Origin of the sequence: Gardnerella sp. DNF01144 (genome assembly GCF_049244245.1) — a bacterium.
Classification (GTDB): domain Bacteria; phylum Actinomycetota; class Actinomycetes; order Actinomycetales; family Bifidobacteriaceae; genus Bifidobacterium; species Bifidobacterium piotii.
The window spans coordinates 519,042-749,727 of the sequence record NZ_CP058390.1 but is presented as its reverse complement, the minus strand read 5'-3'; the positions used below and the strand labels follow the sequence as shown (position 1 = coordinate 749,727).

At 39.9% G+C, this 230,686-nt stretch carries 181 protein-coding genes, 3 tRNA genes, 1 other RNA gene, 6 pseudogenes and 2 riboswitches (2 of these 193 only partly in view); of the genes and pseudogenes, 138 read left to right on the top strand and 53 right to left on the bottom strand.

Translation table 11 applies throughout. The features are described 5' to 3' along the window. A protein-coding gene (locus HXT36_RS02970; RefSeq protein ID WP_115757655.1) for a helix-turn-helix domain-containing protein crosses the window boundary here: on the top strand, nt 1–629 show its 3' portion. The gene continues 4 nt to the left of window position 1, outside the view; 629 of the gene's 633 nt are visible here — the last part of the coding sequence; the start codon falls outside the window, past its left edge; the stop codon is at nt 627–629. A 307-nt stretch (nt 630–936) separates the two neighbouring features. On the opposite strand, the pseudogene HXT36_RS02965 reads toward HXT36_RS02970, so the two are convergent. Further along, a pseudogene (locus HXT36_RS02965) lies at nt 937–1,140 on the bottom strand (type II toxin-antitoxin system RelE/ParE family toxin); the annotation flags it as partial. 329 nt (nt 1,141–1,469) lie between these two features. Here HXT36_RS02965 and HXT36_RS02960 point away from each other — a divergent pair. The 4 genes and pseudogenes from HXT36_RS02960 to HXT36_RS02945 form a co-directional block, all read left to right on the top strand. After that, nucleotides 1,470–2,045 (top strand): hypothetical protein, encoded by a 576-nt coding sequence (locus tag HXT36_RS02960; RefSeq protein WP_020757867.1) that lies wholly within the window; start codon nt 1,470–1,472, stop codon nt 2,043–2,045. Nucleotides 2,046–2,220: 175 nt separating this feature from the next. Then, on the top strand, nt 2,221–2,412 hold the full coding sequence (locus HXT36_RS02955) for a hypothetical protein (protein WP_253254065.1): 192 nt from the start codon (nt 2,221–2,223) through the stop codon (nt 2,410–2,412). 124 nt (nt 2,413–2,536) lie between these two features. Continuing rightward, on the top strand, nt 2,537–3,523 hold the full coding sequence (locus tag HXT36_RS02950) for a helix-turn-helix domain-containing protein (RefSeq protein WP_421779206.1): 987 nt from the start codon (nt 2,537–2,539) through the stop codon (nt 3,521–3,523). A 24-nt stretch (nt 3,524–3,547) separates the two neighbouring features. After that, nucleotides 3,548–3,781: pseudogene (locus HXT36_RS02945) on the top strand (hypothetical protein); the annotation flags it as partial. Between the two features lie 247 nt (nt 3,782–4,028). Here HXT36_RS02945 and HXT36_RS02940 read toward each other — a convergent pair. Next, entirely contained in the window at nt 4,029–4,430 is a 402-nt protein-coding gene (locus tag HXT36_RS02940; RefSeq protein ID WP_115757652.1) for a DUF2178 domain-containing protein, read from the bottom strand. Next, a pseudogene (locus HXT36_RS02935) lies at nt 4,427–4,630 on the bottom strand (helix-turn-helix transcriptional regulator). The gene HXT36_RS02940 and the pseudogene HXT36_RS02935 overlap by 4 nt, the downstream one beginning before the upstream one ends. A 312-nt stretch (nt 4,631–4,942) precedes the next feature. On the opposite strand from HXT36_RS02935, the gene HXT36_RS02930 reads away from it, so the two are divergent. The 3 genes from HXT36_RS02930 (at nt 4,943) to HXT36_RS02920 (ending at nt 7,315) form a co-directional block, all read left to right on the top strand. Next, nucleotides 4,943–5,449, top strand: a complete 507-nt coding sequence (locus HXT36_RS02930; RefSeq protein ID WP_119529255.1) for a GNAT family N-acetyltransferase — start codon at nt 4,943–4,945, stop codon at nt 5,447–5,449. Nucleotides 5,450–5,460: 11 nt separating this feature from the next. Continuing rightward, complete coding sequence (locus HXT36_RS02925) at nt 5,461–6,420, top strand: hypothetical protein (protein WP_421779205.1); 960 nt, start codon at nt 5,461–5,463, stop codon at nt 6,418–6,420. A gap of 187 nt (nt 6,421–6,607) precedes the next feature. After that, a complete protein-coding gene (locus tag HXT36_RS02920; protein ID WP_032815751.1) occupies nt 6,608–7,315 on the top strand; it encodes a hypothetical protein in 708 nt (235 codons plus the stop codon). Between the two features lie 96 nt (nt 7,316–7,411). On the opposite strand, the gene HXT36_RS02915 is transcribed toward HXT36_RS02920, so the two are convergent. Next, complete coding sequence (locus tag HXT36_RS02915) at nt 7,412–7,711, bottom strand: hypothetical protein (protein ID WP_016842135.1); 300 nt, start codon at nt 7,709–7,711, stop codon at nt 7,412–7,414. A 244-nt stretch (nt 7,712–7,955) separates the two neighbouring features. On the opposite strand from HXT36_RS02915, the gene HXT36_RS02910 reads away from it, so the two are divergent. The 3 genes from HXT36_RS02910 (at nt 7,956) to HXT36_RS02900 (ending at nt 10,641) form a co-directional block, all read left to right on the top strand. Continuing rightward, nucleotides 7,956–8,090, top strand: coding sequence for a hypothetical protein (locus tag HXT36_RS02910; RefSeq protein WP_275895744.1), 135 nt, complete (start codon nt 7,956–7,958; stop codon nt 8,088–8,090). A gap of 256 nt (nt 8,091–8,346) precedes the next feature. Continuing rightward, nucleotides 8,347–9,648 carry a YcxB family protein gene (locus HXT36_RS02905; RefSeq protein ID WP_421779204.1) on the top strand — a complete coding sequence of 434 codons (1,302 nt, stop codon included), beginning with the start codon at nt 8,347–8,349 and terminating at the stop codon, nt 9,646–9,648. A 348-nt stretch (nt 9,649–9,996) separates the two neighbouring features. Beyond that, the gene (locus HXT36_RS02900; RefSeq protein ID WP_421779203.1) at nt 9,997–10,641 is read left to right on the top strand and encodes a helix-turn-helix domain-containing protein; all 645 of its coding nucleotides are present in this window, start codon (nt 9,997–9,999) and stop codon (nt 10,639–10,641) included. 23 nt (nt 10,642–10,664) lie between these two features. Here HXT36_RS02900 and HXT36_RS02895 read toward each other — a convergent pair whose 3' ends face one another. Both HXT36_RS02895 and HXT36_RS02890 read right to left on the bottom strand, forming a co-directional pair. After that, complete coding sequence (locus HXT36_RS02895) at nt 10,665–11,066, bottom strand: DUF2178 domain-containing protein (RefSeq protein ID WP_421779202.1); 402 nt, start codon at nt 11,064–11,066, stop codon at nt 10,665–10,667. Further along, nucleotides 11,063–11,266: a helix-turn-helix transcriptional regulator gene (locus tag HXT36_RS02890; RefSeq protein WP_020757285.1), complete on the bottom strand. Its 204-nt coding sequence runs from the start codon at nt 11,264–11,266 to the stop codon at nt 11,063–11,065. Before HXT36_RS02890 ends, HXT36_RS02895 begins: the two co-directional genes overlap by 4 nt. A 703-nt stretch (nt 11,267–11,969) precedes the next feature. Here HXT36_RS02890 and HXT36_RS02885 point away from each other — a divergent pair. Beyond that, nucleotides 11,970–13,106 carry a hypothetical protein gene (locus HXT36_RS02885; protein ID WP_421779201.1) on the top strand — a complete coding sequence of 379 codons (1,137 nt, stop codon included), beginning with the start codon at nt 11,970–11,972 and terminating at the stop codon, nt 13,104–13,106. A gap of 76 nt (nt 13,107–13,182) precedes the next feature. Next, the gene (locus HXT36_RS02880) at nt 13,183–13,935 is read left to right on the top strand and encodes a permease (RefSeq protein ID WP_421779200.1); all 753 of its coding nucleotides are present in this window, start codon (nt 13,183–13,185) and stop codon (nt 13,933–13,935) included. A gap of 436 nt (nt 13,936–14,371) precedes the next feature. On the opposite strand, the gene HXT36_RS02875 is transcribed toward HXT36_RS02880, so the two are convergent. Genes HXT36_RS02875 through HXT36_RS02865 form a run of 3 tightly spaced genes read right to left on the bottom strand, consistent with a single transcriptional unit; the run spans nt 14,372 to nt 16,682 of the window. After that, nucleotides 14,372–15,136 carry an ABC transporter permease gene (locus HXT36_RS02875; protein ID WP_032816711.1) on the bottom strand — a complete coding sequence of 255 codons (765 nt, stop codon included), beginning with the start codon at nt 15,134–15,136 and terminating at the stop codon, nt 14,372–14,374. Nucleotides 15,137–15,195: 59 nt separating this feature from the next. Beyond that, the gene (locus HXT36_RS02870; protein WP_004132069.1) at nt 15,196–15,921 is read right to left on the bottom strand and encodes an ABC transporter permease; all 726 of its coding nucleotides are present in this window, start codon (nt 15,919–15,921) and stop codon (nt 15,196–15,198) included. Further along, nucleotides 15,918–16,682, bottom strand: coding sequence for an ABC transporter ATP-binding protein (locus HXT36_RS02865; protein ID WP_004129738.1), 765 nt, complete (start codon nt 16,680–16,682; stop codon nt 15,918–15,920). Before HXT36_RS02865 ends, HXT36_RS02870 begins: the two co-directional genes overlap by 4 nt. A 139-nt stretch (nt 16,683–16,821) precedes the next feature. On the opposite strand from HXT36_RS02865, the gene HXT36_RS02860 reads away from it, so the two are divergent. The 11 genes from HXT36_RS02860 to HXT36_RS02810 all read left to right on the top strand — a co-directional run bounded on the left by HXT36_RS02860 (nt 16,822) and on the right by HXT36_RS02810 (nt 30,657). Then, a complete protein-coding gene (locus HXT36_RS02860) occupies nt 16,822–17,523 on the top strand; it encodes a response regulator transcription factor (RefSeq protein WP_421779199.1) in 702 nt (233 codons plus the stop codon). A gap of 6 nt (nt 17,524–17,529) precedes the next feature. After that, on the top strand, nt 17,530–18,936 hold the full coding sequence (locus HXT36_RS02855; RefSeq protein WP_421779198.1) for a sensor histidine kinase: 1,407 nt from the start codon (nt 17,530–17,532) through the stop codon (nt 18,934–18,936). A gap of 251 nt (nt 18,937–19,187) precedes the next feature. Then, nucleotides 19,188–20,402, top strand: a complete 1,215-nt coding sequence (locus tag HXT36_RS02850) for an argininosuccinate synthase (RefSeq protein WP_248899075.1) — start codon at nt 19,188–19,190, stop codon at nt 20,400–20,402. A 37-nt stretch (nt 20,403–20,439) separates the two neighbouring features. Continuing rightward, entirely contained in the window at nt 20,440–21,957 is a 1,518-nt protein-coding gene (argH, locus tag HXT36_RS02845; protein WP_421779196.1) for an argininosuccinate lyase, read from the top strand. Nucleotides 21,958–22,022: 65 nt separating this feature from the next. Then, nucleotides 22,023–23,342 carry a tyrosine--tRNA ligase gene (gene tyrS / locus HXT36_RS02840; RefSeq protein WP_020973689.1) on the top strand — a complete coding sequence of 440 codons (1,320 nt, stop codon included), beginning with the start codon at nt 22,023–22,025 and terminating at the stop codon, nt 23,340–23,342. Nucleotides 23,343–23,423: 81 nt separating this feature from the next. Beyond that, nucleotides 23,424–24,959: a hypothetical protein gene (locus HXT36_RS02835; RefSeq protein ID WP_421779195.1), complete on the top strand. Its 1,536-nt coding sequence runs from the start codon at nt 23,424–23,426 to the stop codon at nt 24,957–24,959. 99 nt (nt 24,960–25,058) lie between these two features. Then, nucleotides 25,059–26,156 carry an HAD-IIA family hydrolase gene (locus HXT36_RS02830; RefSeq protein ID WP_032816718.1) on the top strand — a complete coding sequence of 366 codons (1,098 nt, stop codon included), beginning with the start codon at nt 25,059–25,061 and terminating at the stop codon, nt 26,154–26,156. A 77-nt stretch (nt 26,157–26,233) separates the two neighbouring features. Then, nucleotides 26,234–27,025, top strand: a complete 792-nt coding sequence (locus HXT36_RS02825; RefSeq protein ID WP_421779194.1) for a TlyA family RNA methyltransferase — start codon at nt 26,234–26,236, stop codon at nt 27,023–27,025. A gap of 88 nt (nt 27,026–27,113) precedes the next feature. Next, nucleotides 27,114–28,166 carry an NAD kinase gene (locus HXT36_RS02820; RefSeq protein WP_119529267.1) on the top strand — a complete coding sequence of 351 codons (1,053 nt, stop codon included), beginning with the start codon at nt 27,114–27,116 and terminating at the stop codon, nt 28,164–28,166. A gap of 9 nt (nt 28,167–28,175) precedes the next feature. Further along, nucleotides 28,176–29,960 carry a DNA repair protein RecN gene (gene recN, locus HXT36_RS02815; RefSeq protein WP_421779193.1) on the top strand — a complete coding sequence of 595 codons (1,785 nt, stop codon included), beginning with the start codon at nt 28,176–28,178 and terminating at the stop codon, nt 29,958–29,960. Nucleotides 29,961–30,024: 64 nt separating this feature from the next. Further along, on the top strand, nt 30,025–30,657 hold the full coding sequence (locus HXT36_RS02810; protein WP_421779192.1) for an HAD family hydrolase: 633 nt from the start codon (nt 30,025–30,027) through the stop codon (nt 30,655–30,657). Nucleotides 30,658–30,684: 27 nt separating this feature from the next. Here HXT36_RS02810 and rnpB read toward each other — a convergent pair. Continuing rightward, an RNA gene (rnpB, locus tag HXT36_RS02805) (RNase P RNA component class A) lies at nt 30,685–31,056 on the bottom strand. A 156-nt stretch (nt 31,057–31,212) separates the two neighbouring features. On the opposite strand from rnpB, the gene hpf reads away from it, so the two are divergent. Further along, nucleotides 31,213–31,887: a ribosome hibernation-promoting factor, HPF/YfiA family gene (hpf, locus tag HXT36_RS02800; RefSeq protein ID WP_016635580.1), complete on the top strand. Its 675-nt coding sequence runs from the start codon at nt 31,213–31,215 to the stop codon at nt 31,885–31,887. A gap of 217 nt (nt 31,888–32,104) precedes the next feature. Continuing rightward, nucleotides 32,105–34,876: a preprotein translocase subunit SecA gene (secA, locus tag HXT36_RS02795; RefSeq protein WP_421779191.1), complete on the top strand. Its 2,772-nt coding sequence runs from the start codon at nt 32,105–32,107 to the stop codon at nt 34,874–34,876. 97 nt (nt 34,877–34,973) lie between these two features. Here the strand turns inward: secA and HXT36_RS02790 are convergent, their stop codons facing one another. After that, on the bottom strand, nt 34,974–35,513 hold the full coding sequence (locus tag HXT36_RS02790) for a hypothetical protein (protein ID WP_248899084.1): 540 nt from the start codon (nt 35,511–35,513) through the stop codon (nt 34,974–34,976). A 72-nt stretch (nt 35,514–35,585) separates the two neighbouring features. On the opposite strand from HXT36_RS02790, the gene HXT36_RS02785 reads away from it, so the two are divergent. Continuing rightward, nucleotides 35,586–36,290, top strand: coding sequence for a lysophospholipid acyltransferase family protein (locus HXT36_RS02785; RefSeq protein ID WP_004574600.1), 705 nt, complete (start codon nt 35,586–35,588; stop codon nt 36,288–36,290). Between the two features lie 9 nt (nt 36,291–36,299). Here HXT36_RS02785 and HXT36_RS02780 read toward each other — a convergent pair whose 3' ends face one another. Together HXT36_RS02780 and HXT36_RS02775 are read right to left on the bottom strand one after the other, a co-directional pair. Beyond that, nucleotides 36,300–38,597, bottom strand: a complete 2,298-nt coding sequence (locus HXT36_RS02780; RefSeq protein ID WP_421779190.1) for a protein kinase domain-containing protein — start codon at nt 38,595–38,597, stop codon at nt 36,300–36,302. 83 nt (nt 38,598–38,680) lie between these two features. Beyond that, nucleotides 38,681–39,784, bottom strand: coding sequence for a polyprenyl synthetase family protein (locus tag HXT36_RS02775; protein WP_421779189.1), 1,104 nt, complete (start codon nt 39,782–39,784; stop codon nt 38,681–38,683). Nucleotides 39,785–40,047: 263 nt separating this feature from the next. On the opposite strand from HXT36_RS02775, the gene HXT36_RS02770 reads away from it, so the two are divergent. The 5 genes from HXT36_RS02770 (at nt 40,048) to HXT36_RS02750 (ending at nt 48,287) form a co-directional block, all read left to right on the top strand. Beyond that, complete coding sequence (locus HXT36_RS02770; protein WP_020758553.1) at nt 40,048–40,998, top strand: hypothetical protein; 951 nt, start codon at nt 40,048–40,050, stop codon at nt 40,996–40,998. A 135-nt stretch (nt 40,999–41,133) separates the two neighbouring features. After that, nucleotides 41,134–42,438, top strand: a complete 1,305-nt coding sequence (locus HXT36_RS02765; RefSeq protein ID WP_016635588.1) for an RNA polymerase sigma factor — start codon at nt 41,134–41,136, stop codon at nt 42,436–42,438. 54 nt (nt 42,439–42,492) lie between these two features. Beyond that, nucleotides 42,493–44,910: a DNA topoisomerase IV subunit B gene (locus HXT36_RS02760; RefSeq protein WP_346284401.1), complete on the top strand. Its 2,418-nt coding sequence runs from the start codon at nt 42,493–42,495 to the stop codon at nt 44,908–44,910. A 69-nt stretch (nt 44,911–44,979) separates the two neighbouring features. Further along, nucleotides 44,980–46,164 (top strand): MFS transporter, encoded by a 1,185-nt coding sequence (locus tag HXT36_RS02755; protein ID WP_016784777.1) that lies wholly within the window; start codon nt 44,980–44,982, stop codon nt 46,162–46,164. Between the two features lie 197 nt (nt 46,165–46,361). After that, nucleotides 46,362–48,287 carry an InlB B-repeat-containing protein gene (locus HXT36_RS02750; protein WP_421779188.1) on the top strand — a complete coding sequence of 642 codons (1,926 nt, stop codon included), beginning with the start codon at nt 46,362–46,364 and terminating at the stop codon, nt 48,285–48,287. 79 nt (nt 48,288–48,366) lie between these two features. Here HXT36_RS02750 and HXT36_RS02745 read toward each other — a convergent pair whose 3' ends face one another. Then, nucleotides 48,367–51,051: a DNA gyrase/topoisomerase IV subunit A gene (locus tag HXT36_RS02745; RefSeq protein ID WP_421779187.1), complete on the bottom strand. Its 2,685-nt coding sequence runs from the start codon at nt 51,049–51,051 to the stop codon at nt 48,367–48,369. 238 nt (nt 51,052–51,289) lie between these two features. Here HXT36_RS02745 and HXT36_RS02740 point away from each other — a divergent pair, with 238 nt between their 5' ends. Then, the gene (locus HXT36_RS02740) at nt 51,290–52,507 is read left to right on the top strand and encodes an alkaline phosphatase family protein (protein WP_421779186.1); all 1,218 of its coding nucleotides are present in this window, start codon (nt 51,290–51,292) and stop codon (nt 52,505–52,507) included. 11 nt (nt 52,508–52,518) lie between these two features. On the opposite strand, the gene sepH is transcribed toward HXT36_RS02740, so the two are convergent. After that, nucleotides 52,519–53,847, bottom strand: coding sequence for a septation protein SepH (sepH, locus tag HXT36_RS02735; RefSeq protein WP_421779185.1), 1,329 nt, complete (start codon nt 53,845–53,847; stop codon nt 52,519–52,521). A 233-nt stretch (nt 53,848–54,080) separates the two neighbouring features. Here sepH and HXT36_RS02730 point away from each other — a divergent pair, with 233 nt between their 5' ends. Genes HXT36_RS02730 through HXT36_RS02720 form a run of 3 tightly spaced genes read left to right on the top strand, consistent with a single transcriptional unit; the run spans nt 54,081 to nt 57,213 of the window. Next, nucleotides 54,081–54,374 (top strand): DUF4193 domain-containing protein, encoded by a 294-nt coding sequence (locus HXT36_RS02730; protein ID WP_004574584.1) that lies wholly within the window; start codon nt 54,081–54,083, stop codon nt 54,372–54,374. After that, on the top strand, nt 54,374–54,862 hold the full coding sequence (dut, locus tag HXT36_RS02725) for a dUTP diphosphatase (RefSeq protein ID WP_016635596.1): 489 nt from the start codon (nt 54,374–54,376) through the stop codon (nt 54,860–54,862). The genes HXT36_RS02730 and dut overlap by 1 nt, the downstream gene beginning before the upstream one ends. Before the next feature lie 11 nt (nt 54,863–54,873). Continuing rightward, on the top strand, nt 54,874–57,213 hold the full coding sequence (locus HXT36_RS02720; protein ID WP_421779184.1) for a RelA/SpoT family protein: 2,340 nt from the start codon (nt 54,874–54,876) through the stop codon (nt 57,211–57,213). Between the two features lie 134 nt (nt 57,214–57,347). On the opposite strand, the gene HXT36_RS02715 is transcribed toward HXT36_RS02720, so the two are convergent. The 4 genes from HXT36_RS02715 to HXT36_RS02700 form a co-directional block, all read right to left on the bottom strand. Further along, complete coding sequence (locus HXT36_RS02715) at nt 57,348–57,887, bottom strand: peptidylprolyl isomerase (protein ID WP_421779183.1); 540 nt, start codon at nt 57,885–57,887, stop codon at nt 57,348–57,350. A gap of 52 nt (nt 57,888–57,939) precedes the next feature. After that, nucleotides 57,940–58,620: a methionine ABC transporter permease gene (locus HXT36_RS02710; protein ID WP_421779182.1), complete on the bottom strand. Its 681-nt coding sequence runs from the start codon at nt 58,618–58,620 to the stop codon at nt 57,940–57,942. A gap of 1 nt (nt 58,621) precedes the next feature. Further along, nucleotides 58,622–59,431, bottom strand: a complete 810-nt coding sequence (locus HXT36_RS02705; protein WP_116286136.1) for a methionine ABC transporter ATP-binding protein — start codon at nt 59,429–59,431, stop codon at nt 58,622–58,624. Nucleotides 59,432–59,553: 122 nt separating this feature from the next. Beyond that, nucleotides 59,554–60,402, bottom strand: coding sequence for a MetQ/NlpA family ABC transporter substrate-binding protein (locus HXT36_RS02700; RefSeq protein ID WP_115757638.1), 849 nt, complete (start codon nt 60,400–60,402; stop codon nt 59,554–59,556). A 326-nt stretch (nt 60,403–60,728) separates the two neighbouring features. Between HXT36_RS02700 and HXT36_RS02695 the strand changes: the two genes are divergently transcribed. From HXT36_RS02695 to HXT36_RS02615, 17 genes and pseudogenes are all read left to right on the top strand, one after another. After that, nucleotides 60,729–62,441 carry an NAD+ synthase gene (locus tag HXT36_RS02695; RefSeq protein WP_421779181.1) on the top strand — a complete coding sequence of 571 codons (1,713 nt, stop codon included), beginning with the start codon at nt 60,729–60,731 and terminating at the stop codon, nt 62,439–62,441. Nucleotides 62,442–62,690: 249 nt separating this feature from the next. Next, on the top strand, nt 62,691–65,066 hold the full coding sequence (pflB, locus tag HXT36_RS02690; RefSeq protein WP_421779180.1) for a formate C-acetyltransferase: 2,376 nt from the start codon (nt 62,691–62,693) through the stop codon (nt 65,064–65,066). A 109-nt stretch (nt 65,067–65,175) separates the two neighbouring features. Continuing rightward, nucleotides 65,176–66,057, top strand: a complete 882-nt coding sequence (gene pflA, locus HXT36_RS02685; protein ID WP_016831444.1) for a pyruvate formate-lyase-activating protein — start codon at nt 65,176–65,178, stop codon at nt 66,055–66,057. A 123-nt stretch (nt 66,058–66,180) separates the two neighbouring features. Beyond that, nucleotides 66,181–66,552: a hypothetical protein gene (locus HXT36_RS02680; protein WP_248899094.1), complete on the top strand. Its 372-nt coding sequence runs from the start codon at nt 66,181–66,183 to the stop codon at nt 66,550–66,552. A gap of 216 nt (nt 66,553–66,768) precedes the next feature. After that, nucleotides 66,769–68,133, top strand: coding sequence for an HRDC domain-containing protein (locus HXT36_RS02675; protein ID WP_421779179.1), 1,365 nt, complete (start codon nt 66,769–66,771; stop codon nt 68,131–68,133). Nucleotides 68,134–68,184: 51 nt separating this feature from the next. Continuing rightward, entirely contained in the window at nt 68,185–69,543 is a 1,359-nt protein-coding gene (gene tig, locus HXT36_RS02670) for a trigger factor (protein ID WP_016831440.1), read from the top strand. Between the two features lie 149 nt (nt 69,544–69,692). Continuing rightward, nucleotides 69,693–71,183, top strand: coding sequence for a chloride channel protein (locus HXT36_RS02665; protein ID WP_016831439.1), 1,491 nt, complete (start codon nt 69,693–69,695; stop codon nt 71,181–71,183). 35 nt (nt 71,184–71,218) lie between these two features. Further along, nucleotides 71,219–71,830, top strand: a complete 612-nt coding sequence (locus tag HXT36_RS02660; RefSeq protein WP_032813113.1) for an ATP-dependent Clp protease proteolytic subunit — start codon at nt 71,219–71,221, stop codon at nt 71,828–71,830. 5 nt (nt 71,831–71,835) lie between these two features. Continuing rightward, the gene (locus HXT36_RS02655; RefSeq protein ID WP_016635611.1) at nt 71,836–72,504 is read left to right on the top strand and encodes an ATP-dependent Clp protease proteolytic subunit; all 669 of its coding nucleotides are present in this window, start codon (nt 71,836–71,838) and stop codon (nt 72,502–72,504) included. Between the two features lie 162 nt (nt 72,505–72,666). After that, nucleotides 72,667–72,740, top strand: a tRNA-Arg gene (locus HXT36_RS02650). A 160-nt stretch (nt 72,741–72,900) separates the two neighbouring features. Further along, nucleotides 72,901–73,113, top strand: a complete 213-nt coding sequence (locus tag HXT36_RS02645; protein ID WP_421779178.1) for a helix-turn-helix domain-containing protein — start codon at nt 72,901–72,903, stop codon at nt 73,111–73,113. Next, the gene (locus HXT36_RS02640; protein ID WP_421779177.1) at nt 73,113–74,681 is read left to right on the top strand and encodes a type I restriction-modification system subunit M; all 1,569 of its coding nucleotides are present in this window, start codon (nt 73,113–73,115) and stop codon (nt 74,679–74,681) included. Before HXT36_RS02645 ends, HXT36_RS02640 begins: the two co-directional genes overlap by 1 nt. Beyond that, nucleotides 74,681–75,703 carry a virulence RhuM family protein gene (locus tag HXT36_RS02635; protein ID WP_421779176.1) on the top strand — a complete coding sequence of 341 codons (1,023 nt, stop codon included), beginning with the start codon at nt 74,681–74,683 and terminating at the stop codon, nt 75,701–75,703. Before HXT36_RS02640 ends, HXT36_RS02635 begins: the two co-directional genes overlap by 1 nt. Next, the gene (locus HXT36_RS02630; RefSeq protein ID WP_421779175.1) at nt 75,696–76,838 is read left to right on the top strand and encodes a restriction endonuclease subunit S; all 1,143 of its coding nucleotides are present in this window, start codon (nt 75,696–75,698) and stop codon (nt 76,836–76,838) included. The genes HXT36_RS02635 and HXT36_RS02630 overlap by 8 nt, the downstream gene beginning before the upstream one ends. A gap of 20 nt (nt 76,839–76,858) precedes the next feature. Further along, a complete protein-coding gene (locus tag HXT36_RS02625) occupies nt 76,859–80,020 on the top strand; it encodes a type I restriction endonuclease subunit R (RefSeq protein ID WP_421779174.1) in 3,162 nt (1,053 codons plus the stop codon). 70 nt (nt 80,021–80,090) lie between these two features. After that, nucleotides 80,091–80,999 (top strand): ABC transporter substrate-binding protein, encoded by a 909-nt coding sequence (locus HXT36_RS02620; protein WP_240320593.1) that lies wholly within the window; start codon nt 80,091–80,093, stop codon nt 80,997–80,999. Between the two features lie 309 nt (nt 81,000–81,308). Further along, a pseudogene (locus HXT36_RS02615) lies at nt 81,309–81,713 on the top strand (P-loop NTPase fold protein); the annotation flags it as partial. A 154-nt stretch (nt 81,714–81,867) separates the two neighbouring features. On the opposite strand, the gene HXT36_RS02610 reads toward HXT36_RS02615, so the two are convergent. Continuing rightward, a complete protein-coding gene (locus HXT36_RS02610) occupies nt 81,868–82,977 on the bottom strand; it encodes an exonuclease domain-containing protein (RefSeq protein ID WP_421779173.1) in 1,110 nt (369 codons plus the stop codon). A 19-nt stretch (nt 82,978–82,996) separates the two neighbouring features. On the opposite strand from HXT36_RS02610, the gene HXT36_RS02605 reads away from it, so the two are divergent. Then, nucleotides 82,997–83,605: a hypothetical protein gene (locus tag HXT36_RS02605; protein ID WP_421779172.1), complete on the top strand. Its 609-nt coding sequence runs from the start codon at nt 82,997–82,999 to the stop codon at nt 83,603–83,605. 66 nt (nt 83,606–83,671) lie between these two features. Here HXT36_RS02605 and HXT36_RS02600 read toward each other — a convergent pair whose 3' ends face one another. The 4 genes from HXT36_RS02600 to HXT36_RS02585 form a co-directional block, all read right to left on the bottom strand. Further along, on the bottom strand, nt 83,672–84,718 hold the full coding sequence (locus tag HXT36_RS02600; protein WP_421779171.1) for a hypothetical protein: 1,047 nt from the start codon (nt 84,716–84,718) through the stop codon (nt 83,672–83,674). Nucleotides 84,719–85,041: 323 nt separating this feature from the next. Continuing rightward, nucleotides 85,042–85,974: a LysR family transcriptional regulator gene (locus HXT36_RS02595; protein WP_018617525.1), complete on the bottom strand. Its 933-nt coding sequence runs from the start codon at nt 85,972–85,974 to the stop codon at nt 85,042–85,044. 203 nt (nt 85,975–86,177) lie between these two features. Then, nucleotides 86,178–86,852, bottom strand: coding sequence for an HAD family hydrolase (locus tag HXT36_RS02590; RefSeq protein ID WP_421779170.1), 675 nt, complete (start codon nt 86,850–86,852; stop codon nt 86,178–86,180). Between the two features lie 24 nt (nt 86,853–86,876). Beyond that, nucleotides 86,877–87,875, bottom strand: coding sequence for an ADP-dependent NAD(P)H-hydrate dehydratase (locus tag HXT36_RS02585; protein ID WP_421779169.1), 999 nt, complete (start codon nt 87,873–87,875; stop codon nt 86,877–86,879). 386 nt (nt 87,876–88,261) lie between these two features. On the opposite strand from HXT36_RS02585, the gene HXT36_RS02580 reads away from it, so the two are divergent. The 5 genes from HXT36_RS02580 to thrS all read left to right on the top strand — a co-directional run bounded on the left by HXT36_RS02580 (nt 88,262) and on the right by thrS (nt 94,367). Further along, nucleotides 88,262–89,446 carry a metal ABC transporter solute-binding protein, Zn/Mn family gene (locus HXT36_RS02580; RefSeq protein WP_421779168.1) on the top strand — a complete coding sequence of 395 codons (1,185 nt, stop codon included), beginning with the start codon at nt 88,262–88,264 and terminating at the stop codon, nt 89,444–89,446. 94 nt (nt 89,447–89,540) lie between these two features. Then, nucleotides 89,541–90,368, top strand: coding sequence for a metal ABC transporter ATP-binding protein (locus tag HXT36_RS02575; RefSeq protein WP_115757618.1), 828 nt, complete (start codon nt 89,541–89,543; stop codon nt 90,366–90,368). Next, nucleotides 90,358–91,290, top strand: coding sequence for a metal ABC transporter permease (locus tag HXT36_RS02570; RefSeq protein WP_016635372.1), 933 nt, complete (start codon nt 90,358–90,360; stop codon nt 91,288–91,290). The genes HXT36_RS02575 and HXT36_RS02570 overlap by 11 nt, the downstream gene beginning before the upstream one ends. A 2-nt stretch (nt 91,291–91,292) precedes the next feature. Then, entirely contained in the window at nt 91,293–92,192 is a 900-nt protein-coding gene (locus HXT36_RS02565; protein ID WP_016635373.1) for a metal ABC transporter permease, read from the top strand. A gap of 144 nt (nt 92,193–92,336) precedes the next feature. Continuing rightward, nucleotides 92,337–94,367, top strand: coding sequence for a threonine--tRNA ligase (gene thrS, locus HXT36_RS02560; RefSeq protein WP_016635374.1), 2,031 nt, complete (start codon nt 92,337–92,339; stop codon nt 94,365–94,367). A gap of 118 nt (nt 94,368–94,485) precedes the next feature. Here thrS and HXT36_RS02555 read toward each other — a convergent pair whose 3' ends face one another. The 5 genes from HXT36_RS02555 to HXT36_RS02535 all read right to left on the bottom strand — a co-directional run bounded on the left by HXT36_RS02555 (nt 94,486) and on the right by HXT36_RS02535 (nt 100,027). Next, nucleotides 94,486–95,400 (bottom strand): dihydrodipicolinate synthase family protein, encoded by a 915-nt coding sequence (locus HXT36_RS02555; protein WP_421779167.1) that lies wholly within the window; start codon nt 95,398–95,400, stop codon nt 94,486–94,488. 154 nt (nt 95,401–95,554) lie between these two features. Beyond that, a complete protein-coding gene (locus tag HXT36_RS02550; protein ID WP_016800650.1) occupies nt 95,555–96,328 on the bottom strand; it encodes an amidohydrolase family protein in 774 nt (257 codons plus the stop codon). A gap of 66 nt (nt 96,329–96,394) precedes the next feature. Next, nucleotides 96,395–97,681, bottom strand: coding sequence for an MFS transporter (locus HXT36_RS02545; protein WP_016635377.1), 1,287 nt, complete (start codon nt 97,679–97,681; stop codon nt 96,395–96,397). Nucleotides 97,682–97,825: 144 nt separating this feature from the next. Further along, nucleotides 97,826–98,617 carry an SDR family oxidoreductase gene (locus HXT36_RS02540; RefSeq protein WP_016635378.1) on the bottom strand — a complete coding sequence of 264 codons (792 nt, stop codon included), beginning with the start codon at nt 98,615–98,617 and terminating at the stop codon, nt 97,826–97,828. Between the two features lie 126 nt (nt 98,618–98,743). Further along, on the bottom strand, nt 98,744–100,027 hold the full coding sequence (locus HXT36_RS02535; RefSeq protein WP_421779166.1) for an enolase C-terminal domain-like protein: 1,284 nt from the start codon (nt 100,025–100,027) through the stop codon (nt 98,744–98,746). 499 nt (nt 100,028–100,526) lie between these two features. Between HXT36_RS02535 and HXT36_RS02530 the strand changes: the two genes are divergently transcribed. Next, nucleotides 100,527–101,570 (top strand): LacI family DNA-binding transcriptional regulator, encoded by a 1,044-nt coding sequence (locus tag HXT36_RS02530; RefSeq protein WP_421779165.1) that lies wholly within the window; start codon nt 100,527–100,529, stop codon nt 101,568–101,570. Nucleotides 101,571–101,747: 177 nt separating this feature from the next. Here HXT36_RS02530 and fucO read toward each other — a convergent pair whose 3' ends face one another. After that, complete coding sequence (gene fucO, locus HXT36_RS02525) at nt 101,748–102,899, bottom strand: lactaldehyde reductase (RefSeq protein WP_016784865.1); 1,152 nt, start codon at nt 102,897–102,899, stop codon at nt 101,748–101,750. Between the two features lie 564 nt (nt 102,900–103,463). Between fucO and HXT36_RS02520 the strand changes: the two genes are divergently transcribed. Continuing rightward, a complete protein-coding gene (locus HXT36_RS02520) occupies nt 103,464–104,291 on the top strand; it encodes an ABC transporter ATP-binding protein (protein ID WP_415688307.1) in 828 nt (275 codons plus the stop codon). A gap of 16 nt (nt 104,292–104,307) precedes the next feature. Next, complete coding sequence (locus HXT36_RS02515) at nt 104,308–107,001, top strand: ABC transporter permease (protein WP_421779164.1); 2,694 nt, start codon at nt 104,308–104,310, stop codon at nt 106,999–107,001. 141 nt (nt 107,002–107,142) lie between these two features. Here HXT36_RS02515 and HXT36_RS02510 read toward each other — a convergent pair whose 3' ends face one another. Continuing rightward, nucleotides 107,143–107,862, bottom strand: coding sequence for a response regulator (locus HXT36_RS02510; RefSeq protein WP_116285777.1), 720 nt, complete (start codon nt 107,860–107,862; stop codon nt 107,143–107,145). Nucleotides 107,863–107,880: 18 nt separating this feature from the next. Then, the gene (locus HXT36_RS02505) at nt 107,881–110,415 is read right to left on the bottom strand and encodes a DUF7134 domain-containing protein (protein WP_116285778.1); all 2,535 of its coding nucleotides are present in this window, start codon (nt 110,413–110,415) and stop codon (nt 107,881–107,883) included. Nucleotides 110,416–110,544: 129 nt separating this feature from the next. Here HXT36_RS02505 and HXT36_RS02500 point away from each other — a divergent pair, with 129 nt between their 5' ends. The 4 genes from HXT36_RS02500 (at nt 110,545) to HXT36_RS02485 (ending at nt 114,964) form a co-directional block, all read left to right on the top strand. Beyond that, nucleotides 110,545–111,924 (top strand): alpha/beta fold hydrolase, encoded by a 1,380-nt coding sequence (locus HXT36_RS02500; protein ID WP_162861511.1) that lies wholly within the window; start codon nt 110,545–110,547, stop codon nt 111,922–111,924. Nucleotides 111,925–112,083: 159 nt separating this feature from the next. After that, nucleotides 112,084–112,887 carry a pyrroline-5-carboxylate reductase gene (gene proC / locus HXT36_RS02495; protein WP_415702242.1) on the top strand — a complete coding sequence of 268 codons (804 nt, stop codon included), beginning with the start codon at nt 112,084–112,086 and terminating at the stop codon, nt 112,885–112,887. Between the two features lie 56 nt (nt 112,888–112,943). Then, nucleotides 112,944–114,032 carry a redox-regulated ATPase YchF gene (gene ychF, locus HXT36_RS02490; protein ID WP_004132823.1) on the top strand — a complete coding sequence of 363 codons (1,089 nt, stop codon included), beginning with the start codon at nt 112,944–112,946 and terminating at the stop codon, nt 114,030–114,032. A gap of 101 nt (nt 114,033–114,133) precedes the next feature. Continuing rightward, nucleotides 114,134–114,964: a L,D-transpeptidase gene (locus tag HXT36_RS02485; RefSeq protein WP_421779163.1), complete on the top strand. Its 831-nt coding sequence runs from the start codon at nt 114,134–114,136 to the stop codon at nt 114,962–114,964. A 141-nt stretch (nt 114,965–115,105) separates the two neighbouring features. Here HXT36_RS02485 and HXT36_RS02480 read toward each other — a convergent pair whose 3' ends face one another. After that, nucleotides 115,106–116,167 (bottom strand): YeiH family protein, encoded by a 1,062-nt coding sequence (locus HXT36_RS02480; protein WP_020757141.1) that lies wholly within the window; start codon nt 116,165–116,167, stop codon nt 115,106–115,108. A gap of 239 nt (nt 116,168–116,406) precedes the next feature. Here HXT36_RS02480 and HXT36_RS02475 point away from each other — a divergent pair, with 239 nt between their 5' ends. From HXT36_RS02475 to HXT36_RS02465, 3 genes are all read left to right on the top strand, one after another. Continuing rightward, on the top strand, nt 116,407–116,775 hold the full coding sequence (locus HXT36_RS02475; RefSeq protein ID WP_020757142.1) for a DUF488 domain-containing protein: 369 nt from the start codon (nt 116,407–116,409) through the stop codon (nt 116,773–116,775). A 344-nt stretch (nt 116,776–117,119) separates the two neighbouring features. Then, complete coding sequence (locus HXT36_RS02470; protein WP_116285783.1) at nt 117,120–118,409, top strand: uracil-xanthine permease family protein; 1,290 nt, start codon at nt 117,120–117,122, stop codon at nt 118,407–118,409. A gap of 142 nt (nt 118,410–118,551) precedes the next feature. After that, nucleotides 118,552–122,139 (top strand): UPF0182 family protein, encoded by a 3,588-nt coding sequence (locus HXT36_RS02465; protein WP_421779162.1) that lies wholly within the window; start codon nt 118,552–118,554, stop codon nt 122,137–122,139. Between the two features lie 108 nt (nt 122,140–122,247). On the opposite strand, the gene HXT36_RS02460 is transcribed toward HXT36_RS02465, so the two are convergent. Next, nucleotides 122,248–123,039, bottom strand: coding sequence for an ABC transporter permease (locus HXT36_RS02460; RefSeq protein WP_020757144.1), 792 nt, complete (start codon nt 123,037–123,039; stop codon nt 122,248–122,250). 386 nt (nt 123,040–123,425) lie between these two features. On the opposite strand from HXT36_RS02460, the gene HXT36_RS02455 reads away from it, so the two are divergent. The 3 genes from HXT36_RS02455 to mfd all read left to right on the top strand — a co-directional run bounded on the left by HXT36_RS02455 (nt 123,426) and on the right by mfd (nt 128,809). Beyond that, complete coding sequence (locus HXT36_RS02455) at nt 123,426–124,466, top strand: ABC transporter substrate-binding protein (RefSeq protein WP_230479362.1); 1,041 nt, start codon at nt 123,426–123,428, stop codon at nt 124,464–124,466. A 127-nt stretch (nt 124,467–124,593) separates the two neighbouring features. Continuing rightward, complete coding sequence (pth, locus tag HXT36_RS02450; protein WP_421779161.1) at nt 124,594–125,193, top strand: aminoacyl-tRNA hydrolase; 600 nt, start codon at nt 124,594–124,596, stop codon at nt 125,191–125,193. Further along, nucleotides 125,183–128,809, top strand: coding sequence for a transcription-repair coupling factor (gene mfd, locus HXT36_RS02445; protein ID WP_421779160.1), 3,627 nt, complete (start codon nt 125,183–125,185; stop codon nt 128,807–128,809). Before pth ends, mfd begins: the two co-directional genes overlap by 11 nt. A 79-nt stretch (nt 128,810–128,888) precedes the next feature. On the opposite strand, the gene HXT36_RS02440 is transcribed toward mfd, so the two are convergent. From HXT36_RS02440 to HXT36_RS02430, 3 genes are read right to left on the bottom strand one after another with little or no spacing between them, the layout of a single operon-like run. Continuing rightward, complete coding sequence (locus HXT36_RS02440) at nt 128,889–129,704, bottom strand: ABC transporter ATP-binding protein (protein ID WP_119529301.1); 816 nt, start codon at nt 129,702–129,704, stop codon at nt 128,889–128,891. Nucleotides 129,705–129,747: 43 nt separating this feature from the next. Beyond that, on the bottom strand, nt 129,748–130,779 hold the full coding sequence (locus HXT36_RS02435) for an ABC transporter substrate-binding protein (RefSeq protein WP_032839224.1): 1,032 nt from the start codon (nt 130,777–130,779) through the stop codon (nt 129,748–129,750). A gap of 30 nt (nt 130,780–130,809) precedes the next feature. Continuing rightward, a complete protein-coding gene (locus HXT36_RS02430; RefSeq protein WP_016800667.1) occupies nt 130,810–131,598 on the bottom strand; it encodes an ABC transporter permease in 789 nt (262 codons plus the stop codon). A gap of 10 nt (nt 131,599–131,608) precedes the next feature. Continuing rightward, nucleotides 131,609–131,715: riboswitch (TPP riboswitch) on the bottom strand. 147 nt (nt 131,716–131,862) lie between these two features. Here HXT36_RS02430 and eno point away from each other — a divergent pair. The 8 genes and pseudogenes from eno (at nt 131,863) to HXT36_RS02390 (ending at nt 141,007) form a co-directional block, all read left to right on the top strand. After that, nucleotides 131,863–133,158: a phosphopyruvate hydratase gene (eno, locus tag HXT36_RS02425; protein ID WP_004111823.1), complete on the top strand. Its 1,296-nt coding sequence runs from the start codon at nt 131,863–131,865 to the stop codon at nt 133,156–133,158. A gap of 211 nt (nt 133,159–133,369) precedes the next feature. Beyond that, nucleotides 133,370–134,284, top strand: a complete 915-nt coding sequence (locus HXT36_RS02420) for an L-lactate dehydrogenase (RefSeq protein WP_032815159.1) — start codon at nt 133,370–133,372, stop codon at nt 134,282–134,284. 146 nt (nt 134,285–134,430) lie between these two features. Further along, nucleotides 134,431–135,071 (top strand): annotated as a pseudogene (locus HXT36_RS02415) (FtsB family cell division protein). Between the two features lie 74 nt (nt 135,072–135,145). Continuing rightward, nucleotides 135,146–136,777, top strand: coding sequence for a DUF501 domain-containing protein (locus tag HXT36_RS02410; protein ID WP_421779159.1), 1,632 nt, complete (start codon nt 135,146–135,148; stop codon nt 136,775–136,777). Between the two features lie 41 nt (nt 136,778–136,818). After that, nucleotides 136,819–136,902 (top strand) — tRNA-Leu (locus HXT36_RS02405). Nucleotides 136,903–137,132: 230 nt separating this feature from the next. Further along, nucleotides 137,133–138,302 (top strand): branched-chain amino acid aminotransferase, encoded by a 1,170-nt coding sequence (locus HXT36_RS02400; RefSeq protein ID WP_016829565.1) that lies wholly within the window; start codon nt 137,133–137,135, stop codon nt 138,300–138,302. Between the two features lie 186 nt (nt 138,303–138,488). After that, on the top strand, nt 138,489–139,244 hold the full coding sequence (locus HXT36_RS02395; protein ID WP_421779158.1) for a trimeric intracellular cation channel family protein: 756 nt from the start codon (nt 138,489–138,491) through the stop codon (nt 139,242–139,244). Nucleotides 139,245–139,315: 71 nt separating this feature from the next. Next, nucleotides 139,316–139,507: riboswitch (Lysine riboswitch) on the top strand. A gap of 51 nt (nt 139,508–139,558) precedes the next feature. Then, nucleotides 139,559–141,007: an amino acid permease gene (locus HXT36_RS02390; protein WP_032812801.1), complete on the top strand. Its 1,449-nt coding sequence runs from the start codon at nt 139,559–139,561 to the stop codon at nt 141,005–141,007. A gap of 63 nt (nt 141,008–141,070) precedes the next feature. Here HXT36_RS02390 and HXT36_RS02385 read toward each other — a convergent pair whose 3' ends face one another. Further along, entirely contained in the window at nt 141,071–142,114 is a 1,044-nt protein-coding gene (locus HXT36_RS02385) for a hypothetical protein (RefSeq protein ID WP_116438382.1), read from the bottom strand. Nucleotides 142,115–142,310: 196 nt separating this feature from the next. Further along, nucleotides 142,311–142,383: transfer RNA gene (locus HXT36_RS02380), tRNA-Asn, on the bottom strand. 260 nt (nt 142,384–142,643) lie between these two features. On the opposite strand from HXT36_RS02380, the gene HXT36_RS02375 reads away from it, so the two are divergent. Together HXT36_RS02375 and HXT36_RS02370 are read left to right on the top strand one after the other, a co-directional pair. Then, a complete protein-coding gene (locus HXT36_RS02375; RefSeq protein ID WP_421779157.1) occupies nt 142,644–143,384 on the top strand; it encodes a M23 family metallopeptidase in 741 nt (246 codons plus the stop codon). A gap of 89 nt (nt 143,385–143,473) precedes the next feature. Then, nucleotides 143,474–145,297 carry an AMP-dependent synthetase/ligase gene (locus tag HXT36_RS02370; RefSeq protein WP_421779156.1) on the top strand — a complete coding sequence of 608 codons (1,824 nt, stop codon included), beginning with the start codon at nt 143,474–143,476 and terminating at the stop codon, nt 145,295–145,297. Between the two features lie 106 nt (nt 145,298–145,403). Here the strand turns inward: HXT36_RS02370 and HXT36_RS02365 are convergent, their stop codons facing one another. The 4 genes from HXT36_RS02365 to HXT36_RS02350 all read right to left on the bottom strand — a co-directional run bounded on the left by HXT36_RS02365 (nt 145,404) and on the right by HXT36_RS02350 (nt 149,070). After that, nucleotides 145,404–147,125 carry a hypothetical protein gene (locus HXT36_RS02365; protein ID WP_421779155.1) on the bottom strand — a complete coding sequence of 574 codons (1,722 nt, stop codon included), beginning with the start codon at nt 147,123–147,125 and terminating at the stop codon, nt 145,404–145,406. A 90-nt stretch (nt 147,126–147,215) separates the two neighbouring features. Continuing rightward, nucleotides 147,216–148,022, bottom strand: coding sequence for a fructosamine kinase family protein (locus tag HXT36_RS02360; RefSeq protein ID WP_421779154.1), 807 nt, complete (start codon nt 148,020–148,022; stop codon nt 147,216–147,218). 89 nt (nt 148,023–148,111) lie between these two features. Then, nucleotides 148,112–148,555, bottom strand: coding sequence for a DUF2871 domain-containing protein (locus HXT36_RS02355; protein ID WP_248899128.1), 444 nt, complete (start codon nt 148,553–148,555; stop codon nt 148,112–148,114). 74 nt (nt 148,556–148,629) lie between these two features. Continuing rightward, entirely contained in the window at nt 148,630–149,070 is a 441-nt protein-coding gene (locus HXT36_RS02350) for a hypothetical protein (RefSeq protein WP_421779153.1), read from the bottom strand. Between the two features lie 205 nt (nt 149,071–149,275). Here HXT36_RS02350 and leuS point away from each other — a divergent pair, with 205 nt between their 5' ends. The 21 genes from leuS to pyrE all read left to right on the top strand — a co-directional run bounded on the left by leuS (nt 149,276) and on the right by pyrE (nt 175,387). After that, complete coding sequence (gene leuS, locus HXT36_RS02345) at nt 149,276–152,260, top strand: leucine--tRNA ligase (RefSeq protein WP_421779152.1); 2,985 nt, start codon at nt 149,276–149,278, stop codon at nt 152,258–152,260. 139 nt (nt 152,261–152,399) lie between these two features. Then, entirely contained in the window at nt 152,400–153,254 is an 855-nt protein-coding gene (locus tag HXT36_RS02340; protein ID WP_421779151.1) for a ComEA family DNA-binding protein, read from the top strand. 51 nt (nt 153,255–153,305) lie between these two features. Then, nucleotides 153,306–155,123 (top strand): ComEC/Rec2 family competence protein, encoded by a 1,818-nt coding sequence (locus tag HXT36_RS02335; RefSeq protein WP_421779150.1) that lies wholly within the window; start codon nt 153,306–153,308, stop codon nt 155,121–155,123. A 170-nt stretch (nt 155,124–155,293) separates the two neighbouring features. Then, nucleotides 155,294–156,271: a DNA polymerase III subunit delta gene (gene holA / locus HXT36_RS02330; protein WP_421779149.1), complete on the top strand. Its 978-nt coding sequence runs from the start codon at nt 155,294–155,296 to the stop codon at nt 156,269–156,271. A 27-nt stretch (nt 156,272–156,298) separates the two neighbouring features. Beyond that, nucleotides 156,299–156,862 (top strand): tRNA (adenosine(37)-N6)-threonylcarbamoyltransferase complex ATPase subunit type 1 TsaE, encoded by a 564-nt coding sequence (gene tsaE, locus HXT36_RS02325; RefSeq protein ID WP_032815161.1) that lies wholly within the window; start codon nt 156,299–156,301, stop codon nt 156,860–156,862. 38 nt (nt 156,863–156,900) lie between these two features. Next, complete coding sequence (gene tsaB, locus HXT36_RS02320; RefSeq protein WP_421779147.1) at nt 156,901–157,704, top strand: tRNA (adenosine(37)-N6)-threonylcarbamoyltransferase complex dimerization subunit type 1 TsaB; 804 nt, start codon at nt 156,901–156,903, stop codon at nt 157,702–157,704. A 20-nt stretch (nt 157,705–157,724) separates the two neighbouring features. Beyond that, a complete protein-coding gene (gene rimI, locus HXT36_RS02315; protein WP_421779146.1) occupies nt 157,725–158,342 on the top strand; it encodes a ribosomal protein S18-alanine N-acetyltransferase in 618 nt (205 codons plus the stop codon). Next, on the top strand, nt 158,335–159,399 hold the full coding sequence (gene tsaD / locus HXT36_RS02310) for a tRNA (adenosine(37)-N6)-threonylcarbamoyltransferase complex transferase subunit TsaD (protein WP_013399577.1): 1,065 nt from the start codon (nt 158,335–158,337) through the stop codon (nt 159,397–159,399). Before rimI ends, tsaD begins: the two co-directional genes overlap by 8 nt. 36 nt (nt 159,400–159,435) lie before the next feature. Further along, nucleotides 159,436–160,536 (top strand): tRNA (adenine-N1)-methyltransferase, encoded by a 1,101-nt coding sequence (locus HXT36_RS02305; protein WP_421779145.1) that lies wholly within the window; start codon nt 159,436–159,438, stop codon nt 160,534–160,536. A gap of 21 nt (nt 160,537–160,557) precedes the next feature. Further along, the gene (locus tag HXT36_RS02300) at nt 160,558–161,115 is read left to right on the top strand and encodes a SixA phosphatase family protein (protein ID WP_415701291.1); all 558 of its coding nucleotides are present in this window, start codon (nt 160,558–160,560) and stop codon (nt 161,113–161,115) included. 197 nt (nt 161,116–161,312) lie between these two features. Beyond that, on the top strand, nt 161,313–163,649 hold the full coding sequence (gene metE / locus HXT36_RS02295; RefSeq protein ID WP_421779144.1) for a 5-methyltetrahydropteroyltriglutamate--homocysteine S-methyltransferase: 2,337 nt from the start codon (nt 161,313–161,315) through the stop codon (nt 163,647–163,649). After that, nucleotides 163,646–164,500 carry a methylenetetrahydrofolate reductase [NAD(P)H] gene (gene metF / locus HXT36_RS02290; protein ID WP_004133041.1) on the top strand — a complete coding sequence of 285 codons (855 nt, stop codon included), beginning with the start codon at nt 163,646–163,648 and terminating at the stop codon, nt 164,498–164,500. The genes metE and metF overlap by 4 nt, the downstream gene beginning before the upstream one ends. A 54-nt stretch (nt 164,501–164,554) precedes the next feature. Then, entirely contained in the window at nt 164,555–167,851 is a 3,297-nt protein-coding gene (locus HXT36_RS02285; RefSeq protein ID WP_421779143.1) for a bifunctional [glutamine synthetase] adenylyltransferase/[glutamine synthetase]-adenylyl-L-tyrosine phosphorylase, read from the top strand. Nucleotides 167,852–167,946: 95 nt separating this feature from the next. Then, a complete protein-coding gene (locus HXT36_RS02280) occupies nt 167,947–168,180 on the top strand; it encodes a hypothetical protein (RefSeq protein ID WP_004131017.1) in 234 nt (77 codons plus the stop codon). Further along, a complete protein-coding gene (locus tag HXT36_RS02275; RefSeq protein ID WP_004131015.1) occupies nt 168,180–168,512 on the top strand; it encodes a type II toxin-antitoxin system RelE/ParE family toxin in 333 nt (110 codons plus the stop codon). Before HXT36_RS02280 ends, HXT36_RS02275 begins: the two co-directional genes overlap by 1 nt. Before the next feature lie 140 nt (nt 168,513–168,652). Beyond that, nucleotides 168,653–169,879: an aspartate carbamoyltransferase gene (gene pyrB / locus HXT36_RS02270; protein ID WP_421779142.1), complete on the top strand. Its 1,227-nt coding sequence runs from the start codon at nt 168,653–168,655 to the stop codon at nt 169,877–169,879. Nucleotides 169,880–169,989: 110 nt separating this feature from the next. Continuing rightward, the gene (locus HXT36_RS02265) at nt 169,990–171,402 is read left to right on the top strand and encodes a dihydroorotase (protein WP_421779141.1); all 1,413 of its coding nucleotides are present in this window, start codon (nt 169,990–169,992) and stop codon (nt 171,400–171,402) included. A gap of 84 nt (nt 171,403–171,486) precedes the next feature. Next, nucleotides 171,487–172,521, top strand: coding sequence for an orotidine-5'-phosphate decarboxylase (gene pyrF / locus HXT36_RS02260; RefSeq protein WP_421779140.1), 1,035 nt, complete (start codon nt 171,487–171,489; stop codon nt 172,519–172,521). 168 nt (nt 172,522–172,689) lie between these two features. Continuing rightward, nucleotides 172,690–173,574, top strand: a complete 885-nt coding sequence (locus HXT36_RS02255; protein WP_016784979.1) for a dihydroorotate dehydrogenase electron transfer subunit — start codon at nt 172,690–172,692, stop codon at nt 173,572–173,574. A gap of 55 nt (nt 173,575–173,629) precedes the next feature. After that, the gene (locus HXT36_RS02250) at nt 173,630–174,625 is read left to right on the top strand and encodes a dihydroorotate dehydrogenase (RefSeq protein ID WP_421779139.1); all 996 of its coding nucleotides are present in this window, start codon (nt 173,630–173,632) and stop codon (nt 174,623–174,625) included. 69 nt (nt 174,626–174,694) lie between these two features. Then, entirely contained in the window at nt 174,695–175,387 is a 693-nt protein-coding gene (gene pyrE, locus HXT36_RS02245; protein WP_016635433.1) for an orotate phosphoribosyltransferase, read from the top strand. Between the two features lie 97 nt (nt 175,388–175,484). Here pyrE and HXT36_RS02240 read toward each other — a convergent pair whose 3' ends face one another. Further along, the gene (locus HXT36_RS02240) at nt 175,485–177,950 is read right to left on the bottom strand and encodes a BspA family leucine-rich repeat surface protein (RefSeq protein ID WP_421779138.1); all 2,466 of its coding nucleotides are present in this window, start codon (nt 177,948–177,950) and stop codon (nt 175,485–175,487) included. 196 nt (nt 177,951–178,146) lie between these two features. Between HXT36_RS02240 and HXT36_RS02235 the strand changes: the two genes are divergently transcribed. The 17 genes from HXT36_RS02235 (at nt 178,147) to HXT36_RS02155 (ending at nt 198,126) form a co-directional block, all read left to right on the top strand. Further along, complete coding sequence (locus HXT36_RS02235) at nt 178,147–179,106, top strand: hypothetical protein (protein ID WP_421779137.1); 960 nt, start codon at nt 178,147–178,149, stop codon at nt 179,104–179,106. 126 nt (nt 179,107–179,232) lie between these two features. Beyond that, a complete protein-coding gene (efp, locus tag HXT36_RS02230; RefSeq protein WP_004130995.1) occupies nt 179,233–179,796 on the top strand; it encodes an elongation factor P in 564 nt (187 codons plus the stop codon). A 26-nt stretch (nt 179,797–179,822) separates the two neighbouring features. Next, nucleotides 179,823–180,293, top strand: a complete 471-nt coding sequence (nusB, locus tag HXT36_RS02225; RefSeq protein ID WP_004133060.1) for a transcription antitermination factor NusB — start codon at nt 179,823–179,825, stop codon at nt 180,291–180,293. Between the two features lie 318 nt (nt 180,294–180,611). Further along, nucleotides 180,612–181,826 carry a glutamine-hydrolyzing carbamoyl-phosphate synthase small subunit gene (gene carA / locus HXT36_RS02220; protein WP_421779136.1) on the top strand — a complete coding sequence of 405 codons (1,215 nt, stop codon included), beginning with the start codon at nt 180,612–180,614 and terminating at the stop codon, nt 181,824–181,826. A gap of 29 nt (nt 181,827–181,855) precedes the next feature. Then, nucleotides 181,856–185,251, top strand: coding sequence for a carbamoyl-phosphate synthase large subunit (gene carB, locus HXT36_RS02215; RefSeq protein WP_415702485.1), 3,396 nt, complete (start codon nt 181,856–181,858; stop codon nt 185,249–185,251). A gap of 3 nt (nt 185,252–185,254) precedes the next feature. Beyond that, a complete protein-coding gene (gene pyrF / locus HXT36_RS02210) occupies nt 185,255–186,154 on the top strand; it encodes an orotidine-5'-phosphate decarboxylase (protein WP_004130989.1) in 900 nt (299 codons plus the stop codon). Nucleotides 186,155–186,176: 22 nt separating this feature from the next. After that, complete coding sequence (gmk, locus tag HXT36_RS02205; RefSeq protein ID WP_016635440.1) at nt 186,177–186,791, top strand: guanylate kinase; 615 nt, start codon at nt 186,177–186,179, stop codon at nt 186,789–186,791. Nucleotides 186,792–186,928: 137 nt separating this feature from the next. Beyond that, a complete protein-coding gene (rpoZ, locus tag HXT36_RS02200; protein ID WP_004130985.1) occupies nt 186,929–187,213 on the top strand; it encodes a DNA-directed RNA polymerase subunit omega in 285 nt (94 codons plus the stop codon). 155 nt (nt 187,214–187,368) lie between these two features. Further along, nucleotides 187,369–188,595: a methionine adenosyltransferase gene (gene metK / locus HXT36_RS02195; protein WP_004133072.1), complete on the top strand. Its 1,227-nt coding sequence runs from the start codon at nt 187,369–187,371 to the stop codon at nt 188,593–188,595. 52 nt (nt 188,596–188,647) lie between these two features. After that, nucleotides 188,648–191,131 carry a primosomal protein N' gene (locus tag HXT36_RS02190; protein WP_421779133.1) on the top strand — a complete coding sequence of 828 codons (2,484 nt, stop codon included), beginning with the start codon at nt 188,648–188,650 and terminating at the stop codon, nt 191,129–191,131. 74 nt (nt 191,132–191,205) lie between these two features. Beyond that, nucleotides 191,206–192,342 carry a shikimate dehydrogenase family protein gene (locus tag HXT36_RS02185; protein WP_116438407.1) on the top strand — a complete coding sequence of 379 codons (1,137 nt, stop codon included), beginning with the start codon at nt 191,206–191,208 and terminating at the stop codon, nt 192,340–192,342. A 110-nt stretch (nt 192,343–192,452) separates the two neighbouring features. Further along, nucleotides 192,453–193,301 carry an RNase adapter RapZ gene (gene rapZ / locus HXT36_RS02180; RefSeq protein WP_080649803.1) on the top strand — a complete coding sequence of 283 codons (849 nt, stop codon included), beginning with the start codon at nt 192,453–192,455 and terminating at the stop codon, nt 193,299–193,301. Nucleotides 193,302–193,485: 184 nt separating this feature from the next. After that, a complete protein-coding gene (whiA, locus tag HXT36_RS02175) occupies nt 193,486–194,424 on the top strand; it encodes a DNA-binding protein WhiA (protein WP_004130980.1) in 939 nt (312 codons plus the stop codon). A 256-nt stretch (nt 194,425–194,680) separates the two neighbouring features. Then, complete coding sequence (locus HXT36_RS02170) at nt 194,681–195,886, top strand: phosphoglycerate kinase (RefSeq protein WP_004133082.1); 1,206 nt, start codon at nt 194,681–194,683, stop codon at nt 195,884–195,886. Nucleotides 195,887–195,990: 104 nt separating this feature from the next. Continuing rightward, nucleotides 195,991–196,788 carry a triose-phosphate isomerase gene (gene tpiA, locus HXT36_RS02165; protein ID WP_116285816.1) on the top strand — a complete coding sequence of 266 codons (798 nt, stop codon included), beginning with the start codon at nt 195,991–195,993 and terminating at the stop codon, nt 196,786–196,788. Between the two features lie 120 nt (nt 196,789–196,908). Continuing rightward, nucleotides 196,909–197,157: a preprotein translocase subunit SecG gene (secG, locus tag HXT36_RS02160; RefSeq protein WP_004115170.1), complete on the top strand. Its 249-nt coding sequence runs from the start codon at nt 196,909–196,911 to the stop codon at nt 197,155–197,157. Between the two features lie 129 nt (nt 197,158–197,286). Further along, nucleotides 197,287–198,126: an HAD hydrolase family protein gene (locus tag HXT36_RS02155; RefSeq protein ID WP_116285817.1), complete on the top strand. Its 840-nt coding sequence runs from the start codon at nt 197,287–197,289 to the stop codon at nt 198,124–198,126. A gap of 586 nt (nt 198,127–198,712) precedes the next feature. Here the strand turns inward: HXT36_RS02155 and HXT36_RS02150 are convergent. Both HXT36_RS02150 and HXT36_RS02145 read right to left on the bottom strand, forming a co-directional pair. Beyond that, nucleotides 198,713–199,162 (bottom strand): hypothetical protein, encoded by a 450-nt coding sequence (locus HXT36_RS02150; RefSeq protein ID WP_116285818.1) that lies wholly within the window; start codon nt 199,160–199,162, stop codon nt 198,713–198,715. A 1-nt stretch (nt 199,163) separates the two neighbouring features. Next, nucleotides 199,164–199,364, bottom strand: coding sequence for a helix-turn-helix transcriptional regulator (locus HXT36_RS02145; RefSeq protein ID WP_018615718.1), 201 nt, complete (start codon nt 199,362–199,364; stop codon nt 199,164–199,166). A 241-nt stretch (nt 199,365–199,605) separates the two neighbouring features. Between HXT36_RS02145 and HXT36_RS02140 the strand changes: the two genes are divergently transcribed. After that, the gene (locus HXT36_RS02140; protein ID WP_116285819.1) at nt 199,606–200,253 is read left to right on the top strand and encodes a zinc ribbon domain-containing protein; all 648 of its coding nucleotides are present in this window, start codon (nt 199,606–199,608) and stop codon (nt 200,251–200,253) included. A gap of 111 nt (nt 200,254–200,364) precedes the next feature. On the opposite strand, the gene HXT36_RS02135 is transcribed toward HXT36_RS02140, so the two are convergent. After that, a complete protein-coding gene (locus HXT36_RS02135; protein WP_081090887.1) occupies nt 200,365–201,168 on the bottom strand; it encodes a sulfite exporter TauE/SafE family protein in 804 nt (267 codons plus the stop codon). Nucleotides 201,169–201,297: 129 nt separating this feature from the next. Between HXT36_RS02135 and HXT36_RS02130 the strand changes: the two are divergent. The 5 genes and pseudogenes from HXT36_RS02130 to HXT36_RS02110 all read left to right on the top strand — a co-directional run. Further along, nucleotides 201,298–201,616 (top strand): annotated as a pseudogene (locus HXT36_RS02130) (hypothetical protein); the annotation flags it as partial. A gap of 64 nt (nt 201,617–201,680) precedes the next feature. Continuing rightward, nucleotides 201,681–202,172 carry an NUDIX hydrolase gene (locus HXT36_RS02125; protein ID WP_032812826.1) on the top strand — a complete coding sequence of 164 codons (492 nt, stop codon included), beginning with the start codon at nt 201,681–201,683 and terminating at the stop codon, nt 202,170–202,172. A gap of 663 nt (nt 202,173–202,835) precedes the next feature. Further along, complete coding sequence (locus tag HXT36_RS02120) at nt 202,836–203,228, top strand: hypothetical protein (RefSeq protein WP_004121577.1); 393 nt, start codon at nt 202,836–202,838, stop codon at nt 203,226–203,228. A gap of 4 nt (nt 203,229–203,232) precedes the next feature. Beyond that, nucleotides 203,233–204,105: an ABC transporter ATP-binding protein gene (locus tag HXT36_RS02115; RefSeq protein ID WP_016635349.1), complete on the top strand. Its 873-nt coding sequence runs from the start codon at nt 203,233–203,235 to the stop codon at nt 204,103–204,105. Then, nucleotides 204,074–204,724 (top strand): hypothetical protein, encoded by a 651-nt coding sequence (locus tag HXT36_RS02110; protein ID WP_032816830.1) that lies wholly within the window; start codon nt 204,074–204,076, stop codon nt 204,722–204,724. Before HXT36_RS02115 ends, HXT36_RS02110 begins: the two co-directional genes overlap by 32 nt. A gap of 362 nt (nt 204,725–205,086) precedes the next feature. On the opposite strand, the gene HXT36_RS02105 is transcribed toward HXT36_RS02110, so the two are convergent. From HXT36_RS02105 to tkt, 3 genes are all read right to left on the bottom strand, one after another. Continuing rightward, on the bottom strand, nt 205,087–205,308 hold the full coding sequence (locus HXT36_RS02105; RefSeq protein WP_016635346.1) for a hypothetical protein: 222 nt from the start codon (nt 205,306–205,308) through the stop codon (nt 205,087–205,089). A 294-nt stretch (nt 205,309–205,602) separates the two neighbouring features. After that, nucleotides 205,603–206,706, bottom strand: coding sequence for a transaldolase (gene tal / locus HXT36_RS02100; protein WP_016635345.1), 1,104 nt, complete (start codon nt 206,704–206,706; stop codon nt 205,603–205,605). A 210-nt stretch (nt 206,707–206,916) separates the two neighbouring features. After that, nucleotides 206,917–209,016 carry a transketolase gene (gene tkt, locus HXT36_RS02095; protein WP_115757568.1) on the bottom strand — a complete coding sequence of 700 codons (2,100 nt, stop codon included), beginning with the start codon at nt 209,014–209,016 and terminating at the stop codon, nt 206,917–206,919. 343 nt (nt 209,017–209,359) lie between these two features. Here tkt and hrcA point away from each other — a divergent pair, with 343 nt between their 5' ends. The 3 genes from hrcA (at nt 209,360) to fmt (ending at nt 212,630) form a co-directional block, all read left to right on the top strand. Then, nucleotides 209,360–210,376, top strand: a complete 1,017-nt coding sequence (hrcA, locus tag HXT36_RS02090) for a heat-inducible transcriptional repressor HrcA (RefSeq protein ID WP_016801376.1) — start codon at nt 209,360–209,362, stop codon at nt 210,374–210,376. Nucleotides 210,377–210,447: 71 nt separating this feature from the next. Next, nucleotides 210,448–211,605, top strand: a complete 1,158-nt coding sequence (locus HXT36_RS02085; protein ID WP_421779125.1) for a DnaJ C-terminal domain-containing protein — start codon at nt 210,448–210,450, stop codon at nt 211,603–211,605. A gap of 44 nt (nt 211,606–211,649) precedes the next feature. Then, entirely contained in the window at nt 211,650–212,630 is a 981-nt protein-coding gene (gene fmt / locus HXT36_RS02080) for a methionyl-tRNA formyltransferase (protein WP_115757564.1), read from the top strand. Nucleotides 212,631–212,647: 17 nt separating this feature from the next. Here fmt and serB read toward each other — a convergent pair whose 3' ends face one another. Then, nucleotides 212,648–213,331, bottom strand: coding sequence for a phosphoserine phosphatase SerB (gene serB, locus HXT36_RS02075; protein WP_421779123.1), 684 nt, complete (start codon nt 213,329–213,331; stop codon nt 212,648–212,650). Between the two features lie 282 nt (nt 213,332–213,613). Here serB and HXT36_RS02070 point away from each other — a divergent pair, with 282 nt between their 5' ends. From HXT36_RS02070 to HXT36_RS02060, 3 genes are all read left to right on the top strand, one after another. Then, on the top strand, nt 213,614–214,456 hold the full coding sequence (locus HXT36_RS02070) for an inositol monophosphatase family protein (RefSeq protein ID WP_016635339.1): 843 nt from the start codon (nt 213,614–213,616) through the stop codon (nt 214,454–214,456). 179 nt (nt 214,457–214,635) lie between these two features. Next, nucleotides 214,636–215,406 carry a polyphosphate--glucose phosphotransferase gene (gene ppgK, locus HXT36_RS02065; protein ID WP_004130916.1) on the top strand — a complete coding sequence of 257 codons (771 nt, stop codon included), beginning with the start codon at nt 214,636–214,638 and terminating at the stop codon, nt 215,404–215,406. A gap of 102 nt (nt 215,407–215,508) precedes the next feature. Beyond that, a complete protein-coding gene (locus tag HXT36_RS02060) occupies nt 215,509–216,735 on the top strand; it encodes a pyridoxal phosphate-dependent aminotransferase (protein ID WP_421779120.1) in 1,227 nt (408 codons plus the stop codon). A 75-nt stretch (nt 216,736–216,810) separates the two neighbouring features. On the opposite strand, the gene HXT36_RS02055 is transcribed toward HXT36_RS02060, so the two are convergent. Together HXT36_RS02055 and HXT36_RS02050 are read right to left on the bottom strand one after the other, a co-directional pair. Then, complete coding sequence (locus tag HXT36_RS02055; protein WP_421779118.1) at nt 216,811–219,027, bottom strand: beta-carotene 15,15'-monooxygenase; 2,217 nt, start codon at nt 219,025–219,027, stop codon at nt 216,811–216,813. A gap of 14 nt (nt 219,028–219,041) precedes the next feature. After that, complete coding sequence (locus HXT36_RS02050; RefSeq protein ID WP_016840128.1) at nt 219,042–220,643, bottom strand: ABC-F family ATP-binding cassette domain-containing protein; 1,602 nt, start codon at nt 220,641–220,643, stop codon at nt 219,042–219,044. Nucleotides 220,644–220,938: 295 nt separating this feature from the next. Here HXT36_RS02050 and uvrA point away from each other — a divergent pair, with 295 nt between their 5' ends. The 6 genes from uvrA to HXT36_RS02020 all read left to right on the top strand — a co-directional run. Next, entirely contained in the window at nt 220,939–223,914 is a 2,976-nt protein-coding gene (gene uvrA, locus HXT36_RS02045; RefSeq protein ID WP_421779230.1) for an excinuclease ABC subunit UvrA, read from the top strand. 123 nt (nt 223,915–224,037) lie between these two features. Next, nucleotides 224,038–226,260, top strand: a complete 2,223-nt coding sequence (gene uvrC / locus HXT36_RS02040; RefSeq protein ID WP_421779229.1) for an excinuclease ABC subunit UvrC — start codon at nt 224,038–224,040, stop codon at nt 226,258–226,260. 57 nt (nt 226,261–226,317) lie between these two features. Beyond that, nucleotides 226,318–227,448, top strand: coding sequence for a GuaB3 family IMP dehydrogenase-related protein (locus tag HXT36_RS02035; protein WP_016635332.1), 1,131 nt, complete (start codon nt 226,318–226,320; stop codon nt 227,446–227,448). A gap of 421 nt (nt 227,449–227,869) precedes the next feature. Continuing rightward, a complete protein-coding gene (gene ahpC / locus HXT36_RS02030; RefSeq protein WP_032816827.1) occupies nt 227,870–228,433 on the top strand; it encodes an alkyl hydroperoxide reductase subunit C in 564 nt (187 codons plus the stop codon). Between the two features lie 75 nt (nt 228,434–228,508). Next, on the top strand, nt 228,509–230,137 hold the full coding sequence (gene ahpF, locus HXT36_RS02025; RefSeq protein WP_421779114.1) for an alkyl hydroperoxide reductase subunit F: 1,629 nt from the start codon (nt 228,509–228,511) through the stop codon (nt 230,135–230,137). A 68-nt stretch (nt 230,138–230,205) separates the two neighbouring features. Beyond that, nucleotides 230,206–230,686: the 5' portion of a LysR substrate-binding domain-containing protein gene (locus HXT36_RS02020; protein WP_016635329.1), read on the top strand. Its footprint extends 422 nt past the window's final position; the window shows 481 of its 903 coding nt (coding positions 1–481); it begins with the start codon at nt 230,206–230,208; its stop codon lies off the right edge, out of view.

Genomic DNA, 230,686 nt, shown 5'->3' with positions numbered 1-230,686 from the left:
TGTTAGGAGAAAAAATCAGAAATGCGCGCGTGGAAGCGGGTTTAACTCAGGAAGAACTTGCTGAAATGATTATGGTTTCGCGTGCTGCGGTAGCGAAGTGGGAAGGTGGTCGCGGTCTGCCGGATGTTGCAAATTTGAAGGTGATTGCGGATGCGCTGGGTGTTACTGTCGACCATTTGTTGGATAAAGACAATGCTATTGATTTGTCAATCATTAAGAAGCCTATTGATTTAGCGAAGTATGGTCTTAATGAAAAATTGAGTGTTCGTAAGAAAATCAAGATGAAGGAACAAATTATTCGCGATGAATATGCAGATGCTGAAATTATTATGCTCACGGTGACGAAGTTTATTCCAAATTCGTCTGAAAAGTTTATGGATAATTTTATCGGGTGTATTACTACTTTGTTCAGTGATATTCCTTTGTTCGATACGTTTGCATTCGGTAAAGCGGTAGAGACTATTGGCAGTGAACAGTATTACTTGGTGAATAAAAAAGAAAAGCAATTTTTTGTGCTGATAACGGATGAGTATATTATTAGCAGAATGATGCGAGTAAAGTTCACTGATAAGAAGATGTGTGTTGGGGATAAGGAATTTACGCAAGTTGGTAAGTTGCGTGATAAGTAAGAACTGGTAGTTGGTTGGGAATTTGTCAGAAGAATGTGGTTTTCAGTTTTGATTTCCGCATTCTTCTGATTTTTATTTTCCGGCTTTTGTACATGCTTTTAGTGTTTTTACATGACAGTTAATCATAAGAAATGGAATTCGATTTTTGCACACGTATAAAAATGCATATTCTTTGCATCTAGCTAGTCTATTGAAATTATTTGAGCTATGCGTCAAAAAAGTTCATTGGCACCAAGTCATGATTTTGACTATATAAAACGTTACATTGGGCTTTTAGAAAGATATGTCACATATTGTCGAATTTCCATTATTTGTTGTTGATAATATTTTCGATGTTTCTGCCTGCATAAAAGATACGAACAACCGTCACGCTAAATTTATCTTCATCTACGAGGTAAAAAGCTGTGTAGTTATCTATGGGAATTCTGCGTATTCCTTTAGAACACCACGGCTCCCATCCAACAATCTAATATTGCATGGGCATGGTGTTAGTAGAATGGATATCATGCCTGAAATCAGGCTATAAAGTCAATTTTAAACCTTTAACGATAGCTCGCTTCTATTTCTAAAAGGTGCATTCACTTTTCCTACGCATCTGTTTATGTATGGAAATAAAATCCCGTAGATTATCGGATGATTTTTAGTTACAATTATTTTATAGGCTGCAGATTTGCATTCTTTGTCCATAATTTACATCCCGTCAGTTTTATTAGACTCAAAGATGATTTGTACTACGAGATGAATGAATATTGGGCAGGTGATAGTGAATAACAGAGTGAAGATTGAACATGAGAATCGTAGCTGCAATTAGGTAAAGATTAAGTTGTGGAGGAGGCATAAATGAAGCATATCAAGCATTATGCTTTTTTGACTATGGTAGTTTGTCTTATATCACTTATTTCAGGTTGTAAGAATCAGAATAGTTTTAGCAATAATAATAGAGAACTAAAAACAGAAAATCAAAAGTCTGCAAGGAATGAAAGACACTCAGAAAATAATGAAGATGTTGACTGGAAAGAGGTAAGTAAAAATGGTGTTGATGAAACTTTGCTCGTAAAAAACATAGATGAAAAGGTTCTCACGTATGTGGCTAAACAATTACAAAATCTATGCGATGAGATTGGTGAAAAGGGGCGCAAAGATAAATTCTATTGGCTGACAGGACAATGGTATAACGATGTAATGTATTCTAAACAATATATTAGTGTTTTGTTGTTGGGTAAAAAAGCAATGAAACCATTGTTCCTAATAATATATAAAAGCAAAGAGGCTGGAATGTATGAATGGGTTTGTAGTAAAGCTTTAGATGAAATATCTGGGTTTGATTTCTCGGGATTAAACAATGGTGCAGGCTGGAGCAATTCTAAAGAATTTTTAAAGGCATTTACCGATAAAATTATTGAACAAAAAAATTAACAACTCTCTGTTTGCAATTGTCTTGGATGTTTACACTCCTACAATATTTCCAATATTAACTTTCATTCTGCAATGAGCATTAAGGCTATTTTGCTGTCGAGTGATTATTAATTTAGTTGTTTATGTTTTGGGGAACAAAATGGTATAAAAATTGTAAAAAAGTTCCCTACACTATTTGATTTCTCATGGTAATGGCTTGTTGGTTATTCCAGAAAATAAGGTTACTGAGTTTAAGAAGTTGCTTGTTGCGTATTATGAAGGCGAAGATCTGCAGTCTGTAACGGATGCGCTTGCTTGCGCTTGCGAAGATGATTGGGAAGCGCGGTGCAAAAATGAAAGAAAACGAATTGGCGGTCGGTTGCGCTAATTTGTCGGCAGAAATTGCGCTTTTAACGGCAATTGCCAACTGAACTTGCTACTACGCAACTGCTGTTTTAGCTATAATTTCACCATGATCATGATGAATTCTAGTTTGAAATGGAGATGTTTTTATGATTTTAGCAGATAAAATATTGGAACTGCGTAAACAAAACGGTTGGTCGCAGGAAGAATTGGCGGACAAATTGGGTGTCAGTCGCCAAGCTGTTTCCAAATGGGAAGGTGCGCAAAGTATCCCGGATATGGAACGGATAATTGCATTGAGCCGTTTGTTTGGTGTTAGTACAGATCTTCTGGTAAAAGATGAAATTGATGTTATGGGGAAGAACGTCAACGCAGATGAAAATGCCTGCCAGGAAGAATCCGGCGTTCGTATGCGGGTAATTGAGATGGAAGAAGCCTCCGCTTATATTGCTCACAGAATATCATTTGCCGCCTATGTTGCTCTAGGCGTTCTTCTTTGTATTCTGGCGGCAATCCCGTTGGTTGGCAGTGATCTTTTGCTTTCTCACACAGTAAATGCACAAGTCGGTAAAACTTTGGGCTTAGCATTCAGTGTTGCGATTATTACCGTTGCTGTAGCTATTTTTATTATTCAGAGTTTCCACGGAAAGCGTTATCAATATTTGGAAAAAGAGGACTTTGAAACGGCTTACGGCGTTGACAGTGTGCTCAAAGAACGCTTGGAACGTTTCATGCCGTCGTATGTGCTGCGGACGGTCATCGGTGTCGTTTTATGTATGGTTGCCTTTATTTTTCTTATAATTTCGGATATAGCACCGAAATTTTATCAACTTTCATCCGGCTTTTTTGTAGTTATCGCTATTGCCCTGGTGGCAGCAGCTGTCTATTTATTCGTACAGGCGAATATCGTCCGCTCGTCCTATTGCCGTTTGCTGCAACCGAAGAAAAAAACTGTCTATCCTGCAAAGATTAGCTTATTCCTCCAAGCTTACTGGCTTATAATTATCTGCATTTATTTAGCCTACAGTTTCATCACGTCCGATTGGGGAAAAAGTTGGATTGTTTGGCCGTTGGCCGCATTGACTTACGGAGTAATAGAAGTAGTGCTCAAAGCGTGGAGGCTAGGAAAGAAATAAGTGACTTTCGGAGCCGATTTTGCGGCGAATAATGTTAAGGCTGTTGCTTCTTGCATGTTGGATACGTTAAATGGTACGAGTGTTTTAGAGGGAGAAATTACCAAGGGTGCATGTCTTGAAGTAGTTTGTGAGAATGGCGTGGCTGAAGTTTGTGATAAGCATAAAGCTAATCTTAGTTGTAATAATTTTGGGCGCAAAACAGGTGGATGTGCTCACTATGTTGTGCATTGCTTGAATGGAAAAGCTGTAGTGAAGTAATACTGTTGTGGTGTTTTATGTCCGTCACTGTGACTAGTCGCACGAAATAGAGTTTGGCATATTCTAAAAATGCTTCGGAATGTTGAGCATTAAGCTTGGTGATTTTTGATCCAAGTGTAAAGGTCATTTTCATTTGCTTCGCCTGATGCAACTTTGAGAATAAAAAAGTTCCGTATTGGAGATTAAGGAATTTATGAAGGTTGGTCAGCTTCGTAATAAGTAGTAAATGGGCAGGTTAGGTCTGATTTTAATATTTTTTCTCATAATATTTGTTGATAAAAAACATGATTAATGGAGAAAGGGCGACTGAAATAGCTAAAAGAGCAGCTGGCAAATATGCTTTTGTGATAAATGCAATTATGGCAATTATTCCCATTAGGTGCATTAGTATGAATGCCATTGTTGCATTTACTTTATCTTTGATTTTCTCGTTTCTTTCATCGTTCACATTTATTTTGTAGTTGTGGTCTTTTTCCATCATCTTATAGTGCATGATTTTTACGTGTGAAAGTGAGATAATTGCAACAAAAACAACTGACAGTACAATTTCTACGGATTCGTTCAGTTTAAGAGTCAGTGCAAGAATTAGTCCGCAAATTCCTATTACATATCCTATGTACCAAAAATTCTGGGTTTTCTGTTTTTTCATTTTTTATCTTCCTCGTATATAAATATTTCTTCGATTGTTAAATCAAAGTACTTGGCAATTTTGTATGCCAATATGATTGATGGATTGTATCTTCCATTTTCCAAAGAGCCGATTGTCTGTCTTTATACTTCGAGTGCGTCGGCAAGTTCTTCTTGGGTTATGCCTTTTTCTTTTCTAATTTGTTCAAGTCTATTTTTCAAATTACATTCTCCTTCCTAATGGAAAGCTAGCTTTACATATAAGATAATTGTTTCGAGAGTAAATGTCAAGTTTGCTTTCCGTTGTATTTAATAAAGATGTGGTGTAGTACCTGCCGTGAGTTTTGCTTTGCTAATGCTGATGTAAATGTAGTGCTAATGTGTTGAAAAAATTGAATTTTTTCTTTAATAAAGCTTGTGTGTGGTTTTTTTTTAAAATAGTAATACTATTAAAGCTAAACAGACTATTATGGATTCTAATTTTAATAGGATTGTATTCTTATTAGAATTGCATATTAAGAATAAGAGGAACTTATGAAATTAATTAGACCAGATAGTAAATATATCCAAGGTTATATAGAAGCAAATGAAGAAGATGAAATTTTTAGGCCGAATGCAGAAAGACGTTTTATAAACCCCGAGACAATTATAGAGAGTTCTTATAATATTGAACATGGTATAAATTTGCCTGAAAATTATGTTAAAGCTACTACGTTTTGGCTGATAGATAATGAAAAATTTATTGGTGAAATTAATATTAGGCATGAATTAAATTCTTTTTTAATTAACTATGGTGGTCACATAGGGTACGAAATTAGACAGTCTGAATGTATGAAGGGCTATGGAACAAAAATGCTTTCTATGGCACTTGCATATTGTAAAGAGACTTTGAATCTACATAAGGTTTTGATTACGTGTGATGATGACAATATCGGCTCGATACGAGTCATAGAAAATAATGGTGGAATTTTAGAAAACAAAGTGAAAAATAGCTTATCAAGAGGAAACGTTACAACAAGAAGGTATTGGATTAATATATAGAGGAGAAGATGATGAGTGAGACGAATGTAAGGCCAGTGCTTTTCAAGCATGCTTTTTGGGGTCATGTGATTACAGAAACTGTTGCTGGCGTTTGCACGCTTATTATTGCGCTGCTTGTACAGCAGTTCGTAGGGCACCGCGTACTAGGTTGGGAAACTGTGGTCATACTCGTGCTGAGTGTTGTGGTGTTTTCCCTGTTAAGCACAGCGTATCTGCAGTGGGATAGGCATCGTAGACCAGATGACGGGTCTGGTGATTTGCTTATTGGAATCATCGATTTTGTGCTCAGGCTGCTGGTGACTTCTGGTATTGCTTCATTGCTTGTTTCCAATACTACGCTGCTAAGCATTATTATTGGTGCAGCGATTACTAGTGTGTTGCTGTTTGTTTTAGAAAAGCCTTGGCAGCCAGGTATGACGGATGCGCAATTACATGAAGCTTCAAAGAAATCGGTTGAGCTTGGCGTTCAAATGCTTGAAGAAGAGCGCGTAAAGCGCGCCGAGGCGAGAAACATAATTGCATTACAGCATGCGAGCGCAGGTAAAACAGACACTCCTAGAGGTACGTCTCTAACATTCTCCTCGTTAATCGTTGCGAATATGCTGATGGAAGCAGTATGCGATGTTGCAACATTTTTGCTTGCACTGATACTGCAATGGTGGATGCTGGGTAGTATCGTTGGCTGGCGCACGCTACTCGTCATATTCTTGGGCAATATGCTATTTTCTTGCGCGGCTGCTGCGGTTATGGTTCTGATGGGCGCATTGAAGGCTGATCAACAGAAATGCCTAACAAAAAGTTGGCCTTTCTTAGTTATTGTTGTACTGCTTCGACTGCTGATCTTCGGTGTTCTCGCTTGGCTGCTTACACCTAGCTTAGTATGGGTAAGCGTAGTCGTTGGCGTTGTGCTTACAGATATTGTTATCGTTATAAAGCATCATCCATGGAGAAGAACCGCAGTAGCAGCATAAGGTTTTGTAAGACTGTTTTCTTCTTCTTTGAGCAAAAGGTTCTACGTACGTTGAGAGTGTTGTGTAGTATTGATGTCAAAGGCTAGTATCGAAACGAGCTGAGTGTACAAGATTGATGTAAAAAAATGCACATCATTTGCACCTGGCTTTGTATGTGTATTTTACGCAGAAGGAGAGAGAGTTTATTATGGGTAACAATAGTTCGAAAGAAGAGTTAAATACTGAAATAAAAAATGCTGGAAAAGCATATTCTGAGATAGAAACATTGAATAAGGATTTAAGTAAATTTAAAACAAATCAAAATCAAATTAACATGCCTACTAGAGGTAGAGGTAAATTCAAAAATTTATATTGGTGGGTAATAGATCTAGAAAATGAAGTGGATATTTACAGGATTAAATATAACAAAATTTTTTTAATGCCATATACTTTTGGACTTACAGAAGATGATTTAAATACAAATACAAGTACGGATATAATAGATTTGAAAAATTATGAAGAAAATGATGAGTTATCTGATGAAGAAGGTAATAATTTATTTTATCGCATAAGTAAACAAAAAAATTATAAAAAAGCTAAAATACATTCTAACAATTATAACGTAGATATAACTACAGGTAATTTTCACCCACATGATGCTTTGAAGGGAGTAATAAAAGGGGAAAAAATTAAACAAATCATGCTAGTAAGAAATACCTTAAGTAAAAATCAATCTCACTACGGAGTTTTATACCCCAAGAATTGCCCTGAAGGCGAAGAAAAAAATTTCATAGTTTTAAGAGATGAAGCCAATAAATTCTACTACATTCCTAAAAAATGCATAAAACTAGTAAAAGAAAACGAAGAACTTGGAAAAACACTTATTGATTTTTTAAATTCCATAGGAGTTGAATAAATAATATTATTTAGAACTAAGAAATAGTTATCAGATGTAAATGTGATGTGCCCCCCAAAAAAAAGTTAGACTTTTGTGTTTGAAAAAATAGGGGGGTTATTTTTCATATTCGTGTATAACACGTTTTATAAGAGCTTCTTTACCAGGGCCTGGTTCAATCATTGATAAGAAATGACGGGATGAAATTGTGGTCATCAGATCAATTAGATATCTCACGCTTTCATCAGATCCAAGAATAGTATCTTCTTTACCAATATGTTTAAGGATGTAATGCTTGTAGTATTTAGCCGTACTATTAGGTTTCCAACCATTTTCTTTTAGTTCATTGTATAATTTGTCAAGATCTAAAGTAATGGTGACCTTCGTAGGTAAATTAATGTTTTCATTTTTATCCATGAATTTGTACCTCCTATTGCTGATAACATACTTCAATGTAGAAACAAAGACAACAAGTAGGTATGTAGCAGGCGCGAGTGTATGGGAAAATGATTGAGGGGTTGCTAAAATGTTGGAAGTATTAAAGCTGTAGATTTAATTTGCAATTGTATTGAAGATCGTAACAAGAATCTATCTAATTAGAAAAGTTCATAGAAACGGTTTTTGAGGTTTATTTTCTTAAGGCAGATTGTTTTATAAGACCTTGAGTGATGTGAACTCAGGTGATTTGAATGATGAATTAGAAAATGGTATTACCGAGGTTTCTGATAAGAATAGAGTAAATCTTGGGTGCATAATCTTGGGTGCAAAACAGATGGATGTGCTAACTGCGTTGTGAGCTGTTCAATGCGTATAATTATGTGATAAAAAACACTAAAATATGTATAATTATGTGATTAAATGCACCAAAGCATATGATACGCGATAAAAGATAACGCAAAATATAACAGAACAGCAGTTAAACTAAGCGTAGAAACAGCCAAGCGTTAATACGGCTGCAATATCTAATAGCGTAATACAAGATGAAAGGTGAGTAATCGTGAAAAGACTGATTATACAGATAAACTTATAGAACTTGCGCTGAAGGAGAATAATTGAGAAAGAAAGATAATCTACAAGGGAGAAGAGAGAAAGAGAAAGAAAAGCAGGAACATACTCCCACAGATGAGAAAAATCCTCTATGTTGTGAATCACATGAGCAAATATGTGAAAACCTTAACAGTGCAAATAAGGAATTGCCCAAGTATAAGGTTTTGCGGCTGAGTGCGGAAATCTTTTCCATCTTAATGATTATTGGAACTGCTTTTATGGCATCCAATAAGCTACAGCTTTTTGGATGGATCACTTATTGTTTTGCAATTCTACTTCTTGTTGGAGTTTCTCTTATTTGGGTTATTTGTGTTATTTGGCAACGCAATCTACACAGTCGTTTTCGTAGTGAAAATGTAGATTGTAACAAATCTTTTCTTAGCTATGGCAAGCAACGGTGGAAGGGTAGAATCTCGCTGATTCTTTGTTGCTTTTTTGTGTTAAGTGGTATTCTAACTGCATTCTTTGGAATAACTGCAGTACGTCTTCCAAATCAGTGGCTTTTGCAGACTTGGGCGTATGTTATATGCGCGGCAATGCCAGTTGTTTGGATGATTACGATTTCTCTTGTATGTGTCTTCTATAATCTCTATCTTATCTCACTCGTACGGAAGACAGGTATAAGAATTGTACTTCGTTGTCTACATGTTCTGCTTTGTGTGCTGGTTATCTTAGGTCTTGGATTTTTTGACGTTTTGTTTATTGTTGGCAGATATTCTGTGAAACAAAATGATAATGGTACATACACAGAGCACGTGGATGATATGTATGCTCCTTTTGAGTATTATCTTTATAAGTCTGAAGGCCCATTTTTCCTTAAGTATCTTCGACCAATGAAAGATTCAAGTGATACTGATCCAAAAATAAGTGAATCTGAGTGGTATAGCAGAATTAATCGCAATAACAGGAAAGATACAAGATTAAAAGATACAAGATTAAAGGCTGAAGAGCCAGAGAAAAATTCCGATTTGCATGATGACACTGAGCGTGATTTAGAATCAAAGAGGGAAAGAAATGCAGCGCTTAAGATATTTGATAAGTATTTTGCGGCGAAAGGCTTTGCGTTCAAGGAGAGTTATACTTCCAAGGGGGATATGTATTTTGTTCTGAGTGAAAGCCGTTCGGACATTACTTATCTGCAGTATAACAGGGACTCTCAGGATGGAAAATGTGGTCTTTATATTCTGTTTAAGGCTTCAAAATCTTCAGATGGAAGCTGGTCGCCGAGTGATGCTTGCATGCAGAACACCTATACTTATGAATATAGCACTGGGCTAATTGCAAAGAGCAGTAGGGCATATTGGTAGTAGGGTTGATTGGTAGTAGGGCAGAATTGTTGGATGCCAAAATCGAAGAGTATCTGAAGATTGTCAGATAGTGATTGTCAGATAGTAGAATCCATATTTGCGTGCTCTAGTTGCTTGTGTTTTTGGGGAACAAATCGGTTAAATAATCGTAGAAAAGTTCCCTACATTATTTGATTTCTTATGCTGTTACAGTTGGTAACTATAGTGTTTTACCTTGTTTCTTTTTCCGCTGTAAATTATTTGTTAGTTTGTAATTAGGCGGTATATAAATCAAATGTTTCAATACTAATTTGGTTTCCGTCAAGTAATTTCATAATGTGTAATAAGTAATTTGAAAGGAGTTGTGTCATGAGTAGTGTTATACCTTTGGGAGAAAAAATTAGAAAGGCTCGTCTGGAAGCTGGGTTGACGCAGGAGGAGCTTTCGGAATTATTGATGGTATCTCGTGCTGCTGTAGCAAAATGGGAAACGAATCGGGGTTTGCCGGATATCGAGAATCTGAAATTTATTGCATCTGCTCTAAGCGTGAGTGTTGATTATCTTTTGGATGAGAACAATAGCGTTGATTTTTCTATTACTAAGAAGCCTATTAATCTCAATAAATATGGTTTCGACGGTAGGTTGAGCAGTTTTAAGAAGCTGAAAATTAAAGAGCAGATTGTCTTAGATGAATATCCTGACTCAGAAATCAATATGCTAACTGTTGTTAAGACTTATAACAGTTCATCTGAGAAAATGGTTGATAATTTTGTTGGATGGTTTTCTACTCTCCTTGGAGGATTGCCATTGTTTGGCATATATGATTTCAGTAAAGCTGTTTCCACTCTTGGGGCTGATCAGTATTATTTGGTGGATAAAAAAGATAAGCAGTATTTCGTGCTTATAACCGATGAGTATATTATTAGCAGAATTATGGGAGTGGCGTTTAATAGTAAAAAATTCCGTATTGGAGATAAAGAATTTATGAAAGTTGGTAAGCTTCGTAATAAGTAGTAAATGGGTGGGTGGGTCTGGTTTTAATATTTTTTCTCATAATATTTGTTGATAAAAAACATGATTAATGGAGAAAAGGCGATCGAAATAGCTAAAAGAGTAGCTGGTAAATATGCTTTTGTGATAAATGCAATTATGGCAATTATTCCCATTAGGTGCATTAGTATGAATGCCATTGTTGCATTTACTTTATCTTTGATTTTCTCGTTTCTTTCATCGTTCACATTTATTTTGTAGTTGTGGTCTTTTTCCATCATCTTATAGTGCATGATTTTTACGTGTGAAAGTGAGATAATCGCAACAAAAACAACCGACAATGCAATTTCTACGGATTCGTTCAGTTTAAGAGTGAGTGTAAGAATTAATCCGCAAATTCCTATTACATATCCTATGTACCAAAAATTCTGGGTTTTCTGTTTTTTCATTTTTTATCTTCCTCGTAGATAAATATTTCTTCGATTGTTAAATTAAAGTACTTAGCAATTTTGTATGCCAATATGATTGATGGGTTGTATCTTCCATTTTCCAAAGAACCGACTGTTTGTCTTGATACTTCGAGTGCGTCAGCAAGTTCTTCTTGGGTTATGCCTTTTTCTTTTCTAATTCGTTCAAGTCTATTTTTCACATTACATTCTCCTTCCTAACGGAAAGCTAGCTTTACATATAGGATAATCTTTTCGAGAGTAAATGTCAAGTTTGCTTTCCATTGTTGGTTTAGGTATTTTTGTGGGATGTGAATTATACGTATTGGTAAACCTGAAGGAGTGTGAAAAGTATAGTTTGCTAGTAAATGAAGAGATTGGCATTGATAAACCTGTAGTGTGCTTGCGCTTTGACTGAGCTTGAAATTGCATAACGCATTTCAAGCTCCCTCAAAGCGTGATTTGGCTTAAGGCATAAAGTCCAGTGGACTTTATGCGCCAAATCAGCCGAACGGCTACTAATAGCCGTTCGGAATAGCACGGCTAATCCGTGCGAACGATATTCCTGATTTTTCCCATTATTTGTTTCGCGACACACCCGAAAAGCTTACCTTAAAAAAACCTGGGAAAATTCTTCAAAAACCTTGAAATGCGTATTTTTACGGTTTGATAACGATTTATATGTAAAATTTACGACAAATAGTATTAATTTAGTAAAATCACAATAAAATATTTAGAATAAACCTTAACATTGGCTGAATGTTTTAGTTGATTTTAGGCAGAGCATGTTGTATCTTTTAAGTCAGTTACCGATGAATCCCTAGTTCTCGGTTACTACGCGGGAAACCGCAAAGGCAAATTTTTCTATGCGCCCCTAACGCATAGGAGAAGAAGAAAGGAAATAAAATGATGAATAAGAAGGCTATCGCCGCTTTCGCTGCTGGCGCAACTTTGCTTGCCGGCTTCGCAATGGCAACCCCAGCATTCGCTAAGGTTCCACGTCCTGTCAGCACTGATGAAGCTAAGGATGATTCGTTTGCTCTTAAGACTTTGAAGGCAGCTTTGAAGAAGGCTTATGATGATGCTGATACTGCAGAAACTGAAAAGACGAACGCTAAGGCTGATGCAACTATTGTAGATGAAAATGGTGAGCTTTTGAACAAAGCTGATTACAAGCTTAATGATAAGGGTGAAGTTGTAAAGAAGGCTGATGATTCTAAAGATGATGCAGCTACTAAGGCAAATACCTATCGTGAAAAGCTTGCAGCATACAAGGCTGCACTTGAGGCTGTAAAGACTGCTGAGGAGGCTGTAAACGCTGCAACTCCAAAAGTTGAGCCTTCTAAGGATGCAAAGCGTGTTGCTCTTGCTAAGTTGGATGAAGCTAAGGAGAAGTTGGGTAAGGCTCAGGAAGCCAAGGATAAGGCTTTTGCTGAGGCTGATGCTGCTTACAACGCTAAGCATGAGGCTGAGAATAACTTAAAGGCGGCTCAGCGTGCTCTTAAGGATTACCAGGATGAGAATGCTAAGGATAAGGGTTCTCGTGCTTACAATGCTGAAGTTGAGAGCTTGAAGAAGGTAATCAATGAGGCTAAGGAAGCTTTGGCTGCTGCAAAGACCAAGTTTGCTGATGCAGATAAGGCTTTCAATGAGGCTGCTACTAAGTTCAATAAGGCTTTGAGCGAATATGCTGGCGCTTACAAGAATGCTCAGGATTCTAAGGCTGATGTTTCTACATACGCAACTCCAGCTTCTTTGGCTCCTCTTTCTACTGACTACAAGTATGGCACCAACTTTGTTCCATCTGCAACAGTTCAGCCAGGTAAGCCAGGTGCTGCAAAGCCAGGCAAGCCAGGTCAGGCTGCTGGCCAGGCTGGTGCCAATGGCGCTGCTGCTGGTGCTAAGACTGAGGTTGAGAACAAGAAGGACAAGGACAAGCGCGGTAACACCCACACTGGTACTGGTGTTGGCGTAACTTTGACCGCTTTGGCTGCCACCATGCTTGCTGGCATGGGTGCTGCTGTTCGCAAGGCTCGTCACTAAGCAATGCGCGCATTAGCTAATGCATAGCTGCCAGCGCTTGTAGTGTAGTAGCTTTGTAAACGCTAATGTTATACTTATGGTGGTTGTGGGTTCTCCTGCAACCACCATTTTTATAACTAATTGCAATAAATTAATCACAATTATTAGAATCGAGGCGACGCGGCCTATGTGTTTTAAAAATCGTAATTTGCAAGCTGATTCTAAAGTTAAAACTTGTAAAGATTGCATAGATGAAAAAACTTTGAACAGTATTAGTTGTTGGATAGTATCCTTTTACTTATTTTTAGTTGCTATACCAGTATCAGCGGTATTTATATTTAATGCATTTTATAAAATTAACATTTGTGGAAAAATTCCTGTTGGCTGTCTTATTAGTCGCGATTTATTTATAGCGTTCATTATCTTTTTTGTAGTGTTTTACTTTAAAACGAAAAATATTAAGTGTAAAGAAATTTATGATGATTTAAAGGTCAATAGCAATGTTATGGCGTGGAGTGCAGTATGTGTAGTTGCGTGCTTGCTTATATCTGCTTTCATTTCTTCAGATTATGTTACTAAAATTACTGTATATCTTGCCCTTCTATTAGTTACTTGTTTTATTGGTTTTCGAGCGAAATATTACAATAAAAAATATGCTTTAACTAAGATTAATATGGACTATACGAATACAATGAATAACTATTCGAAGACTAGAGAATATGAAACAGAGATAGAATTTCTTACTAAAATGACGTCTTATCTAAAGTATTATAAGGAAATGGAAACGAATTATCTTATGATGTCAGCATTCTTTGTATTTGTAACATCTGTATTGGGCAAGTTCTATTAACTCATTACAGAGTGAGTCAGCGTCGTCTGCTGTTTTATCGATGGCTATGTAGTTCTTTTATTCCCGTGTATGCATAACGTGTTGCTATGCATACACGGGAACACGTTTTACTGGCTTCAATTCTGTCTATTTAGTCTTTACTGTTATTATCTGTGCTATTCTTATCCATTCGTCGCTAGAGCCTTGTTAAGAGATTAGAGCTTTGAGTGTGTTGCTTTCGGTTTTGTTTGCTACTAGGGGCATTCAAAACCGAAAGCTTTTTGTTTGTTTTTGTTCTATTTGTTTCCATACTGCGTTTTGAGCGTTTTGAGCGTTTTGAGCGTTTTACGCGTTTTTGCGTATAGCTAAAACCTTATACGCGATTTTGCAATTCACATACGCATTTGTTATTTCGCTGCATTTGTTATTTCGCTGCATTGTTATTTAATATCCCTTGTTATCTCATTTCTTTTTTACCAAATTGTGTTATTGCAATCAAAAATACAAACACAGATATTGCAATTGCACATGGCAAAAATGGTATAAGATTAAATCCGTTTCCTAATCCTGTTGATGTAACTGCATGTAGAGAGCGGGAAACCATATATCCGCTGTAACAATAAGGATAAACTATCCAAAGTGGAGTATTTGCTATTAATACGCCAGGAATCACAAGAAGTATATTTAATCCAACGGATAACATTGACTTTTCAAAAAGCACAGTAATCGCCCACATGACTATTACGCTTGGAATCATAGTCAAAAACAGATCTAAACACCATTTTAGTAGATACATAATTGGTAGCGTTTCTGTAACTCCCGTGCTACTGGTTGCAAACAATCCTGCTATAACGAATACAGCAAAAAATACGACCATTTCCATAAGCAAATAAAATAGCAGTACGCAAAATTTTGCAGCAGAAATCGCGTATCTGCTAACAGGCAGTGCCAGCATTTTTAGTATTCCATTATTGCTTGTTTCTCGTCCTGCAATCATCACGCAAACAACAATCATACTAAGCGGAAGCAGATAATATGAGTAGACTAATGCGCTTTGAATAAACATAGCAGCCCATGCGTGTGTATATTCTGGAGTGAAGTAGCTATGAAGGCTTGCTACACCAGATCCAACCACAAGTAATGGCGCAATAAAAATCAAAGGAATAATTTTACTACGCTTTACTTTCTTAAATTCGATTCTAAGAAGTTCAAAAAATCTCATTTTCATAATCTCCTTATTCATAGTTATATAGTGCAAGTTTTTACTTATAGTGCGTGTTTTTATTCATAGTGCAGGTTCTTAGCCGCCCACAATCCAGAACATAAAAACAGAAGTGTTTCAACTATGGATACGATTACGACCGTAGTATTAGGTTGCGCGCTCATGGCAACTGCTGGTTTTAGCATAACTATAAAAGGTGATGCCATAAAAAGCACAATGTCTGACGAAGCCAATGCCATGCCGCTTAAAAATCCTGCTACACCAATTCCAAGCGTTACCCACATGTTTTCAAATCGTGATGATACAAAAATCATAAAGGACAATACAGGCATTGACGTAATAAATGAATATGCAGCAAAAGATATAAGAGTACTTACATTAAACGTACCTTGTGGCAAATCTGTTACACCGATTTTTGCAAGTGCTAAATTTTGTATGCAAATAGCGATTAGTAATAGAACAGTCAGCAGTATAAATTTGCATAGGTACATAGCAGGAACGCTCATAGGCAGCATATGCATCTTTTTTACTGCATTTCCCTTAAATTCCATGTTGTAGATAATGCATGCTGCGACTATTATGCCGAACATGTTTAACACCATAATCATGCCGTAAAGCTGTGTAAGAAGAATATCCATAGGAGCTAAAGGCAGGTTTAATAATGTATTTTTTCGTACAATAAAATTCACAAAAGCGTACGCTGCTCCCATAACGCCAATAGCAATCATAAGAGCTATAAAGCCAGTTCTCTTGCATTTTTTTAGTTCGATTACAAGCGTTTTCATAGTCTTGCACTCTGCTTCCTGATCTTATTGTCTTCATCAATCATGGATAGGAACATATCTTCCAAATTGTCGGAAGCAAAACCAGATTGTAATGCATGCTGTCGTAGTTCATCTAAACTACCTTCAAATAACAAGTGTCCGTGATTAAGTATTCCAATATCATCTGCAATAAGCTCAATTTCGGATAGCATATGAGAAGAAATAAGAATCGTGCAATCGTAAAGATCTGGCAGCGACTTAATCAGATTTCTGATTTCGTGTATGCCAGATGGATCGAGTCCATTTGTTGGCTCATCTAAAATCAAAATAGGTGGTCTACCAAGCAATGCTCCAGCAAGACCAAGCCTTTGCTTCATGCCAAGCGAATATTTTTTTGCAAGACGGTCTGCAAACTCAGAAAGACCTACTAATTCTAATGCGTCATCAACTGCACTCTTAGGTAGTTCTAAAATGCGACGTATAATGTCAAGATTTTCTCTACCTGTTAGATTTGCATAGAAAGATGGTGATTCAATAAATGAGCCTATTTCTTTCAAAATAGGTATGCGGTCGGCAGGAAACTGCTTTCCGTCGATTGTAAATACACCTTTTGTTGGAGCCGTAAGCCCTAGGAGCATTTTCATTGTTGTAGATTTTCCAGCTCCATTTGGCCCAAGAAAGCCGTAAATGCTACCTTTGCGAATATGAAGTGAAACATCATTAACAGCAATAAATGACTTATATTTTTTTGTTAAATGTTCTGTTGTAACAATATTGTTCATGGCAATATCTCCTTTCGGGATTTATGATATTGCGTCAACCTTTCTACAACATTCTCTTCACCTTACATTTACCTTACATTTTTATGCGAGGTCAAAAAATGAATATTCACATGGCATAATATATGTTAGGGGGTTCTCCATGAATCGGAATGATTATTTATTGAACAAGCATCTGCTACTTGTTGATGATGAGCAGGAACTTCTAGATATGGTTGTATCCATATTAAACGAATACGGTTTTTATAATATAACGACTGCAAAAAATATAAAAGATGCAGTAGAGGCAACACAAAAATTACGTCCAGAATTAGCAATCCTTGATGTTATGCTCCCCGACGGTAATGGGTTTGAGTTAATGAAGCAGATAAAACAATATAGTGATTGTCCTATTTTATTCCTTACTGCTTGCGGTGAAGATGAAGATAAGTTTAAGGGATTTGACTTAGGAGCAGACGATTATATTGTAAAGCCGTTTCTCCCAAAAGAGCTAACGTTTCGCATTATGGCAATTTTAAGACGAAGCTACAAGAGCGAAAATCCCATTGTTAAACTGAAAAATAGTCAGATTGATTTTTCTTCTGCCCAAGTAATAAAAAATAACGAACATATTCCACTTACAGCCAAAGAATATGATTTACTTTCTGCACTTTATAGAAATGCTGGATGCATTGTAACAATTGACGCGTTATGTGAAGCTGCATGGGGAGCTAATCCTTTTGGATATGAAAATTCTTTAATGGCACATATACGTCGTATCAGAGAAAAAATAGAACTCAATCCATCGCAACCTGTTTCTTTAATAACAGTTAAAGGCTTAGGATATAAGCTGATTGTGGAGTAAAGCAGAATGAAAAGCATACCAAAACTAATACAACGATTTATAAGTATTTTTCTACTAAGCTCTGTGCTTATAGTATTAATGAATATTATTGCGTTTATTGTACTTATAGGAAATTACGCTCCCGATAAAGAGATGTCTCCTTATAGCATAGCCAAAGAGACGGGAGAAGCATTACAATTATCCGCAAGTGGAGATTATGCATTATCAAAAAATATGTCTTCCAAATTGACAAATTCTGGCGCATGGGCAATTCTGATTGATAATAATACGTTGAAAGTCGTGTGGAAAACAGAAAATGTTCCTGCGGGTATTCCAAACGACTATACTTTGTCTGATATAGCTAATTTGAGCGTTGGTTACATTAATGGTTATCCAACTTACACTGGCAAAAATAAGGATGGAGTTGTAGTAGTCGGATTTCCGCACAACAGCTTTTGGAAACATACGCGACCAAGTTGGAACTACAGTTTAATCTCAAATTTTCCGCAGATTGTTTTAAGCGTATTATTTATCAACATTTTGCTGATTCTTGGAATTTATTTAATAGCTAATATAAAACTACTAAAATCAATTAATCCGATTACAAAAGGGATACAACGTTTATCTAGTGGAGAAAGCGTGCATATTCCAGAAACAGGAGCACTTTCAGAAATTTCATCTAACATAAATTCTGCTTCCGATATTTTGCAAATACAAAAAGAACAATTGAGAAAAAGAGAGACTGCAAGAGCAAATTGGATAGCTGGGGTTTCGCATGATATTCGTACGCCGTTATCTATGGTTATGGGATATGCGGGACAGTTAGAAAATTCTCTACATATTTCGCAAGAAGATCGTAAAAAAGCGACGATGATTATTAAACAAAGTGCCAGAATGAAGAATTTGATTAATGACCTTAATCTGGCTTCAAAACTTGAATACAATATGCAACCAATTATGAAAAAAGAAGAAAATGTTGTTGCTGTTGTTAGGCAAGTTGTTGTGGATTTTATGAATATGGGTATGCAAGATGAGTTTTCGATTAAATGGGAAACGGACGCAGAATTGACTGTTTGCAATATTAATGTAGATAAAGATTTATTAAAACGAGCAATATCTAATCTTATTCAGAACAGCATATCTCATAATGAAAATGGGTGTACGATTTATGTATCCGTTGCTGCAAATAATAATAATTGTATTATTTGTGTTGAAGATAACGGTATAGGTGTTTCAGATGAAAAAATCGAAAAGCTTAATCATGCACCGCACTATATGATTTGCGATACAAGTACTGCAGAGCAACGGCATGGTTTGGGTTTGCTGATTGTTCAGCAGATTATTGGCGCTCATAATGGAACAGTTGATATAAGTAGAAGCAAATACGGTGGGTTTAAGGTTGAGTTAACAGTTCCGAATAAAAAATATTTATAACGCATTTGCGATGATGTTTATAAAATTGTGCTTATAAAATTATTCCTTAAAAATGATGCCTAATAATCATATCCGTTAACTGTATAAGTATTATCTTTGTTTTGGCTTTTGATTAAATACTTCTAAGCGCAAATCTTAAAAAATGGCGTATTTCTGCGCGTGTTGAGAATGTATCTATAGTTGTATAATATACTATGTATTGTTTATTTATTCAATATTATTTATTCAATATATGACCGTGGGAGGTCGCTATGACTAATAAGAAGCGTATTGTATTGGCGTATTCGGGTGGCCTCGATACATCTGTAGCAATTCCGTACCTTAAAGAGCAAACAGGCCAAGACGTTGTAGCTGTTTCGCTAAACGTTGGTCAAGGTGGAGAAGCGCTAGAAGTGATTAAAAACCGCGCTTTAGCATGCGGTGCTGTTGAATCGTATGTAGTTGATGCTCGCGAAGAATTTGCAGATAACTATTGCATGCTCGCATTAAAAGCAAACGCACTTTACGAAGACGTGTATCCTTTAGTTTCCGCGCTTTCTAGGCCGCTTATTACTCGTCACTTGGTTCACGCAGCGCACGAATTTGACGCCGATACAATCGCCCACGGTTGCACGGGTAAAGGAAACGATCAAGTTCGTTTTGAAGTTGCAATTCAATCTTTGGACCCAGATTTAAAGGCAATTAGCCCAATTCGTGATTTGTCGCTTACTAGAGATGTGGAAATCGCTTTTGCAAACGAGCACAAGCTTCCGATTACTCAAAGCAAGAAAAGCCCGTATTCCATAGACCAAAACGTTTGGGGAAGGGCTATTGAAACAGGCTTTTTGGAAGATCCGTGGAACGCTCCAACCGAAGAATGCTACTCTTACACAAAGAATCCTTTGGAAGCCACAACTCCAGACGAAGTTACAATCACGTTTGAAAAAGGCGTGCCAGTTGCAATTGACGGCCACAGCGTAACTGCGCTTCAAGCAATCGAAGAGATGAACAAGAGGGCAGGCGCTCAAGGAATCGGCAGAATCGACATTATTGAGGATCGTTTAGTTGGCATTAAATCTCGCGAATTGTACGAAGTTCCAGGCGCGCAAGCTTTGATTACGGCTCATCAAGAGCTTGAAAATTGCTGCTTGGAGCGAGAACAGCACAGGCTTAAGCGTGATCTCGATAAAAAGTGGGCGGAATTTGTGTACGACGGCCAGTGGTTCTCGCCAGTTGTGCGTTCTTTGAACGCGTTTATAAACGAAACGCAAGAGCATGTTTCTGGCGATATTCGCATGACTTTGTACGCAGGAAAGGCTGTTGTAACAGGCAGAAAGTCGAATGAGTCTTTGTACGACTTTAACTTAGCTACTTACGATTCTTCCGATACCTTCGACCAGCGCGCTTCCAACGGATTTATTGAAATCTACGGATTGTCTAGCAAGGTTGCAGCAGCTAGAGATATGCGCGTTGCAAAGAACAACTAAGAACAACTAAAAAGAGGAAAGCGAAAGAAGAATAACTATGCACGATGCGAATACCGATGCAAATGCCGATGCAAATTCCAACACAAATCATCCAATAGCCTTGTGGGGCGGCCGCTTTAGCTCGGGGCCTTCTGCAGAACTCGCAAAGCTTAGCAAGTCAACGCAATTTGATTGGCGGTTAGCGGATGACGATATTGCAGGCTCTCGCGCGCACGCACACGCATTGCATCGTGCAAGTTTATTAACAAATCAAGAATATGCAGATCTTTGCAAAGCGCTAGACGAGTTGCAAAAACGCGTAGATAATGGCACTTTTGTGCCGATTGAAGAAGACGAGGACGAAGCAACAGCATTAGAGCGCGGTCTGCTTGAGATTGCAGGAAGCGAACTAGGCGGAAAACTTAGGGCTGGCCGCTCTAGAAACGACCAAATCGCAGCTTTAATACGCATGTTTTTGCGTGAGTCAGCTCGCGCGTTAGCTGCACTCGTGCTAGATGTTTGCAATGCTTTAGTCGCTCAATCTTTAGAAGCAAAAGACGCTGTAATGCCTGGGCGAACTCATATGCAACACGCTCAGCCTATTTTGCTTGCACACCAGCTAATGGCCCATGTTTGGCCGCTTTTGCGAGACGTAAATCGCCTTGTGGACTGGGATTTGCGCGCAAACGAAAGTCCATACGGAGCAGGCGCTTTGGCTGGCAACACTCTTGGCTTAGACCCCGAAGAAGTTGCTAAAGAACTTGGTTTTTCCGCTGTTTGTGCAAACTCGATTGATGCTACAGCAAGCCGAGATGTTGTTGCGGAGTTTGCGTTTATTGCATCTATGATTGGCGTTGATATTTCTCGCTTAAGCGAAGAGATTATTATATGGAATACTCAAGAGTTTGCGTTTGTGACTTTAGACGATGCTTACTCAACGGGCTCTTCGATTATGCCTCAAAAGAAGAATCCAGATATTGCGGAGCTTGCTAGAGGTAAAGCTGGACGATTAATCGGAGATTTAACTGGATTAATGGCCACTCTTAAAGGTCTTCCAACCGCTTATGCGCGCGATTTGCAAGAAGATAAAGAAGCAGTTTTTGACCAAATAGACACTCTAGAAGTTTTGCTTCCAGCGTTTGCAGGAATGGTTAGAACAATGCGATTTAACACGCCTCGCTTGCTTGAGCAGTCTGCAACTGGTTTTGCTCTTGCTACCGACATTGCAGAATGGCTTGTAAAACAAGGCGTTCCTTTCCGCAATGCGCATACGTTATCGGGATTATGCGTAAAACGTGCCGAAAGTCTTAAATGCGATTTAAGCGATTTGAGTAATGACGATTATGCAACGATTTTAGACGGCATTATTGATGCAAATAAAATACCAGATCTTAGACTTGTTCTTTCTAGCTATGGCTCTGTTTCTTCTAGATGCGGCAAAGGCGGAACAGCTTTTGTGCGCGTAAAAGAGCAAATTAATCAAGCTCAGCTTGCGATTAGCGAGTACAAGAAATTCGCTGAATCTGTAAGCGACGGAACAGCTTATAAGAGTGTCTCCATGTGCTGCCAAAATTGAAAGGCTTGTAGCGCGCAAATGCGCCCGATATTTTCGGTAATTTTTGCAATAATAAGGAGATATAAATGGCTCAGGTGAGGAATTACAAAGAGGCTGGATTTGCTTCTTTGTTTGAAGAGCTAAAGTGGCGTGGATTGATTTCTCAATCTACAGACGAACAGCAACTTGCTCAAGCACTTGACGGAGAACCATTAACTTATTATTGCGGCTACGATCCTACTGCTGCATCGCTTCATATTGGCAATCTTGTTCAGCTTATTAACATGCGTCATTTGCAAGCTGCAGGCCATCATCCTATTGCTTTGGTTGGCGGTGCTACGGGCTTGATTGGAGATCCGCGTCAAAGCGGAGAGCGCACGCTTAATTCCAAAGATATTGTTGCTGGCTGGGCGGAGCGTTTGCGCAAGCAAATTGGCCGCATCTTGCCTCTTGATGGAGAGAATCCTGTTCGTTTTGTAAGCAACTACGACTGGGTTTCTAAAATGTCTGCTATCGACTTTTTGCGCGATGTTGGCAAGAACTTTAGAGTTGGCACAATGCTTTCTAAAGATATTGTTGCTCGCCGCTTAAACTCCGACGAAGGTATTTCGTTTGCAGAGTTTAGCTACCAAGTTTTGCAAGGAAACGACTTCTTGTATTTGTTTGATAATTACAACGTTACTTTGCAACTTGGTGGATCTGACCAGTGGGGCAATTTGACTTCTGGCATGGATTTGATTCGTAAGGTTCGCGGAGCTTCTGTGCATGTGTTTACAAGCCCGATTATTACGGATAATCAAGGTCGTAAGTTTGGCAAGTCGGAGGGTAACGCAATGTGGCTCGATCCTACAATGCTTAGCCCTTATCGCTTCTATCAATTCTGGTTTAATCAGCCAGACGATGAAGTTGTTAAGCTTCTTAAAGCTTTTACGTTCTTGCCTAAGAGCGAGATTGAGCGTTTGGAAAAGCAAATTCAAGAAGACCCAGGAAGTCGTGAAGCTCAGCGTGTGCTTGCTTGGGAAGTTACAAGCTTTGTTCACGGAGAAGACGTTACGAATCAGGCGATTGCTGCTTCTGGAGCGCTTTTTGGTAAGGGTGATTTAGACGCTATTGACGAGCAAACTCTTGAAGCTGCTTTGGATGGTGTTAAAGTTAAAGCACAAGATGGCACTTTGGAATTTGCTAAAGCGCATGTTGCAGATCGTGTTGTTGAAGCCGCTGTTGCTGCTGGATTGTTCCGAACTATTTCCGAGGCTCGTAGAGCTATTGAAGCTGGAGGATTGTACGTTAACAATAATCGCGTAGAAAGCGTTGATGACGTTTTGAGCGATAGCTCATTCTTGCACGGTCGTTTTGCTTTGATTCGTAGAGGCAAGAAGGCTATTGGTGCAGTTGAGCGCGCGTAGTTTTTAAGTGCGCTTGATTTGTTTTTAGCATTAGATTTTAGTATAATTTTATATTTTTAGACTTTGAAAGGTATGCCAATAATGGGCGAAGAACGCGGATCGCGTAGTGGTAAGTCGTTTGGTAATCGTGGCCATTTTAGCCGTCAAAATGGCGGTAAGAACGGGGAACATCGCGGAGGATTCCACAAAGGTGGGTTCCATAAAGGTGAGGAAAATCACGGCGGTTTCCACAAGGACGGTTTCCACAAGGATGGATTCCACAAGAGTGGCTTTAAGAAGAACGGTTTTAAGAAGAACGCGGATCGCAAGTTTGATGGCGATAGTGAGCGCAGGTTTGAGCGCGATAATCGCAAGTTTGACAGAAAAGATAATCGCGAAGATAGGTATAATCGCGAAGATAAGCGCAATCGCGATAATCGATACAATCATAGCGATTACAATAAGCGCGCGAATCGTGGTTTTGAGTCTGATTCAAAAGAATCAGGAAATCCGAGATACAAGAAGTTTGATCGCGATAATCGCACAGAACGTGGCGAGCGCAGGTTTGATCGCGATGGTGAGCGCAGGTTTAACCGCGATAATAATGACAATCGCGGCGGATTACACAAGAGTGGATTTAAGAAGAACGATTCTAGAAAGCGCGATTCGAAGTCGTCTTTCCGCTTTGAAAATGGCCCTCGTAGAAACTCGGATGGAACTGTTTCTTACCCATCTCAAAACCCGTATACAGATAGGCGCCCGGGCGAGCCAAAAATGCCTAAGGGCTTAGAATATTCAATGCTTTCTAAGGAGTCTCGCGAGCGTTTGCGCGGTCTTTCTAAGGAGCATTCCGAAAACATTGGCTTGCATATTCTCGCTGCATACGCTTTGCAAGACGAAGATCCAGAGCTTGCTTTAGAACACGCAAAGTGGGCCGCAAAGCAGGCATCTCGCATTGATTTTTCGCGCGAAACGCTAGGATTTATTGCATACCGCCAAGGCGATTATAAGCTTGCTGCGCGCGAGTTTAGAACGGCTATGCGAATGAATGGTTACACGGATTACCTTCCATTTATTGCAGATTGCGAGCGCGGTATGGGCAACCTCGATAAAGCGCTGGAAATTTGCATGTCGGACGAAGCTAAAAGCGTTAGCGGCGAAGTTAAGGCAGAAATGTTCCTTGTGTATGCAGGCGTTTTGGCGGATACAAACCATGCAGATAAGGCGATTGAGCTTGTTCACGCAATGGGCAGGTCTAAGGGCTTGCCTGGCGAGTATAGAATGCGCGCTGTGCAAGCGGAGCAGTACTTCCTTGAGGAGGCTGGGCGAAGCGATGAGGCGATTGAGCTTGATTCTTTGCTGGATCGCTTAGAAGAGCAATATGCAGATATTGAAGACGAAGAAAATCCAGAAGATGTTGTGATTGACTACGATTTGGAACATCTTAATGATGCGATTATGGACGAAGTTGGCATTAGTGAAGATGATGCGCAATTTGCTCCAGATGATGATTCGGATGACTCGGACGATTCGGACGATGATTCAGATGATTATTCAGACAATTCAGACGAAGATTCACAAATCGCAGATAATACTGAAACTGTAGAGATGAATGCAGTTAAGCCTAAAGAGGAATAGTACAAGTCATATTCTCTAAGCCCAGCTTCTGTATTGTAAAAGTATAGTAAGCTGGGCATTTTCTACTTTGGTATTTTTAAAATCATGTGGGGATATTCTATGCAACTTGATGAACGAGCGAATTTTTCAAATAGTAAATCTGCGTTAAGCAAGGATTTTCGCTTAGCTTTGCTTGACTTAGATGGCGTAGTGTATAGAGGCGGAAAATCCGTTGAATACGCTGCTGAATCAATTGAAAATGCTCAAAAAAATGGCATGTTTATTGAATACACAACTAATAATTCTTCTCGTTTTCAAGAAGTTGTAGCAAGTCAGCTAGAAAGTTTTGGCTTAAAAGTAGAGCCGTGGCAAATAATAACGTCTTCGCTTGTAGCTGCTCGAATGGTTGCTAGATATGTTCCAAGCGGTTCAAACGTTTTAGTTCTAGGCGCAGATCACCTTGTGCAAGAGGTTAAGCGTGCTGGTCTTAATCCTGTAAAGTCTTGTAAAGACAATCCGCAAGCTGTAATTCAAGGCTGGTATCCGCAAATGACTTGGCAAGAAATGGCACAAGTCGCTTTTGCTGTAGAGCGCGGAGCTAAGTATTTTGTTACTAATCGCGATTTAACAATTCCGCGTGAGTTTGGTATAGCTCCTGGATGCGGTTCCATGATTCAAGCTGTAGTAAATGCCACTGGAGTAGAGCCTATTGCGTCTGCAGGAAAGCCTGAGTGCGCAATGTATGACGAAGCGCGATTGCTGGTTGCTGCAAACGCAAAGCACAATGATGAAGATGTTAAAGAATATTCACAAAAAGACGAATTTGGAAATCCGCTAATAAGCATTGAGCGCTCGCTGGCTGTAGGAGACAGATTAGATACAGACATTGAAGCAGGTACCAGAGGAGGGTATAAGTCGCTTCTTGTTCTTACGGGCGTTACAAATCCGCGCATGTTGCTTGAAGCTCCAAAACACTTGCGACCAAGCTTTGTTTCTAAAGATTTAAGAGGACTAAACGAGGTGCATGTTGCTCCAAAGCGCGTTGACGATTCTACGTTTGTATGCGGCGATTCTAGAGCGCAAATCGTTAGTAACTCTATTGAAGTAAATAATCCTAATGATTGCAACGCTTTGCGAGCTGCTTGTGCGCTTGCTTGGAGCTTAATAGACAGTGGAAAATCGCTTGAAGATTACATTCTTCCAGAGTTTTCTTTGTGATTCTATGACTTTGCGATTTGTAACTTGTGACTTTGTTGCTTGCGACTTACGACTTTAGACTTTAAGCGAGGTTTTTAATGCTAGACGAAGATGATTTAGCTCAGCGCTTAGACTGCGCGCTTGTAAATCGTAGTTTAGTAAAAAGTAGAACTACATCTCAACGCTTAATCAAGTCTGGAGTAGTAAAAGTAGATAATCGCATTGTTAAAAAATCGTCATTTTTAGTAAAAGAATCGCAAAAAATAAGCCTTGACGAATCAAAGGAAGAAAATTCTTGCGTTAAATACGTTTCTAGGGGAGCGCTAAAACTCGAAGGCGCATTCCGCTTATTTGAGAATTTGGGCTTAAAAGTTGATTCAAATACTAAAGCATTAGATATTGGCGCTTCCACTGGCGGTTTTTGCGATTATTTGTTGCAAAATGGCGTCAATAGCGTTATAGCTTTAGACGTTGGGCACGGTCAATTGCACCCAAAAATCGCAAGCAATCCGCGCGTTATTGAAATGAGTGGCGTAAATATTAGAGATGTTTACGCTCAAGATTTGCCATACAAGCCGAATCTTATAGTCTCCGACGTCTCTTTTATATCTCTTAGCTTTGTTATTCCAGTAATTGCACGTATTGCGCAAAATAACGCGAATATTGTTCTTCTTGTAAAACCGCAATTTGAAGTTGGCAAGGGAAATCTTGGCAAGCGCGGAATTGTAACAGATAAAAATCTAAGACTTAAAGCCTTAGAAAATATTAAAGAATGCGCTAAAAACAATTGTTTAAGCGTTATTGCAACTCATGAATCTCCTATAGAGGGAACTCACGGAAACGTTGAATATCTTCTTTATGCGCAATATGTAGTGCAACAATTACAATAACTATTAATGTTTGTAAAGCTGCGATTAGGCTACGATTAATCTGTAAATAAGCTACGATTAATCTACAAATAGCTACAAAGGGGGCGCTATGCAAGAACGTTTAGAAGGGAATTGTACTTCTCGCAATGCTCTTGTGGTTACGCATGCGCGTCTTGATAGCAACAGTGCTGTTGTAAATCAAGTTACTACTCAACTTAAAAATGCTGGTTTTAATGTTAGCGTGTTTCATAGTGCTGCAGTGTCGGATTTTGCTCAAAAAATCGCTCAAGTGGTAGATAAAAATACAGAAATTGTTGTTGTGCTAGGTGGGGATGGCACAATGCTTCAGGCTGCAGAATTGGTGCATTGCACTCCTGTTCCAATAATTGGAATAAACCTTGGGCATGTTGGTTTTTTGGCGGAATTTGAGAGCTTCCAGATAGATGAAGCTGTGCGCAGAATTGCGCAAAAAGACTATTTCTTAGAGCATAGAATGGAAGCTCATGTAGACGTTTGGCTTCCTGGAGCCAGCGAGCCTTTAAGTGATTGGGCGCTTAACGATATTACTTTAGATAGGGCAGATCGCGGGCGAATGGTGGAGCTTTCGATTCGCGTTGACAATGTTGAAATGTCGTCTTTTGGATGCGATGGCGTGATTGTTTCTACGCCTACTGGTTCTACTGCGTACGCGTTTTCGGCAGGCGGCCCGATTATGTGGCCAAACGTTGAGGCTTTGCAACTGGTTCCTTTGGCTGCGCACGCACTATTTTCTAGGCCGCTAATAATTGGAGCAGGATCTACTTTTACGATTGATATTTTGCAAGAATCATCTTCTGGTGGGTGGATTTGCTGCGATGGAAGGCGTCAAAGAGCTTTGCCGCAAGGTTCTAGGATTCAAATTAGGCAATCTAAAGATGAGTTGCTTTTAGCGCGACTTTCTGGAGTTCCGTTTACACAAAGATTAGTCACAAAGTTTGATTTGCCAGTTGTTGGATGGCGTGAAAATCGCCGAAAAGTGGACGCTAGACCTAAGATTTATGAAGCAAATCTTCATAATGAAACCGATAGAAATTATGAAGATGGTGTAGGCGTAAAAAACGCGGACTGTAACGCGGATTGTAACGCGGATTATCCAATCGTCCCTAATAATCTAAACCTATAGGGGGTATTTGTGCTTGAAGAACTTGAGATTCGTAATTTAGGCCCAATTTCTAACGCTGTTATTACGCCTTCTAAAGGAATGACTGCAATAACTGGCGAAACGGGTGCTGGAAAGTCCATGCTTTTAAGCGCTATAAAGCTTATATCTGGAGGAAAAGCAGATTTGGCAAAAGTATCATCTTTTGCAAATGAGTCTTGGGCTCAAGGCGTGTTTTCTGTGCCAAAATCTAGCGATGTTGCGCAAATATTGCAAGAATCTGGGATTAATGCCGAAGAATGTGAAGATGACGATTCTAAAGAAGAAGTTTACGTATCTAGGTCTGTTCCAAAAAATGGTAGATCAAGAGCTGTAATCTCTGGTTATTCTGTTCCAAAATCCTTGCTAGAAAGCGTTTGCTCGCACACAATAACAATTCATGGTCAAAGCGATCAGCTTCGCATAGCAACAGCTTCAAAACAGCGTGAATTCTTGGATTCAATCTCGTGCAATTCTAAAGAACTACAAGACTATGAATCAGAGTTTAATAAGTGGCAAAATGCTGTTGAATCCTATAATCGCCTTATAAATCAGCAATCGTCTTCTAGACAGCGCGCCGACTATTTGCGCGAATCGTTAGAAAAAATTCAACAAATTGATCCAAAACCAAATGAGGATGAAAATCTTAAAGCTAAAAGAGATCGCATAGAAAACGCTGCTCAAATCGTTGGAGCTATTAGCGAAGCAATTTCTTCGTTAGACGCAAGTCAAATTGACTACGGCGCAATAGATTCAGTTGACGCATTGCATTTGGTTGATAATGCTGCTAGGGCAATTCGTTCGATTCGAGTTGACGGAGATTATAGCGCGATTGCAAATCAACTTGACGATATTTCTTCCCAAATTTCCGACATTGTTATGCAACTTGCTCAACAATTAGATGTTGATGAAAGTCAAGAAGATTTAGACGCTATTAATAATCGTATTCACGATTTAAGCGATTTAACACGAAGATGGGGTCCGCAAATTGACGATGTTTTAGAGTGGGCTAAAAAAGCGCAATTTGAGCTTGAAGATTTGGATGATTCACCAGAAGCTATTTCGCGCGCTAAAGACTTGTGCGAGAAGACTTATAAAGATGCTGAAAACCTTGCCGAAGTTCTTTATAACACGCGAAAAGTTGTTGCAGAAAAGTTTAGCGACGAGGTTAGCAAAGAGCTTGATTCCTTATCTATGCCAGATGCGCAACTTTTGATTAATGTTTCTAAGAGTGCTAAAAACAAGGATGGAAAATTTGATTTAAACGTGCACGGCTTAGATAGTGTTGAGTTTCTTTTTAAGCCTTTCCCTGCATCTAACTATTTGCCAATGGGCAGTAGTGCTTCTGGCGGTGAGCTCAGTAGGCTTATGCTTGCAATGGAGCTTGTTGCTGCAAAGTTTAACCACAGCAATAATCAATCAATGACGTTTATCTTCGACGAAGTTGACGCTGGCGTTGGCGGAGTGGCAGCCGTAGAGTTAGGCAAGCGCTTGGCTTTGCTTGCTAAAAGTTCACAAGTGATTGTTGTAACGCATTTGGCTCAAGTGGCAGCTTTTGCAAACGTTCAATTTGTTGTTAGAAAAAAGATTAAAAGCGCGGCGGATTCTGGAGCTGATTCTAGTGCGGATTCTGGCGAGAATTCTAGCTTTGCAGATACAACTGTTAGCAAATTAGATGAAATTAGTCGCCAAAGCGAAATCGCAAGAATGCTTTCGGGAAGCCAATCGCAAGCATCTTTGGATCATGCAAAAGAATTGCTTGAAAATAGTAAAGTTTAATGAAAAATCTTAAGCTAATTAAAAGTAATTTCTATAAAACAGGATTAATATCAGGATTAATAATATGAGCGAAAAAGCATTAGTTGACAATTCAAATTGTGCTGCGATTTTTGATTTTGACGGAACTTTGCTTGATTCTTTGGATGTTTGGGACAAGATAGACGAAGAGAGTTTTGCTAAACGCGGCATTAAAGTGCCTGCAGATTTTGCTGATTCCACTGCCACAATGACACCTCGCCAAGTTGCGGATTACGTTATTGAGCGTTTTGGTTTTACGGATTCTCCCGAATATTTAATGAAAGAGTGGCAAGACATGGCTTTTAACGCATATGCAAAGCATTTGCCACTTAGAAAAGGCGCTAAAAATTACGTTGATTATTTGCATAAAACGGGTGCGAAATTAGTTCTTATAACTACTCTTTCTAAGTCTTTATGCGTTGCTGCATTAAAGCGTACGGACTTGTATGATTACTTTGATTTGATGATTTTTGGAGAAGACTTAGAAAGTAATGCAAAAAATAGCTATAAAACTTACGTTGACTTATCGGATCGAATCGGCGTAAAAGCAAGCGATTGCACTGTTTTTGAGGATTCTGATTCAGCACTAAAGTCAGCTTGTTTAGCTGGAATGAAAACTTGTGGGGTAGCAGATTTAATAAATGGCGATTTTGACTTTGCGCCAAAAAGTCTTAAATAAATTGCAAAGTCTTAAATAAAAAAAGTTGAGGTGAGGTTTCACATACCCCGGGTTTTGTCGCGTGCAAAATGCACACGGATGACCATCCATCTCGATTTGACGTTACCGCCAAACTCTAGCAGTCTACCCGAAGACTTAGGCGAGCAGCCCTTAAACACCTTCTGCTTGACCTTGCTCCCAATGAGGCTTGCCATGCGGCTAACTGTTACCAGAAGCCCGGTGGTCTCTTACACCGCCGTTTCACCCTTACCTAAACAAAAGTTTAGGCGGTCTATTCTCTGTTGCGCTATCTCTCAGGTTGCCCTGGGCGGACGTTATCCGCCATTGTGCTCTACGGAGCCCGGAAGTTCCTCAGCTACTCCGAATGAACATTGCAGCCGCGGTCATCGTGAAACCTCAACCTTCCCAATTATAGCAGACGTCTTAATTTTGCGCATATTTTGCGACTCGCTAGAAAATGGCGGCTTTTAGCGGATATAATAGATGTATCAGCGGCGCTGGTGCCGTTGACGTGTACACAAACCGATTTATATCGGATTACTTAAGGAGGTTCGCATGGAAATCGTCATCACTGGACGTCATACGCAAATTAAGCAAAGATTCCGTGACGTTGTAGAAAGCAAGATGAATCGTGTGACCGCCATTGCTCCAGATGCTCAGCGCATTCAGATTGTGCTTAACACTGAGGGCAATCCAAGGCAGGCAGATACTGCAAAAAGAGTTGAAATTACTGTAGTTGCAGGAAGTACGGTTATTCGCGCAGAGGCGTCTAGCACAGATCAATACAGTGCATTAGATATGGCGTTAGATAAGTTGACGCTTCGCTTGCGCAGAACTCGAGATCGCCGCAAGGATCATCGTCGTGGCTACGAGCAGATGGTTCCAGTTGATTTGGGTGTTGTAGAGCCAGAAGTTGAAACAACTGTTGAAGAAGTTGTTCAAGAAGATGGAACAAATAGCGCAGATGCTGCGGTTGCTTCCGACTTAGGTCCTGGCGAATCTGTAGAGGTGAGTGTTGGAGATACTCCTATTGTGATTCGTCGTAAGCTCCACATTGCCGAGCCAATGAGCATTGATGAAGCATTGTACGAGATGGAACTTATTGGTCATGATTTCTTCCTGTTTGTGAATAAAGAAACCATGCGTCCATCGGTTGTATACCGTAGGCATGGATGGAGTTATGGTGTGTTTGAGATTGATACTCCAGAAAATGTTGCTAAAAAGAAGTAACAAAACAGTAAAGAAATAATAAAAGAATAAAAGCAAATAAAGATAAATAGAATAACTAATATGAGTTCAATGCCCGTCTAGTAATAAGCTAGGCGGGCATTTTATACGCTGTTTTGGACTCGCGAGCTTATAAAAATCGTAGCCGTCGCGTAATATAGGCACAGTTTACGTCTATATTGGCTAGCCGAATAATAGACACGACCTAAGGGAGCTAAACGTGGTAGATATCGTTGATAAAGCCTTGCGCATGGGTGAAGGCCGTCAATTGAAGCGCCTTGAGAACGTTGCGAAGGCTGTGAATGCGCTTGAAGATCAGATTTCTGCGCTTTCGGACGAGGAACTTAAAGGACAAACGGCAAAATTCAAGCAAAAGTTAGACAATGGTGCGAAGCTTGATGACTTAATGCCAGAAGCCTTTGCTACAGTGCGAGAAGTTTCAAAGCGTACTCTTGGTCAGCGTCACTTTGACGTTCAGCTTATGGGCGGTGCAGCATTGCATTGGGGCAATATTGCAGAAATGAAGACTGGTGAAGGTAAAACACTCGTTGCAACACTGCCTAGCTATTTGAACGCTTTGGAAAGTAAGGGCGTTCATGTTGTTACTGTTAACGACTATCTTGCTAGCTACCAGAGTGAGCTTATGGGTCGTATTTACAGGTTCCTTGGCATGAGCGTTGGATGCATTATTACAGATCAGCAGCCACCAGAGCGCAGGAAGCAATATAACGCAGATATTACTTACGGCACAAACAACGAGTTTGGCTTTGATTATTTGCGAGATAACATGGCTTGGGAAAAGGGCGATCTTGTTCAGCGTGGTCATCACTATGCAATCGTCGATGAGGTTGATTCCATTCTTATTGATGAGGCTCGTACGCCACTTATTATCTCGGGTCCTGCCGAAGGAGATGTTACGCGTTGGTATCGCGAGTTTGCAAAGCTTGTTCTAAAGCTTGATCGCGATGTTGATTACAAGATTGACGAAAAGCGCAAGACTGCTGGTATTTTGGATCCAGGCATTGCAAAGATTGAAGATTATTTAGGTATTGATAATCTTTACGAGCCAAGCAACACTGCTTTGATTGGCTACTTGAACAATGCTTTGAAAGCTAAGGAATTGTTCCTTCTTGATCGCGATTACGTTGTTACTAATGGCGAAGTTTTGATTGTTGACGAGCACACTGGTCGTGTTCTTCCAGGTCGTCGTTATAGCGAAGGCTTGCATCAGGCGATTGAAGCTAAAGAGAATGTTGAAGTAAAAGCAGAAAATCAGACTTTTGCAACTATTACTTTGCAAAACTACTTCCGCATGTACGACAAGCTTGCTGGCATGACTGGTACTGCAGAAACGGAAGCTGCCGAGTTTATGGGAACATACAAGCTTGGTGTTCTTCCAATTCCTTCTAACCGTCCAGTTATTCGTATGGATAAGGATGATTTGATCTTCCGCACTAAGAAGGAAAAGCTTGCTGCGATTGTTCGAGACGTAGCTCAGCGTCATGCAAAGGGTCAGCCTGTTTTGCTTGGTACTGCATCGGTTGAATCTTCCGAAATCGTTTCTTCGCTTTTGGATGTTGCTCGTATTCCTCATCAAGTGTTGAATGCTAAGCAAAACGCTAAGGAAGCAGCTGTTGTTGCTGTTGCGGGTCGTAAGGGTGCTGTGACTGTTGCTACAAACATGGCAGGTCGTGGTACAGATATTATGCTTGGCGGAAACGTTGAGTTCTTGGCAGATGCAAAGCTTAAAGCAGAAGGCTATTCTCCAGACGATACTCCAGAAGAGTACGAGAAGCGTTGGCCAGGCGTTTTGGCAGAAGTTAAGGAACAAGTTAAAGACGAGCACGAAGAAGTTAAGAAGCTTGGTGGCTTGTATGTTCTTGGTACTGAGCGCCACGAATCTCGTCGTATTGATAATCAGCTTAGAGGCCGTTCTGGCCGTCAGGGTGATCCTGGCGAATCGCGCTTCTACTTAAGCTTGGAAGATGACTTAATGCGTTTGTTCAACACTCAGCTTGTTGCGCGTGTTATGGCTAAGGGCTTGCCAGAAGGCGAACCAATCGAATCTAAGTATGTTTCTAATGGCGTGCGCACGGCTCAAAAGACTGTTGAAGCGCGTAACTTTGAAATGCGTAAGAACGTTTTGAAGTATGACGACGTTATGAACAAGCAGCGTACTGTTATCTATTCTGAGCGTCAAGCTGTTCTTAAGGGCGAAGATATTCACGAAGATATCTTAAAGTTTATTAAAGATACTGCAGATAGCTACGTTCGCGGAGCAATGAACGGTTCCGATAAGCCTAAGGATTGGGATTGGGAAGGCCTTAAAGATGCTGTGAACGCAGTTATGCCAATTATTGTTGATTGGGATCAGCTTCGCTTGCAAATTGAGCCTCTTAAGGGTCAAAAAGCTGTTGATACTTTAAGAGACACGATTGTAGATGGTGTAACAACTATTTATGCAGTGTTTGAAGAGCGAATGGGCTCCGATAGCTTGCGTCAATTTGAGCGCAGAGTTGTTTTGGCTGTTCTTGATAGAAAGTGGCGTGAACATCTTTACGAGATGGACTACTTAAAGGATGGCATTGGCTTGCGCGGTATGGGTCAGCGAGATCCTTTGGTTGAGTACCAGCGCGAAGGCTTCCAAATGTACAACTCCATGATTGAGGCCATTAAGGAAGAGTCTATTCAGCTTCTGTTCCGTATGAATCTTGAGCAGATTGTTGCAGAAACAGAAAATCAAGATGATTCTTACATTGACGAAAGCATTGAGCAAGAAGAGCAAGAAGAAGACGAGCATTCTGGAATCGTCGGCCCTGCTCCTATGAGCCATGCAGAAGGCGAAGTTCCATTAAGCAAGCGTCCAAAGGCGGAGGAGTGGAAGACTCCTTGGGCCGATGGTCGTACCTTCCCTGGAACAAATAAGAACGACGAATGCCCATGCGGATCTGGCAGAAAGTACAAGCTTTGCCACGGTCAAAATGAGGATTAAAGTCAAAGTCTTATAAAAGTAACGTTTTATAAAAATGAGGCTGGTGTTAATGCATCAGCCTCATTTTTTTGCGCGAATACACTTAAACTCGCTAGTTCTAAACTCGCGCGCCTTTTCCAAACTCGTTATAGTCTTCGCTAGAAGTATTGTCCTTTTTTCTGCTCATAAGTAGGCCTGCGCCACCAATCAAAAATAGGAAAGCGCTAACAGAGCCAGTGTAAATCGCAAAATATGGCACTAGAACGCTCAAAATCATGCCTAGAACGCCCAAAACAAACACGCTCCATAAAACTACAAGGGTAATGGAAACGTTCTTAAAATGGGGGTTTGGAGCAACAAAGTCGTCTCCGTAGTCGTCCATTGTTTTATCAACATCGAGCCAGCTTGATGTTGTGTTATCTCTTGGACCAGGTTTAGTGGTAAATGCTATGTTTCTTAATGGTTCTGCAGCTTGATTAATGCGTTTTCTAAAGATTTTTGCGCTTTTGGACTTTTCTAAATCATTAAAATCTTTTTTGTGCTCGCTAACGAATTGAGACCAGTCGTCGTTAAAGTTTTGACTAAACGAATCGTCACCATTGCTGTTTTCGTTATTATACAAACGGTTATGGGAGTTGGTATTCTTAGAAGAAGTCATGAATTATACTGTAGCAAGTCTGCTTGATAGTTTGAATGCTATTTTGTGAATCTTGCTAGAATGGGGATTAGCATGTTGTATTGGTTCTTTGTAAAGGGGTTTGGATTCATTGCTCGCTTAAGGATTCATCCTACTGCTCAAGGAGTCAACAATATTCCTAAAACAGGCGGAGCGATTATTGCAGCAAATCATCTTGCTGTTATTGACGATGCGCTTTTGCCTCTTACATGCCCGCGCATGATTCATTTTATGGGAAAAGCTGAGTATTTTGAAGGCAAAGGATTAAAGGGGCGATTCAAAAAGTGGTGGTTTACGTCTGTTGGCGTGTTTCCAGTGGATCGTTCTGGCGGATCAAAATCGCTTGGCGCGTTGAATCACGCTAAAGAAATCCTAGAAAAAGGTCAGCTTTTTGGAATTCACATTGAAGGAACAAGAAGCCCAGATGGAAAGCTATATAAGGGTCATTCAGGCGCTGCAAGATTAGCTCTAGAAACAGGATGTCCGATTGTTCCAGTTGCGATTGTTGGCACTCGCGAACTTCAAAAACATGGCCAGATTATGCCTGCAAAGGGCAATACTAAGGCGATTTACGGAAAGCCAATCGAAGTTAGCAAGATGAGTCCAGAAGAAATTACGCACGATATTCTTCGAGATCTTACTAATAAAGTAACAAAAGCAATCCAACAAATGAGCGGTCAAGAGTACGTTGACGAATATGCGCAAACTGTTAAAAAGCGCATGCTAGAAGAGTCGCAAGCAAAAACAGATAATCGTTAAGTTAAATAGTTAAATAATCGTTAACGTTACTGTTGTTGGATTTCCGCTTTCGTCTAGAACTCTAACTTGAGACCCTGGAGCCGCGGATTGGAATCTAACAGTGTGCATAAGATCGCCCAAAGGCGCAGAAATATTAACTTTTAATCCAAGCGATTCAAGTATTCTTCTAGCTTCATTAGCGTTCTTATTGCGCACATCTGGCATTGTTATAGTCTTCGGTCCCTTAGAAACAACAACATCGAGTTTATCTCCCCAATGCATTTGCGTTCCCTTTTGCACAGACGCGCTAATAATCTTGCCTTTTCCTACTTTGTCATTAAACTCTTCGCTGTAGTTTGGAACTAATTTTGCTTCGTTAAATGCCTTATCTGCTTCTTCTTTTGTAAGATTAACAACGTCTGGCATAGAAACAGACATTGGCCCTTTAGAAAGAATCACAGTAATATTTTTATTGTGATTCATTTGCATTCCAGGAGTTGGCGAAATCTCAACAACGCATCCTTTAGGAATTTCCAAAGAATAAATATCTTCGCTTGATTTATGCGTAATAGAAGTAAATCCTGCCTTTTTTAATGCTTTTATAGGATCTTTTCCAGCATTGGAAGTTGGATCTATAATGTCTTCTGGAATAGTTGACTTGCGTACGCCTTTTGAAACAACAATTTTAACGCGGCCATTATTTCGCTTAGAGATTTTGCTGCCACTAAAATCTGGATTAGTGAAAATAATGTTTCCTTCGGGTATGTTGTCGCTAAAGTCTTTAGAAACCGAATAAGGAATATTAGATATTTTAAGAGTGCGCTCGTAGTCTGCCCACGGAACGTTTGTTATTTTACATGCACTTTGTGATGCGCATTCTTGCGTGTTTGGTTTTGGTAAAGACCAATAGCTTCCAGGGCCTAAATAGTACCAGTACGCGCCAAATGCTACTGCGGCTGCTGCGATTGCTGCGCAACTTGCAGATATAATAATAATGTTTTTGCGCGTTTTTTTGCCATTGTCGTTTGCATTATTAGACTTATTTCTTTTAGCTTTTAATCGTTCACTAATAAATTGCGGTGCGCGCATTGTAACAGTGAGCATATTATTATCGTTAAAGTCTTCTAGAGGATTGCTACTTGTTGAAGACGAATAGTTTGAAGAACCTTCATTAAAATCGGAGTTTTTTGTAGATAATGCTTGAGTTGCGTCAATATCAGCTGTTTTATCTATGTCTGTAGTTTTATCCATATCTACAGTTTTATTTAGCTCTTTTGTGTTAGATATAGTATCATTCGACGAATCAGAATTACCCAAAGTATTGCTATTAAAAGTATTGCTATTAATGCTAGGCGGAAGCGGTATTTGGGATTTTAGATTAGAGTTTTTATCTTCAAGTTTGTTTGTTATTATCGAGCCTTCAAAAGATTGATTTTCTGCGTCTAAATCTACTTCAAACTTATATTGCCACTCTTCTTCGCTTAAGCCAGAGCACACTCTTCTTAAAATATTAAGCGCTTTAGAAGCATCACTTGGTCTTTTTTCCATTTCTCGAGCAGTAATCGAACTAAGAAAATCAGCAACCGAAGAATTGATATCTTTGCAAACAGTTTTTATAGAAGGGGTGTCTTCGTGAACATGCTTAAAAACAAGAGTTACTGAATTATCCGCGTTAAAAGGAACTCTGCCAGCTAACATCTCCCAAGCCATCATTCCTGCGGAATATAAATCTCCTTGAGGAGTTGCAAGATTCTTCTCAATCATTTCTGGAGCAAGGTATGCAGCCGTTCCAAGAAGAAGACCCGTAGAAGAAAGAGTTGCTTGAGAAATTGCACGCGCAAGTCCAAAATCGGTGATTTGCACGTTTCCGCGGTCGTTAATCAAAATATTTTCTGGCTTAATATCTCTGTGTACAACGCCAGCAAGGTGTGCGGATGCAAGACCATCTAAAGTCTGAGCCAGCACGCGCAAAGTATCTTTTACACTAAAAGTGCCGTATTTGTTCATCTCGTATCTAAGATTTACGCCATGAACATATTCCATAACTAAGTAGTCAAGTCCTTCAAATTCGCCAGTATCGTAAACTTGAACAATATGCGGATTTGCGATTGATGCTGCAGAAGTTGCTTCTCGGCGGAACCTTGCAATAAATTGTTCTCGGTGAAGACCTTGAGCAAGCTGAGTATGCATGATTTTAAGCGCAACAGGGCGATTAAGACGCTCATCTTGCGCTTTATAAACAGTAGCCATGCCACCTTCCGCTATCTTTTTAACTATGCGATAGCGATTTTCAATACACATTCCCAGTTGCGCTTGAACTTCACTCATATAGTAAATCCCTTATACGCGTATTAAAACACACTATTTAAAAGTGTACAGGTAATACAGTAAAGAATAGTCGCAATTTGCGCTTATTGCCATTCTTTAGGAATAAACATGCTAGAAATATTGTGCAAAATGACTTTACTATGATTGCTTAGTGAACTAATGTCTATTTTTTCTTGCGATTCAACCCAAAGATTGTGAATGCGCTTTTTAGACTTACTTATAGCGCCACTTTTATTGTAAATATCAATGATTTTTTTAACGTCGTATTCGCTTCGACTTTTAGAAGTGTATGCGTTTATTAAGAAGAGCTTATCTTCGTGCGAGCAAAGTTCTAAAGCGTCTGCTAAAAGAACAGCGCGTTTTCCTTCTCGAGTATCTCCTCCGATTGGCTTACCCGTGTGAGCAGAATCCGAAACAATATCTAAAAGATCGTCTGCAAGTTGGAATGCTATTCCTAAAGGATCTCCAATTTGATTTGCTAAGTTGATTGCGTAGTCTTTTTGCATTCCAGCAGCCAAAAATCCTAGAGCAAGAGGTGCAATAGTTGTGTAGCTTGCAGTTTTCCACCTAAAAACGTTTATAGAAGATTCGGCAAGTTTTTGTGGATTATCTAGGCTCATCATTTCGATTGAAAGGTCTAGAATTTGGCCAATTCCAACGTTTTTTTGCATGTTTGTAAACTCGCATAAAACCTCATTAGGATTTTGCAAATTTTCGCACGCCTTTCTAGCTATATCGAAGCTTTGAGACGCTAGAATATCTCCGAGCATTAATCCAAGCCCAGTTCCAATATGATTGCTGTTTGTGGCTTTAGATAGAGCGCAATATGCGCTTGGTTTTCCTCGTCTTAAAGCGGATTCGTCGATTATATCGTCGTGAACAAGTGCTGCTGTTTGAAATACTTCTAGAGCGCAAGCAATGTCTAGCATTGCGTTTTTTGAGTTTTTGTAAGAATCGTCACTTTGTGTAGCTGAGTTGCTCTCTTTTGATGCGTCAAAAGCATACAGTGCTAATAAAGCTCTAAGTCGTTTTCCGCCTTCGCTAGACAAAATTGCTTGGGAAACAACGTTTTTAAGTGTTTTATTGCAATTAGAAATAAGATTTATGCAAGCTAAAGAATCAAATTGACTATAAATTAATTCGCCTATACGCGTATCGATGCATGACTTTTGCGAATCTAAACTCATATCTACGAGTTATCCACATGCCTTAGACATTGCAGAAGTGAGTATTTCCTAAGACTTTTCTAGGATTTTTCTAGGATTTATAGCCTTTAACCACATTGCTTAGTTTTTATTGCGTTATCGCTTTTGTAATGCAAAACTCTTATTTACAAAGTTAAAAGAAACAGCGAAATCAATACAGCAAGTATCGAGTAATGAATAACGAATATCGAATAACAAATAACAAATAAAAAATAAAAAATAACAAACATAATAAGGGAGGAATTATGAAAACATTAAAAAACGAATCTAAAGGTTGCGAAATCAACGAAACGCAATTTTTTGAAGACAAAGATCATGAATATTCAACTTTTAAGGAGATGACAAATCTTTATGCTGCAAGTATGATTTGTAACAACTCCGAAGAGTATTTTGCTATGAGCTGTGTTGCTGGAAAAACAATAGAAAAGGTGGATTTTAATAATATTCCAAAAGAGTGCATAGCAGTTTTAGACATTACTAAAGATTATGTTAACAATCATCATGATTACAGCGATAATTGGATTGAAAATCTTAGATCTTTAGCTCCAGAATTTTTTGAAAAGTATATTGATTACATAAACAGAGATTTAGATGTTAAATGTAAGCAGGAAGCATTCTCGGCTTTTGATATTTTTGCAAATCAATCAATACGCAACTGGCATAATATGATTTTCAAAAAAGAAGGAAACATTGTGGGCTACGACCTTATAATGCTGCCGATTGCAATGTTTGACAATATTAACGTTCGAGACACTTTGCTTGTAGATTTATTGGATTCTAAAGGGGAGTACTACAATATTGATTCGTTGCTTACTCTAGCTTTAGAGCCTAGAACAAAAGAAATATCTAAAGATTTAAGACGTTTTCTAGAAGAAAAATTTAACGAAGATCACGAGCTTCCAGATATTTGTAAAGCGTTAGACGTTGTAAATCTACTAAAAGCTATGGCTTGTGTTGTAGATGGAATACCAGAATTAAAAGTGCAAGTTTACGCTTTAATGTGCTATATAAGTTGGTGGTTTAGGCTAGGTGATGTTGAAAAATATGTTGAAATGGCGTTAGATATAGATCCTGATTGCTCAATGGTTAGAATAGTAGATAACGCATATAGGAATCATGTAGAGCCAGCGTGGTGTAGAAAATTCGCCACGCCGCAAGAAGAAAGTAATAATGAATCGTCCTTAGAAGATGATTAACTTCTTAATGAAAAGTTGCCCTTGCCATAACTATGCCTTTATGGTATAGTAGAGTGCCTTTAGGGTATAGCAAAATTAAATACCCTATTTTGGCGGATTACTTTGTGTTAGCGGGGAATCTACAGGAGGAAAAGTTTGGCGAGCGAAAATAAAGCAAGTGTCGATTCCAAGACGAGCAAAGAAGAACAACAAGACTTTAAGATTGATGAAGACGTTGATGCTCAAGACGTTGATGCTAATGTTGATGCGCCAATGGATCCAGACGAAGATCACATGGATTTAGAAGATTTTGATGACATTCACGATGATCTTGATGTAGACGACGTGGACAACTTGGACGATGTCGACGACATTAATAATCTAGACGATATCTCTGAAGACGAAGACGGCGAAGAAACGGACGAAAACAAGCCAGAAGCTCCGCAAGTTCCTCAAGCAAAAGGCGCTTTTATTGTTCGAGATGACGACGATGACGATAATCTTACGCCTTCTGGCAACCCAAAGCGTCGAGTAATCGCTACTGGAGCTACGGCAGATCCTGTTAAAGACTACTTAAAGCAGATTGGTCGCGTTAGCCTTCTTAACGCGGAGCAGGAAGTTGATTTGTCGGAGAGAATCGAAGCTGGCTTATATGCTCAGCATTTGCTCGATACGCAAATCGACCAAATGGAGTTTAAGCGCAAGCGCGAGCTTAAGTGGGCTGCAGCAGATGGTAAGAAAGCTAAAGATCATCTTCTAGAAGCAAACTTACGACTTGTTGTTTCTCTTGCTAAAAGGTATACGGGCAGGGGCATGCTTTTCCTTGATTTAATTCAGGAAGGTAACCTTGGTTTAATTCGTGCAGTAGAAAAGTTCGATTGGAAGAAGGGCTTTAAGTTCTCAACCTACGCAACTTGGTGGATTCGCCAGGCGATTACGCGTGCTATGGCAGATCAGGCTCGTACAATTCGAGTTCCAGTGCATATGGTGGAAGTTATTAATAAGCTTTCTAGAGTTCAGCGTCAAATGCTTCAAGACTTGGGTCGCGAGCCTACGCCAGATGAGCTTGCACGCGAGCTTGATATGCCTGTAGAAAAGGTGCAAGAAGTGCAAAAGTATGGTCGTGAGCCTATTTCTTTGCACACTCCTTTGGGTGAAGACGGCGATTCTGAGTTTGGTGATTTGATTGAAGATACCGATGCAATCGCACCTTCGGATGCAGTAGCATTCTCGCTTCTTCAAGAGCAGTTTAGGCAAGTTTTGGAAACTCTGGCTCCTAGAGAAGCTGGTGTTATTAAAATGCGCTACGGTTTGGAAGATGGACAGCCTAAGACTTTGGACGATATTGGTCGCGTGTATGGCGTTACTCGCGAACGCATTCGTCAAATCGAGTCTAAGACTATGTCTAAGTTGCGTCATCCTTCTAGGTCGCAAACCTTGCGTGACTTCTTAGATCAGTGATTTGTTATTAGATACGCTCTAGTAGCTTTAATTGTTGTTGTATAAGGAGTAAAAGTGGCTTCTCTTAAAGAAGAGCAAGAGCAATATGATGCCGATAGTTTGACCGTGCTTGAAGGCTTGGATGCTGTTCGTAAGCGCCCAGGTATGTATATTGGCACTACAGACAGTCAAGGCTTAATGCATTGCCTTTGGGAGATTATTGATAATGCGGTTGATGAGGCTTTAGCTGGTGCTTGCAATCATATTATTGTTACTCTTCACAACGATGGTTCTATTGAAGTTGCGGATAATGGTCGCGGTATTCCAGTAGACGTGGAGCCAAAAACAAAGCTTACTGGCGTTGAAGTTGTTCTAACTAAGCTTCACGCTGGAGCAAAGTTTGGTAACGCTTCGTACAATGCTGCAGGCGGATTGCATGGTGTTGGCTCTTCTGTTGTAAATGCGTTGAGCTTGCGATTAGACGTAGAAGTAGATAGAGACGGAAAAACGCATCATATGGCTTTCCATCAGGGGCATCCTGGTGTTTATAGCGATGCAGATCCAGCAAATCCGTCTCCTGCTTCTCCTTTTAAGCGCACGCGCAAGAACAAGCCTACTGAGCTTGAGATTATTGGTACGGTTTCGCCAAAAACTACTGGTACTCGAGTTCGTTATTGGGCGGATCCTGAGATTTTTAATTCAACAGCTCGCTTTAGTTACGAACAGTTGATTGACAGAGTTCGTCAAACCAGTTTTTTGGTTCCAGGATTGCGCATTACTGTTATTGATGAGCATGTTCCAGAAGGCGAATTTAGCGATATTCAAGAGATTGATGTTAGCGCTAGTGATGATGCGAATGCTAATACTAGTGATTTAACAGATGATTTGGCTTTTAAGGATGAATCGCAAGCAACCGTAGATAATGAATCTAATGAGCTAAATCAATCTGAATATGAATCAGAAGAATCTGAATCTGATGGCGAATCGGAAGTTGAATCCGATGGCGAAATTGATAGCGAATCCGAAGAATCCGAAGAATCAGAAGAATCCACCGAACAATCTGTTGCAAATAGTGAGTCTGCTAGAGAATTGCAAAATAATCATCATCCTAGAGTTGTTGAATTTTTGCATAATGGCGGAGTAAAAGATTTTGTTGACTTTCTTTCAAAAGGTCAAGCAATCTCCGATATTTGGCGTATTTCTGGCGAAGATACGTATGTAGAAGAAACGCAAGCTGTTGATTCTGCAGGGGATTTACATGCTCAACAAGTAACACGTAAATGCGGTGTTGACATTGCAATGCGATGGGTGAATGGCTACGATTCAACGATTATTAGCTTTGTGAACGTTGTTGAAACTCCTGGCGGAGGCATGCACGTAGACGGATTCTTGCAAGGATTGACTAAGCAAATTCGCAAGGCTGTTGAAGACAATGCTAGAAAACTTAAAGTCAATCTTAAAGATTCAAACACTAAGATTGAGCGAGACGATATTCTAGCTGGAATGGTTGCTGTTGTAACGGTTCGTATAGCAGAGCCTCAATTCCAGGGTCAAACTAAAGATGTTCTTGGGACTGCTCAAGTTAAGCCAATCGTTACAAAAATGACGGATGCTCAATTTGGGGAAATGATTAGCGGATCCAAGCGAGGATTTAAAGAGCAGTCTGCTAGAGTTTTAGAGAAAATCGTTTCCGAGATGCATGCGCGTATTCAAGCGCGTAAAACTAAGGAAGTTACTCGCAGAAAGAATGCGCTTGAGTCTGCTTCTATGCCGCCAAAACTTTCTGATTGTCAGCCTGGAAACGACGATGTTGCAGAACTTTTCATCGTAGAGGGCGATTCTGCACTTGGTACTGCAAAAGCTGCTCGAAATTCCGCTTTCCAAGCGCTTTTGCCAATACGCGGTAAGATTTTGAACGTTCAAAAAGCAAGTCTTGCTCAAATGCTCTCTAACAAAGAGTGCGCTGCAATCATTCAAGTTGTTGGAGCAGGATCGGGCGCAAGTTTTGATATTTCGCAAGCGCGTTATAACAAGATTGTTATGATGACCGATGCTGATGTTGATGGCGCGCACATTCGTATTTTGCTTCTTACGCTGTTTTATCGCTATATGCGTCCGCTTATTGAGAACGGTCATGTTTATGCTGCAGTGCCGCCGCTTCACAGAATTGCTCTCGCTGGAAAGCACAAAGGCGAGTATATTTACACGTATTCCGACGACGAATTGGCTGGAAAGCTTGATGACTTGCAAGCTAAGGGCATTGATTTTAACAGCGATATTCAGCGCTACAAGGGCTTGGGTGAGATGGATGCAGATCAGCTTGCAGACACAACTATGGACCCTAGAACTCGCATGTTAAGAAGGATTCGTATGGAAGATGCTCAACAAGCAAGCGAAGTATTCGATTTGCTAATGGGCGATGACGTTCCTCCACGCAAGCAGTTTATTGTTGATAACGCAGACGACTTTGATCGCTCCAAAATAGATACCTGATTTTGTTATGTATTATTTTATGAAGGGGCGTTCGCATTGCAAATATGAAGAACTAGGTTGGGGAATTTTATGATTAACCTTCTTCTTGCAATTATCTATTTAGCATTTATTAGCTTGGGTTTGCCAGATGCTCTTTTAGGATCTGCTTGGCCGACTATGAGCCACGATATTGGCGCGCAAATTTCTTGGGCTGGCGGAATATCAATGGTTATTTCTGCAGGAACTATTGTGTCTGCTCTATTGAGTGACAGAATAACTAAGCGATTTGGCGTAGGAAAAGTTACTTCTGTATCTGTTGCTTTAACTGCGTTGTCATTATTGGGTTTTTCTTTTGCGCCGAATTATCTTGTGCTTATTTTTCTGGCAATTCCGTACGGACTTGGTGCTGGAGGAGTAGACGCTGCTCTTAACAACTATGTTGCTTTGCACTACGAAAGCCGTCATATGAGCTGGCTTCACTGCATGTGGGGTATTGGAGCTTCAGCTGGGCCTTACGTTATGGGTTTTGCGCTTTCTGGCGGATTTGGATGGTCTGCAGGGTATCAATATATTGCTATTGTTCAAGTTATATTAACTGTAATATTGTTTGCAAGTTTGCCATTGTGGAATAATCGTAAATCGCATAAATTACTAAATCCTATTAAGATATCTAAAGAATATTCTAAAACGCTATCTCTTGCAGAAGTTTTGCGCATTCCTGGAGCTAAAAATATTTTTATAATGTTTTTCTGCTACTGCGCTATTGAACAGACTGCAGGATTATGGGCTAGTAGTTACATGGTTTTGCATGGGTCCGTTAACCACGTTGTTGCAGCGGGTTGGGCAAGTTTATTTTATGTTGGTATTACAGCAGGACGATTTATAAGCGGATTTTTGACAATGCGTTTTAATGACGAAACCATGATTCGTCTTGGGCAACTAGTGATGATTTTAGGCATTATTGTATTGTTATTGCCATTGCCAAATCATATAGCATTGGTTGCAGGATTTGTGATTATTGGTTTAGGTTGTGCACCTATTTATCCATGCATTATTCATTCCACACCGCATTATTTTGGAGCTGATAAATCGCAAGCGATTGTTGGCGTGCAAATGGCTAGCGCATATATTGGATCAATGCTAATGCCTGCAATCTTTGGGTTTATTGGTCAAAACGTGTCTATGTCTTTGCTGCCAGCATATTTGATTATTTTGCTATCTATAATGGCGTTTATGCATATGAAATTGATTCGGACTTGCAAAAGTTTAGTATGAAAATATTTTTGTGTGATTGTTTGCTGGTTTTGGTTTAAGATTTATTAAGATTATTGTGAGTTTAGTTACATTTTATTGCTATTGAAAGTATAAGTTGTAGAATATGTGAAGATTCAAACTAATACTGTTAAGCACATGTATTATATTTGTTTTAATCGCTAATAATTTTAGAAGAGTTGGTTTTGCACGAGGAAAAAATGAGTAAGAGAACTAATATAATTTTGACTAGCGCTATGATGGGTATTGCTACTGCTGCGTGTGCTTTTTGCGTAGCGCAAAGTGCGAATGCTGCTGAAACTTCAACTGCTTCTGGTGTTACTACGACTGTAAATTCTTCTGCGGTAGATTCTAAAACATCCATTGGGGGGGGGGCTTTAGATAGCACTTCCGTAAAACCTTCTGAAAGTATTAACTCTTCAAATTCTAACGAAACTGAAAAAACTAACGAAACTACAAAATATGCTAAATCTGCTAAAACTTCTGAATCTGTAACTGATACTGAAAATTTTGAAACTAATAAGATTACGCAAACTCTTATAGATGTAAGCAATACTAATCTTCCAACAAGTAATCGTGGAAGTATAAATGTACATGAATCTGCAGAATCTAGGGAAGCTTCAAATGATTCAAGTAGCACAAATGATGCATCTTTAACTTGGACGCGTGACGACTTTAATATTTCTGCCGATGGTAAAACTGTTGGTGGCAGGAAAGATGTTTATCATCCTGAAACGAATGAAACAGTAAATGAATATGTGGATGGACTTAGCGCCAAAGGCAAGGAAAAGCTTAAGAAAAATCATCACATAGTTATTCCTGAAGGTATTGAAGTTATTCATGAATGTGCTTTTACTGGAAGTGCAAAGCAGGTTGGGAATAAGCATGAACACATTGATGGCGAAACTTATATTGAGGGTGTAACTCTTCCGCAGTCTCTTAAGATTATAGAATATGGCGCTTTCGGTTGGAATAAAATTAAGGGAACTGTTGTTATTCCAAAAAATGTTATTTCAGTAAGCAATGCAGCCTTTGTTGCTAATGAAATTGAAAAAGTTGTGTTTGAAGGTGTAATTGATGGAACTGGCAAAGAGCATGATACGGATGCTGACCCGTATTATCTTGCTGGAGTTGGTAGTGTTGCTTTCCAAGGTAATAAAATTTCTGAAATTGTTGTAAAAGGTAATTTAGGACAATATAAGTTTCGCTCAGGGGAAAATGATTCACCGTTTGACAATCAAAATCCTGGACCTTTTACTATTGAGGTAGGAGAGGAATATAAGCGCCCTATTACAATTACTCAAGAAAGCTCTGGTCATACAATCAGTGTTATGGAGGGTTTTGAGGAGAATGGGAATCCCGTAACGATTGACCGCTCGCCATATTTTAAGAAAAACTCTGATGGCAAATATGTAGCAGTGAAGACTGGCACCCTTGAAGGTCAGTGTATATTTTATGATTTTGTTAATAATATGCCTAGGATGATTGGTAGATCGCACTTTACCTACAACATTATTCCTAAGGCTAAGATCTACACTGTTACTTTTGTAAATGGCAATAATTCTAATTATGCTTCTGTGCAAGTTAAGGAAGGCAAAAGCATAAGTGAAAACAGTGTTGCAGGTCAGATGATGCCATCGGCACCATCTAAAGAAGGTTATACTTTTGTAGAGTGGAATGCCGACTCTACAGGTAAGGATAAAAGCAAAATATTTACTGATCAAACTCCAGTAAAAAGTGATATGACGGTTTATGCTATTTATACACCTAAGCCAGCTCCTGCTCCGATTCCAACGCCTGTGCCAAAGCCAACGCCAGATCCTGCGCCAGATACGGATGAAGAGCAAACTCCAGCTCCAGATTCTACGCCTATTACAGATTTTGTTCCTTCGCATGTGCAAGAATATACAAAGAATCAAGATTATTCGTTTGATGTAAAGAAACAAGATGAAGCGCCATTGAAAATGCAGATTCAAGCTAATTCTGCTAAGCATTTGCCTGAAACTGGCTCTTCAGTGACTATGGCCATGAATTCTTTGTTTGCATCTGTGTTTGCAGGAATTTTCGTACTTGTAGGAGCTAGAAAATCACTTCGTAGCTATTCCAAGCATGCTCGCAAAAACTAGTTACGAAAATTGCAACTTTAGCGTACATAGAAACAATTGTATAAATGGCGTAACTGCCCAACGTAATTACACAACGTAACTACCCAATATGCGCAATTGGGGAAACAAGCTCAGTTCCCGAAGCGTCTCTTCGCATATCTGGCTTAGGTAGCTCCACATTTGCTCCACGTTGTGTAGTCGCGTAAAGCGGATAATTCCCAATGTATGCTGCCAAAAGCGTGTTTTGACCTTTAAGGAATCGCTGCGATCGCACGCCTCCCGTGCCTCTGCCCTTTGTAGGATACATTTCTAGCGGCGTAATCTTTGCAGCTCCGTTTTCTGTTCCAGCAAGCGCGTCGCTGTCTCCAGCAAGAGTGAAAACTACGCTTCCAGAAGCAGAAAATAGTCCGTTTTCGCCCTCTTCGTAGTTCCATCCAACATCATTTTTAGCAACTACAGCAAAAGCAGAAACAACGCATCCTTCGTTAAGCCTAATTCCTGCCATTCCAGCAGAGCTTCGCCCCTGCGCTCGCACTTGTTTTGCGTCGAAAGTAAGTAGGGAAGAGTCGCTGCTTATAAACACAAGCCTGTCTTCGTCTTTTGCAAGAGCTGCTCCGATTACTGAATCATTATCTTTTAAGTCAATAATGCTCCAGGAATCCATTGTTGTTGGCGATTCAAAATTCCATCGTTTTACAACGCCATTCTTTGTTCCGATTGCAAGAGGAGTTTTAGAAGATGTAGGAGTTTTAGAATCATCGCTTAGTGCAATAGCAGCTACGACTTTTTCTCCTCTAATCGGGTCTGTGCTCTGAGTGGAAGTTAGCAATTCGCTTGCGTTAACTCCATTAGAAAGCGATTCTAAAACGTTTTCGTTTCCTTGATTTAAGTGTGGCAAATCTGCAACATGCGCTATTACTAATCGCCCTGCGGATGTTATTAAAGCGTAGTTTGCGCGCGTTGTTGTTTCAAACACGCTTAAGCATGGAGTATCAAAAACATTTGAAGAATGTGATTGCCATCTATTAAACGTTTCAACGCTTGTTCTTGCTATAAGCCCAGACGTGCTCAAAGCTACAGCGCACGGATCGTCGCTTAATTGCAAAGCTATTGCAGACGCATCGCTGCTTCCAGACTTTTTGGCAGCCAGAGCAGCTGCTGCAACGTCTGCTTGAGTGCTTGTAATCTTATTCGCTGCAATAACTGCGTCCATTGCTAAATCATTGTTTGCAACTTTAGTGTTTTTAGTGCAAACAGGCGTAAAGCTGCCGTCTTCTTGCTCGTCTAAAAGAATTGTTCTGCGAGGAGTATCCCACTGTTTTACAGCATAATCCATCTCTGCAATCACAACTTTGTCTAGCTGATTTGCAGAGCTTAGAATCTCGTTAAGCTCATCTATTTTTTGCAATAAGTCGTTTTTTTCGCCTTCTAGCTCGATTCGACTCATTTTTGTAAGTCTTCTAAGCCTTAAGTCAAGAATGTATTGCGCTTGAATCTCGTCTAAATCAAATACGCTAATAAGCTTTGATTTTGCGGTTTCTGCGTCTTCGGAAGACCTAATTACTTGAATTACTTCGTCAATGTCTAGCATTGCAAGAAGCAAGCCTTCTACAAGATGCAATCTCTCTTTGGCTTTGTTTAGTCTAAATTCGCTGCGCCTTCTAATAACGGTTCTTCTGTGCGCAATCCACACGTCTAGAAGCTCGCGAAGACCCATTGTGTGCGGCCTGCCGTCTACTAGCGCAACATTGTTAATCGTAAAGCTTTCTTGCAGTGGAGTGTGCTTAAAAAGTTGCGCAAGAACAGCGTTTGGGTCGAATCCTGTTTTTATTTCGATTACGATTCGCGTTCCGTTATGTCTATCTGTTAAGTCGATTGCTCCAGATATTCCGTCTAGTTTGCGCGCTTTTATACCTTGAGATATGCGTTCGAGCACGCGCTCTGGGCCAACCATAAATGGCAATTCTGTAACAATAATCGCCTTTTTGCGTGCTGTAACGTTTTCAATATGCGTTTTTGATCTTGTTGTAAAAGCGCCTCTTCCAGTTTCGTACGCTTCGCGGATTCCGCTGCGTCCAATAATTATGCCGCCGCCTGGCCAGTCTGGGCCTGGAACTATTTGCATTAAATCGTCTAGAGTAGCATTTGGGTGCTTCATAACGTATTTTGCTGCAGCTACAACTTCTCCAAGATTGTGAGTAGCCATGTTTGTAGCCATTCCAACTGCGATTCCAGAAGCTCCGTTTACAAGCAAGTTTGGTATGGCAGAAGGCAAAACTGTTGGCTCTTTTAGCTTATTGTCGTAGTTTGGCGCAAAGTCAACAGTATCTTCGTTTATGTCTGCATTCATTCCAAGCGCTGCTGGAGCTAGTCGCGCTTCTGTGTACCTGGATGCTGCAGGACCGTCATCTAAAGAACCAAAGTTTCCATGACCGTCAACCAAAGGGAGTCTAAGAGAAAACGGCTGAGCCAAGCGCACCATTGCTTCGTAAATCGCGGAATCTCCGTGCGGATGCAGCTTTCCCATAACTTCGCCTACAACGCGAGCAGACTTCATATAAGCGTGCTCTGGCGTAAGATTCATGTTTCCCATTTGGTACACGATTCTTCGCTGTACAGGCTTCATTCCGTCTCTTGCATCTGGCAATGCGCGCGCGTAAATCACGGAGTATGCGTATTCCAGGAAAGATTTGCTCATCTCTTCGTTAAGCGGCGTTTCAACAATATTCTCTTTAACCTTTCTAGGGTCGAAGGCTGGTTTTGTTGACTTGCTGCGTGAAGGCATGATTTTGAACTCCTTGAAGTGACTTACAAGCCTTTATAATACCAATTTATATGCACAAATGTTTGTTAAATGCTTATTTTCTTGCCATTTTAGTGGTGATTTTAGTTGCGTTTTTCCTTGCGATTTTAGCTTGACTTTCTTGCGTTTTTTCTTGTGATTTTTCCTGCGATTTGAATCTAACTTTAGCGCTAACTCGAATTTAACTTTAATGTAGTCTTTTTTAACTACAATGTAGCTTATGACTATTGAGATTCCACAATTGGATGACTTGTTGAAGTTTGTTGAAAATAGCAAAATTAGTGACGCATACAATAATCCTAAATTTGCTCTTCATCTATCTTCGATTCTTCCAGCTCTTAGTGCTTCTATAGGATCGCCAATTTGCACACAAATCCATAAAAACCCTGATTCTTTGCGAGATTTATTTGGGTTTCCTAAAGTAAAAAGTGCTGTTGTTGTGCTTGTGGATGGTCTTGGATATTGGAATCTTGCTATTAGAAAAGGTCATGCTCCATATTTGCGTGCTCTTCTTAACAACACTGCAAATCAGCGCCCTATAACAACTTGCGTTCCTAGTACTACAGTTGCAGCAATGGCCACTTTTGGCACTGGAACTTGCCCTGGTCTTACTGCAATGACAGGATACACTCAAAAAAATCCTAAAACTGGCGAATTATCTCAATTAATCCAATTTAGGGATGCTCCAAATCCATTAGATTTGCAGCGCCAGCCTACAATATTCGAGTCGCTTTCTAGATTGGGTGTTAGAGCGAATCATGTAAGTCTTTCAAAATTTGAGGATTCTCCTTTAACTCAAGCAGCTTTTAGAGGAGCTAAATTTATAAGCGGAACAACTGCTAGAGCGAGAATTATGAACGCTGCAAACAGCACTAAAACGCCTGGTCTAACGTATTTGTATCTTAGGGATATAGACAAAATCGGTCACAATTATGGTTGGGAATCCGAGAATTGGGTTTCTATTTTTGAGCAGATTGATTCGCAGCTAAATCTTTTAAGAAAAAATTGCCAAAAAGGCACTTTGATTGTTATTACTGCAGACCATGGAATGATTGAGTCAAATCCAGATTTGAAAATAGATATTGCAAAAGATAGTCGTCTTACTAAAGGAGTTAAGCTTGTTGGGGGAGAGCCGCGTTCTGTTATGCTATACGCGGAAGATGGTGAAAATCCAGAAGACATTGCGCTAAGGTGGACTAATGCTTTGCAAGATAAAGCGTGTGTTAGAACTAAAGAGCAAGCTGTTAAAGATGGCGTTTTTGGAGAAGTCAGTTCGCTTGCGCTAAGTGTTATTGGAGATGTTCTTGTTCAAGCAAAGTCATCTGTTACAATCGTTGATTCTAGAATCGAAACAGAAAAAGCCATGAACTTGCCGAGTGTTCATGGCTCTATGAGCGCAATGGAAATGGATATTCCGTGCTTAGTTGATATAGCTTAATTTACGCCAAATCATCCTTCGCCAAAAAGAATCTCATCCCAGCTAGGAACAGCTGCGCGGCTGCTCTTTTTGGCTTTAGAATGCTCATTTGCGCGCGCTTTAGTAGACTTTTGCGTTTGCGTAGACTTTGGTGTTTCTATCGAAACAGTTTTGTCTGCTTGAACATGATTGTCTTTTTGATCTTTTTGTTCTTCTTTTGCTTCTTCGTTGCGCGATTCACTATTAGAGCTATAGCTAGAGTTATTGCTAAAAAGCGTATTTGAATTGTTGCTATCTTTGCTCAAATCGGAATTGGATGAGTTTGCTATATTCGATGCGATTTGTACGGCATTTATACTGTTAGATACAGCATTTGCATCCAATTGGTTCTCGCTATTTGCAACTAGAGTACTTAGATTATTGTTTTGCTCGTAGCTTTGCAAAGAATCTAAAGAATTTGCGTTATTTTGGTCTAGTGATTTATTCGCATTGTATTGTTCTTGTGTGTTTTGTGCGTTTTGTTCTTGCTCGTTATTTGCATTTTGCGCTTGCATTGTAACATTTGCAACATTTGCAAGGTTCTCACTATTCCTTGATTCCCATTGAGAAACAGCGCGCTCTATTCTTGCAGAACGAATTGAGTTTCCTGGAAGATCTTCGTTTGCAAACGGGAAGCTAATGCTTACAGTGTCTCTATAAGTTCCGCCAAATTGTGACTTTTTAGAAGAATCATTATTCATGACTTCTTCGCCAAGCAATAACCTTGCAGAAGGATTTGCGCAAGCAACGGAGTTATCGTGCATGTTCCAAGTCCACTCGGCTTTTATTGTGCGAGTAGCGGTGTTGAATTCTGCTGTTATAAGCCATGGTTCAAGTCCGCGTCTTGTAGCACGCCACTTTACTGTTTCCATTCCAATATGCGCTTTTGCAAGAGTGCGTTCAATCAAATCCGAAAGAGTTCGCATATTGCTTTGCTTAGGCGCTGGAACAGTCAAGAATTGTTCAATAGCATATTGCTTTTCGGTTTCTACTCCGCTTGAGAATCGTCTAACTTGAGATTCGCTTACGTTGTATCGCTTTGCAACATGTTCTGGTTCTAATCCAGCGCGTATTAAAGCTTGAATTTGAGATATAGGCAGTGTTGCTGTAGTTGCGCTTGGCGAATCGTCCGACTTGCCAGTCGAATTAACTGTATTTTGATTACGTTCATCAACATTTGTTAGTTTTTTCGACTCGGCGATTGCGCGCTCCAGCGTGTCGTCAACATGAATTTTTAACGGCGTGTTTTCAAAAATAAAAATTAAATCGCCATTATTATCCACATGATCGAAACTCGCCTCTTTTGGCGGATTTTCAAGCATTGCGCACCACTTTCCTCGCTTTTAACGATACTTATAACATACTTTAGTCCATAGTATGCCTTCTTTGCCATTTTCTATTAATAAAAAAGCGAGTATTCTATGCGGGGTAGCTTTCATGTATGCTATGCGCGTAGGTAGATTTAGACTAATTGCTATAAATAGTGCTAATCGCTATAAGTAAAGTAGAAAAGTAGTTTTAAGCAATAAGTAATCTTAAAAACGAAAGGACCATAATGGCACAGGATTATGATTCTCCTCGTAGTAAAGACGAAGACGAGGAGTCGTTGGAAGCATTGAGCAAAGGCTCTCAAAGTTCCGCAAACGATATAGACGATGACGAAAACGCTATTGCAGAAGATTACGAGTTGCCAGGCGCAGATCTTAGCAACGAAGATGCATCTGTTACAGTAATACCAATGCAAGGTGATGAGTTCATTTGCTCCGAGTGCTTCCTTGTAAAGCACAGAAGTCAGCTCGCTCAAATGTCTCAAGACGGTCAACCGATTTGTAAGGAGTGCGCAGCTTAATGGCTTACGATGATACCTATACGGGCCCAGAGCAGGTGGAAGTTCTTATTAAATATTTGAACGATGGAACAGATAGCCAGGCTGCAATGGAGCATCTTTCTTACGCTCATGCGGGAGATGCTGGAGCGGATTTGCGAACTACGCAAGACGTTACCTTGCGTCCTTTTGAGCGTGCTCTAGTGCCGACTGGCGTTGCAATCGCCTTGCCTGCTGGATATGTGGCTTTGGTTCATCCGCGTTCCGGTTTAGCTGTAAAACAGGGTGTTACTGTTCTTAATGCTCCAGGAACGATTGATGCTGGGTATCGTGGAGAGATTAAGGTTCCATTAATCAATATGGATCCAGAAAATACTGTGCAATTTAATCGTGGAGATCGCATAGCTCAGCTTGTTATTCAACGCTATGTTGAAGCTAGATTTGTTGAAGCAAGTCAGCTTCCAGGCTCCGATAGATCCACTAAAGGATTTGGCTCTACTGGCGTGCAATGAGGTGACATTCAATGGGAGAATCTCAAGAAGATATTAAAGGCGCTAATATGCTCGGGTGTGAAATTAGCGAAGATATGCGAGACCCATTGCGTCCTATATTGCAAATGTGTAAGTGGCATCATCCCGATGAAAACATGGATATTTTGCATAAGGCGTATAAAAGAGCCGTAAAGCAGCATGCTGGTCAAAGGCGTAAATCGGGAGAGCCGTACATTATTCACCCTCTTGCTGTAGCTCAAATTTTAGCTGATCTTGGAATGGGACCTATTGTTGTTGCTGCAGGATTATTGCACGACACTGTAGAAGACACGGATTACACGCTAGAAGAATGCAGGGCAGATTTTGGAGACACGGTTGCTGGCCTTGTAGATGGCGTTACAAAAATATCCAATATGGAGTACGGCGAAAGCGCGCAAGCAGAAACAATCCGCAAAATGGTTGTTGCAATGAGCCGAGATGTGCGAGTGTTAGTAGTAAAACTTGCAGATCGATTACATAATGCGCGTACGTGGAGGTACGTTAAGGCGTCTAGCTCGCATAAAAAAGCTCGAGAAACTCTAGATGTTTACGCTCCTCTTGCAAATCGACTCGGCATGAATGCCATTAAAACGGAGCTTGAAGAGCTAAGCTTTAAGGTTTTATACCCTAAGATTTACAACGAAATCGTAGTGTTAGTTGCTAGAAGAGCTGGCCAGCGAGAAGTCTACTTGCGTCAAATCCTAGAAGAAATCAACGAAGATTTAAATCAGCAGCGAGTAAAAGCTTCTGTTAAGGGGCGACCAAAAGATTACTTCTCAATTTACCAAAAGATGATTGTTCGCGGTCACGATTTTGAAAATATCTACGACCTTGTAGGCGTTAGAATAATCGTTGATTCTATTCGAGACTGTTATGCGGCTCTTGGCGCAGTTCACGCGCGTTGGAGCCCTGTTCCAGGCCGATTTAAGGACTACATTGCTACTCCTAAGCTAAATATGTATCAAAGCTTGCACACTACTGTTGTAGGCCCTGGCGGAAAGCCTGTTGAGATTCAAATTCGCACATGGGATATGCATAGGCGTGCTGAGTTTGGTATTGCTGCACACTGGAAGTACAAGGCAAACGGCCAAGCTGGTCGAGCTTTAAGTAAGCCAGATAAGGGTGATGTTAAGCGCGAGCAAGAAGAGAACAAAGAGCTTAGCGAATTAGATAACTTAAAGTGGATTCAGCAACTTGCAGATTGGACTAGCGAAACGCCAGATTCCGACGAATTCTTAGGTTCCTTAAAGCAAGATCTTGGAGCTTCGGAAGTTTACGTGTTTACTCCAAAGGGGAGCATTGTTGCTCTTCCGCAAGATGCAACGCCAGTTGACTTTGCGTATTCTGTGCATACAGAAGTTGGACACAGAATGATGGGCGCTCGCGTAAATGGAAAGCTTGTTCCGCTAGATACAAAGCTTAACAACGGAGACACTGTAGAAGTTCTTACGTCTAAGTCCGATACGGCTGGCCCTTCTAGAGATTGGCTTAGTTTTGTAAAAAGCCCTAGAGCTAGAAATAAGATTAGGCAATGGTTTAGCAAGGAACGCCGTTCGGAGGCTATTGAAGAGGGTAAAGACGAGCTTACGCGCGCTATGCGTAAACGTAACTTGCCTTTGTCTACTTTGCTTACTCCGCAAGCGTTAATAGGTGTTGCAGAAGAGCTTAATATTACTGCTAATGTAGAAGCCGTTTATGCTGCGATTGGCGAAGGTCAGGTTTCTACACAAAATGTTATTTCTCGTCTTGTTAAAGATGCGGGAAGCGAAGAAGTAGCAGAAGAAGCGCAAGAAGAGGCGCTTCCGCTTAGAAGAGCAGAGCGTAATCGCAAGTCTAACGGCGTTCTTGGCGTTTCTGTAAAGGGTGTTGGAGACGTTTGGGTTAAGCTTGCGCGCTGTTGCATGCCTGTTCCAGGAGACAATATTGTTGGCTTTATAACAAGAAATCAGGGTGTTTCTGTTCATAGAACAGATTGCCAAAATATGATTGATTTGCAAAAGTCGCAATCGGAACGTGTTATTCCTGTTCAATGGACAAGTGACAAAGGCTTGTTCCTTGTTAAAGTTCAAGTAGAAGCTTTGGATCGTCAGCATTTGCTTTCGGATGTTACTAGAGTTCTTTCGGATCATGGCGTAAATATTCTTTCGGGAACGATTGCTACTGGAGACGATCGCGTTGCTACAAGCCAATTTACGTTTGAAATGGCGGATCCTCAGCATTTGAATACTCTTCTTGCTGCGATTCGTAAGATTGATGGCGTTTTTGACGTTTATAGAATTACGGGTGCAAAAGATAGTGCGGAACCGCGACTTAGAAAAATGGAACGCGATTAAGCTGCGACTAAACAGTAACTAAATCGTAGCTAAAGCGCAACTAAACAATAAAACTTCCAGTCAAATAATCCTTTGGCTGGAAGTTTTATTATTGCAATTTTTATACTATTTTTGCTTTATTTTAACTAATGTTTTTACTTAATAACATCAATAGATATAATTCCAACTGGCTCTAGTGGAGCATCGGACCTATCTGTTGGAACAGATTCAAGCTTATCTACAACAGCTTTAGACTCATCGTCCACAACTTCTCCAAAAATCGTGTGATGACCATCAAGCCAAGAAGTTGGAACAGTTGTTATAAAGAATTGAGATCCATTAGTGCCATGCAAGCGGCCGTCGCGTCCGCGTTGCTTTCCAGCATTCGCCATTGCGAGCAAATATGGCTTATCGAACTTTAGAGATGGGTCAATCTCGTCGTCAAATTCGTAGCCAGGACCGCCCATTCCGTTTCCAAGAGGGCATCCGCCTTGAATCATAAAATCTTTAATAATACGGTGGAAAGTTAAGCCATTGTAGAAAGGCTCATTAGACTTTTCGCCGCTAAAAGGATCAGTCCACTCTTTTTCGCCAGTTGCCAAGTCAACGAAATTTTTTACTGTAATAGGCGCTTTATCGTCAAAAAGATTAATCTTTATATCGCCTTCAGACGTATGCATATTAATAAGTGTCATATTGCGATTCTCCCATACATTAAAGACTGTTCACTGTTTATTTTGATTAATATTAGCGCTCATGATGGTTGATTTTGTTGGATATTAAATCTCCAAGGCTTTGCACTAATTGCACAAGCAAAATGCACAAAATTACTGCTGCGCTCATAACGTCGTATTGGTAGCGTTGGTACCCGTAGCGAATCGCAATATCTCCAAGTCCTCCTGCGCCAACTGTTCCAGCCATTGCGGAGAATCCAAAAAGCGTAATAAACGTTAATGCTGCTCCGCGAATTAGCGAAGGTAAACTTTCAAAAAGCAATACTTTGAACACGATTTGTGTGTTGCTTGCTCCAAAACTTTGAGCAGCTTCTATAAGACTTCCGTCAACTTCTGCCAAAGATTGCTCAACAATTCGCGCTACGAATGGCGCAGCTGTTATAACAAGCGGAACAATTGCTCCTGGAACACCTAAAGATGTTCCAACAATAAGCCTTGTAAGTGGTATTATAGCAACAAGCAAAATTATAAACGGAATAGATCGCACAAAGTTTACAATGCTTCCTAAAACAGTGTTAAGCAGCGCGTTTTTGCAAATTCCTTGCTTTGCGCTTGTTATAAGAAGAACTCCTATTGGAAGTCCTATTATGTATGCAAATAATGTAGATATTGAAGTCATAACAATTGTGTCTTTTGTGCCTTCAATAATTAGTTCTCCATATTCGTCTATAAATTGTGAAATATTTTCTGGCATTTTATTTCACCTCGCTGTTTTCGCTGTTTTCGTTGCTGTTGCTGATGTTTTTGCTGTTATTTCTATGATTTTCAACATTTTCGTTTGCAATAAGTGTTTTTAGAATATTGCTTTGCGGATTCTTGAAAAGCGTTGAAGTATCGCCGATTTCTACGATTTTTCCGCCGTCAATCATTGCAACTCTATCGCAAATATTGCGCGCAACTGCAAGAGAGTGAGTAATAATAACCAATGTAACGTTAAGATCTCGGTTAATTCTTCTAAGCAAATCAAGTATTTGCGCAGTAGTTGTTGAATCCAATGCGCTTGTAGCTTCGTCACAAAGCATAATCGAAGGATTGTTAGCAAGCGCTCGCGCAATAGCAACACGTTGCTGCTGGCCGCCAGAAAGCTGAATAGGGTAGCGGTTTGCTAAATCTTTTAAGCCAACTAAGTCAAGCAAATATTTTGCTCGTTCTTCTCGTTCATTTTTATTCGTGTGGTTTAGTTCCAAAGGAAAAGTCACATTTTGCAATACAGTTCGCTGCTGAAAAAGACTAAAGTTTTGGAAAATCATGCCAATATTTGACCTGATATTAGATAAATCGCGATTTTTAGCGTATGTAATATCTTTTCCGTCTATTACAACTTTTCCGCTCGTAGGTCTTTCTAGAAGGTTTATGCATCGAACTAGCGAAGACTTTCCAGCTCCCGAAGAACCTAAAATTCCAAAGACTTCTCCCGATTCAATAGTCAAATTAATGTCTTTAAGCGCTTCGTGCTTAGTTTTGCCGCTTGAATAAGTCTTATAAAGATGTTCAATCTGAATCATTTTTCCACCGATTGTAGAACGAATTGTAAAACGAATTATAAAACAAATATGAGGCACGTGCCTCTAGTTTCTTTTAGAGGCACATGTCTCTTTTTTATTTGCGATTAAACGCTGTAATCACGTTAAAACACTGGAAGAACAGCGCCGTTGTAGTTTTTATTTATAAAATCACGAACTTCATCTGTTTTTAACGCTTTTACAAGAGCCTTGATTTTAGCAAGTTTTTCGGAGCCCTTCTTAACAGCAATAATGTTTTCGTATGTCTTAGCGGCTACGCCTCCAACTTTTTCGCTTGTAAGAGGATCTTTAGTTGGGTTAAATCCAGCTTGAATAGCGTAGTTTCCGTTTAGAGCAGCTAAATCAACGTCTTTAACGACTGTTGGAACCAAAGAGGCGTCTATTTCCTTAAACTTTAGATTCTTTGGATTAGAAACAATATCCTTCTTGGTTGAGTTAACATCCTTTGGATTCTTTAGCTTAAGAAGACCTGCGTCTTGCAAAAGAAGAAGTGCGCGAGCTTCGTTGGTTGGATCGCTAGGAACAGCAACTGTTGCGCCATCTTTTAAGTCCTTAATTGTTTTAGTCTTTCCTGGATAAAGTCCAAATGGCTCAAAGTGGATTCCAGCAATAGAAATAATATGCGTTCCTCTTTCTTTATTAAAGTTATCTAAGTATGGCAAATGCTGATGGTAGTTTGCGTCTGCTTCGCCTTCTTCTACAGCAGTATTTGGTTGAACGTAATCAGTAAATTCCTTAACAACCAACTTATAGCCTTGCTTTTGCAAAATCGGCTTAACTACTTTATTCAAAATATCGCTGTGAGGAGTTGGGGAAGCTGCAACCTTAATCACCTTATCGTCTTTAGTTGCGCCATTTGCAGAAGATCCGCATGCGCTTAGCGAAAGACCCAAAATCGCAGTTAGTGCTGTAAAAGCTGCAATAATCTTTGTGTTCTTTTTTGTGATTTTCATGTTTTTCCCCTTGTCCTTTAATGTTTTTTGCTAGTTGATTATTTTGTTTCTTAGCAACGGAATATCAATATATGCGATTTTGCAGCCTCTTCGCTACCTATTTTCTATTTGTATAATTTATGACGAGTTAGTAAAGCTAATAAAATCAATAAGATAATCAACAATTATTTTTTGCATTTAGGGCTTGATTTTTTGTTTTTTGCTATTTTTTACGATTGGCGTTTTGCGATTTTTTTATTTGCAAAGCTAAAACGTTTTTATTGCAATATGGATTATGCACATGGATTATGCAATGCGGCTTATGCAACATGGCTTATAATAAAAACATGACTTCTTTGCGTTTAGCTTTAGCTCAAATTGACACTTGCGTTGGAAATATAAGCAAAAATACGGATGAAATATTGCGATTTTGCAAAGACGCAAGCAGTGGTAACGCCGATATTGTTGTGTTTCCAGAGATGACACTAACAGGGTATCCAATCGAAGACCTTGCTTTGCGAGCGACTTTTAGAAAAGCAGCTAATGATGCCGCTTATAGTCTTGCAAAAAGCTTAAAAGATAGCGGATTAGGCGACTTATACGTTGTTGTTGGAACGGTTGGTGTAGACGATGAGTTGGGTAAGCCAAGAAATCGCTTGCTTGTTATTAACAATGGAAAAGTGGCGCTTGTTTATGATAAGCATTTCTTGCCAAATTATGGCGTTTTTGACGAATTTAGAATTTTCTCGTCTGGAAATGATTGCGGAATTCTAAACGTTAAAGGTGCAAAATTAGGATTTGCGATTTGCGAAGATATTTGGCAAGATGGCGGCCCAGTTGCGCGTCTTTCTAAGGAGGGGATTGATGTTCTAGTAACAATCAACGGTTCTCCGTACGAAGAAGGCAAAACAGATATTCGCTTAAAGCTGGCTCAAAAGCGCGCAAAAGAGCTTAATGCGCCTCTTGTTTACGTAAATCAAGTTGGTGCTCAAGACGATCTTGTTTTTGATGGCGGCAGCTTTGTAGTAAACGCAGACGGGTCTTTGATTGAGCGTTCTAAGATGTTTGATCAAGACTTAAGTTTTGTTGATTTTAATACAGATTTAGATGTGCAAAAGTGCTCGACTATTGCTCAAAAATTAGACCCAGACGAAGAAGTTTATTGCGCATGCGTTTTAGGACTTAGAGATTACATGCGTAAAAATGGCTTTAAGGGTGTTTGCTTAGGACTTTCTGGCGGAATCGACTCTGCGCTAGTTGCAACTATGGCGGCGGATGCTTGCGGAGGGCAAAACGTTTGGGGAATTTCAATGCCAAGCATGTATTCTTCGCTTGGTTCTAAAGACGATGCTTGCGATTTAGCTAAGCGCCTTGGAGCACATTACGATATTCAGCCTATTGAGCCGCTTTTTAAGTCATTCCAAAATCAGCTTGATTTACAAGGCGTTGCTGCAGAAAATTTGCAAGCGCGAGTTAGAGGCGTGATTGTTATGGCGTATTCTAATTCAAAAGGTTTGCTGGCTTTAGCTACTGGCAATAAGTCGGAGCTTGCATGCGGTTATTCTACGATTTATGGAGATGCGGTAGGTGGGTATGCTCCTATTAAAGATTTGTTTAAGACTCGCGTTTGGGCGCTTTCTAGATGGCGTAATCGCGCTGCTAAAAATGGCGTAGGTCTTGGAATGTTGCCTATTGCTGGTAGTGAAGATTTTCCTAAAGACAATAATCCTAAAGAAAAGGCTCCAAAAGATGGCATTCTTATACCTGTAAACTCTATTGTTAAGCCTCCAAGTGCCGAGCTTAGGCCAGGGCAAAAGGACTCGGATTCTTTGCCAGAATACGATTTGCTAGACAAAGTGTTAGAGGCTCATATTGAGTTTGCTCACGGCAGGGCGGATTTGCTTGCAGACGGTTTTGATGAGCGCACAGTTGATACAGTTATTCGGCTTGTAGACCGCGCAGAATGGAAGCGTAGGCAGTATCCGTTAGGTCCAAAAGTTAGTGCGATTGCGTTTGGTAGAGATAGGCGAATTCCAGTAACAACGGCGTTTAGAGAATAGACGAAGGCTGGGAACGGATTGGTGAAGCTTGGAAAAAGTCGCAAGCAACCGCCTGTTCTCTACGCGTTGTATATGTGCTAGTTTGAGGATTCAAACTAGCATTTTTATTAAAAATAAGCTAAAAAACAGTAAAATGTGAGGTAACTCACGTTAAAAATGCCAAAAATCGACGTGTACTGTTTAAACATTGCTCTAACATAGTAGAGAAGGCGACGTGAAGAAGCGTCGTGGATACGAAAGGAGTCAAATATGGCATCAGTGGATGCATCCGTTCTCACCGAAGAGGATCTTCGTGCAAAAGCGTGGGATGGATTTACAAGCGGCAATTGGGAAAAAGATATTGACGTTCGTGACTTTATCCTAAAGAATTACACTCCATACGAGGGTGATGAGACTTTCTTGGCAGACGCCACCGAAAAAACGAAGCATATGTGGAAGTACCTCGACGACAACTACTTGGCTGTCGAGCGTGAGCGCCGCGTATACGACGTTGAAACACATATTCCAGCAGGTATTGACGCAATGCCAGCAGGCTACATTGAAAGCCCAGAAGTAGATAACGTAATCGTAGGTCTTCAAACCGACGAACCTTGCAAGCGCGCTATGATGCCAAACGGCGGTTGGCGAATGGTTGAGCAGGCCATTAAGGAAGCTGGCAAGGAAGTAGATCCAGAAATCAAGAAGATTTTCACCGTTTATCGCAAGACTCATAACGATGGCGTGTTTGGTGTTTACACCAAGAATATTAAGATTGCTCGCCACAACAAGATTTTGACTGGTTTGCCAGACGCTTATGGCCGTGGTCGTATTATTGGTGATTATCGTCGTGTGGCTCTTTACGGCGTAAACATGCTTATTGAGTTCAAGAAGCGCGATAAGGACTCGATTCCATACCGCAACGACTTTACTGAGACCGAGATTGAGCATTGGATTCGCTTCCGCGAAGAGCACGATGAGCAAATCAAGGCTTTGAAGCAGCTTATTAACTTGGGCAACGAGTATGGCTTGGATTTGAGCCGCCCAGCTCAAACCGCTAAGGAAGCTGTTCAGTGGACTTACATGGGCTATCTTGCTTCTGTTAAGAGCCAGGATGGCGCTGCAATGAGCTTCGGCCGTGTTTCCGCATTCTTCGATTGCTACTTTGAGCGCGATTTGAAGGCTGGATTAATCAACGAAACCGACGCTCAGGAAATCATTGATGCATTGGTTATGAAGCTTCGTATTGTGCGCTTCTTGCGTACTAAGGATTACGACGCAATCTTCTCTGGAGATCCATACTGGGCAACTTGGTCCGATGCAGGCTTCAGCGATGATGGCCGTACCTTTGTTACTAAGACTTCGTTCCGTTTGCTCAACACTTTGACTCTTGAGCATCTAGGTCCTGGTCCAGAGCCAAACATCACTATTTTCTGGGATCCAAAGCTTCCAGAAGCCTACAAGCGTTTCTGCGCACGAATCTCTATCGACACTTCTGCAATTCAGTACGAGTCCGATAAAGATATTCGTGAGCACTGGGGCGACGACGCTGCTATTGCTTGCTGCGTTTCCCCAATGCGCGTTGGTAAGCAAATGCAGTTCTTCGCTGCACGCGTTAACTCCGCAAAGGCTTTGCTCTACGCGATTAACGGTGGCCGCGATGAGATGACTGGCATGCAGGTTATTGATAAGGGCGTTATTGACCCAATCAAGCCAGAAGCTGATGGAACTCTTGACTACGAGAAGGTTAAGGCCAACTACGAGAAGGCTTTGGAATGGCTTTCCGAAACCTACATTGAGGCTTTGAACATAATCCACTACATGCACGATAAGTACGCGTACGAGTCCATTGAGATGGCTTTGCATGATAGGGAAGTCTATCGTACACTCGGCTGCGGTATGTCTGGCTTGTCTATTGCTGCAGATTCCTTGGCTGCTATAAAGTATGCGAAGGTTTACCCAATCTACAACAAGGATGCTAAGACTGCAGAAGGCCACGAGTACGAGTACATTGAAGGCGCAGACGACGACTTAATCGTTGGCTACAAGACGGTTGGCGAGTTCCCAATCTACGGTAACGATGACGATCGTGCTGATGACTTGGCAAAGTGGGTTGTAAGCACTGTTATGGGTCAAGTAAAGCGTTTGCCTGTATACCGTAATGCTGTTCCAACTCAGTCCATCTTGACTATTACTTCTAACGTTGAGTACGGCAAGAACACTGGTTCCTTCCCATCTGGCCACAAGAAGGGCACTCCTTACGCTCCAGGTGCAAACCCAGAAAATGGTATGGATTCTCACAGCATGCTTCCATCCATGTTCTCTGTTGGCAAGATTGACTATGACGATGCTCTCGATGGTATCTCGTTGACTAACACCATTACTCCAGATGGTTTGGGTAGAGACGAAGACGAGCGTATTAACAACCTTGTTGGTATTTTGGACGCTGGCAACGGCCACGGCTTGTACCACGCAAACATCAATGTTTTGCGTAAGGAACAGCTTGAAGACGCTGTTGAGCATCCAGAAAAGTACCCACATCTTACGGTTCGTGTTTCTGGCTACGCAGTGAACTTTGTAAAGCTCACTAAGGAGCAGCAGCTCGACGTTATTTCTCGTACATTCCACCAGGGTTCAGTTACTGACTGATTCTGATTGATTGCGAATGCCGCCGGGGGTGAGCAGGTTTTGCTCCTGGCGGCTTTTCAAATAAAATAGACTTAAAAGGTATACCAAAGACGGTTATAGGGGGCATATGATGGCTGAAAACACAGCATTTCGCACTACGACTCAGCACATGTTAAAGGAGTCAAAAGAGTATGCCCGACAAACTTTAATGGGTGGTCTTTCTGGTTTTGAATCTCCAATTGGATTAGACAGAAAAGACCGCTTAGTTGCTCTTAAAACTGGCGATATTGGGTTTGTGCATTCTTGGGATATCAATACTTCTGTTGATGGCCCTGGCACTCGCATGACAGTGTTTATGAGTGGCTGCCCGCTTCGTTGTCAATATTGCCAAAATCCTGATACTTGGAAAATGCGCGACGGCAAGCCAGTCTACTTAGATGCAATGATTAAAAAAGTAGACCGTTATCAAAGTCTTTTTAAGGCAACAGGCGGCGGAATCACATTTTCTGGCGGCGAGTCCATGATGCAACCAGCTTTTGTATCTAGGGTTTTTCGTGCAGCAAAAGAGATGGGCGTGCATACTTGCTTAGATACTTCGGGCTTTTTGAATCGCAATTATACGGACGAAATGATTGACGACATTGATCTTTGCTTGCTAGATGTTAAATCTGGTATTGAAGAAACGTATAAAAAAGTAACTGGCGGCTTGCTTCAGCCAACTATTGACTTTGGTCAGCGATTGGCGAAGGCTGGTAAGAAGATTTGGGTGCGTTTTGTGCTCGTTCCAGGTCTTACAGACAGCGAAGAAAATGTTGAAAAAGTTGCTGAGATTTGCGATTCATTTGGTGATGCTGTTGAGCATATTGACGTGCTTGGATTCCATCAACTAGGCCGCCCAAAGTGGCATGAGCTTAGGATTCCATACCCTCTTGAGAATCAAAAAGGACCTTCTAGGGCGCTTAAAGAGCGAGTTGTAAACCAGTTCAAAGACCACGGTTTTGTTGTGTACTAGACTGCGTTTAGATTGCATCAAAAATGTAACTGTAATTTAGACAATTTTTGCGTATTGTATTGTTTTTTTTTAAAGGATTTTGTATAATTATACAAATAACCTTTTTTAGAGAAAGGATACGCAATGAAGCGCAGAATAGGTTGTTGGATTGCATTAGCTTTCGCATTAGCGTTAGCTATTTTTGCACGGTGTAACGATCAGTTTGGCTTTGGCACAGCAATTATTATTTTAATTGTTTTGCCGATAATCTTGCTGCCGGTAAATATCGTTGCAGCTTTCGATGAGAAACTTCTTATCGAAGTGCCGATAATATCTATTGCTATAACTATTGCTACAGAACTTGCCACTTTCCCAATAAGAGATTTAGGTTTACATGCTCTCTACGTTATCCCAACAGTTTTAGTTTCGGCAGTCGCATTTACTCTTACTAGATTCCTTAAAACTAGGCTTGTTAAGCACATAAATGGAGAAATAGTAAACAATAAAGCAGATTGATTATTTGATTGATTGCTTATTTTTGATTAGTCGTAGTTGTGTGCGAAAGTTGAAGCCGTGTTAAAAGATGCATAATCTATAACACGGCTTAAATATATCTTGCGCAATGTTCTATAGAATGTTTTACGGATATTTTGCAAAATAATATTCAAGCATTACAAAGTAAGATGCAAAAAGCGTAAGACTTTGACTAAAGCGTACAATCGGGAGGCGTTCTTGAATAAGGAACCAAAGCTTTTAAAAGAGCCTAGAGAAGGAGTTCCAGAAGTTATTGATACGCTTGAATCATATAAAGAATATTGTAATTTGTTGGCAGCAGGGTCGGGGCCTTTGGCTGCAGACGCAGAGCGCGCATCTGGTTTTAGATATGGTCACGAAGATTGGCTGATTCAGTTCAAACGCAAAGGTGCAGGAATTGGATTGCTGGACCCAATAGCTTTAGGAAAACTTGGCGTTGATTGGCATGAATTTAATGAGGCAGTAGGGGATGCGCCTTGGATTATTCACGATTCTATGCAAGATTTGCCAGGATTTTTCGATATTGGTTTGCGCCCGCGTGCTTTATTTGATACAGAAATCGCAGCTAAATTGCTTGGTAGAAAGCGCTTTGGATTAAGCTCTGTAACTGAATATTATTTGGGATTGACTCTTGCAAAAGAACATTCTGCAGCGGATTGGTCATATAGACCTCTTCCTAGAGATTGGCGAAATTATGCTGCTTTAGACGTTGAATTGCTAATCGAATTAGAAGAAGTAATGAGCGGCGAGTTAAAAAAGCAAGGCAAGCTTTTATGGGCAAATCAAGAGTTTGCACACTTATTAAGTAAAGGTGCTCAAAAGAAGGCTCCTCACCCAAATCCTTGGCTTAGAATATCTCATATAAGCGTTCTTATGCACGATAAAATCGGCTTAATGATTGCAAAAGAGCTTTGGCAAAAGCGAGATGAGCTTGCTTGTCAATACGATATTGCGCCAACTCTATTGCTTTCGGATGCTGCGATTATTGAAGCAGGAAAGCGAAAACCAAGTAATTCTAGGGAGTTTCGCTCAATTCGCATTCTTAATGAACGCGTTAGGATTCACACGGGCAGCGAGCAAGACAAGATGTTTGAACGTTATGCTCCGATTCAGCGCAAAATCAAGCCAAATGTGTGGAAAGTTGTTATAGAAGACGCGATTAGTCGCGCTAAAAGTGGGGAAGTTGCTATTGTTTCTAAGCTTGATGATTCAAGTAGTAAATATGGCAATTACTGCGATTCTAGCGATTCTGCGGATGCTGGCGATTCTGCTGATTCTAGCGACGCACAAGAATCGCAAGCAGCTCCACGATCTATGAAGTATTGGCGTGATCATCATCCCAAAAGATATGAGCGCTTACAAAATGTAAAGCAGTCTTTAATCAAGATTGCAGAAGATACGCATACGCCTACGGAAATCATTATTAAACCGCAAATTATTCGCAATCTTTGTTGGCAAGATAATATTGAGCATATTGATGTTAAGGAGTTTCTTGTAGAGCAGGGTGCAAGAACGTGGCAAAGCGATTTAATTGCTGAGTCCGTAACTCGCGCTATTATGTAACGGTTGTGCCATATGGCAGAAGCTAGAAAACGTAATTTCAGGAGCGCAAGCGTGAAAATCAGCGTCAGGAATCTTGAGCCAACTAAGGTTAAGCTCACCATTACCGCAGATCTCGAAGATTTTGAGCCATTTATGGATCAGGCTCGTAAAGAGATCGCAAAGCAAATCAACGTGCCAGGTTTCCGTAAGGGACACGTACCAGGCAAGATTGTAGATCAGCGAGTTGGCTTCGGAGCTGTTGCCGGTGAAGCTGTAAATTCTGCTGTTCCAGAGCTTTATTCTAAGGCTTTGGAAGAAAAGAAGATTCGCCCAATGGATCAGCCAGAATTTGATGTTCAGGAAGTCCCAGAATCTGCTAAAGATGAACTTAAGCTTAAGTTTGTTGCAACTGTTGAGCGTCGCCCAGAGTTCAAGCTTAACAAGTTTAAGGGTGTAGAAATCGAAGTAGAGAAGCCAGAAGTTAAAGATAGCGATGTTAAGGCTCGTCTTGAGGCTTTGCGCGCACGTTTTGGCACTCTTGTTGGTGTTGATCGCCCAGCTAAGAAGGGTGATTTTGCAAACATCGATTTGGAAGCTAAGATTAACGACGAAGTTGCCGATTCTCAAAATGGCGTAAGCTACGAGCTTGGTTCCAACACTATGCTTGATGGTTTGGATGAGGCTTTGGAAGGTCTTTCCGCTGGAGAAGAAACCACTTTTGAAGGTACTCTCGAAGCTGGAAAGAACCAGGGCAAGAAAGCTCAGGTTAAGGTAAAGGTTAACTCCGTTAAGGCTCAAGAATTGCCAAAGCTTGACGATGAGTTTGCTAAGGAAGCATCTGAGTTCGACACTTTGAAGGAGCTTAAGGAAGACGTTCGTAAGTCTTTGGAGCAGGCAAATGAAGGCCGTCAGGCAACTCTTGCTCGCGATGCTTTTATTGCTAAGATTCAAGAAGAAGTTGAAATTCCTGTGCCAAAGGGTGTTAAAGATAAGGCTGTTGCCGAGCACCTTAAGGGTATGACTCCAGACCCAGAAAAGGCCACTAAGAAGCAAAAGGAAGAGGCTGAAAAGGCTGCAGAAAAGGAGCTTCGTGACCAAATGGTTCTCGACGCTTTGGCAGAAAGCCTCGATGTTTCTGTTTCTCAAGCAGACGTTACCAACTTCTTGGTTTCTGTTGCTCAGCAGTACGGAATGGATCCAAGCCAGTTTATTAACGCTATTGTTCGCAATGGTCAGCTTGGTTCTGCTGTTCAAGAAGTTGCTCGCTCTAAGGGCTTGCTTGCTGGCATGCGTGCTGTAAAGTTCGTTGCTGGCGGAGAAGCTCTTGATTTGAGTGCTTTCTTGTCGGAAGATGAAGAGCCAGAAGATGAAAGTGTTAAGGCTGCTTCTGCTGCTGCAGCTGTTGCCGATGAGCTTTCTGCTGAAAAGTAGTTAGAGTCTTCTAAATTAGAATCTTCTAATAATCTTGTTATTTAAGGCCTAGTGGAGTATAGCTCTGCTGGGTCTTACTTATATTAATTAAATAATTACTATATAGAATTACGATTATTATAGTAAAATATTAAGAATTGCGAGACATTATGGATAATAGTGCTAAAACTAAGCATGAATCTTGTTGCAGATTTGGCAAATTAGGCAAATCTTGCAAGTTATTTAGTTTTGCAATTCGAGTAGCGCGTTTTATTGTAGTCTCTGTTGCTCTTGGCGTTCTTGTTGGCTTAGGAGCAACAGTTCTTACGCTTATTTTTTACGCTGTACAATACCTTGCTTTTGGCTCAATTGAATCTGCTAAAAATACTGTATTTTTAGGGCTTCCTTGGTATCGATACGTGCTACCTGGCACAATTGCTATGACTATTGCTGCACTGGCTTGGTATTTTTTGCGAAAGAAGGAGAATCCTCCTCGAATCGTTACTATTCCACAGGCCGTTAGTGGCAGTAGAATGCCAATTTTTTCTACTATTGCACATGTTTTATTACAAATCGGCATTGTTGGTTCTGGAATTTCAATCGGAAGGGAAGTAGCTCCTAGAGAATTAGCTGCAATGATTGCTCAGCGTTGCAGCAGTATTTTTAATGTGTCTGTTAAAACTCAGCGTATACTAGTTGCGTCTGCTGCAGGTGCTGGCTTGGCTGCAGTGTACCACGCGCCTTTAGCTGGCACCGTGCTTTCTTTAGGTTTGCTTAGTAAAACTCAAAGTTTTGGTTTTTATGCGTGGCTAAATCGCGAAAATGGCTCTGTAATAGTTAATGCACTTAAAAATATTGCGCGCTCGGAGCGTTTGCATTGCTTGCCTTTTGCTCTTGTTATGAATTATGTTGCTGCGTTTGTTGTTGAATTTTTATTGCATCATTCTAGATATTACAATATTTCGCAATTTTCTTGCGTGATTTCTTGGCAAATTTGCGTTTTAACTGTTGTTGTTGGTGCAGTGTGCGGCTTAGTTGGTTACGTTTTTCGCTTGGGTATTATTTGGTGTAGAACTCATGCTTTGCGCGGCATGCAAATGCTGTGTTTTATGCCTGTAGCTGGCTTAGTTATTGGTGTTGCGGCTTGTTGGTTTCCGCATATTATGGGGAATGGTAGGTCGCTTTCTCAACTTGCGTTTTCTGTATCTAGCTTCCCGTATATGGCAGAAAACTCGCATATTGTTACTATTTTGTTGCTTCTTGCGCTAATGAAAATGCTTATGACTGTGCTTGTTTTGCGCTACGGTGCTTCTGGAGGAGTGTTGCAGCCAAGCATTTCAACGGGTGCTTGCTTTGGTGTGATTTTATACGCTATTTTTTCAACGTCTGGTTTTTTGCAAGTTTTTGACATTTCGCAAGTTTCCGCAATTTCTGTATCTATTATTGGCGCTGCTTCTTTACTTGCGTCTTCTAGAAAAGCTCCGATTATGGCGTGGCTTTTAGTTGCGGAATTAGTAAACGCACCGTTTACATTACTTTGTCTTATGCTATTTGCGGTGATTGTGTCTAGTTGCGTATCTAATTGTGTATCTAATTGCGTGTCTAATTGCGTTAAGCGTTTTACTTCGCATTCTTGTTTTGCGGTCACGCGCACACGATAGTCTAGATATATTCAAAATGTTTGTAAGGAGATAAGGTGACTGATCTGTTTACGGCTTCTCCCGTTATGCAAGAAGGGGAGCCACAAAATCCAACGGATTCGATTTTTAATCAACTCTTAAAAGATCGTATTATTTGGCTTGGCTCTGAAGTCAAGGATGAAAATGCCAATATTATTTGCGCTCAGATGCTTATGCTAGCTGCGCAAGATCCTAAGAAAGATATTTGGCTTTATATTAATTCGCCAGGTGGTTCTATTACCGCTGGAATGGCTATTTACGACACTATGCAACTTATTGAGCCAGATGTTGCTACGATTGCCGTTGGCATGGCTGCTTCTATGGGTCAGTTCTTGCTGAGTTCTGGCACGCCTGGTAAGCGTTTTATTACGTCTCACGCTCGCGTGCTAATGCACCAGCCTTCTGGCGGTGTTGGTGGCACTGCTACAGACGTGCGTATTAATGCTGAACTTATTATGGATATGAAGAAAACTCTCGCTGAGCTAACGGCTCAGCAGACTGGTCATACCGTTGAAGAGATTTACCGAGACAACGAGTATGATCATTGGTTTACTGCTCAGCAGGCTTTGGAGTATGGCTTTGTAGATAAGATTGTTACCACTCCAGCTTCTATGCGTGGGGAGGAGTGATTTTAATGGCAAGTGAAGAAGCAAAGTTTGTTGCTCGCGCTAAGCGTTTGGGCGGATTTGGTCAGACCAGTGGTGTGTTTACGAATCGTTATGTTTTGCCGCAATTTGGTGAGCAGACTCCTTATGGTATGAAAACTCAAGATCCATACACTAAGCTTTTTGAAGACCGCATTATTTTTATGGGTGTTCAGGTAGACGACACTTCTGCAGACGACATTATGGCTCAGCTTTTGGTTCTAGAAAGCATGGATCCAAGCAGAGATGTAATGATGTACATTAACTCTCCTGGTGGCTCTATGACGGCTATGACGGCTATTTACGATACCATGCAATACATTAAGCCAGATGTTCAAACGGTGTGCTTGGGTCAAGCTGCTTCGGCTGCTGCGATTTTGCTTGCTGCTGGTGCTGCTGGTAAGCGCATGATTTTGCCAAATGCTCGCGTGCTTATTCATCAACCTGCAATGGGTCAAGATTTTGGCAAGGCTACAGAGATAGAGCTTCAAGCTAAGGAGATGTTGCGTTTGCGCGAATGGTTAGAGGCCACTCTTGCAAAGCACACTGGCCAAAGTGTTGAGCGAATTCGTAAAGATATTGAGGTAGACACTATTCTTACCGCTCCTCAAGCTAAAGAATACGGAATGGTAGACGAGGTTCTTGAACATAGATCTTAAGGATTTTATGTTTTAGATTCTTATGTTTTAGATTCTTATGTTTTAACTGCAGACCCTGGCGATGGCGACACGCCAGGGTTTGTATTTTTGTAAAGATGGTTGTATATTAGTCAAGTTGCCAAAAACAACGGAAAGTTAAAGTTCCAAGTTTTTGGAGAACATGCGCCAGTAGCCCAACGGATTAGAGCATCTGACTACGGATCAGAAGGTTGCAGGTTCGAATCCTGTCTGGCGCACAATACACGCGGTTTTTGCCGCGTTTTTTTTTACTGCTTAATCCATTGTTGGTTTTGGTTTATAGGCCTAACACCATATTCCGGTGCTATCGGTTCTTTATATCGTTGATATACTCACAGAATCGTGATAATATTTAATTATTAAAATAAGGAGGGAATTATGGCTGTTAGTTATAAAAAACTATTACATCGCATGATTGAAGAAGATATTTCCAATCAGGACTTAATGAGAATGAGCAATATTTCCGCCAACATTATTACGAAACTACGTACCGGGCAATATATATCACTAGAGAAAGTGGAAGATATCTGCGCGGCTTTACACTGCACGCCCAACGATATTTTAGAATTTATAGTGGAGGGAAAAAGATAATGACTATCGATAATAAAAAAGAACAGGAACGTGACGAACTTCACCGTGCTATATGGGCAATCGCAGATGAACTTCGTGGTGCTGTAGATGGTTGGGACTTTAAGAACTATGTGCTTGGCACTATGTTCTATAGATATATTTCTGAAAACATTACTAACTATATTAACGCAGGTGAAATTGAAGCAGGTAATACTGATTTCGATTTTGCGCAGATGTCTGATGGTGATGCGGAGGAAGCAAGAGAAGGACTTGTTGAAGAAAAAGGATTCTTTATCCTTCCCTCAGAACTTTTCTGCAATGTTAGAGCAAAAGCTAAAGATGATGAGAACCTTAATGAAACACTTGAAAAGGTATTCCGTCACATTGAAGAGTCTGCAAAAGGCAGCGAATCAGAATCCGACTTTGCGGGTCTTTTTGATGACTTTGATGTAAACAGTAATAAGCTTGGCTCCACAGTTGCAAAGAGAAATGAAAAGCTTTGTAAACTTCTTGATGGTGTTGCTGATATGAATCTTGGTGATGTTAAGGATCACGATATTGATGCATTCGGTGATGCTTATGAATACCTTATGACTATGTATGCATCAAATGCAGGTAAATCGGGTGGTGAGTTCTTTACTCCTGCTGATGTATCAGAGCTTCTTACAAGACTTGGTACAGTTGGAAAAACAGAAATCAATAAGGTGTATGATCCAGCCTGTGGAAGTGGTTCTCTGCTTTTAAAGGCAGAAAAAGTACTTGGTAGAGATAAGGTTCGTAATGGTTTCTATGGGCAGGAAATCAATATTACAACCTATAATCTTTGTCGTATCAATATGTTCTTACATGATATTGACTTTGATAAATTCAATATTGCTTGTGAAGATACCCTTATAGCTCCGGCACACTGGGATGATGAACCTTTTGAACTGATTGTTTCAAATCCTCCATATTCTATTAAATGGGCTGGTGATGATAATCCATTACTTATCAACGACCCTCGTTTTGCGCCTGCAGGTGTTCTTGCTCCTAAGAGCAAGGCTGACCTTGCCTTTATCATGCATTCACTTTCATGGCTTGCATCAAATGGAACGGCTGCGATTGTATGTTTTCCAGGCATTATGTATCGTGGTGGTGCTGAAAAGAAAATACGAAAATATCTTATTGATAACAACTTTGTTGATTGTGTAATTCAGTTACCTTCTAACCTTTTCTTTGGAACTTCAATTGCCACCTGCATTATGGTAATGAAAAAGAACAAGGCAGATAATAAAACGCTGTTTATTGATGCAACAAACGAATGTATCAAGGTTACGAACAATAATAAACTTACTCAAGACAATATGGATAAGATTGTGAACTGCTTTGCAAGTCGCAGTGAAATTGAGCATTTCTCACATCTTGCAACATACGATGAGATATCTGAAAATGACTACAACCTTTCTGTATCAACTTATGTTGAAGCAGAGGATACAAGAGAGAAAATCGATATTGTAAAGCTGAATGCAGAGATCAAAGAAATCGTTGCTCGTGAAGATACCTTAAGAAAAGCAATCGATGAGATAATTGCAGAAATCGAGGTGCAGTGATGGAAAATGATTTTAACTTTTTAGTATATCAAACCGCTGAAGAAAATGTTTCAGTCAATGCGTTTGTGAAAGACGAAACAATTTGGCTTACGCAAAAAGCAATGGCTGAATTGTTTGATGTCGATAAATCTTCCATAAGCAGGCACTTGAAAAATATTTTCAATGAGGGTGAGCTTGACGAAAAAGTGGTTGTTGCAAAAATTGCAACAACCACTCAACACGGAGCTATCGAGGGAAAAACGCAAAACAAAGAAACACAATTTTATAACCTCGATGCAATCATATCTGTTGGTTACAGAGTAAATTCCAAACGGGCAACAAGTTTCAGAATCTGGGCTACCGGCGTTTTGAAAGAATTTATGATAAAAGGCTTTGCTATGGATGATGAACGCTTGAAGCAGGGCAAAACAGCCTTTGGGAAAGACTACTTCCGTGAACTTTTGGAAAGAGTTCGTTCAATCCGTGCGAGCGAAAGACGAATCTGGCAGCAAATCACAGACATCTTTGCGGAATGTAGCATTGACTATGATAAAAATGCACCGATTACCCATGATTTTTATGCTATGGTGCAAAACAAGTTCCATTTTGCAATTACCGGGCAGACTGCGGCAGAAATTGTCTATACTTCTGCTGACAGAACCAAAGAAAATATGGGGCTTACTACTTGGAAAAATGCTCCGGACGGACGCATTTTAAAATCAGATGTGGTCGTTGCAAAAAACTATCTGAAAGAAAAACAAATTCGTCAACTGGAGCGTGCCGTAACAGGCTATTTCGACTATATTGAAGATTTGATTGAGCGAGAAAATACCTTTACTATGGAGGAGTTTGCCGCCAGCGTGAACGAATTTCTGGCATTTCGCCGATATGATATTCTGCGGGATAAGGGGAAAATCTCCGGTAGAATGGCAAAAGAAAAAGCGTCGGCTGAATATGAAGAATTTAACAAGACACAGAAAATCACCTCTGATTTTGACAAGGCGGTCAATCGAATGTTGAAAGCAGGTGAGCAAAATGAGTAAATTAAATGAGCTGATTCAAGAACTTTGCCCAAATGGGGTGGAGTATAGAAAAATATCAAGTTTCACAAAAGTATTAAGAGGGAAACGACTAACAAAAGATAAATTATCTGAAGAGAATAGTATTCCTGTATATCATGGTGGAATAGAGCCGCTCGGGTATTATGGTAAAGCTAATAGACCTGCAAACATGGTAATGATAATCAATGTCGGGGCATCTGCTGGAACAGTTGCGTATTCAGATAAAGAGTTCTGGTCTTCGGATGGATGTTTTTGTATAGACAAGAATGAGGAGATGGATGACCGTTACTTATATCACTATTTGAAAAATAATGAATATTATTTCATGTCAAAGGTTAGAAAGGCTGGAATTCCAACTCTCGACAATTTCATTGTTGAAGAGTTTAAAATCCCCGTACCTCCGTTGGAGGTACAACGTGAAATAGTCCATATATTGGACTCTTTCACGTTACTTACAGCGGAGCTTACAGCGGAGCTTACAGCTCGTAAAAAACAGTATGAGTACTATCGAGATACACTGCTCACTTTTAACGATAATAATCCTCTACACTCGCTTATCTCACGCTACTGCCCAAACGGTGTGGAGTATAAGAAGATTGGCGATATTGCTTTTATTTCAACTGGAAGTAAATTAAGGGATATTCAAGAATCACATTCTTTATATGAATATATTAATGCTGGAACTACTAATTCTGGATATTCATTAGATTGGAATTGTGATGGAGACGTGGTGACAACGCCTTCTAGAGGTCAAGGTGGTATTGGTTATGTGGGGTATCAAAAAAACAAGTTTTGGCTTGGGCCTCTATGCTATAAAATCGTTGGAAATGCTGATTTTGTATTAAATAAATATTTGTATTATTACTTGTCAAATAATTCATATGAAATATTGTCTCTTAAGAAAGATGGTGGAGTTCCTGCAATTAACAAGTCTGACTTAGAGGAGTTAATTCTCTCAGTTCCGCCTCTTGAAGTGCAGCGTCAAATCGTACAAATTCTGGATCGCTTTGACACTATCTGCTCTGACCTCAACATCGGTCTTCCGGCTGAAATAGAAGCAAGACAAAAGCAATATGAATTTTATAGAGATAAGTTGCTTTCTTTCAAACAGTTGTAATCGCTTAAGGAGGTGCCTGTATGGCATATTTCAATATCGTGGCAGCTACAAGTGAAAATACAGTTGTTACTGAATACGAGCCTGTGAATGCACGTTCTAACAGCTATCAGTCAGAAGCTGAACTGGAAAAAGAGTTTATTCGTATGCTCACGGAACAGGGATGCGAATATCTTCAGATACACACAGAAAAAGATTTGCTTGCCAACCTTCGTACTCAGCTTGAAAAACTGAATAGTTACCATTTCTCTGAAACGGAATGGGATAGATTTTTCAAAGATTCTATCGCCAATCAGAATGAGGGAATTATTGAAAAAACTAGAAAAATTCAAGAGGATAATGTTCAAGTATTAAAAAGAGATGATGGCAGTACCAAAAACATCACACTTATTGATAAGAAAAATATTCACAACAACTTCCTGCAGGTTATCAATCAGTATGTTATTGGAGAGTCTGACGGTGCAAAGCACGACAACAGGTATGATGTGACGATCTTGGTGAATGGTTTGCCACTTGTTCATGTTGAATTAAAACGCAGAGGCGTGGCTATTCGTGAGGCATTTAATCAGATTAATCGTTATCAGCGTGATTCATTCTGGGCAGGAAGTGGTCTGTTTGAATATGTGCAGATTTTTGTTATCTCAAATGGAGCTAACACAAAGTACTATTCAAATTCCACTCGTTTCAATGCTATAAAGGATGTTAATGCTGCACAGGGTACAAAGAAAGGCAAAACAAGCAATAGCTTTGAATTTACATCATTCTGGGCGGATGCAAACAATCGTGTTATCTCGGATTTGATTGACTTTACAAGAACATTCTTTGCAAAACATACGATTCTTAATATAATCACCAAGTATTGCATTTTCACTTCTGAAAATATGCTTATGGTAATGCGTCCGTATCAGATTACGGCAACGGAGCGTATTCTGAATCGTATTGAAATAGCTAATAACTATAAAAAATATGGTGATATTGCAGGTGGTGGTTACATCTGGCATACAACAGGTTCAGGTAAGACCCTTACATCATTTAAAACTGCAAGAGAGGCGTCACTTCTTCCTTACATAGATAAGGTTCTCTTTGTAGTTGACCGTAAGGATTTGGACTACCAGACTATGAAGGAATATGATCGTTTTGAAAAGGGTGCAGCTAATAGTAATACTTCTACTTCTATTCTTAAAAAGCAGTTGGAAGACACCAATGCTCACATTATAATCACGACTATTCAGAAACTTGCAACATTTATCAAGAAAAATAAAGAACATGAAGTATACAACAAGCACGTTGTAATCATTTTTGATGAATGTCATAGAAGTCAGTTCGGTGATATGCACGCAGCTATTGTAAAAAGCTTTAAGAAATATCACTTATTCGGTTTCACAGGAACACCAATCTTTCCTGCAAATACAGCAAGCTCACGTAATACGCAGTTCTTTACTACAGAGCAGACTTTTGGCGACCAGCTTCATACATATACTATTGTTGACGCTATTAACGATAAGAATGTACTTCCGTTCAGAGTCGACTATGTTAAGACAATGGATATGGATGAAGATATCGATGACGAACAGGTATGGGATATTGCTCGCGAAAAGGCAATGATGGCTCCTGAGCGTATCAAGCTTGTAACGGAATATATTCTTAACAACTTTGATAGAAAAACATATCGTGGTGATAAAACATATATTTACAACACCCTTACCAATATTTCAGAAGTTGCATCCGGCAAGAATGGTGCTGTAGAAGAAATCAAGCAGAAACAACGAGTAAGTGGATTTAACTCCATCTTTGCTGTTGCATCTGTTCCAATGGCAAAATTATATTATCAGGAATTCAAAAAACAGATGGAGGCTGATCCTACAAAGAAACTTCGTATTGCAACCATCTATAGTTATGGTGCAAATGAGGCAGAACTTGATGAAGGTGCAAGCGGTATTCTTGATGAAGAAAATTCAGAAGATACATCAGCACTTGATCAGTCATCAAGGGATTTCCTTGAGGATGCTATCAAAGATTATAACGAGATGTTCCATACGAACTACTCTACAGATAGCGATAAGTTCCAAAATTATTATAAAGACGTTTCTCTTCGCATGAAGAACAAGGAACTTGATTTGCTTATTGTTGTAAATATGTTCTTAACAGGTTTTGATGCTACTACATTAAATACACTGTGGGTAGATAAGAATTTGAAGATGCACGGACTCATTCAGGCATTTTCAAGAACGAACCGAATTCTTAACTCAATTAAGACTTTCGGTAATATTGTATGCTTTAGAAACCTTCAGAAACGAGTAGACGCTGCTATTTCACTTTTCGGTGATAAGAATGCAGGTGGTATTGTTCTGATGAAAGGTTTCAAAGATTACTACTATGGTTATGAAGGCATTGATGGAAAGCAGTATCCAGGATATATGGGTATGATGGATGACTTAACATCAAAATTCCCACTTTCAGAGCCACAGATTATAGGCGAGCAGAATCAGAAGGACTTTATCTCCCTATTTGGTGCGATTCTACGCATGAGAAACCTTTTATCTGCATTTGATGAATTCGCTGGCAAAGAAATGATAACTGAGCGTGATTTGCAGGATTATCTTGGTAGATATCAGGACTTGCGTGATGAATGGAATGAAAAACGCAAGCGTGGTGAAAGCACCGATATTATTGATGATATTGTCTTTGAGGTTGAACTTATTAAGCAGATTGAAATCAATATCGATTATATCCTTATGCTTGTTAAGAAATATCACGATAGTCACTGTGAAGATAAGGAAGTGCTTGTAATAATCAAGAAAGCTATTGATGCCAGCCCTGAACTTCGTAGCAAGAAGGCTCTTATTGAAACCTTTATTGCAGGAATTAATGATGTTGAAGACGTTATGACAGAATGGCATGACTATGTAGCTGAAAAGCGTGAAGAAGAACTTATTCAAATTATTAAAGACGAAAAGCTAAAAGAACCTGAAACAAGAAAATTCATCGAGAACGCATTCCGTGATGGTGAAATCAAAACAATAGGTACGTATATAGATAGACTTATGCCTCCTATATCTCGTTTTGGAGGTGGCAACAGAACTACTAAGAAGCAAGGTGTAATTGATAAGCTGAAATCATTCTTTGAGAAGTTCTTTGGTGTTGGTGGCTCATTTACCACTAATGAACCGAATACTGTGAATTAAGCTGATGTTGTTTCAAATAAGTCATTGCTGATGGTAGCTGAAGATGCAGCAACTTATGGAACGAAGAAGGATGGTGAATAATATGGGAAGTATTGTTTTAGAATTGCAAAATGAAATCGTTTCATCGAATTGTGATGTTGTTAATGTGTTACGCAGAGCACATCTAATAGCATCAAAACTAAGACTTACTGATTTCGATAAGTGGATTCAATATGAATTAAACGGTTATCCTGACTCAGAATCGTGTCCAGAGTATAGAAAAGTTCGAGGTATTTTAAAGGCATTCAATCCATATCGTGGATGGATACCCACTTTAATACAAGATAACAAAGTCGAAAAAATGATTTGCGAAAGGAAATTGGTAAACTCTATTTCTGAAATCATATCCTTGTGTGAATCATCGAAAAATGTTTTGACATTAGAATTTTCTGGAGAACAACTTGCATTGCTTGATAAAATGTTTGATTCTCCACTGCCAATGAGATATGCACTTCACGTCACAACAACTGCTGTAAAAGATATTGAAGAAAAAGTTAAAAATACTATCTTGGAATGGACACTAAAGCTAGAAGCAGAAGAAATTGTCGGAGAAAATATGACATTCTCTAAGAAAGAAAAAGATCGTGCAATCAATATTCCTCAAACGGTTAATAACTATTACGGAAATACAAGTGTTATTAATTCACCATCTGACAATGTTCAAATCGTATCTGGTAGCGAAAACACAGTTTCATTTTCATATAGTAAAGTTAAAGATATAATCACTGAAGTTGAAAAAAGTATTAGTGGGTCAGATTTATCAAAAGATGACATGGAAACGGCAGTTGAATTATTAGATGATATTAAGTCAAAAATCGAAGAAGAAAAGAAGCCGCATATTCTAAAATCTACATTAGTCGGATTGAAAGATTTTTTGATTAATGCAGGTGCTAATGTTGCGGCTGAACTTATTCAAGCCAAAATGCAAGGTTTGTTCTAATTAATCTTACATACCATTTTGGCCTATAACCCATAAATCCTATGCTAAAAAATATACTTATAGAATGAAAATTGCGAGGGATCCCCTCGACTAACAATCGGACGTAAACGGCAGCTGCGAGGCCCTCGCGTTGCATTCATTATAGCGTTATTTTTTATAATATAAAATTTTGTGTTTATAAATTTATAACCCAATTTATGAAATATTTAATATTGTAAGAAAACTAAATAAAGGATAATTTTGCATAAATTATTAGAATATAAATTAGTATGCGAAATACTGTAATTAAGTAAGTATAGGAGAAAGTATATGAGCTACGTTGCAGATAAACCTATTGAAAAAGCTGATGAAGATTTGTTGGGAAGATCTGATTTTGCGAAACAATTTGGAAAATCGATTTGCGAGTATGATAGCAAAGATGGTCTTGTAATCGGATTGTATGGAAAATGGGGAAGCGGCAAGACATCTATTATTAACATGGCAATATCCGAAATTCCAGTAGATAAATCAGAGAAGAAAAAATGGTATTCAAAAGTATACAAAAGAATCAAAAAAATTTTTACTTCACAAAAAGCTGAAGAAGAAGATCAATGTCATTATCCAATAATTATAAGATTTTCGCCATGGAATTATTCAGATAAAAACAATTTGATTAGTTTATTTTTCTATGAATTGAAGAATAAACTAGGTGTGACTAAAAAAGAGAAACGTAAACTATGTATTTCAATACATTCAATAAGATAGACAGTAAAAGAGAAATGAAAAAACTATTATACATGCAGAAAATTTATTATTATGTGTAAGAGAAACTTCGACCTTATAACAATAAATACATGGATAAAACTATAAAACGAGACAACTACTCTAATTAGCTCGCAGGATAAACATTACTATTAGTTTGTATGGCATCTGAATAATAATCTTTATTATGATAGTCATTGCACGAATTGAATAGAAAGAAAAGACACAGCACAATAAGTAAAAAAGTTAACATGAAATGACTATATGATAGTGAATTTGTTTCATCAAATTTCTTCTTATTATTAGGAGGTAACCTATGAATCTTAAATGGCATATATCCTGTTAAACATTTTTCTGAATCAATTTTTTTGTTTATCAATACATTGCGCTTACGTTTTTTATCAACTTTATTTTGAACATGTAACGTAGCTTTACAATCCTCTAACGCATCATGCGCGTTATAAGAATATTTACAATCTTCAGCAGCACATTCTAATGTAATTTTTTTTGAACCATAGAAAGTTTCAGCATATTCACGCATAGTATCAGTAACTTTGTTTCTGTTAAGGCGTATACCAATCTCAGCGAGAAAAGCCAAATCAAACTTAGCATTGAATGTACATATTTCTCTAGCTCTATTAATGATATTTTGTATAGCTTCCACATCTTTAGTAATACATTCACATTTTCTAACATCAAAAGGATTTATATGATTTATTGCTTCAGCATCAGGCCAATGAGTAACATATTCTGGTTTATATAGCTTATTCCATAAGACATTGCCATTCCCATCAATTATAGCCAACTGCAATATTTCATCAGCTTCAGGATCTAAACCAGTAGTTTCTGTATCCAAAACAATTCTTGGAATTATATCTTCACATGGAATGCTCACAGTATTCATCTCAACCTTTAAACTAAATTGAAGCAAACTGGAACTGCTATTAGAAGACGCTTTGGGCTTATAAGAAAAATATTCTAGTCTATTACCTACTAATGGCATTAATACATTGTTAGCTTCTGTTAATACATTTTTTGTTTCAAAAATTATATTTCCATAACTAGTTTTTACAATTACATGTTTTTCTTCACCGTTACATTTTGTGTCAACCATGCAATTCTTAAAGGTACGAGACTTCGAAGCGTAAACATAATCTGCAATGAAACGCGAATCAGCGCAAAAAGAATACTTGCCAGATATTTTCATGACACTTCGCATAAAATGATTTTTTACCAAAACTTTCATCTCCTCGAATATGCATGCTGCGCAACCATCGGTTCTCGATATAAGTCTAATAAAAACCAAAGATTTAAGTTTAAGTATGGGTCATTATGCTTACCCATACTTTTTGTCTTTTACAACAAGACATTTGATTAATAAACACAATTTTTTGTCTATAACACAATTAATTAGTCTTAAACATTTAGAAGATATTGAAAAAATTTATGCGGCAAAAATTAAATCCATTTCAAAATCCGAAGATATATTAAGTTCTTACCAATTCCGTATAGCATTTTACGTATGGAAATATGTTGATAAAGAAAATGCCATCGAATATGTTAAAAATCTGTTTAAAGATGATGTAAATAAGCTTAAATTCTTATGCTTAACAACGTATAATAGTTTAACGGGCTGGAAATTTTATTCAGAGAATTGCTTTAATCTAGTTTCTGAAGAAGAATTTTATGATTCTATAAAAAATTTTGATAAAAGCAGATTAGATGAATTTACTAAAGAAGAGCAAATAATATTAGCGTCGTTTGTACTAAATTATGAAAATAATAATAACGAATTTAATCATGTATCTGAGAATGAAGCGCTGCAGCTCATAGAAAAGTGGAAATCTGAAAGCAAGAGTAATTAAGAGTGGGTATAGTTCTGTCTGAAGTTCCATTACAGCGTTGTAAGGAATTTCAGACAGAACTACAAACTACCGCACTTTGCGCCAGTGCAATCTTCCGTCGTTTGCTCCTTCTTTACACATCATAAGAGTTCCTCGTATAGTTACTCCTTGTTGTCCAGAAGTAGAGCAGAAGCTTCCAGGATGTACTAGAGGAAGTTGCTGTTGTTGAGGCTGCTGCTGAGGTTGTTGTTGAGGAACGGGAGCTTGTTGTGGGGTAGGTGCTGGCGCCTGCTGCTGAACTTGTGCTTGGGCAGATTGTTGATTCTCTTGCTGTTCTTCTGAGTTACCATTTTCAGATTGCGTAGAATTTGAATTGGAACTATCTACAGATGATTTGTTTGTTGAATTCTTTTTGGTGTTTGTTTTGTTAGCGTTAGTTTGATTGTTATTGTCAGAATCCCCATTTGAAGACGACTTTGGTTTATTTTCATTATTGTCTTTGGAATCCTTGGACTTGTCATCTTTATCTTTTTGTGCAAAAATTGAATCCTTTTCAATTTCGCAAGACAAGTTGTTCTTTTTTACGGAACAGATTTCGTCAGAGTAATGATTTATGGCAAATTCTATTTCTGTTTCATCAAACTTAAGGTCTTCAAGTTTTGATTTTGCGTCTTCTTTAGTTAAGTTATTATCATCTTCTACTAGTAGCCTTAATTTTCTTACTGCCACATTGTTGAAATCGTAAGTGTCATCTAAATAATTTATAGCAGATTCGGAATCTTTCGCAGAGCATCCGGAAGTTGTCATCTTTTTCTTAATAGCGTTCAAGGACAAAAAGTCGTCAACTACATAATTTTTTGCTATATTTTTACATTCCAATGCGCTTAGATTGGTTTTAGTGTTGTTTGGTTTATTTTGCTGAATCGAACCTATGACCCCAGCTGCTAAAAAGATTATCAATACAGTTAGGAGTACGTGTTTAAGCTTTTTAGATTTTGTATTTTTTGTATTTTTTGCATTATTTAGTTTGTGAGACATGTTATTCGGGTTCTTATCATATGATGTTGTGCTGTTATTTATAATCTGAGTTTTTTGTATATCGCTGTTTTTGGCAGAAACATCATTGTTGTTCATAGAATATCTTTCTCTACTATAAATATTTGATATATTTTTCTACTGTTTTTATTATTACTTTCACAGTTTAGTAGTATTTTGTTTATTTTGTGAATAGATGTATATTAAATATTTTTTTAGTCTTCTGATTAGAAAAATTTATAAGCTTATTAAGATTGGTTTGTATCAAATCCATCAAGCACATACACCTTCACTTTCGCGTATATGCTAGCAGTTACATATGCGTGTTGATTCTTGAAATTGCATAGTTTTGTAGCGTAGTTTTGTAGCGTAGTTTTATATCGTAGTTATCTACTTACGTACTTAAGCTACTTCGTGCTTTGCTACTTAGCTCTACTTATTACCTGATACCCGTGTTTAATTAGCACAGATTCGAGTTGAGAAAGATACGCAAGCGCTGCAGGAGAAAGATTCGTGCGCTCATTCTTAATCCACCCAACAAGCATGGTTTCTTCGCAATCCAGCGGAATGGTCACGATTTTCTCGTTATTCAAGTCGCCATTGTCGATTCCAGTGCAAATTGTAAAACCATTAAGACCAATAATAAAGTTCAAAATGGTTGCGCGGTCTGTAACATTAATCTTTTTAGGCGGATGTTGAGGCCATACCGCTTCCTCTGTAAAGAAGAAGCTACCATCCTCACCCTGCTCATACTGAATAAATGGATATGGTCGCAAATCCTCCAAAGTAAGCTTCTTGCGATTTGCGAGCGGATTATTCCTAGAAATAAAAACGTGCAAATTAGCGCGGAAAAGAGGATGGAACTCAAGATGCTTTTCTCGAAGCATCTTTCCAATAACGTCTTTGTTGTAGTCAGAAAGATAAAGCAAACCAAGGTCTGCGCGCATTGAAGTCACTTGATTAATAATGTTCTTTGTGCGAGTCTCCCTTAGCGAAAACTCGTACTCGTTAGAATCTATGCTGCGAATCATGTCTACAAAAGCCTCAACAGCAAACATGTAATGCTGAGTTGCAACGCTGCAAAGTTGCTTTCTAGGCTTAGTGCTGTTGTAGCGCTCTTCAAGCAAATCTGCCTGATCTAAAACTTGGCGCGCGTATGTTAAAAACTCAGCTCCGTCAACCGTTAACGCAATTCCTTGAGAAGACCTTGTAAAAATCTCAATGCCAAGCTCTCGCTCTAGCTCTTTTACGGAAGAGCTTAACGCTGGTTGTGAAACATAAAGTTCGTGCGAAGCTTCGTTCATAGATCCGCACTCTACGATTTTCACAATGTACTTTAATTGCAGCAGCGTCATTATTAAGAGCCTTCCGATTTTTGGGATTTATACTTGACTATTTCCAACTATTACAACTATAACAACTATAATCTAACGCCTATAATCTTGCGACTAACGCCTATTTTAATGCATACAAACTAGCGACTAATGCGTACAAACTTGCGACTTTGGCTTAGTGCTTACAAACTAGTACTTACAATCTAACGCCTACAATCTAGTGCCTATAATCTAACTCCCAGCGATGCCAAATCCTCTCTAGCTTTTTGCGCTGTAGTAAAAACAAACCCATGCATTCCAACGTTATGCGCGCCATCGATATTTACTGGCTTATCGTCGAAGAAAACAGTTGTTTGCGGTTTTAACCCAAATCTGCTCATAGCAAGCTCAAAAATCTCGGGCTGTGGCTTATGCAATTTTTCAACGCCAGAAATAACCGTACCCTGCAAAAGTATGTTCAATTCTGGGAATTTACGCAATGCTAGTGGGAAAGTTTCTTTAGACCAGTTAGTCAATCCCCAAACGCCGTAGCCAGCTTTGCGCAAATCGTGCAATAAATCAACCATTCCAGGCATCATGCGTGTAAGAACTTGATCGTAGTGTGCGCAATACCATTGAAAAGCGTTGCTAAGATCCTTGCCAAATCGCCTCTCGTATTCTGGCAAAAGGTCTTTTAATAGTTCGCCGCCGTCCATACGATCTTCAAACTCATAGAATCCAGCCAAATCGTCTTTTCCAAAAGTGCCATTAGGGCAAATCGTGTCTACTAAATCTGGGAACTGTTTTTGCAAGCAATTCCTGCAATTCCACTCGAGCAAAACTTTGCAATAATCGAACATTACGTCGTGAATTTCAACAGATTCTGTGTTTATATTTGTATTTGTATTTGTGTTTGTCATTTTTCTTCTTTCGCTTTTCTTCTTTTAATCAAGATTAATTAAAGATCCAAGAACATAGGGCAATGCATCAATAATATTACTTGCGACTATTGGATGCTCAATATTTTCGCGCTTTTCGTAATTTTCGCGATTGTAAACACTTTTTGCATACGACTTTGCGTCTAACTTTGCATACGACTTTGCAGCCAACTTTGCGGCCAATCCATGAATTACAGCCGCGCTAGCTGCGATTAATGCGTAGTTTGCATTTTGATTTAGTTCGCAATTATTCTGCGCAAGAAGTGCGCCTAAAATACCCGCAAGAACATCTCCAGACCCAGCGGTCGCAAGCCAAGATGGGCCATATGTGCAAGTAAATATTGGCAAATTCAAACTTTCTGCAGATGCAACAACAGCTGTAGATCCTTTAAGAAGAACAGTTGCTCCAGTAAGATTTGCCGCTTTTTGAGCGAATTCTACAGGATTTTTTGCAATATTTTCCGCGCTAAAATCAAGGTTATAACGTTTTAATAGCTTGCTTAATTCTAAAGCATGAGGAGTTAAAACAACTTTTTCACAAACTTTTTCAGGCAATAAATCAAGCGCTCCAGCGTCTACGCATACGGGTGATAGGTTTGTGTTTTCTTGATTTTCTGCACTATGTGCGCTATATGGTTTAAGCAAGTTTAAAATATAGTCTCTTTGCGATTTTGTTGAATCATCATTGCAATGCTCATAATCTGGGATTCCAGATCCAACAGTTATAGCATTGACTTTTCCTTGCAAGCAGTCTGAAACAACGGCTTCTGGAACTGCTTGTAAAACAAGATTTTGCGCTCTAAATGGTCCCGCGTAGCGAACCATGCCAATATTGCTGTATGCTGCTGATTTTGTGCTTAAAACGGCCGCTCCTGGGTATGCGTTTGATCCTGTTACTAATCCAAGAACGCCTCTAGAGTACTTATTGCTTGATTCGTTTGGCTTTTTTAAGCATTTGCTAGCATCTTTTACATCTATACTGGCTGTGTTTAGAAGTGGAGTCATATTTACGATTCTAGTGAATATATGCGATTGTTGATTGTGTGCGATTGTTGATTATGCGTGATTATTGCTTGATAGTAGTGACAATTTTGCGTTCCTATACATCATTTATTGGCAAATCGCAAGAAAGGTCGCAAGAAAAATCGCAATTATATCAAACAAAAAAATTGCGACACGCTGTTTTATAAAAAATTCCGATAATTTTTTGTGATTTTATTGACCAAGCTTTTTATTTTCTCTATGCTTAAAGCGTTATTGCTAACGATAATCTTTCCTAATTACAAGATTAAAAAAGATAGCACAAGTTAAAGTGCATAGGAAAACACAAGAAAAATTGCAATAATGTGAATTTCAATAATGTGAATTCATAGATTCCGGAAAGGAAAATAGTGAAAACTGCACGAATTTTTGCCACCGCAGCCACCGCCGCTTTGCTAACTGTTGGCTTGTGCGCATGTGGATCAACAGCTAAGACAGCAGATCAAAAGACTAACGGCAATCAAGTAAACGTAGTTGCAACAACCACGCAAATCTGCGATTACGTAACTCAAATCGCATCCACTGCAGATGCAAAATCTGGATTAAGCCTTAATAAAACCGATTCTCAAGGCAAAAAGTCTGTGATTGGCGCGCCAGCAAACAAAGCAAAGTCAACAATCAACCTTACATGCTTGCTTGCTCCAAACGCATCTGCTCACGAGCACGAGATGACTCCAGCCCAATCCAAAGCGCTTTCTAAAGCAGATTTAATGCTTGTTTCTGGAGTAGATCTTGAGCACTTCTTAGATCAGGCTGTAAAAGCAACTGGATTTAAGGGCACAATGGGTGTAACTTCGGGCATTCTTACTGCCGACGAAATCAAGGATTCAAAGGCGCAAGCTGCTAAAGAAAAGAATCTTCCTTACAAGATTGACCGCGGTGTTGAAAAGGTTCATGCCGAAAAGTGGCCATTCCCACCAGAAGAAGGCGAGAAGGAGCCAGAATTCCAGTATGATCCACATATTTGGACCAGCACAAAGAACACTATGATCCAAGTCAAGAATATTGGTAACTTCCTTGGAAAGGCTCTTCCAGAAAGCAAGTCAATCTTCGACGAGCATGTTGAAAAGTTCGTTAAGTCGCTTACCGATTTAGACTCTTGGGCAACTAGTGCTTTGAACAGTGTGCCGCAGGAGCATCGCGTTCTATTTACTTCGCACGACGCATTTGGATACTTCTCGCGCGATTACAACGTTAAGTTTATTGGCGCAGCGCTTTCCGATTTTAACAGCCAGCAAGACGCAACAGCAGATCACATTAAGGAGGCTGCAGAAGCTGTTAAAAAGTCTGGTGCCGTAGCAATCTTTGCCGAAAATTCCAACAATTCCAAGTCGATTAAGGCCGTTGCTGCTGCTGCAGGCGTAAAGGCGATTATTGGAGACGATGCGCTTTACGGCGATTCTCTTGGCCCTGTTGGCTCGGCTGGCGAGACATATATTGGTTCTATTGTTCACAACGTTCAGACTCTTGTTAAGGCTTGGGATGGCAAAATTCCAGACCTTCCAGAATCTGTAAAAGATGCGCTAAAAAAGTAGTTAATAGGTAGCTACAGAAGTGGCGGAAAATCATAAATCACTACAAAAGTAGTTACAAGAAGGTTAATTTATAGTGAATAAGAGCGTTCTCGCAATGAAAGATTGCGACTTAGCGTACGGTTATAAAACTGTTGTTACTGGTCTTAACGGAAGTGTAGAAGCTGGGCAAGCTTTAGCTTTGATTGGTCCTAACGGTTCTGGAAAAACAACGTTTTTGCAGGCGATTATTGGTATTGTGCGAGTGAGTAATGGAAGCTTAACAATGCCAAAAACGGTTTCAATAGGCTATGTTCCTCAACAAGTTGATTTGGATTTGACTTTTCCAATCACCGCTCGTCAAGTTGTAGCAATGGGCTTAAGTAGGCAAACTGGATTTTTTGGTTTGCTTAAAAAAAGCCAGAAAGAAGCTGTTGAGAGCGCTCTTAATCATGTTGGTTTGCTAGACAGAGCAGATGTTAGATTTGGCGATCTTTCTGGAGGCCAGCGCCAGCGTATATTGCTTGCACGCGCTATTGTTGCGCGACCTACGTTGATTCTTTTAGACGAGCCTTTTAACGGATTAGACGAGCCGAATCGAAAAGAATTGCTCAATATTATGAAGTCCGCTAAAGAAGAGGGGATTTCGTTTATTGTGTCTACTCACGACTTGGTAATCGCGGATGCGATTTGCGAAAAAGCCTTGCTTTTGGCTGGTCATCAAGTGGCTTTTGGACCTCTTAGAAAAGTCATGACTAAAGAAAACATATCTTTGGCTTATGGCGGAAGTATGCCAGCTGCAAGTGCGGGTCTTACTTTGAATCAATTAGCAAACAAAGATGATTCGTTGAATGATTCGTTGAATGATTCGTTAAATGCTTCGTTAAATGCTTCGTTAAATGCTTCGTTAGATTCTGCTTTAGGAGACGAATCCAATGCTAGCTGAATTGGTTGAGTCTTTGCGCAAAATCCTCGAGCCTATACCAGGATTTGACTTTATTGCGTCCGCTCCCTACATTTTTAGGCCTTTCTGCCTTCTTATTGTTCTTGCGGTTGCTAGTGGAATAGTTGGCGTGTTTGTTAACTTAAGATGCGCCGAGTTTAATGCGGAGGCTTTGGTTCACGGGATTTTTCCTGGAATCGTAGTCGGAGCATTGTATGGAGGAATTGGGCAAATCATTCCAGGAGCTTCGATTTGTGCAATTTTTCTGGTCGCAGCTCTTGTGTGGGCATCTAGGTCTCAAAAAATCAATGAGTCAATAATCGCAACAGTTTTAACAACATTTTTTGCGCTTGGAATCGTAATATCTCTTAAAAAGGGAGATATGTCTGGCCAGCTTGAAGCACTTATGTTTGGACGTTTACTAGATGTTACAGACGATAGAATGACTCAAGCCATGCTTATTTGTTTATTTGCAATCGCATTGCTTGCGCTAACTTGGAAGAAGCAGATTGTTGTTGCGTTTGACCGCGCTAGTGCTCCTTTAATGGGTGTTAATACTTTAGTTGTAGATATTGTGCTAAACGTTGCAATTGCGTCTGTTGTAGTTTCTGCATCTTCGGCTGTTGGCGTGCTTCTTGTTATTGGATACCTTGTTATTCCTGGAGCTAGCGCAAGATTGGTTGCGCGCACTGTTGGGCGTATGGTGGCTGTTGGCGTTGCTGTTGGTATTGCTGGCGTTTTATTAGGCATGTACGCTATGAACTTGGAGCTTGATCACCCAGTTTCTCCACAAGCTGCAGTGGCGCTAAGTATTTGCGCAATGTTTGTAATCGTTTTGATTTTAAGATTCTTATACAGAGTTACATACGCACTAGTGTTTTCTAAAAAGAAAAAGTCTAGCGCAATAGAGGCTGGTGGAAAGTAATAATGGTAAGTATTTGGCAAATTATCGCTCTTCCTATTGTAGAGGCAATCGCTGTTGGAGCATTATGCGGTTTTGTTGGATCCTTGGCTTTGCTTAATCAGCGTATTTTCTTCACTGAGTCTATAACCCACGCTGCTTTCCCAGGAGCTGTAATCGGAGTTGTAGTCACATCTGTTTATACGATTGACCAGAACGTTTTGTCTATTGGTCTTTTTATCGGCGCTGCTTTGGCTTGTATTGTTTTGTCTTTTATGATGCATGTTCTTTCTAAACTAAAGGGTATATCTTCTCAAGCTTCTGCTGGAATAACTCTTACTGTTGGTTTTGCTAGCGGCTACTTTTTGAACAAGTGGTTTGCTCCGCTTCCATTGCGAATTGAGGGTTTTTTAACAGGATCTTTGCTTAATTGCACTCCTGCAGACGTGATTTTTGCGATTATTGCATTCGCTCTTGCACTGGGATTGTGGAGTTTTAATAGTGCTAATTTGATTCATTGCTCTTTTGACTCCACTAATTACAAAGCTTTAGGAGGCAGAAGCGGATTAATGCAAGGAATTGTTCTTGCGCTAATAATCATTACAGTTTCGGTAATTATTCCAGCTGTTGGAACTGTTGTTTCGGTATCTTTAATCGCAGCTCCTGCAGCAGCACTAAAGAGTAGAATGCGTTCGATTAACAAGTTTGTGTTTGCGTGCGTATTGTCTTCTATTTTTATAGCGCTTTTAGGACTTGCCTTAGCTGTGATTTTAAGACTTTCTGCTGGCGGAACTATCGCGATTTGCGCTGGATGCTTCTATTTAGTTGTAAAGCTTAGTGAAAGCATCTTTTTGAAAATACATGAGATTTATTCTAGTTTTTGCAAAAAATCATTGTTAAAAAGTCGCTCTGTTGTTCTAGAGTAACAGAGAATTGCGCGTGAAAAATGCGTGCGATTGACGTCGTTTTTTGCGCGTTTTATTTATGTTTTAATCGCGTAAGTTTATCGACGCCACACAAGTCCAGGTCTGCACATTAGTAACGCAAGACCCCGATAGAAAAGGACAATTATGGCTGAAAATACCATCTCCATCACTGTAGACGAGGAACGCAAGGAGGTGGATGCAAGCTTCACTGGCGTTGAACTTTTCGCGGAAGATAAGAATATTATTGCCGTGCGTTTAAATGGAGAGTTGCGTGATTTGTACACGCCTCTTCATAACGGCGATACCGTGGAATCAGTAGCACTTGATAGTGAAGATGGCATCGCAATCATGCGTCATTCCGCTACACACGTGATGGCTCAAGCTGTTCAAGAAATTCGACCAGACGCAAAGTTGGGCGTAGGTCCTGTAATTAAAGACGGCTTCTACTATGATTTCGATGTTGATACTCCATTTACGCCAGACGATTTGAAGCAAATCGAAAAGCATATGCAGCGCATTATTAAAGAGTCTCAAAGCTTCCGCCGCCGCGTTGTAACAGAAGATGAAGCGCGCGAAGAAGAAGCAAATCAACCTTATAAGTTGGAGTTGATTGGAGATAAGGAAGCGGCTCTTGATCCTGCGGCTGCTGGCGAAATCAGCAAGCACGAGCTTAGCATGTACGACAATTTGGATCGCGAAGGAAACAAGGTCTGGAGCGATTTGTGCCGTGGACCTCATTTGCCAAATACGCGTTATATTAAGGCTTTTAAGCTTGAGCGTGTTGCTGCAGCTTACTGGCGCGGTTCGGAGCATAATCCTATGCTTCAGCGCATTTACGGAACTGCATGGCCTAGCAAGGAAGAGCTTAAGGCTTACACAACTCGCATGGAAGAGGCTGCTAAGCGCGATCATCGTAAGCTTGGTCAAGAGATGGATTTGTTCTCCTTCCCAGATGAGATTGGTCCAGGCTTGGCAGTGTTCCATCCAAAGGGTGCTGCAATCATTAACGCAATGGAAGATTATTCGCGTGAGCAGCACAGAAAGCATCACTACAGCTTTGTGCAAACTCCTCACATTACTAAGGGCGGCTTGTACGAGACTTCTGGTCACTTGCAGTGGTACAAGGATGGCATGTATCCTCCAATGAAGCTTGACGAAGAGCGCGACGAAAACGGTAACGTAACTCGTCAGGGTGCTGACTACTACTTGAAGCCAATGAATTGCCCAATGCATAATTTGATCTTTAAGTCTCGCCAGCGTTCGTACCGCGAACTTCCTTTGCGATTGTTTGAGTTTGGTACCGTGTATCGCTACGAAAAGTCTGGCGTTGTGCATGGCTTGACTCGTGTTCGCGGATTGACTCAAGATGATTCGCACATTTACTGCACTCGCGAGCAGATGCGCGATGAGTTGAAGAGCTTGCTTAACTTTGTGCTTGGTCTTCTTAAAGACTTCGGTTTGAACGACTTCTACTTGGAGCTTTCCACTAAGGATGAGCACAAGTTTGTTGGTTCCGACGAGATTTGGGAAGAAGCAACAAACACTTTGGCAGAAGTTGCTAAAGATTCTGGTTTGGAACTCGTGGACGATCCAGGTGGAGCTGCATTCTACGGACCTAAGATTTCTGTGCAAGCTCGCGATGCAATCGGCCGCACTTGGCAGGTTTCTACTATTCAGCTCGACTTCAACTTGCCTGAGCGCTTTAAGTTGGAGTACATTGCAGCTGACGGTAGTCACCAGCGCCCTGTAATGATTCACCGCGCACTCTTCGGCTCTATTGAGCGTTTCTTCGCTATTTTGCTTGAGCATTATGCAGGCGCGTTCCCAGCATGGTTGGCTCCAGTTCAAGTGACTGGCGTTCCTGTTGCAGACGAGTTTGCTCCACACTTGCAAAAGTTTATTAGCGATTTGGAAGAGAATATGGTTCGTTGCGAAATGGATAGCTCCGACGATCGCTTTGGCAAGAAGATTCGTAACGCTTCTAAGTCTAAGGTGCCTTTCACTTTGATTGCTGGCGAAGAGGATGTGAACAACAATGCTGTGAGCTTCCGCTTCCGCGATGGTAGCCAATTGAACGGTATTCCTGTTGCACAAGCTAAAGAGTGGATTTTGTCCATTATTAAGCAGCGCGTTCAAGTAAATACTGCAGAAGATTTTGAGCACTACACAAAGTAGCATTCGCGATGCAACTTACGTAGCATAAATCAACGTAAGTCAACATAAAACAAACCCGCACTTCTTAACGTTGTGCGGGTTTATTCTTTTTATTCTTGATTTATTGCGAGTGACTTAGTTACTTAAGCAGCGCGCGAATTGCTTCGACTTGCTCGCTATTAACTTGACTTGCAGGCTCGCGAACAAGCGTGCTAATCGGCAATCCCTTAAGATTTACAGCAGCTTTAATCGCAGAAATAAACAAGTCGGTAGTATTGTAAACTGCCATCAAGTGGCTGATTCTTTTAGCGCATTCAATAAGATGCGCAAAGTCGCCAGCCTCATACGCTTTATGCAAAGCTGCAAAAGTTTCTGGCTCTACATTAGTAAGTCCACAAATCACGCCATTTCCTCCAGCAATCCTGTTAGGAGTGTAGTACTCGTCAAAACCAGAGAAAACAACAAAATCTGGGTTTACGCGTCTAGTCGCATCAATCATTGCGCGAGTATGGCTTATAGTATCTACCGTGTCTTTAATACCAACAATATTCGGATATTTTTCAGCAAGATTTGCAACTAAGCTTGGTGTTAAATCGCTGCCAGTTCGAGCAGGGAAGTTGTATAGAATAACAGGCAAGCTAGTTGCGCTCGCAATTGCGCCAAAGTAGCGTTCTGCGGTTTGTGCAGTTGGTCCAAAGTAGTATGGAGATACAGCTACAACAGCGTCTGCTCCGCAACTTTGCGCAAACTTAGTAAAGTCAAGTACTTCGTTAAGATTTGTGTTTCCAACGCCTATAAGAACTGGAACTCTGTGATTAACGTGTTCAATAGCAAACTTAGCAGCTTCCTTTTTTACGCTAAGCGGATATGCGTAGAACTCGCCAATGCTGCCAAAAATCAATATGCCATTAATCCCAGCATCAATCAGATGGTCTAAGTGCTTTGCCCATAAGTCGTAGTCAATGCTTCCGTCATCTTTGCTTACAGTTATTGATGGGCAAAAAACGCCCTTAAAAGCATGCAAGTCAAGCTTTGCGCTATTAGCAGTAGTCATAAAATTCGTCCTTTTATTTAATTATTTTGTGTATTGAATTATTCTATGTATTGAATTATGGGGCATAAGACTTTAACTTGCAAAATCTTACACCCCATAAGCAATGATTACTAAAATCGACTATTCAAATCGACTATTCAAATAACTTAATTAATTACAGTTTAATACCATATGCCTTCTTTGCATTATTCATAAAGAAATCTTCGTCGTCGCCGAAAAGCTCCACCATTAAGTCAAGATGCTGCTTAAGTGAAGAATTCAACTTAACAACTGGCCAATTAGAGCTAAAGAGTAGGCGATCAGGACTAAACGTGTCTTTAACAAACTTAACAATATCTGGATTTACTGGATTATCTCCAGAAATCTTAATATAGCTGTGTGGAAGCTTTGCAAACGCACGCAAAGCAGCGCAGGAATCCTCGTCTAATCCTGGAACATTGCCCAAATGGTTTAGAACAACAGTCACTTCTGGAACTTGCTCAAAAGCTTTAGCCATATCGCCAAGTTCTTCGCCACGATTGCAAAGCTCAAAAGGCATGCCCTTCTTTGCCATTGCCTTAAGGCCACCAATAAATGAAGGCTCTAGGCAGCGGCCGCGTGGCTCGCTTGGAATGTGAAGAGGCTCGCGAATACCAGTTGCGTTAATTGGTACGCGCATAAATGGATCCAACGTAACTCTAAGCATTTTAGCAAGAATCTTAGGATTAGGATTTTCTCCAATAAGCCTATCTTCTAGCTCGTGGTCTGCAGCATCAACCTCAACGTATACGCCGCCGAGGAAGTCAACACCCAAGTCTGCATATTCTTTTTCTAGCTGCTCTAACGTAAAGGTGTGGTTTAACTTGTCTAAGCCATCAAGCCAAGGCAAGACTTGCTTTGTTGGATCCCAAATATGAAAATGGGAATCTAAAATACGAAGTTGAGACATAATAAACTTTCCTTTCTAAAGTCTTTCTAAAGACTTTCAAATAAAGACTTTGTAGTTCTTTGCAAATCACTTAGCTTCTACAAGACCAATCTTGGAACCCCACAATGCGTACCAAGCTACATACAAGAATCCTGGAACGGTGAGCAGCACTGCAACCTCAATGCCAGCAAAATCTTGTACAAATCCAAGGAATAGTGGGATTATAGCTGCGCCAACAACGCTCATAATCAAAGCGGAAGAGCCAGTCTTTGCAGCAGAGCCATGAATTCCCTTTAAGGTAAGTGAGAACACGGTTGGGAATCCAATAGACACAAACAGGTAGGAGATAATGTAGGCCACTACAGAAATCTTGCCGAGTCCAAGGAATGCAACAAACATTAGCAATGCGCTCAAAACCATGTAGATTCCAAGAATCTTATCGCTATCAAACTTTGTCATAAGAGGCGTTGTAATAAAACGACCAAGAGTAAACATTAAGGAAACGATTGCAAGCATAGACGCCGCAATACCAGTTGTTACTCCAGCACCCCAATGCTTAAGAGCAAACGATGAGAACATTGCCATTCCAACAACCTGAAGGCCTACAAATACAAATTCTGCAATAACGCCAAGTGTAAAGTATGGCTTCTTAACAAGATGCAAGAATGAAGAATCGCCCTTATTTTCTTGATCTGCCTCAACATCTCCTGGAGGTGTAGGAAGCTTAAAGCAGAAGAAGATTGCAATAACCGCAATAAGAACAATGCCAATAACAATGTAAATCATGCGAGTATCGCTAAGGAACTTCGACTTAGCAAATTCAAATCCTGGTTCGCCTTGCTTAACGGTTTTACCAATAATATTGCCAAGAATAAGCGGACCAACAATGCTGCCAACGCCGTTAAAGCTTTGTGCCATGTTGATTCTAAAGGATTCGCCCTTTTCGTCGCCAAGCTTTGTAATGTATGGGTTGCAGTTTGTTTCCAAAGTTGCAGCACCAAGAGCAATAATAAACATTGCTATAAGGAACATAACATAGCTTGCTGTAGCGGTTGCAGGAATTACAGCAAATGCGCCGATTGCAAAGAGTGCAAGACCGCTAATTACGCCGCCCTTGTACCCAAAGCGCTTTGCGATTAAACCTGCAGGAATAGCCATTACAAAGTATGCGCCAAAGTATGCAACCTGAAGCAGCGCTGCTTCTGTGTTGTTTAGATTTAAGTAATGTCCAAATGGGGAATTAAGAGCATTGACCAAATTCATGGTCAAACCCCATACGAAGAACAAAGATGTTACCAATACAATGGCAATTATAGTTTTTGAGCTACTTTTGTTATTGTTAACAACCACGTTGTCGTTTTCTTTTGTAGTCATCGTCACTCCCGTGTGAGAATAATTCAAAGAGTTTAAGATTTTAAGTTCTTAAATGATTTTGTGCAATGGTGCGCAAGCACACATTTTGCATTGCGCACCATCGACTAGTTAAATTGCACCGAATCTTAAATTTGCATTTGGAATTTAAGACAAAGCGCGATCAAGATGCACGTAGCCGCCATCAACGAATACCCACTGACCAGTGGTGTGCGAAGAGCGATCCGAAAGCAGGAATGCAGCTTCGTTTCCAATCTCTTCCGTGGTAGTCATGCGGTTCTCCAGAGGAATCTTGTCGGTAATAACCTTCAAACGAGCCTGCTGAGCTGCTTCGTCGCCAAAGGTCTTAATCCAATCGGCATACAGTGGGGTCCAGCATTCGGAGACAACAATCGCGTTTACGCGCACGCGGTCATGAATAAGTGCTGCAGCCCATTCGCGAGTCAAGCCCAAGATTCCACCCTTTGCAGCAGCGTAGGCACTGGTCTTGCCCTGGCCTGTTAGAGCAGTCTTAGAAGAAATGTTCACAACAGCGCCGTGGCTTTCCTTTAAGTACTTTACAGCAGCATGAACAGTCTCGTAGTAGTGGGTAAGGTTTCCGTGAATCGACTTCTCGAAGTCGCGCCAAGAAGTGGATTCCAAATCCTTGTTGTCGTTAACGCCAGCGTTATTTACAATGCCGTCAATATGACCATACTTCTTGTAGGTTTCTTCAATAATTGGTGCAATCTCGTCCGTGTCGTTTAAGTCGAGAAGATAAACATCGTAGTTCTTTGTATATTGCTCAATATCCTTGCGGAATGTCTCTTCTGCAGGGTCTGCGCGGTTAATAACTACTGGAATTGCGCCCTCTTGTGCAAGCTGAAGCGTAATGCCCTTACCAATGCCCTTGAATCCACCTGTTACGATGAAAACTTTGCCTTCCAAATGCAAATCCATAATGAACTCCTTTGTTAAATGATGTGGTTTGCTTTTTGAATCTTAAATTATGAACTTTGATTTTTTAAAGTGGCTAGCAATTTAAAATAAACAGCTTAATGTAAACTGCTAGCCACAATTGCATAACTATCCGCGATAAAGGTACTTTTCAGCCGTTTCCAGCGTCATTTCAGTGCCATTACCTGGGGCAGTTGGTGCAACATAATTACCATTCTTGATTTGTGTTGGATGCACAAAGTGCTCGTGCTGATTGTCTACGTATTCAATCATGCGGCCTTCCTTTGTGCCAGAAACTGCAACGTAATCAAACATTGCAAAGTGGCACACAGCTTCGCACAATCCAACGCCACCTGCGTGTGGGCAAACTGGCTTGTTAAACTTACGCGCAAGCAAGTATTCGAGAACAACTTCTTGTGGACCTGCAACTCGAGTTGCGTCGATTTGCATGATTCCAAATGCGTTTGCTTGCAAGTATTGCTTGAACATGATTCTGCTTTGCATTTGCTCGCCAGTTGCAACTGGTATTGGGTTGATTGCGCGGGCGATTGTTGCGTGTCCAATAACGTCGTCTGGGCTTGTTGGCTCTTCTACCCAAGCTAAGTCGAAGTCGTGGAAGCGATTAATCCAAGTGATTGCTGTTGGAACATCCCATACTTGGTTTGCATCTACTGCAAGACGAACGTCTGGGCCGATTGCTTCGCGAGCAAGTGCGAGTCTTCTCAAATCGTCGTCTACATTTTGACCAACCTTAAGCTTAATTTGCTTAAAGCCTTTAACTTGCGATTCTTCCTTAGCGATTGCAACCATTTTCTCATCGCTGTAACCGAGCCAGCCTGCGGCAGTGGAGTAGCCTGGGTAGCCGTTGACAAGCAGGTCTGCAATTCGCTCTTCCTTACTTTTTTGACCATCTTGCAAGAATTCGATTGCTTCTTCTGGCCTTAATGCGTCGGTCATATAGCGGAAGTCGAGAGTAGAGACTAATTCTTTTGGATCCATCTCGGCAAGTAAGCGCCACAAAGGCTTTCCAGCTCTCTTTGCTTTAATATCCCACAACGCGCTCAAAATAGCGCCAATTGCCATATGCTCTACGCCTTTTTCTGGGCCTAGCCAGCGAAGTTGTGAGTCGTGAACAAAAAGATCCCATGCAAGACGCATGTTGTCTAGTAATTCTTCTACATTCCTGCCAATAAGCACTTGAGACATGGAGTCGATTGCTGCGCAAACAACATCGTTTCCGCGGCCAATTGTAAATACAAATCCAACGCCTTTAATGCCATCGTCTAGGCTGGTTTTGATTTCTACGTATGCAGATGAATAATCTGGATCTTTGTTCATTGCGTCGGATCCAGAAAGCGTTTGCGACGTAGGGAATCTAAAATCATAGGTTTTTACTGATGTAATTGTACTCATAACGATTTGTGCTCCTTTGCTTTAAGATCGTTGTGACCTACATTTGTAATTTTATATCAAAATAATAGAAAAATGTTGTAGTATGAGTAGAAATTTTCGTAAAGCGATTTTTGCGAATATTTCGACGATGACACAATGTGATAAATGTCATATTTTTGATTTTTTGATTATTGAAAAATTGAGCTTTTTCATGAGGAAAATCGCGCATTTAGTCCGCGTTTTGCTTGTGACTAAAGGCAAATAATTTTATTATTCGGCGTGTCGTAAGAAATTTTCGCAATTTTTGCGCGTTAAATGCGAAATAGTGTATTATGGAACCTGTAATAGCCTTGATAAATCAAGCAATAGTGCTATTTTTCAGTTTTTCTGGCAGCTTGTATTATTGCGGATAATCTTAAGTATGTATGCGAATTTTTCTTTAAGATTATGATTTAGATAGAAAATGTTTTAGATAGAGAATGCGTTAAGCAAAAACGCGTAGAAGCTAGAAAGGGAGAAAATGGCCATAAATAGCAAACAAAGTGGTTTAGAAGAATCTGAATCGTTGAAGCCTAAGATTACAGAACTTGCTAAAGAAGCTGGTGTTTCTCCGTCTACAATATCTAAGGTAATAAACGGTAGGTCGGGAGTATCGGAAGAAACTCGAAGGCGCGTAGAAAAAGTTCTAGCTAAAAGTGGGCGCGATTATTCTCTTGTTAGCACTAAAATTTCTCCAACAGTTGAGCTACTCGTAGATTACGTTGCAAATAATGGCACGATTGAGATGATTACTTACGCGTCTCACTGGGCGCAAAAAGAAGGATTAGCGCTTACGGTTGCTCAAACTAACAATGGTAAAAAGCGCGAGGAATGCTTGCGTGGAATAGTAGATAGAAACCCTTTGGGTGTTATATCGCAAATGTCTGATCTAGAAGAAAAAGATAAAGAATTTTTGCGTATGCGCAATATTCCGCTTGTGATTATTGACCCAGTTTCTATAGGCAGCGGCAACGATCACACGATTTCTATTGATAATTGGACAGGTTCCTACGAGCTTACTCGGCATTTGATTAGTTTGGGCCATAAGCGAATTGGCGTTATTACAGGTCCGTTAAACGTTCAATCTGGTGTTGCTCGTTTTGCTGGATACAGTGCTGCTATGGAACAAGCTGGTTTGAGTGTTGATAAAGACTTAGTAAAAGAGGGCGATTATCTTCCAGAGCTTGGTTACAAAATGGCTTGTGACCTCTTGGATTTGCCTAAAGCCAAGCGTCCAACTGCGATTTTTGCTTGCAACGATATTACTGCTGTAAATGTGTATCGCGCAGCTCGCGAGCGCGGAATTAAGTTAGGAACAGAGCTTTCGGTTGCAGGCTTTGATGACGTTTATCCAGCGCAATATTTAATGCCTTCTTTAACAACCGTTAATCAGCCTTTTGATATTATGGCAAAAAATGCTGTTAGTATGATTCTTGCAATTCGAGAAGGCAAGGAGATTGAAAGTCAACTAGTTCTTCCTGCTCATGTTGTTATTCGAGACAGCACTCAGCCAGTTGTTGATTAATATAAGGCTTGTAGATATAGGCTTTATGACTTATTGCATACAAAATGTGGACGCAACTTAAATCAAGAGTTAACACAAGAGTTAAATCAAGATAAATTGCGTCCACAAATTGTTTGTTCTAAATGTGCGTATTTATTTATTTATTGTTTGCTTATTTTTAGAAGACTACGCAAAGAGCTACATCAAGCTTGTGTAAATCTTGCGAATGTCTTCCAAAGTGGCCTTGCGTGGGTTTCCTGGAGTGCAAACATCTGCCAAAGCGTCGTGGCTTAAGCCTTCAATATCTGCCTCACTAGCTCCAACTTCGCTAATCTTAGTAGGATTTCCAAGCTTAACCGTTAAGTCGTGAACTGCCTTTACAGCAGCATTGCGCACGGTTTCGAGGTCATCGGTGTATGCGTTTGGAACGTCGAATGCGGCAGCAATATCGCGATACTTTTCGCCAGTGTAATCTTTGTTATATTCCATAACAGGAGCAAGCAAAATTCCGTTTGCAACGCCATGAGCAACGCCAAGGCGACCACCGAGTGGGTGAGCCATGCCGTGAACCAAGCCCAAACCAACGTTGGAGTATGCCATGCCAGTTATATAGCTTGCGTAAGCCATTTGTTCGCCTGCTGGAACATCTCCGTCTGCGCTCTTTGCAAGGTTTTGTGCAATCATGCGAATTGTTTGCAAAGACAAGCAATCCGAAAGGCTCCATGCGCCTGGAGTAATGAAACCTTCGATTGCGTGTGTGAGTGCGTCCAAACCAGTTGCAACTTTAAGCGAGCGTGGCATGGAATCGGTGAGATCTGGGTCTACGAATGCAACGATTGGAATATCGTGAGGGTCTACTGCAACGAACTTGCGGAGCTTTGCGGTATCGGTAACAACATAGTTGATTGTTGTTTCGGATGCGGTTCCTGCTGTTGTTGGCACGCCAAAGATTGGCACAGAAGGATTCTTTGTATCTGCAACGCCTTCTAGAGAAAGAACATCGCTAAACTCTGGGTTAGCTACAATAATTCCAATGCCTTTGCATGTATCTTGCGGAGAGCCGCCGCCGAGTCCAATAAGGAAGTCTGCGCCAGATGCCTTGAACTTTTCTACACCGTCTTGAATGCATTCAACAGGTGGATTTGGCTTTACGTTGTCGAATACTTCGTATGGAAGACCAGCGGATTCTAGAACGTCGGTAACTCTTTTAACGGTTCCAGTCTTTACAAGAACAGGATCTGTTACAACAAATGCTTTTTTGAATCCATGTGCTTTAGCAACGTTTGGAATCTCTTTGATTGCTCCACGACCAAAGTAAGCAGTCTGATTAAAAATCATTCTATAGACCATGCGAAAATCTCCTTTGAGTTTCTTGTTGGCTTATGCCAAATTTTTGGTAGTCGATTAATATTTTACAATATTGCATGACATTTGGCGAGTGTGTAAATAAGCGTTTTGTTAATAAAATTAACAAATAAACAATTAAAATGAACATAAACTAACTAATTTTATGCATTTTTATTTATTTTAGATATAAATAAGCACATTTATAAAAATTTGAGCACATGATTTGTAATGCTTATTTTGAAGGAAAAATATTAATCATGTTAAGAAAAATTCTTTAATTGATTGTGTTGTAGTTGCCAAATTGACTTATTTTGTATTAAAAATTGACTTATTTTGTATTGACTAATCGCGTGAAATGCAAATTTGAGCTTGTAACATTAATAATCTTATGCAAGCTTCTCATACTAAAGTATGACGATTTTATATAAGAGCATTTTTATATCAAAATTTAATATCAAAATCCCTATTATTCCAATGAAAATATCAGCCTTACGCACTATAGAGAATGCGTTTTTAATCACGTAAATTGTAATTGTAAGGTAATCACAGAAGTATGTGAGGTGCAAAATGAGTGTTGAAAATAGTCAAGATACGCGTTTTACGCAAATGAATTATTCCGCTCAAGAAGGTTTGATTGGCGAGACTGCGGTTGCAGCTTTGCATGTTGTTAAAGATTTTGGCAAGGGTGCAGGCATTGTTCACGCTTTGCGAGATGTTAGCGTTAGCTTCGAGCGCGGCAAGTTTACTGCGATTATGGGCCCTTCTGGTTCTGGAAAGTCAACTTTAATGCATTCTTTGGCTGGTCTTGACAGCGTTAATTCTGGAAAAGTTTTGGTAGATGGCCTAGATATTACAGGTATGAGCGATAATCAGCTTACGCTTATGCGCCGCGAAATGGTTGGGTTTATTTTCCAAAGTTTTAATCTTCTTCCAATGTTTAGCGCTGAGCAAAATATTCTTATGCCTCTTACTTTGGCAGGCAAAAAGCCAGATAAGCAATGGTTTAATACTTTGGTTAATACTCTTGGCTTGCAAGATCGCTTAAATCACAGGCCAGCTGAACTTTCTGGTGGTCAGCGACAACGCGTTGCAATTGCCAGAGCTTTAATCTCTAAGCCTTCCGTAGTTTTTGCAGACGAGCCTACTGGCAATCTCGATTCTGCTTCCAGCTTGGAAGTTTTGCATTTTTTGAAGAAGTCTGTAACGGAACTTGGTCAAACTGTGATTATGGTTACTCACGACGCTGTTGCAGCGTCTTATGCAGATCGAGCAATCGTATTTGCAGATGGTCAAATCGTTGAAGACGTGCAAAATCCTACTGCAGAAGGCATGAGCAAGATGCTTATGGAACGCAGCGAGGCTGGCGTTAATAATCAGCCTGCTCAATTGCAATAAAAGGGGTGAAGTTAGAATGTGGAAAATCGCACTAAAACTTATGCGTAAAAGCGTGCGCATGCTAATCGCCTCTGGAATTGCAATTCTTATAGGCAGCATGTTTATGAGCGCTACTTTGCTTTTTGCAAACAGTGTTGATGACTTGATGGTTCGTAACGCAACAAATGAATTCGGTAGCGCAAATTATGCAATCTCATTTAGGAATCCTAACAGTTCTCCGAGTAGTGAAATTCATTATAAAGACCTTCATTTAGACGAAATATCGAAGATGCCTGGTGTTAATGGCATTCGTAGTGATGATGCGACTGCTCTTGTAAGAGTGGAAAAAGGTGATAAATCAGTTACGAGTATTGCTTGGTCTAATGGTTTGTATGGAAATCTTCCTGTGTATAAATCAACAGAAGGTAGAGAACCGCAAAAAATAGGTGAAATAACTCTTATTAAAAGTATTGCTAAATCAATACATGTAAACATTGGCGATACTATAACTTTGGTTAAAGTAGATGACACTGGCGGAGATAAAGAAAAATCGTACGATGTTCGTGTGGTTGGTCTTGTTGATGATGGAGAGCATTCTCAAATACCATTTTCAAATCGCGGCACATATCTTGGTGGCGTAACGAATGATTTTTGTGCAAAACTCAACAATCTTAAGAATTTTGACAATGAAGTTGTGCAAAGCAAAGTGTACATGAGTATTGATGAATCTAAAATAAACGATTTATCTCCTAAGATTAACTCTTTGCTTCCTTCGAGATTCTCTCTTATGTCTAGGTATGAAGTTGGCGTAAGAGCTGTTCGAAATGTGTCTAACGGTACCAATTTTGTAACCATGTTCTTGCTATCTTTTGGTATTCTAGCGTTGCTTATTTCTTCGCTCGTTATAGCAAACACATTCCAAGTTTTGGTTGCTCAACGCAGACGCACTCTTGCACTTTTGCGCGTAATCGGTGCACAATCGCACCAGCTTTATGCAGCAGTTTTGCTTGAAGCTGCAATACTTGGAGTTATTTCTGCGGCTGTTGGCGTGCTTTGTGCAATCGGATTTATGGGCGCAATTAGTAACGTGAATATTAATTCTGGACCGTTATCTAAGATTCCTTTGATTGTTTCGCTTCCAGCGGTTGTGTGGCCAATAGCAATTGGCACGATTGTAACAGTTCTTGCATCTATGGGTGCTGCGAGGTCGGCTACAAAAGTAACGCCTATGGAAGCGCTACGACCAATGGATTTGATTAAAGATAAGCGTGCAAGCATTATTCGCGCTGTTTTTGGTGTTGTGTTTATTGTTGTAGGCATTTTAGCTACGGCTTTAAGTGCTACTTCTTTAGCAAGCATGATTGCGAGGAGGTCTCCTACTGCTGGTTCTGATTCTTGGATGACTTTGCTTGGAGCAATGTTTGGTTGCGCGCTTGTTTTTATTGGTATTGTTATGACATCCATATTCTGGATGCCGTTTGCTATGAAGGCAACTGGCGCAATCATGGCACTTTGTGGTCCTGCATCTAAAGTTGCTAACGCAAACGTGCAAAGAAACCCTAGAAGAGTTGCGGCAACTGGAACGGCTTTGCTTATTGGCGTAACGCTTGTTTCAACGGTAGTAACTGGCGCAATATGTGGTAAAGCAACTCTTAAAGGTGTTGTTGATGACCATTACAGTGTTGACATTATTATTCAAGGCAAGAATGTTGATGAATCTTTAGCTGCCGATATTTCAAAGATTAGTGGAATAAAGCATACTGAGTTGCTTCCTGCAGTTCCTATGACTTTTAAGAACGCTAAGGGCGAAACTGAGTATGCTATGGCAGCTGGAGTTGATAATACAGATCAACTTAAAAATGTAATGCACACTGACCTTGATGGCGTTAATATAAACAAAGATTCTGTGCTTTTGCCTAAGTTTAATGGAGAAGGCGGAGAGCCTTTTGAGCTTAAAAAAGGAAACCTTAATCTGCAAGCTTACGTAGAAAAGTACAGTTCTGATGAAACAGACAGTAATAATATTACGCCATTTACTGGCATGAATACAGACTCGAGTAATAACGATAAGAGCATTACTGTAAAGCAAGTTCAGTTTAAGAAGTATAGAAATGTTAATATATATTCAAGGAATACTGCTTTTGTTAGCAAATCTTACTTCAATAACTACCTTAAGCCTACAACGCATATTTTGCTTATTTCGGTAGACTCTAGCAAAGCTAATCTTGTAGATATTGTTAAAAATATTAGAAATATTACATCTAGCTATGCGGAGGTTATGGCTGGTGGAAGCGTGTTCCAACGAGCGCAGTGGGAGAGTGCTATCGACATAATGATGATGTTGCTTGTTGGCTTAATAGCAGTAGCTGTTGTGATTGCTTTAATAGGCGTTGCAAACACATTAAGCTTGTCGGTTATTGAGCGAACCAAAGAATCTGCAACTTTGCGCGCAATCGGCATGACAAGAGGACAGGTTAGAAGATCTCTTGCGTTGGAAGCAACGTTGATTTCCCTAACAAGCACTGTTTCTGGCTTGATTGTTGGAACAGCGTTTGGATGGATTGGATCCTACATGGTGTTTAGCGCAATTGGCAAAGTTCCGTTTGTAATTGATTGGACTATTTACGCGGTTCTTGCTCTAATCGCTTTACTTGCAGCGCTTCTTTCCAGCGTTCTTCCAGCTCGTAGAGCAGTGAAGTCTTCTCCAGTGGTTGCGCTTGCGGAGGACTAATCGCTAGAAACGCAAAACAAAATGCGGTTGCAATTTTAATCATTCAATTAAGAATTGATTAATTTGCAACCGCATTATTTTTATAGAAAAGATTTATTATTTATAAGAACAGTCGCATTATTTTTTATTTTTATAAAATGATTAAACAAGACTGTTCTCGTAAGCAAACACAACAGCCTGCACGCGGTCTCTTGCATTGATTTTTCCCAAAATATGCGCAACATGCGTTTTAACTGTTGGCAAGCTAATAAACAGTTTATTAGCAATCTCTTGGTTAGACAGTCCGTGAGCAATCTCTACAAGAACTTCGCGCTCGCGATCTGTTAAGTCATTTAAGCAAGAATCGTACGTGTTTGCGCTTTGCTCGTTTTTAGTCGCAATCTCTTCTTTTGATTTTTCTTCATCGTTAGGCTTAGAGATCATCGACTCAATCAAACGCTTTGTAGCAGTTGGAGCAATAATTGCGTTTCCTTGATACACAGTTCGTATTGAATTAAGCAATGTTTCTGGCTCTGTGTCTTTAAGCAAAAATCCCGATGCGCCCGTATGAATCGCAGCCATAACGTATTCGTCTAAATCAAAAGTAGTTAAAATAATAATGCGCGTATTGCTATTAGCATCTTCTTGCAAGATTTTGCGCGTAGCTTCCAAACCGTCCATGTTAGGCATGCGCACGTCCATCAAAATAACGTCTGGATTTTCCTTTGACGCAACTTCTACAATTTCATTTCCATTCGCTGCTTGCGCAACAACTTGCATATCTTTTTGCGAGTTGATTACCATAGCAAATCCTGCGCGCACAAGCTCTTGATCGTCTGCGATTGCGACTCGAATTACTCCATTGTTTTCCATATTTTCCATGTTTTCCATACTATCAATTTATTCGTGTTTGTTTGCAAGTCTGTGTTGAATTTGTTCATCTAGTGGGGCAGCAGGGCGAACCGCAATCTCAGCTACATTTGCACTATTATTTGATGAATTAACACTTGAGCCTGTTTCTCGCAAAATTCCAAGTAGTTTTCGCATGTACCTAAGTGCTGAGCGACCTTCATCTCCAATGTTTTTAAAAGCCTTACTAATTGCTTCAATTTGTTCTTGTTCCTGTGATTGCTCTTGTTGTGATGACTTTAGCTTTTCTGCATTGCTATTTGATTTTTCGTATTCATTTAGCATATTGATTCTACTATTTGCAGCATCAATTACTTTATGCAATGTAACAGCAACTTTTTGCTGAATATTTGCGCTAATGCGCTGCCGTTCTGCGTTTGCTGCAAGTACTTCTAGCTGTTTTTGTTCTTGTTCTAATTCTGTTCTGCGCGCTTTTAGAATCAGCAAATTATTATCATCGTTTCTGCGGTAATAAGCAAATGTAATAGCAGTAAAACAAATTAACGCAACTATAAAACCAAAAACTAATCCTACGGACGCCATTTGCATAATGTCATAAAAATTAGTTGTGTACGCATTAGAAGTAAAAAATCGTATTGGAGTTTCATTTTGCGGAATATTTCTTGATGCAACACCAATTTTTACAGCAAAAATAGCAGATTCGGCGAGTACTACTGCGCTAACCCATTGCCATGCGTGCTTTTTGCCATAGAGCACAGCCGCATAGACAATGGCTGGTATAAAGAAATTAGCGAATAAAATATTCGGCAAGCATATAAGCTGTATTGCAGAAAATACTGCTGCAATAATTGCGCACATAGTTGGAGCTTTTCTACGAAACATAAATGGAATCATAGTAGTAAGCGTAAGTATTCTATAAAGTATTTGAAATGAAAGCGAGCTTGAATATTGCGAAGTCATTCCAGTTCCAACAGTAAAATCGTAAGTTGGTATAAAAAGCATTAGAACAGTCCAAGGTGACGCATAAATAATGTCTCCAATAAGCCAATGTTTTTCAAACCATTGCGATACTTTTTCAATCCTATTTTGTGAATTATTTGCTTCTGGCAAAACTTTTGATGAGGTTTTATCGCTTGCATTTTCAGGTTTTTCTTGCGTTGATAATGGATTATTAACTTTTACGTTTTTATAACTAACATTAGAAATACTATTTAGTGCAGAAGCAGTAGTGTTTGATTGATCTGTAATGTAAGAGTATGGAATAAAAGCAACAATACTAAATGTTCCATCGTTTTGTATTCCATAATCAAGTGTTCCATGAAGATTTTCAATGCGCTCTTTCATGCCAATTAAGCCATAACCATTTTTATGTGGCACACCACTATTTTGCTCTTTATTAGCTTCAAGCTTGTGTACTTCATTTGTGATTTTTAGTGTTAAGCCTTGTTCGTTCCACTGTTCGTGAATGTTTATTTTAATGCCATTTCCTGCGTGCTTCCGAATATTAGTAAGAGATTCCTGAACAACGCGATATGCAACGGTTTGTGCGTCCGTGTTAAGTCTATTTTGAGAATTTATGCCATCAACAGTGTGCCAAAAAATATTATTAGGAGATGCAATTTTTGCTTGCTCAATAAGCGAAGGTATGTGATTAAAATCCAATTGAGCGGATGGAGCGTCTGTTAAAGCTTCTAGCAGTCGGCGCATGTCGTGAACGGCGCGCTCGGCTTCGTTTTTAATAATATGCATTGTTTTTTTAGCAAGAGAAATATCTTTGGTTGCTGCATAGCGACCACCGTCTGCTTGAACAATAATAATAGAAAGCGTGTGAGCAACAATATCGTGCATATCCCTAGCGATTCTAGCGCGCTCTGCAGTAACAGCAATATGCTGAGCTTTCTTTCGGTACGCGCGAATAGCGTTATTGTTCTCTTGTAAAAGTTGAATAGTGTGTACGTGAGTGCGCTGCCAGTAGCCAATAATAACCGTAATTGTAGTAATAATAATCGCAAAAATTATATTAGGAATTGCAAAATCAAGTATAATTGAAACGCAATTTTTAATGTTACTACTATTTATATTTTTTACGCTACAAGAATAACTAGCTTTTAAATGATTGATGCCATATATTGGCCCCATTACAATATTCCACGATATTGCTGCGCAAGATAATACTGTTGTTACGTAAGCTGCAATAACAAAAGCTTTTGAATGTTCTGGATTTCCGCGAGCAATAGCATTAACAAGCAGCACAAAACCAAAGAAATCAGCAAAAAGTTGAGTAGGGCCAAATATTACTTGCAAAATGCATGCAACAATAAAAATAACAGCTGTGTGTTCGGGCCATATTCTTCGTACTGAAAGTAATGATGCAACAACAATATTTATAAGATAGGTTGTAATTAGTGAACTTTGCGTCAAGAATCCGTCAACATTGTTTATAGGATACCGATTGCTTGAAAGTGTAAAAAGAATAAGTGGAATAATGCCCCACAATATATCGTTTAGCGTAAGCTCAGTGCGTAAGCGTTGTATGGCTTTGTTAAACGTGTGAGATATTTTCATAACTACTAGGCTAGTACACGGCACTTTATAGAACAATCGAACTTTAGTATGATTTATGTAAGAGTGTGTATTTTTGTATGTGATTTGTTATTGCAACGTTGCATGCGAGTGCAGAAAGGAATGTTTACAATGGCACTGCTAGCAAAGTATTACGTACCAGGATTGTATGTAGAAGAGCGCGCAATCGATGTTCCTTTAGACTGGGAGCAAAACACTCCAGGCGATTCGATTAAAGGGGAGAAGATTCGCTTATTTTGCAGGGTTATTAGTGCTCCAGAACATGCGCATGACGATTTGCCTTTGCTAGTGTTTTTGCAAGGAGGCCCAGGCGGTCAGTGCCCTCGTCCGCTTTCGCCGTCTAGCGATGGTTGGATTCAAGAAGCAATTAAGCATTTTCGCGTAGTCTTGCCAGACCAGCGTGGTGTTGGGCGCTCTTCTAGGGTAGATGCTTCTACGATTAAGCGCATGGCAGACGACGGCGTGAGCGTAGAGCGGCAAGCATGGTACTTAAAGCGATTCTTAGCAGATTCTATTATTCGCGATTTTGAGCATTTGCGCTTAACTGAGTTTAATGCAAAGCCGTGGGTTTCTTTGGGTCAAAGCTATGGTGGATTCTTAACGCTTACGTATTTGTCGCTTTTCCCGCAGGGATTGATTGCAAGCTTCACAACTGGCGGCATTCCTCATGTTCCTGCAAATGCGCGTGAAGTCTATGAACATACTTTTCCTCGTATGGCGCGTAAAACTGAGCAATTCTATGAGCGCTATCCGCAGGATGTTGCGCGCGCTGCTGCTATTGCAGATAGGATTTCTCAAGGAGATGTTTTCTTACCTAATGGCGAAAAGCTAACCGTTGAGCGATTCCAGACTCTTGGATCATCTTTTGGCATGAAGCCAAGTTTTGAAAGAGTTCATTGGTTGATTGACTCCGCATTTTCGGATGGAGATGGATCTCTTAAGGCATTTAAGCATGGCGGTGGAACAGCAGACGGCTATTTAAGCGATGAGTTTCTTTACGGTGTTATGGATGCAACATCTTCTAGTCCGCTATATTGGCCGCTGCAAGAATTTATTTATGCTGATGGTGAATTAGAGCACCCGATTTTGTGGGCAGCTCAGCAGGTTAGGGAAACAATGCCAGAGTTTTCTGGTAGCGCGCGCCCGCTTCTTTTTACGGGCGAAGCTATGTTTCCTTGGATGTTTGATCAAGAAAAAGCTTTGCAACCATTCTTGCCAGCAGTTGACTGCTTAATGAGCGACAAGCAGTTTGGCAAGATTTACGATTTAGATCAGCTTGCAAATAACGAAGTTCCTTTGCAAGCAGCGGTTTACTTCGACGACATGTACGTTGATTCTGGTCTTCAGTTAGATACGCTTTCGCGTATTGCAAACTCCCATTATTGGACAACAAACGAGTTTGAGCACGATGGTGTTCATGGCGACTTTGTGTTCCGTCATTTGCTAGAAGAGGCAAAGAATCGTGGAGATTTGGAGTCTATTTATAAGTGATATAAGTGATAAGTAATATAAGCGGTAAGTAACTTTGATTAAAGTACCTAACAAATGATTAGATATACAAGTTATATATACAAATGATTAGATGCTTAATAAAAAGTTAGTGTTTATTTAGTGTTCGTTTTAGTGTTTAGATATTAAGGGGATTTGTTAATGAGTTCTAACTCAATTGGAACCGTTGGATTTATTGGTTTTGGAAACATGGCTCAAGCAATTGCTCAAGGTTTGATTCGCGCTAATGTTTTACAAGGTAGAGATATGGTTGCATGCGCGGCGCACTTTGAAAAACTTGTTAATAATGCAAGCAAATTTGGCGTAAAAGCGTTAAAAAGTGCGTGTGAAGTTTGCGATTCTAGCAATGTTTTAATTTTGGCTGTAAAACCAAATCAAATAGAAGAAGTTTTGCAACCTATTGCAAAAACTATTGTAGAAAGAAAAATCGCAATTATTTCCGTTGCAGCAGGCTGGACTCTTAAGCGTTACCAGAATCTACTTGGCAAAGATGCTAATGTGCAATGCATTATTCCAAATACGCCAATCGCAGTTTGCCAAGGAGTCACTCTAGCAGAAAGCGAAAATACACTAACGGATAGTCAACTAGAAGCTTTTAATGCTATTTTTAATCCGATTTCTTTAGTCGAGCGAGTAGATAGCGAGCACATGAATATTGCAATGTGTGTTTCTAGTTGCGCTCCAGCTTTTACTGCTATGTACATGGAAGCTTTAGCAGATGCTGGCGTAAAGTATGGTCTAAAGAGAGATTGCGCATATCGCTTGGCTGCAAAGATGATTGAGGGAGTAGGCGCGTTGTATATGGATACGCGCGTTCACCCAGGTGTTATGAAGGACGCAGTATGTTCTCCTGGTGGCACTACGATTCGAGGTGTTGCAAAGCTAGAATCGTGTGGTTTTAGGGGAGATGTTATTAGCGCGGTTGACGCAATTCAACAAAAATAAAACATTACGAGTATAGTAGTGTAGTCACTTCCGCTAGCTGGTCTAAAGTAGGTAATATGTCTTTAACTATTGGAATCGTAGGTTTGCCTAACGTTGGTAAATCAACTATGTTTAATGCGCTAACACGAAATAACGTTTTAGCGGAAAATTATCCATTTGCAACAATCGAGCCAAATACTGGTATTGTGCCTTTGCCAGACAAGCGTTTGCCTGTTTTAGCAAAGCTTGTTAAAACCGAGAAAATCGTTCCAGCAACCGTTACATTTGTTGATATTGCAGGAATCGTTAAGGGTGCTAGCGAAGGCGAAGGCTTGGGAAACAAGTTCCTTGCTAATATTCGCGAAGCAGATGCTATTTGCGAAGTTGTTCGCGCGTTTAACGATGATGACATTGTGCACGTTAATGGCAAGGTAGATCCTGCAGACGATATTGACACAATCAACACGGAGCTTATTCTTGCGGATTTGCAAACAATCGAGAATGCTTTGCCAAAGTTAGAAAAAGATTTACGTGGCAAAAAAGTTACTCAAGAATACGTTGGCGCAGTGAACAAAGCTAAAGAAATTCTTGAATCTGGAAAGACGATTGATCAGGCTCATAACGAGAAGTTGATTAATAAAGACGACGTTTACGATTTGCACTTGCTTACTGCTAAGCCTTTTATTTACGTGTTTAATGTTGACGATTCAGAGCTTTCGGATGACTCTTTGAAGTCTAAGCTAGCGGCATCTGTAGCTCCTGCAAAGGCGATTTTCCTTAACGCGCAATTTGAGTCGGAGCTTACTGAGCTTGATGAAGAAGATGCTCGAGAAATGCTTGCAGATGCAGGATTACAAGAATCTGGATTGGATCAGCTTGCGCGCGTTGGCTTTGATATTTTAGGGCTTCAAACCTATTTGACTGCTGGCGTTAAAGAAGTTCACGCATGGCAAATTCATAAAGGTTGGACTGCTCCGCAAGCTGCAGGCGTTATTCACACAGATTTTGAGCGTGGATTTATTAAAGCAGAAGTTGTTTCTTACAATGATTTTGTTGAAGCTCAAGGCTCTATGGCAAAAATCAAGGAAGAAGGAAAGCTTCGTCTTGAAGGCCGCGATTACGTTATGCAAGACGGAGACATTGTTGAATTTAAGTTTAATGTGTGATTAGTTAGACAATAATCATATTAATGTGTAACGGCGCTGCTTAGGCACTATAGTATAGTATCGAAGTGGCGCCTTTTATTTTGTTTACTTATGGAGATTTTATGAATATATTTTATGCTTTCAAAAGCATGTTAAAGTCGCTTATTTCGCGATTTGTGAAATATGTTATTAGCTTAAAATCTCCAAAAAATCGCAAAATTTTCTACAAGCGTGCGCTCGCTTTTCTAATTGTTTTGGTCTTCTTTAGTTTTGTTGGATTCCAAGTATCGCATGTTGTTCAAGAAGCAAATAAGCGTATTTTTGTAAATCTTAAAGCACAATATTTTAAGTCAAACAAGCTTGATTCCGCTTTAAGTAATGTAAAAAGTAAAAAAGGCGATAATTTTGGCGCAAAGTCGAAAGCAAAAAAGACGCCATTAGAGCATAATGATAAGTCCAAAGATAAGTCTAATGATAGCTCTAATGCACAAAATCAAAATGCGAATGCAATTGATTTTTCTAACTTATGGAAGATTTCCACAGGCGGTCAATATCCAAATCTTTCTGGACTAGATGAAAATCATTTGCAAATAAATGTAGACCTTAAAAAACAACGTGTTTATATTTATGCGAATAATAATCTTGTTTATACAATGATTGTTAGCTCTGGAATGAATAACTCCACACCTAAAGGCGATTTTAGAATAGGGCATAGGGGATATCATTTTTACAATAGAACAGAAGGAATGGGTGGAGACTATTGGGTTGGTTTTATAGGAGCAAAGTATTTGTTCCACTCTGTTCCAACTCGTGCTAATTTTGGCGATTATATTGTAGAAGAAGCGCAAAAACTTGGGGTCCCTGCATCGCACGGATGTGTGCGATTAAGTGTTCCAGATGCTAATTGGTTCTATACGAATATTCCAGACGGAACAGCAGTACATATTGAATAATCTGTTTTAGAGTTATGTGAAGCATTTACGTAAGTAAGAAATATAAAAAATCAGGAGATTTCAAAATTCAATCCCCTGATTTTTTGTTTGCGCTTTAATTGCGTTTGTTTTAACTGCGTTTGTTTTATCTATGTTTGTTTATTAGAAGAACAAAACGCTAGCTGCACAGGCCAATGCTGTTAGAACTATAGATGCCAGGAAGCTTGCTAAGAATGCTGCTTTTCCTTGCTTAAATATAACTCTAAAGTTTACGTTGATTCCAAGAGCAGCCATAGCCATTCCAAGGAAGACGTATCCTGCGTCTACAAGTAGTGATGCGTAGGACGAAACAAAAGGCACGTACGTACCAATAACAGATGCTGCAATAAATCCAAGCATAAACCATGGGAAGTTGATTTTGCGCTTTCCGTTATCTTCTACTTGGCTATGACGAGCGTTCCACCAAATTGCAATAAAGATTGATGTAGGAACAAGCATAAGAACTCGAGTAAGCTTCATGATTGTTGCAACGTCAATGCTTCCAAAAGCTCCGCCCGCTGCAACAGCGTGTGCGATTTCGTGGAGCGATGCGCCAGATGCAATTCCAAGTTGCTGCTTAGTCATTCCAAAATGAGGAAGAATAAAGATTTCTGCCAAAGCATAAATTGTGCCCATTATTGCAACTGTTGCAACAGCCATAACTTCGTTTTGTTCTTTTTCGTCCTCTTCTTGTGGAAGAACGGGCATAGATCCCGAAAGACCCATAACAGCTGCAGCTCCGCAAATGCTTGTGCCTCCTGCGGTTAGCATTGCAAGTTGTGGGCTAACCTTAAGAAGTTTTGCAATATTGTATGTAACGCAAACCATAACAGCAACGAGTACAGCTGCGATTGGCAAGCACTTTAATCCTTGAGTAAATAGAACGTGCAAATTTAGCTTAAAGCCAAGCAAAATAATGCCTAGTCGAAGTAGCTTATTTGCGATTAGGCCAGCAGATGCTTTAACGCCTGCTCGTCTAGAATCATTGTTCAACTTGTATACGTGCAAAGGCAGCTGCAGAGCCATACCAATAAGCAACGCAATAATAAGAGCTCCCAAAAGGCTTAGGCCTGGGAACTGCTTGAGCCAGCTGCCGATTAAGGAAGCTAGAAGTGTAAGCACAGCTATAAGAGCCATGTTTGTTGTGCAGATTTTCTTTTTCCATGTATCAAAGAAATTAACCATTTAGCCAATTATTCTCTCATAATCGGACAAAAACGAACAAAAAATCAAAAATATTTACACATTTTCTAGCATTTTGTTGTAATGGCAAGCGACACGCCTATATAAAAATCACATAATAAAACATATTCGATAAAAATTTATCGTAGTTTTGTATTAGTTCCATTTACATTGTGCTTAATTAAATCTTGTTGAAAAAAATCATAATTGTGTAATCATTATATGTAGTTAAAGAGGTAATTATGTGCAATATTAATATTCAAATTAAACGCATTTATGAATCGTTTGATGAACATGATGGCTTTCGGGTATTAGTAGATAGATTGTGGCCTAGAGGAATAAGTAAAGAAAAGGCAAATCTTGATTTGTGGTGTAAAGATATTGCTCCATCAAGTGATTTGCGAAAATGGTTTAGCCATAAGCCTGAGCGCTTTAACGAATTTTCTAATCGTTATATTGAAGAGCTAGACGAGAATCAAGATTGTGTAAACCAAATCGTAGATATATGTAGAAAAAGTAAAAAAGTAACGTTTTTATATGGAGCGAAAGATCCGCGTATAAATCATGCAATTGTATTAAAAGATTACATTCAAAATGTTTTGCAAAATTAAGATTGTAATAAGCGAATCTAATACATAAGCAAAAGTTTATGTTTATAAACTTTTATGAGTAATAATTAGTGGTGTTTGATGCGTTTTCGACACACCGATTTTCCTTGATATTTCAACAAAACAAATTTATAAATTTATTATTTTTCAAATTGTCTCGACACTTTGTGATTAGTACATTACAATGACCACTTGGCTAGGGGGCGGCGGTTGGTATAGCCTCTGCAAAATCTGCCAAACCTGCGCACAAGTAGTGCTTGTTTTTTTTTTAAGCTGGCGCTTGTTTTGGTGGTTGTTTTTTCAATCACAAACGTATATATAAACTTGTTTTATGCAAGGAGAAAACGATGAAATCGTTGTTTACATGGCAGCTTCATGGAGACGGAAAAACTTTGAAGCCAGGAGAAGTAGTAGAGCCAGATGAGCGTTTAACTTGGACTCGTACTGCTGGTATTGGTGCTCAGCATGTTATTGCTATGTTTGGCGCAACATTCTTAGTGCCAATTCTTACAGGCTTTGATCCGTCTACTACTTTAATGTTCACGGCTCTTTCTACAGCACTGTTCTTGTTGATTAACGCAAATAAGCTTCCTAGTTATTTAGGAAGCTCTTTTGGTCTTATAGCACCTGTTATGGCTGTAACTGCTGCGCATAAGGGTATTGCTGTAGCAAGCTTTGGCATTATGTGCACAGGTATTCTTCTTGCGCTAATCGGTGTGCTTGTGCATTTTGCAGGAGCAAAGTGGATTGACGTTATTATGCCTCCTGTTGTTAACGGTGCAATCGTTGCAATCATTGGCTTTAATTTGGGACCAGCTGTTTGGGGTAACTTCCAAAAGGCTCCAGACACTGCTTTAGTAACTTTGGTTGCAGTTATGCTTATTGCAGTGATTTTCCGCGGTCTTCTTGGACGACTGAACATTTTGCTTGGTGTTCTTGTTGGCTACGCTTATGCATGCTTCCAGGGTCAAGTTGACTTTAGTAAGATTGAGCAAGCTTCTTGGATTGGATTCCCTAAGTTCCACACTCCGCAAGTTGACTTCTCTGTTTTGCTTATGTTCTTGCCAGTTGTGCTGGTTCTTATTGCAGAAAATGTTGGTCACGTTAAGTCTGTAGCTCAGATGACTGGCCGCGACTACGATTCCAAGATTGGTACAGCTTTGTTTGCAGACGGCTTAGGCACTGCAATCGCTGGTTGCTTTGGCGGTTGTGGTACTACAACCTATGGCGAAAACATTGGCGTTATGGCTGCAACAAAAGTGTATTCTACTGCCGCTTATTGGTGCGCTGCATTCTTTGCATTCGTATTAAGCCTTTGCCCAAAGTTTGGTGCAATTGTAAACTCCATTCCAGCAGGCGTTTTGGGTGGTGTAACCACTTTGCTTTACGGCATGATTGGCATGATTGGCGTTCGCATTTGGGTAGAGAACAAAGTGAACTTCGATAAGCCAGTTAACATTATGATTGCTGCAATCGTTATGATTATTGGCATTGCCAACTTCCAATTTGCTATTTCTGGAATTCAGTTTAACGGTATTGCAATCGGCACTGTTGTTGTGTTGGTTGTGTACCACATTATGAAAGCTATTGGAAAGCTTACTGGAACAATCGCTAAAGACGATCCAGATGTTGCTTAGCATAAATGCTTCAATATGATTTAATTTAATCAAATTAGGCGCGTTCGCTACTTTTGCGAGCGCGCTTTTTTGTAATTATTTTTGATTACACAACAAACACAACACGTAGATTGGGAATAGTTAGTATAGTATTATTAACCTTATGTTGAAAGTCATTATAGAAATACTCATTGGCGTTGCATGGGCTGCTTTTGGCGCTTATATGGCTAAAAAACCTAAAAACACTAAAGTGCATAAGCGTTCCGATTATTCAAGCGATGGAAAGAAAAAGAGCAATCAAAATAATGATTTTGTCGATACTTCTGCGAATGCTTCTGCGGATGATTCCAACGATCAAGATGTAGTTATAGAAAGCATTGATGAAGATAATAGCAATGCAAATGTTGTTGCTAAAGATGAGTCTAAAGATGCTTCTAAAGATGAGTCTAATAGTGAAAACAAAGATAAGACTTCTTCAAAGTTTGCAAAAAAAATAAAAGATTTGGCAGACTATTATAGTGACGATGATGACCTTGGTGACCTCTTTAGCGATATATTAGAAGCTAAGAAAAAACTAGAAAACGAAGGCGACTCGCCCAAAAATAGTGATACTAGCGATGCTAGCGAAGATAGTAAAGATAGTAAAAGCAATAAAAGCAATAAAAGCGATAGAAAAAACTCAAATAGTAAGGAGAATAATCGCTATATGAGAATAGATTTTGATGTAAATAAGTTTGTTGGAAAATCAAGAAAATGGCGTTGGATTATTGTTGCAATAGTAGTAGCAATAGCGTTTATATGCTCAATTATTTTTGGTTTTTCTACTTTTATTACAGATTGCATGTGGTATGCGCAACTTGGATTTGAGAGCGTAATCTGGATTCAACTAGCCGCTAAAATCGGCGTTTGGGCTTTATACGCTCTGCTTATGGCTGCGTTTGGGTATTTGTCTGCATATATTGCGATTAAAAAACGCCCTGGAAGCGAAGATGGCGTATATGTTAAAGAAAAAGGCAATATTTTAGACACTAAAAAGGGAATAAGCTCTAAGCTTGCAATGCATGTTGCAGGAGTTGTGTCTTTGATTGTAGGCGCTGTGTTTGGAATGCAATTCTACAATCATTGGGTGCAAATTTTGCTTATGTTTAACTACCAATCATTTGGTATTAAAGATCCGCAATTTGGATTTGATAACGGTTTTTATGTGTTTGCTTTGCCAGGCTTGCGACTTTTTACAAGAGCGTTTATTGTTCTTCTTGCTGTTTCTTTGCTATTTAGCGTTATAACAAACGCTTTGATGGGAGCTGTAAGGATTACGCTTCCTGTAGATGGAAAGGGCATTTTTAGCATAACTAAAAGCGCAAGGCGTCAAATTTCTGCGTGGTTTATGCTAGTTATTATTTTCTGGTCCGTTTTGCAAATATTAGATGTGTTTGCGATTGTAAATTTGGATGGTTCTAAGATTACTGGAGGATCTTACACAGATATGAATGCTGGTGTTCCTTCCAGCATTGCAATGGCTGTAATAACACTAATTGTTGGAATTGTTATAACAGCGTGGCTGCTAAAGTCTCACGCTCTTAATGGAAATGTAAAAATTGGCACGCGATTTGTTGTAGCTGTTAAAGCTTGGCGCACGCCTGCTGTAGCTGTTGCATCTTTAGTTGTATGCGCTATGGTGTTGTCTTTTGCTTGGCCTGCTCTTTTGCAACGTTTTAAGGTAGCGCCGAATGCACAAGAATTAGAAGCCACTTATATTCAGCGAAATATCGATGCAACTAAGTTTGCGTATGGCTTAAATAATGTTAAAAAAGAATCGTATAACGCTACTTCGGAAGGAAAGTCGGGAGCGCTAGCAAAAGAAGCGGAGTCTACTGCACAAATCAGGCTTTTAGACCCTCAAGTAACTTCTCCAACATTCCGTCAATTGCAGCAATCTAAGCAATACTATACTTTTGCAGATACTCTTTCTGTAGATAAGTACGACATTGATGGCGTGAGCCAAGACACGGTTATCGCTGCGCGCGAGCTTGATCTAGCTGGAAACGATAATCGAAATTGGGTTAATGACCACACTGTTTATACGCACGGGTATGGCGTTGTTGCAGCTTATGGAAATAAAGTTACTGCAGATGGTCAGCCGCAATTTATGGAGTATGGAATTCCAACTCAAGGAAAGCTTACAAAGTTGAAGAAGTATGAGCCGCGTATCTACTTCTCGCCAAATGCTCCAAAGTATTCGATTGTTGGTTCTCCAAAAGGCTCTGCTCCTTGGGAATTTGATTATCCAACTGGCTCAAATGGTGCTTTAACAACGTTTAAGGGAAATGGTGGACCAAGTGTAGGTAACTTCTTCTCTAAGCTGCTGCACGCTATTCGTTTTGAATCAGATCAAATCTTATTCTCGGATAGAGTTACTGCAAATTCTCAGATTTTGTATGATCGCGATCCTAAGACTCGCGTTTCTAAAGTCGCTCCATACTTGACATTAGATGGGCGCGTTTACCCAGCAGTTGTTGACGGACGAGTTAAGTGGATTGTTGACGGATATACAACGTCCGACTCTTACCCATATTCGCAAATGACTGATTTTGGGCAGGTGACTCAAGATTCTACAACAACAACATCTCGTTCGATTAAAGGTTTGACTAATCAGCGAGCAAACTATATTCGCAATTCAGTTAAAGCTACTGTTGATGCGTACGACGGTTCTGTTGACTTGTATGTGTGGGATAAAAAAGACCCTGTGATTAAAGCTTGGAGATCAATATTCCCAGGGCATTATCACGATATTTCTAAGATTTCTGGCGATTTGATGAGTCATATTAGATACCCAGAAAGCTTGTTCAAAGTACAAAGGCATTTGCTTGCAAAGTATCATGTTGACAGCGCAAGCCAGTTCTTCTCGGGAGAAGACTTCTGGCAGACTCCAGTAGATCCTACAGAATCTCAAAGTCTTCAGAGAGAAGATATTTTGCAACCTCCATACTATTTGACTTTGCAAACTAGAGGAGCAAACAAGCCAGTATTTTCGCTTGTTTCTACATACATTCCTGCTGGAAGATCTACTCGAGAGATCCTAACTGGATTCTTGTCTGTAAATTCAGATGCTGGAAATGTTGCTGGAAAAGTAAGCGAAAATTATGGCCAACTAAGACTTCAAGAGTTACCTAAAGTTTCCAATGTTCCAGGACCTGGTCAAGCTCAAAACAACTTTAATGCTAATGCAAATGTTTCTAAAGAGTTGAATTTGCTTGAATCTGGATCAACTAAAGTTAAGCGTGGAAACTTGCTTACATTGCCACTTGGCGGTGGATTGGTTTACGTAGAGCCTGTTTACGTACAATCTAGCGGATCTACTAGCTACCCATTGCTTAAGAAAGTATTGGTTGCTTTTGGAGATCAAGTTGGATTTGCAGACACTTTGGATGAAGCATTAAACCAAGTATTTGGAGGAAACTCTGGCGCAAATGCTGGAGATGCTTCCAATAATTCTGGCGTAAACAATATTGCTTCTAATCCTAAGCAAAAAGATTCGACTAAGAATAGCGAAAATGGCAATAAAAATGCCAATGCTAAGGCAGACGCTGATTTTAGTGCAAAAGCAAAAATGGCTCTTAAACGAGCAGCTCAAGCGCTAAAGGATTCGGATGTTGCAATGAAATCTGGAGATTGGCAAGCGTATGGCAAAGCTCAAAAAGAGTTAAGCGATGCGATTAACGATGCTATTAAAGAAGACTCTGGAAAGTAAAAGCAAAAGTCAAAGAAGCGCATAAAGCAGCTTTAGATTAATAAAAATAATGCCGAGCATAGTTTAGATTATGTTCGGCATTATTTTATGTGTTGGCTTTATGCGTTTTTACATTTGATTATCTGGGTCTTCGTCGTCTTCTACAGGACCGAGCAATAATCGCTCGCTTATATTAACTATGCCCATCAATATTGCTGTAAACGCAATAATTACGAATGTTGCAGAAAAAATAAGCGGAGTGCGGAAAGAATTATATGCAGCTTGCAGCCAAATACCTAATCCTTGACGAGCGCCAAGATATTCTGCAGTAGTAGCTGCGCCAAAAACGTAGGCTGTGCTAATGCGAATTCCACCAAAAATTTGTCGAGCTGCAATCCTTAATTTTACGTGCCAAAGCGTCCAAACTCGTCCCGCTCCGCATGTGAGAGCTACATCGCTATAAAAACTTGGAACTGCATCAAGACCTCTAATTGTTTGAACAGCAATAGGGAACATGCTAAAAATAGCTACGATAACAATTTTTCCAGACATTTCGAAACCGAACCATATAAGAAATAGCGGGGCAATCGAAATAAGTGGTAACGTTTGTGCAGCACAAAGAAGGGGGAACAAAGCTGCGTGAACCAGCTTGCATACGTGAAAAAGTACGCCCAGTAAAATGCCGCACACAATGGCAAGACTAAAACCAACAATTGTCTCTTCAATAGTTGCAAGGGTTGCAGGCCATAATTGTGGCCATACATCGAAAGTTGCTTTAGCAATATCTGTAGGAGTTGGAATAGAATTTTCTGGAATTTTATAGAATTCGCAAGAAAGCTGCCAAAAAATTAGTAATGTAATAGTAGAAATTATTGTTGGCAGATAATTGTGCAGTAGTGTTTTCCAGCGCGCGCGCGTCATGGAATATCGTTCCTTTCAGTATACAAGCCATAATGCTTGTTGTAGCTGCTTGACTGCTGCCCCAATCAAACAACGTAAAATTTTACAAACTTTCTTGTATGAAAATATCACATAGCTAGTATGTAGTTATCAAGCGTGTATTTTATGCGTATTTGTCTTTCGATTAGTGCATAATTTAGTCGTTTCGTGAGTCAATGTGTGGCAAACCAAAAGTTCTAATTTTTTGGGGGCATTGAACGGCGCGGGCTAGGCCCTTGATACCGTTTTCTGCCAAGTTCGTGTCACATTCCCAGAAAGCGGTTATTTATAAGAAAGCTAGGGAATTCATGATATGCGAATTATGGCGTAATGTGCGAGCTTTTTGTTTGAAATCTAATAAAAATATTATGCGTGCAATAGCAGTTTTTATAAGCTCATGCTGTATTCTGTCTTTGTGCGCGTGCGGATCAAACAATAGTAAGCAGAATAGTAAATCTGGTCTTCAAAACATTTCGTTTATGCTTTCGTGGATACCTGATACTAATCATATTGGCATATACGTGGCAAAGCATATGGGATGGTTTAAGCAAGCTGGTTTACACGTGAATATTTTGGCTGTATCTCAAACTGGTGCCGAGCATGCTGTTGACTCTGGTGCTGCGGATTTTGCTTTAAGCAATATTACTAGTCTTGCAGATTTCAGTACAAAAGGTACTAAATTGAAGGAAGTTTTGCAAGTTCAGCAAAAGCCTAGCGCAATTTGGTGCTCTCTTTATAAAAATACTAAAATTCATTCTCCTAAAGACTTTGATGGTAAAACTTTTGCAACCTTTGGATCTGCAGAAGGTGATGCTGTGATTCGTAGAATGATTCAGCATGATGGTGGCAAAGGTAAGTTCGATAAGGTTACTGTTGGTACTTCTACGTTCCGTACGCTTGAATCTGGAAAAGCTGATTTTGGTGGTTTTTATGGTACTTGGGAAGGTGTGCAGGCGGAAATGTATGGTCCAAAGTTGCGTTGCTTTAAGACAGCGGATTATGGAGTTCCTGGTCAGCCAGATACGATTGGTGTTATTACTAACGCAAACACAGTTAAGCGCAATCCGAAGCTTGTTCGCGCTTTTGTTAAAGCCGTTAAGCGCGGTTATGAATACGCTTACGATCATCCAGATGAAGCTGCAAACATTTTAGTAAAAGAAGCTCCTGAAGCTAATCTTGATGTGAAATTCGTTAAGCGAAGCATGAAGATGATTGTTGACGGGCAATATTGGGGTAATCGTGCAGACATAAAAAGCGGCAAGTTTGTGTTCGGCACAAATGATGTTAAGGGTGCTCAAGAATACTTTGACTTCCTAAGTAAGGAAGGTGCGTATACGGATTCTAAAGGCAAAGTAACATATAAAACTCCTCAAGCAAAAGAATTAACTACGGACGAATTTTTGAAGTAGTTTACGCAATGACTTGAGTCTTGCTAAAATAAAGTACAGTATATGAGGGCGTATCGGGTAGTTGTATAATCCAGCTTCAATCGGTACGCCCGTTTTGTTGTTGAGTTTATAAGATTGGGCGTGAATTATGGCTTCGGATTTTTGGCTTATTGCTGGCCTTGGCAATCCTGGATCTAAGTACGAAGGTACTCGTCATAATATGGGATTTATGGTTGCGGATTTGCTTGCTGAGCGATGGTCAATATCTTTTTCTGACCATAAAGGCTTGTCTAAACTTGGCAAGGGAGTTATGAATTTAGACGGTAAGCTTGCAAAGTTCTTTCTTGCTAAGCCGCTTACTTTTATGAATGATTCTGGAGCTGCAATATCTTCTATAAGCTCTTATTATCAAATTGAGACTGACCATATTGTGATTGTTCACGACGATATGGATTTGGATTTTGGGCGCATTAAGGTAAAAGCTGGAGGCTCTGCTGGAGGTCATAACGGTATTCGTTCTATTGATCGCAGTCTTGGAACTCCGCAATATGCGCGCGTAAGAATGGGTGTTGGGCATGCTCAGCGTGGTGCTCATGCTCACGATAATACTGTTAATTGGGTTTTGGGCGGATTTGCTGGTGCGCAAAAATCTGAACTTCCTAATTTTTTGACAGATGGCGCAGATGCTGTAGAAAGTGTGATTTTCCGCGGGCTTGCAGCCACTCAGGAGCATTTTAATGGCAGATAAGTATGATTCTTTTGCTAACAAAATGCTAGATTCTAAAGATTTTAATATTTCTGATGCTTCTTTTGAAAGCATACTTAAAGATATTTGTAAGAAAAATGATTCGTTTAAGTCTTTAGCTTTGCTTGAAGAAGATTTTTCTAATCCTCTTAATGTGTATTGTCCAAGTGGAGCTAGAGCTGCTGTAGCTGCTGCAATGGCTACTAAAAAGCCTGTTGTTTTAGTAGTTCCATCTGGTAGAGATGCTTTGGAATCACTTGAATCAATACGAGATTTTTATAATGGGAACCCTAAAGATATTGCTAATCTTGAAGCTTGGGAGACTCTTCCGCACGAGCGTCTTTCTCCTAGAGCAGATACTGTAGCAAGCAGAATGGCGGTTTTTAGGCGATTAAAGCATCCGCAAAGTGGGGAAGATGGCAAAAGTGGCAAAAGCGGCAAAAGTGGCATGTTTAGCCCAATTCGCGTTCTTGTTATGCCAGTTCGATCTCTTATTCAGCCAGTTGTTAAGGGTCTTTGCAACGTAGAGCCGCTTGTTTTTGAATGTGGCAATGAGATTTCTATTGAGCTTGCTACAAAGCTACTTGTTGAAAACTCGTATAATCGCGTGGAACTTGTTATGAATCGCGCTGAATTTGCTGTTCGAGGCGGAATTATAGACGTTTTTCCTCCAACAATGGATCATCCTGTGCGTATTGAGTTTTTTGGAGATGAGATTGATGCAATAAAACAATTCCACGCATCTGATCAGCGCACTTATGGGAAGAATATTAATAGTGTTTGGGCTACACCTTGCCGAGAATTGCAGCTTACAAAAGATATTCAAAAACGAGCGAAGTCTTTGATTGGTAAAATTCCAAATGCTCAAGATATGCTTGAATCAATCGCAAATGCAATACCTGTAGAGGGTATGGAGTCTTTGATTCCAGCATTAGTTGACAACATGGAACCAGTGGAAAATTTGCTTGATAAAAACGCAATAATTTTGGTTTCCGACTTAGAAAAATGCAAGCGCGCAGCTAACGATTTAGTTAAAACAGCAAACGAGTTTTTGGCTGCAAGTTGGCATGTTGCTGCGTCTGGTAAGGGTGCTGGCGCTCCAATAACATTCGATAAAGCGAGTTTTCTTGATTTTGGCAGCGTTTTAGAAAATCTTGAAAACAACAATCATCAAGTAATTAACTTAAACAGTTTTGCAATAGATAAGTCGCTAGAAACCGTTGATTCTAAAGAAGAAAACGAAAATAAAGTCGTAAAAAATAACTATTTAGACTTGTGCATTAAATCTCCTCAAGAATTTAGAGGAGATAGTGAGAAGATTTCTAGCGGAATATCTGGTCTTATTTCTAACGGATACAAGGTTTATATTAGCGCTGCTTCAAGTGGAATTTTATCAAGACTTGCGCGAGCTGTACGCGCAAGTGGCGTATTTGATTTTTCGGCAGTTCAATCGAAAATAGTTGACGGTTTTATAGATACGCAAAGTAAAATTGCAATTCTTAGCGAAAGAGATTTAACAGGAAAGTCTTCTTCTGCAAGTGGTTTTAAGTCGCCAAAGCGTAGAAAAAAAGAAATCGACCTTCTAGACCTTAAGCCAGGAGATTTTGTTGTTCACGAACAGCACGGAATTGGCAAATTTATAGGCATGAGGCAGAGGAATGTAAAAACTTCAAACGGAGAAGCTGCACGCGAATACTTGGAAATTGAGTATGCGCCAAGTAAACGCAATGCTCCTGCGGATAAGCTTTTTATTCCAACAGATCAACTTGATTTAGTTAGCAAATATATTGGTGCAGAGATTCCAAAGCTAAATAAGCTTGGAGGCGCAGACTGGGCTGCTACAAAAGAAAAAGCGCGAAAAGCTGTTCAAGAAGTTGCGCAAGACTTGATTAAACTTTATTCTGCACGAGCATCTAGCAGCGGATTTGCTTTTAGCGCAGACACTCCTTGGCAAAAAGAGCTTGAGGATGATTTTCCATACCAAGAAACTCCAGATCAGCTTACGACTATTGACGAAGTTAAGCAAGATATGCAAAAGCCAATTCCAATGGATAGGCTGATTTGTGGAGATGTTGGTTTTGGCAAAACCGAGATTGCTGTGCGCGCTGCTTTTAAGGCAGTTCAAGACGGAAAGCAAGTGGTTGTTCTATCGCCAACAACTCTTTTAGTTCAACAACATTACGAGACTTTTACTAATCGCTTTTCTGGATTCCCTATAACTGTTGCTGCAATGAGTAGATTCCAAAGCGAAAAAGAGGTTAACAATACTATTCAAGGCCTTGAATCGGGCGAAGTTGATGTTGTTATTGGCACGCATAAGCTTTTGAATCCAAACATAAAATTCAAGGATTTAGGGTTGGTGATTATAGACGAAGAGCAGCGTTTTGGTGTTGAACACAAGGAGACTTTGAAAGCTTTGCGCACAAACGTAGACGTGCTTAGCCTTTCTGCAACGCCAATTCCTCGAACGCTTGAAATGGCTGTTACAGGTATTCGCGAAATGTCTACTCTTGCTACGCCTCCGGAAGACCGTTTGCCAGTCTTGACTTATGTTGGAGCTTACGAAGACGCGCAAGTGGCAGCTTGCGTTAAGCGAGAGTTGCTTAGAGGTGGCCAAGTATTTTACGTGCACAATCGAGTAGAAGATATTAGTAAAGTTGCGACTAATATTCAAAAACTTGTGCCAGATGCTAGGGTTGCGATTGCGCACGGAAAAATGGGTGAGAAGCAGCTTGACACTATTATTCGTGATTTTTGGCATAGAGATATTGACGTTCTTGTTTGCACTACGATTATTGAAACGGGATTAGATATTTCTAACGCTAATACGCTTATTGTGGATCATGCAGACAGATTCGGCCTAAGCCAGCTTCACCAATTGCGCGGGCGCGTTGGCAGAGGTCGTGAGCGTGCGTACGCATACTTTTTGTATGATCCGTCTAAGCCTATGACTCAACAAGCGCATGATCGCCTTGCAACAATTGCTCAATATACTGCTCTTGGATCTGGATTCGATGTTGCTATGAAGGATTTGGAGCTTAGAGGCACTGGAAACTTGCTTGGCAATGCGCAAAGTGGCCACATTGAAGGCGTTGGATTTGATTTATACGTGCGAATGGTTTGTGAAGCTGTTGAAAAATACAAAGAGCCAGAGCATAAAGAAACTGTTTCCACGTCTATTGATTTGCCTGTTGAAGCTTCGATTCCAGTTGATTATATTGATTCCGACAAGCTTCGTTTAGAAGCGTACCGTAAGCTTGCTTCCGCTAACAATAATAAGGATTTGCAAGAGTTGCGAGATGAGTTGCTTGATCGTTTTGGTGAGCCGCCTGAAGCGTTTAGCATATTGTGCGATGTTGCTCGCTTGCGTTTTAAGGCTCGTGATCTTGGTATTACGCAAATTAGCTCTCAAGGTAAATCGGTTCGTGTTATTGGTTTAGATCCAAAAGAATCGTTGTGGATGCGTTTGCAAAGGATTTACCGCGGAGTTAAGTATCGTCCGCTTACTCATACGCTTATTATTCCATCGCCTTTTGAATCTTCACTTGGAACTAGCGCAATGAGTGAGCGCGAAATACTTGATTGGGTGCGTCAACTTCTTGAAGATTTAGCTTGGTAAGGTGAATTATTGCGTTGTTTATAAATAAAGGCGGCCGCTATTTTTGCAGTCGCCTTTATTCACATTATTTTCGAGTTACTTATTGCAAAGCTTCTCTAAGCTCATCTTCTATTTCACTATGATTTACAGGGCGATTTTGAGCGTCAAGATGCTCGCGATCAATGTTCCATTGCTTATAAATCTTGCCATCTTTTATCATAAGAATGCGGTTAGAAAGTCTTACAGCTTCCGCAATATCATGCGTAACCATAAGTGTAGTCCAGCCATATTTAGCTTGAAGATTATTAAGCAAATCTTGCATATCGAAGCGCGTAAGAGCATCCAAAGCTCCAAAAGGCTCGTCAAGCAACAATAATTCAGGACTTCTAACTAAAGCTCTCGCTAAAGATACGCGCTGCTGCTGGCCTCCAGAAAGCTCAGAAGGCCACTTGTTATCGTAGCCAACAAGCTGCATTTGGCAAAGCGCTAAATGCGCAATATTCTTAAGATCTTGCTTGCTTCCTTCCATACCGAAAACAACATTTTTGTTTACAGAAAGCCACGGTATTAATCGTGCATCTTGAAAACCAATAGCCTGACGGCTTGTTGCATGAATGCTGCCTTCGCTAGGAGTAAGAAGTCCTGAAATTATTTTCAAAAGCGTAGTTTTTCCGCATCCCGATCTACCAATAAGCGAAACAAATTCGCCCTTTTTAATTCTCATCGTAATGTTTTTCAATACAAAAGAAGAATTATTTGCAAAATCGTTTTCTGTATTTTTATCTTTTGCACTTGCGAAAGAAATGCCCAGATTCTCTATACTAACGCAGTAATCGCTATCGTTAATATTTGATTTGCAAGTAGATTCTTTGGAAACTTCTACATTGCTACGCTTATGAAAAATGCTATTAAACATAGTCGTATTCTAAAGTCGTATTCTAATTACAATTAGTAATCGTTTACTTGCTGCAGTCGATTACAGCTTTAGAGAAATCAGGAACTTCTTTAATGAATCCGTATTTAACATATTCCTTAGCTTGCTGTTTAAGCATTTTCATAGTTTCTGCATTCATTGGTCGGATTTGCGGAATGTCAAACTTAGCTAATTCTTTCATTGTTTCATCGGATGCACCAAACTTCTTATACATATCAAGAATAATCGAATGCTTCTTCTTAACTCTCTTACCTTCTTCTACTAAAGCACGATACATTTTCTTTAATAACTGTGGGTGCTTTTTAGCAAATTCAGCAGATGCAACTTGGATTCCGAAGTTAATATTTCCATAATCTTTTGCAGTGACTAGAAGTTTTGATCCTGGAGTTGCAAGAGCTGCAGCAAAGTTCTGATCGAAGGTTGCTAATGCATCAACTTGACCAGTTGTGAATGCTGCATGGAAGTTCTTTGGACTCATCTCTACTTCTTGAACCTTGGATGGGTCAAGTCCTGCTTTTTCAAAAGCTTTGTGAATTATATAATCTCCACTTCCACCTTTAGCAATAATTCCAATCTTCTTTCCGTATAAGTCTTTAAGCGATTTGATTCCGCTATTTGGTGCTGCTACGATTCCTTGAGCGTTTCCATTGTAATAGTTAATAGCATAAGCAACCCATGGCTGGCCTTTGGAGATAAAATGAATAAAATGGCCAGATCCTGTGGTTGTTACGTCTGCGTTTCCAGAAGTTACTGCAGTGTTTGCTTCTGGAGGAACATATGGCCCGCTAAATGTAACCTTTGCCTTGCCAAAGATCTTATCTGCCATCTTTGTGTTATTTGAAAGAGTTGTTAAATAATTTGCAGAAGTCAAATATGCTACTCTTAAAGTTCCAGTATCTTCTTTTACTTGCTTAGTAGTATTTGTGGAAGATTTTGCGGATGATGCTTGTGTTTTATTGTTCGAGCTTCCGCATGATGCTAGGGTGATTGCTGTGCAAAGCGCGCAGAAAGCTGCTAATGCTCGCTTACTTGTTGTAGATAATGCGAATTTAGCCATTTTATTCTCCTAATTATTTTGCTAATATTCTTAGTTCTGTTTGATTTTAACGATGGATGAACGTCGCTCAGGCATGCAAATTTTTTCTAAAAGTGTTGCAATTCCTTCAGAAAGTAGGCCTGCAATCGCGTATAAAACTATGCATAGCAGCATTTGATCTGGTCTGTAAAATTCTTGTGATCTTGCAAGAACATATCCAATTCCTTTTGAAGCGTTGACTGTTTCACACGTTACCAATGCCACCCAAGACACTGATATTGCAAAGCGTAAAGCAGTCATAAAGTTAGGTAGCGCTCCTCGAAGAAGAATTGTGAAAAATACTGTTTTGCTATTTACTTTGTATGCGCGAGCTAATTCCAAGAGTTTGGGATCAATATTACGAACTCCATCCCTCATATTTACGTAGAACGTTCCAAATACGCCTATAGCAATAAGAGCTATTTTCATAGTCTCACCAATGCCTAATAAAATAATAAGCAAAGGTGCTAGTGCAGTAAAAGGAACAGACCGTAGCATGTGGCCAGGCTTGTTAATAATAATGTCGCCCAGCTTTGTGCTACCAGAAATAACTCCTGCTGGAACTGCAATTATCATTCCTAAACATAATCCTGCAATAACTCTTGTAAAACTAATTCCCAACGAAGGCCAAATTAAACCTTCTGAGTTTAATTCTTGAAAAGCGTTAATTACTTCTGCAGGTGATGGAATGTGCCTAGTCTCTTTAGGCCCAAGTGTAGCTAAAAACCATCCAATAAGTATGACAAGTGTGGAAAGCCATGGCACACATAAACGTAGTGAAGAAGATGCATTTTTTAGCATGCTCTTACAATGGCTAACCATTCGACATTCCCTTCGATAGTACTAGCTATATCAGGTTCGACGGGTATAATCTCAGCAATTACAATCAAGCAAATAATTGCACCCCGTGTCAGTTTGTTATTATTGTACAAAGGTGTGGACAAATTAACAAAAGCTTGGATTATATAGTCTTGTATGCTTAACGACTTACGCTGCGAAATAACGTCCATAAAACGCATTAATCTTAAATATGTTACACAACCAACAGATAAATAAGGAGTAGTTGTGGCAGCTATTGAAAGCGTATATGCACGCGAAATTTTGGATTCTCGTGGAAATCCTACTGTTCAGGTTTATTTGGAGACCGAAGATGGCGCTCAAGGAATTGGTTTAGTTCCTTCTGGTGCTTCAACTGGTGAGGCAGAAGCTTGGGAGCGTCGCGATGGCGATAAGTCTCGCTACCAAGGCAAGGGTACTTTGGAAGCAGTTAAGGCTGTTAACGAAGTAATCGCTCCAAAGGTTATTGGCATGGATGCCTCTGATCAGCGCGCTCTTGATGAAACAATGATCGAGCTTGATGGCACTCCAAACAAGGGCAAGCTTGGCGCAAACGCTATTCTTGGCGTTTCTCTTGCTGCTCTTTATGCTGCTGCTGAGTCTGCTGAGCTTCCTTTGTATCGCTACATTGGCGGTACAAATGGCCACATTCTTCCAGTTCCAAACATGAACATTATGAACGGTGGTGCTCACGCTGATTTTGCAACCGATATTCAGGAATACATGATTTCTCCATACGGCTTTGCTACTTATAGCGACGCTTTGCGCGCTGGCGTTGAGGTTTATCACACCTTAAAGAACGTTTTGAAGAAGGAAGGCTTGGCTACTGGTCTTGGCGACGAAGGTGGCTTCGCTCCAAAGATGAAGTCCAACGAAGATTCTTTGAAGTACATTATGGATGCAATCGAAGCTGCTGGTTACGAGCCAGGCAAGCAGATTGGTATTTCCCTCGACGTTGCTTCTTCTGAGTTCTACAACAAGGAAACTGGCAAGTATCGTTTCGACGGCGAAGAGCGCGAATCTGCTTACATGCTTGATTACTACGAGAAGCTCATTAACGAGTATCCAATCGTTTCCATCGAAGATCCATTCCAGGAAGAAGGCTGGGATGATTGGGCAGCAATCACCAAGCGTCTTGGCGATCGTTTGCAGTTCGTTGGTGACGACTTGCTCGTTACTAATCCAAAGCGTTTGGCTAAGGGCATTGAGCTTGGAGCAGCTAACTCCTTGCTCGTAAAGTTGAACCAGATTGGTTCCGTTACCGAGACTCTCGACGCTATTGAGCTTGCAACCAAGAATGGCTTCACTTCCATGGTTTCCCACCGTTCTGGCGAAACCCCAGATACCACCATTTCTGATCTTGCTGTTGCTAAGAACACTGGCCAAATCAAGACTGGTGCTCCTGCTCGTGGCGAGCGTATTGCTAAGTACAACCGCTTGCTTGAGATTGAGGAAGAGCTTGGTTCTACTGCTCAGTATGCTGGTTACAGCGCATTCAAGGCTTGCAAGAAGTATATGAAGTAATATGCTAGAGCTTTTATAAGTTCTACGTAAGTCTTGTTTAAGATCTAGACTGTAGCATAATTCGGCCAGTCGCATTCGTGCGATTGGCCGTTTTTCGTATATTTTAGCGATTTTTTGAAAAAAATATATAAATTTTTCTAAAATTACTTTTATTATCATCAAAATAGTGCTATTTTTTATGGAAAACTAAAAACGGAAGGAGATGTTTCATATGAGAAAAGTCGCAGTTATAGGCATGGGAAACGTTGGTGCAGCAGTAGCGCATCAACTTGTTGTTGGCGGTCACGCTGATGATTTGTACCTTTATGATACAAACGAGGCAAAGGTGAATGCCGACGCATTGGATTTTGAAGATTCAATGGATAATGTGCCTTTTAACGTTAATATTACTGTTAATGATTATGAAGCATTAAAAGACGTAGAAGTAATCGTAAGCGCCTTGGGTCACATAAAGCTTTTGGACGTTCCTCATCCAGATCGTTTTGCAGAGCTTAAATATAATCGTAAGGAAGTTGCAGAAGTTGGTGCAAAGATTAAGGCTTCTGGATTCCACGGTGTTTTAATCGACATAACTAATCCTTGCGACGCTATTTGCCAGCTTTACAAGGAAGCTACTGGTCTTCCTTACGAAAAGATTATTGGAACTGGCACTTTGCTTGATTCTGCGCGCTTGCATCGTGCAGTAGGCAAGTTCTTTGGCGTGCATCCAAAGGCTGTTAAGGGATATAGCTTAGGAGAGCATGGTGATTCGCAATTTGTTGCGTGGTCCACAGTTAAAGTCTTTGAGCAGCCTATAACAGAGCTTATTAAAGAAAAGAACATGGATTTAGACGCTATTGATGAGGAAACTCGCGAAGGCGGATTTACAGTGTTCTACGGAAAGAAATACACAAACTACGGTATTGCTGCTGCTGCAGTTCGTTTAGTGGATGCAGTTCTTTCGGATTCTAAAGAGCAAATGCCTGTTTCTAACTATCGCGAAGAATACCATTCTTATCTTTCTTATCCAGCAATTGTTGGTAGAGAAGGAATTGTTAAGCAATGCCAGCTTGATTTGACTCAAGAAGAGTTGCAAAAATTGCAACATTCTGCAGATATGATTTTGAGCAAAGCTCAAATGGAGTAATCTAAAGTCAAAACTATAAAGACTAAAGCTAAATAATAAGCTTAATATAAAGCTAAGAGTTGATTGCGGTCAGTGGCCTTGTGCTGTTGGCCGCAATCTTATAAGCGCGTGTGCGTCACGTCGAATATTCAAAGTAATTTAGAAGTATGATTTTAAGAAATCGCCGCATGACTGCAAATACAGTTGACGAATCAAATCAGCCTCAAAAAAGAAGCTGTTTTCTGGTTCAATCGTATTTGTTTCCATGATAGTTGTTGTATTTCTTTGCTGTATTGGTCTTATATCAACAATTCGTAACTATGCTTTAAGTTTGGCAGAATTGCACGCTTTGCAAAGGGATGAGTCTGCTTTGAAAGATAAAAAGCAAGCTCTTAATAACGATGTAGAGCGTTGGAAAGACAAGGCGTATGTTGCAGCTCAAGCAAGGGAAAGATTGGGGTTTATATTTCCAGGGGAGCAGGCTGTTAGAGTAGAGCATCCAGAGGCGATTACGGGTTCTGTTCCAGAATCGTTTAATAAGGATGATTCTTTGTACGAAGATAGAAAAGCGTTGCCGTGGTATAGTGACTTGTTTTACGCGCTTCACAAGGCAGATAAGCCAGACGATATGAGCTTTAAAGCTAAAGAAAATGATGAAAGTAGCAAGTCTTCTAAGATTAATACCACTAAGCAAAGTGGCAAACAAAATAATCACTCCAATAGCACAAGCAAGTCTAATAAATCTAAAAGTAATAATGAAAAGTCAACAAACAAAAAACATAGTAATAATGGTAATAAAAGTAGATAAAATTAAAACTAGATAGAATTTAACAATAAGAGTTATATACGATTTTAAGATGCGCAATGCATATGGAGTGTAACATGGGCCTAAACGCAAAGTTATTAGTGAGTTCGCTACTAGAGAATCCTGCAAATAAAGCAGACAAAAACATTGTAAAGCGTCAATTAGGAAGATTTCCAAGGGGCATGGTTGCTGTTGGCGCTAGATGCGTTTGTGGTAGGCCACTTGCTGTTATTACGCGTCCATGCTTAGAAGACGGAACGCCTTTTCCTACAACATGCTATTTAACAAGTCCAGAGGCTGTTAAAGCTGCTTCGCACCTAGAAGCACAAGGCTTTATGAAGGAATGCAATGATTTGTTAAACACTAACGAAGAAGTTGCTAAAAAATACGAATATGCGCATAAAGCGTATTTAGAGTTTCGCAAAGAGTTAGCTAATCGATTAAACGATAGCGAAGAGCATATTAAAAACATGAGTGCAGGCGGAATGCCAGTTCGTGTTAAATGCTTGCATGCTTTGCTAGCTCAAAGCCTTGTAATGGGCAGAGGCGTTAATCCTATTGGAGATATTGTTTTAGACAAAATCGCAAGTGAGTTTAGTCCAAAAGTTTGCAAATGCACTACTCCTTGGGAAGATAATGACTATGCTCAAAATGAAGATGAAGAATCGCTCAATCTTGGTTGCAAAAAAGTTAATCGAGAAGGCGTATCTAACAAGTCTGTTTGTGTTGCTGCAATCGATTGTGGAACTAATTCGATTCGTCTAAAAATTGCTAGAGTTGATGAAAATGGCATGAAAGATGTTGTTCCTAGAATGCTTAGGGTTGTACGCTTGGGGCAGGGAATTGACGAAACGCATATGTTTGCGCCCGATGCATTAGAGCGTGTAAAAGAAGCTGCTAAAGAGTTTGCTAAGGTTCTTAGCGAGCATAAGGTGGATGCTATTCGTTTTGTTGCAACTTCTGCAACAAGGGATGCTCTAAATAGAGATGTGTTTGAACAAATGATGTTTGAAGAACTTGGAGTGCATCCAGAGGTGATTAGTGGAACTGAAGAAGCTGCTTTGAGTTTTTTGGGAGCAACAAGTGTTGTTTCTAGAAAAGACTTGCAAGCGCCTTATCTTGTTATTGATTTAGGCGGAGGCTCCACAGAGCTTGTTTTAGGCGGAGATGGTGTAAATATTTCTGAAGATAAGGTTGATTCGGCATATTCTATGAACATTGGTTCTGTGCGCATGACTGAGCGTCATTTGCATACGGATCCGCCTACCGAAGAAGAGATATCTTGTGCAATTAAAGATATTGACAAGAATATAGATGAAGCGTTAAAGCATGTTGATGCTGGTAAAGCGCGCACGATTATTGGTGTTTCTGGTACTGTTACAACTATGGCGGCTCTTGCGATTGGCTTAAAGCATTATGACCATAAGGCTGTTGATGGAGTAAAAATCGCGTTAGATCAGGCATATACGGTTAACGATAGGTTCTTGCATATGTCTAGGGAGAGGCGCCGCACGTATGCAACGATTCATCCTGGAAGAGTTGATGTTGTTGGCGGAGGTGCAGTTGTGCTAAGTCGCGTTCTTGAGCGTCTTGCTAAAGAGGCTTATCAAGATCATGGTGGCGTCTTGGAAACTTTTGTTGCAAGTGAGCACGGATTGCTGGATGGAATCACTCTAGATTTGGGTCGTAGAACACTCGCCACACGCTGAGTTGTTTTTAATTGTTTTATATGGCATAATTAATGACTGTTGCCTCCGTGGCGGAATTGGCATACGCATCAGACTTAAAATCTGACGCCCTTACGGGCTTGTGGGTTCGAGTCCCACCAGAGGCACAAATCTTACGCTGCGAATTTATTTTTTTCATATATTATGTTAATTCTTTGTTGCAAATCGTAAATCTTTAGCCTAAATGCTTGTTTTTCTATAAAAAATATTTGTATACGGGCTTGCGTTAATTGAGAATCGTACTAATCTATACCATTAATTGCATTAAAAGCAATTGCAATGCATTAATTATAAAGCAATCACAAATACAGTAATTGCAAATAGGAAAAGAGACATAATGGCCGATTTAGAAGTCGCTCCAGAGTTTAAGGATGCCTACGGTTCTTACGATCATAGCGATCCTGCTCTGTTAAACAAATTAGCTGGCAACTTTACCGTTTTGCCTAACGATAATCCAGTTTCTAGTGCTAAGCGCAACGAACTTATTGATAAGCCAGCATTTGGTCAGATTTTCTCCGACAATATGGTTCATATGTCTTGGACCAAGGGAGAAGGCTGGTCCGATAGGCGTGTTGAGCCTTACGGTCCGTTAAAAATGGATCCAGGCGCATCCGTGCTTCACTATGCTCAAGAATGCTTTGAAGGCTTGAAGGCTTATAAGCGTTCCGATGGTTCTGTTTGGCTTTTCCGCCCAGATATTAATGCTGCGCGATTCCAAAATTCTGCTAAGCGTTTGTATTTGCCAGATCTTTCTATTGACGATTTTATTGGATCGGTTGCAGCTTTAGTTAAGCGAGATAAAGATTGGGTTCCAAGCAGGCGCGAATACACGCTTTATATGCGTCCGTTCATGTTTGCTTCCGAGCCTTTCCTTGGTGTTCGCGAAGCTCACGAGGTTGAGTATTGCGTAATTGCTTCTCCTTCTGGACCATACTTTAAGGGCGGCTTAAAGCCTGTTAGCATTTGGGTAGAAGATCAATGGTTCCGTACTGGTCCTGGTGGAACTGGTTTTGCTAAGTGCGGCGGAAATTATGCTGCTTCTTTGCTTGGCGAATATAAGGGCATTGAGCACGGATGTGAGCAGGTTTGCTTTGTGGATGCTGCAACTAAGACTTATTTGGAAGAGCTTGGCGGCATGAACATGTTTGCGCTCCACAAGGATGGCCATTTGGAAACTCCATCTTTGACTGGCAGCATTCTTCCAGGCGTTACTCGCCGTTCTATTATTCAACTTGCAAAAGAGAAGGGTCATGATGTTGTTGAAACTATGATTCCTCTTAAAGGCTTGCTTGACGACATTCGCTCTGGAGAAGTTACGGAAGTTCTTGCTTGTGGAACTGCTGCAATCATTACTCCAATCGGCAGGTTTAAGTCGGAAGAGTTCGATCTTAAGGTTGCAGATGGTGGCGTTGGAGCCCTTACGCAAGAGCTTCGCGATGAGCTTCTTGGAATTCAGCTTGGAGATGTTGAAGACACTCACAACTGGATGTGGAAGGTGTGCGACTAGTTAAGAATTGAAATCGTTCAAAATTAGTCGTAAAAAACGTTAGTATATTTTATTTAGCGCGTCATTGTATGTTTATAACATTTTATGTTTATAACAAGTGGCGCGCTAATTGTATGCTTGGTTAGATATAGGTTAATTGTTAGTTAGATTTTGTTTTGAGTGTTTAGCGCATGGAAAGGAAGTATTGTGGAAGGGGCATTAGGTGACAACGTTTTCTTCCTTGTTGTTGAATACATAGCTGTGGGTTGTTGTGGAATGGTTGGCGGAATGTGGGCTATTCGCAAGAACTACGATATTTTTGCAATAATTACAACGTCTTGGCTTACAGCATTGGGTGGTGGAATTGTTAGAGACGTTTTGCTTGGCGCTTTGCCTCCTGTAGGAATTGCGGATAGGGGATTTGTTTTTACTGGTCTAGCTTCTGGTGTTATTGTTGCTTTCGCTCATCTAGAAATTGATGAGTGGAAGTGGCTTATGTTAACTCTGGACGCTTTAGCATTGGGTCTTTTTGCTGTAAATGGCACTGCTAAAGGGCTGGATTTTCACATGTCTGGAATGGCGTCTGTGTTTTTGGGCATGGCAACGGCGCTTGGTGGTGGATTAATTCGAGATATGGTTTTGAATCAAGTTCCTGTAATTGTTCGAGATAAGCATTGGTATGCGCTTCCTGCTGCAGTCGGGTGTGTTTTAACAGTATTTGTTGTAAAAGCACAACGAGCAGGGTGTTTTGACGTTATTACAGAGATGATTTTAGATACTCTTATTGTTGTGCTAGTAGTTGCGATGCGATTAATGTCTGTAAAGTTTGATTTAACACTTTTTGGCGCAATGAATCGCAAATCGCCAATAAAAATAAATAAATATCGCAGACATAATGCATATAGTCGTAAAATTTCTGATAAAGCCATAAAAAATACAGAAAAAAATAATCAAAATAACTAGAAAATCTAGTCTAATCTGAATAAATATCGGTTAGTGTCTAGAGTTTGTCTTTGCCTATCTTAATAATAAAACACATCGACCAGAGGTCGCGCTCAACAAGAGTAGCAATCATTAGCCAGAAAGAGGCGTTAAGTGATTTGCAAAAGGGGAGAGCGCCGAAGTTTGTAGGTTATTCTTTCTAGCTTACAAGCTGGGACTTGGCTAAATAGGCCAAGGACTGTCGCAGCAATTTTGGCAATTTGCTGCGGAGTGCTATCGACATGCATATTGTTGCCTGTTTGCCTCTGTTTGAATATTGTCAAAAGGAGGAAACAATGAGTAACAACAGTTCATCAACTACAGAATCTCAAACCGTTCATCGCGGTCTAAAAACACGCCACATTTCCATGATTGCTTTGGGTGGAAGCATTGGAACGGGCTTATTTGTAGCTAGCGGTGCAACAATCCACATGGCAGGCCCAGGGGGAGCGCTTTTAGCGTATGCTGCAATCGGCATTATGGTTTATTTTCTTATGACATCTCTTGGCGAGATGGCAACTTATATGCCAATTAGTGGATCTTTTGCATCTTATTCTGGAAAGTTTATTGATCCAGCTTTAGGATTTGCAATGGGCTGGAATTACTGGTTTAACTGGGCAATTACAGTTGCTGTAGATATAAGCACTGCAGCAATCGTTTTGCAATATTGGCTTCCAAAGGTGCCAATATGGGTATTTTCGCTAACAGTTCTTGTTATTATTCTTTTGATTAATATTCTTACTGTTAAGTGCTTTGGAGAAACCGAGTATTGGCTTTCGATTATTAAAGTTGTAACCGTTATTATATTCCTTGCTATTGGTTTGCTTACGATTGTTGGCATTTTAGGCGGAAAAGCGCCATTGCTAAGCAACTTTACGCATAAGAATGCTCCATTTGCTGGCGGAATCCCAGCTGTTTTAGGCGCGTTTGCTATTGCAGGCTTCTCGTTCCAGGGAACAGAGCTTATTGGCATTACAGCAGGCGAATCTGCAACACCAGATAAGAGCATTCCAAAGGCTGTAAAGCAAGTGTTCTGGCGTATTGTTTTGTTCTACATTCTTGCAATCTTTGTAATCGCATGCATTATTCCATACACAAGCCCAAGTTTGCTTGGATCGGAAGCTAGCGATATTTCTATAAGCCCATTCACTCTTGTGTTCCAGCGCGCAGGATTGGCAGTTGCAGCAACAATTATGAACGCTGTTGTACTTACATCTGTTATTTCGGCAGCAAACTCTGGAATGTACGCTTCTACTAGAATGCTTTACGCTCTTGCAAAAGATAATCACGCTCCAAAGATGTTTGGAAACGTAGATAGAAGAGGTGTTCCAATGCAATCTTTGGTTGCAACGTTTGTTGTAGCTCTTTTAACATTCTTGATGAGTATTTTTGGAACGCAAATTTACATGTTCTTAGTTGCTGCAAGTGGTTTGACTGGATTCATTGCCTGGGCAGGAATCGCAGCTGCGCACTATAGGTTCCGCAAGGCGTATATTGCTCAAGGAAAGTCTTTGGACGATCTTGTTTATAAAGCTAAGTGGTACCCATTCGGCCCTATTGTGGCTCTTGTATTGTGCATTTTGGTTATTGTTGGTCAAGATCTTGAATCGTTCCACACGCTTAATTGGCAAGCGATTGGCATAACTTATATGTCTGTTCCGCTGTTCATTGTGCTTTATGTTGGATACAAGATTAAGTATCACACTAAGGTTATTCCGTTAGATCAAGTTGATTTAACAAAGTGATTAGAATATAAAAAATGCGCTCAGTGATTTGCTGAGCGCATTTTTTATTGATTAACAGAGATGTTAGTGGTTGCCGCCATTATTTGTGTTGCCTGTGCCGCCGCCGTTACCAGCTGGTGTGTTTGAGGCTGGAGTTTGTGGTATTGGTGGTTGCGGAGTTGTAGTGCTACCGCCCGTAGCTCCACCAGTATTTACTGTTCCAGGCGTTCCTGATCCTGATCCAGAACCACCAGCAGATGGCGCAGAAGGAGTTTGAGGCGTAGAAGGAACAGGCGGAGGAGTTTGCTGCTCTTTCTTCTTTTTCTCTTCCTCTTCCTTCTTCTTTTTCTCTTCTTCTGCCTTCTTTTCTGCAGCCTTCTTTTCAGCTTCTCTAATCTCTTTTCTCATTTGCTCTAATTCTTCTTTTCTCTTTTCAGCTGCTCTCTTTTCAGCTGCCTTCTTTGCAGCTTCAGCCTTCTTCTTTTCTGCTTCTCTAATTGCTTCTTTTGCAGCAGCATCTTCTTGAGCTTTTTTCTTTGCTGTTTCTACAGGATCTGGAGGAATGTTAGGAATGGTAAGTCTTGGCCTGCGTTGTACTCTAGGTGCTTTTCTAATAACAGGAGCAGTAAGCTCTTGCAATTGCTTTTGGCTTTCTTCTTCCTTCTTTTTGTCTTCTTGAGTAGACTCGTCGCCTGCAGCTTTATCAATCATAATAGAAGTGATGCTGCGAATTCGTTGAGCGTTATCGGAATACCATTGCGCTGCTGCAATAGCTTGAGCATTTTGCGCGCCTAAAGCTTCTGGTGAATTTGCGTTGCACACAACTGTTTCTGGAATGCGCAACTTCATAAGCTTATTTAGTAGTTTGCCGTTTTCGGAATCTTCTTTAGCAAAAGACACAAGTAGAGAATTTTTAATAAGTTTGTTCCAAGATTTGTTTGCTTTAGTTACTTGCGCAACTTGAACTTCGCAAGCTTTACGAGCCTCTTTTACGCGAGCATTATGCTGAACGCTCCAGAATATTGCGCCTATGCAAAGAACTAGCGCAAGTACTACAACGCCAGTTATAAGAACTATCATCTTCTTTTTATTGCCATTATTCATGACTTTGGAGATGTTTTCTAACATATTTATCCTCTGTTTATCAATATTTGCCAAGATTTGCTTTATGCAAACGACCTTTACAGTTTACGCCAAAGCAAGTACGTTAACGCATTGCAACTTATAGGTTTTTGGCCTATAACCCGAGAGTTTGACTTAGATTTGATGTATCTAAAATTTTTCTAAAACAAAAAACCACCAGACGAACTGGTGGTTTATTTTGCTCCTGCGGCTGGGCTTGAACCAGCGACCATTCGATTAACAGTCGAACGCTCTGCCAACTGAGCTACGCAGGAATATCTTCCATGCTTGGCTTTGTGCCGTGCACAAGACATTTATATTACACGGAATTTTGCAATATGCAAATATATGTGCATTTGGGCGTGTCGAAAATTGTTAAATGTTGAAATATCAAGGTTTTATAGCCTTTAACCACATTGCTTAAAAAATCTTTACTAAAAAAGAATCGTATGAAAAACTTTTAAGAACGTAAATGAAATTAGCAAAAACCCTTAAAATACGCCACTTTTAGTGTGAAATTCAAAGGAGAGAAAATATGTGGAAAATATTTAAGATGAAAGTCATTTATAAAAAAATGATGCAAAAAATCATCGAAAAAATTAATCGAATAAAAAAATATGTTTTGAAACATAAGATAATTTTTGTATACATAATAGCGTTTTTTGCTTTGATTGCATTTATTACACTAATTCGTGTTCTAGAAAATACGAGTATTAGCAAAAGCATTGAATATGAGTACATTCAAGCTAATCAGCAAGATGCGTATAAGCAATATGCGAATACTTGTAAAAATAATTCTAAAAAGCATGTTTTAGCTACAAGTATGAGCGAGGATTATGATAACGAATATTGCAGGTCAAGGATGATATATCCAATAAAAGAAGCAAATATTATTAAGGATTTTGATTCTCCGAGTAAACCTTGGCTTGCAGGGCACAGAGGTGTTGATTTACAAGCTAAAGAAGGCGATGAGTTGCGAGCGCCACAAGACGGAATAATCGCCTTTGCGGGGCTGGTTGCTGGAAAATCTGTTGTAACAATAAGCCACGGTGTTTTAACATCTACATTTGAGCCTGCATATACGGATTTACCTGTTGGGTCAATTGTTAAAAAGGGTCAGAATTTTGCATATGTAACAGTTGGGTCGGATCATTGCGATAATCTTTGCGTTCAATGGGGATTAAAACGAAGAAACAGAACGTACGCAAACCCAAAAAAGATGGTTCAAAAACAAAAAATAGTGTTAAAGCCAAAAGAAGACTTAAAAGAAAAATAGTAAAATACGTATCGTATAGTGTGTATAGATTCTTGAGTAAAATATTGAGAATCATTGCTTAAATAATATGCGCAATTTAAGGAGCGGCTATGCAAAAGTATTCTCGCAATCTTAATGAGAAGATTGATTACGACGCAAATGTTTTTTCGCTTCTTGAAAATCGCGTAGAGCGCAATGCAAACGGATCCTTAATTGAATATCTTGGCGAAAATGGAAAATGGGAATCCTACAGCGCTAAAGAGTTTAGAGATTTAGTTATATCTGTTGCAAAAGGGTTTATAGCACACGGCGTTATGCCAGGGGATTCAATATCTATAATTGCTCATACTTCTTGGCAGTGGACTTTGCTAGATATGGCAATAATGTCTATTGGGGCTTTAACTGTTCCAATCTACGAAACAAGCTCTGTGAGTCAAATAGAAAACATTGTTAACGATTCCAATGTGAGCATGATTTTTGTTGAAGACGAAGCAATTAGAGAGAATGCATTGATTGCAAAAAAGTCGTGCAAATGTCTTGAAGAAATATTCGTATTGAGTTCAAACGCAATCGACGCGTTTATTGAATACGGAAAAACCGTTACGGATGCAGAATTTTACGAGAGAGAAAAAGCTGTTAAAGGTAAAGATTTAGCAACAATTGTTTATACTTCTGGATCTACTGGAGAGCCAAAAGGCATTGAGCTTTCGCACGGAAACTTTGTTTTTATAGCAAAGTCTGGAATAGTTTCTATGCCAGATATAGCGTTAAAAAGTAAGAATGGTAATCCACGACTTTTGCTGTTCCTTCCTCTAGCACACGTTTTTGCGCGATATATGCAATTCTTTTGCTTTACTGGAAACGTTACGCTTGGATTATCTAGTAATCTAAAAACAATACTTAGTGACTTCAAAAGCTTTAGACCAACATTCATGCTTGGTGTTCCTAGAATATTTGAAAAAATCTACAATGCGGCTTCTCAAAAAGCAGGAAGAGGATTAAAAGGCGTTATATTTGCGTTAAGCGTAAAAGTTGCTAAACAATGGTCAAAGGCGCAGCAAAATGGTGCAATGGTTTCGCCATTGATTGCAATAAGTCACGAATTCTTTAAAAACACTGTATATAAGTCGATTTTGCAAGTTTTTGGAGGATGCGTTGAATACGGTGTTTCTGGCGGTGCTCCTTTAGACACGTCTATATCTCACTTCTTTAACGGAATTGGGCTTCCAATCCTGGAAGGCTATGGAATGACAGAAACATGCGCGCCATCAATGGTAAACCCTACAAAGGGATACAGGATTGGAACAGTAGGTATTCCAGTTAAAGGTGTGTCTGTTGCAATAGATGATGAAGGTGAGCTTTGTATTAAAAGCCCTGCTGTTTGCATAGGATACCATAATCATCCAGAAATAACAGAAAAGCAAATAGTAAATGGTTGGCTGCACACGGGAGATTTTGGCACGCTAGAACCAGATGGATTTGTTAGGATTACAGGCAGAAAGAAAGATTTAATAATAACTGCTGGCGGTAAAAACGTTTCTCCAAGCATTCTAGAAGCTTCTGTTATGACTTGCCCAATCGTTTCTCAATGCGTTGTTGTAGGAGACAGAAAGCCGTTTATATCGGCAATTATTGCGCTTGATTTGGCAGAAGTAAACTCGTGGCTTATATCTAGAGGTGCAGGACCTGTGCGCTCGCTGGATGAAGCTCGAAAAAATTCAATTGTAAGGTCCGAAATTGAGCAAAGTGTTGTAAAAGCAAATTCTAAGGTTTCTAGAGCACAATCGATTAGAAAGTTTGAGATTGTTCCAGACGCGTTTACGCAAGAAAATGGATTGGTTACTCCAAGCCTTAAAGCAAAAAGAAGCGTTGTTTTAGAGCGTTATAAAGATCTTATTGAAAATAAGATTTATGCGCCAAGAGTCAAAAGATAATCGAAATAATCTCTACTAATTAATCTCTACTAATAGTGTGCAAGCTAGTGCATAAGCTTAAGCTGCCTAGTGTAAGGCGTTAGTGTAATGCGATGGAGTAAAGCGATTAAAGCCCAGCGTCTGCAAGAGTCACATAGCCTGGGTCTATTAAAAGCGCTTTAAGATTAGTTGCGCTGATTGCAAGAATAGCTTCACTTGCAACTGGTACACCTTTTTGCGAGTCACTATTGTTTACAAAAATGGTCACGTCTTCTAGTTGCGTAATCTTTCCAGTAGTGTTTAACGAGTTACACTGTTTTGCAACATCGCTAGAAATCTTTTGGATGTTTTCTATAGAAGTCATCCATTGCTTGCCGTTTACAAGATTAGGCAAAGCGTCTTTGTATGCTCCGTAGCCTGTAATAACAGGCCATTTTGAATCGTTTACAATAGTGTTTGCATATTCACTTTGACTATCTTGGCTGCTACTTTGATTGCTATCTTGTGAGTTTTTATTTTTGTTACTTTTTTCGTTTACTTTTTGTTTTTTGAGCTTATTATTTTTTACATTAGATGGCAAAGGTACGCGCTTTTTGCTTAAATTACGTTTTCCAATAAAGTTTCCAATAATGTCTGGAAGAGTAAACGAAGGATTAATGTCTGCAGAGCTGCCCTTATATCCAAGCTCTTCTAAAGCACTTTCTGTTTGCATAGCAACTTGATCTTCTAACGCAATAATTCCATCTACGTGTTTTGTTGGAGTTGATTTAGAACTATTTTTTTCAATAAGTCTAAATTCAAGTTCTGCTTTAACAGAATCGGAATTATCCGCATCTATAGCAACATTTTTCCAATCGTTTGCAGTGGAATTCTTGTTAAGCTTTCCAGAAGGAGAAAACATTAGTCCAGATTCAAAATATGGCTTTAGAACCTTCCAGATTCCTTCAAATGCAAGTTTGGAAAATTCGTCATCAAACTCTGGAGTTTTATACAAAGAATCTTCGGAGTTTATTGTGCGTTTGTTTATTCCAACATGAAAATGAATATTTTGCTTTTGATTATGGCAAGGCAAAAGCACTTCCACACTTTTTGGATTATCTTTAGATGCTTGATTTAGAGCCAATTTTTGTACAAGAGTATAGGCTTGAACCTCTCCAATTCTTTGTGCAGAAGAAAGATCAAATAGAATGTCTGGCTTAAAACCCCTACTTAGTCTAGAAAGCATAACAACATGCATTCCAGCTTTTTTAGCAAGCTCTAAAGCGTTAGATAGTCTATTTTCTGCTTCTTCTTGATTCTTTAAATCATTGTCATTTAATTGATCACTATTTGAATCTGGTTGAGTTACATAATCTCCATAATTGTTGTGTCCGTTTTTATTAGTCCAAGGAGCAACAACAATAGTCGTTTTTGAAAGCTGCTTTTTTGCGCTATCTTGAAGATTCTTAACATTTGTTTTTGCGCTTTTACTTTTAGTATTTTTAGCGCTGTTTTTAGAATTTAGTGACGTAATAGTGTTTACAACATAATCTTGAATATCTTGACTTTGATTGTACAAGCTGTTAGAAGACTTAGTTGCGATTGAGTTGCTGGAAAATCCTTGCTTTTTTAACGATTTTACTATTTCTGGAACAAGATTATCCCATGTACTTAATGGAGTTTTTCTACTTAAATTTAGACCATCAGAAGGCGTAAAAACTATAACGTTGCCGTGATTCACTTGAGGCTTTGCGTTAGGCGATGCGTTTTTTGCATTGCTCGATCCGCATGCGCAAATCGCAAGAAGCATTGTGCTAGCTGCTATAACAGCAATAGTTTTGCGCAAAATATGCTTATGCGTGCGAATCATAGTTAAAACCTTTCGTAAATTTTAGTTTTGTACTTATTTATCTGTTAGCTTACTTATGTGTTAGTTTCTATTAAATTATCTAATGCAAATTTAGCGATTAAGCAAATCCAAGCACATGTCTCGATATTCGCTAACGTAGCCTCCGCCAAAGAAAACACAATGACCAGCAATAGGGTAGAGTTGCCAAATTGTCATGCGATTTTCAAAACCAGATTTTAGCGGATGAACAGACTGGTAACCGTCTAAAATCTGCTTAAAATAGCTGATTCCAAATAAGTGAAGCATTGATAAATCTTCTTCGCGATGGCCGCCGTGAGCTGCAGGATCAATTAAAACAGCTTCTGTGTGTTCACCGTCTTCGCTTTTAGTCCAAAGCACGTTTCCGCTCCACAAGTCTCCATGAACGCGTGCTGGCTTATCTTCAGCGGCTTTTCCAAGTAAAGCTGGCAAAGCGTCAATAACTTTATTTGTAAGATCTAAATCGCTTTTTGTAAGACTTCCTCTAGAAATGCCAAGGTTTACCATTGGCAAGAGCCTGCCTTCTGCTAAATAGTCAATAACATTACTCCAAGTGCCACAATCCATTTTTACAGGGTCGCTTAATGGTCCAAAATAGCATGTGCCATCATAATCTGCAGGTGGCTCCCCAAAATATTTCGCACCGAAATCGTGCATATGCGCCAAAGACGCTCCAAATTCAAACGATGCTAAAGGAGTAGGGCTTGTAGTTTCAATGCGTTCAATGTTTAAGTAGTCTTTTCCCCAATCAAAAACTTTAGCTACTTTAGGCCCACCATAGTCGTAAGCTTCTCGAAGCCAATTAAGTCCACGACCTTCGCATTCAAAGAATCGTTCTGGTGCGTATGATCTGCTCTTTTTATACACGTTATTACTCATAGCAACCTTCTTAATGTAGTAGCGTATGCGGCTTATAGTTACACACTTAATAAATATTTTATGAATAAACTAAATTATTCCTATCATCACTATTCTAATGAAGTATTAGCACAATGAGCGATGCTGCGTTTAATTTGCAATAAGATTAGTACAATACTTACGCCAAGTAGGATGTGTCCAATTCCTGCTAAACCAGTTATGGCAAAATCTATAGATGGATTGAGATGTAGACGCATTACTTGTGCAATTCCACGAGTAATCATCATTGCTGCTGTTAGGTTGAGTCCAATATGATAAGTTATTAAGATTTGTGTAGTTTTTTCGTTACTAAAACTGAAGTTTTTCTCAAATAGTATAAGTAACAGAAAAACAACCATGCCAAGCATAAAGTAGTGTGTGTGAACTACAGCAAGCACAGTTTTTGCATGGAAAGCATTAAATTTTGTAAATTCGCGATAAAAGACGCCGCCAATCATGGCGAGGACAGCATACAACAAAGACGTATTAATATAACGTTTCATAACATGGTTCATAGTAACTTCCTTACGTAGAGTGATAGTCAAATATTCCTTAGTAATGTTGATGTCGTTACAAGTGTTTGTAAGCACTATTGCATAGTATGAGTGTTTTTGTAACGCGGGCATGCAGTTTTAGCAAAATGATATCCAAAAAGCAATCCTGCTAAGGCTAATGCAGAGCCTAATCCCGTATAAAACACGGCAATAAAGCGTTCTGGAGCTATATTTGTTGCACGAAGAACAATTCCAAAAGTCATCATAAAAGCCATGATTATAAAAGATTTAACGTCAAAGAATTTAAGGAAAAATTGCTTGTTTTCTTTGTAAGCGTTGATTCTAGACACATGCTTTTTAACAAGTTTTCCAAAAATAAACATTTGGAATATTACAAAAACAGCTAAAGATAAAGTGAAGTTAATAGGAGATAAAAAGTTTGAGTATGCATTAACACCAATCTTAAGAATGTTGAATCCAGCAAATCCCCATACAAGGCATGCGATTAATAAAAGCGTGTTCTTTGATACCTTCATAACTAACCTCGTTAAATCATATTATTTCTAGTAAATTCTTATGTTAAACTCTTAAAACAATTGTAGTAATGATTTTTATAAAAAACGCTAAATAATAGTATTTTGTGAATTGTGCATTAAAACTTTCAAAAAACACAATAAAATATGCTTAAAAGTTGTAAAAAGTGTTGCAAATTGACGATATGAGTCGCTATAGTGCTTGTTTATGGAAGACAACGATCAACAATATGCAACAGCTGACAATAAAGCTACAATCGCTGAGCCAGCTTTTCGTTATAATGCGCAACTCGCACAAGATATTGAGCAGCGCTGGCAAAAAACCTGGGATGAGCAGGGCACATTCTGGGCTGCTAATGTTAAGGGTAATTTAAGGGATGGCGAAGGCAGGAATGCTGAAGGCCGCCCTTCTTTCTTTGCAATGGACATGTTCCCGTATCCTTCTGGAAAGGGCTTGCACGTTGGGCATCCTCTTGGATATTTAGCAACAGACGTTGTAAGCCGATATCACCGCATGAAGGGCGAGAACGTTTTGCATGCTATGGGCTACGACGCTTTTGGACTTCCTGCAGAACAGTACGCTGTGCAAACTGGTCAGCATCCTCGCATTACTACCGAGGCAAATATTGCAAATATGCGCAGGCAGTTGCATCGTATGGGATTGAGTTTTGATGATCGTAGATCTTTTGCAACTATTGATACAAACTACGTTCGTTGGACACAATGGATTTTCTCAAAGCTCTACGACGCTTGGTATAACCCTGATTTTGTAAGAAAAGATGGAGGAAAGGGTTCTGCTCGTCCAATTTGTGAGCTTGTTGATGAGTTTAAGAGCGCAAAGCGCGAAATTCCTGGTTTTGCAGGCAAAAAGTGGGAAGAGCTTAGCAAAGTAGAACAAGCAGACGTTTTGAATGACTTCCGTATTGCTTACATTTCTAAATCTCCTGTAAATTGGTGCCCAGGATTGGGAACTGTGCTTGCAAACGAGGAAGTTACTGCAGAAGGCAAATCTGAGCGAGGAAACTTCCCAGTATTCCAGCGCAATCTTCGTCAATGGTCCATGCGAATTACAGCTTATGCGCATCGTTTGGTTGAAGATTTGAACACGATTGATTGGCCAGAAAAAGTTAAGCTTATGCAACGCAACTGGATTGGCGAATCTCACGGTGCTTCCGTGCATTTTGAAGTGCAATGTGCGGACGGCGAAACTCGCGATTTGGAAGTGTACACAACTCGTCCAGACACGCTTTTTGGTACTACTTTTGCTGTTGTTTCTGTAGATCACCCGATTCTTGAGCATATTCCAGAAGCGTGGAGTGCGGATGTTCCAGAAAGTTGGAAGGGCGGCTACGCAAATCTTAAGGAAGGTTTGGCAGAGTATCAGGCTCAAGCTCGCGCGAAGACTGCTAAAGATCGCACGGAAGATGCTGGGGCTAAAACAGGCTTGTTTACTGGTCTTTACGCGATTAATCCTGTAACTGGTGCAAAACTTCCACTGTTTGTTGCAGATTATGTTCTTATGGGTTATGGAACGGGCGCAATTATGGCAGTTCCAGGCGGCGATCAGCGCGATTATGATTTTGCTAAAGCTTTTGGTTTGCCTGTGATTTACACTGTTAAGCCTTTGCCTGATTCTGGCGAAAAGTTAGAAGATTATGATGGCAAAGCTCCATTTGTTTCTCATGACGGAATTGTTATTAATTCTTCTGTGGAGCATACTCATAAGCTTGGCGACGCCTTGTCTATTAACGGTTTGCGCGTAGATGAAGCTATTAAAAAAGTGACGACTTGGCTTGAATCAGCAGGCGTAGGCGTTGGCAGAGTTTCTTACAGACTTCGCGATTGGCTGTTCTCTAGGCAGCGCTACTGGGGAGAGCCTTTCCCAATCGTTTATGACGAGGACGGTGTTGCTTACTTAGTTCCAGATAGTGAGCTTCCGATTGCTTTGCCAGATGTTCCAGACTATCAACCAAAGACTTATGCTCCAAACGACGCAAACTCGGAGCCAGAAGCGCCATTAAGCAGAAACGACGATTGGGTTAAAGTTCAGCTTGATTTTGGTGACGGTGTAAAAACCTACTATCGAGACACTAACACTATGCCAAACTGGGCTGGTTCATGCTGGTACTACATGCGCTACTTGGATCCGAATGACGCAGAGCACATGGTTGACAGCGACGAATATGACTATTGGATGGGCACGAACCGTCCAGGCAAAGAGCATGTTTCTGGCGGCGTTGACCTTTACGTTGGTGGCGTAGAGCACGCAGTTTTGCACTTGCTTTACTCGAGATTCTGGCATAAAGCGCTTTATGACTTGGGCTACGTGGATTCTGCTGAGCCGTTCCATCGCCTATTTAACCAGGGCATGATTCAAGCTTATGCGTACACGGACGAGCGTGGACAGTACGTTCCAGCAGACGAAGTTGAAGAAGGCGCTAATAACGGCGCTGGAGAGCCAACATTTACGTGGCACGGCGAGAGCGTGAATCGCGAGTTTGGAAAGATGGGCAAGAGTCTAAAGAATATTGTGACTCCAGACTACATGTACGAAAACTACGGTGCAGATACGTTCCGTTTGTACGAAATGAGTATGGGTCCACTTTCTGAATCTCGCCCGTGGAATACGCGCAATGTTGTTGGCGGTATGAGATTCTTGCAACGCTTGTGGCGTAATGTTGTTAACGAAGAAACTGGCGTTTGCGTAGTAACAGAAGATGCGCTCGACGAAAAGACGCTTAAGCTTCTTAATAACACGATTGCGCAAGTGACTGTAGAAATGGAAGCAATGCGACCAAACACTGCAATCGCTAAGCTGATTGTGTTGAATAACCACTTAACGTCTTTGCCTAGCGTGCCTCGCGCAGCAGTTGAGCCGCTTGTTCTTATGCTTTCTCCAATTGCTCCGCATATTTGCGAAGAAATGTGGAGCAAGCTTGGGCATACTAAGTCGATTGCTCACGCAAATTGGCCTGTTGCAGATTCTCGCTACATTGGTGCAGATACTGTTACAGCTGTTGTGCAAATTAAGGGCAAAGTTCGCGCAAAGCTCGAAGTTGACCCGAATATTGAGGCCGAAGAGCTTGAAAAGCTTGCGTTGGAAGCTGTTGCTGATCGCTTAGGCGGTAAAGCTCCTCGCAAGGTAATTGTGAAGGCTCCAAAGATTGTGTCTATTGTGCCAGACGAAAGCTGAAAACTCAATGTTTTCTAGGCAAAATAGCCTTTAACCACATTGGTTAATTTTACTTGAAAGATGCTTATCTTCATTTAATAGTGGAGGTAAGCATCTTTTTTTATGAATGATTATGAATAACAAAAGGAGGTGATTAAAGGTGCATAAAACGAGTCGTAATGTTTTGGAAAGGCTTGATGCGATTAGTGGCTTGAACAATTATGTTAGTGAAGAAATCAGCGATATTAGTGATTCTTATAGAGAATATAAAGATTTACAGCATACAAAAGATGATTTGAATATTTTAGACTATAAAACTTGCGTTTTAGATAGCGAAACTAAAGAACGTGCGCTCGCTTTGAAAGACCTTGCTACTAATGCTAATAGTTCTTCATTAAAAGTTGATGATTTTAATAAGCGCAACGAAGCAAGAATGAAGAATCATGTTAGATTGGCTATAAAGCCTGCTCATATTTTAGCAATAATGCTGATTCTAGTTGTTTGTTTATCTTGTAGTTTAACAATGCTAATAAGTCAATATGCAACTTATAGCAAGGTTTATGCATATAACGCTAGCGCAAAATCAAAAGATCATTCTAATAAGCAAGTTGATTTTTACAATAAGTCAGATGCTAAAGGCGACGGTAAAAATGATGGTAAATACGAATCAAATAATAAATCAAAAGTGAGCACTAATCATAAAAGTGAGTTAAAAAAAGATGAAGAAAGCGTTGAAAGTGTTAGCAAAAATCAAGATTTGATTGAAAAAAATAAGAGTGAATATAGTCAAAATAGAAGCAAAAATATTCAAAATAAAAGTGAATGCATAAATATAAATAGTGCTGGATCGGAAGAATTACAAGCAATAAAAGGCATAGGGCCAAAAATGGCTCAAAGAATATTAGACATGCGTAAAAAAGTTCGCGTTTTTAATCGTGTTGAAGATTTGATGCAAGTCAACGGGATTGGTTCGAAAACTTTTGCGAAGATTAAATCGATGATTTGTGTTGGTTAAGAATCGCTTATCTATAGGTTTGTTTTATAACTTTGTTGTTTAAGGCGTAAAATGGAAGAATTTTATTGGAACTTTGAAAATGGAAACAAGGATTTTAGACTTGTTCCAATTGCTTTTGCAATGTGGTTTGGATGCTTGTATGCAAGATTTATATGCAAAAGTAATCAAGTTTTAGCGTATACAATATTTGCCACTTTTATTTTTGCTATTCTGTGCTTTTATGTTTCATTCTCTAATGGATCATTTTTTAATGGTGTGCTTAAATCTAAATTTTTGAGGAGCTTAGGAATAATCAAATACAAGCAAACTTTTTATGCGATTATGTGCGCATTTTTAGCTTCATTTATGATTTGTTCGATTACGCAATGCTTAGAAGAGCTAGATCCTGTTTTTTCTGTTATTAAAAGCGAAAGTGCTAGAAGCACTCAAAGCTATGATGGTAATAAAAGGCTCGATTCTAAAAGCGTTAAAGTGGCTATGAAAATAACGTCTCCTTTAAGAACATCTCCTTCTTTTAGAGGAGATTGTGTAGCTAATGTAAGTGTTAAAAGTGTTGAAACAGAAGATAAAAATCATGTTGTGCAAAAACATGTGAGTTTTGCAAGCGCAAAACTCTACGCTTTTAATCCAGATTGTAAAGCAATTAATTATGGCTATACGATTAGCAGTTTTGCAAAGATTGGTATCTCAAAATTTGGAGCAAATAATGTAGAAATTCAAATTCCTAAAGCTAGTAAAAAAGATAAATCTAAGTTTAGTAAAAAAGATAAATCGAGCAAAAATCAAGTCAATTCCTTAAAAGTGATTGAAAAATCTGGGTTTTTAACAAGTGCTCTAAACAATCTTTATAAAGAATTTTACAAAGTTACAGGCAATTTGAGTGAGCAGGGTCAAATGCTAGTTCCTGGCCTTACTGTAGGGCTTTTAGGTCAAGAGCATTTAAGCAATGACGATGAAGACAAAAGTAGTCAAATTGACAGCTCTTATGCGAATACAATGAAGCAAAGATTTAAGATCTCGGGAATAATGCACTTAATGGCAGTTTCTGGAGGCCACTTTTTGCTTGTTGCAGCAATGATTCGTAAAGTTTGCTTATATTTTCTTGCTCCAAAATGGCTGTGTGCGTTTCTGGAAATACTGGGAAATGTTTCTTTAGCACTTATTGTTTACCCATCTGCTTCGGTTTTACGCGCACTTATAATGGGCATTATTTGTTCAATCGCATTTTTACTTTCTAGAGCGTATCAATCGGCTAGCGCATTAAGCTTAACTGTTATAGGTGTTTTATTTGTTTGCCCTAAGTTTGCGTGGGATTATGCGTTTGCTCTTTCTGTGTGCGCTACTTTTGGAATAATTGTTTGTGGAATGCCTTTAAGAAGAATCTTTTTAAGATATATGCCGTCTAGTATTGCAAGCGCATTAAGTATTACATTGTGTGCTCAATGTTTTACACTTCCTGTGCAAATATTAATGCAACCTCAAGTTTCTTTTATATCTATTATAGCGAACTTGATTGTTGCTCCTTTTGTTGATTTTGCAACGATTTTCGGGCTTTTGTCGCTTGTTTGCTCGTGCTGGAATTACTCGATTGCGCTATTTTTCGCTAATATTTCTTCTATTGGAACAAACATTATGGCAAATTGTGCTTGGAATCTTGGAGATTTACAAATCGGAGTTATTCCATGGGTTTCTGGGCCATTAGGTGCGTGGCTTGCGTGGTTTGCTGAATTTAGCGTATTTTTGTGTGTATTTTTTATTAATAAGTATCTTAAAAATAAAGAGTTTTATAATGCGTTTAAGATTTACGCTCAAGCAAAATCAAATCGCTTTAAGCATCTTGTAGATGATTCGGTTGAACTGTTTGAATGATTTTTGTGCAAGTGATGATTTTGAGCAATTTTTATAGTCAATTTATAGTAAATCATCTTAAGTTTTGTATAGTTTGTACAATTATTAGATGTGTTAAATAGCTAAAAATAATCGAATTAATGGTAGATTTGATTAGCTAACTTGTAAAACATTAGCATTAAGGGGTACGTATGCAAGCGTTAAAAAACTTTGCGCCACTTACGATTGTAGTTGGTGGAGATGCGTATTTGAACGATTTGAACGCTCGCGACTTAAAAACGCGCATATTAGACTCCTGCCCAGATGCAGATGTTGTAAATTTAGACGCTTTGATTGCAGATAAATATGCTTTTATAACTGCTACAGGTCCATCACTTTTTTCTAGCGGAACAATTGTTGTTATTAATAATCTGGAACAAGCTAATGAAGATTTAGTTGAAGCAATAATAGAGTTTTGTGCTAGTAAATCTAAATCAAAAACTAATGAAAACGATTGCTGGGTTATTGCACGACACGAAGGTGGTGTTAAAGGAAAGTCAATAGTTACAAAGCTAGAAAAAGCTGGAGCAAACAAAATAACTGTTCCAGATCTTAAAAAAGACGATGCAAGATTGAATTTTGTGCTAAGTCTTTTTGAAAGGCAAAATCGCAAAGTAGAGCCTGCAGCCGCTGCGCGAATCGTAGAGGTTTTAGGTGGGAAAACAGACCAGTTAGCATCTCTTTGTTCTCAACTTTGTTTTGATTTTGAAGATAACCCAATCACGCTAAAAATAGTTGACCAATACTTAATATCTGATCCGCAAGTAACTGGATTTTTTGTAGCAGATAAAGCTGCACAAGGAAACGCGGGTCAAGCTATTCTTGCGTCAAGAAGAGCGATTTTACAAGGCGTTGACCCTATAGCGTTGATTGGAGCTTTGGCTGTAAAAATGCGCATAATTGCAAAAGCTATAGCAGTTAAAAACGGAGAAATTTCTAACGCGCAAGCAAAAGTGAATCCGTGGGCGTTAAAAATGGCTATGAGAGATTTAGGTGGATGGAGTGAGAATGGGATTCGTAAGTGTTTTATGTGTTTAGCATGGGCAGATGAGCAATGCAAAGGTGGAACGAGCGATGCTTATTACGCTTTAGAAAAATGCATTAGCATGATTGCTTTGCGTGGTCGTTAAATTAAATTAAGTCGAAAGTGTGCGATTTTGGAAAATCATAATATTAAAAAGCTTGTAATTCCAAGTGATTCGTGTATGCAAGATCTTGGCGAGTCAATTGCAAAAATAGTGCATGAAACAGATGTTATTTTGCTTTCTGGTCCTCTTGGTGCTGGAAAAACAACGTTTGCTAAAGGATTTGGCAAAGGATTGGGAATAAAAGAGCCAATAGTTTCGCCAACTTTTACTATTGCTAGAGAGCTTAAAGGCACGTTTTCTAACGGAAAAGCAGCAAATCTTATTCACGTAGATGCATACAGGCTTGGTGGAAAAGATTACGCTCCAGGGCAAGACACTGTTTCTAGGCTTTTAGATGAGCTTGAATCGCTTGGATTAGACGAAGCTTTGGAAGAGCCAGGAGACGGAACTGTTGTGCTTATGGAATGGGGAGAGCAAATGGCAGGTGTTCTTGCAAATGTTCGTCTTGAAGTTCATATTGATAGGCCAATTGATAAAGAAAAGTCAAATGAGTTTACAAGCGAAGGGAATCGCGTTGTAACGCTTGTTCCAGTCGGAGGAGATTGGTGCGATCGCTTAAAAATTCTTGATTAAGAGTAAGCTAAATTGGTTAGTCAATTTAAGGAATGAAAATGAGCAATACGCTGATTATAGACACGTCGTACGGTTCAACAGTTGGAGTTGTGGGGCATAATCCAATAGTGGAAACGGATTCTCGCACTCATGTTGAAAGATTGCAAGTAAACATTGATCTTGCGGTAAAAAATGCTGGACTAGAGCTTAATCAAATAGACGAGATTGTAGTTGGAGTAGGTCCTGCTCCTTTTACAGGTTTACGAGCTGGACTAGTTGCAGCTAAGGCGATTGCTTTTGCGAATAACGCGAAGATTCTAGGATGCAACAGTTTGCTGCCTCAAAGCTTAATGATTCGTTCTGGAGCTTTTAAAGAATCGCTTAAAAATGGCGTTATCTCTAATAGTGAAATAGTCGAAAATAATGAATCTTGCGCAGCTAAACACACGTATGTTCTTTCGTTAAATGACGCTAGAAGACGCCAAGTTTATATGAGTTTATACGACGATAGTGGTTGCGAAGTAATAGAAATGGATATTGATTATCCTGCAAATATTGTTGATAGAGTAAATCAATATTTTGAATCAAATAATATTTGCGATTATTGCGTTTGCGTTGCAGGTCATGGTGCTAAAAAATACGCTGAAGATTGGAAGAAAATCGAAAACATATGCTTAATTACCGAGGCGAGTGCTCTTGATTTAGGCGTAAAAGGATTAGAGATATTTAAGCTGTGCGCCAGCCAAAAAGACGTTATTGAACCGCTTTATTTAAGAAGACCAGACGTATCGGTTCCAAACCCGTTGAAGCATGTTTTAGGATCTGGAGCTGCTACAAAAGTGGCAGAAGTGGCGGAAAAATAGGATTCAAGCGAAGTGCGCATATGATTGTAGATATAACTTGCTCAAAATATCCAGCTTGTGCATCAAATAGTAAAAGCTGTGCAATAGAGAAAATTGATTGTGCAAAATATGAGGCAATAGTTTCTCAAATTGCAAAAATCGAAGCGGACTTGTTTGGGCAAGGATGTTGGAACAAGAACATGATTTTGCAAGAGCTACAAGCACCAATGCGTGCGTATTATGCAGATGTTGATCTAAACACAAATACAGTAGCTGGGTATGCAGGATTTTGGTTTGATGGCGACGACGCTCAAATAATGACAATAGGCGTTGAAAAAGAGTATCAAAAGCGAGGAATCGCAAGCAATCTTCTAAAAACTATGATTGAAAATGCAAAATCAATAGGCGCAAAACGAATGCTTTTAGAAGTTAAAGTAAATAACAATCCAGCGTTAAAACTGTATGAAAAATTCGGTTTTACAAAAATGGGATTAAGAAAAAGATACTATATGCCAGAAGGAATAGATGCATATACAATGTGCGCACAAATAGAAGACTTAGACAACTTAGACGACTTGGAAAATTTAGAAAACTCAAAAAACTTAGAAGAATCTAGCGAAGCTTATAACAGTGCTAAAAGTGAGGATAACAATGAGTGAAACAATGAATAAAACAAGCGAGCCAATAGTTTTAGGCATTGAATCAACTTGCGACGAAACAGCCGCCGCAATCGTTAAAGGAAGAACATTAGTTTCTAACGTTGTAGCATCCTCAATGCAAGAACACGCACGCTACGGCGGTGTTATACCAGAAATCGCATCGCGCGCGCATGCAGAAGCATTTGTGCCAGTCGTTTCAAAAGCGTTAGCAGATGCAAATATGGATTTAAGCGATATTGACGCTATAGCAGTAAGCGCAGGCCCGGGATTAGCAGGATGCTTAGCTGTTGGAGTTTCGGGAGCTAAAGCACTAGCAAGTGCTGCAAAAAAGCCGATTTATGGAATAAACCACGTTATTGGACACATTGCAGTAACACAATTGCAATTTGGCGATGTGCCTAAAGACGTTCTTGCGCTTATAGTCTCGGGAGGCCACACTTCTCTTTTGCATGTTAATAACATTGCGCGCAGTATAGATGTTGTTGGAACAACATTAGACGATGCAGCTGGCGAGTGCTTTGATAAAGTAGCTAGATTGCTTGGATTCCCTTATCCAGGAGGCCCGCATATTGATAGGCATGGGCGCCTTGGAAATCCAAATACGTTGAAGGTTCCGCAAGGACTTACGCAAGGCAGATCTGGCAAAGAGCATCCTTACGACTTTAGTTTTTCGGGAGTAAAAACTGCTGTTGCGCGTTGGGTAGAAGCTCGCCAAGCACAAGGCTTAGAAATACCAGTTGACGACGTTTGCGCATCTTTAGCAAACTCTGTTGCAGATGTTCTTTCTCGCAAAGCTATGATGGGTTGCGAGCAATACGGTTCAAAAACTTTGTTGATTGGTGGCGGATTCTCCGCAAACTCGCAACTTAGAGAGCATCTTTTAGAGCAAGGCAAAGAACACGGAATCGAAGTTCGTTTGCCAGAATTGAAGCTTTGCACAGATAACGGAGCAATGGTGGCAATGCTGGGCGTGAATTTGGTAGAAGCAGGCGTTCGTCCATCTGCTCCAGATTTTGCAATCGATTCAGCAATGCCACTTACAACCGTTAGCTTATAATAGTTAGAGTTGTTATAAAAATAAGCGAGGTGTTTTGTGTACGAAAGCTATGCGCGTAGAGGAGTTTTGCAAGTTGGTGAAAAAATCCAATTCACCGATAGAAAAGGCAAGCGAATCACAGCACAGCTTGTTAAAGGCGGAGTTACACAAACCGAACACGGCATTATTTTGCACGACGATGTTATTGGCAAAACTCAAGGCGTTGTAGTAACAACAGTTAGCACAAAACGTGATTTTGAGCGTAGTAATAAGCAACTTGACGCATCTAAAGAATCAAACAAACCATGGATGGCAGCACGCGCAATAGGCGGATGGGATTATGTAGTTATGCGTCCGCGATTGGCAGATTACGTTTTATCTATGCCAAGAGGCGCTCAAATCATGTATCCAAAAGATATTGCACAAGTGATTTCTTTAGGAGATATTCGCTCTGGAATGCGCGTTTTAGAGTCGGGAGCAGGCTCTGGAGCAATGAGCTTAAGTCTTTTAGACGCTGTTGGCGAAAGTGGTGAGCTTACAACAATAGAACTTAGGCCTGATTTTGCTAGAATCGCGCAACTAAACGCAACGATTTACTATGGCGAAAAACCAAAATGGTGGAATCTTTTAACTGGGGATTTTGACACAGTAGCAAAGTCTCTTCCAGAAGGTTATTTTGATCGCATTATGCTAGATATGCTTGACCCTTGGAATAGGCTTGAACAAGCTTATAGGGTTATTGCTCCAGGTGGCGTATTAGTTGCGTACGTAACAACAACAACGCAAATGTCTAGAATGGCACAAAGTTTGCGAGCTTCGGGAGTTTGGACGGAGCCAGAGATTCAAGAAACGTTAGAAAGAACTTGGAAAGCTCAAGATTTAGCAGTTAGACCAGATCACGCAATGATAGGTCATACTGGTTTTTTGGTTATTTCGCGCGCAATGGCGCAAGGCTTTAATGCGTTGAAAAAGCGCGAGCGTGCTACAAAAGATACTGTTAGCGATATTGATGACTTAACCCCAGAAGAGCGTGCAGAACAGCTAGAAGACTTGTCTCTTAGAGATATATCCGATAGAAAGCTTAGAAAAGTTCTTAGAGATTTAGATTTACAAATCGCACAATTGCCTAACTCAAATCCAGAGCCTAATAAGGCTTAATTTTAGAAGTAGGAGATTAAAATGGCGGCGTCAATCAAGAAAATCGTTAAAAAAGTAAAGCATGCAAAATATGTGCTGCTACTAATGCGCCACGCAAAAGCGGTGCCGCCAACAATGGGAGACGATTGGGGAAGAGACCTTAGTGATAAAGGCATAAAACAAGCAAAAATCATGGCAAAAGGCTTGAAATCTTTAAAGCTTGTTCCAGATTATATTGTTTGTTCAAGCGCAAATCGCACAGAGCAGACAATGCACAAAATGCTTAAAAAGTTTGGAGATTCGCCAATAGTTGCATCAAGAAAAAGCTTATATGATGGCGGAATGCAATCTGTAATGGATGAGCTTTGCGCGATTAAGAGCGATTCTAGAATAACAATGATTATAGGCCATGAGCCAACAATGTCGATGGCTGCGCAATGGCTTTCCTCCCCAGATTCCGACCCAGACGTTTTAGGAACAATGCGACTTGGGCTTTCTAACGCTTCGATTGTTGTGCTAGTTTCCGAAACTCCTTTTGCAACTTGCGGACTTCGCGGAGCAAAAGCTTTAGGCATTATAAGTCCAAAGGATTTTGAGTAGTAAATACGCATAAAATCCTTGTAAAATTTGCATAAATTTGCACAAATCTACATAAATATCTGAATAAATATCTGCACAAATATTTGCACAAATATGCATATAAGTTTAAGTTATAACGACACCCCCAAATAGGTAATGACCTCATTTGGCCAAATGTTTGCTAGGCTGAATCAGGTTGTTAATTATTTGGAGGATATATGCATACTGTTCTTACATCTGTACAGGGATTCCCACGAATCGGCGCAAATCGCGAGCTTAAGAAAGTTATTGAACGCTATTGGAAAAAAGACGCAACTCTAGAAGAAGTAAGACAAGTTGCAAAAGATTTGCGCAAAAAGCATTGGAAAATTCAAGCAGAATCTGGAATAGAACTCATACCAAGCAACGATTTTAGCTACTACGATCAAATGCTAGACACAGCAATCCTTCTTGGTGCAGTGCCAGAACGGTACAAAAATCTAGAGTTTGAAAATGCAGAAGATACGCTTTTTGCAATCGCTCGCGGATATCAAGGGGATAGAGGAGACGTAACAGCTCTTCCAATGAAGAAGTGGTTTACAACCAACTACCACTACATTGTTCCAGAAGTAGAAAATCCGCAAGATTTGTGTTTAGTTGGCACAAAACCATTCGACGAGTTTAATGAAGCGAACGCTCTAGGAATTGAAACAAAGCCAGTGCTGATTGGCCCATACACATTCTTAAAGCTTGCTCGCACGCCACAAGCTCAAGAATTAGAAGCAAACAAAGAGACGATTGAAGCATTAGCAAACGCGTATTGCAGTATTGTAAAGCGATTTGCAAGTCTCGGAGCAAAATGGTTGCAATTCGACGAACCATACTTGTGCTTAGATAAAGAAGATGGCGATTTAAAGATCTTTAGCGATTTATATGAGCCGATTCTTCAAAGCAGACTTGAAAGCACAGAGAATGCTGAAAACGTTAAGATTTTGCTTAACACGTATTTTGGCAATGTTTTAGACTCGTACCAAACGCTAAACGATTTAGCTTTCGATGCAATTGGCTTAGATTTTGTAGAAGGCAAAGAAGAAAACCTTGAAGCTTTGCAAAAATATGGAGTAAATGAGAAAACAACTATTTTTGCAGGAGTTGTAAATGGCAGAAATATTTGGAAAAATGACTACGCACAAAGTCTTGGCTTGCTAGATGCTTTGCAAAAAAACGTTACTAATCGCATAGCTGTTTCTACTGCATGCTCGCTTTTGCATGTTCCATTTAGCACGGATGGAGAAGAGCTTGGCGAAGATGTATTAAAGCATTTTGCGTTTGCTGTAGAAAAGTTGAAGGAAGTAAGCGAAATTGCTAAGCTTTGCGTTTTGAATGATGATGAGCTTAAAAATAGCGAGGAATTAGCGCAAAATCAGGCATTATTTGACGGGTCTAGAGTAAAAGTAGACGAAAACGTTAAAGCGCGAATCGCAAGCCTTAAGCCAGAAGATTTTGAGCGAAAGCCATCTCGCGCGGAGCGTCAAAAATTACAAAAAGAAGCATTAGGATTGCCTGATTTGCCTACAACAACTATCGGATCTTTCCCTCAAACAAAAGAAATAAGATCGATTCGAGCGCTTTTTAGAAAAGGCGAAATTAGCAAGGAAGAATACAACGCGTTTATTGGCAAGCAAATAGACGAGTGCATAGAACACCAGGAGCGCATTGGCTTAGACGTTCTTGTGCATGGCGAATTTGAGCGAAACGACATGGTTGAATACTTTGGCCAGCATTTGCACGGATTTAAGTTTACAAAAAACGCTTGGGTGCAGTCTTATGGAACTCGATGCGTAAAGCCTCCAATCGTTTGGAGCGATGTTTCTAGGGCGCAGCCAATCACAGTAGAGTGGAGTGCGTATGCTCAAAGCCGCACAAACCATGTCATGAAAGGCATGCTAACGGGGCCTGTTACGATTCTTAACTGGTCTTGGCCTCGCGAAGATATTACGCATGAAGAGCAAACTCAGCAGCTTGCTCTTGCTATTAGAGACGAAGTTTTGGACTTGGAGCGTGCTGGAATTCGCGTAATTCAAATCGATGAGGCAGCTTTGCGTGAAAAGCTTCCGCTTAGGCGTTCGGATTGGCATAAGAAGTATTTGGATTGGGCAATTGCATCTTTCCGTCTTGTGCATTCTGCTGTAGATGCTACTACGCAAATCCACACGCATATGTGCTACTCGGAGTTTAACGACATTATTCGAGACATTGATGCAATGGACGCGGACGTTATATCGTTTGAAGCTTCGCGCGGAGATTTAGTTGTTTTGGACGCTATTCATAACGCAAACTTTGAAACTGAAGCGGGCCCTGGAGTTTACGACATTCACTCTCCTCGCGTTCCTAGCGAAGAGGAGATTGTTAACAGGATTCACGAGATTTTGCACAAAATGCCAGCAGGCAAACTTTGGATTAACCCAGATTGTGGCTTAAAAACTCGCGGCAATGCAGAAACGTGGGTTAGTTTGCAAAATCTTGTTTCTGCAGCTAAAAAAGTTAGAAGCGAATTGGGTGGCGGTCTAAAATGACGTATAAACCAAAGTTTTCTTTAGAGGTGTTTCCGCCTAAAAGAACATCTCCAATAGGCACGATTTACGACACTTTAGACGGCTTAAGGGGTTTAGATCCAGATTTTATATCTGTAACTTACGGAACGGGAAAATCTTCGGATCGAACTGCTACTGCTAGGATCGCAAACACTATTCGATCGGAGTATGGTATTAAGACTGTTGCTCACTTAACAGCAAGATACTTGGATTATGACGATGTTGACGAAGCTTTAGACATGTTTGATAAGGCAGGCGTTAGTGGTGTTTTAGCTTTGCGCGGAGACGTTATTGAAAGTCAGAATGCTGCTGGAGTGTTTAATCACGCAAGCGATTTAGTATCGTATATTCGCTCAAAGCGACCAGATTTGCCTATTTTGGGTGCATGCTACCCAGAAAAACATCCAGAAGCTGCTACTTTGCAAGAAGATATCGATAATCTAAAGCGAAAAGTGGATGCTGGAGTAACTTACTTGATTTCGCAACTTTTTTACAATAACGATGACTTTTTGCATTTTAGGGATTTAGCTAGAAAAGCTGGCATTAACGTTCCGATTGAAGCTGGAGTTATGCCAGTTGTAAACGCAAATCAAGTTAAGCGAATGACAAAAATGTGCTCTTCTAAAATGAGTGAGCCAGTTTTAGCAATGATTGAGCGATGGGGAAGTAACCCAGAAGTTTTGCAAGACGCTGGAAGCATATTTGCGTCTCAACAGATTAACGATTTAGTTGCGGAAGGTGTAGACGGGATACACTTGTACACAATGAATCGTCCTGGCGTTACTAGAAGCATTTGGTCAAACGTTAAGCCACTTTTTACTAAAATCGTGTAGATTGTACAAATCGTACTTGTGGTGCCGTGCAAAATATTGTTGTACGACACCACAATGTACAGTGGCGTTATGAGCAATCAAACAAGTAATGCTGGAGATTCAAGCAATGGATTTAGCGCGATTTTGAACGTGGAATCAAAAGCTAATTTGCAAAATGGTTCAAAAAGCAACTTAGGTTTTGCTCAAGAAAGCAACTTATCTTATAGAAGCCTAGTTAAAGCAGGGTTTGCGCGCCCAGAATCTGCTCGTAAAACTATAGAAGATATTTGCAAAAATTGTGAGAATAATTCAATTAATGTGCTCAAAATCTTAGAAAGCATAAATAGAGTAGAAGATCCAGATTACGCAATTTTAGCGTTTAATGACATATATAAATCGCGTCAAAAAGTTGTTGAAAATATTGCTCAAAACTCGAATAATTCACTAATAACAAGTCCGCTTTCGTCTTTAATGCAAGTTCTTGGAGCTTCTAAAGCGTTTGCAATGCTAATGCGAACACGAGAAGATTTAATAAACGCTGCTGCAAGTGACCCAAATCATTTGCTACATATGACTTTAGAAGAGCGTGTTTTGGATTTACTAGAAGCTGTTCAATCGTACAGTGCAACAGTAGTAAATGAAGAAAAAGATGACAACAAGAATTGCGATTCGTGCACTGTTCCAATAAGCTCTATGCCTTTTGCGCAAGCTGTTTGCGCGCTTAGAGCGAGATATCGCCAGCATATTGCTGCGATTATGGCATACGATTTGGCGAGCGCAGACCCTGTAGAATTACAGCCAGACATAAGTCGTAAACTTTCGGATGCTGCGGATGCGGCTCTTGAAGCTGCGCTTGCGATTGCGCGCGGGCAAGTTTCTGGATCTTGTTGCTGCAGGTTTGCAATAATAGCAATGGGAAAATTGGGAGCGCAAGAAATAAACTACGTTTCAGACATTGACTTAATATATGTAGTAGAACCAACTAATGGCGTTAAACAAGATGAAGCTTTGCGAGTTGGCTCTTCTATTGCGCTTGTTTTGCAAAAAGTTTGCCAATCGGTTGTTGTGGGATGTGCGGAGCCGCCATTGTGGCAAATTGATACTGCGTTAAGGCCAGAAGGCAAAGATGGTCCGCTTGTTAGGCGCTTGGAATCACATAGAGAATACTACGAAAAGTGGGCAAGTAGCTGGGAGTTTCAAGCATTACTAAAGTCGAGGCCAGCTGCAGGAGATGCGCAACTTGGTAAAGATTATAGACAAATGGCAGATTCGCTTGTTTGGAAAGCGTCTGGTCGTGAGCATTTTGTTGCAGATTGCCAACACATGAGACAGCGAGTAGAGTCTTTGATTCCTGCGGCTCAGCGAGATTTAGATATGAAGCTTGGGCGCGGCGGATTGCGCGATGTTGAGTTTACTGTGCAAATGTTGCAACTTGTGCACGGAAGTGAAGATAAGTCTTTGCGAGTTAGAGATACACTAGGCGCGCTTAATGCACTATCTGCTGGAGGTTACGTCTCTAGATCGCAAGCTGCAACTTTGGCAGAACACTACCGTTTTGAGCGCGTGCTCGAGCATCGCCAGCAAATGTGGAATATGCAACGTACGCATTTATTCCCAGACTTAGGCGCGCAAGGAAATGGTGGGTTAGATCGCGCAAGAAGTATTAGTGTAGAAGATCTTAACAGTAACGAGCAAATTAGGCGTCTTGCTAGAGCTGTTAGACTTAAGCCAGAAGAGCTTGTTGCGCGATTCGACAAAGCGCGACGAGAAATTAGACACTTGCATAAAGATATTTATTACCGTCCAATGCTTCCGATTAACGCGCAAACGGATGCAGATCCTATTGTGCTGTCTGCTGAGGCTGCGCGTGCTCGCTTTGCGTCAATCGGATTTGCGGATGCTAGAGCTGCACAAATGCATGTTGAAGCTCTAAGCGAGGGGCTTTCGCGTGCTGCTAAAATTCATAGAATTTTGCTTCCAGCGGTGTTGAAATGGCTTGGAGAAGGTCAAAATCCCGACATGGGTTTGCTTGCTTTTAGGCGACTTTCCGAACGCTTTGGTGGAAAAAACACGTACTTAGGATTTTTGCGTGATTCTCCTAGCGCAGCTCAACGGCTTTGCCACGTTTTGTCTGATTCGCGCTATTTAGGCGATGCAATGATGAAGTCTATACAGTCAATAACTTGGCTTGGAGACGACTCGGCGCTTGCGCCAAGAGACAGAGAAAGCTTAGATATGCAAACGCGCGCAATGGTGGCAAGATATTCAAGCAGTATTGCGGATTTTGCACAATTTTTGCGCGCTTTAAGAAGGCAAGAAATTGAGCGAGTAGCTCTTGCTTGGATGTGTGGGCTTATTGACGATGATGCTTCTATGCAAGCTATGAGTGACGTATTTGATGCTGTGCTTGATGCTGCTTTGCAATGGGCTATGAAAGATGCGTCTCGCAAAATGTGCCTAGATAAAAGCAAAGCTTCGATTGCAATTATTGCTTTGGGACGTTACGGCGGTAGGGAAGTTAACTTCTGCTCGGATGCAGATATTATGGTTGTTTATAAGCCTACACAAGATAGTTGCGGTTGCGATTCTAGCGATGATTCTGGCGCTAATCTTGCTCACCGTTTTGCGCAAACTACTGTAGACATATTGCGAAGTATTTTACAAGGTCCTCTTACTTTAGAGCCAAAAATCATGGTCGATTTAGATTTGCGACCAGAAGGCAAAGATGGCCCGCTTGTGCGTTCGCTAGAATCGTGCGAGCACTACTACCAAAAGTGGGCTAGTACATGGGAAAATCAAGCACTTTTGCGCGCGCGCTTTGCTGCGGGTTCCAAAGATTTGGCGGATGCTTTGCTAAGTGGAGTAGTAAACGACTTGCGCTATTCACAAGAGCCTCTTAGTGAATCGCAATTAGCGGAAATTCGTAAGCTTAAAGCGCGTATGGAAGCAGAACGATTGCCAAGAGGTGTTAGTAGAGATAGGCATTTGAAGCTTGGTCGCGGCGGTTTAAGCGATGTTGAGTGGACTGTTCAGCTTTTGCAATTGCAATACGCTGGAAAATACGAGTCTTTGCGAGTGGTTGGCACAATGCAAGCGTTGAAAGCGCTTAAAGAATTGCATTTAATTGAAGATGAAGATGCAAACGTGCTGGAGCGCTGCTGGCATATGTGTTCTGCAGTGCGAAATGCGAACTTCTTGTGGTCTGGCTCACTTGAGCGTGCGGATGTTATTCCAACAGACTCTTATTCTTTAGGCGGAATCGCCACTTATCTTGGCTACGATCCAAACCAGGGTCGCGTTTTTGAAAACGATTTAATGGCTGTTATGCGTCAATGCCGCGAAGTTATGTCTCGTCTCTTCTACTGTCGCTAAGTTTACAGTCGCAATCTAGTCATATTTTGTAGCTTCGAATTTATTGTTGCATTCTGTTCTTTAAGTTATAATTGCAGGATGGGAGGTGATTTTTAATGAAAAATTCAATGATAAGCATTGATGTAAAAGAAAGAGCTAAGTCTTCAGTTTTTTATTCTGATGTTTCTTCACGTATAAAGCAAACAGTCAGTAGTGAAAATTTAGAAGAAAATGACGAATTATTCTCTACTGATTTTGCTGCAAAACTTATGAATAGTTACAAGCAGTCAGCTTCTGGTTTATCTAGACCATATAAAGATGTTTTTGCTGAGTTAGAAAAGGGCTTGTAATGAGTTCTTTTGATATTCTTGTTACTCAAGATGCAGAAAATGATTTAAAAAATATAAGAGATTATATTGCATCTAATATTTCTAAGAAAACTTCTGCCAGAATTATTAATATCATTAAATTTAATATTGAAAGACTATCTCTTTTTCCTCAGTTTGCGCCTGTAGTTAAGTATGAGCCGTGGAATTCACTTGGTGTGCGTCGTATTGTTGTAAAGAATTTTCTTATTTATTACAGAGTTGATTTAGAAAAAAATACAGTTTATATTTTGAAGGTTACTTATGGTAAATGTAATCAACAAACTGTATTGGAACAAATAGATTTATTGGATTAAATACTTATTAAATGCTGCATAATAAGTTATAGTTGTTCGCCACTCCGAGTATAGGTTTCGTCAAAGCTAATCAGTAATATTACGTAGGTCGCGCACAATCGCGGCCGTTTGCCAACTAGCGAAAGGTAAGCGGTTTTATTATGACGAACGCATTTTCTGATTCTTCCAATCAAGTTTTTTCTCGTTGCGCAATTGCTCAATCGTTAGCAGGCAAAAGCGTTGTTACTTTAGACGATATTTCAACAGCACAAATACGAATGCTTTTAGATAAAGCGCGATACATTGATTCGCACAGAAAAGAAGTGGCCCACACTTGCGATGGCAGAGTGTTGGCCACTCTTTTTTATGAGCCGAGTACGCGCACGCGATTAAGCTTTGAATCAGCAATGCTTCGCTTAGGCGGCAAGGTGATTGGCTTTGCAGGCGCTCAACTTTCTAGCGCTAGTAAAGGCGAAACAGTTAGCGACACGTTAAAAGTGGTGTCAAACTATGTAGATGTTGTAGCAATGCGTCACCCTAAGGAAGGCGCCGCTTTTGTAGCAACGCAAGCTGTTAGCACGCCAGTAATTAATGCAGGAGACGGCGGCCACATGCATCCTACTCAAACTCTTGCAGATTTAGCAACGATTCTTGCACGATTTGGCAGACTGAATAATTTAACAGTTGGGCTTTGCGGAGACTTAACGTACGGCCGCACAGTTCACTCGCTTATTGAAACTTTATGCCGCTTTGGAAATGTTCATTTTGTGTTGATTAGTCCAGATGAGCTTAAAACTCCGCAATACGTTATTGATCGTATAAACGCAACCGAATCGTGCTCTTACGAGGAAACTCGCGATTTGATGGAAGTTATTGGAAGTTTAGACGTTCTTTATATGACTCGTGTGCAAGAAGAGCGTTTTACAGACAGGGATCAATACTTGCGACTTAGAGATACTTACATTTTGACGGAAGAAAAATTGCAAAAAGCAAAGCCTAATACGGCTGTTCTTCACCCACTTCCTAGGATTAACGAGATTGCGGTTGATGTTGACGCAGACCCTCGTGCAGCATACTTTGAGCAAGTTAAAAACGGTATGCTTATGCGAATGGCTCTTGAAAGCTCAGTTCTTGGAGATGAGCTTTTGGGCTATGAACCAACAGATTTTGTGAATGTTCCTAAAGACGAATCGCAAGCTTACGATGCTAATGGAATTTCGCTGGCTAATCCTCGTGTTCATAAAGAAGATAAAAACGCGCCTAAAGACCTTAAATGTCCTAATATTCGTTGCATAACAAATAGTGAATTGTCGTTAGTTAAAAAGTTCTATAAGGACGATTCTGACGCAAATGTGTATAGATGCTTGTATTGCGACGAAGAAGCATAAGTAGATTGGGTGCATTAAAACGCGCAAATAATCGCGATTAACGCAATTGAAATATAAAGTAATCTAAAATAATCTAAATAACTTAAAACCTTGAGCAAACTAGGAGCAATATGAATAACTCTCGAACCTTAACTTTGCAAAATATTGCAGTTTGGGATACTAGCGAGCGCATTGATTTAATCGTAGAAGGTGTGCGGCAAGATGCTTTAATTGAGCCAAATGCCAGAATATGCGGAGAAATTGATGCAAGTGATTGGATTGTTGCTCCTGGTTTTGCAGATCCACACGTGCATTTTAGAGATCCTGGTCAAACAGATAAAGAAACGATGATGACTGGCGGCAATGCTGCTGCTGCAGGCGGATATACGCAAGTTTTGATTATGCCAAACACGATTCCAGCGGTGGACGGCGAGCCTTGGAATGATGCTCCTTTTGATGTGGAAAATGTGATTGACTACTTGCAAAGATACGGTTGCATATATGGCGTAAAATTGCCAGTTCGCTACGATTTAAGCGTTTGCGCATCGGGTGGAAGAAGTGGCGTTGATCCTAGCAACGTTAATTTGTGGAAAAACTATGTTCCTGGAATCGAAGATAGTCAAAAAACGTCTCCAATGAAGAAGCATCCTGTAGTTGCAATCAGTGACGATGGTGCTGCAGTTACAGATTCGATTTTGCAAGACGTTCTAAAAATCGCTAAAGAAACAGGATTGCCTCTTCTTGAACATTGTGAGCATCATAATTCTGGCTCAGTAAACGAAGGCCCAGTTGCTAAGATTTTAGGCGTTGGTGGAATTCCTGCTTCTACGGAGCTTGCGATTGTTAAGCGAGACATTGATGCTGCGCGAGTTAGTGGAGTTCACGTGCACTTCCAGCATGTGAGTACTGCAGCTGCTTTTGAAGTGATTCGCAAAGCTAAGAAGGAAGGTTTGCCTATTACTTGCGAAACAGCTCCGCATTATCTTGCTCTTTGCGATGAAGATGTGCTTAAGTATGGCGTTAACGCAAAAATGAATCCGCCTCTTAGATCTAAAGCAGATAGACAGGCTACTCTTGGTGCAATCGCAGATGGAACTATAGACATGATTGCGACTGATCACGCTCCGCATACAGATGCAGATAAGGCTGGAGACTTTGCGAGCGCGCCTAATGGCATTATTGGCTTAGAATGCGCGTACGCGGTTTGTAGAAAAGTGCTTGTGGATGCAGGATACACAGACGATAAGCACTTAATTGAGCTAATGTCTGTTAATCCAATGCAACTAATGAGCCGCAGACCTACGGATGTTTCGGCTTTGCTAAACGTGTCTTCCAAGTGCGCGCTTAGGCGTATATTGCGATTAAGCAACACGGAGCACCCAGAAAACGTTGATTTAGTGTTGATTAATATGAACGAAAAGTGGAGTGTGGATTCAAGCTTATTCCATTCAAAAGCTAGAAATACGCCATTTGACGGTTGGCAATTAAAGGGCAGGCCAGTGGCAACTATTATTGGATCGCAAATTGCATTTTCTAGAATGTAGTCGCGTATTTAATAAATCGTATGAGTAAGTCATATGAGTAAGTCGCGTTAGTAAGTCGTAAAAAATAGTAAAAATGGGAGAAAAATGGACGAGTTAGTAGAAGCGATTGCATCCAAGCAAAATCCTACTGTTGTTGGATTAGACCCAAAGCCTGGTATTTTGCCTGCGCAAATTTTAAGCGGCTTAGCAAATGAAGTTTTGCAAGAAGTAGAAAGCGAAGAAGCTTTGCAAACTTTACTTGGTGCTGCTTATTTTGAGTTTAACCGAGCAATTATTGATGCGATTTGTGATATTGTTCCAGCTGTTAAGCCACAGATTGCAATGTATGAGGCGCTTGGTCCTGCTGGAATCGACACTTACACAATGACTTGCGATTATGCTAAATCCAAAGGTTTAGTTGTTATTGGAGATGCAAAACGAGGAGATATTGGCTCTACGGCAGGCCAGTATGCTGCGCATTTGCGAGGATTTGCTAATCTTGATTCGTATTTTAGCGATGATTCTTACGATTTTGACGAGTCTTTGCTTAATCTTCTTAAAAGCTCTAGCACAAAGGATGTTTGGCACGAGGATTCGCTTACTGTAAACCCGTATATGGGATCGGATGGCGTTATGCCTTTTGTAAACGAAGCAATTTCGCGAAATAAGAGCATTTTTGTGCTTTTGCGCACGTCTAATCCTTCTAGCAAAGAGTTGCAAGAGCTTGTTGTTGAAGATGGCAAACCAGTTTACGAGCATATGGCAAGCTTGATTGAAAATTGGGGCGAATCAAACATTGGGAATCACGGATATTCTAGAGTTGGAGCGGTTGTTGGAGCAACGCATCCGCAAGAAGGCAAGCGGTTGCGTGAACTTATGCCGCATACTTTCTTCCTTGTTCCAGGTTATGGAGCGCAAGGTGGAACAGCTAAAGATGTTGCTGGAATGTTTGATAAAGACGGCAGTGGCGCAATAGTAAACTCTTCGCGCGGAATTATTGGCGCTTGGAAAAACAGTGAATCTTATAAAAAGCACGAATCTTCAATCTCTTTAGATGACATTCTAGATATTGTTGCACATTCTTCTGCATGCGCTGCTATTAATATGCGAGATGATTTAAGGCAGGCGATTTATAAGTGAATCTATTTATAAGTGAATATAGATAAACATAAGCGAATATAATTTATAGCTAATAACAAGCTACAAATCGCAAGTTATAAGTTACAAATTACAAATCGCAAGATGCAAATTACAAATTATATAACTAAAAACTAAACAGTTACACACTACACAAGATAGGGCAAATACATGAGTGATGGCATGTTTATTCAAACTAGAAAATCTTCTAGAAGCTTTATATTTACTATTCGTGAAAGCTCTTTAGACTATTCGGGTGCAGATTCTAGTAAGCCAAAATATAGCCGTCTTTTAGGAAGGCGCCCAATAGAAGTTCTTGATAATCAAAAGCTTGACGAAGGTGTGTATCGCTTAGTTTTGCGCGATGATGCTATTGCTAAAACAGCCACTCCTGCGCAATTTGTTAACTTATATTCTCCAGATTCTACAACTATGCTTCCTAGGCCATTTGGTGTTGCAAGCGTTGATGGAGATACTTTTACTCTTATTTTTGCTGTGATTGGTAAAGGCACTGCCGAGTTTGCGCAGCTTAAAGCAGGAGACACTGTAGACGCTTTAGGGCCATTAGGATTGGGCTTTGATATTTCTAAGCCAGCGCACTATGTTCTTGTAAGCGGAGGATTGGGTGTTCCTCCTTTGATTTGTGCTGCGCAAGCGATTGCAAAAAATAAGGATTGCAAGGTTACGGCCGTTCTTGGATACAGAGATAATCATTTTGCTGACTCATTTATGAAGGAATACGTTGATAACGTTTATAGCATTAGCAACGCGCAAGGAACTGTTATTACTTTGCTTAATGAGCTAGAGCAAGAAAATCATTTTGATTTTAATGGCGATTTGCCTATTGTTATTCTTTCTTGCGGGCCTATGCCAATGATGAAAGCTGTAGCTCATTGGGCGCATGAGCGTAATGTTAAATGTCAATTAAGCCTAGAAGCAAGAATGGGATGCGGCTATGGCACTTGTGTTGCTTGCGTTGTAGATACTTTGGAAGGCAGACTTAAAGTTTGTAACGAAGGACCAGTGTTTGACGCTGAAAGATTAGGCTGGGAGTAAATAAAAGGCTTAGAACAAATACTGGGAAAACAATAAAGGCTGGGAACAAAAAGATATGAGTAACGAAATGAATAAAGCTTTAGAAAATGCGCAAAATAGCGCGCAAAACAATGCATCAACTCTTGGATTTGACACAAGCCACGTTTGGAAGCACTCAACTAAAGTTGCTGGCGTTGAGTGGAAAAACATGGTTGGAACAGCGTCTGGCACATTTCAACTTGCAGCTTGCGCGCACTTTTACGATGTGAGCCAGCTTGGAGCAATTTGCACAAAAGGTGTTTCACCTGTTCCTTGGCAAGGAAATCCTGCTCCGCGCACTGCAGAATCGCCTTCTGGAATGGTGAATGCTGTTGGTTTGCAAAATCCTGGAGTTGACCACTATTTAGTAGACGAGCTTCCAAAGTTAAAAAAGCTTGGAGCGCTTGTGATTACTAACGTTGCTGGCCACAGTGATGACGATTATGCGCAAGTTGTTGAAAAGCTTGCGGATTCCGCAGCAGACATGCTAGAGATTAACGTTAGCTGCCCAAACGTAACTCATGGTGGAATGAGCGTTGGAACAGACCCAGTTGCATTGCATCGTTTAATTAAGCGTCTTCGCGCAATGACAGATAAGCCGATGATTGTAAAAATGACGCCAAATGTTACAGATATTGTTTCGATTTGCAAAGCTGCTGTTGATGCTGGCGCAGATGCTCTTAGCATGATTAATACTTTAGTTGGATTGAGAATTGACATTCGCACAGGTGAGCCGATTATTGCAAACCGTACGGGTGGAGTTTCTGGTCCTGCAATCTTCCCGATTGGACTTGGCTTCGTGTGGCGAGTTCGTCAAGCTATGCCAGATATTCCAATCATTGGCATTGGTGGCATTGATTCTGGAGAGAAAGCTTTGGAATACTTGTATGCTGGCGCTAATGCTGTAGAAGTTGGGGCGGCGGCTCTTGTTGATCCTACTGCTCCGATTCGCATTGCGCGCGAGCTTGACGATTTGCTTGATTCGCGCCCAAAGCTTGCGTCTTTGCTTAAAGAAGGCAAAACTTGGCGATGAAATTTAATACAGTAAAACAATTTATTTAAGACGGATTATTTAATACAGATTGAACAAGGAGAGTTAATTATGGCACAATTACACGAGGATTTTACAAAGTTTTTGCTTGATTCAGGCGCGCTTAAATTTGGTGATTTTACGCTTAAGTCTGGTCGCCAATCACCTTACTTTATTAACGCTGGCGCTTTCGATGACGGTATGAAAATCGCTTCTCTTGGCGATTATTACGCTCAAAGAATTGTTGCAGCAATCAAAGATGGTGTTCTTTCTAGCAATATTGACACAGTTTTTGGTCCTGCTTATAAAGGCATTCCGCTGGCAGTTTCTACGTCTATTGCGTTAACGAATAATTACAATATGCCAGTTGGTTTTACTTTTGATAGAAAAGAGAGAAAAGACCACGGCGACGGCGGAATGATGGTTGGAAAGCCGCTAAAAGACGGCATGAAAGTGCTGCTGGTTGACGACGTTATGACTGCTGGAACCGCAGTTCGAGAAGTCTTGCCAAAGCTTAAAGCAGAAGCAAATGTGGAAGTTGTTGGCTTGATTTTGGCAGTAGATAGAATGGAGCGCACAAAAGATAGTGAACTTTCTGCAGTAAAAGCAGTAGAGCAAGAGTTTGGATTCCCAGTTCTTCCAATTGCAAACGTGCGTGAAATCTTCGATGCAGCTAAGAGGATTAGTAATTCAAACGGGGAGCCCGTAATGAATCAGCAGTTGGCAGATAGCGCTGCTAAATATCTTCTTCAATACGGCGCTTGATATATAGCGTTTTAATAAAAGATCTTAAAGTTTTCCGCAAAATGTTGCAAAACACGGTGTGTGGTACAACATTTTGCGGAAAACTATTGCAAATGTTTTAGTTTTTCTTTAAAACAAATGTTGCAATTCCAGCAATTGCAACAACAAATACAACTAATATAGCAATAGCCAATACATGCGTATTATTGGTTGAAGAGGCTGATTTCGCAATATGGCTGTTATTTGTTAGTGCGTCCTTCTTTTTGTTTACGCTTTTACTTGAATCATTATCTTTAGAGTTGTTTTCTTTAGAATCATTGCTTTGCAAATCTTTGTAATCAGCGTTATTGCTGATTGAGTTGCTGCTTTGTTCGGTTTGATTCTTATTTGTTGCAGTTTTGTTGGCGATTTCTGCTTTGTAAGAAGTATCTTGATTTTCTTGTTGCGATTTAGCAGATTCTGCAGTTTTAGGTTCTACAACCTTTTGTTGTTCTGCAGTATATGTCTTCGCATCAACACTGGTTTGATTATAACTACTATAATTGTAATCATCTTTATTAAAAGGAATGAATAATAATTTGTTCAAACTGTAATCAGAATCAGAATCAGAATCATGGTCCGAAGATTCAGATCTACTAGGCTCAACAACGTTTGAAGTTTCCTTTTGAATGCTTTTAGTTTTAACAGTCAAATTAAAATCTTTACTTAAATCAAGATTGCTTAAATCTGTATTAAAAGCAGAGTTCCCATTATTCCAATCTGTAATCACTTCGTCTTTTAAGCCTAGAATCGTAGATAAAGTTGCGTTTGCTTTTTCTATGCCTAGATTTCGGAAGTCAGTTATTTTATTATTTGAATCTTTACAATTAACAATTGCATCAACAAAATTATGTTTTCCATTCGTATTAACTAAGCAATTAATATTAGCATCGCCGTGTTTTATTGTAGCCATAAAGTATCCGCGTAAGAATCTTCTAGAGCCGCTTTCTTTGCTTTGTTTTGCGTTATTTTCTATTAAATCTTTTGCACTATTTGAGAATCCACCTTCTTTAATAAGAAGATTTCCATCTTGTGCGCTTGCTTCTTTCCAAATGTCATTAAGTGCCGAAAGATTTGTTTGCTTAAGATCCACTCCAGATGGAATAGTAATATCATCGATTTTGCTGCCGCCAAACATGTTTTTAACACCTTGGTTTAATGAACCAGTTTGAATATTAAGAGCCTGCGTTAAATCCCACTTAGAAATATCTAGCGAAGTTACAGAAGAGTTTGCAAACATATCGTTCATATCTGTTGCGCTAGAAGTGTTCCATTTTTCGATTCCTGGTATTTGCGTTAAATTAGTAGTATTTGAAAATGCTTTTCCCATATTCCAAATATTTTTTGTATCCCAATTTTCTAAGCCAGTTATCTTTTTAACGCCACTGTTTTCAAAAAGGCCGATAATGTTTGAAACATAAGAAGTTTTCCATTTTCCAAGATTAGCTTCTTTAAGTGAGGTTGTTCCAGTAAACATTCTGCCAATGTCGTTAGTATTGCTAATATCCCAATTTTCAAGCGCTTTAATATCTTCTAGCTTGTTTGCGTTCATAAACATTCTTCCCATTGAAGAAAGATTTTCGTTTGTAAACACTTCTAGGCCTTCGGTAGTTGTTAATCCGCTTTCTGCAAACATTCCAGTTGCTTCATCGCAGTAGTGGTTGTCCCAAGTAATTCCCTTAACGTTTGAAAGATTCTTTGCTTGGTAGAACATGTTGCTCATATGATGAACATTGCGAGTTTTAAAGTTTCTAATGCCGTCTGCAGATTCAATTGCGCCGCCTTCAAACATGCTAGTCATGTCTGTAACGTTGCTAGTGTTCCACTTTTCGTCTAATCCGTGAACTGTGCGCAAATTTTTTGTGTTTCTAAACATTAGTTGCATGTTGTCAACGTGGCTAACATCCCAGTTAGATATTGGATTTATGCTGCTTATTCCGCTATCTTCAAACAGGCTGCTCATATCTGTTACGCGGCTTGTATCCCAGTCTTTAGTGCCATTAATGTTTTTTAACTTAGGTGTTGAAGAAAACATTCCAGACATATCTTCTACATTAGAAGTGTCAAATAAATTCAAATTGTTTATTGTTTCTAGATTTGCAAAGTTTGAAAACAGTTTGCTAGCACCGTTTCCTAGTTGGATTTTTCCAGCATTTTCAGTTTGATCGCCTGATTGAACAATATTTATGACTTTGACTTTAGATGTATCAAAATTTACGCCATCTTGGTTGTTTTTATTAGATGAAATTATTTTTTCAATTGAGTTAGATGCAAAATCTGTCCTGCTAATTTTTGATATTTCAAGAGTATTGGTGGATTCGTCAAACTTCCACTTTAGCCCAGTAGGAGTTGGGTCAAAGAATCCCTTATATTTTGCTTCATGCCAAGTGTTTAGTGCGTTTTCTTTGTTTTTTGGATTAGATGCAACAGATTTGTTATACTGCGTTAGCCCAGTGTTTAATTTTTCGCGAGCAATGGCTTGAGTTGGTATTAGTGAGAAAATTATTACTAAAGATAAGCAAGATGCGAATATATTTTTTCTCATGGTTTCTCTTCTCTGTTAAATCATGCGTATGTTCGTTCTTGTTAGAACATGTTAAATATATCAGTCTTTATGAATAAAGTAAAGATAATATGTTAGTTTATGTTCTTTTTTTGTAAAAATAATTATAAATTAGTGTTTTATAATGATGCTTTTATATGTGAGTAAAAATATCAAAAGATTGTATTAATCTCATAATATGGAAAACAGCAATAATAAGTACCAAGAATCAGAAGATTTGGATGATATCGCTTCCTTTAATAATCAAGATGAGTATGAGCAAGAAAATATTTTTGGCTCTTCTAATGATGGTTCAAACAACTCATTGTTAAGCGATAAAAAAGCTATTGCTGTTATTGTTTGTGCATCTCTTATATCAATCGGAGTTGTTGTTGGATTAGGGTTTGTAGTATTTGCTAATAACTCTAAGCCTAGTCTAAAAGCGAGTGAGCCTTCTAAAAATTGCGTTCAATTGCGCAAAAAAGTAATCAATGCTAAAGAAGAGCTTAAAAAAATTGTATCAAGTCAAGATGTTAAAGATGCATCTAGTATAAAAGCTGCTGATTTTGATGAAGATTTTGATGCAGCTAAAGACGCTGCAGATGATTTTGAAACTTCTCTAAGCTACGCTAATGATGACTTAAACGATGATATTCCATCATGCCCACTTGGCGCGGATTCTTACGATTCTACAACAGTTGAAAATAAGCTTTCAGACAAATTGGATTCTTTGCACAAAGATGCTAATTCTGTTAAAACGCATGCAAAGAATTTACTAAAAACTAGCAGAACTGCTTTTGGTGATCAATTGTTAAATCTTGTTAAAAAAGCTAGAGAGCTTGTCGAAAAAGCTAAAAATTTGCCTATTTTAGCTGATGCTTCTAAAAGCCTAGAAAATGCTATTAATGATGCAGGGAATGCTCTTGCTAAAAGCAGCAATAATTATACAGAGTTAAAGCAGGCTTATCAAAAAATAAAAGCTGTTATAAGCCAGTATGAAGATAGAATTAAAAAAGTGAGCGATAGATTTTTAAGCAGAGATGGCAATGGGTATCCTTTTGATGCTCCACATCCTAAGGATGATCAAGGTGGCTATATTCCAATGGGTCGTAGTCAAAACTCAGACTCGTCGGAACAAAACGATCAGAGTAACGAATAATTGCGTTAAATGCGGTTGTTATTTTAGTTGTTATTTTAATTAGTTGACGCTTTGTGGCATAATAAGCAAGGTTTATTTCTTAGCTGCACGCATTGCAGCTTTATTAGCGAAAGAAACGGATAACTCGTGGCACAGACTACCAATGATATTAAAAATGGATCGGTTTTGAACCTTGAAGGTCAGCTTTGGACTGTTGTTAAGTTCCAGCACGTAAAGCCAGGCAAAGGTCCTGCTTTCGTTCGTACCACCATTAAGAACGTGCTCTCGGGCAAGATTGTCGATAAGACTTTTAACGCCGGCATGAAGATGGAGTTCGAGACCGTTGATAACCGTACTTTGCAATACTCTTACGAAGACGGCGATAACTTTGTGTTTATGGATATGACAACCTACGACCAGGTGTACATTCCTAAGGATTTGGTTGGAGATCAAAGCAAGTATCTTCTTGAAGGAACTGATTGCATTGTTAGCTTCCATGATGGCACTCCTTTGAGCGTAGAGCTTCCAGCGTCTGTAATTTTGACGATTACTCACACTGAGCCAGGCTTGCAAGGCAACCGTTCTAACGCTGGCACTAAGCCTGCAACAGTTGAAACTGGTGCCGAAATTCAGGTTCCACTCTTTGTTGGCGAAGGCGAAAAGGTTAAGGTCGATACTCGTGACGGCTCTTACCTTGGTCGCGAAAACTAGTAAAAACTTATAAAAAGGACGCTAATATGGCACGCTCCACTGCTCGAAAGAGGGCATTGAACACTCTTTATGAGGCAGACGAGAAAAGTCAGAATATTCTTTCTTTACTCGACGAACGTTTGAAAGAGCCAGGCGCGCAAACTCCTCTTCCAGATTATGCTGTTGATATTATTCGCGGAGTAGGAGAGCGCAGAAATAGGATTGATAAAACCTTAAATCGCTATTCAACAGGCTGGAAAGTTGGAAGAATGGCGGTTATTGATCGCAATATTTTGCGCATTGCTGTTTGGGAGATTCTTCTAAACGACGAAGTGCCAGATAAAGTTGCGATTGATGAGGCAATTGCTCTTTCTAAAACATATAGTGACGATGAAGCAATCACCTTTATTCATGGTCTTTTAAGCGCAATTGTTTCCGACAAAGACGCTTGCTTGGCTAAGTTTAATGGTGAATCTGGTGAATCTGGTGAAGATGCTTCTGCGGAAGCTGCTGAATAAATTTTCTGTAATTGCTTTCCTATTTGGCTACAAATATCGTGTATTTTGACAGTTTCTTTACTTGCGTGTAAAGGAAAAGTCGAAATCTTGCGAAATGTTTCACGCGAATCTGCACTGCCTTCGTCAATCGAGACGAAGGCAGACCTCGCTTGCGTTGAAAGCACCCCATGCTTTCAACCTTGAGCAAGCTCGGCGCTCCGAATTGCTTTCGCATGCTACGCTTTGAGTGCGAAAGCAGGTCGGAGCGCATCGGCGCGTCGCCGTCCGCCAATATGAGTAGACTTGCCACGAATAACCTAAAGCCATAAGGGGGTTAAGGTGGACTATAACGACACCTTCGCCGGATTCGGCACTGATGATGCAGTATTAGTATTGGAAGACGGGCAAGTTTACGTTGGTAAACCATTTGGCGCAAAAGGTTCTACACGCGCTGAAATCGTGTTCTCTACAGGAATGACTGGTTACCAAGAAACACTTACTGATCCAAGTTATGATCAACAAATAGTTGTTCAAACGTTCCCACACATAGGAAACACGGGAATAAACGGCGAAGACCCAGAGTCGTCAAAAATATGGGTTGCAGGATATGTGGTAAAAGCTCCAAGTCCAAATGTTAGCAATTGGAGAGCCACTGGTTCCTTGGAAGATGATTTAGAAAAACAAGGTATTGTAGGAATCAGTGGTATTGATACAAGAATGCTGGTACGACATTTACGCTCAGTTGGCGTTATGCGTGCTGGCATTTTTTCTAATGATGCTCTTATAGATAAAACTACTGGAGCAATTCGCACAGTCTCATCTTTTGTAAATGAGATTAAAGAAACTCCTCAAATGCAAGGCTTGCGACTAACAGACGAAGTTAGCACACAAGAAGCTTATACGATTGAGCCTTGCGGGGATTATGAAGGCAAAGAGCCTCTTTACACTGTTGTAGCTGTTGACTTTGGAATAAAAGCCATGACTCCTCACCGTTTGGCGCAGCGTGGATGCCGTGTGCACGTTGTAAGCTCCTCAATAAGCTTTGAGTCGCTTCAAGCGCTTAACGCAGATGGCGTGTTCTTCTCGAATGGCCCTGGAGACCCTGCTCAAGCAAATCGCGAAGTGGAATTATTGCGTAACGTGTTATATGCTGGCTACCCATTCTTTGGAATATGCTTTGGAAATCAATTGCTTGGTCGCGCGCTCGGCTTTGGAACATACAAGCTTAAGTTTGGTCATCGTGGCATAAATCAGCCTGTAAAAGACGTGACTACTGGAAAAGTAGAAGTTACGGCGCATAATCACGGATTTGCTGTAGATGCTCCTATTGGCAAGACTGTTCAGTCTCCTTACGAAAATGGCCATTTTGGTCGCGTAATAGTGTCTCATGTAGACCTTAACGACAATGTTGTAGAAGGCTTGCAATGCCTTGATATTCCAGCTTTTTCTGTGCAATATCACCCAGAAGCAGCCGCAGGACCTCACGACGCATCATACTTGTTTGATCGCTTTGTAGAACTTATGCAAAATCACAAGAATAAGAGCGAAAAATAGTAGGTATAAAGAGATAAAAGGAATTTATAATGCCAAAACGCGATGATATTAAGTCTGTAATGGTGATTGGTTCTGGCCCAATCGTAATTGGTCAGGCTGCAGAATTCGACTATTCGGGAACGCAAGCTTGCCGAGTGCTTCACGAAGAAGGAATCCGCGTAATCCTTGTAAACTCTAATCCTGCTACGATTATGACGGATCCAGAGCTTGCAGACGCAACATACATTGAGCCAATAGACACGGCGATTTTGGAGCGCATTATTGCTAAAGAGAAGCCAGACGCGCTTCTTCCAACGCTAGGCGGACAAACTGCGCTTAATGCTGCAATGGACTTGGGGCGTGCAGGAATTCTAAAAAAGTACAATGTGGAGCTTATTGGCGCATCTTTGGAAGCAATCGATCGCGGTGAAGATCGTGAGCTTTTTAAGAAAGTCGTAGAAAAAGCTGGAGCGGAAAGCGCAAAGTCCTTTATTGCTCACTCAATCGAAGAAGTAGACAAGATTGTTGAAACGCTTGGATACCCAGTAGTGGTACGCCCAAGCTTTACAATGGGCGGCTTAGGCTCTGGAATTGCTCACAATCAAGAAGAATTACACCGCATTGCAGGAGCTGGCATCCACTATTCTCCAACAGACGAAGTGCTTATTGAAGAAGGCATTGAAGGCTGGAAGGAATTTGAGCTGGAGCTTATGCGAGATTCTAAAGACAACGTTGTTGTTGTGTGCCCAATCGAAAACGTTGACCCTGTAGGCGTGCATACTGGTGACTCGATTACAGTTGCTCCATGCTTTACGCTAACAGATCGCGAGTATCAAAAGATGCGCGATATTGGTATTGCGATTATTCGAGGCGTTGGAGTTGATACAGGTGGATGCAATATTCAATTCGCAATCAACCCTAAGACTGGCCGCATAATCGTAATCGAAATGAATCCTAGAGTTTCGCGCTCTTCGGCGCTCGCATCTAAAGCAACAGGATTCCCAATCGCAAAAATCGCTACAAAACTTGCGCTCGGCTACACTTTGGACGAAATCCAAAACGATATTACTCGTTCGACTCCTGCAAGCTTTGAGCCAACGATTGACTATGTTGTAACTAAGATTCCACGTTTTGCTTTCGAAAAGTTCCCTGGAGCAGACACTACGCTTACAACTTCTATGAAGTCGGTTGGCGAAGCAATGGCTTTGGCTGGAAACTTCCAGGAGTCCCTAGGCAAAGCAATGCGCTCAATCGATAAGCGCCACGCATGCTTTAACTGGGACGGCGAGCGCCCGAGCAAAGAAGAAGTTGCTAGACTTCTTGAAGAAATGCACACACCAACAGAGCACCGCTACTTGCAAATTCAGCGCGCGCTTTGGGGCGGAGCAACTCCAGAGCAGATTTTTGACGCAACAAAAATCGACCCATGGTTTGTTGAGCAGCTTTCGTTAATCAATAAAACAGCTTTAGAGGTTCGTGAAGCAGAAAACTTGACGCCTAAAGTGTTAAAGAGCGCTAAGCTTGCAGGCCTTTCGGATGTTCAAATTGCGCATTTGCGTAATCTTGGAGACGAAGGCGAAAACATGGTTCGAGAGCTTCGCTGGGCGTATGGATTGCATCCTGTTTACAAAACGGTTGACACTTGCGCTGCCGAGTTCGATGCTGTAACGCCTTACTACTATTCTTGCTACGCTCAAGAAAGCGAGCTTAAGCCGCGCAATCGCGAAGCCGTGATCATTCTTGGATCTGGTCCGAATAGAATCGGCCAGGGTATTGAGTTTGACTACACTTGCGTTCATGCTGTGCAAGAGCTGGGTAAGGATTACGACACAATCATGGTCAATTGCAATCCTGAAACAGTTTCTACAGACTACGATATGTCGGATCGCCTATACTTTGAGCCGCTTACTTTCGAAGATGTGCTTGAGATTTATCAAGCAGAAAAGAAGCTTGGCCCAGTTAAAGGCGTGATTGTGCAACTTGGCGGCCAAACTCCGCTTTCACTCGCGGCTCGTCTTAAAGCTGCAGGAGTTCCAATTTTGGGTACTACGCCTGAGGCCATTGATTTGGCGGAAAATCGAGAGCTTTTCGGAGAGGTTCTTCGCCAAGAAGGCATGAATGCTCCGCGCTACGGCACTGCTTTAAGCCTTGAAGAAGCTAAAGATGCTGCTCACGCAATCGGTTATCCTGTTCTTGTACGACCAAGCTACGTGCTTGGCGGTCGTGGTATGGAAATCGTGTACGACGATGCTCAGCTTGCAAAATACGTGGATCGCGCTTTGCAAGAAGCTAGAGCAGATACTGTTGTTTCTGGTCGCTTGCCTTCGCCGCTTTTGATTGATAAGTTCTTGCAAGACGCTATTGAGATTGACGTTGACGCACTTTACGACGGCAATGAGCTTTATATTGGCGGAATTATGGAGCATGTTGAAGAGGCTGGTGTGCACTCTGGCGATGCTGCTTGCACTCTTCCTCCAAGCACGCTTTCCGACGATCAAATTCGCCGCCTTCGCGAGGGCACGCTTTCGATTGCTCGCGGATGCTCGGTTCGTGGTCTTATTAACGTTCAATACGCTTTTATGGCAAACACTTTGTACGTAATTGAGGCAAATCCTAGAGCGTCTAGAACTGTTCCGTTTGCTTCTAAAGCTACGGGTGTTGCTCTTGCTAAAGCTGCTGCTCGAATTATGTCTGGAGAGACAATCGAACAGCAGCGAAAGCGTGGTCTTCTTCTTCCAAAGGGAGATGGCGGAGATATTCACCCAGGCCAGCAGGTTGCTATTAAGGCTTCCGTCTTGCCTTTTAAGCGTTTCCGCACGCCTGTTGGTAGAACAGTTGATATTTTGCTTGGTCCAGAAATGCGCTCTACTGGAGAAGTTATGGGCTTTGACCGCGACTTCCCACATGCTTTTGCTAAGAGTCAGCTTGCAGCATACAAGGGCGGTTTGCCTACAAGTGGCAACGTGTTTGTGTCTGTAAGCGATGCAGATAAACGCCAATTGCCTCTTCTTGCAGTGCGCTTAGTAGAACTTGGATTTACGATTTGGGCTACAGAAGGTACGGCATCTGTTCTTAGACGCTACGGCATTGATTCCGTTATTGTTGACAAGCTCTCAAGCCAAGGCGACACGGCGAAGGATGTGCGAAATGACGTGCCTTCGCGCGAAAGAATCGGCAAAAACGTGGTTGAGCTGATTGAAAATGGTAAGATTGATATGGTGTTGAACACGCCGAATTCAAGAGGGTCGCGTACGGATGGTTATGCTATTCGTGCAGCTGCTGTTGCAGCAGACCTTCCGCAATTCACTACAATTACGGAGTTTGCACCAGTTCTTATGGCTATAGAAGCCGTTAAGAACAACGATTACCAAGTGATGAGCATTCAGGAGCATGCAAAGCAACTGTTTGCAATCGAGAAGGCAGAAAACGAAGAAAGTCGGGCTTAATACATGACCGAAAGTATACGAGAGCAGGAATTGCGCGCGCAAAGATCCGATTTTGGATTGCGTCTAAAAAACGCTATGGCAAAATATGGGCCATTATGCGTTGGAATAGATCCGCACCGCAAGATGCTGCTTAATTGGGGATACAATATGGATGCTCAAGGAGCAGAATTGTTCTCCATGCGTATGCTTCAAGCCATGAACGGCAGAGCTGCCGCCGTAAAATTCCAATCAAGCATGTTCGAGCGCTACGGGTCTAAGGGGTTCGCTGCGCTCGAACGAGTGCTGTACGCTGCAAGGCAAATGGATGTAATCACTATTGTTGATTGTGGTCATGGTGGTTTGTCTACAACAATCTCCGCTCTTGCAGACGCTTATTTTAAGCCAGATGCTCCTCTTCTTACAGATGCAATTACGCTTCTTCCGTATTACGGGGCCAGATCAATGGGTGGGTTGATTAATGAGGCTCTTAATAATGGCAGGGGCGTGTTTATTGCTTCGTTAACGTCTAATCGCGAAGGCGCTAGCTTGCAAACTGCTATTCGCCAGACTGGTTCTTACCGCGGTACAACTGTTGCTCATGGCATTGCTCAAACTGCTCAAACTTTTAACAACAATACAAAGGGCATGGGCTCTGTTGGTTTGATTGTTGGAGCCACTATTGGAGATTGGATGAATGGCGGTGGAATCGATTTAACGAGTTTTACTGGTCCGATTCTTTCTCCAGGATACGGCTGGCAGGGTGCGGAAGCTAACGATTTGAAAACGGTTTTTGCTGGAACTCACGGAAACGTTTTAGTAACTGTTTCTAGGTCTATTGCTTCGCACGGTCCAGATATTGGTGCATTATCTAATGCAACTGAACGAATAGCTTGGGATATTCGTCAAGCTTTAATGGATTCATAAAAATGATTTAAGAGAGTCAAATATGGTTAGTTTAGACAATACACAAAGTACGCAATCCATTAAAAGGCGATTGATTGTTCTTACTGGTCCTACTGCTGCTGGTAAGGGCACTGTTGAGGGGGTATTGCGCGAAAAACACCCTAATATTTGGCTTTCTGTTTCTGCGACTACCAGAAAGCCTCGCTACGACGAGTTTAATGGCATTCATTATTGGTTTATTGACGAAGAAGAGTTTGCTAGAAGGCAAAAGAACGGCGAATTTTTAGAGACTGCTCTTGTTCACGGTATGGCTCACTATGGTACTCTTCTTAAACCAGTTTTGGATCATCTTGCTCAAAACGTTCCAACGCTTCTAGAGATTGATCTTCAAGGAGCTAGAAGAGTAAAGCAAGAGGCTTCTAGACTCGGTTTGGAAGTTGTGTACGTGTTTATTGCTCCTCCTAGTTTTGAAGAGCTTAAGCGTAGGCTTATTGGTAGAGGCACAGAAACTCCTGAGCAGCAAGCTAAGCGTTTGCAAACAGCAAAAGTGGAAATTGCCGCGTCTAGTGAGTTTGATTTTGTGATTGTTAATGACGATGCTAATCGCGCTGCGGACGAGCTTTGGAATATAATCGCTAAAGAATACGATTTAGATTAGTTTAGATTAATCATGATTAGTTTAGATTAGTTCCAATCACTTTAGTTTAATTTTGATTAGTGTTTTGAATATCCTTGCAATAGCTTACAATTGATTATTTGGAAACTATTGTGGCACCATAGAATATGGAGAACATTATGGCATTGGGCACTAAGCCAACACCTACGGGACTTGCAAATCCGCCTATTGATGATTTAATGCAACATGCGGATTCCAAGTATGCGCTTGCCTTGTTTGCCGCAAAACGAGCACGGCAGATTAATTCTTATTTCACACAGCTTAACGAGGGATTGTTGCAAAACGTCGGTCCTCTTGTTGAGTATAAGAACCAAGAAAAGCCTCTTTCTATTGCATTCCGCGAGATTAATAAGGGTTTGCTGGTGGAGAATCTTGGTGAAGATGATGTGAACGAAGGAAACTAAGTTTTCTTTTTCGTTTAATTGCAGCCGTATTATCCTTGCGCTTACAATTGCGTGTGGGTATGCGGCTGCGATTGTTTTAATGCGCAATTTAGAGAATTAGCTTTATTTATAAAGTTAGCTTGATTTATAAAGTTACAAAGTTATAAAGGGGAATTATGAAAGAGTCTAAACTTATTTCTGCAGAATCTGTTACAGAAGGTCATCCAGATAAGCTTTGTGATCAGATTGCGGATGCAATTTTAGACGATATGCTTCGTCAAGATCCCCATGCGCATGTTGCTGTTGAAGTTTGCGCTTGCGTAGGCCAATTTGTTGTTTTTGGCGAAGTTAGGGGAGAAGTTTACACAGATATTCCTGGAATCGTAAGAAAAGTAGTGCGCGAAGTTGGATACAACAGTTCTTCTGTTGGTTTAGACGCTGATTCTTGTGGCGTAATGGTTTCACTAACTGAGCAAAGCGCGGAGATAAATCAAGGTGTTTCTAGATTAGATTTAGAATCCGAAAATCTTGCGTCTAAAGAAGAGCGTTATAAGAGTCAAGGAGCAGGCGACCAGGGCGTTATGTTTGGCTACGCTAGCGACGAAACAGACACTTATATGCCTCTTCCAATCTATCTTGCTCATCGTCTGGCTCAACGCTTATCTTACGTTAGAAAATCTGGAATTGTGCCAAATCTTAGACCAGATGGAAAAACGCAAGTAACAATCGAGTATAACGAAAAGTTAGAGCCTATTCGCTTAGATACTGTTTTGATTTCCACTCAACATAGCCCTAATGTAAGCGTTGATTGGCTTAGAGAACAGCTTGTTAAAAACGTTGTAGAACCTGTTCTTAGTAAAGTCTTAGAAAATCGCGTTGATTATAGCGATTATAGAATGCTTGTAAATCCTACAGGGTCGTTTGTTTTAGGCGGTCCTGCTGCAGATTCTGGATTGACTGGCAGAAAGATTATTGTAGACACTTATGGTGGAGCCGCTCATCATGGTGGCGGAGCTTTTTCTGGAAAAGACCCTAGTAAGGTAGATCGTTCTGCAGCGTACGCTGCGCGCTGGGTTGCTAAGAATCTTGTTGCTGCAGGTTTGGCTCATAAAGTAGAAGTGCAAGTCGCGTACGCGATTGGTATTGCGGAGCCTGTTAGCGTAAATGTAGAAACTTTTGGAACAGAAGCCAACGGAATTACGCGTTCGGATATTTCTGCAATAGTTCGCAAAGTCTTTGATTTGCGACCAGCTGCGATTATTGACGAGCTTGATTTGCTTAGACCAATTTACTCTAAGACTTCTGCTTATGGTCATTTTGGCAGAAGTGATGTTGAGTTTCCTTGGGAAAAGTTGAATCGTGTTGAACAGATTAAAAATGAGGTAAAATCATTAAAAAAATGATTTGAAAAAATGATTTGAAGTTTTATAAGGATTAATTTTATAAGGATTATTAATGCTTGAACAGTCTTCGTTGCAGCCTTCTTTAGAAGGTTTAGCGAAAAAATCGCACAGGCGCAAAAAGGGTGGTTCAACACCAATCCAAGCGAGTAACTGTGCGATTGCGCATGTTGTTTTAGACGTTCAAGCACCTCATCTTGGAAAAACTTTCGACTACATTGTTAGCCAATCGCAAGATGAAGACGCAAAGCCAGGGGTTATGGTTCGCGTAAAATTCGGCGCAAGACGAGTTAACGGAATTATATGGAGCAGAAGCGATTCAAGCGAAACGCCAAAATCTTCCCTAAAGTTTATTGAAAAAATTATTTCTAGCGAAAAAGTTGCATCTAAATCTTTTATGCAAGATATTTCGTCAATTGCTAACGCTTATGGTGGAACTAGAGCGAATATTATTCGGCTAGCTTTGCCCAAAAGAATCGCTGGCGTAGATAAAGAGAATTTTTTAGACGATATTCACATGTCTAAAAGGCAAAAATGGACTATCGATTTTAGAAAAAGCTTAAAATCAAAAGATGACTGGCAGCAGGATCAATATAGCGGATCGGAAAATCTTATAAAAACAACCGATGCTCGCATGTTTGCGTCTTACAAAAACGCGGACTTGTTAAAACAAGCGCTAGAAAACGTTCAAAAACCTTATTATTTGCATTCTAAAGATGATTTTACGTTAAGTACAACGAATACTTACAAAGCTTTTCTTGTAGATGCTTTACCAGGCGCGTTTAGATGGGCGCAAGATTTAGCGTGGATTATTGCAAATGCTATAAGCGCGGGTCGTCAAGTTGCTGTTGTTTTGCCTACGATTCGAGAAGTGAGCGATGTTATGCGCTCGCTTATGGTTTACGGTCTTAAGCCTTATAAAAAGTCACAAAATTCTAATGGCGCTTTAAGTGGAGATGTTGCTCGTCTTTGCGCTTATGATTCTCCAGCAGATAGGTATAGAGCGTGGAGAGCTATAGAAAAGGGCATTGTTCCGTGCGTTTTAGGAACAAGGTCTGCAATGTATGCGCCAGTTGAGTCGCAAGCGCTTTTTGTGATTGTAGAAGATAGCGCATATCAGTATGCAGACGGCATGATGCCTTACGCACAAGCTAGAGGCGTTATGCGATTGCGCGCAAAAAATCATAATGGCGTATTTGTTTCAATGTCTTTTGCAAGAAGCGTTATTAGTCAAAGCGAAGTTGAAAACAAAAAATTAGCTCCTTTGGTTAGTGGCCATTTAGTAGAGGTTACGCCTTTTAAGTCTGTTGTTCAAAATGCAAGTCCTTGGGTTCGTCTTTTAAATTCAAATAATTTGACTAAAATAAATGACCCGAGTGTAGGTTCTAGAATACCGTACACTGCGCTAACTTCGATTAGACAAACTTTAGACGCTAAAATGCCTGTTTTGCTTGCCACTTGCCAAGATAGCGCTATTCAAAAAGCTGCGTGTAAAAAGTGCCATTGTATTGCTCGTTGCAAACGTTGCACTGGTCCGCTTGATTTGCCCTTAGACGGTTCTGCTCCTAAATGCGCGTGGTGTGGAAGTATTGCAATAGGTTGGAAATGCTCGAATTGTTCTAGTAATTCTGGAGCGATTGAAGCTGTTCATATAGGCGTTAATTTTACAGCTAAAGAAGTGTTTAAGTTTTTTAAGGATGTTCCAATTATTGTTTCTTCTGCAAAACAAAAAAGCGGTGTTGTTGAGTGGGTTGAGCAAAAGCCGATGATTGTTATTAGCGCGCTTGGATCGCAGCCGCGTGTTTTAAGCAATTCTAAAGATTCTTGCGGGGAATATGGTCTTGTTGCGATTTTAGACGCGTGGACGAGTCTTTATAGCACGGGATTAGATGCTCGAATAGACACTTTGAACGCATGGATGAAGGCGGCTTCTATGTGTGCTCCAAAAAGCAGAGACGGAAGCGTGCTTATTTTGGGAGAAACTTATGATGTTCTCGCTAAATCGTTAGAGGAGTGGGATTCTTCGATTCTTTCTAAACAAGAGCTTAAAGAAAGAGAAGATGCGCTTTTGCCTCCTTCTGTTTGCGTTGCAAGAATATGGGGTTTTAGGCAAGCTGTTGTAGATACGCTTAATGCGATTGGCGCAATGAGCACGTGTGATGGTGAAGACATTAGTGAAGATATTAATGAAGACATTGCAAAAGTCGCAAGCAAAAATGGCGATTTAGATAGTTCCAGCAATCTTCCAATGTTAAAAGTCGAAACTAAAAATAATAACTCTGTGGTTTCTGGCGATTCGAGTGAGTACGAATATCTTCCGCCTTTACTTGGAATTGTTCCAATGAAGCCTCCTTCAACATTGCGCGAGCAAAATTCTCAACGATTTGAAGAATTAAACGATAGAGTTAAAGCAGTTGTAAGAGTGCCATTAGAATATAGAGATGAATTAGTAAATCGTTTGAAAAAAGAATGCGCAAAGCATTTTGCAATGCGAAAAAGTGGCGAATTAAAATTTAGTGTAGATCCTAAGGATTTGTAAAATCGCATAGGCTCACAAGCATAGGCTCACAAGCATAGGCTTACAAGCAAAGACTTATAAATAAAGAGGTTAAAATGGTTGAAAAATGCTACAATTGTGCAGTTTTGGGCAATCCTATATCGCACTCGCTGTCTCCAGTTCTACACAATGCTGCATATAAGGCATTGGGATTAAATAATTGGCATTATAGTAAAGAAAAAGTTAGCGAAGAAGACTTAAAAGATTTTATTGCGCATCTTGATGATTCTTGGAAAGGCTTAAGCCTTACAATGCCACTTAAAAAAACGATTATGAGCCTAGGTGTAGCTTGCGACTATTGGGCAAAAACTCTTGGAGTTGCAAATACTGCTGTGTTTAGTAAAAAGCCATGCATAGAAAATCCTGAGACGATTGAGCTTTGTAACACAGACGTAAATGGGATTGTAATGGCGTTAGTGCGCGCTCTAAAATCTAAAATATTAAACGCTAAAAGTGCGGTTATTATTGGCAGCGGAAACACAGCGTCTTCTGCAATGGCAGCTTTAATAGAAATTGCGCAAGGCTCAAAATTGAGCAAAGTTAGTGTTGTTGCAAGGTTGCAAAGCGATGGAAAAACTGTTAAAAGCGTTAGTAGATTTAACGATTTAGTAGATAAATATAAATTGGATTTTCCAAATAGCAGAAGAATAGAGCCAGAGAATTTTGAGATTAAAAACAAGCGCGATTACAAGCCTGTTTGCGGTATAGAGTTTCCTGCGAGTGAGCCTTTGCAAATTGACGATTTACAAAGTATAGAAAAATGTGATAAATCTCACATTCTAGAATCTATTTCTTCGTTGGATGCAATTGAAGCAATTGCAAACGCAGATATTGTTATAAGCACTGTTCCAGCTCATGTAGCAGACGGATTAGCGCTCGCTTTGTGTGAATATTGCAAGGAAAAGTCAATAAAATATTTAGGAGCTTTGCTAGACGTTGTTTACAGTCCTCGACCAAGCCAGATGCTTAAAGTTTGGAGAAAATACGGCATTGGTATTGGTGGAGAAGAAATGCTTTTGTATCAGGCATTAGATCAAGTAAAACTTATGACTTTTGAGTATAGGCATTCGAGTGATGATTCGAGTGATGATTCGAGTGATGATTCTTGTATAATCAAACATAAATCCATCAAGGCTACAGATTACGATTACATAAGAAGTTGCATGGAAAAAGCATTGCAGGAGGCATTATGAGCGATGAGAATAATCTAGAAATGCAATCTCATAATTCCGTTTTTAAGTTGCAATCAAATAATGCTTCTTTAAGTAGCCAAGATGCGCATGTTTCAAGCGATTTTGAAGTAATGCTTATTACGGGCATGAGTGGAGCTGGAAGATCGCATGCTGCAAATGCTTTGGAAGACATGGGCTGGTATGTTATTGATAATCTTCCTCCAAAGCTGCTGATTCCGCTTGTAGACATGATGACGTCTTCTGGCTCTAAAGTGCATAAGCTTGCAGCAGTTATTGATGTAAGATCGCGTGGATATTTTGACGATCTTTTTGCTGTTTTGGGCCATATAGATGATTTGGGCGTAAAAACTCGAATACTATTTTTAGACGCTTCCGATTCTGTGCTTATTAAGCGATATGAGTCTGTGCGCAGGCCGCATCCTTTGCAACGCGGCGGGAGACTTATTGATGGCATTTTAGAAGAGCGCGAGCTTTTAAGTCATCTTAAGGATTGCGCGGATATTATTATCGATACTTCTACTCTTAGTATTCATCAACTTTCAACAAAGCTTTATGAAGGCTTGCTTGGAAAAGGGTCTTCTACTGTATCTGTTCACATTTTTAGTTTTGGATTTAAGTACGGAATGCCTATGGATGCCGATTTTGTGGCAGATATGCGATTTTTGCCAAATCCATTTTGGGTTCCAGAACTTAGAGATTTAACTGGCAAAGATAAAGCTGTTAGCGATTATGTTCTTAAAAACCCAGCCGCAATGGAATTCTTAGATTCCTACGAGAAAGCTCTTCTTACAGCAATCGATGGTTTTGCAAAAGAAGATAAGCACTATGTAACTATTGCAATTGGATGCACAGGAGGCCAGCATAGGTCTGTAGCTATTAGCATAGAGCTTGCAAAACGATTAAAATCTAGAGGATTACAAGTTACAGTGTCTGCTAGAGAGATGAGATCTAGAGCATGATTTAACAAATAATGCATTTTCTCCTACGGTGTTATGTAATATAAAAAGCAATATTAAAAGGTAAAATGTCCAAGTCATTGGGTACTACAGAAAGCCGAGCATGTAGATGTTTTTAGCATCGTGCAATGGCATCTTGCAAGAATCCCAACGCATACTTTAAGAAGAACAAAATAGGAGGTTTCCCTTGGCTCTTCTTGACGACGTAAAGAACGAACTCGTCGCAAATAATAGTGACCAACCAGCGGTTATTATGGCTCAAGCTGCAGCGATGATGCGTTTTGCTGGAGGTCTAAGGCCAGTTAATAATCAAGCTGTAATTAGAGCACAGTTTGATTCGCAAAATGCAGCACAATGGCTCGTAGACGTTCTTGAGACTTATTTCCAGCGGGAGGCTAAGATTTCTCAAGCTTCTCGTCAAACGCCTACGGGTGTTGTTACTCGTTACGAGGTTCTTGTTGATCGAGGAGCCGCAGCTTTAGCATTGCAATCTGGTCTTCTGGATCGACGTATGCACATTGTTGCAGGCTTAGCTCCAGAAATTGTTAGCGGAAGCATTGCACAAATTAAAGCCGCGTGGAGGGGAGCGTTTATAGCTCACGGTGCTATATCGGATCCTGGAAAAGCTAGCTATCTAGAGATTGTTTGCCCAACTCACGAAGCTGCAACAGCTTTGCAAGCTATGGCTGCACGTTTGGGTGTGAGCGCAAAGGCTCGTAAAGTTAAAAGCTCCGAGCGCGTTACTTTGCGTGATTCAGACGCAATTGAGCGTATGCTTAATTTGATTGGCGCTCCAAGGTCTTCTAGAGAATGGACTGGCAAGCGTTCTGATGGCGAAGCAAGAGGAAAAGCTAATCGTTTAGCAAACTTCGATGATGCAAATATGCGCAGGAGTGCTAAGGCTGCTGCAGAAGCTTGCGAAAAGGTTCGTCACGCTTTCGACGTTCTTGGAGACGATATTCCAGAAAATCTTTTGATGGCAGGCAAGTTGCGACTTAAGCACAGTGATGCAAGCTTGGAAGAGCTTGGTCATTTGGCAGATCCTCCAATCACAAAAGATGCTGTTGCTGGCCGTATTCGTAGACTTTTGCAACTTTGCGCTAAAGTCGAAAAATCTAGAATGTAGAATTAACTCTAGAATTAACTTTTGTAGTTACTAATTTTGATTAAATGCCGTATACACAAAGTATGCGGCATTTTTGTATCGCGCGATTTTGGTGTTGATTTTTATGTAAATCTTTCTGTTGATTTTGTGCGTGCTTGTTGCGCATATGCGGTATAATCGTTTGTGGAATTTATAGACGTTTTAGCTTTGCTTTCGTCTTTTTTCTTGTTAAATTCGCCATCATGATTGGTTGAATCATGGTTTGGAAAGGATACCAATGAAGACACTTAAAGATTTGGGAGATTTGAGCGGCAAGCGCGTACTCGTTCGTGCCGATTTTAATGTTCCTCTTAAGGGCACGACTATCACAGACGACGGTCGTATTAAGGCTGCTTTGCCAACGATTAAAGCTTTGCGCGAGCAGGGCGCCAAGGTTATTTTAATGGCTCATCTTGGCCGTCCAAAGGGTCAGGTTGTTCCAGAGCTTTCTTTGGCTCCAGTAGCAGCTCGCTTAGGTGAACTTCTTGGTGTAAATGTTGCTTTGGCTGCAGATACTTACGGCGAAGATGCTCAAGCTAAGGTTGCTGCAATGAACAATGGCGACGTTGTTTTGCTTGAGAACGTGCGCTTTAACGCCGAAGAGACCAGCAAGGATGCTTCTGAGCGCGCAGCTTACGCCAAGAAGATTGCTGCTCTTGGAGAAGTTTTTGTTTCCGACGGTTTCGGTGTTGTTCACCGCGCCCAGGGTTCAAATTACGATGTTGCTGCCGATCTTCCAGCTGCTGCTGGCTTGCTTGTTGAAAAGGAAGTTAAGGCACTTTCTCGCGCAACCGAAAATCCAGAGCGTCCTTTGACTGTTGTTCTTGGTGGATCTAAGGTTTCCGACAAGCTTGGCGTTATTGAAAACTTGCTTTCTAAGGCTGATCGCCTTGTTATTGGTGGCGGAATGGTGTTCACATTCCTTAAGGCTTTGGGTCACGAAGTCGGTACTTCTTTGCTTGAAGAGGATCAGCTCGAGAAAGTTAAGGGATACATTGAAACCGCTAAGAAGAATGGCGTTGAGCTTGTTCTTCCAACCGATATTGTTGTGAACGCTGGCTTCCCAGCAGGCGACACTCCAGTTGCTCCAGAAGTTGTTCCAGCGGATGCTATTCCTGCAGATAAGATGGGCTTAGATATTGGCCCTGATTCTCAAAAGCTGTTCCACGATAAGATTGTTGATTCCAAGACTGTTGTGTGGAATGGACCAATGGGCGTGTTTGAGGTTCCAGAGTTTGCTGCTGGTACTCGTGCTGTGGCTCAGGGCTTGGTTGACGCCACTAAGAACGGTACTTTCACTATTGTTGGCGGTGGTGATTCCGCTTCTGCAGTTCGTAACCTTGGATTTGCGGAAGATGGCTTCTCGCACATCTCCACTGGTGGCGGCGCTTCTCTCGAGTTCTTGGAAGGTAAGACTCTTCCAGGCTTGAGCGTGCTTGAGTAAATAAATTTAAGATATTGTGCCGGCTTCGATTTTATGAATTCATTTTGTAAATCGAGGTCGGCATAATGTTAATTTTATCTTTATAACAATTCTTAAGGGTGATTATGGTTTGTAAAAGAAAACCGCTAGTTGCAGGTAATTGGAAAATGAATTTCAATCACCTTGAAGCCACTCATTTTATTCAAAAATTCTGGTGGATGCTTTGCGATTCTCACTTTGATTGCAAAAAATGCGATATTGCGCTTATGCCGTCGTTTACATCCTTAAGAAGCGTACAAGTTTTAGTTGAATCCAGTAATATTCCTATTCTTTACGGAGCACAAGCTGTTTCCGTTACAACTCAAGGCGCGTTTACTGGAGACGTTTCTGCAGATATGCTTGCAAGTCTTGGCTGCTCAATGGTGATTGTAGGCCATTCCGAGCGTAGAAAGTATCATCCAGAAGACGATGCGAATATTGTTGACCAAGTGCGCGCTGTTCTTGCAGCTGGAATGCAACCAATTTTATGCGTTGGCGAAAGCTTCGAGGAGCGCAAGCAAGGTATAGAGCTTGATTTTGCGGTTGGTCAAGTTCACGACGTTACTCGCGACTTAGACTCTAAGCAGGCAGCACGTTTGATTATTGCGTACGAACCAGTTTGGGCTATTGGAACTGGCATGGTTGCTACAGCTCAATCTGCTCAAGAGGCAGCTTTTGCGATTAGGGACGATTTGCGACGCACTTTTGACGATAATGTTGCAAATTCTGTGCGTATTCTTTATGGCGGATCTGTAACGTCTTCTAATGCGTCAAGCTTAATTAGTGAGCCAGATGTGGATGGATTCCTTATTGGAGGAGCGTCTTTAGAAGTTGAAGAGCTTGCTTCTATTGTTAAACTCGCGTCTTATAAAAATCGCGAATGATTTTAGTGCTTATTTAGTGAAAGATTTAGCACTTATTTAGTGCTGATTCAACATATATTTAGCTTATAGGTCAATGGCTTTTACTATGATTTACAGAGTACTAAAAACAGGAGGTTACTTGTGTCCGCTGTGAAAATTGTTTTGCAAGTGTTGCTTGTGCTCACCAGCATTTTGTTAACATTGTTGATTTTGATGCACAAGGGCAAGGGCGGCGGCCTTTCCGATATGTTCGGCGGCGGTTTAACGAAGAACGCTGGTAGCTCTGGTGTTGCAGAAAAGAACTTGAATCGTTGGACTGTTATTATAGCTTTGATTTGGGTGGCTGTTATTGTTGCCTTGAATCTTATGACTAAGTTCTCACTTATCTAAGTATTCTTTTAAGCGCGTAGTCGAAAGATTGCGCGCTTTTGTTTTATAAGCAGAGCAGGCGTATATTTTGCTATGCTTTTTAAGATGTTAGAAGATGTTAGACTAATTAAAATACATTAGGTTATTGTTATGCTTCATTTTTCTCCTTCTCTTGTGGTAGCAGATCTTGATGGCACTATGCTTCATGATGCTAATGCTTTTGAAAGCAGATATTTAAGCCAAGAAACTGTTAGCGCTTCTAAGCGTTTGAGTGAATGTGGAATTCCGCTTGCGATTATTACTGCTCGACCTGTTGGAAGTGCTTTTGATTTTATTCACGATTTGAATGCTCAAGTTTGCGCGTACCTTAATGGTGCTCTTATTGATTTTGACTGTGCTCACAGCACGATAGGTGAGCTTACTTCGCAAAGAAGCCTTGATACTCTTACGCGTTTTGGATTTGATTCTCAACATGCTTGTAGTGTGTGTTTGCGCTTGCTTAATGAGATTCCTACGCTTCGCATTGGCATTGTTATGAACGATGTTCGTTACACTAACTTTGATGTTCGTATGCTTTGGAACGAGCAGGATTTTGTTATTACCGATTTTTCTAATGTTCCAAGTGGCATTGCAGACAAGATTATTATTGTTCCTCGAGAGAGTGAGAAGGAAAAACTTCAGAGCATTCTTCCAACCGATTTTTCGCTACACATTAGCGAAGATGTTTTGTGGATGCTTACGAATCCTCTTGCAAACAAGGGGCATGCTTTGAACGTTATTTGCAATCGTTTGGGTGTGAAGCCGAGCCGCACAGTCGTTTTTGGAGACGATATTATAGATATAGACATGTTCCGCGCAGGGGGATACGGTGTAGCGGTATCGAATAGTAATCCTCGGTTGCTTGCGATTGCGGACGAGGTTTGTGATTCCAACAACAATAATGGCGTTGCCAGCTGGCTTAATTCAAATCTTTTACTAGATTGTGAATAACCCACCTTTCGTTACTGGCGAAGTTGTGTGACGAATTCTTTCGTAGAGAGTCAAACGGAAAGCTTGGTGACATTATCAGTGAAGAGAAGAAATCTACCATTCAAGTCGGAACAGCTAAAGATCTCAATGTATAATACCCATTTTTCATTAGTGGTGATGCTGTACTTTCTTGTGATAAACCACTAGTTAATAATCGACCCATTTATATTCCAAATGAGATTGAACTTAAGGTGTTTAATAGAATTGCTATGCCTGCTTATACGACTATATCGTCTAATCAACGCGAAAATAGAGCTTTGATAGCTCTCCGTGATTGGCTTTTACCTATGCTCATGAACGGGCAAGCGACAATCGAAGATTAGGCAGCTAAATTATCATTTATCTATCCATTAATTTCTTCTCCTTAATCTATAAATTTCAATTAAAAAAGCGACTGAACTTATATTTCAATCGCTAAATGTCTTATATATTAAATTGTTTTAAGTGTGGCTTCTTATCCTTACCATTTTTACCTCCTAATTTTGAGTATAAAAAAAGACGATAGAGTTTTAACTGTCTATCGTCTAATACCTTTAATATGATATTTTTAAATCTTTTTTGACCAATATACTTTTAATAATTTAGAAAATATTATTTGTACAAATGCAACTATTATTAACGCTAAAAAGGCTTCATAACTTACATATGCTACAGCTAAAGAAACTATTACAATAACCATTGAGAATATAGGTATTATATTTGATCCTGACTTCATCCTTATTAATATCATTCTCTCATCTGTTTCTTTAGTATACATCTTCTCCAATATATCTCTATTTCTATATGCTCTACCAAGCATTGACATGTAGAATACAGATACAAGTTCAAGTCCAATAAAAAATACTACTACATAATCTGTCACATCTTCTTTTAATGGAAATTTATATTTTAAGTAAAAATTTCCAATAATAACTGCGAGTAAGGCAACCATACATAATAAGACTAAAATAGTAATTCTAAATCCTATTTCTTTTTTATATTTTTCTAATTTGTTCATATTAATCGTCCTCCTCTATGCTAAATATTTCTTCAATACTTGTATCAAAAAACTTAGCAATTCTAAAAGCCAACGGCAGTGATGCTATATATTTTCCAGTTTCAATGGAAGTTATGGTCTGCCTTGTAACTCCAACTTCATTTGCCAATTCTTCTTGAGTTATTTTATGCTGTTTTCTTAATCGAAAAATTGTATTTTTCATTTTCCTCCTTCAACAGCAAGTTAACTTTACATATAATGTATAGCTCGCTTTGCTTTTTTTGTCAAGCGTACTTTGCTTTTTTATAATTTCTTAAACTAAAAAGACGACAGATTTTATTAACCATGTTCGTATAAAAAATGATGGAACAGAACCACAGTATTATGTAAAAGATAGCCACGCGTCTATTATTCCAAGAGATATTTTCTTTAAAGTCCAAGAAGAAATGGTAAGACGAGCCAACATGTTTAGTGGTGAGGAGAATAAAAAAAAGAGAGTTTATTCCAGTAAGTACGCTTTATCCAGTTTATGTGTTTGTTCTAAATGCGGGGATGTTTACAGAAGAATTGCTTGGAACAACCGAGGAGTGCATTCTGTTGTTTGGCGTTGTTGTACCAGATGGGAAAATGGTCCTAGTGCTTGCGATGCTCCGACAGTAAAAGAGGAAGAACTGCAGTCTGCTACAGTGAAAGCCATAAACAAAATACTCACCGTACCTGGTGAAGTATTGGATACGTTGAATAACAATATTAGAGAAATTATCGCGGGAAACAACTTAAGTGAGCTTGAAACGGTTGATAAAAAAATCGCGGATAAACAAGCGATACTATTAACCTTGCTTAAAGCTAAAAAAGACTACACGAAAACTGCCAACGAGATTGATGAGCTGAAAGGTAAGAAACAGCAGCTTCTTATAGAAAAAGCAGGTCAAGAAGATGCTAAAAGACGAATCAGAGAAATGGAAGATTTTCTGAAAAGTGAGCGTCACGATATTAGTGAGTATGACGAGAAGCTGGTAAGAAAGTACATCAAGAAAATAAAAGTTTACGAGGACAGGTTCAGTATAACTTTTAAATCAGAGATTAGTGTGGATATTGAAAGGGCATCGTAAAAGCCAAAAGATTGTGAGCGTTTGAAATGTTACAAAAGTCAGCCTAGGGGTAATCCTCTCTAGGCTATTTTTATGCTCAAAAATCAAGCTATTAAGCCAATCTTAAACTTTTTAACGCTTATTCTTAGCTAAAATACCTGTTTTTAATATCATTTGTAAGCATACACTGAACAAAAAAATACAAAACAATATATTGCATATAAAAGGTGAAATACTGCGCGCAATTATTGCGCCTAAGTTTACAGTAAATGTCGCAAAAATACCGATAATAATTCCTTCAGTAAAATGAGTATAATGGTAACGAGCATTAGCAATACTGCCACTTATAGCTGTAGGAAGCGTGACAAGCAAAGCAGTTCCTCTTGCCATAAGGTCTCCCATGCCGAGCAAAAGTTGCACGCATGGCACTATAATTCCTCCGCCACCAACGCCTAAAATACCTGAAAAAATACCAGAAACAACGCCTATAAATATAAGACATATAGCTTTTAAAAAACTAACATTAAAATCTACATTTCTTAACGGAATCCAAACTTGACTAGAACATATAACTAGTAATACAAAAAGTGTAAAACACCAAGGAAATATTTTTTTAGGCAAAATATGTGAAAAATATACCCCAATTTGTGATCCGAAAACTGAACCTATTATTAGAAAAAATGCTGATAAAAATGACACTTTGCCGTTTAAACCGTAAACAATGCTTCCACAAAGCGACGTTATAATTATGGCAACAAGAGAAGTAGCAGTAGCATGACGCTGATCAAATTTCATAAAAACAGTTAATGCAGGAACTATCACCATTCCTCCACCTACACCGAACAATCCTGATAAAAAACCTGCTAATAGTCCAATGAAAACGATTAAAACAATATTATGGAAATTATATTTGGTTTTAAAAATATTTCTCAACATATATCTTTTCTTCACAAATTACCTCCTCGTACTTTATTCACTACTTTTACTATGTTATATGAAAAATAGAATATTTCTATACTAGTTCAATTGTAATTTATGTATTTATTTATCTAATTAACGTAAGTAATGGATAATAAGAAGTTTATCGCAGAGACGAAAGATGTTCGTTTAACGGTGAAACGTGCTGATACCTTTGGTGTGAGCTTTTAACTGTGAACAAGATATATTGAGGGTTGAGGAAGCGCAAAATGTTATAAGGCTTATTCAAACTAAAAAAGTCTCAGCTTCGAATTGGCTGAGGTGGTTTACTCAGGGTATGCCTGAAATTGTTGTGAGTTTGCCACATGATGTGGGAGTTTGTGAGGTTGAATCTGATTCTAATCAAGTGCTCATCACGGATATTGAGATTGGTAAGCTTTATGTAGAAGTGAACAATGGCTTTGTATCCACTGGAGAAAGATAAAATTCATATTTAATGAAATTGACAATCAGGCCTTATGGAGGGTTTTATGGCTGAGATTTGGGATGCGTATGATAAAGAATTTAATAAATTAAAGAATATTACATTAGTGAGAGGAGAACCAATTCCTGACGGCATGTATCATTTGGTGGGCGAAGTAATTGTTAAACATATAGATGGGACTTACCTTATTATGCAAAGAGATTTTGAAAAGAAATTCGGTGGAATGTGGGAGTTGACAGCAGGTGGTTCTGCATTGCAATATGAAACACCATTAGAATGTGCAGTAAGAGAATTAAAAGAAGAAACAGGTATTGAAGCTTCAAAAATTATGGAGATCGGAAGATTTGTGCAGGATGTTTACCGCTCTCTTTATGTTGAATATCTATGCGTAACCGATTGTAAGAAAAATGCAATTGCTCTTCAAAAAGGAGAAACGGTTAATTATAAGTGGGTAGATAAAAAGAACCTTTTGGAAATGAGCCAAGACGAGTTAGTATCATCAAGGGCAATCAAACTTATTAAAACAGTAGATATATAAATTCAAGTTTGGCTGTATGAGGGAAGATATCAACGCTTTAGGGTTGAGTGCACAGGATGTTAACGTTAAAAAGTGCACACACTTTGCACCCACCCTGTGAAGTGGGAAATTGAAGTCATAAAACAAAAATAAGGTAAGATTTCACATATAAGGTGTGGTCGTACCTTATTTTTTGGTCTATAACCCGATAATTGAGAAAAATGAGCAATCGTAATAGAGGATAGTCTGCATATTTTCATGTGAATTTTATCTTCAAAATCATACATAATTCGCGATAATTACATGAATGCCAGGATGAAAGTTGGTGGAAATATCTGGTATATATGTTTTATAACATTTTCGTTACAGTGTATTTACAAGACATCATAAATGCCTTATAACTATAGTAAGAGTCGAGGATGTAACATTCGTCTATGATGTTGCGTATTTAGCTCTATATGAGGTTTTTACCTGAAAGAGAGAAGATGATTATTATGGTTTATAGTCTTGGCAAGCCTGCTATACAAAAATTTTTAGATTTGGAGAGATATTCTTCGCTTGATTCCCATTATCGTAAACTATGCTTCTATTGGTAAGAATGTTGCATATGATTTTTATTGTTACTCATGATGCAATGTTCGATAAAATTGCTGATGAAATAATAGATTTGGATGTGATTAAGAAATGAAAAGCAAAAAATGGATATTTGCAGCTACCATAGTAATCCTCGGTCTTATCAGTCTGCTGTATGTAGGGTATAAGACAAATAATGTTCGCTTTGGTATGATTCGTGATGATTTGCCAACACTAGTTTCAGGAGATTATAAAAATAACGATAACTTATCGTTAAAGCCAGGAGTGTATGCTATTTATGCAAAGAGAGGCAAAGGAGAGATACGCTTTGCTGGAAAGCTGTACAAGCTTGATGATGCTCTTTTTGTGCGTGCTCAGAAACAGCCAGGAAATGTTAAAAATGCTGTTATCTACGAAGAGAGTCCTAAAATTTTTATTGGTGAAGATAGTAAGATTTCTGTAAAAGGAGATCGGAAATTTTTAGTTTCATTTGTTAAGAGGTAATCTTATGAAGATATCTCATTTGAAAAAATCATATGGGGGAAAAGTCGTTTTAGATGACATTTCTTTGGAAAGCAGTGCTGGGCAAATTATTGCGTTAGTAGGCAATAATGGTTCAGGAAAAACCACGTTAATGAAGTGCATTGCAAATTTGATAGTTGATTATCAAGGCAATATTGAATTGGACGGTTCACTTTCATTTGCTATTGAGAATCCATCTTTTTATGACGAATTTTCTGTACAGGATAATCTTAGAGTGTTTGCTGCTTTGATGGGGAGAAAAGACTTTAATTGTGATAAATTATTGCATCAGGTGAGTCTCGACGAAGCAAAAAATAAAAAGTTTAAACAATTGTCGCTAGGTATGAAGCAAAAATTAAATATTGCTAGAATATTGCTCTCAAATAGTGAAATTATTCTTCTTGATGAACCTTTCAATGGATTAGATGTTCTTACTATAAAGCAGTTAAAAGACACTATCTTGTCATTGCGCTCACAAGGTAAAAGCCTTGTAATTTCAAGTCATATATTAGATGAGTTAGGTGAAATTGCTGATATTGTATGGTATTTAAAAAAAGGGAAAATTCAAAAAATTGTTAATTTTAATGATAATCTAAGAATTTATAATGTGATTGTTGTAAATGATGTGGATATTAGTGAATTGCTTTCTAACAGATATGAGGTTTTTTGTCGTAGCAAAGATAACAAAGAATCAACTTTTAGAATTAAATTGCCTAGAGAGGATATTGCCAAGGTTCTTAAATTGCTGATTGAGCATGGGGTACAAATCGTGGAATACAGTGATATTACGCATGATATTAAAGATTTTATGTTGGAGGAAGATGATAATGAAGTACTATATAAAATCAGAAATTATTAAGTTTAGTCATCAGAAGCTTTTCTTATTGTCTTTTGTTTTGTATTTGGCATGTTGCGTGTTTATATTATTTCAAGCTAAAAGAGGTGCATTTTTATCACAATATAAATTCTTTTCAACGATAACTATACTATTTTTAAGCCTATATCAGATATTATCAATTGGTGAATGGCAAGAGAAGAAAATTATTCATCATTATCTAGAGTATATTCCTAATAGGATTAAATTATTGTGTTTTATATATGGTGAATACGTAAGCATTTATATAGTCGTAAATTTGGTATTTTTGTCACTAAATTACTCGTCTCTAGGGATAGTTATGCATCAACTGCTCGTATATCCGATAATTTTCCTTTTGTATATTGCTATAAATATGAATCTGTTGATATATTTTGAAAAAGTTGGTGTTACAATGATTCTTTCTTTTATATTATTATGGATATTGCCGAATTTAATAAACATAATATTGTCTCAAACATCCGTGTATTCTTTTCAGATATTTTATTATTTATCACCAGACTCGTTCACCGCTCTTACGTCTGCAACTTGTATTATTGCTCTAATGTATATTGTTATGTTTTTCCTATTGTCGTTATTCCAATTTATGAAAAAGGAGTACTGAGTTATAAAAAGTGTAGTATCTCGTATACTTCCAGCTATTGTCATAATGTTATTCGTTGGTTTTATTGCATATATTCATTTGAGTGGCTTAAGACCCTCATTTTCAGTATTACAGGAGAATAATATCTCAAATCTTAAAACTGGAGAAGTGCTCTATTTTGGTAGTTCAGGCTGTGGAGCATGTCAGGAATTCAATAAAGTTCTAAAAGAATATCAAGATGAAACGCATGCTAAAATTTATTATTGAGATGCCACAGACATGAAAATTGTGAGAAAGGCAGCTGAAATAAAGATTTACAAAGCAAATTGGCACATTTGGTTTATTAATCATCTATCCCAGTCACATATAAAAGTAACTCTCATTTAAATCTCATCATATTTCTTTTTTAATTTATCCATATTATCAAGGTCAATCCACTCCTCGCTAAAACCACAAGCAGTGCAAATATACCTATCAACAGGTACTGCCGACATAATTGTATGGCCAGTCATAATATTATTTCCAGTCCCATAAGCCCCAGCAGATCCAGGCACAAATATAATTTCACTTCCCCCACACTTTGGGCATTTTTTCGTATTTTTCATAGATCCTCCTTATTAATCTAGTAATGTTCTTTTTATTGTTTTGAAAAATTGCATAAAAATAGGCAGTAACACATACCTATCCATCAGGTATATATTTCTGCCAATTAAAAAATTCTAAGTGAAAAGAGACAGAACTACACTGTCTGTCTTTCTCAATTAATTAGCTTAGAAAATAACACTGGGTAGCTTTTTATTGCGATTGATAAAAACGCAAAACAAGAAAAACCGCACATGTGTGGAAATTAATCCACGTTCATGTGCGGTTTAATGTTTATTTATTACTGATTAATCAAATCAGGCGTTTACGCGATCGATGCCAGACTGTACGTCTGCAATCACGGAATCCCAAGACTTGATGAAGGCGGCAACACCGTCGGCTTCAAGCTTGTCGGTAACGTCCTTAATGTTAATGCCAAGCTCAGCAAGCTTGTTCATAACAGCGTGGCTCTCTTCGTAAGTGCCCTTAATGGAAGCAGCACCGTTGCCGTGATCAGCAAGAGCGTTCAAAGTCTTTTCTGGCATGGTGTTAACAACATGCTCAGCAACCAACTCGTCAACGTACTTGCAATCGGAGTAAGCTGCGTTCTTGGTGCCAGTGGAAGCCCAAAGTGGACGCTGCTTCTTTGCGCCCTTGGCTTCAAGATCAGCCCAACGTGGGTCGGCAGCGAACTTCTTCTCGAAGAGTTCGTAAGCCAAGCGAGCGTTAGCAACAGCAGCCTTGCCTTCAAGAGCCTTAGCTTCAGCAGAACCGTTAGCTTCGAGGAGCTTGTCAACAGCGCTATCAACGCGGGAGACGAAGAAGGAAGCTACGGAACCAATGTGCTTCAAGTCGTGGCCGTTAGCAGCAGCTTGAGCAATACCTTCGATGAAGGCGTCGATAACCTGCTCGTAGCGCTCGAGGGAGAAGATCAAGGTTACGTTCACGGAGATACCCTTAGCAAGGGTAGCGGTGATAGCTGGAAGACCTTCCAAAGTTGCAGGAATCTTGATCATAACGTTTGGACGATCAACCTTTGCCCAAAGCTCTTCAGCCTGCTTTTCGGTGTTAGCAGTATCGTGAGCCAAGCGTGGGTCAACTTCGATGGAGACGCGGCCGTCAACAAAGTCGGTCTTTTCTGCAATCTCACGGAAGATATCAGTTGCGTTACGAACATCGGTGGTTGTCAACTCGCGAATAGCGGTCTCAACGTCAACCTTGCCGAGTTCCTTAAGCTGTGCGTCGTATGGGCCAACCTGGCTCAAAGCCTTCTGGAAGATAGATGGGTTGGTAGTAACACCAACAACATTCTTGTTAGCAATCAAATCTTGCAAAGAGCCAGACTCAATGCGGGTACGGGACAAATCGTCCAACCAAATAGAAACGCCGGAATCGCTAGTGCGCTGCGTTGCTTCAGTCATGTTATCTCCTTAACACTGTGCTCCACCAATTGGAACACGTTGGTAGTGTTGGCGTTTTACAGGAAACAGCGGTTGATGTTAAACAATTTGTAGCTTAACATCAACACGCCTTTGCTGTTTCCAGTGAAGTTGCTAAATTAGCACTTCGAGTTTTTGTGATGAATCAATTTTATTTTGACACATCAAGTTTTATTTTGATTACTTGCTATCTTAAGCGCGTGCTTCTTCGATAGAAGCCTTAGCAGCTTCTACTACATGCTCAGCAGTAATGCCCAAGTCGATCATGTTCTGACCGCCGTCACCCTGCAAGCCGTACTGTTCGATAGAAACAGCCTTGCCGCAATCGCCAAGATACTTGTACCAAGGCAATGCCAAGCCAGCTTCGATGGAAACGCGAGCCTTGACGGACTTTGGCAAGGTTGCTTCCTTGTACTCTTCGTCTTGCTCTTCGAACCATTCGAGAGATGGCATAGAAAGAACGCGAGCCTTAATGCCTTCTGCAGCCAAAGTCTTGGCACCAGCAACAGCCCACTGAACTTCGGAGCCAGTAGCCATAATGATTACGTCTGGAGTGCCTTCGCAATCAACCAAAACGTAAGCGCCGTGCTTTACGCCTTCGCGAGCCTTCTGAGCAGTTTCTGCGAGAGTTGGAACGCCTTGGCGAGTCAAAATCATAGCGGTTGGGTAGCTGTTCTTCTTCTCGAAGAAGTAGCGGTAAGCTTCAGCAGTCTCGTACTCATCTGCAGGGCGCACAACCTCAAGCTGAGGAATAGCGCGGAAAGCAGCCAAGTGTTCGATTGGCTGGTGAGTTGGACCATCTTCACCCAAAGCTACGGAATCGTGAGTCCAAACGTAGAGGTTTGGAATCTCCATCAAAGCAGCCAAGCGAACTGCTGGGCGCTCGTAGTCGGAGAACTGGAAGAAGGTACCGTTGAATGGGCGAGTGTTAGAACCAAGCAAAATACCGTTGGTAATAGCACCCATTGCAAACTCACGCACACCAAAGTGAAGCTGACGGCCGTACTCGGAAACGTTTGGCCAAGTGCGAGTTGCATCCTCGGATGGGCCGAAGGAGTCAGCACCCTTAATGTTGGTGTTGTTGGAGCCGCCCAAATCAGCGGAACCGCCCCAAAGTTCTGGCATAACAGCAGCAATTGCGTTAAGAACTGCGCCAGAAGCTTTACGGGTAGCAACCTTGGAACCGACTTCGAAGCCAGCAACCAAGTCGTCAATAGCCTTGTCGAAGCCTTCTGGAAGCTTGCCGGCCTTAAGACGATCGTAAAGAGCAGCCTTATCTGGGTTGGCAGAAGCCCACTTTGCAAGAGCTTCATCCCAAGCCTTGTGAGCAGCCAAACCGCGCTCGGCAACCTTGCGAGCATGAGCCAAAGCTTCTTCGTCGATTGGGAACGAAACTTCTGGATCGAAACCGCAAAGTTCCTTCAAGCCCTTAACGGCTTCTTCACCAAGCTTAGAGCCGTGAGAAGCTTCGTTGTTGGTCTTGCCTGGGGTTGGCCAAGCAATCAAAGTATTAACCTTAATGAAGTGAGGCTTATCGGTAACTTCCTGAGCCTTTTCGATAGCTGCAGCCAAAGCCTGAACGTCTTCCTTGTAGGAACCGTCTGGCTGAATGAAGCTAACTTCGTCGGTGTACCAACCGTATGCACGGTAACGAGCAAGAATATCTTCAGAGAAGGTGAGCTTAGTGTCGCCTTCAATCTGAATGTGGTTTGCATCGAAGATTACAGTCAAATTGCCAAGCTTTTGGTTTCCAGCCAAGGAAGCAGCTTCAGAAGAAACGCCTTCCTCAACGTCGCCTTCACCGCAAATAACCCACACTTTGTGATCGAATGGGGAAGTGCCAGCTGGAGCTTCTGGGTCAAGAAGACCGCGCTCAAAGCGCTGGCCATAAGCGAAACCAACAGCAGAAGCAAGACCCTGACCGAGTGGGCCAGTAGTCATTTCGATGCCTGGAGTTAAGCCATATTCTGGATGACCAGGAGTACGCGTGTCTGCACCGCCACGGAAATACTTAAGATCGTCAAGAGTTAAGCCGTAACCAGAGAAGAACAATTGCACGTATTGCGTAAGCGAAGCGTGACCGCCAGAAAGAATAAAACGATCGCGGCCAGCCCACTTTGGGTCAGCAGGATCGTGCTTAATGAAGTGCTGGTACAAGGTGTACGCAATTGGTGCCAATGAAACAGGGGAGCCAGGATGTCCGTGTCCTGCTCGCTCAACAGCATCAGCCGAGAGAACCTTCGCCATCTTTACGGCGCGCTCGTCTAATGCAGACCAGTTGAAATCGGTCATGTGATCTACTTTCCTTCCAATAATTCGGGTTTTTGCGCACAGCTTGCGCTGGCCATTACCCTCACATTGCCCTTTAATCCTATCTTTTATATCAGACGAATTTTTAACAAAGTGTGTCAAAAGTTAACAAAAGTTTATATTTATAGTTAGTTGTTATTCTGTAAAAGTGATTTATTAAAAATACTTAATAATACTTAATCACATATTGTTATCACATATTATTTTGGCATATATAATAGTTAGCAGTGAATTAATAAACGATTAGTGCTATTTATAAAAATTATTAGCGCTATTTAATCGAGTTTGATGTTTTAATAAAGGAGAATCAATGCAATCACGACGCATGATGATATTGCGTGCGGTTGTTGAAGATTATATTCGTTCGCATGAGCCTGTTGGGTCTGCATCTTTAGCTAAAAATCACAAATTAGGCGTTAGTTCTGCAACGATTCGCAACGATATGTCTCTTCTAGAAGAAGAAGGCTACTTGATTCAGCCACATACTTCTGCTGGAAGAATTCCTACAGAAAAAGGCTACAGGTATTTTGTTGATGGCTTAGCTGCGTTAATCCCGCTTTCTAATGCGCAAAGACGAGGGATTCGCACGTTTTTAAGTGGATCTGTTAGTTTACAAGACACTCTACAACGCTCAGCGCGACTTCTTGCAAGCATAACTGGTCAAGTCGCACTCGTTGCGTCTCCTGCATTGTCGAAGTCAAAAGTAAAAAGAATTGAGATTGTTCAAGTATCGTCTTCAACTCTTCTAGTTGTTGTTATTACAGACGCTGGAGGAGTTGCGCAACACATGATTCAAGCGTCTAACATAAATCCAGACGACTTATTGCATTTAGTTAATATGGTTAATGAGAGCTGCGTTGGAGCCTCTCTTTTAGATGCTTCTAAGCGTGTTTATTTGCTTGCAAATCGCAAGGATTTAGCGTCTGCTTTGCAAGTTATTAGTCAACTTGCTAACGCGTTAGAAGATATGCATAATGGCGAGCATTCTCACGATTTGTACATGGCTGGAGCTTCTCAACTTGCGCATAGGCAAAATATTGGCGATTTTGCGTCTCTTTTTGACGCTCTAGAAGAGCAAGCTGTTATTATGCGACTTATGACTTCGCTAAGCGAGGAAGCAAACGATTGTGCAAGTGGCGTTAGCGTTGCAATAGGCTCGGAAACTCACACGCCTGGTCTTTTAAATGCTTCTGTTGTAACAAGCGCTTACGGCTACAATTCAGATTCCGATTCGGCGTTTATTGGCTCAATCGGCCCTACTCATATGGATTATGCTGCAACAATGACGGCTGTTAAAGCTGTAGCAAAATATCTTAATACGTTTATATCTGAAAATTCATAAAAGCAAATTCATAAAAATTAGCTGGCTGTGCCTTATGCAAAAATAATTTTAGAACATAAAAGGGGAGTTAAGTGACTGACTATTACAAGATTTTAGGTGTTGATTCTAACGCTAGTGACGATGAGATTCGCAAAGCTTATAGAAAGTTAAGTCGAAAGTATCATCCAGATATTGCAGGTCCTGAGTTTGAAGACAAGTTCAAGGAAGTTAACGCTGCATATGACGTTTTGTCTAATCCAGAAAAACGCAAAATGGTAGATATGGGCGTAGATCCAAACAATCTATCGGCATCGGGTGCTGGTGCTGGCGCTGGCGCGTACGCCAATATGAATATGGATATGGGAGATATTCTAAACCAGTTCTTCTCTGGGTCTTTTGGTGCTAATGCCGGATCTCCTATTCCGCGCGTTAATCGTGGTGAAGATTCGCTAACAGAAGTTAAGGTTGACCTTAAAACTGTTGTTTTTGGCGGAAACGCTAAGGTTCATGTTGTAACTTTCGGTCTTTGCCAAGATTGCGCTGGAAAAGGTTCGGCAGATAAAACAGACCCTGTAACTTGCTCAGAGTGCAAGGGTGCTGGTTTTGTGCAACGAGTTACTCGCACAATGTTTGGTCAAATGATGTCTTCGGAGCCGTGCCGCGCATGTGAAGGCCACGGAACGATTATTAAAAATGTTTGCCCCAATTGCCACGGTCATGGTCGCGTTCGCACTTCTAGAGAAGTTGGAATCACGATTCCTGCTGGAATTAAAGACAATTCTCGCTTACGACTTGCGTCTCAAGGAGCAATAGGCGAATGTGGTGGTCCTGCTGGCGATTTGTATGTTGACGTTCGCATTCGTAAAGACGAGCAATTTACTAGAGACTTAAACGATTTACATTGCTGGATTGACGTTCCAATGAGCTGGGCTGTGCTTGGTCACAATGTTGATATTGATACTTTTGATGGCAAAAAGAGTGTTGAAATTCCTGCTGGAACGCAAAACGAAGACACGATTCCTCTTTACGATTTGGGTGTTACTGTTTTTGGAAGTAAAGATAGAGGAAATATTATTGTTCACATTCTTGTTAATATTCCAACAAAGCTTAGCGAAGAAGAGCGTAGTTTGATTGAAAAGTTTGCAAACTTGCACGATGAAAAAGTTAGCGAAGTAAAGCAACATGCTATTGCGGAGCCAGTGGGCAATAAAAAGGGATTCTTTAGCAAGCTAAAAGATGCATTTTGCTAGGATTTAGGATTTTAATGATTCTTAGTATTTTAAGGAGTTGACTTATGGTATTGCCTATTTTATTTGCTGGAACTCCAGATGTTGCTGTTGCTCCTTTGCGCGCGCTTGTTGAAGATAAAGAACATTTTGATGTGCGAGCTGTTCTTACTCGTCCAGACGCTCCGACTGGTAGAGGTAGAAAGCTTGTTCCTAGTGCTGTTAAAAAAGCTGCGATTGAGCTTGGAATTCCTGTTCTAGAGGTTAATCCTAGCAATGAGCAAGAGTGCGTGAGTGCTCTAAAAGCTACTGGCGCAAGGATTGCGGCCGTTGTTGCATATGGAAAGATTCTTAGGCAGTCTGTTTTAGATGCTCTTCCTTTAGGATGGTACAACTTGCATTTTTCGCTTCTCCCGCAGTGGCGAGGTGCTGCTCCTGTTCAGCGCGCAATATGGGCTGGAGACGATATTACAGGTGCAACAGTTTTTAAGATTACGCGCGGAATGGATGAAGGTCCGATTCTTGCACAAATGACTACAAAGATTGGACCACACGAAACAGCTGGCGATTTGCTCACGCGATTAAGCAATGATGGCGCAAATCTTCTTTGCTCTGCTCTTGTTGGCTTGGAATCTGGTCAAATTGTTCCTGTTGAGCAAGACTCTACTCCTTGCCAAATTGCTCAAAAAATCACTGTTGAAGATGCTCATATTCGTTTTGATATTCCATCATTTGCAATCGATAGGCAGATTCGCGCTTGCACGCCAAATCCTGGAGCTTGGTGCAATCTGCATGTTGATTCTAGTGATTTGCAAGCAATCACTTTGCATGTTCTTGCTTGCGCATTAGCAAAAGATGAAGATATTGAATTACATAGTCTAAACGAGCTTAAACCTGGGCAGATTCTTGCAAAAAAGCACAATGTTTGGGTTGGATGTGCAAGTGGAGCTATTGAGCTTTTAGAAGTTAAAGCGCAAGGTAAAAAAGCTATGAATGCTGCAGATTGGGCAAGAGGAGCGCACTTAAGTAGTGAATCCTACTTGGATTAAAAGTTAGTGAGTAAACGTTAATTTAGTAAATCTAAAACTAGGCTTAGGTCTCGTGTATCTATGCTTGCTTTAGCTTGGCTTTTTAATAACTGCTTTGCGCAAAATGCTACGCCTAATCCTGCTGTTTTAATCATATCTATATCGTTAGCGCCGTCTCCAATAGCAACGCTTTGAGCAATATCAATATTGTTCTTGCGTGCCCAATTAGTCAATGCTTTTGCTTTATATTGACGATTTACTATTGGATCAATAACTTTTCCACTTAGTTTAGAATCTACGACTTCTAGATTGTTTGCAACCCAAAAGTCTATGTTTAGTTTTGGCAAAAAATCGTCTAAAACTTGCTTGAATCCGCCGCTAACAGCTCCAACTTTCCATCCAAAAGAGTGCAATGTGTTTATAAGCTTTTTAGCTCCATTTGTTACATGAATATTTTGAGCAACTTGTTTAACGCAAGAATAGTCAAGTCCCTTAAGCATAGAAACTCTTAGCTTTAGCGACGTATTAAAGTCCATTTTTCCTTGCATTGCTCTAGATGTTATGTATGCTAAATTGCAGCCAACTCCAGCAATATCTCCTAATAAATCTATAACTTCTTCTTCAATAAGAGTGGCGTCTACATCTAAAACAAGAAGCCCTGGTTTTTTTAGTGAAGGAGTATTAATTAAGTTTTGTGTTTTTAAGTATGGTACTTTAGTCATGTTATAATCTTTTAAGAGAGTGTTAGGTTTATTAATTAATTTTAAGGCTGGTTTAAGAAATTTAGGAATTTGTTTTGCTATGCGTTTTGCATTGTAAGACTTCTTATAAAACTTATATTAAATATTAAATGTGAAAGTTTATTGATTTTATTTGAATATTGCGTGTGGAAGTTTGGTTTAATTTGATTAGTTGAGTAAAATAGTTGCAGATTTATGGATAGTTGCAGATTTTTGGAATAGATAAATAATCAAAATGTGGGGAATTAAAGAGGTGAGTAGAGTATGGCAAGTATGAATTTACGCGATGTTGCTCTTGAAGTTGCTAGGATTTTGGAAGATGTTGGCAAGCACGCTTATCAAGACCAATTAAATCCTCGAGATATGGCAAGCATGATGGTTTTGGGGGATCCGAATCAAGCAGATTCTGGTTTTGGAGATAAGCTCGTACGATTTATTGAAAATCGTCTTACGTACATAAACACATTCCAGGGATTTTGGCGTAATCGTCCAGAAAATTGCAATATTGGTGATCGTTTTTGGTGCGTTGGAAATATTGACGGTGCTATTAACTTTAATCGAGATATGGCAGAGTGGACTCTAACTGTTTCGCTTTTTGAGTTCAACGATCAAGGCTCCGCAAGGCCCGTTCTTGGAGTTGTTCATGCTCCAGCTCTTGGTCTTACTTATTTAGCAGCTAAAGGCCAGGGTGCTATTCGTATTCGTAAAACTCCTAATGGAGAAAAGCGAGAGAAAATCACTCCTTCTACAACATCAACATTGCACGGTTCTGTTGTTTGCTACGGAATGTCTTATATTCCAGGCGAATCTAAAAGAGCTTTGGATGTTGTTTCTTCGCTTGAGGAAGAATGTCCAGCAGATATTAAGCGCATTGGCCCTGCTTCTCTTGATTTATGCAAGGTTGCTGATGGCACTTACGACGCTTATTTTGAGCCGCATCTTCACGAGTGGGATATTCCAGGCGTTTCCGCTGGTGCTGTTGTTGTTAAAGAGGCTCAAGGTCATGTTCGACAATGGAATGGTGACTCAATCCATTGGAGACGCGAAAACGACGTTATTGCTTCGAATGGTTTAATAAATAAAGAACTTCAAAATTATTTGCGATAAATTAGAGTTAAAATCTTAGCAATTGTTTGCATGATTTTTAATATTAAAGCTTTAATTTTGAGAAAAACATTTATGCAATCGTTATCATTAAATAGACAATATATAAGCGTGTCGCTTTAGCAATATTGTAGAATGAACATGATATCCCATTGTCCGACATTCAGAGGGGAGTGTTAACGATGATTGACACTGCACAAGCATTTGGCGTAGATATTGGTGGCTCTGGTATTAAGGCTGCACCAGTTAATTTGGAAAAAGGCGAGTTTGCAGAACCGCGATATAAGATTCTAACTCCAGCGGTTTCCACACCTCAAGCTGTTGCAGATATTGTTCGTCAGCAGCTTGAGCATTTTGATGTGCCTGAAGATGTTCCTGTTGGCATTGCTTTCCCAGCGCCTATTAAACCAGGCAAGAAGCTTGAGTTTATGGCAAATCTTGATCAATCTTGGATTGGTGTGGATGTTACAGAAGTGTTTAGTGAAGCTTGCGGTCGTCCTGTTACGGTTGTTAACGATGCAGACGCTGCTGGTCTTGCAGAACAGCATTTTGGTGCCGCAAAAGATAAAGATGGCTTAGTTATTGCAACAACATTAGGCACTGGAATTGGAACCGCTTTGATTTACAATGGCGTTCTTATTCCAAACACAGAGCTTGGTCATATTCAGCTAGAAAAAGGAAAGGGAGATGCAGAAAAGTATGCTGCTTCTTCTGTTCGCGAAAAGTTGGATATGGGTTATAAAAAGTGGGCTAAGCGCTTAACTAAGTACTACGGATTAATGGAAAAGTACTTTAATCCAGACTTGTTTGTTGTTGGCGGTGGCGTTAGCCGTGTAAGCGAAAAGTTCTTGCCGCATATCGATATTAAGACTCCTATTGTTGTTGCGTCTTTGCATAACGAAGCTGGCATTATTGGTGCAGCTTACTATGCAATGCAACAAAGAAACAAGTAAAGTTTTAATATTTTATTTGTTTTGTTTACTTTATTTGCGCTGGATGCTTTTGCGTTCAGCGCATTTTTTATATTTGGTTATGCGATGCGCTAGTGTAGTCGAGTGCGATTTTCTTCTAGAGTTGATGTAAGCGAGCCAAATCCAATTATTCTGGCTCAACGCGTTGCTATGTCTAAAGGTATTAAACTCACAAAACTTAACGATTCAAACCCAACAGTGCATGGTCTTGCTCCAAAATGTTTAAGCGCAAAATATACAGCAGATCCTAGAGGACCAATCGAAGTTAGGCGCATTCTTGCTGATTTTATAAATGCTAGAGATAATCGCGCAGATCAAAATATTGCAAGTCAAAATATTGTAGATCAAAAAAGTAATTCACCAAAAGCTCTTAATCCAAATAATCTATACGTATTATCGTCTACTTCTCAAGCATACGCATGGCTTATGATGCTTCTGTGCGATTGTGGTGACTCAGTCTTAGCTCCAACTCCTGGGTATCCTCTTATTGAATCTATTGCAAGACTTCAAGGCGTAAAATCTATACCATATCCGCTTGTTTATGATGGCTCTTGGACTATTGATATTCCAAGAGTTAAAGAACTTTTGCAAAACGCAAATAATCGTATTCGTGCTCTTGTTTTAATAAACCCAAATAATCCAACAGGCTCTTATGTTAAGCCAGAAGAAAGAGCGCAATTGTTGAGTTTATGCAATAAAAATAATGTTGCGATTATTGCAGATGAAGTTTTCTACGATTACTCTTTAGAACCATTTGCCAAAAATTCAAGACTTGCAGGAGAACAATCAACACTCGTTTTTGCTTTAGATGGATTTTCAAAAATGCTTGCAGCTCCGCACGCAAAAGTTGGGTGGATTGAGGTTTCGGGACCAAGTCAAGATGTGCAAGAAGCAATGAAACGACTTGACGTTATTGCGGATGATTTTCTTCCAATTGGCGCAACTGTATCGGAAAGAATTCCAGAATTATTGCAATGCGCTAAAGAGCAAACTGCGACTGTTCAAAGTCGAGTACGATCTAATCTTAAAACGCTTAGAAAAATGCTTGCAAGCTACCCAAATTGTTGCGTTAGTGCATTGCGTGCAGAAGGCGGATGGAATATTTTGTTGCGCGTTCCTTCTTGTATAGATGATGATTTATTAGCTTTGCGCTTAATTAAAGACTACAAGCTGGTTTCTCAGCCTGGATATTATTTTGACATGCCAACTAATGGCTACTTAGCGCTATCTTTACTTCCACAAGAAGATCAATTTGAAAATGGCGTTACTTTATTGCTGAATACTGTTCATAAAATGCTAGAAGAGATGTAGAAAAATCTAGAATTTTGAAGACTCTAGATTTAGAAGACTTATGAATTAAGAAGACTCATGTTCTTAAACTTTAGACTAGATTAGAGTAAACCAGCATCTAACGTAGTGCCAAAGCCCAGGATTGAATCGCAAAACTGAATCTTCTCTTCCTGGAACAAACCAACCTAAGAAAGCGATTGCAATAGAGAAAAATAGCATTGCTAAAATTACAATGCGTATTGTGTAACACATAACTTTTGTGCGCAAAGTTGTGCAATCTTCTACGTTTGCGTATTTTTCTAGAAAAACAGTAATTCCGATTATTGCGCTTAGTGAGAACGCCCATCCAAAGTCAGCAATATAACGCCATCCAATTCCTGCTTTTAAGCTGTTGAAAACAACAACAATCATTGCAAGAATCAAAGCACATATAGTAAGTCTTGACGCAAATTTGCTCATTTTTTTAGTCATTAACAAAGAACAAATAACGCCAATAAATGCCAATGGAGCAAGGGTAAACATTCCGCCAATCATTGGCTCTGCGTATTGCCATCTATTGAAAGCAATAGGATTAATCGAAATCCAAGGGAAAGCTGGTGTAAAGCGCAATGGCAAAGCTAAATAACTTAAAATTGAAGGAATGATGTTTTGCACAGGAAGGCGCATTGTAGTCATGTCTGTAATAGTAATTTGATATTCGTTACCAAAGTTAAATGGTGACCCAAATCTTAAGTCGTTATACAATCCTATTGGTATTGCAACTATTACAAACGGCACAATCACGCTTAAAACTAGCTTTATTATTTGCTTTAAGTCTTCTTTTATAATTTTCTTGCTAGAAATTAAATGCTTAAAATAGAAGTAAATATTGTTGTAAAAAAGCGGTATTGCAAGCAAAAACGCGATTATAAATGTTGGTCTGCATCCTAGATTTAGAGATATAAACAAAGATCCTAATGCAATATGCTTAGCAGATATTTGATAAATAGACTTGTTTGATTCTTGGCTTTGTTTGCAATCTTTTGCAATATTTTTATTAGCGCCAAGATAAAACCATAATCCTAAAGATGTAAAGAATAGCGAAGCTGCCATTGGAACACTATAGAATGATGTTCTAAACCATAAGTAAACGGTGTTAGATGTAATAAAGAACAATGCTAAGCAAATAGACACGCAAGCAAGAGACGCTCGTTTATTTATTCGCTCAATAAGTCTAATCACTAGAAGAGAGCCAGAAATTAAGAACCCCACTAGGCATATAAGAGTTGCGATTGCTGTTGGAAGCATACTTCCGCCATTAATCCACAAACTCGATATAAGTCTATAAGGCATAAAGAATAAAACAGCTGGAATTACACCAAAATACGAGTACCAATGGCCGTTGTAATATGCGTGATCCCAATAAATATTGTGCACTAAATTAGAAAGAAGCTTGTTTCTTGCAATTGGATCGTACGGATTAGTAAGATTTTGCATTTGCTTAGGAACAGGCAAGTCAAGATATGTTTTTCCTTTAATAAGAGCGTCTGCTGTGTGCGCATATTGATCAAAATCGTACGTGTAGTTTCCAGCAACGTCAAAATGCATTGGAATAGCGTTAAAAACATTCCAAACAATTGCAACAACAGCTATAGCAATAAATGGAGTCCAAGATAAAACTAGTAAAAGTCTTTGATTAAAACTTTTTGTATTAAGTTTTATTTTCCACAATTTAGACCAAGGATTCCACAATGCAATCAAAATTGAAACGACTATAAGAAAAAGAACGCGACCCCAATTCCAACTAAAAGGTGCTCTAACATTTGCTTTTGCGTCCTCAACGTCTACAACGTCTCCTTTAGGGTGCTGTATCCATAATCGAAGCGTGCTTTTAACTCCAACTGCTTGATCTGGAACAGGAAGCATAGCAAAACTAATAGCTCTAGGGTTTGTGCTTAAAGGCTTTCCAGCGATTTTATTAACATCAATGCGTACATGCACGTCTGTTTTAACGGGACTTTTGCCAATTTTTTTAGGCGTAATTAGTGAAGGCTTAAGCTGAATGTACGGTGAAGATCCGTCGGAATTAACTTCTAAATAAGATTCCGAAGGGTCTGTAATTAAAAGTCCTCCAGAAGAAAGTCTTTTAATTCCAGGGCCAGTAAGATTGTGAGAAAACATGCTATCCGTGCTGCCAGTAACACTATTCCAAAATGGAATGTTTCCAACAGTGCATTCAAACAATGCTATTAACAGCAAGATTGCTAAAGGCGCGCGAAGAACGCGAAAAATGTTGTGTAGCGCGCAATTTGCAAAATTAGCTGTTTTTTTCATAGAAATCTAAAATCCTATTCTTCTGCTACCAAATCAAGATAGTCGTCGCTCCACAAGTCTTCGTCACCGTCTGGCATAAGAAGAACTCTTTCTGGGTTTAGCGCAAGAACTGCTCCTTCGTCGTGAGTAACCAACACAATTGCGCCTTCGTATTTAGAAATAGCTTTAAGAATTTCTTCGCGAGAAGCTGGGTCTAAGTTATTAGTAGGCTCATCAAGCAAAAGAACGTTTGCTTTAGAAGTTACAAGAGTTGCCAATGCTAGGCGAGTTTTTTCTCCGCCAGAAAGCACTTTAGCGGGTTTCATGGCGTCGTCTCCCGAAAACAGGAAGCTTCCAAGCATTGATCTTGCTTGAGTGTCGTTTAATTCTGGCGCAACGTGTTGAAGATTTTCTAAAACAGTTGCATCTAAGTCTAAAGTATCGTGCTCTTGCGCAAAATAGCCTATTTTGCATCCGTGTCCATATTCAACAACGCCAGTATCTGCGCTTTCTTCGCCAGCAAGAATGCGCAAAGTGGTAGTTTTTCCAGCGCCATTGTATCCCAAAATAACAACTCTCGAGCCTTTATCTATAGCCAAATTTATGCCAGCAAATACAATGTTTGAACCATAAGCTTTTGAAATATCTTTAGCCATAATAGGAGTTCTGCCGCAAGGAGCAGGCTCTGGGAATCGAATGTCTGCTACTTTTTCGCGGCTTTGAGCTTCGCTTGTTTCGTTCAATAAGCGTTCAGCTCTACGCATCATGTTTTGAGCTGCTACCGCTTTAGTTGCTTTTGCGTGAAGTCGGATTCCTTGCTTCATAAGTCGCTCCGCCTTCTTTTCTGCAACTTCGCGCTCTCTTCGTCTTCTCTCTTCGTCTACAACGCGCTGATGCAAGTATGCTTTCCAGCCCATTGAATACATGTCTATTTGCGCAAGTTGTGCATCTAAATGCCAAACTTTATTAACAACTTCGTCTAGTAACTCTGTTGAGTGCGATATAACAAGGAATCCACCTTCAAAGCGTTTTAAGTAATTGCGCAACCAGACTATGGAATCTGCGTCTAAGTGGTTTGTAGGTTCGTCTAAAATCAGCGTATCTGCATTAGAAAAAAGTATTCGCGCGAGTTCGATTCGTCTGCGTTGTCCACCAGAAAGTGTTCCAAGAGCTTGTTTCATAACTTCTTGTGGGAGTCCAAGGCTATTTGCCATTGATATTGCTTCCGATTGAACAGCGTACCCACCAGCTTTTTCAAAATCATTAATCGCTTTATCGTAGCGATTCATGGCTTTTGTCATAATATCTGGATCTGGATTCGTCATGTCTTTTTCTGCTTTTCGTATACGAGATACGATTGACGAAATATCGCGAGCGCTCATAATTCTATCTAACGCGCTTTGCTCTGGATCTGCTGCATGCGTGTCTTGTGGAAGATATCCTAACGAGCCGCTTACTTTTACGCTTCCTCCAGCTGGAAGTGTTTCTGCAGTAATTACGCGCGTAAGTGTTGTTTTTCCAGCGCCATTCCTTCCGACTAAGCCTATTTTGTCGCCTTTTGTAACATGAAAATCTGTTGGGTTTAATAGCGTGCGCGCACCAATTTGTATAGTAAGTCCTTGTGCGTCAATGGCCATTTTTTACCCACCCCTTAAGTTTTATTCTTGTAAAATCGTAATTAAAATATTAATTGAAATATGTTAACCAAACTCCCGATTATACCGTTAGGCTTGCATAGGATTAGCAACACGCAGTAAGCAACATATTTCGAACATGTGTTCTATAATGAATGATATTACAAAACGGGCACGTAATCAAGATTTAGTTTTGCAATTTTGATTCATATACGCTAAAGCATCTTAAGGAGGTAGAATGCAAAAACACTTGGATTCTTTACAAAGTAAGCAGTCACTTTCAATAAAAGATGCAAACATGAATGCTACAAACATGAATGTTAAAGATGGAAATAGTCGTCAAAAAAACAATGTACTTCAATCGTTTATTGATTCTGCGCCAATTATAAAAAATAATGGTAATTTAATATACGACTTAGGTGATGTTCCTTCCGACTTAAAAATAACTGTTCAAGGTGCAAGAGAGCATAATCTAAAGAACGTTAATTTGCAATTGCCTAGAAATAGGATGATTGTTTTTACTGGCCTATCTGGTTCTGGCAAATCTTCTCTTGCTTTCGACACTCTTTTTGCAGAAGGTCAAAGGCGTTATGTGGAATCCTTAAGCGCATATGCAAGGCAATTCCTTGGAAGAATGGATAAGCCAGACGTAGATTTTATTGAGGGATTAAGCCCAGCAGTTTCGATTGACCAAAAAACAACTAATCGCAATCCTCGTTCTACTGTTGGCACAATTACAGAGATTTATGACTATTTAAGGCTTCTTTTTGCCCGCGTAGGTATTCCACATTGCCCTAAATGTGGTGAAATCGTTAGTGCGCAAACTCCTCAACAAATAGCTAACGCATTGCTTTCTTTGCCGCAAAAAACAAGGTTGCAATTGCTAGCTCCTATTGTTAACGGCAGAAAAGGTGAGTTTAAAGATACTATTACTCTTCTTAGGTCAGACGGATATTCTAGAGCGCTTGTAGACGGGCAAATGCGAGAGCTTTCGGAAGATATTACTTTAGAAAAGCAAAAGAAACACACAATCGAAGTTATTGTAGATAGGCTAGTTATAAAAGATGGCATACGTACACGCCTTACAGATTCTATAGAAACAGCGCTAAAGCTTTCTAAAGGTATTGTTGTTGCTGATTTTGTAGACGAAGATGCTTCTTCTAAAAACAGGCGTCAAAGTTTTTCCGAGAATATGGCGTGCCCGAATAGTCATCAATTTAACCTATTAGAGATAGAGCCAAGAACGTTCTCATTCAATGCTCCGTATGGAGCGTGCCATGATTGCTCTGGAATTGGTTACAATCTAGAGATTGACCCTGCTCTTGTTGTTCCAAATACAGAAAAGTCACTTAACGAAGGCGCTATAGAACCTTGGGCATTGAATAAAGCAGCTGGAGAATACTACAGGCATGTGTTAAAAGGATTAAGTGTAGAGCTTGGCTTTAGTATGGATACTCCGTGGGAAAATCTTCCAAAAGATGTGCAAGATTCAATACTCTATGGTCATGATTTTGAAGTAAAAGTATCGTATAAAAATCGATGGGGTAGGCAGAGAGAGTATTCAACAGGATTTGAAGGCGTAGTGCGTACTCTTATGCGCAAACATGACGAAACAGACTCAGATCAAATGCGTCAATACTACGAGTCATACATGCGAGAAGTGCCATGCTTAACATGCAAAGGAAAAAGACTTAATCCAGAAGTCTTGTCTATTAAAGTTGGCTCGTGCTCAATCGCAGACGTATGCGATATGCCTATTGAAAAAAGTCTTGAATGGATTAATTCATTAAATCTAGAAGGCTCAAAAAAGATAATTGCTAAAGAGATTGTAAAAGAGATCAAAGCAAGACTAGGCTTCTTAAACGACGTTGGCTTAAACTACTTAACGCTTTCTAGAGCAGCAAAAACTCTTTCTGGCGGAGAAGCTCAAAGAATAAGACTTGCAACGCAAATAGGGTCTGGTTTAGTTGGTGTTATGTACGTTCTTGACGAACCCTCTATTGGTCTTCATCAAAGAGACAATGAAAAGCTTATATCAACGTTGCACAATCTTAGAGATCTTGGAAATACGCTTATAGTTGTAGAACACGACGAAGATACAATACGAAAGTCAGACTGGCTTGTAGACATTGGCCCAGAAGCTGGAGAAAATGGCGGAGAAGTTGTCTATTGCGGCCCTGCAAAACACATAACAGAGGCGAAGCGATCAATTACAGGAGACTATATTGCAAAAAGACGCGCAATAGATGTTCCTAAAAAGCGCCGCAAAATCAACAAAAGTCGTAAGCTAACTATTGTTGGCGCAAAAGAGCACAATCTTAAAAACATAGATGTAGAAATACCTTTAGGCGTATTTACTTGCATAACAGGAGTATCTGGATCTGGAAAGTCAAGTTTAATAAACTCAATACTTTACCCAGTTTTGGCAGATAAGCTAAACGGCGCTCGCATTGTTCCAGGATTGCATAAGCGCGTTGATGGAATAGAAAATTGCGATAAGGTTGTTCACGTAGATCAAAATCCTATTGGCAGAACACCAAGATCAAATCCTGCAACCTACACTGGAGTTTGGGATAAAATTCGCTCGCTTTTTGCTCAAACTCCAGAAGCGAAAGTTAGAGGGTATGGTCCTGGAAGATTCTCGTTTAACGTAAAAGGCGGAAGATGCGAGGCTTGTAGCGGAGACGGAACGCTTAAAATCGAGATGAATTTTTTGCCAGACGTATACGTGCAATGCGAAGAATGCCATGGAAAAAGATATAATCGAGACACTCTAGAAGTAAAGTACAATGGTAAAACTATTTCAGACGTGCTAGATATGCCAATATCGCAAGCTGCTGTGTTCTTTAAAGCATATCCGTCTATTTCTAGATACTTAGAGACTTTAGTTAAAGTTGGATTAGGTTATATTAGGCTTGGTCAAAGCGCGCCAACACTTTCTGGTGGAGAGTCGCAAAGAGTAAAGCTTGCTACGGAACTACAAAAACGTTCTACTGGAAAAACCGTTTATATTCTAGATGAACCTACTACGGGCTTGCATTTTGAAGATGTTCGCAAGCTTTTAAGTGTTCTTCAATCTTTAGTAGATAAAGGCAATAGTGTAATAGTTATTGAGCACAATCTTGATGTTGTAAAATGCGCGGATTGGATTATAGATTTAGGCCCAGAAGGAGGAGATAAGGGCGGCGAAATCGTGGCAACTGGTACTCCAGAAGATGTTGCAAAGCAGCCAGAAAGCTGGACTGGTAAATTCTTAAAGTCAATGCTTGAATAGAGCAAAATCAGCAGTATTTAAGTAAAAATTTATGAATAATTTTATGAATATCTTATGAAAGGAGGTGAGATCATGAATGTTCTAAATTCTAAAGAATCAAATATTAGAAATGATGAAGAAAATATGGAGACTAGAGAAGCTGGAAAAAATATAGAAATCAGTAGGGGAGAATGGAAGAAAACTCACCAATCTAAATATGATGAAAGCTATGCAAGCTACTTTGATAATTCATCTAAAAACGATTTTGGTGCTCCTCTTTTAGGAGATAGTCGTGATTTATTTAGGCCAAAAACTTCCGATATTCCAAATCAGCCTGGAGTATACAAGTGGAGAGATGAGCGTGGAAAAGTAATATACGTTGGAAAAGCAAAAAGTTTAAGAAACAGGCTATCGAATTATTTTCAGCCCTTAAACCAGCTTCATCCTAGAACGCAATCAATGGTATTAACAGCTAGAAGCTTAGAATGGACTGTTGTAAACACAGAACTTGAGGCTCTAACGCTTGAATATACTTGGATTAAAGAGTTTAATCCAAGGTTCAACATTGTTTTTAAAGACGATAAAACATACCCATATATTGCAGTATCTGTAAATGATGATTTTCCAAGAGTTTGGATTACTAGAAATCGAAACTCAAAGTCAACGCAATATTTTGGACCGTATGCAAAAGTTTGGCAATTAAAGCACAGTTTGGATTCTTTGCTAAAAACTTTTCCAGTTAGAACATGCCGACAGTCTGTTTTCAATAAAGCACAAAAAACAGGAAGACCTTGTCTTCTTGCATCTATTGGAAAATGCTCTGCACCTTGCGTTCAAAAAGTAGACAAAAAAACGCATAGGAACAATGTTGAACAATTAGTTGGCATTCTAAGTGGTGCTATTGGAGATTCCTACATTAGCGATTTAACAAGAAAAATGAAGGAGTTAAGCAATAACTTAGATTTTGAAAATGCTGCAAAAATAAGAGACAAAATCAACATTTTTAGAACTGTTATTCAACAAAATTCCGTTGTTTTTAACGATAATGTAGAAGCTGATGTTTTTGGTTTTAGTGCAGATTCGCTTGAAGCATGTGTTCACGCATTCTTTGTTAGAGAAGGGCTACTTCGCGGAGAAAAAAATTGGCAAGTCGAAAGAAGCGAAGACATTAGTGATGAAGATATGATCGCAAACTTGCTTATACGAGTTTATTGTGAATATGAATCAAATAATGATTTGCAATATGCAAACTCGTTAAAAATAGAGCAATCCAGGAATGCGTTACAAATCGATTACTCTAGCAATGCAAATATGGATTCGTCGTACAGAGCTAAAGAAACAAAGGAACGCAAAAAGCGTCAAGAAACAACTGGAAGAGGGGATTTGCTTGACCCAATTTGCCCAGTTCCTAGAGAGATTATTATTCCTATTGAATTAGAAGAATCCCATAAAGAAAATCTTGAAAGATGGCTTAGTGGGTTAAGAGGCGCGAAAGTAACTATTAAAGTTGCAGAACGTGGAGATAAGCGCTCGCTCATGGATAAAGCAAACTTGAATGCTGAGCAGTCTCTTAAACAGATGAAAACAAGTAGGATTTCTACTTTAGAATCTAGAACTAATGCTATGAATCAAGTTGCTGCAGCTCTTTCAATGAGTGAAGCTCCATTGCGAATTGAATGCTACGATATTTCAAACTCAGCTGATGGAAGATATCAAGTTGCATCAATGGTTGTTTTTGAAGATGGAATTGCTAAACCTAGTGAATATAGAAGATTTTCTATAAAAGGCCCCAATGGTATTGGTCAATTAGACGATTTAAGCGCATTATATGAAACTATTTCTAGACGTTTTAAGCATGAAAGCGATAGTTGCAACAATGAAGATGATGATTGCATAGAAAATCGCTCACAATCATCCTCAAAAAAATTTGCATATACGCCAAATCTTGTAATCGTTGATGGTGGTATTGAGCAAGCAAAAGCAGCTCAGAAAGCAATGATTGATTGCAATGTTAAAGGCATAACAGTATGTGGATTATCTAAAAAATTAGAAGAAGTTTGGCTGCCTAATAGTCAATACCCAATTATTCTAAAAAGAAGCTCCGAAGGATTGTATTTGCTTCAAAGAGCTAGAGACGAATCTCATCGCTTTGCTATTGCTTATCATAGAAAAAAACGTGCAAAGGCAATGTTGTATTCATCTATTGACTCAATTCCTGGAATTGGCGAATCTTATAAAAAACGTTTGCTTTCAAAATTTGGCAGCGTTAAAAATCTAAAAGAAGCAAGCGTAGAAGAGTTACAAAAAGTTCCTGGAATCGGTTTGTTAAAGGCTAAAACTATTTATGAGTTTTTGCACTCTCAATAAATCTAAACAATTCTATGGCATGTTGATTAGTCATGATAAGCAACTAGCCTTATAAGTATGTCTCAAGAAATCGAAATAGGTTTGGGTAAAAAAGCCCGAGTTGCTTACTCACTAGACGATATTGCTATACTTCCTTCTCGTCGTTCTCGCGACCCAAAGGCTGTATCTACATCATGGCAAGTCGACGCTTATAGTTTTGACGTACCAGTGATTGCTGCGCCAATGGATTCTGTTACAAGCCCAGATACGGCTATTGCAATGGGTCAAATGGGAGCATTGGGCGTGCTTGATTTGGAAGGATTGTGGACTCGTTACGAGAATCCAGAACCACTTCTTAAAGAAATCTCAGAACTTAAAGACGAAGTTGCAACTAAGCGCATACAAGAGATTTATTCGGAGCCAATCAAGCCAGAACTTATTGTTAAGCGTTTGCACACAATTCGCGATGCTGGTGTTACGGTTGCAGGTGCTCTTTCTCCGCAACGCACTCAAGAATTTTATTCTACTGTTCTAGAAGCAGGCGTTGATTTATTTGTTATTCGTGGAACTGCTGTTAGTGCAGAACATGTTTCTAAAGACCATGAGCCTCTTGATTTAAAGAAGTTTATTTACGATTTAGATGTTCCAGTTATTGTTGGAGGTTGTGCAGACTACACTTCCGCATTACATCTTATGAGAACTGGTGCTGCTGGAATCCTTGTTGGTTTTGGCGGTGGAGCAGTTTCTGCAACAATGAATACGCTCGGAGTGCAAGCGCCTATGGCAACTGCCATTGCAGACGTTGCAGAAGCTCGCAGAGATTATATGGACGAGTCTGGCGGTCGATACGTTCAGATTATTGCAGATGGTGGAATGGGAACGTCTGGCAACTTTATTAAGGCGCTTGCCATGGGAGCAGATGCAGTAATGCTTGGCACTCCTTTGGCGCGTGCAACTGAGGCTCCAGGTCGCGGAATGCATTGGGGAGCAGAAGCTCGTCATCCTTCTTTGCCGCGCGGTATGCGCACGAATGTTGGAACTGTTGCTCCGCTTGAGAATATTTTGTTTGGGCCAAGCCATATGGCAGACGGAAAAACAAATTATGTTGGAGCTTTAAGACGAACAATGGCATCTACTGGGTATGTTGATGTTAAGAGCTTCCAACGCTGTAGTGTTGTTTTCAACCCATTCCATCAAGACATAAGATAAATAATAAAAATCTTATAATCATTTTATAGGGATGAACAAGATTGCGCGCTCAATTCAATTTTGAGTGCGCAATTCTTGTGTATAGGCCAAAAAATGTTTAAAGCTAAGTTGATTAATGTTAGTGAAATACGATTAGTCAGTTAGCTTTTGGCTCATAATCCCGTTTTTGATAGTTTTGTTTTTGCGCATCGACTTTTGTCCCAGAATTTTACAAAGTTAAGTTAGTTTTCAAAATCATTATTGACATAACACATGTAAGTCTATAGAGATTATCTATACATATAGGATTATTAATATAAATAATCTATTATAAAAATACGGTTAAATCTAGATTCTTAAGCAAGCTATTTAACACGTTTAACTAAAAATATTGCAAAAAGCAATAAAAGATTTTAGCAAACAAGTAAAGATTGGAGTTGTTATGAGCCTTATTGGTACGCATATTCTTCCATTTAAGGTAAATGGATACAAGAATGGCAATTTTGTAGAAGTAAGCGACAGTGACGTTCTTGGAAAATGGGCTATTTTCTTCTTCTATCCAGCAGACTTTTCATTCGTGTGCCCAACAGAGCTTGAAGATCTTGCAAACCACTATGAAGAGCTTCAAAAGTTAGGCGTAGAAGTTTATTCTGTTTCAACAGACACACACTTTGTTCACAAAGCTTGGCACGATGATTCTAAAGCTATTGCAAAAGTTCAATACACAATGCTTGGAGACCCAAACGGCGCGCTTTCTAGAAACTTTAATGCGCTAAATGAGGAATCTGGTTTAGCTCATCGCGCAACTTTTTTGGTGGATCCTCAAGGCAATATTCAATTCTACGAGATGACAGCAGATGGAATCGGCAGAAACGCCGACGAGATGCTTCGCAAAGTTAAAGCTGCACAATTTATTGCATCTCACCCAGGAGAAGTATGCCCAGCAAAGTGGGAGCAGGGAGAAGAAACACTTGCTCCATCTATTGACTTAGTTGGAAAAATCTGATTTTAACTGCTGATTTTATCGACAAATTTTAACACAATTTACATGTTGCTTTGATTGCTACAGAAAGTGAAAATAATGACTTTATTAGATTCAAATTTAACTACTCAACTTGCTGGATTGCTAGAAAAAATGGTTAATCCGATTAATCTTGTTGCGTACGTTGATAGTAGTGAAAATTCTCAAAAAGTTATTGAGCTTTTGCAAGAAGTAGCAAATCAAAGCAACAAAATCACTGTTATAAAAGATGATAAAAGTAGCACGAAGCGAATCCCAAGTTTTTCAATTACTAATCCGCAAAATAACGTTTCTGTAAGTTTTGCAGGTTTGCCACTTGGTCACGAGTTTAGCTCTTTAGTTTTGGCTATTTTACAAGTAAGTGGTTATGCTCCAAAAATAAGCGACGAGCAGCGCAAAGCAATTTTGCAACTTGGAAGTCATGATATTACTACATACATGTCTGTTACTTGCATTAATTGCCCAGAGGTTGTTCAGTCACTTAATACAATTTCGATTATCAATCCAAAAGTAAAGCATATTGCTGTAGAAGGAAGCGCTTTCAAAGACGAGGTAGATGCTCTTGGTGTAATGAGTGTTCCTGCTGTTTTTGAAAACGGAAAGATGATTTCTTCTGGAAGGTCATCTATAGACGAATTAGTTGCGATGCTTTTAAGACAAGAAGAAAATGGGGATTCTAGCGATTCTAGTGATTCTACGGAGGCTAGCGATTCTTCACTAGCGCAAAAAATGAACGCTAAAAACCCATACGACGTTCTTATTGTAGGCGGAGGTCCTGCTGCGAGCGCTGCTGCGATTTACACAGCTAGAAAAGGTCTTAAAACAGCAATGATTATGGACCACAGAGGCGGTCAGGTTGTTGAAACAGAAAGCATTGAAAACCACATTTCTCAAACACATACAACAGGCGCAAAGCTGGCTAACGATTTAACAAACCACATTGCTCAATACAATATTGACGTATTTACTCCTGATTGGGCTACGTCTTTAGACGTTGCAGAAAAGCCTTACGGATTACATACAATTAAAACTAAATCTGGCGGAAGTCTAAAAGCTAAAGCGGTGATTATTGCAACAGGCGCTACGTGGAGAACGCTTGGTGTTCCTGGAGAAGATGAATACAGAAACAGGGGAGTGTCGTTCTGCCCGCATTGCGATGGCCCTTTGTTTAAGAACAAGAATGTTGTAGTTGTTGGCGGAGGAAATTCTGGAGTCGAAGCTGCAATAGACTTAGCAGGAATTGCAAATCACGTTACTGTTATAGAGTTTATGGATTCTCTTAAAGCGGATCAAATATTGCTAAACACTTTGCATTCTCTTTCTAATGCGAATGTAATAACAAGTGCATCTCTTAGCAAAATAGAAGGAGATAGCAAAAAAGTTAGCGCAGTGCATTATATGGATCGCAATGATAATAATGCGGAAAATCGTGAGAAAATTTTGCACACAGACGGAGTGTTTGTTCAAATTGGACTAATGCCAAATACAAAGTGGGTGGCAAATAAACTAAGCTTAAATAATCGAGCAGAAATCGTAACAGACAGAAAAGGATGCACAAGTATTCCTGGCATTTTTGCTGCTGGCGATTGCTCGGATGAGCCTTATAAGCAGATTGTTACAGCATACGGGTCTGGCGCAAATGCAGCTCTTAGCGCTTTCGACTATTTAATCCGAGACCCACATAATTAAAATCATGCATGGAACATTCATAGAATATGCATAGAACGCACCTATAACACGCACAGAAAGATAAATACTTGAACATTAAATCGCTTGAATACTTAATTGCTTTTGCGAAAGAAGAAAGCTTTACAAAAGCTGCCGAGCGCATGCACGTTTCTCAGCCAACTTTATCTACGCAGATTAAAAAGCTAGAAGACACGCTTGGAGTTTGTCTTATAGAGCGAACTCCAGGAAAGCAGATTCTAACTCCTGCAGGAAGGGAAGTAGTGTATTATGCAAAGCGTATTCATTCGGATGTTTCTAACATTTATCAAGCAGCAAGGCGCTTAGAAGATCCTTGGTCTTCTACAATAGTTTTAGGCATTTTCCCAACATTATGCCCATATCTTTTGCCTAGAATAATACCTGTTCTGCGTAAGATTAAGCCGAATTTTACTATTCGTTTTGTTGAAGAAAAGTCCGCAACTTTAATCGAATTGCTAAATAATGGTCAAATCGATGCAGCAATATTGAGTGAAAAGTTAGACGAATCGTCAATAAAGGTTAATCATATTT

What these genes read in the sequence shown, in the direction of transcription:
- HXT36_RS02155 (WP_116285817.1), top strand. Translation starts at nt 197,287, where the DNA reads ATGCTTCATTTTTCTCCTTCTCTTGTGGTAGCAGATCTTGATGGCACT.
- HXT36_RS02280 (WP_004131017.1), top strand. Translation starts at nt 167,947, where the DNA reads ATGAAAAATTCAATGATAAGCATTGATGTAAAAGAAAGAGCTAAGTCT.
- HXT36_RS02435 (WP_032839224.1), bottom strand. Translation starts at nt 130,779, where the DNA reads ATGGCTAAATTCGCATTATCTACAACAAGTAAGCGAGCATTAGCAGCT.
- HXT36_RS02645 (WP_421779178.1), top strand. Translation starts at nt 72,901, where the DNA reads ATGGCTGTTAGTTATAAAAAACTATTACATCGCATGATTGAAGAAGAT.
- rapZ (WP_080649803.1), top strand. Translation starts at nt 192,453, where the DNA reads ATGCTTATTACGGGCATGAGTGGAGCTGGAAGATCGCATGCTGCAAAT.
- HXT36_RS02475 (WP_020757142.1), top strand. Translation starts at nt 116,407, where the DNA reads ATGTGCAATATTAATATTCAAATTAAACGCATTTATGAATCGTTTGAT.
- HXT36_RS02850 (WP_248899075.1), top strand. Translation starts at nt 19,188, where the DNA reads ATGACTAATAAGAAGCGTATTGTATTGGCGTATTCGGGTGGCCTCGAT.
- HXT36_RS02365 (WP_421779155.1), bottom strand. Translation starts at nt 147,125, where the DNA reads ATGATTCGCACGCATAAGCATATTTTGCGCAAAACTATTGCTGTTATA.
- tsaD (WP_013399577.1), top strand. Translation starts at nt 158,335, where the DNA reads ATGAGTGAAACAATGAATAAAACAAGCGAGCCAATAGTTTTAGGCATT.
- carB (WP_415702485.1), top strand. Translation starts at nt 181,856, where the DNA reads ATGCCAAAACGCGATGATATTAAGTCTGTAATGGTGATTGGTTCTGGC.
- metE (WP_421779144.1), top strand. Translation starts at nt 161,313, where the DNA reads ATGCATACTGTTCTTACATCTGTACAGGGATTCCCACGAATCGGCGCA.
- HXT36_RS02700 (WP_115757638.1), bottom strand. Translation starts at nt 60,402, where the DNA reads ATGAAAATCACAAAAAAGAACACAAAGATTATTGCAGCTTTTACAGCA.
- HXT36_RS02125 (WP_032812826.1), top strand. Translation starts at nt 201,681, where the DNA reads ATGGCTGAGATTTGGGATGCGTATGATAAAGAATTTAATAAATTAAAG.
- HXT36_RS02880 (WP_421779200.1), top strand. Translation starts at nt 13,183, where the DNA reads ATGGTGGTTGTGGGTTCTCCTGCAACCACCATTTTTATAACTAATTGC.
- HXT36_RS02335 (WP_421779150.1), top strand. Translation starts at nt 153,306, where the DNA reads ATGGAAGAATTTTATTGGAACTTTGAAAATGGAAACAAGGATTTTAGA.
- HXT36_RS02250 (WP_421779139.1), top strand. Translation starts at nt 173,630, where the DNA reads ATGAGTAACGAAATGAATAAAGCTTTAGAAAATGCGCAAAATAGCGCG.
- HXT36_RS02820 (WP_119529267.1), top strand. Translation starts at nt 27,114, where the DNA reads ATGCAAGAACGTTTAGAAGGGAATTGTACTTCTCGCAATGCTCTTGTG.
- HXT36_RS02865 (WP_004129738.1), bottom strand. Translation starts at nt 16,682, where the DNA reads ATGAACAATATTGTTACAACAGAACATTTAACAAAAAAATATAAGTCA.
- serB (WP_421779123.1), bottom strand. Translation starts at nt 213,331, where the DNA reads ATGACTAAAGTACCATACTTAAAAACACAAAACTTAATTAATACTCCT.
- HXT36_RS02350 (WP_421779153.1), bottom strand. Translation starts at nt 149,070, where the DNA reads ATGAAGGTATCAAAGAACACGCTTTTATTAATCGCATGCCTTGTATGG.
- gmk (WP_016635440.1), top strand. Translation starts at nt 186,177, where the DNA reads ATGGTTAGTTTAGACAATACACAAAGTACGCAATCCATTAAAAGGCGA.
- HXT36_RS02480 (WP_020757141.1), bottom strand. Translation starts at nt 116,167, where the DNA reads ATGGTTAATTTCTTTGATACATGGAAAAAGAAAATCTGCACAACAAAC.
- HXT36_RS02925 (WP_421779205.1), top strand. Translation starts at nt 5,461, where the DNA reads ATGAGTGAGACGAATGTAAGGCCAGTGCTTTTCAAGCATGCTTTTTGG.
- HXT36_RS02630 (WP_421779175.1), top strand. Translation starts at nt 75,696, where the DNA reads ATGAGTAAATTAAATGAGCTGATTCAAGAACTTTGCCCAAATGGGGTG.
- nusB (WP_004133060.1), top strand. Translation starts at nt 179,823, where the DNA reads ATGGCACGCTCCACTGCTCGAAAGAGGGCATTGAACACTCTTTATGAG.
- rimI (WP_421779146.1), top strand. Translation starts at nt 157,725, where the DNA reads ATGATTGTAGATATAACTTGCTCAAAATATCCAGCTTGTGCATCAAAT.
- tyrS (WP_020973689.1), top strand. Translation starts at nt 22,023, where the DNA reads ATGGCTCAGGTGAGGAATTACAAAGAGGCTGGATTTGCTTCTTTGTTT.
- HXT36_RS02555 (WP_421779167.1), bottom strand. Translation starts at nt 95,400, where the DNA reads ATGACTACTGCTAATAGCGCAAAGCTTGACTTGCATGCTTTTAAGGGC.
- HXT36_RS02600 (WP_421779171.1), bottom strand. Translation starts at nt 84,718, where the DNA reads ATGAACAACAATGATGTTTCTGCCAAAAACAGCGATATACAAAAAACT.
- HXT36_RS02855 (WP_421779198.1), top strand. Translation starts at nt 17,530, where the DNA reads ATGAAAAGCATACCAAAACTAATACAACGATTTATAAGTATTTTTCTA.
- HXT36_RS02520 (WP_415688307.1), top strand. Translation starts at nt 103,464, where the DNA reads ATGAGTGTTGAAAATAGTCAAGATACGCGTTTTACGCAAATGAATTAT.
- HXT36_RS02570 (WP_016635372.1), top strand. Translation starts at nt 90,358, where the DNA reads ATGCTAGCTGAATTGGTTGAGTCTTTGCGCAAAATCCTCGAGCCTATA.
- HXT36_RS02940 (WP_115757652.1), bottom strand. Translation starts at nt 4,430, where the DNA reads ATGAAAAAACAGAAAACCCAGAATTTTTGGTACATAGGATATGTAATA.
- HXT36_RS02385 (WP_116438382.1), bottom strand. Translation starts at nt 142,114, where the DNA reads ATGTTAGAAAACATCTCCAAAGTCATGAATAATGGCAATAAAAAGAAG.
- HXT36_RS02830 (WP_032816718.1), top strand. Translation starts at nt 25,059, where the DNA reads ATGCAACTTGATGAACGAGCGAATTTTTCAAATAGTAAATCTGCGTTA.
- HXT36_RS02120 (WP_004121577.1), top strand. Translation starts at nt 202,836, where the DNA reads ATGAAAAGCAAAAAATGGATATTTGCAGCTACCATAGTAATCCTCGGT.
- HXT36_RS02135 (WP_081090887.1), bottom strand. Translation starts at nt 201,168, where the DNA reads ATGTTGAGAAATATTTTTAAAACCAAATATAATTTCCATAATATTGTT.
- HXT36_RS02535 (WP_421779166.1), bottom strand. Translation starts at nt 100,027, where the DNA reads ATGAGTACAATTACATCAGTAAAAACCTATGATTTTAGATTCCCTACG.
- HXT36_RS02275 (WP_004131015.1), top strand. Translation starts at nt 168,180, where the DNA reads ATGAGTTCTTTTGATATTCTTGTTACTCAAGATGCAGAAAATGATTTA.
- HXT36_RS02355 (WP_248899128.1), bottom strand. Translation starts at nt 148,555, where the DNA reads ATGAACCATGTTATGAAACGTTATATTAATACGTCTTTGTTGTATGCT.
- HXT36_RS02375 (WP_421779157.1), top strand. Translation starts at nt 142,644, where the DNA reads ATGTGGAAAATATTTAAGATGAAAGTCATTTATAAAAAAATGATGCAA.
- HXT36_RS02540 (WP_016635378.1), bottom strand. Translation starts at nt 98,617, where the DNA reads ATGGATTTGCATTTGGAAGGCAAAGTTTTCATCGTAACAGGTGGATTC.
- ahpF (WP_421779114.1), top strand. Translation starts at nt 228,509, where the DNA reads ATGACTTTATTAGATTCAAATTTAACTACTCAACTTGCTGGATTGCTA.
- HXT36_RS02860 (WP_421779199.1), top strand. Translation starts at nt 16,822, where the DNA reads ATGAATCGGAATGATTATTTATTGAACAAGCATCTGCTACTTGTTGAT.
- HXT36_RS02790 (WP_248899084.1), bottom strand. Translation starts at nt 35,513, where the DNA reads ATGACTTCTTCTAAGAATACCAACTCCCATAACCGTTTGTATAATAAC.
- HXT36_RS02190 (WP_421779133.1), top strand. Translation starts at nt 188,648, where the DNA reads ATGCTTGAACAGTCTTCGTTGCAGCCTTCTTTAGAAGGTTTAGCGAAA.
- HXT36_RS02715 (WP_421779183.1), bottom strand. Translation starts at nt 57,887, where the DNA reads ATGACACTTATTAATATGCATACGTCTGAAGGCGATATAAAGATTAAT.
- HXT36_RS02680 (WP_248899094.1), top strand. Translation starts at nt 66,181, where the DNA reads ATGAAGCGCAGAATAGGTTGTTGGATTGCATTAGCTTTCGCATTAGCG.
- HXT36_RS02665 (WP_016831439.1), top strand. Translation starts at nt 69,693, where the DNA reads ATGGATAATAGTGCTAAAACTAAGCATGAATCTTGTTGCAGATTTGGC.
- metK (WP_004133072.1), top strand. Translation starts at nt 187,369, where the DNA reads ATGAAAGAGTCTAAACTTATTTCTGCAGAATCTGTTACAGAAGGTCAT.
- proC (WP_415702242.1), top strand. Translation starts at nt 112,084, where the DNA reads ATGAGTTCTAACTCAATTGGAACCGTTGGATTTATTGGTTTTGGAAAC.
- HXT36_RS02720 (WP_421779184.1), top strand. Translation starts at nt 54,874, where the DNA reads ATGGGAGAATCTCAAGAAGATATTAAAGGCGCTAATATGCTCGGGTGT.
- HXT36_RS02485 (WP_421779163.1), top strand. Translation starts at nt 114,134, where the DNA reads ATGAATATATTTTATGCTTTCAAAAGCATGTTAAAGTCGCTTATTTCG.
- HXT36_RS02430 (WP_016800667.1), bottom strand. Translation starts at nt 131,598, where the DNA reads ATGCTAAAAAATGCATCTTCTTCACTACGTTTATGTGTGCCATGGCTT.
- HXT36_RS02300 (WP_415701291.1), top strand. Translation starts at nt 160,558, where the DNA reads ATGGCGGCGTCAATCAAGAAAATCGTTAAAAAAGTAAAGCATGCAAAA.
- HXT36_RS02620 (WP_240320593.1), top strand. Translation starts at nt 80,091, where the DNA reads ATGGTGAATAATATGGGAAGTATTGTTTTAGAATTGCAAAATGAAATC.
- HXT36_RS02510 (WP_116285777.1), bottom strand. Translation starts at nt 107,862, where the DNA reads ATGGAAAATATGGAAAACAATGGAGTAATTCGAGTCGCAATCGCAGAC.
- HXT36_RS02515 (WP_421779164.1), top strand. Translation starts at nt 104,308, where the DNA reads ATGTGGAAAATCGCACTAAAACTTATGCGTAAAAGCGTGCGCATGCTA.
- HXT36_RS02240 (WP_421779138.1), bottom strand. Translation starts at nt 177,950, where the DNA reads ATGAGAAAAAATATATTCGCATCTTGCTTATCTTTAGTAATAATTTTC.
- uvrC (WP_421779229.1), top strand. Translation starts at nt 224,038, where the DNA reads ATGGAGACTAGAGAAGCTGGAAAAAATATAGAAATCAGTAGGGGAGAA.
- HXT36_RS02460 (WP_020757144.1), bottom strand. Translation starts at nt 123,039, where the DNA reads ATGACGCGCGCGCGCTGGAAAACACTACTGCACAATTATCTGCCAACA.
- HXT36_RS02265 (WP_421779141.1), top strand. Translation starts at nt 169,990, where the DNA reads ATGAATAACTCTCGAACCTTAACTTTGCAAAATATTGCAGTTTGGGAT.
- HXT36_RS02530 (WP_421779165.1), top strand. Translation starts at nt 100,527, where the DNA reads ATGGCCATAAATAGCAAACAAAGTGGTTTAGAAGAATCTGAATCGTTG.
- HXT36_RS02770 (WP_020758553.1), top strand. Translation starts at nt 40,048, where the DNA reads ATGAAAACATTAAAAAACGAATCTAAAGGTTGCGAAATCAACGAAACG.
- HXT36_RS02545 (WP_016635377.1), bottom strand. Translation starts at nt 97,681, where the DNA reads ATGACTACAAAAGAAAACGACAACGTGGTTGTTAACAATAACAAAAGT.
- HXT36_RS02360 (WP_421779154.1), bottom strand. Translation starts at nt 148,022, where the DNA reads ATGAGTAATAACGTGTATAAAAAGAGCAGATCATACGCACCAGAACGA.
- HXT36_RS02605 (WP_421779172.1), top strand. Translation starts at nt 82,997, where the DNA reads ATGCATGCTGCGCAACCATCGGTTCTCGATATAAGTCTAATAAAAACC.
- argH (WP_421779196.1), top strand. Translation starts at nt 20,440, where the DNA reads ATGCACGATGCGAATACCGATGCAAATGCCGATGCAAATTCCAACACA.
- dut (WP_016635596.1), top strand. Translation starts at nt 54,374, where the DNA reads ATGGCTTACGATGATACCTATACGGGCCCAGAGCAGGTGGAAGTTCTT.
- HXT36_RS02810 (WP_421779192.1), top strand. Translation starts at nt 30,025, where the DNA reads ATGAGCGAAAAAGCATTAGTTGACAATTCAAATTGTGCTGCGATTTTT.
- HXT36_RS02070 (WP_016635339.1), top strand. Translation starts at nt 213,614, where the DNA reads ATGGCAAGTATGAATTTACGCGATGTTGCTCTTGAAGTTGCTAGGATT.
- pyrF (WP_004130989.1), top strand. Translation starts at nt 185,255, where the DNA reads ATGACCGAAAGTATACGAGAGCAGGAATTGCGCGCGCAAAGATCCGAT.
- HXT36_RS02710 (WP_421779182.1), bottom strand. Translation starts at nt 58,620, where the DNA reads ATGCCAGAAAATATTTCACAATTTATAGACGAATATGGAGAACTAATT.
- HXT36_RS02465 (WP_421779162.1), top strand. Translation starts at nt 118,552, where the DNA reads ATGTTGAAAGTCATTATAGAAATACTCATTGGCGTTGCATGGGCTGCT.
- thrS (WP_016635374.1), top strand. Translation starts at nt 92,337, where the DNA reads ATGGCTGAAAATACCATCTCCATCACTGTAGACGAGGAACGCAAGGAG.
- HXT36_RS02410 (WP_421779159.1), top strand. Translation starts at nt 135,146, where the DNA reads ATGGGCCTAAACGCAAAGTTATTAGTGAGTTCGCTACTAGAGAATCCT.
- hpf (WP_016635580.1), top strand. Translation starts at nt 31,213, where the DNA reads ATGGAAATCGTCATCACTGGACGTCATACGCAAATTAAGCAAAGATTC.
- HXT36_RS02140 (WP_116285819.1), top strand. Translation starts at nt 199,606, where the DNA reads ATGTTTAGTGGTGAGGAGAATAAAAAAAAGAGAGTTTATTCCAGTAAG.
- HXT36_RS02870 (WP_004132069.1), bottom strand. Translation starts at nt 15,921, where the DNA reads ATGAAAACGCTTGTAATCGAACTAAAAAAATGCAAGAGAACTGGCTTT.
- HXT36_RS02625 (WP_421779174.1), top strand. Translation starts at nt 76,859, where the DNA reads ATGGCATATTTCAATATCGTGGCAGCTACAAGTGAAAATACAGTTGTT.
- HXT36_RS02730 (WP_004574584.1), top strand. Translation starts at nt 54,081, where the DNA reads ATGGCACAGGATTATGATTCTCCTCGTAGTAAAGACGAAGACGAGGAG.
- HXT36_RS02285 (WP_421779143.1), top strand. Translation starts at nt 164,555, where the DNA reads ATGTACAGTGGCGTTATGAGCAATCAAACAAGTAATGCTGGAGATTCA.
- HXT36_RS02420 (WP_032815159.1), top strand. Translation starts at nt 133,370, where the DNA reads ATGAGAAAAGTCGCAGTTATAGGCATGGGAAACGTTGGTGCAGCAGTA.
- HXT36_RS02390 (WP_032812801.1), top strand. Translation starts at nt 139,559, where the DNA reads ATGAGTAACAACAGTTCATCAACTACAGAATCTCAAACCGTTCATCGC.
- HXT36_RS02110 (WP_032816830.1), top strand. Translation starts at nt 204,074, where the DNA reads ATGAAGTACTATATAAAATCAGAAATTATTAAGTTTAGTCATCAGAAG.
- rpoZ (WP_004130985.1), top strand. Translation starts at nt 186,929, where the DNA reads ATGGCATTGGGCACTAAGCCAACACCTACGGGACTTGCAAATCCGCCT.
- HXT36_RS02780 (WP_421779190.1), bottom strand. Translation starts at nt 38,597, where the DNA reads ATGAGTGAAGTTCAAGCGCAACTGGGAATGTGTATTGAAAATCGCTAT.
- pyrE (WP_016635433.1), top strand. Translation starts at nt 174,695, where the DNA reads ATGGCACAATTACACGAGGATTTTACAAAGTTTTTGCTTGATTCAGGC.
- HXT36_RS02590 (WP_421779170.1), bottom strand. Translation starts at nt 86,852, where the DNA reads ATGACAAACACAAATACAAATACAAATATAAACACAGAATCTGTTGAA.
- HXT36_RS02150 (WP_116285818.1), bottom strand. Translation starts at nt 199,162, where the DNA reads ATGAACAAATTAGAAAAATATAAAAAAGAAATAGGATTTAGAATTACT.
- holA (WP_421779149.1), top strand. Translation starts at nt 155,294, where the DNA reads ATGCAAGCGTTAAAAAACTTTGCGCCACTTACGATTGTAGTTGGTGGA.
- HXT36_RS02575 (WP_115757618.1), top strand. Translation starts at nt 89,541, where the DNA reads ATGAAAGATTGCGACTTAGCGTACGGTTATAAAACTGTTGTTACTGGT.
- tkt (WP_115757568.1), bottom strand. Translation starts at nt 209,016, where the DNA reads ATGACCGATTTCAACTGGTCTGCATTAGACGAGCGCGCCGTAAAGATG.
- HXT36_RS02470 (WP_116285783.1), top strand. Translation starts at nt 117,120, where the DNA reads ATGAAATCGTTGTTTACATGGCAGCTTCATGGAGACGGAAAAACTTTG.
- HXT36_RS02885 (WP_421779201.1), top strand. Translation starts at nt 11,970, where the DNA reads ATGATGAATAAGAAGGCTATCGCCGCTTTCGCTGCTGGCGCAACTTTG.
- HXT36_RS02635 (WP_421779176.1), top strand. Translation starts at nt 74,681, where the DNA reads ATGGAAAATGATTTTAACTTTTTAGTATATCAAACCGCTGAAGAAAAT.
- hrcA (WP_016801376.1), top strand. Translation starts at nt 209,360, where the DNA reads ATGATGATATTGCGTGCGGTTGTTGAAGATTATATTCGTTCGCATGAG.
- HXT36_RS02565 (WP_016635373.1), top strand. Translation starts at nt 91,293, where the DNA reads ATGGTAAGTATTTGGCAAATTATCGCTCTTCCTATTGTAGAGGCAATC.
- HXT36_RS02740 (WP_421779186.1), top strand. Translation starts at nt 51,290, where the DNA reads ATGACTATTGAGATTCCACAATTGGATGACTTGTTGAAGTTTGTTGAA.
- HXT36_RS02055 (WP_421779118.1), bottom strand. Translation starts at nt 219,027, where the DNA reads ATGAAAAAAACAGCTAATTTTGCAAATTGCGCGCTACACAACATTTTT.
- ychF (WP_004132823.1), top strand. Translation starts at nt 112,944, where the DNA reads ATGTCTTTAACTATTGGAATCGTAGGTTTGCCTAACGTTGGTAAATCA.
- HXT36_RS02050 (WP_016840128.1), bottom strand. Translation starts at nt 220,643, where the DNA reads ATGGCCATTGACGCACAAGGACTTACTATACAAATTGGTGCGCGCACG.
- HXT36_RS02170 (WP_004133082.1), top strand. Translation starts at nt 194,681, where the DNA reads ATGAAGACACTTAAAGATTTGGGAGATTTGAGCGGCAAGCGCGTACTC.
- HXT36_RS02895 (WP_421779202.1), bottom strand. Translation starts at nt 11,066, where the DNA reads ATGAAAAAACAGAAAACCCAGAATTTTTGGTACATAGGATATGTAATA.
- HXT36_RS02105 (WP_016635346.1), bottom strand. Translation starts at nt 205,308, where the DNA reads ATGAAAAATACGAAAAAATGCCCAAAGTGTGGGGGAAGTGAAATTATA.
- mfd (WP_421779160.1), top strand. Translation starts at nt 125,183, where the DNA reads ATGGCAGATAAGTATGATTCTTTTGCTAACAAAATGCTAGATTCTAAA.
- HXT36_RS02595 (WP_018617525.1), bottom strand. Translation starts at nt 85,974, where the DNA reads ATGACGCTGCTGCAATTAAAGTACATTGTGAAAATCGTAGAGTGCGGA.
- HXT36_RS02585 (WP_421779169.1), bottom strand. Translation starts at nt 87,875, where the DNA reads ATGACTCCACTTCTAAACACAGCCAGTATAGATGTAAAAGATGCTAGC.
- metF (WP_004133041.1), top strand. Translation starts at nt 163,646, where the DNA reads ATGACGTATAAACCAAAGTTTTCTTTAGAGGTGTTTCCGCCTAAAAGA.
- ahpC (WP_032816827.1), top strand. Translation starts at nt 227,870, where the DNA reads ATGAGCCTTATTGGTACGCATATTCTTCCATTTAAGGTAAATGGATAC.
- pth (WP_421779161.1), top strand. Translation starts at nt 124,594, where the DNA reads ATGGCTTCGGATTTTTGGCTTATTGCTGGCCTTGGCAATCCTGGATCT.
- HXT36_RS02950 (WP_421779206.1), top strand. Translation starts at nt 2,537, where the DNA reads ATGATTTTAGCAGATAAAATATTGGAACTGCGTAAACAAAACGGTTGG.
- leuS (WP_421779152.1), top strand. Translation starts at nt 149,276, where the DNA reads ATGGAAGACAACGATCAACAATATGCAACAGCTGACAATAAAGCTACA.
- fmt (WP_115757564.1), top strand. Translation starts at nt 211,650, where the DNA reads ATGGTATTGCCTATTTTATTTGCTGGAACTCCAGATGTTGCTGTTGCT.
- HXT36_RS02745 (WP_421779187.1), bottom strand. Translation starts at nt 51,051, where the DNA reads ATGCCTTCACGCAGCAAGTCAACAAAACCAGCCTTCGACCCTAGAAAG.
- HXT36_RS02400 (WP_016829565.1), top strand. Translation starts at nt 137,133, where the DNA reads ATGGCCGATTTAGAAGTCGCTCCAGAGTTTAAGGATGCCTACGGTTCT.
- uvrA (WP_421779230.1), top strand. Translation starts at nt 220,939, where the DNA reads ATGAATGCTACAAACATGAATGTTAAAGATGGAAATAGTCGTCAAAAA.
- tal (WP_016635345.1), bottom strand. Translation starts at nt 206,706, where the DNA reads ATGACTGAAGCAACGCAGCGCACTAGCGATTCCGGCGTTTCTATTTGG.
- HXT36_RS02835 (WP_421779195.1), top strand. Translation starts at nt 23,424, where the DNA reads ATGGGCGAAGAACGCGGATCGCGTAGTGGTAAGTCGTTTGGTAATCGT.
- HXT36_RS02775 (WP_421779189.1), bottom strand. Translation starts at nt 39,784, where the DNA reads ATGAGTTTAGATTCGCAAAAGTCATGCATCGATACGCGTATAGGCGAA.
- pflB (WP_421779180.1), top strand. Translation starts at nt 62,691, where the DNA reads ATGGCATCAGTGGATGCATCCGTTCTCACCGAAGAGGATCTTCGTGCA.
- HXT36_RS02930 (WP_119529255.1), top strand. Translation starts at nt 4,943, where the DNA reads ATGAAATTAATTAGACCAGATAGTAAATATATCCAAGGTTATATAGAA.
- pyrB (WP_421779142.1), top strand. Translation starts at nt 168,653, where the DNA reads ATGACGAACGCATTTTCTGATTCTTCCAATCAAGTTTTTTCTCGTTGC.
- HXT36_RS02035 (WP_016635332.1), top strand. Translation starts at nt 226,318, where the DNA reads ATGTCTCAAGAAATCGAAATAGGTTTGGGTAAAAAAGCCCGAGTTGCT.
- HXT36_RS02755 (WP_016784777.1), top strand. Translation starts at nt 44,980, where the DNA reads ATGATTAACCTTCTTCTTGCAATTATCTATTTAGCATTTATTAGCTTG.
- HXT36_RS02115 (WP_016635349.1), top strand. Translation starts at nt 203,233, where the DNA reads ATGAAGATATCTCATTTGAAAAAATCATATGGGGGAAAAGTCGTTTTA.
- HXT36_RS02455 (WP_230479362.1), top strand. Translation starts at nt 123,426, where the DNA reads ATGCGTGCAATAGCAGTTTTTATAAGCTCATGCTGTATTCTGTCTTTG.
- HXT36_RS02505 (WP_116285778.1), bottom strand. Translation starts at nt 110,415, where the DNA reads ATGAAAATATCTCACACGTTTAACAAAGCCATACAACGCTTACGCACT.
- HXT36_RS02370 (WP_421779156.1), top strand. Translation starts at nt 143,474, where the DNA reads ATGCAAAAGTATTCTCGCAATCTTAATGAGAAGATTGATTACGACGCA.
- HXT36_RS02915 (WP_016842135.1), bottom strand. Translation starts at nt 7,711, where the DNA reads ATGGATAAAAATGAAAACATTAATTTACCTACGAAGGTCACCATTACT.
- HXT36_RS02900 (WP_421779203.1), top strand. Translation starts at nt 9,997, where the DNA reads ATGAGTAGTGTTATACCTTTGGGAGAAAAAATTAGAAAGGCTCGTCTG.
- tsaB (WP_421779147.1), top strand. Translation starts at nt 156,901, where the DNA reads ATGAGCAATACGCTGATTATAGACACGTCGTACGGTTCAACAGTTGGA.
- HXT36_RS02640 (WP_421779177.1), top strand. Translation starts at nt 73,113, where the DNA reads ATGACTATCGATAATAAAAAAGAACAGGAACGTGACGAACTTCACCGT.
- HXT36_RS02750 (WP_421779188.1), top strand. Translation starts at nt 46,362, where the DNA reads ATGAGTAAGAGAACTAATATAATTTTGACTAGCGCTATGATGGGTATT.
- HXT36_RS02655 (WP_016635611.1), top strand. Translation starts at nt 71,836, where the DNA reads ATGGCAAGTGAAGAAGCAAAGTTTGTTGCTCGCGCTAAGCGTTTGGGC.
- HXT36_RS02695 (WP_421779181.1), top strand. Translation starts at nt 60,729, where the DNA reads ATGACTTCTTTGCGTTTAGCTTTAGCTCAAATTGACACTTGCGTTGGA.
- HXT36_RS02960 (WP_020757867.1), top strand. Translation starts at nt 1,470, where the DNA reads ATGAAGCATATCAAGCATTATGCTTTTTTGACTATGGTAGTTTGTCTT.
- HXT36_RS02440 (WP_119529301.1), bottom strand. Translation starts at nt 129,704, where the DNA reads ATGTTTAATAGCATTTTTCATAAGCGTAGCAATGTAGAAGTTTCCAAA.
- HXT36_RS02875 (WP_032816711.1), bottom strand. Translation starts at nt 15,136, where the DNA reads ATGAGATTTTTTGAACTTCTTAGAATCGAATTTAAGAAAGTAAAGCGT.
- HXT36_RS02705 (WP_116286136.1), bottom strand. Translation starts at nt 59,431, where the DNA reads ATGATTCAGATTGAACATCTTTATAAGACTTATTCAAGCGGCAAAACT.
- HXT36_RS02255 (WP_016784979.1), top strand. Translation starts at nt 172,690, where the DNA reads ATGAGTGATGGCATGTTTATTCAAACTAGAAAATCTTCTAGAAGCTTT.
- pflA (WP_016831444.1), top strand. Translation starts at nt 65,176, where the DNA reads ATGGCTGAAAACACAGCATTTCGCACTACGACTCAGCACATGTTAAAG.
- HXT36_RS02550 (WP_016800650.1), bottom strand. Translation starts at nt 96,328, where the DNA reads ATGTCTCAACTTCGTATTTTAGATTCCCATTTTCATATTTGGGATCCA.
- HXT36_RS02145 (WP_018615718.1), bottom strand. Translation starts at nt 199,364, where the DNA reads ATGAAAAATACAATTTTTCGATTAAGAAAACAGCATAAAATAACTCAA.
- HXT36_RS02785 (WP_004574600.1), top strand. Translation starts at nt 35,586, where the DNA reads ATGTTGTATTGGTTCTTTGTAAAGGGGTTTGGATTCATTGCTCGCTTA.
- HXT36_RS02825 (WP_421779194.1), top strand. Translation starts at nt 26,234, where the DNA reads ATGCTAGACGAAGATGATTTAGCTCAGCGCTTAGACTGCGCGCTTGTA.
- ppgK (WP_004130916.1), top strand. Translation starts at nt 214,636, where the DNA reads ATGATTGACACTGCACAAGCATTTGGCGTAGATATTGGTGGCTCTGGT.
- fucO (WP_016784865.1), bottom strand. Translation starts at nt 102,899, where the DNA reads ATGGTCTATAGAATGATTTTTAATCAGACTGCTTACTTTGGTCGTGGA.
- tpiA (WP_116285816.1), top strand. Translation starts at nt 195,991, where the DNA reads ATGGTTTGTAAAAGAAAACCGCTAGTTGCAGGTAATTGGAAAATGAAT.
- HXT36_RS02920 (WP_032815751.1), top strand. Translation starts at nt 6,608, where the DNA reads ATGGGTAACAATAGTTCGAAAGAAGAGTTAAATACTGAAATAAAAAAT.
- pyrF (WP_421779140.1), top strand. Translation starts at nt 171,487, where the DNA reads ATGGACGAGTTAGTAGAAGCGATTGCATCCAAGCAAAATCCTACTGTT.
- HXT36_RS02235 (WP_421779137.1), top strand. Translation starts at nt 178,147, where the DNA reads ATGGAAAACAGCAATAATAAGTACCAAGAATCAGAAGATTTGGATGAT.
- sepH (WP_421779185.1), bottom strand. Translation starts at nt 53,847, where the DNA reads ATGCTTGAAAATCCGCCAAAAGAGGCGAGTTTCGATCATGTGGATAAT.
- HXT36_RS02185 (WP_116438407.1), top strand. Translation starts at nt 191,206, where the DNA reads ATGGTTGAAAAATGCTACAATTGTGCAGTTTTGGGCAATCCTATATCG.
- HXT36_RS02500 (WP_162861511.1), top strand. Translation starts at nt 110,545, where the DNA reads ATGGCACTGCTAGCAAAGTATTACGTACCAGGATTGTATGTAGAAGAG.